This is a genomic window from Emticicia aquatica (genome assembly GCF_923079645.1).
Taxonomy (GTDB): domain Bacteria; phylum Bacteroidota; class Bacteroidia; order Cytophagales; family Spirosomataceae; genus Emticicia; species Emticicia aquatica.
Genome location: NZ_CAKLPY010000002.1, coordinates 1 through 230,686, shown reverse-complemented (window position 1 = coordinate 230,686; position 230,686 = coordinate 1). Strand labels below are relative to the sequence as shown.

The 230,686-nt window shown below is 34.5% G+C and carries 191 protein-coding genes, 2 tRNA genes and 1 pseudogene (1 of these 194 cut by a window edge); 93 read left to right on the top strand and 101 right to left on the bottom strand.

All coding sequences use genetic code 11. From position 1 onward, the window contains the following. The 4 genes from MJQ71_RS10720 to MJQ71_RS10705 form a co-directional block, all read left to right on the top strand. Window positions 1-725, top strand: the 3' portion of a protein-coding gene (locus MJQ71_RS10720) for a UDP-glucose dehydrogenase family protein (RefSeq protein ID WP_238806610.1). 586 nt of this gene lie to the left of the window's left edge; the window shows 725 of its 1,311 coding nt (coding positions 587-1,311); its start codon lies off the left edge, out of view; it ends in the stop codon at window positions 723-725. 81 nt (window positions 726-806) lie between these two features. Then, the gene (locus tag MJQ71_RS10715; protein ID WP_238806609.1) at window positions 807-1,787 is read left to right on the top strand and encodes a UDP-glucuronic acid decarboxylase family protein; all 981 of its coding nucleotides are present in this window, start codon (window positions 807-809) and stop codon (window positions 1,785-1,787) included. Window positions 1,788-2,049: 262 nt separating this feature from the next. Continuing rightward, entirely contained in the window at window positions 2,050-3,255 is a 1,206-nt protein-coding gene (locus MJQ71_RS10710; protein ID WP_238806608.1) for a bifunctional 3,4-dihydroxy-2-butanone-4-phosphate synthase/GTP cyclohydrolase II, read from the top strand. Window positions 3,256-3,473: 218 nt separating this feature from the next. Then, on the top strand, window positions 3,474-6,821 hold the full coding sequence (locus MJQ71_RS10705) for a TonB-dependent receptor (protein WP_238806607.1): 3,348 nt from the start codon (window positions 3,474-3,476) through the stop codon (window positions 6,819-6,821). An 81-nt stretch (window positions 6,822-6,902) separates the two neighbouring features. Here MJQ71_RS10705 and MJQ71_RS10700 read toward each other — a convergent pair whose 3' ends face one another. Beyond that, complete coding sequence (locus MJQ71_RS10700; protein ID WP_238806606.1) at window positions 6,903-8,036, bottom strand: cysteine desulfurase family protein; 1,134 nt, start codon at window positions 8,034-8,036, stop codon at window positions 6,903-6,905. A 224-nt stretch (window positions 8,037-8,260) separates the two neighbouring features. Next, a complete protein-coding gene (locus MJQ71_RS10695) occupies window positions 8,261-8,728 on the bottom strand; it encodes an Lrp/AsnC family transcriptional regulator (protein WP_238806605.1) in 468 nt (155 codons plus the stop codon). 172 nt (window positions 8,729-8,900) lie between these two features. Here MJQ71_RS10695 and rocD point away from each other — a divergent pair, with 172 nt between their 5' ends. Then, complete coding sequence (gene rocD, locus MJQ71_RS10690) at window positions 8,901-10,136, top strand: ornithine--oxo-acid transaminase (protein WP_290370177.1); 1,236 nt, start codon at window positions 8,901-8,903, stop codon at window positions 10,134-10,136. A 359-nt stretch (window positions 10,137-10,495) separates the two neighbouring features. Here the strand turns inward: rocD and MJQ71_RS10685 are convergent, their stop codons facing one another. The 4 genes from MJQ71_RS10685 to MJQ71_RS10670 form a co-directional block, all read right to left on the bottom strand. Then, window positions 10,496-11,050, bottom strand: a complete 555-nt coding sequence (locus MJQ71_RS10685; RefSeq protein WP_238806604.1) for a hypothetical protein — start codon at window positions 11,048-11,050, stop codon at window positions 10,496-10,498. Window positions 11,051-11,139: 89 nt separating this feature from the next. After that, complete coding sequence (locus MJQ71_RS10680) at window positions 11,140-11,997, bottom strand: FKBP-type peptidyl-prolyl cis-trans isomerase (RefSeq protein ID WP_238806603.1); 858 nt, start codon at window positions 11,995-11,997, stop codon at window positions 11,140-11,142. A gap of 83 nt (window positions 11,998-12,080) precedes the next feature. Then, on the bottom strand, window positions 12,081-12,929 hold the full coding sequence (locus MJQ71_RS10675) for an FKBP-type peptidyl-prolyl cis-trans isomerase (protein WP_238806602.1): 849 nt from the start codon (window positions 12,927-12,929) through the stop codon (window positions 12,081-12,083). A 45-nt stretch (window positions 12,930-12,974) separates the two neighbouring features. Continuing rightward, window positions 12,975-14,018: a DHH family phosphoesterase gene (locus tag MJQ71_RS10670; RefSeq protein WP_238806601.1), complete on the bottom strand. Its 1,044-nt coding sequence runs from the start codon at window positions 14,016-14,018 to the stop codon at window positions 12,975-12,977. A gap of 242 nt (window positions 14,019-14,260) precedes the next feature. Between MJQ71_RS10670 and pafA the strand changes: the two genes are divergently transcribed. Together pafA and MJQ71_RS10660 are read left to right on the top strand one after the other, a co-directional pair. Continuing rightward, window positions 14,261-15,889 carry an alkaline phosphatase PafA gene (gene pafA / locus MJQ71_RS10665; RefSeq protein WP_238806600.1) on the top strand — a complete coding sequence of 543 codons (1,629 nt, stop codon included), beginning with the start codon at window positions 14,261-14,263 and terminating at the stop codon, window positions 15,887-15,889. A 69-nt stretch (window positions 15,890-15,958) separates the two neighbouring features. Continuing rightward, window positions 15,959-16,282 carry a hypothetical protein gene (locus tag MJQ71_RS10660; RefSeq protein ID WP_238806599.1) on the top strand — a complete coding sequence of 108 codons (324 nt, stop codon included), beginning with the start codon at window positions 15,959-15,961 and terminating at the stop codon, window positions 16,280-16,282. 1 nt (window position 16,283) lies between these two features. Here MJQ71_RS10660 and MJQ71_RS10655 read toward each other — a convergent pair whose 3' ends face one another. Then, complete coding sequence (locus MJQ71_RS10655) at window positions 16,284-16,883, bottom strand: NUMOD4 domain-containing protein (protein ID WP_238806598.1); 600 nt, start codon at window positions 16,881-16,883, stop codon at window positions 16,284-16,286. A 127-nt stretch (window positions 16,884-17,010) separates the two neighbouring features. Next, window positions 17,011-18,480, bottom strand: a complete 1,470-nt coding sequence (locus MJQ71_RS10650; RefSeq protein ID WP_238806597.1) for a UDP-N-acetylmuramate--L-alanine ligase — start codon at window positions 18,478-18,480, stop codon at window positions 17,011-17,013. Between the two features lie 311 nt (window positions 18,481-18,791). On the opposite strand from MJQ71_RS10650, the gene MJQ71_RS10645 reads away from it, so the two are divergent. Next, complete coding sequence (locus MJQ71_RS10645) at window positions 18,792-20,288, top strand: type III PLP-dependent enzyme domain-containing protein (RefSeq protein WP_238806596.1); 1,497 nt, start codon at window positions 18,792-18,794, stop codon at window positions 20,286-20,288. Between the two features lie 98 nt (window positions 20,289-20,386). Further along, window positions 20,387-20,512 (top strand): hypothetical protein, encoded by a 126-nt coding sequence (locus MJQ71_RS20890; RefSeq protein WP_290370176.1) that lies wholly within the window; start codon window positions 20,387-20,389, stop codon window positions 20,510-20,512. 3 nt (window positions 20,513-20,515) lie between these two features. Here the strand turns inward: MJQ71_RS20890 and MJQ71_RS10640 are convergent, their stop codons facing one another. After that, window positions 20,516-21,034 carry a D-glycero-alpha-D-manno-heptose-1,7-bisphosphate 7-phosphatase gene (locus MJQ71_RS10640; RefSeq protein WP_238806595.1) on the bottom strand — a complete coding sequence of 173 codons (519 nt, stop codon included), beginning with the start codon at window positions 21,032-21,034 and terminating at the stop codon, window positions 20,516-20,518. 169 nt (window positions 21,035-21,203) lie between these two features. Here MJQ71_RS10640 and MJQ71_RS10635 point away from each other — a divergent pair, with 169 nt between their 5' ends. Next, a complete protein-coding gene (locus tag MJQ71_RS10635; RefSeq protein ID WP_238806594.1) occupies window positions 21,204-22,031 on the top strand; it encodes a sterol desaturase family protein in 828 nt (275 codons plus the stop codon). A gap of 56 nt (window positions 22,032-22,087) precedes the next feature. Here the strand turns inward: MJQ71_RS10635 and MJQ71_RS10630 are convergent, their stop codons facing one another. The 4 genes from MJQ71_RS10630 to MJQ71_RS10615 form a co-directional block, all read right to left on the bottom strand. Further along, window positions 22,088-24,016, bottom strand: coding sequence for an AAA domain-containing protein (locus MJQ71_RS10630; protein WP_238806593.1), 1,929 nt, complete (start codon window positions 24,014-24,016; stop codon window positions 22,088-22,090). Between the two features lie 86 nt (window positions 24,017-24,102). Continuing rightward, a tRNA-Leu gene (locus MJQ71_RS10625) sits at window positions 24,103-24,188 on the bottom strand. A gap of 71 nt (window positions 24,189-24,259) precedes the next feature. Then, window positions 24,260-24,332: transfer RNA gene (locus MJQ71_RS10620), tRNA-Gly, on the bottom strand. Window positions 24,333-24,432: 100 nt separating this feature from the next. Beyond that, entirely contained in the window at window positions 24,433-24,879 is a 447-nt protein-coding gene (locus MJQ71_RS10615) for an energy transducer TonB (protein ID WP_238806592.1), read from the bottom strand. A gap of 118 nt (window positions 24,880-24,997) precedes the next feature. On the opposite strand from MJQ71_RS10615, the gene hisIE reads away from it, so the two are divergent. After that, the gene (hisIE, locus tag MJQ71_RS10610) at window positions 24,998-25,600 is read left to right on the top strand and encodes a bifunctional phosphoribosyl-AMP cyclohydrolase/phosphoribosyl-ATP diphosphatase HisIE (protein ID WP_238806591.1); all 603 of its coding nucleotides are present in this window, start codon (window positions 24,998-25,000) and stop codon (window positions 25,598-25,600) included. A gap of 94 nt (window positions 25,601-25,694) precedes the next feature. Next, the gene (locus tag MJQ71_RS10605; RefSeq protein ID WP_238806590.1) at window positions 25,695-26,033 is read left to right on the top strand and encodes a phage holin family protein; all 339 of its coding nucleotides are present in this window, start codon (window positions 25,695-25,697) and stop codon (window positions 26,031-26,033) included. Between the two features lie 68 nt (window positions 26,034-26,101). On the opposite strand, the gene MJQ71_RS10600 is transcribed toward MJQ71_RS10605, so the two are convergent. Then, window positions 26,102-26,569, bottom strand: a complete 468-nt coding sequence (locus tag MJQ71_RS10600; RefSeq protein ID WP_238806589.1) for a redoxin domain-containing protein — start codon at window positions 26,567-26,569, stop codon at window positions 26,102-26,104. 187 nt (window positions 26,570-26,756) lie between these two features. Between MJQ71_RS10600 and MJQ71_RS10595 the strand changes: the two genes are divergently transcribed. Next, on the top strand, window positions 26,757-28,133 hold the full coding sequence (locus MJQ71_RS10595) for an L-serine ammonia-lyase (protein WP_238806588.1): 1,377 nt from the start codon (window positions 26,757-26,759) through the stop codon (window positions 28,131-28,133). Between the two features lie 138 nt (window positions 28,134-28,271). Continuing rightward, on the top strand, window positions 28,272-29,654 hold the full coding sequence (locus tag MJQ71_RS10590) for a vanadium-dependent haloperoxidase (protein ID WP_238806587.1): 1,383 nt from the start codon (window positions 28,272-28,274) through the stop codon (window positions 29,652-29,654). Between the two features lie 51 nt (window positions 29,655-29,705). On the opposite strand, the gene treF is transcribed toward MJQ71_RS10590, so the two are convergent. After that, the gene (gene treF, locus MJQ71_RS10585; protein ID WP_238806586.1) at window positions 29,706-31,196 is read right to left on the bottom strand and encodes an alpha,alpha-trehalase TreF; all 1,491 of its coding nucleotides are present in this window, start codon (window positions 31,194-31,196) and stop codon (window positions 29,706-29,708) included. Window positions 31,197-31,256: 60 nt separating this feature from the next. After that, complete coding sequence (locus MJQ71_RS10580; RefSeq protein ID WP_238806585.1) at window positions 31,257-32,507, bottom strand: MFS transporter; 1,251 nt, start codon at window positions 32,505-32,507, stop codon at window positions 31,257-31,259. Between the two features lie 236 nt (window positions 32,508-32,743). Here MJQ71_RS10580 and MJQ71_RS10575 point away from each other — a divergent pair, with 236 nt between their 5' ends. Next, on the top strand, window positions 32,744-33,598 hold the full coding sequence (locus tag MJQ71_RS10575; protein ID WP_238806584.1) for an AraC family transcriptional regulator: 855 nt from the start codon (window positions 32,744-32,746) through the stop codon (window positions 33,596-33,598). 25 nt (window positions 33,599-33,623) lie between these two features. Here MJQ71_RS10575 and rlmN read toward each other — a convergent pair whose 3' ends face one another. After that, on the bottom strand, window positions 33,624-34,679 hold the full coding sequence (gene rlmN, locus MJQ71_RS10570) for a dual-specificity RNA methyltransferase RlmN (RefSeq protein ID WP_238806583.1): 1,056 nt from the start codon (window positions 34,677-34,679) through the stop codon (window positions 33,624-33,626). 163 nt (window positions 34,680-34,842) lie between these two features. On the opposite strand from rlmN, the gene MJQ71_RS10565 reads away from it, so the two are divergent. The 3 genes from MJQ71_RS10565 (at window position 34,843) to MJQ71_RS10555 (ending at window position 40,710) form a co-directional block, all read left to right on the top strand. Beyond that, a complete protein-coding gene (locus MJQ71_RS10565; protein WP_238806582.1) occupies window positions 34,843-35,640 on the top strand; it encodes an SDR family oxidoreductase in 798 nt (265 codons plus the stop codon). Window positions 35,641-35,935: 295 nt separating this feature from the next. Continuing rightward, window positions 35,936-39,166 (top strand): SusC/RagA family TonB-linked outer membrane protein, encoded by a 3,231-nt coding sequence (locus MJQ71_RS10560; RefSeq protein WP_238806581.1) that lies wholly within the window; start codon window positions 35,936-35,938, stop codon window positions 39,164-39,166. Between the two features lie 23 nt (window positions 39,167-39,189). Continuing rightward, on the top strand, window positions 39,190-40,710 hold the full coding sequence (locus MJQ71_RS10555) for a SusD/RagB family nutrient-binding outer membrane lipoprotein (protein ID WP_238806580.1): 1,521 nt from the start codon (window positions 39,190-39,192) through the stop codon (window positions 40,708-40,710). Between the two features lie 279 nt (window positions 40,711-40,989). On the opposite strand, the gene rbp is transcribed toward MJQ71_RS10555, so the two are convergent. Together rbp and MJQ71_RS10545 are read right to left on the bottom strand one after the other, a co-directional pair. Beyond that, a complete protein-coding gene (gene rbp, locus MJQ71_RS10550) occupies window positions 40,990-41,382 on the bottom strand; it encodes an RNA-binding regulator (RefSeq protein WP_238806579.1) in 393 nt (130 codons plus the stop codon). A gap of 143 nt (window positions 41,383-41,525) precedes the next feature. Next, complete coding sequence (locus tag MJQ71_RS10545) at window positions 41,526-43,907, bottom strand: RecQ family ATP-dependent DNA helicase (RefSeq protein WP_238806578.1); 2,382 nt, start codon at window positions 43,905-43,907, stop codon at window positions 41,526-41,528. A gap of 233 nt (window positions 43,908-44,140) precedes the next feature. On the opposite strand from MJQ71_RS10545, the gene MJQ71_RS10540 reads away from it, so the two are divergent. The 3 genes from MJQ71_RS10540 to MJQ71_RS10530 all read left to right on the top strand — a co-directional run bounded on the left by MJQ71_RS10540 (window position 44,141) and on the right by MJQ71_RS10530 (window position 47,568). After that, window positions 44,141-45,115, top strand: a complete 975-nt coding sequence (locus tag MJQ71_RS10540) for a KpsF/GutQ family sugar-phosphate isomerase (RefSeq protein WP_238807841.1) — start codon at window positions 44,141-44,143, stop codon at window positions 45,113-45,115. A 63-nt stretch (window positions 45,116-45,178) separates the two neighbouring features. Further along, window positions 45,179-46,435: a YjgN family protein gene (locus MJQ71_RS10535; protein WP_238806577.1), complete on the top strand. Its 1,257-nt coding sequence runs from the start codon at window positions 45,179-45,181 to the stop codon at window positions 46,433-46,435. A gap of 56 nt (window positions 46,436-46,491) precedes the next feature. Then, window positions 46,492-47,568, top strand: coding sequence for a M48 family metallopeptidase (locus MJQ71_RS10530; protein WP_238806576.1), 1,077 nt, complete (start codon window positions 46,492-46,494; stop codon window positions 47,566-47,568). Window positions 47,569-47,675: 107 nt separating this feature from the next. On the opposite strand, the gene MJQ71_RS10525 is transcribed toward MJQ71_RS10530, so the two are convergent. Both MJQ71_RS10525 and MJQ71_RS10520 read right to left on the bottom strand, forming a co-directional pair. After that, complete coding sequence (locus MJQ71_RS10525; protein ID WP_238806575.1) at window positions 47,676-48,500, bottom strand: SGNH/GDSL hydrolase family protein; 825 nt, start codon at window positions 48,498-48,500, stop codon at window positions 47,676-47,678. Window positions 48,501-48,543: 43 nt separating this feature from the next. Continuing rightward, on the bottom strand, window positions 48,544-49,527 hold the full coding sequence (locus MJQ71_RS10520; RefSeq protein ID WP_238806574.1) for an alpha/beta hydrolase: 984 nt from the start codon (window positions 49,525-49,527) through the stop codon (window positions 48,544-48,546). A gap of 272 nt (window positions 49,528-49,799) precedes the next feature. Here MJQ71_RS10520 and MJQ71_RS10515 point away from each other — a divergent pair, with 272 nt between their 5' ends. Further along, the gene (locus MJQ71_RS10515; protein WP_238806573.1) at window positions 49,800-50,135 is read left to right on the top strand and encodes a winged helix-turn-helix transcriptional regulator; all 336 of its coding nucleotides are present in this window, start codon (window positions 49,800-49,802) and stop codon (window positions 50,133-50,135) included. A 63-nt stretch (window positions 50,136-50,198) separates the two neighbouring features. On the opposite strand, the gene MJQ71_RS10510 is transcribed toward MJQ71_RS10515, so the two are convergent. Together MJQ71_RS10510 and MJQ71_RS10505 are read right to left on the bottom strand one after the other, a co-directional pair. Beyond that, on the bottom strand, window positions 50,199-50,564 hold the full coding sequence (locus tag MJQ71_RS10510; protein WP_238806572.1) for an iron chaperone: 366 nt from the start codon (window positions 50,562-50,564) through the stop codon (window positions 50,199-50,201). Between the two features lie 159 nt (window positions 50,565-50,723). Then, entirely contained in the window at window positions 50,724-50,969 is a 246-nt protein-coding gene (locus MJQ71_RS10505; protein ID WP_238806571.1) for a hypothetical protein, read from the bottom strand. A gap of 188 nt (window positions 50,970-51,157) precedes the next feature. Here MJQ71_RS10505 and MJQ71_RS10500 point away from each other — a divergent pair, with 188 nt between their 5' ends. Next, window positions 51,158-53,050 (top strand): peptidase U32 family protein, encoded by a 1,893-nt coding sequence (locus MJQ71_RS10500; protein ID WP_238806570.1) that lies wholly within the window; start codon window positions 51,158-51,160, stop codon window positions 53,048-53,050. Between the two features lie 110 nt (window positions 53,051-53,160). On the opposite strand, the gene MJQ71_RS10495 is transcribed toward MJQ71_RS10500, so the two are convergent. Further along, on the bottom strand, window positions 53,161-53,589 hold the full coding sequence (locus tag MJQ71_RS10495; protein ID WP_238806569.1) for a nuclear transport factor 2 family protein: 429 nt from the start codon (window positions 53,587-53,589) through the stop codon (window positions 53,161-53,163). A gap of 115 nt (window positions 53,590-53,704) precedes the next feature. Between MJQ71_RS10495 and MJQ71_RS10490 the strand changes: the two genes are divergently transcribed. Next, window positions 53,705-55,984 carry a metallophosphoesterase family protein gene (locus tag MJQ71_RS10490; RefSeq protein ID WP_238806568.1) on the top strand — a complete coding sequence of 760 codons (2,280 nt, stop codon included), beginning with the start codon at window positions 53,705-53,707 and terminating at the stop codon, window positions 55,982-55,984. 5 nt (window positions 55,985-55,989) lie between these two features. On the opposite strand, the gene MJQ71_RS10485 is transcribed toward MJQ71_RS10490, so the two are convergent. Next, window positions 55,990-56,664, bottom strand: a complete 675-nt coding sequence (locus MJQ71_RS10485) for a DUF8737 domain-containing protein (protein ID WP_238806567.1) — start codon at window positions 56,662-56,664, stop codon at window positions 55,990-55,992. A 153-nt stretch (window positions 56,665-56,817) separates the two neighbouring features. On the opposite strand from MJQ71_RS10485, the gene MJQ71_RS10480 reads away from it, so the two are divergent. The 10 genes from MJQ71_RS10480 to MJQ71_RS10435 all read left to right on the top strand — a co-directional run bounded on the left by MJQ71_RS10480 (window position 56,818) and on the right by MJQ71_RS10435 (window position 68,823). After that, entirely contained in the window at window positions 56,818-57,183 is a 366-nt protein-coding gene (locus tag MJQ71_RS10480; RefSeq protein WP_238806566.1) for an Hpt domain-containing protein, read from the top strand. A gap of 143 nt (window positions 57,184-57,326) precedes the next feature. Further along, on the top strand, window positions 57,327-58,451 hold the full coding sequence (locus tag MJQ71_RS10475; RefSeq protein ID WP_238806565.1) for a glycosyltransferase family 4 protein: 1,125 nt from the start codon (window positions 57,327-57,329) through the stop codon (window positions 58,449-58,451). A gap of 275 nt (window positions 58,452-58,726) precedes the next feature. Then, window positions 58,727-59,407: a TolC family protein gene (locus tag MJQ71_RS10470; protein WP_238806564.1), complete on the top strand. Its 681-nt coding sequence runs from the start codon at window positions 58,727-58,729 to the stop codon at window positions 59,405-59,407. Further along, window positions 59,404-61,587: a GumC family protein gene (locus MJQ71_RS10465; protein WP_238806563.1), complete on the top strand. Its 2,184-nt coding sequence runs from the start codon at window positions 59,404-59,406 to the stop codon at window positions 61,585-61,587. Before MJQ71_RS10470 ends, MJQ71_RS10465 begins: the two co-directional genes overlap by 4 nt. 4 nt (window positions 61,588-61,591) lie before the next feature. Continuing rightward, window positions 61,592-62,926 (top strand): lipopolysaccharide biosynthesis protein, encoded by a 1,335-nt coding sequence (locus MJQ71_RS10460; RefSeq protein ID WP_238806562.1) that lies wholly within the window; start codon window positions 61,592-61,594, stop codon window positions 62,924-62,926. 2 nt (window positions 62,927-62,928) lie between these two features. Further along, window positions 62,929-64,362, top strand: coding sequence for an O-antigen ligase family protein (locus MJQ71_RS10455; RefSeq protein WP_238806561.1), 1,434 nt, complete (start codon window positions 62,929-62,931; stop codon window positions 64,360-64,362). A gap of 75 nt (window positions 64,363-64,437) precedes the next feature. Further along, entirely contained in the window at window positions 64,438-65,376 is a 939-nt protein-coding gene (locus MJQ71_RS10450; protein ID WP_238806560.1) for a glycosyltransferase family 2 protein, read from the top strand. A 48-nt stretch (window positions 65,377-65,424) separates the two neighbouring features. After that, window positions 65,425-66,609, top strand: coding sequence for a glycosyltransferase family 2 protein (locus MJQ71_RS10445; protein WP_238806559.1), 1,185 nt, complete (start codon window positions 65,425-65,427; stop codon window positions 66,607-66,609). 262 nt (window positions 66,610-66,871) lie between these two features. After that, entirely contained in the window at window positions 66,872-68,101 is a 1,230-nt protein-coding gene (locus MJQ71_RS10440; RefSeq protein ID WP_238806558.1) for a glycosyltransferase, read from the top strand. A gap of 29 nt (window positions 68,102-68,130) precedes the next feature. Continuing rightward, window positions 68,131-68,823 (top strand): pseudouridine synthase, encoded by a 693-nt coding sequence (locus MJQ71_RS10435; protein WP_238806557.1) that lies wholly within the window; start codon window positions 68,131-68,133, stop codon window positions 68,821-68,823. 8 nt (window positions 68,824-68,831) lie between these two features. Here the strand turns inward: MJQ71_RS10435 and MJQ71_RS10430 are convergent, their stop codons facing one another. From MJQ71_RS10430 to MJQ71_RS10400, 7 genes are all read right to left on the bottom strand, one after another. Beyond that, on the bottom strand, window positions 68,832-69,446 hold the full coding sequence (locus MJQ71_RS10430; protein WP_238806556.1) for an acyltransferase: 615 nt from the start codon (window positions 69,444-69,446) through the stop codon (window positions 68,832-68,834). Window positions 69,447-69,448: 2 nt separating this feature from the next. After that, window positions 69,449-70,303, bottom strand: a complete 855-nt coding sequence (locus MJQ71_RS10425; RefSeq protein ID WP_238806555.1) for a glycosyltransferase family 2 protein — start codon at window positions 70,301-70,303, stop codon at window positions 69,449-69,451. 87 nt (window positions 70,304-70,390) lie between these two features. After that, the gene (locus tag MJQ71_RS10420) at window positions 70,391-71,599 is read right to left on the bottom strand and encodes a glycosyltransferase family 2 protein (protein WP_238806554.1); all 1,209 of its coding nucleotides are present in this window, start codon (window positions 71,597-71,599) and stop codon (window positions 70,391-70,393) included. A 37-nt stretch (window positions 71,600-71,636) separates the two neighbouring features. Then, window positions 71,637-72,824 (bottom strand): sugar transferase, encoded by a 1,188-nt coding sequence (locus MJQ71_RS10415; RefSeq protein ID WP_290370175.1) that lies wholly within the window; start codon window positions 72,822-72,824, stop codon window positions 71,637-71,639. Window positions 72,825-72,850: 26 nt separating this feature from the next. Further along, window positions 72,851-73,237 carry a response regulator transcription factor gene (locus tag MJQ71_RS10410; protein WP_238806553.1) on the bottom strand — a complete coding sequence of 129 codons (387 nt, stop codon included), beginning with the start codon at window positions 73,235-73,237 and terminating at the stop codon, window positions 72,851-72,853. A gap of 154 nt (window positions 73,238-73,391) precedes the next feature. After that, complete coding sequence (locus MJQ71_RS10405; RefSeq protein ID WP_238806552.1) at window positions 73,392-74,351, bottom strand: DUF1574 domain-containing protein; 960 nt, start codon at window positions 74,349-74,351, stop codon at window positions 73,392-73,394. 11 nt (window positions 74,352-74,362) lie between these two features. After that, window positions 74,363-75,814: an MBOAT family O-acyltransferase gene (locus MJQ71_RS10400; RefSeq protein WP_238806551.1), complete on the bottom strand. Its 1,452-nt coding sequence runs from the start codon at window positions 75,812-75,814 to the stop codon at window positions 74,363-74,365. Window positions 75,815-76,407: 593 nt separating this feature from the next. On the opposite strand from MJQ71_RS10400, the gene MJQ71_RS10395 reads away from it, so the two are divergent. Together MJQ71_RS10395 and MJQ71_RS10390 are read left to right on the top strand one after the other, a co-directional pair. After that, window positions 76,408-77,547 carry an FIST signal transduction protein gene (locus MJQ71_RS10395; protein WP_238806550.1) on the top strand — a complete coding sequence of 380 codons (1,140 nt, stop codon included), beginning with the start codon at window positions 76,408-76,410 and terminating at the stop codon, window positions 77,545-77,547. 6 nt (window positions 77,548-77,553) lie between these two features. After that, window positions 77,554-79,080, top strand: a complete 1,527-nt coding sequence (locus MJQ71_RS10390; protein ID WP_238806549.1) for an ATP-binding protein — start codon at window positions 77,554-77,556, stop codon at window positions 79,078-79,080. Window positions 79,081-79,190: 110 nt separating this feature from the next. Here MJQ71_RS10390 and MJQ71_RS10385 read toward each other — a convergent pair whose 3' ends face one another. From MJQ71_RS10385 to MJQ71_RS10370, 4 genes are read right to left on the bottom strand one after another with little or no spacing between them, the layout of a single operon-like run. Continuing rightward, window positions 79,191-79,880: a LytR/AlgR family response regulator transcription factor gene (locus tag MJQ71_RS10385; RefSeq protein ID WP_238806548.1), complete on the bottom strand. Its 690-nt coding sequence runs from the start codon at window positions 79,878-79,880 to the stop codon at window positions 79,191-79,193. 38 nt (window positions 79,881-79,918) lie between these two features. Continuing rightward, window positions 79,919-82,780, bottom strand: coding sequence for a PAS domain S-box protein (locus MJQ71_RS10380; protein WP_238806547.1), 2,862 nt, complete (start codon window positions 82,778-82,780; stop codon window positions 79,919-79,921). Between the two features lies 1 nt (window position 82,781). After that, window positions 82,782-83,321, bottom strand: coding sequence for a heme NO-binding domain-containing protein (locus MJQ71_RS10375; protein WP_238806546.1), 540 nt, complete (start codon window positions 83,319-83,321; stop codon window positions 82,782-82,784). A 43-nt stretch (window positions 83,322-83,364) separates the two neighbouring features. Continuing rightward, on the bottom strand, window positions 83,365-84,444 hold the full coding sequence (locus MJQ71_RS10370; protein ID WP_238806545.1) for an AI-2E family transporter: 1,080 nt from the start codon (window positions 84,442-84,444) through the stop codon (window positions 83,365-83,367). 127 nt (window positions 84,445-84,571) lie between these two features. Between MJQ71_RS10370 and MJQ71_RS10365 the strand changes: the two genes are divergently transcribed. Further along, window positions 84,572-85,411: a hypothetical protein gene (locus tag MJQ71_RS10365; RefSeq protein WP_238806544.1), complete on the top strand. Its 840-nt coding sequence runs from the start codon at window positions 84,572-84,574 to the stop codon at window positions 85,409-85,411. A 65-nt stretch (window positions 85,412-85,476) separates the two neighbouring features. Here the strand turns inward: MJQ71_RS10365 and hpf are convergent, their stop codons facing one another. Beyond that, entirely contained in the window at window positions 85,477-85,836 is a 360-nt protein-coding gene (hpf, locus tag MJQ71_RS10360) for a ribosome hibernation-promoting factor, HPF/YfiA family (RefSeq protein ID WP_238806543.1), read from the bottom strand. 307 nt (window positions 85,837-86,143) lie between these two features. Between hpf and MJQ71_RS10355 the strand changes: the two genes are divergently transcribed. Together MJQ71_RS10355 and MJQ71_RS10350 are read left to right on the top strand one after the other, a co-directional pair. Next, on the top strand, window positions 86,144-87,670 hold the full coding sequence (locus tag MJQ71_RS10355; protein WP_238806542.1) for a M20/M25/M40 family metallo-hydrolase: 1,527 nt from the start codon (window positions 86,144-86,146) through the stop codon (window positions 87,668-87,670). A gap of 65 nt (window positions 87,671-87,735) precedes the next feature. Beyond that, a complete protein-coding gene (locus MJQ71_RS10350; RefSeq protein ID WP_238806541.1) occupies window positions 87,736-88,587 on the top strand; it encodes a PE-PGRS family protein in 852 nt (283 codons plus the stop codon). A gap of 67 nt (window positions 88,588-88,654) precedes the next feature. On the opposite strand, the gene MJQ71_RS10345 is transcribed toward MJQ71_RS10350, so the two are convergent. Continuing rightward, window positions 88,655-90,223 (bottom strand): hypothetical protein, encoded by a 1,569-nt coding sequence (locus MJQ71_RS10345; RefSeq protein WP_238806540.1) that lies wholly within the window; start codon window positions 90,221-90,223, stop codon window positions 88,655-88,657. A 42-nt stretch (window positions 90,224-90,265) separates the two neighbouring features. Beyond that, a complete protein-coding gene (locus tag MJQ71_RS10340) occupies window positions 90,266-91,744 on the bottom strand; it encodes a TonB-dependent receptor (RefSeq protein WP_374759621.1) in 1,479 nt (492 codons plus the stop codon). A gap of 377 nt (window positions 91,745-92,121) precedes the next feature. Here MJQ71_RS10340 and MJQ71_RS10335 point away from each other — a divergent pair, with 377 nt between their 5' ends. From MJQ71_RS10335 to MJQ71_RS10320, 4 genes are all read left to right on the top strand, one after another. Continuing rightward, window positions 92,122-92,922, top strand: a complete 801-nt coding sequence (locus MJQ71_RS10335; RefSeq protein WP_238806538.1) for a glycerophosphodiester phosphodiesterase family protein — start codon at window positions 92,122-92,124, stop codon at window positions 92,920-92,922. A gap of 129 nt (window positions 92,923-93,051) precedes the next feature. Then, entirely contained in the window at window positions 93,052-95,880 is a 2,829-nt protein-coding gene (locus tag MJQ71_RS10330) for a TonB-dependent receptor (RefSeq protein WP_238806537.1), read from the top strand. 55 nt (window positions 95,881-95,935) lie between these two features. Beyond that, window positions 95,936-97,687 carry a beta-helix domain-containing protein gene (locus tag MJQ71_RS10325; RefSeq protein ID WP_238806536.1) on the top strand — a complete coding sequence of 584 codons (1,752 nt, stop codon included), beginning with the start codon at window positions 95,936-95,938 and terminating at the stop codon, window positions 97,685-97,687. 81 nt (window positions 97,688-97,768) lie between these two features. Then, window positions 97,769-98,320: a hypothetical protein gene (locus MJQ71_RS10320; RefSeq protein WP_238806535.1), complete on the top strand. Its 552-nt coding sequence runs from the start codon at window positions 97,769-97,771 to the stop codon at window positions 98,318-98,320. 178 nt (window positions 98,321-98,498) lie between these two features. Here the strand turns inward: MJQ71_RS10320 and MJQ71_RS10315 are convergent, their stop codons facing one another. The 3 genes from MJQ71_RS10315 to MJQ71_RS10305 form a co-directional block, all read right to left on the bottom strand. Next, window positions 98,499-98,987, bottom strand: a complete 489-nt coding sequence (locus MJQ71_RS10315; RefSeq protein WP_238806534.1) for a DUF4494 domain-containing protein — start codon at window positions 98,985-98,987, stop codon at window positions 98,499-98,501. Between the two features lie 109 nt (window positions 98,988-99,096). Next, window positions 99,097-100,224: a glycosyltransferase family protein gene (locus MJQ71_RS10310; protein WP_238806533.1), complete on the bottom strand. Its 1,128-nt coding sequence runs from the start codon at window positions 100,222-100,224 to the stop codon at window positions 99,097-99,099. 30 nt (window positions 100,225-100,254) lie between these two features. Further along, complete coding sequence (locus MJQ71_RS10305) at window positions 100,255-101,097, bottom strand: UDP-2,3-diacylglucosamine diphosphatase (protein WP_238806532.1); 843 nt, start codon at window positions 101,095-101,097, stop codon at window positions 100,255-100,257. A gap of 164 nt (window positions 101,098-101,261) precedes the next feature. On the opposite strand from MJQ71_RS10305, the gene panC reads away from it, so the two are divergent. The 7 genes from panC to MJQ71_RS10270 all read left to right on the top strand — a co-directional run bounded on the left by panC (window position 101,262) and on the right by MJQ71_RS10270 (window position 109,096). Beyond that, entirely contained in the window at window positions 101,262-102,104 is an 843-nt protein-coding gene (gene panC, locus MJQ71_RS10300) for a pantoate--beta-alanine ligase (protein ID WP_238806531.1), read from the top strand. 113 nt (window positions 102,105-102,217) lie between these two features. Beyond that, a complete protein-coding gene (locus tag MJQ71_RS10295) occupies window positions 102,218-103,048 on the top strand; it encodes a helix-turn-helix transcriptional regulator (protein WP_238806530.1) in 831 nt (276 codons plus the stop codon). Window positions 103,049-103,127: 79 nt separating this feature from the next. After that, on the top strand, window positions 103,128-103,628 hold the full coding sequence (locus MJQ71_RS10290) for an SgcJ/EcaC family oxidoreductase (RefSeq protein ID WP_238806529.1): 501 nt from the start codon (window positions 103,128-103,130) through the stop codon (window positions 103,626-103,628). A gap of 88 nt (window positions 103,629-103,716) precedes the next feature. Continuing rightward, on the top strand, window positions 103,717-104,268 hold the full coding sequence (locus MJQ71_RS10285; protein ID WP_238806528.1) for a cupin domain-containing protein: 552 nt from the start codon (window positions 103,717-103,719) through the stop codon (window positions 104,266-104,268). Between the two features lie 42 nt (window positions 104,269-104,310). Beyond that, window positions 104,311-105,141 (top strand): helix-turn-helix domain-containing protein, encoded by an 831-nt coding sequence (locus MJQ71_RS10280; protein ID WP_238806527.1) that lies wholly within the window; start codon window positions 104,311-104,313, stop codon window positions 105,139-105,141. Window positions 105,142-105,280: 139 nt separating this feature from the next. Further along, on the top strand, window positions 105,281-107,155 hold the full coding sequence (locus tag MJQ71_RS10275) for a C1 family peptidase (protein ID WP_238806526.1): 1,875 nt from the start codon (window positions 105,281-105,283) through the stop codon (window positions 107,153-107,155). Between the two features lie 15 nt (window positions 107,156-107,170). Continuing rightward, window positions 107,171-109,096 carry a caspase family protein gene (locus MJQ71_RS10270; protein ID WP_238806525.1) on the top strand — a complete coding sequence of 642 codons (1,926 nt, stop codon included), beginning with the start codon at window positions 107,171-107,173 and terminating at the stop codon, window positions 109,094-109,096. Window positions 109,097-109,141: 45 nt separating this feature from the next. Here the strand turns inward: MJQ71_RS10270 and MJQ71_RS10265 are convergent, their stop codons facing one another. From MJQ71_RS10265 to MJQ71_RS10215, 11 genes are all read right to left on the bottom strand, one after another. Then, the gene (locus tag MJQ71_RS10265) at window positions 109,142-109,888 is read right to left on the bottom strand and encodes an NIPSNAP family protein (RefSeq protein ID WP_238806524.1); all 747 of its coding nucleotides are present in this window, start codon (window positions 109,886-109,888) and stop codon (window positions 109,142-109,144) included. A 283-nt stretch (window positions 109,889-110,171) separates the two neighbouring features. Then, a complete protein-coding gene (locus tag MJQ71_RS10260; RefSeq protein ID WP_238806523.1) occupies window positions 110,172-110,363 on the bottom strand; it encodes a cold-shock protein in 192 nt (63 codons plus the stop codon). A gap of 141 nt (window positions 110,364-110,504) precedes the next feature. Then, complete coding sequence (locus MJQ71_RS10255) at window positions 110,505-111,227, bottom strand: nitroreductase family protein (RefSeq protein WP_238806522.1); 723 nt, start codon at window positions 111,225-111,227, stop codon at window positions 110,505-110,507. Between the two features lie 209 nt (window positions 111,228-111,436). Next, entirely contained in the window at window positions 111,437-111,631 is a 195-nt protein-coding gene (locus MJQ71_RS10250; protein WP_238806521.1) for a cold-shock protein, read from the bottom strand. Between the two features lie 90 nt (window positions 111,632-111,721). Beyond that, entirely contained in the window at window positions 111,722-112,258 is a 537-nt protein-coding gene (locus MJQ71_RS10245; protein ID WP_238806520.1) for a VanZ family protein, read from the bottom strand. A gap of 121 nt (window positions 112,259-112,379) precedes the next feature. Further along, on the bottom strand, window positions 112,380-112,736 hold the full coding sequence (locus tag MJQ71_RS10240; protein ID WP_238806519.1) for a DUF2200 domain-containing protein: 357 nt from the start codon (window positions 112,734-112,736) through the stop codon (window positions 112,380-112,382). Between the two features lie 246 nt (window positions 112,737-112,982). After that, window positions 112,983-113,873, bottom strand: coding sequence for an NAD-dependent epimerase/dehydratase family protein (locus MJQ71_RS10235; protein ID WP_238806518.1), 891 nt, complete (start codon window positions 113,871-113,873; stop codon window positions 112,983-112,985). A gap of 2 nt (window positions 113,874-113,875) precedes the next feature. Further along, window positions 113,876-114,349: an RES family NAD+ phosphorylase gene (locus tag MJQ71_RS10230; protein WP_238806517.1), complete on the bottom strand. Its 474-nt coding sequence runs from the start codon at window positions 114,347-114,349 to the stop codon at window positions 113,876-113,878. Beyond that, a complete protein-coding gene (locus tag MJQ71_RS10225; protein ID WP_238806516.1) occupies window positions 114,349-114,849 on the bottom strand; it encodes an Xre family toxin-antitoxin system antitoxin in 501 nt (166 codons plus the stop codon). Before MJQ71_RS10225 ends, MJQ71_RS10230 begins: the two co-directional genes overlap by 1 nt. 178 nt (window positions 114,850-115,027) lie before the next feature. Continuing rightward, window positions 115,028-115,720, bottom strand: coding sequence for a hypothetical protein (locus tag MJQ71_RS10220; protein ID WP_238806515.1), 693 nt, complete (start codon window positions 115,718-115,720; stop codon window positions 115,028-115,030). A 23-nt stretch (window positions 115,721-115,743) separates the two neighbouring features. Beyond that, complete coding sequence (locus tag MJQ71_RS10215; RefSeq protein WP_238806514.1) at window positions 115,744-116,430, bottom strand: hypothetical protein; 687 nt, start codon at window positions 116,428-116,430, stop codon at window positions 115,744-115,746. Between the two features lie 328 nt (window positions 116,431-116,758). Here MJQ71_RS10215 and MJQ71_RS10210 point away from each other — a divergent pair, with 328 nt between their 5' ends. Both MJQ71_RS10210 and MJQ71_RS10205 read left to right on the top strand, forming a co-directional pair. Further along, complete coding sequence (locus tag MJQ71_RS10210; RefSeq protein WP_238806513.1) at window positions 116,759-117,940, top strand: hypothetical protein; 1,182 nt, start codon at window positions 116,759-116,761, stop codon at window positions 117,938-117,940. Between the two features lie 101 nt (window positions 117,941-118,041). Next, window positions 118,042-118,956, top strand: coding sequence for a PfkB family carbohydrate kinase (locus tag MJQ71_RS10205; RefSeq protein ID WP_238806512.1), 915 nt, complete (start codon window positions 118,042-118,044; stop codon window positions 118,954-118,956). A gap of 46 nt (window positions 118,957-119,002) precedes the next feature. Here MJQ71_RS10205 and MJQ71_RS10200 read toward each other — a convergent pair whose 3' ends face one another. Next, window positions 119,003-121,984, bottom strand: a complete 2,982-nt coding sequence (locus MJQ71_RS10200) for a putative LPS assembly protein LptD (protein WP_238806511.1) — start codon at window positions 121,982-121,984, stop codon at window positions 119,003-119,005. A 265-nt stretch (window positions 121,985-122,249) separates the two neighbouring features. On the opposite strand from MJQ71_RS10200, the gene MJQ71_RS10195 reads away from it, so the two are divergent. Together MJQ71_RS10195 and MJQ71_RS10190 are read left to right on the top strand one after the other, a co-directional pair. Next, the gene (locus MJQ71_RS10195; RefSeq protein WP_238806510.1) at window positions 122,250-123,017 is read left to right on the top strand and encodes an N-acetylmuramoyl-L-alanine amidase family protein; all 768 of its coding nucleotides are present in this window, start codon (window positions 122,250-122,252) and stop codon (window positions 123,015-123,017) included. 122 nt (window positions 123,018-123,139) lie between these two features. After that, complete coding sequence (locus MJQ71_RS10190; RefSeq protein WP_238806509.1) at window positions 123,140-124,069, top strand: MlaD family protein; 930 nt, start codon at window positions 123,140-123,142, stop codon at window positions 124,067-124,069. Window positions 124,070-124,082: 13 nt separating this feature from the next. Here the strand turns inward: MJQ71_RS10190 and MJQ71_RS10185 are convergent, their stop codons facing one another. From MJQ71_RS10185 to MJQ71_RS10145, 9 genes are all read right to left on the bottom strand, one after another. Further along, window positions 124,083-125,315, bottom strand: coding sequence for a sensor histidine kinase (locus MJQ71_RS10185; RefSeq protein WP_238806508.1), 1,233 nt, complete (start codon window positions 125,313-125,315; stop codon window positions 124,083-124,085). Window position 125,316: 1 nt separating this feature from the next. Then, window positions 125,317-126,432, bottom strand: coding sequence for a universal stress protein (locus tag MJQ71_RS10180; RefSeq protein ID WP_238806507.1), 1,116 nt, complete (start codon window positions 126,430-126,432; stop codon window positions 125,317-125,319). Further along, window positions 126,433-127,503, bottom strand: coding sequence for a porin (locus tag MJQ71_RS10175; RefSeq protein ID WP_238806506.1), 1,071 nt, complete (start codon window positions 127,501-127,503; stop codon window positions 126,433-126,435). It lies immediately after the preceding gene. An 8-nt stretch (window positions 127,504-127,511) separates the two neighbouring features. Further along, on the bottom strand, window positions 127,512-128,075 hold the full coding sequence (locus tag MJQ71_RS10170; protein ID WP_238806505.1) for a K(+)-transporting ATPase subunit C: 564 nt from the start codon (window positions 128,073-128,075) through the stop codon (window positions 127,512-127,514). An 82-nt stretch (window positions 128,076-128,157) separates the two neighbouring features. Further along, complete coding sequence (kdpB, locus tag MJQ71_RS10165) at window positions 128,158-130,197, bottom strand: potassium-transporting ATPase subunit KdpB (RefSeq protein WP_238806504.1); 2,040 nt, start codon at window positions 130,195-130,197, stop codon at window positions 128,158-128,160. Between the two features lie 25 nt (window positions 130,198-130,222). Next, window positions 130,223-131,923 (bottom strand): potassium-transporting ATPase subunit KdpA, encoded by a 1,701-nt coding sequence (gene kdpA, locus MJQ71_RS10160; RefSeq protein WP_238806503.1) that lies wholly within the window; start codon window positions 131,921-131,923, stop codon window positions 130,223-130,225. A 79-nt stretch (window positions 131,924-132,002) separates the two neighbouring features. Further along, the gene (gene kdpF / locus MJQ71_RS10155; RefSeq protein ID WP_238807839.1) at window positions 132,003-132,080 is read right to left on the bottom strand and encodes a K(+)-transporting ATPase subunit F; all 78 of its coding nucleotides are present in this window, start codon (window positions 132,078-132,080) and stop codon (window positions 132,003-132,005) included. 121 nt (window positions 132,081-132,201) lie between these two features. Next, window positions 132,202-132,906 carry a response regulator gene (locus tag MJQ71_RS10150; RefSeq protein ID WP_238806502.1) on the bottom strand — a complete coding sequence of 235 codons (705 nt, stop codon included), beginning with the start codon at window positions 132,904-132,906 and terminating at the stop codon, window positions 132,202-132,204. Window positions 132,907-132,923: 17 nt separating this feature from the next. Continuing rightward, on the bottom strand, window positions 132,924-134,012 hold the full coding sequence (locus MJQ71_RS10145) for a sensor histidine kinase (RefSeq protein ID WP_238806501.1): 1,089 nt from the start codon (window positions 134,010-134,012) through the stop codon (window positions 132,924-132,926). Between the two features lie 189 nt (window positions 134,013-134,201). Here MJQ71_RS10145 and recJ point away from each other — a divergent pair, with 189 nt between their 5' ends. The 3 genes from recJ (at window position 134,202) to MJQ71_RS10130 (ending at window position 142,395) form a co-directional block, all read left to right on the top strand. Beyond that, window positions 134,202-135,914: a single-stranded-DNA-specific exonuclease RecJ gene (recJ, locus tag MJQ71_RS10140; RefSeq protein ID WP_238806500.1), complete on the top strand. Its 1,713-nt coding sequence runs from the start codon at window positions 134,202-134,204 to the stop codon at window positions 135,912-135,914. Between the two features lie 109 nt (window positions 135,915-136,023). Next, window positions 136,024-136,761: an LPS export ABC transporter ATP-binding protein gene (gene lptB, locus MJQ71_RS10135; RefSeq protein ID WP_238806499.1), complete on the top strand. Its 738-nt coding sequence runs from the start codon at window positions 136,024-136,026 to the stop codon at window positions 136,759-136,761. A 183-nt stretch (window positions 136,762-136,944) separates the two neighbouring features. Next, window positions 136,945-142,395: an alpha-2-macroglobulin family protein gene (locus tag MJQ71_RS10130; protein ID WP_238806498.1), complete on the top strand. Its 5,451-nt coding sequence runs from the start codon at window positions 136,945-136,947 to the stop codon at window positions 142,393-142,395. Window positions 142,396-142,458: 63 nt separating this feature from the next. Here the strand turns inward: MJQ71_RS10130 and MJQ71_RS10125 are convergent, their stop codons facing one another. After that, on the bottom strand, window positions 142,459-144,648 hold the full coding sequence (locus tag MJQ71_RS10125) for a 3-coathanger stack domain-containing protein (protein WP_238806497.1): 2,190 nt from the start codon (window positions 144,646-144,648) through the stop codon (window positions 142,459-142,461). Between the two features lie 320 nt (window positions 144,649-144,968). Beyond that, window positions 144,969-146,372: a phosphoglucosamine mutase gene (gene glmM / locus MJQ71_RS10120; RefSeq protein ID WP_238806496.1), complete on the bottom strand. Its 1,404-nt coding sequence runs from the start codon at window positions 146,370-146,372 to the stop codon at window positions 144,969-144,971. Between the two features lie 222 nt (window positions 146,373-146,594). On the opposite strand from glmM, the gene MJQ71_RS10115 reads away from it, so the two are divergent. Next, window positions 146,595-147,197 carry a DUF4230 domain-containing protein gene (locus MJQ71_RS10115; protein WP_238806495.1) on the top strand — a complete coding sequence of 201 codons (603 nt, stop codon included), beginning with the start codon at window positions 146,595-146,597 and terminating at the stop codon, window positions 147,195-147,197. Between the two features lies 1 nt (window position 147,198). On the opposite strand, the gene upp is transcribed toward MJQ71_RS10115, so the two are convergent. After that, the gene (upp, locus tag MJQ71_RS10110) at window positions 147,199-147,843 is read right to left on the bottom strand and encodes a uracil phosphoribosyltransferase (RefSeq protein ID WP_238806494.1); all 645 of its coding nucleotides are present in this window, start codon (window positions 147,841-147,843) and stop codon (window positions 147,199-147,201) included. A gap of 36 nt (window positions 147,844-147,879) precedes the next feature. Continuing rightward, window positions 147,880-149,643 (bottom strand): capsule assembly Wzi family protein, encoded by a 1,764-nt coding sequence (locus tag MJQ71_RS10105; RefSeq protein WP_238806493.1) that lies wholly within the window; start codon window positions 149,641-149,643, stop codon window positions 147,880-147,882. A gap of 322 nt (window positions 149,644-149,965) precedes the next feature. Between MJQ71_RS10105 and MJQ71_RS10100 the strand changes: the two genes are divergently transcribed. Then, entirely contained in the window at window positions 149,966-151,186 is a 1,221-nt protein-coding gene (locus tag MJQ71_RS10100; RefSeq protein WP_238806492.1) for a 4-hydroxy-3-methylbut-2-enyl diphosphate reductase, read from the top strand. Between the two features lie 142 nt (window positions 151,187-151,328). Beyond that, window positions 151,329-151,538, top strand: a complete 210-nt coding sequence (locus MJQ71_RS10095) for a hypothetical protein (protein ID WP_238806491.1) — start codon at window positions 151,329-151,331, stop codon at window positions 151,536-151,538. Window positions 151,539-151,703: 165 nt separating this feature from the next. Here MJQ71_RS10095 and MJQ71_RS10090 read toward each other — a convergent pair whose 3' ends face one another. Next, window positions 151,704-151,892: a hypothetical protein gene (locus MJQ71_RS10090; protein ID WP_238806490.1), complete on the bottom strand. Its 189-nt coding sequence runs from the start codon at window positions 151,890-151,892 to the stop codon at window positions 151,704-151,706. 222 nt (window positions 151,893-152,114) lie between these two features. Between MJQ71_RS10090 and MJQ71_RS10085 the strand changes: the two genes are divergently transcribed. Beyond that, window positions 152,115-152,504, top strand: coding sequence for a hypothetical protein (locus MJQ71_RS10085; protein WP_238806489.1), 390 nt, complete (start codon window positions 152,115-152,117; stop codon window positions 152,502-152,504). Here MJQ71_RS10085 and MJQ71_RS10080 read toward each other — a convergent pair. From MJQ71_RS10080 to MJQ71_RS10055, 6 genes are all read right to left on the bottom strand, one after another. Continuing rightward, window positions 152,470-152,985, bottom strand: coding sequence for a DinB family protein (locus MJQ71_RS10080; RefSeq protein WP_238806488.1), 516 nt, complete (start codon window positions 152,983-152,985; stop codon window positions 152,470-152,472). The two genes, MJQ71_RS10085 and MJQ71_RS10080, sit on opposite strands and share 35 nt — an antisense overlap. 68 nt (window positions 152,986-153,053) lie before the next feature. Continuing rightward, the gene (locus tag MJQ71_RS10075) at window positions 153,054-153,713 is read right to left on the bottom strand and encodes a DUF2490 domain-containing protein (RefSeq protein WP_238806487.1); all 660 of its coding nucleotides are present in this window, start codon (window positions 153,711-153,713) and stop codon (window positions 153,054-153,056) included. A 63-nt stretch (window positions 153,714-153,776) separates the two neighbouring features. Then, on the bottom strand, window positions 153,777-154,412 hold the full coding sequence (locus MJQ71_RS10070; RefSeq protein WP_238806486.1) for a DUF4956 domain-containing protein: 636 nt from the start codon (window positions 154,410-154,412) through the stop codon (window positions 153,777-153,779). Then, the gene (locus MJQ71_RS10065; RefSeq protein ID WP_238806485.1) at window positions 154,381-155,181 is read right to left on the bottom strand and encodes a polyphosphate polymerase domain-containing protein; all 801 of its coding nucleotides are present in this window, start codon (window positions 155,179-155,181) and stop codon (window positions 154,381-154,383) included. Before MJQ71_RS10065 ends, MJQ71_RS10070 begins: the two co-directional genes overlap by 32 nt. A 30-nt stretch (window positions 155,182-155,211) precedes the next feature. Continuing rightward, window positions 155,212-155,685 carry a hypothetical protein gene (locus tag MJQ71_RS10060; protein ID WP_238806484.1) on the bottom strand — a complete coding sequence of 158 codons (474 nt, stop codon included), beginning with the start codon at window positions 155,683-155,685 and terminating at the stop codon, window positions 155,212-155,214. Window positions 155,686-155,856: 171 nt separating this feature from the next. Continuing rightward, the gene (locus tag MJQ71_RS10055; protein WP_238806483.1) at window positions 155,857-157,410 is read right to left on the bottom strand and encodes a CotH kinase family protein; all 1,554 of its coding nucleotides are present in this window, start codon (window positions 157,408-157,410) and stop codon (window positions 155,857-155,859) included. Between the two features lie 202 nt (window positions 157,411-157,612). Here MJQ71_RS10055 and MJQ71_RS10050 point away from each other — a divergent pair, with 202 nt between their 5' ends. Next, complete coding sequence (locus MJQ71_RS10050; RefSeq protein WP_238806482.1) at window positions 157,613-157,954, top strand: hypothetical protein; 342 nt, start codon at window positions 157,613-157,615, stop codon at window positions 157,952-157,954. 80 nt (window positions 157,955-158,034) lie between these two features. Here the strand turns inward: MJQ71_RS10050 and MJQ71_RS10045 are convergent, their stop codons facing one another. Continuing rightward, entirely contained in the window at window positions 158,035-158,634 is a 600-nt protein-coding gene (locus MJQ71_RS10045; protein ID WP_238806481.1) for an HD domain-containing protein, read from the bottom strand. 331 nt (window positions 158,635-158,965) lie between these two features. On the opposite strand from MJQ71_RS10045, the gene MJQ71_RS10040 reads away from it, so the two are divergent. After that, window positions 158,966-159,721: a LytR/AlgR family response regulator transcription factor gene (locus tag MJQ71_RS10040; RefSeq protein ID WP_238806480.1), complete on the top strand. Its 756-nt coding sequence runs from the start codon at window positions 158,966-158,968 to the stop codon at window positions 159,719-159,721. Window positions 159,722-159,773: 52 nt separating this feature from the next. After that, window positions 159,774-162,413, top strand: coding sequence for a TonB-dependent receptor (locus MJQ71_RS10035; protein ID WP_238806479.1), 2,640 nt, complete (start codon window positions 159,774-159,776; stop codon window positions 162,411-162,413). A gap of 50 nt (window positions 162,414-162,463) precedes the next feature. Here the strand turns inward: MJQ71_RS10035 and MJQ71_RS10030 are convergent, their stop codons facing one another. Further along, on the bottom strand, window positions 162,464-163,216 hold the full coding sequence (locus MJQ71_RS10030) for a DUF1835 domain-containing protein (protein ID WP_238806478.1): 753 nt from the start codon (window positions 163,214-163,216) through the stop codon (window positions 162,464-162,466). A 36-nt stretch (window positions 163,217-163,252) separates the two neighbouring features. Further along, window positions 163,253-163,471: a DUF4287 domain-containing protein gene (locus MJQ71_RS10025; protein WP_238806477.1), complete on the bottom strand. Its 219-nt coding sequence runs from the start codon at window positions 163,469-163,471 to the stop codon at window positions 163,253-163,255. 255 nt (window positions 163,472-163,726) lie between these two features. On the opposite strand from MJQ71_RS10025, the gene MJQ71_RS10020 reads away from it, so the two are divergent. Next, complete coding sequence (locus tag MJQ71_RS10020; RefSeq protein WP_238806476.1) at window positions 163,727-164,713, top strand: hypothetical protein; 987 nt, start codon at window positions 163,727-163,729, stop codon at window positions 164,711-164,713. 167 nt (window positions 164,714-164,880) lie between these two features. Then, entirely contained in the window at window positions 164,881-167,169 is a 2,289-nt protein-coding gene (locus tag MJQ71_RS10015) for a T9SS type A sorting domain-containing protein (protein WP_238806475.1), read from the top strand. A gap of 48 nt (window positions 167,170-167,217) precedes the next feature. Here the strand turns inward: MJQ71_RS10015 and uvrC are convergent, their stop codons facing one another. Then, a complete protein-coding gene (gene uvrC / locus MJQ71_RS10010; RefSeq protein ID WP_238806474.1) occupies window positions 167,218-169,032 on the bottom strand; it encodes an excinuclease ABC subunit UvrC in 1,815 nt (604 codons plus the stop codon). A 122-nt stretch (window positions 169,033-169,154) separates the two neighbouring features. Between uvrC and MJQ71_RS10005 the strand changes: the two genes are divergently transcribed. The 10 genes and pseudogenes from MJQ71_RS10005 (at window position 169,155) to MJQ71_RS09955 (ending at window position 178,503) form a co-directional block, all read left to right on the top strand. Beyond that, window positions 169,155-171,464 (top strand): PQQ-dependent sugar dehydrogenase, encoded by a 2,310-nt coding sequence (locus tag MJQ71_RS10005; protein ID WP_238806473.1) that lies wholly within the window; start codon window positions 169,155-169,157, stop codon window positions 171,462-171,464. Between the two features lie 82 nt (window positions 171,465-171,546). Next, a pseudogene (locus tag MJQ71_RS20960) lies at window positions 171,547-172,241 on the top strand (DUF1361 domain-containing protein). Then, window positions 172,216-172,575, top strand: coding sequence for a diacylglycerol kinase family protein (locus tag MJQ71_RS09990; protein ID WP_238806470.1), 360 nt, complete (start codon window positions 172,216-172,218; stop codon window positions 172,573-172,575). The pseudogene MJQ71_RS20960 and the gene MJQ71_RS09990 overlap by 26 nt, the downstream one beginning before the upstream one ends. Window positions 172,576-172,659: 84 nt before the next feature. Further along, window positions 172,660-173,277 (top strand): hypothetical protein, encoded by a 618-nt coding sequence (locus MJQ71_RS09985; RefSeq protein ID WP_238806469.1) that lies wholly within the window; start codon window positions 172,660-172,662, stop codon window positions 173,275-173,277. Between the two features lie 57 nt (window positions 173,278-173,334). Next, entirely contained in the window at window positions 173,335-173,628 is a 294-nt protein-coding gene (locus tag MJQ71_RS09980) for a winged helix-turn-helix domain-containing protein (RefSeq protein WP_238806468.1), read from the top strand. A gap of 73 nt (window positions 173,629-173,701) precedes the next feature. Beyond that, the gene (creD, locus tag MJQ71_RS09975) at window positions 173,702-175,069 is read left to right on the top strand and encodes a cell envelope integrity protein CreD (RefSeq protein ID WP_238806467.1); all 1,368 of its coding nucleotides are present in this window, start codon (window positions 173,702-173,704) and stop codon (window positions 175,067-175,069) included. A gap of 82 nt (window positions 175,070-175,151) precedes the next feature. After that, a complete protein-coding gene (locus tag MJQ71_RS09970) occupies window positions 175,152-175,526 on the top strand; it encodes a ribosomal maturation YjgA family protein (RefSeq protein WP_238806466.1) in 375 nt (124 codons plus the stop codon). Continuing rightward, the gene (locus tag MJQ71_RS09965) at window positions 175,495-176,283 is read left to right on the top strand and encodes an oxygenase MpaB family protein (RefSeq protein WP_238806465.1); all 789 of its coding nucleotides are present in this window, start codon (window positions 175,495-175,497) and stop codon (window positions 176,281-176,283) included. The genes MJQ71_RS09970 and MJQ71_RS09965 overlap by 32 nt, the downstream gene beginning before the upstream one ends. 229 nt (window positions 176,284-176,512) lie before the next feature. Beyond that, window positions 176,513-177,775 carry an ATP-dependent Clp protease ATP-binding subunit ClpX gene (clpX, locus tag MJQ71_RS09960; RefSeq protein ID WP_238806464.1) on the top strand — a complete coding sequence of 421 codons (1,263 nt, stop codon included), beginning with the start codon at window positions 176,513-176,515 and terminating at the stop codon, window positions 177,773-177,775. Then, window positions 177,775-178,503: an alpha/beta fold hydrolase gene (locus MJQ71_RS09955; protein WP_238806463.1), complete on the top strand. Its 729-nt coding sequence runs from the start codon at window positions 177,775-177,777 to the stop codon at window positions 178,501-178,503. Before clpX ends, MJQ71_RS09955 begins: the two co-directional genes overlap by 1 nt. Before the next feature lie 78 nt (window positions 178,504-178,581). Here MJQ71_RS09955 and MJQ71_RS09950 read toward each other — a convergent pair whose 3' ends face one another. Further along, window positions 178,582-179,127 carry a nuclear transport factor 2 family protein gene (locus tag MJQ71_RS09950; protein ID WP_238806462.1) on the bottom strand — a complete coding sequence of 182 codons (546 nt, stop codon included), beginning with the start codon at window positions 179,125-179,127 and terminating at the stop codon, window positions 178,582-178,584. Window positions 179,128-179,194: 67 nt separating this feature from the next. Then, on the bottom strand, window positions 179,195-179,950 hold the full coding sequence (locus MJQ71_RS09945; protein WP_238806461.1) for a DUF2927 domain-containing protein: 756 nt from the start codon (window positions 179,948-179,950) through the stop codon (window positions 179,195-179,197). Window positions 179,951-180,303: 353 nt separating this feature from the next. Between MJQ71_RS09945 and lysM the strand changes: the two genes are divergently transcribed. Further along, window positions 180,304-180,762 carry a peptidoglycan-binding protein LysM gene (gene lysM, locus MJQ71_RS09940; RefSeq protein ID WP_238806460.1) on the top strand — a complete coding sequence of 153 codons (459 nt, stop codon included), beginning with the start codon at window positions 180,304-180,306 and terminating at the stop codon, window positions 180,760-180,762. An 83-nt stretch (window positions 180,763-180,845) separates the two neighbouring features. Here lysM and MJQ71_RS09935 read toward each other — a convergent pair whose 3' ends face one another. The 3 genes from MJQ71_RS09935 to MJQ71_RS09925 all read right to left on the bottom strand — a co-directional run bounded on the left by MJQ71_RS09935 (window position 180,846) and on the right by MJQ71_RS09925 (window position 189,351). Then, a complete protein-coding gene (locus MJQ71_RS09935; RefSeq protein WP_238806459.1) occupies window positions 180,846-183,374 on the bottom strand; it encodes a zinc-dependent metalloprotease in 2,529 nt (842 codons plus the stop codon). 78 nt (window positions 183,375-183,452) lie between these two features. Beyond that, window positions 183,453-186,767, bottom strand: a complete 3,315-nt coding sequence (locus MJQ71_RS09930; protein ID WP_238806458.1) for a PAS domain-containing hybrid sensor histidine kinase/response regulator — start codon at window positions 186,765-186,767, stop codon at window positions 183,453-183,455. Between the two features lie 163 nt (window positions 186,768-186,930). Next, window positions 186,931-189,351 carry a TonB-dependent receptor gene (locus MJQ71_RS09925; protein WP_238806457.1) on the bottom strand — a complete coding sequence of 807 codons (2,421 nt, stop codon included), beginning with the start codon at window positions 189,349-189,351 and terminating at the stop codon, window positions 186,931-186,933. A 222-nt stretch (window positions 189,352-189,573) separates the two neighbouring features. Between MJQ71_RS09925 and rsmA the strand changes: the two genes are divergently transcribed. From rsmA to MJQ71_RS09905, 4 genes are all read left to right on the top strand, one after another. Next, window positions 189,574-190,347 carry a 16S rRNA (adenine(1518)-N(6)/adenine(1519)-N(6))-dimethyltransferase RsmA gene (rsmA, locus tag MJQ71_RS09920; RefSeq protein ID WP_238806456.1) on the top strand — a complete coding sequence of 258 codons (774 nt, stop codon included), beginning with the start codon at window positions 189,574-189,576 and terminating at the stop codon, window positions 190,345-190,347. A gap of 68 nt (window positions 190,348-190,415) precedes the next feature. Then, on the top strand, window positions 190,416-191,771 hold the full coding sequence (gene mgtE, locus MJQ71_RS09915; protein ID WP_238806455.1) for a magnesium transporter: 1,356 nt from the start codon (window positions 190,416-190,418) through the stop codon (window positions 191,769-191,771). 89 nt (window positions 191,772-191,860) lie between these two features. Next, window positions 191,861-192,313 carry a D-aminoacyl-tRNA deacylase gene (gene dtd / locus MJQ71_RS09910; protein WP_238806454.1) on the top strand — a complete coding sequence of 151 codons (453 nt, stop codon included), beginning with the start codon at window positions 191,861-191,863 and terminating at the stop codon, window positions 192,311-192,313. Window positions 192,314-192,334: 21 nt separating this feature from the next. Further along, window positions 192,335-193,567 (top strand): WG repeat-containing protein, encoded by a 1,233-nt coding sequence (locus tag MJQ71_RS09905; protein WP_238806453.1) that lies wholly within the window; start codon window positions 192,335-192,337, stop codon window positions 193,565-193,567. Between the two features lie 4 nt (window positions 193,568-193,571). On the opposite strand, the gene MJQ71_RS09900 is transcribed toward MJQ71_RS09905, so the two are convergent. Continuing rightward, entirely contained in the window at window positions 193,572-194,447 is an 876-nt protein-coding gene (locus tag MJQ71_RS09900; RefSeq protein WP_238806452.1) for a DUF2971 domain-containing protein, read from the bottom strand. Window positions 194,448-194,504: 57 nt separating this feature from the next. Then, window positions 194,505-194,792: a hypothetical protein gene (locus tag MJQ71_RS09895; protein WP_238806451.1), complete on the bottom strand. Its 288-nt coding sequence runs from the start codon at window positions 194,790-194,792 to the stop codon at window positions 194,505-194,507. A gap of 196 nt (window positions 194,793-194,988) precedes the next feature. On the opposite strand from MJQ71_RS09895, the gene MJQ71_RS09890 reads away from it, so the two are divergent. The 4 genes from MJQ71_RS09890 (at window position 194,989) to MJQ71_RS09875 (ending at window position 199,410) form a co-directional block, all read left to right on the top strand. Beyond that, a complete protein-coding gene (locus MJQ71_RS09890; RefSeq protein WP_238806450.1) occupies window positions 194,989-196,374 on the top strand; it encodes a phospholipase D-like domain-containing protein in 1,386 nt (461 codons plus the stop codon). An 87-nt stretch (window positions 196,375-196,461) separates the two neighbouring features. Further along, window positions 196,462-196,722 carry a DUF8507 family protein gene (locus MJQ71_RS09885; protein WP_238806449.1) on the top strand — a complete coding sequence of 87 codons (261 nt, stop codon included), beginning with the start codon at window positions 196,462-196,464 and terminating at the stop codon, window positions 196,720-196,722. A 33-nt stretch (window positions 196,723-196,755) separates the two neighbouring features. Beyond that, the gene (locus MJQ71_RS09880) at window positions 196,756-197,148 is read left to right on the top strand and encodes a putative toxin-antitoxin system toxin component, PIN family (protein ID WP_238806448.1); all 393 of its coding nucleotides are present in this window, start codon (window positions 196,756-196,758) and stop codon (window positions 197,146-197,148) included. Window positions 197,149-197,241: 93 nt separating this feature from the next. Then, window positions 197,242-199,410, top strand: coding sequence for a S9 family peptidase (locus tag MJQ71_RS09875; RefSeq protein ID WP_238806447.1), 2,169 nt, complete (start codon window positions 197,242-197,244; stop codon window positions 199,408-199,410). A gap of 40 nt (window positions 199,411-199,450) precedes the next feature. Here MJQ71_RS09875 and MJQ71_RS09870 read toward each other — a convergent pair whose 3' ends face one another. Both MJQ71_RS09870 and MJQ71_RS09865 read right to left on the bottom strand, forming a co-directional pair. After that, window positions 199,451-200,368 carry a CE1 family esterase gene (locus MJQ71_RS09870; RefSeq protein WP_238806446.1) on the bottom strand — a complete coding sequence of 306 codons (918 nt, stop codon included), beginning with the start codon at window positions 200,366-200,368 and terminating at the stop codon, window positions 199,451-199,453. Window positions 200,369-200,467: 99 nt separating this feature from the next. Further along, a complete protein-coding gene (locus tag MJQ71_RS09865; RefSeq protein WP_238806445.1) occupies window positions 200,468-201,835 on the bottom strand; it encodes a Gfo/Idh/MocA family protein in 1,368 nt (455 codons plus the stop codon). Between the two features lie 364 nt (window positions 201,836-202,199). Between MJQ71_RS09865 and MJQ71_RS09860 the strand changes: the two genes are divergently transcribed. Beyond that, complete coding sequence (locus MJQ71_RS09860) at window positions 202,200-202,730, top strand: DUF4833 domain-containing protein (RefSeq protein WP_238806444.1); 531 nt, start codon at window positions 202,200-202,202, stop codon at window positions 202,728-202,730. A 50-nt stretch (window positions 202,731-202,780) separates the two neighbouring features. On the opposite strand, the gene MJQ71_RS09855 is transcribed toward MJQ71_RS09860, so the two are convergent. Further along, window positions 202,781-204,757, bottom strand: coding sequence for a S9 family peptidase (locus MJQ71_RS09855; RefSeq protein ID WP_238806443.1), 1,977 nt, complete (start codon window positions 204,755-204,757; stop codon window positions 202,781-202,783). A 54-nt stretch (window positions 204,758-204,811) separates the two neighbouring features. Then, entirely contained in the window at window positions 204,812-206,176 is a 1,365-nt protein-coding gene (locus tag MJQ71_RS09850; protein WP_238806442.1) for an aldehyde dehydrogenase family protein, read from the bottom strand. A 78-nt stretch (window positions 206,177-206,254) separates the two neighbouring features. Between MJQ71_RS09850 and MJQ71_RS09845 the strand changes: the two genes are divergently transcribed. After that, window positions 206,255-208,102, top strand: coding sequence for a MutS-related protein (locus tag MJQ71_RS09845; protein WP_238806441.1), 1,848 nt, complete (start codon window positions 206,255-206,257; stop codon window positions 208,100-208,102). Here MJQ71_RS09845 and MJQ71_RS09840 read toward each other — a convergent pair. The 9 genes from MJQ71_RS09840 to panD form a co-directional block, all read right to left on the bottom strand. Further along, window positions 208,099-208,869 carry a hypothetical protein gene (locus MJQ71_RS09840; protein ID WP_238806440.1) on the bottom strand — a complete coding sequence of 257 codons (771 nt, stop codon included), beginning with the start codon at window positions 208,867-208,869 and terminating at the stop codon, window positions 208,099-208,101. The genes MJQ71_RS09845 and MJQ71_RS09840 overlap by 4 nt on opposite strands. 14 nt (window positions 208,870-208,883) lie before the next feature. Further along, window positions 208,884-209,228 carry a HopJ type III effector protein gene (locus MJQ71_RS09835; RefSeq protein ID WP_238806439.1) on the bottom strand — a complete coding sequence of 115 codons (345 nt, stop codon included), beginning with the start codon at window positions 209,226-209,228 and terminating at the stop codon, window positions 208,884-208,886. Further along, on the bottom strand, window positions 209,228-209,977 hold the full coding sequence (locus MJQ71_RS09830; protein WP_238806438.1) for a gamma-glutamyl-gamma-aminobutyrate hydrolase family protein: 750 nt from the start codon (window positions 209,975-209,977) through the stop codon (window positions 209,228-209,230). Before MJQ71_RS09830 ends, MJQ71_RS09835 begins: the two co-directional genes overlap by 1 nt. Further along, complete coding sequence (locus MJQ71_RS09825; protein ID WP_238806437.1) at window positions 209,974-210,726, bottom strand: hypothetical protein; 753 nt, start codon at window positions 210,724-210,726, stop codon at window positions 209,974-209,976. The genes MJQ71_RS09830 and MJQ71_RS09825 overlap by 4 nt, the downstream gene beginning before the upstream one ends. Window positions 210,727-210,771: 45 nt before the next feature. Continuing rightward, window positions 210,772-211,908, bottom strand: a complete 1,137-nt coding sequence (locus MJQ71_RS09820; RefSeq protein ID WP_238806436.1) for an iron-containing alcohol dehydrogenase — start codon at window positions 211,906-211,908, stop codon at window positions 210,772-210,774. 120 nt (window positions 211,909-212,028) lie between these two features. Further along, window positions 212,029-212,727 (bottom strand): zinc metallopeptidase, encoded by a 699-nt coding sequence (locus MJQ71_RS09815; protein ID WP_238806435.1) that lies wholly within the window; start codon window positions 212,725-212,727, stop codon window positions 212,029-212,031. Between the two features lie 55 nt (window positions 212,728-212,782). Further along, on the bottom strand, window positions 212,783-213,262 hold the full coding sequence (gene rfaE2, locus MJQ71_RS09810) for a D-glycero-beta-D-manno-heptose 1-phosphate adenylyltransferase (RefSeq protein ID WP_238806434.1): 480 nt from the start codon (window positions 213,260-213,262) through the stop codon (window positions 212,783-212,785). 11 nt (window positions 213,263-213,273) lie between these two features. Continuing rightward, window positions 213,274-214,269 carry a lysylphosphatidylglycerol synthase transmembrane domain-containing protein gene (locus tag MJQ71_RS09805; RefSeq protein ID WP_238806433.1) on the bottom strand — a complete coding sequence of 332 codons (996 nt, stop codon included), beginning with the start codon at window positions 214,267-214,269 and terminating at the stop codon, window positions 213,274-213,276. 82 nt (window positions 214,270-214,351) lie between these two features. After that, window positions 214,352-214,702 carry an aspartate 1-decarboxylase gene (panD, locus tag MJQ71_RS09800; RefSeq protein ID WP_238806432.1) on the bottom strand — a complete coding sequence of 117 codons (351 nt, stop codon included), beginning with the start codon at window positions 214,700-214,702 and terminating at the stop codon, window positions 214,352-214,354. A 203-nt stretch (window positions 214,703-214,905) separates the two neighbouring features. Here panD and MJQ71_RS09795 point away from each other — a divergent pair, with 203 nt between their 5' ends. After that, the gene (locus MJQ71_RS09795) at window positions 214,906-217,122 is read left to right on the top strand and encodes a carbohydrate binding family 9 domain-containing protein (protein WP_238806431.1); all 2,217 of its coding nucleotides are present in this window, start codon (window positions 214,906-214,908) and stop codon (window positions 217,120-217,122) included. A gap of 104 nt (window positions 217,123-217,226) precedes the next feature. Here the strand turns inward: MJQ71_RS09795 and MJQ71_RS09790 are convergent, their stop codons facing one another. Beyond that, the gene (locus MJQ71_RS09790) at window positions 217,227-218,156 is read right to left on the bottom strand and encodes a DUF4249 domain-containing protein (RefSeq protein ID WP_238806430.1); all 930 of its coding nucleotides are present in this window, start codon (window positions 218,154-218,156) and stop codon (window positions 217,227-217,229) included. A 5-nt stretch (window positions 218,157-218,161) separates the two neighbouring features. Further along, window positions 218,162-220,591, bottom strand: a complete 2,430-nt coding sequence (locus MJQ71_RS09785) for a TonB-dependent receptor (protein WP_238806429.1) — start codon at window positions 220,589-220,591, stop codon at window positions 218,162-218,164. Between the two features lie 196 nt (window positions 220,592-220,787). Here MJQ71_RS09785 and MJQ71_RS09780 point away from each other — a divergent pair, with 196 nt between their 5' ends. Continuing rightward, window positions 220,788-221,294: a hypothetical protein gene (locus tag MJQ71_RS09780; RefSeq protein ID WP_238806428.1), complete on the top strand. Its 507-nt coding sequence runs from the start codon at window positions 220,788-220,790 to the stop codon at window positions 221,292-221,294. Window positions 221,295-221,368: 74 nt separating this feature from the next. On the opposite strand, the gene MJQ71_RS09775 is transcribed toward MJQ71_RS09780, so the two are convergent. Then, a complete protein-coding gene (locus MJQ71_RS09775; protein WP_238806427.1) occupies window positions 221,369-223,045 on the bottom strand; it encodes an N-acyl-D-amino-acid deacylase family protein in 1,677 nt (558 codons plus the stop codon). Window positions 223,046-223,217: 172 nt separating this feature from the next. Between MJQ71_RS09775 and MJQ71_RS09770 the strand changes: the two genes are divergently transcribed. The 4 genes from MJQ71_RS09770 to MJQ71_RS09755 all read left to right on the top strand — a co-directional run. Beyond that, a complete protein-coding gene (locus MJQ71_RS09770; RefSeq protein WP_238806426.1) occupies window positions 223,218-226,949 on the top strand; it encodes a sensor histidine kinase in 3,732 nt (1,243 codons plus the stop codon). A 54-nt stretch (window positions 226,950-227,003) separates the two neighbouring features. Next, window positions 227,004-227,636, top strand: a complete 633-nt coding sequence (locus tag MJQ71_RS09765; RefSeq protein WP_238806425.1) for a response regulator — start codon at window positions 227,004-227,006, stop codon at window positions 227,634-227,636. 179 nt (window positions 227,637-227,815) lie between these two features. Continuing rightward, complete coding sequence (locus tag MJQ71_RS09760) at window positions 227,816-228,820, top strand: hypothetical protein (protein WP_238806424.1); 1,005 nt, start codon at window positions 227,816-227,818, stop codon at window positions 228,818-228,820. Window positions 228,821-228,831: 11 nt separating this feature from the next. Beyond that, on the top strand, window positions 228,832-230,686 hold a 1,855-nt coding region (locus MJQ71_RS09755), incomplete at its 3' end, for a hypothetical protein (RefSeq protein ID WP_238806423.1).

The window sequence follows — 230,686 nt, the reverse complement described above, 5'->3', positions numbered from 1 at the left end:
TGGATGAACGTTCGGCCGAAATGACGAAATACGCAGCCAATGCATTTTTGGCAATGAAAATTACTTTCATGAATGAAATTGCAAATCTTTGCGAAAAAGCTGGAGCAGATGTTGATGCTATTCGTAAAGGAATTGGAACTGATAGCCGAATTGGCAAGAGATTCTTATTTGCAGGTATTGGTTATGGTGGAAGTTGTTTCCCTAAAGATGTGCAAGCTTTAGAAAAAACAGCGGCTGAATTTGATTACGATTTCAAAATTTTGAAATCGGTAATGAAAGTTAACGAAAAACAAAAAACCAAAATGATGCCGCATTTGAAAGCACATTTTGATGGAGATTTAAAAGGAAAAACAATTGCCCTTTGGGGATTGGCATTTAAACCTCATACCGACGATATTCGTGAAGCTCCAGCCTTATACAATATTAAGGAATTAAGAAAAGCAGGAGCAAAGGTGGTTGTTTATGACCCAGAAGCAATGGAAAACGTACGTGGAGTGATTGGCAAAAAAGTAAAATATGCTAAAAACCCTTATGAAGCTATTGAAGGGGCTGACGCATTGATGATTATGACTGAATGGCCAGAGTTCCGTACACCAGATTTTGATAAAATGGAGGCAGCTTTAAAAAATAAAGTTATCTTTGATGGTCGAAACCTTTACGAACTGAAAGATATGCGTGAATTAGGTTATACGTATTTCTCAGTAGGTAGAGACACAGTAAAATAAATAGTCCCGAAAGTGGACGTTTTTAATAAAACTTTAGTTTAATCATATAAATATAAAATCCCTCTCTTTAGAGGATTGCGTATGAAAAGAGTATTAATTACGGGAGGAGCGGGTTTTTTGGGTTCGCACCTTTGCGATAGATTTATCAAGGAAGGGTATTATGTAATTGCTATGGATAACCTAATCACAGGTGATTTACGCAATATCGAACATTTATTTAAGTTACCTAACTTTGAATTCTATCACCATGATGTGAGTAAATTTATTCATGTTCCTGGCGAGTTAGATTATATATTACATTTTGCTTCACCAGCAAGCCCAATAGACTACTTGAAAATTCCGATTCAGACCCTTAAAGTTGGCTCACTCGGTATTCACAATTGTCTAGGACTAGCTCGTGTAAAAAAAGCAAGAGTAATTATTGCATCTACATCTGAAGTTTACGGAGACCCATTGGTGCATCCTCAAACCGAAGAATATTGGGGACACGTAAATCCAGTTGGGCCACGAGGTGTGTACGATGAAGCCAAGCGTTTTCAAGAAGCGATGACAATGGCCTACCATACTTATCATGGTGTAGAGACCCGCATCGTACGTATTTTTAATACTTACGGACCGCGTATGCGACTCAACGACGGACGTGTATTACCTGCTTTTATTGGACAAGCTCTTCGTGGAGAAGATTTAACAATTTTTGGCGATGGAACGCAAACGCGTTCTTTCTGTTATGTTGATGATTTAGTAGAAGGCATTTATCGTTTATTACTTTCTGATTACGCTTATCCAGTAAATATTGGAAATCCTTCGGAAATTACGATGAATGAATTTGCCGAAGAAATCATTAAATTGACAGGAACAGACCAAAAAATAGTTCATAAGCCATTACCGAAAGACGACCCAAAACAGCGTCAACCAGATATTACAAAAGCCAGAGAAATATTAGGTTGGGAGCCAAAAGTAAGTCGTGCTGAAGGTTTGAAAATTACTTACGAATATTTTAAAAACTTACCACGAGAACGACTTTTTGACGAAGTTGCTCACCGTGAGTTTGATAAAAAATAATAGATTTAAAAAGTATTTGCCGTGCTATGTTTTAAAACTGTAGCACGGTTTTTTATTTTTATATGGCAACAATCATATCAAAGTCATTGATTCTATTATTTTCAAAATATTCGGTTTTCAACTGACGAATAATTAGGGTTTTCTTTGATATTTTGCTTTAATCAAAAATTATTTGAGGCGTGTTTTATCGAAATCTATTACCTTTACAAACGTTTTTGTTAGAAAAGACGTTTTGTAATTGACATAAATATAAAAATTATAAATGAAATTAGACCGTATAGAAGAGGCAATCGAAGCAATTCGTAATGGTGAAATAATCATCGTGGTTGATGATGAAGACCGTGAGAACGAAGGAGATTTTATTTGTGCTGCCGAAAAAACCACGCCAGAAATGGTTAATTTCATGGTTAAAGAAGGCCGAGGGTTGATGTGTACTCCACTGACTTGGAAGCGTTGCGAGGAATTAGAACTCGATATGATGGTGGGGAAAAATACAGCTCAACACGAAACAGCATTTACCGTATCGGTAGATTTATTAGGTAACGGCTGTACAACAGGCATTTCGGCGAGTGATAGAGCGAAGACAATTCAAGCATTAGTAAATCCTACAACTAAGCCTGAAGATTTGGGTCGTCCAGGACATATTTTCCCTTTGAGAGCTGCCGAAGGTGGTGTTCTTCGTCGCTCAGGTCATACCGAAGCTGCCATAGATTTGGCAAAATTGGCAGGTTTAAGTCCAGCAGGAGTATTGATTGAGATTTTGAACGAAGATGGCACAATGGCTCGATTGCCACAATTGTTTGAAATTGCCAAGAAATTTGATCTAAAATTGGTCAGCATTAAAGACCTAATTGAGTATCGATTGGCAAAAGAATCGCTTATTAAAAGAGAAATAGGAGTGAATATGCCTACCGAATGGGGGCATTTTGACATGGTAGCTTTTCGTCAGCTTGATAATGATCAATTGCATTTAGCACTGATAAAAGGGAAATGGGACGAAAATGAGCCAGTAATGGTACGTGTTCATTCTTCTTGTGTAACAGGTGATATATTTGGTTCTTGTCGCTGTGATTGTGGTCCACAACTACATGCGGCAATGGAGATGGTTGAAAAAGAAGGCAAAGGAGTTATCTTATATATGAATCAAGAAGGGAGGGGTATTGGGCTTTTGAATAAATTAAAAGCTTATAAATTGCAAGAAATGGGACGTGATACTGTTGAAGCAAACCTCGAGCTTGGTTTCAAAATGGATGAACGTGATTATGGCGTTGGAGCTCAAATCTTACGAAATTTAGGAGTAAAAAAAATTAAACTTATCTCGAATAATCCTAAAAAAAGAGCAGGCTTAATGGGTTATGGTTTGGAAATTATAGAATCAATTCCAATAGAAATAGCCTCTAATCCGCATAATAAGGAATATCTTGAAACTAAAAGAGATAAAATGGGACATGAAATTATGGGTTCTTGAAAATATTAGGCACGCATAACAATTATTTAATATTTTAAAATTGGCTTTTACCAATATTTTTCATTAAAAAACTCATAATTTGCTATAAATCAAGCACTTACTCAAATAAAAAGAGTAGGTGCTTGTTTTTTTTAGAGAAAAATTTTAAGACCTTTGCAGAGGAAATACAATAACTACTTAATGACTTTTACTTCAAACATTTCTAACTCCAAAAAAAAATGATGCGAAAATTTACTTTTTTGCGAGGAGCATTTGGCCTCCTTGCTGGAATCCTTTTTGCTTTTCAAGGCTTTGCTCAGGTAACAACCTCTTCAATTAGTGGTTTAGTTGCTGATGGCAAGGGTGAAGGCTTACCAGGGGCAACAGTAGTTGCTGTTCACGTACCTTCAGGTACAAAATACGGTACAGTTTCAAATACGGCGGGTCGTTATACACTTCCTGCAGTTCGTATCGGAGGCCCATACAAAATTACGTTTACATTTATTGGCTTCAAAGAAGCGGTTAAAGAAGGTGTTATTGCAAGTTTAGGTACTTCCGCAAACGTTGATGTTAAATTAGACGAAGCGGGAACATTCCTTGATGAGATTAAAGTTACATCTTCTCGTAGTGATATTATTAGTTCAGGCCGTACTGGTGCTGCAACAACATTAAACCGTGAAAGTATCAACAGTATTCCAACTTTGGGTCGTACTTTGAATGACATCACTAAATATAATGCTTATAGCAACGGTCGTTCATTTGGTGGCCAAGATAGCCGTTTCAACAACTTTACAATTGATGGTTCGGTGTTCAATAATGGTTTTGGTTTAGGTAACCAAGCTCAAGCGGGTGGTCGTACTGGTACTTCTGCTATTTCACTAGATGCAATCGAAGAGGTTCAAATCAATATTGCTCCGTTTGATGTTCGTCAATCAGGTTTTGCTGGTGCTGGTATCAATGCTGTAACTCGTTCGGGAACGAATGATTTTTCAGGTTCAATTTATGGTTTCAAGAAAAATCAAAATCTAATCGGAAAAACTGCTGCTGGTAATGCAATTCCTGCATTAACTTTTAAAGAACAATCTTATGGTTTCCGTTTTGGTGGACCAATCATTAAAGATAAATTATTTTTCTTTGTAAATGCTGAAGGTGTTAAAGGAGCTCGTCCAGCGTTAGATTGGGTTGCAAACCGCCCTGGTGCAGTAGGTAATATTTCACGTACAACAGCTGCAGACTTGGAAGATTTAAGTGCGTTTATGAAAACAAACTTTAATTTTGACCTAGGTGCAATTGATGGTTACAACAATGAAGTAAACAGTAAGAAATTTTTGACTCGTATTGACTATAACATTAATGATAACCACAAATTATCAATTCGTTATTCACAACACGATTCTGAGTCAGATGCAATTATTAGCAATAGTAATAGTTCAAATACAGCTGGTAACGGTAACCGTAATAACTTATCAACGGCTATTTCTGCTCAAAATACTGGTTACAAAATTCAAGATAATACTCGTTCGATTGTTGCTGAGTTAAACTCAACTTTCCAAGGAAAATATGCAAACAATTTGATTGCTACTTATAACAAACAAATTGAAGACCGTTCTTACCGTACACAACTATTCCCAACGGTAGATATTTTGAAAGATGGATCAACTTATACAACAATTGGTTTTGACCCATTTACGCCTAATAACAAGTTGAATTATTCAACTTTGAATTTTACTGATAACTTCACGATTTTTGCAAACAAACATACATTCACTTTAGGTGCTGCATACGAACACTTTATCTCAAATAACTTGTTCTTCTATGGCTCAAATGGTGTTTATACGTTTAACTCAATTGCTGATTTCAAAACAGCTGCTTTAGCTTATCTAGCTAATCCTAATTTGACAGAATCTCCAGTTGCTTTGAACAGATTCAATTATCGTTATACATTGTTGCCAGATGGACAAAAACCTTGGCAAACATTGAAAGTTGGAACATCAAGTATTTATGCACAAGATGACTATCAAGTTTCTAAAAACTTCAAAGTTACTGCAGGTATCAGAGGTGATTATGTAGCTGTTGCTCAAACGGCAGGTGATTATGCTAATAAAATAGTTTCAGCTTTGACTTTCAAAACTCCAGAAGGAGCAGATTATAAGGTTAATACTGAAAATATGCCAAAAGCAAGACTTTATCTATCTCCTCGTATTGGTTTTAACTTTGACGTAAAAGGTGATAAAACTACTCAAATTCGTGGTGGTAGTGGTCTTTTCTTATCAAGAATTCCTTATGTATTGATTTCAAATCAATTAGGTAACAATGGTGTAAACATCGGCTTAGTTAACCAAACAAATACAAAAGCATATCCATTTACACTTGACCCAACTCGTTATACTCCAACTACTACTGATTTGTCAAAAATCACAGGTTATAACATTAATGCTTCTGACGAGAACTTGAAATTCCCACAAGTTTGGAAAACTAACCTTGCAATTGACCAAAAATTACCATTTTTGGGCTTAGTAGCAACTGCTGAGGTGATTTATAACAAAAACCGCAATGCTTTACGTTATATTGATGTTAACTTGAAAGGAGCAACTGCTGACTTTGCAGGTACTGATACTCGTGACCGTTACCCTGCATCTGGTTTGTCTGGTGGTGCTGCAACAGCTGCTCGTTATATCAACAGTGCAATCAATAGTGCTTATATCTTGACAAACACTAACGAAGGAAGTTCATACTCATTAACTTTCAAATTAGAAAAACCTGTAACTAAAGGTTTTGGTGGAATGCTTGGTTATACTTATGCTAAAGCAAAAGACTTAGCTTCAGTTGGTAGTACTGTAAATGCTAATATTCCTGCTCTTGGTGGTGTTAACTATAATACTTTAGGTTATTCTGATAATGATTTACGTCACCGTTTTGTTGGATTCTTGAGTTATCGTAAAGAATACGGCGGACAATTTGGTGGGGCTACTATGATTACTTTAGGTGGTACATCTCAAAGTGGTGGTAAAATTTCTTACACATATTCAAATGATATGAATGGTGATGGTCAAATCAATGATTTGATTTTTGTGCCAAAAAGTGCATCAGAATTAACATTCTCTTCATTGACTACTGGAGGAAAAACATTTACCCCTGAGCAACAAGCAACTGCTTTTGATTCATTTATCAGTGGAAACTCTTACTTATCAACTCGTAAAGGTCAATATGCTGAACGTAATGCAGGTTATTTCCCTTGGTTAACTCGTTTTGATTTATCAATTGAACAAGATTTCTACGTAAAAGTTGGAAAGGCTGGAAAGAAAAACATTATCCGTGTGAGAGGAGATATTTATAACTTCGGTAACATGATTAATAATGCTTGGGGTGTAGGTAATTCTGCAACTTCATTCAGCCCATTAGTTTTAGCTAGTGTAGGTGCAAATGGTATTCCAGTATATCGTTTGAATACACAAGTTATTTCAAATGTTGGTGCTGATGGAAAATCAACTACTGAAACTATCTTATTGCGTGATTCTTTCGTAAAATCAAAAACTGTTGATGATGTATTCCAAGTTCAATTAGGACTTCGTTATATCTTTAACTAATCAATATTTAGTTAAGTTTACAAAAAATCCCGATTCAGAAGAATCGGGATTTTTTTATATGTATATTTTTATTTACCAATTTTATTTATACAAACCAGCTACTACCGTAACTACCTTATCAATTTCTTCAATTGTATTATATTTTCCAAATGAGAAACGTACATTTCCTCGTTCGGGTTTAACATTCAATGCTCCTAAAACGTGTGAGCCTACATCCGAACCACTCGTGCAAGCACTTCCACCCGAACAAGAAATTTGAGCAATGTCTAAATTGAATAGTAACATATCATTATCTTCATTGGGAGGTAAACTTACATTTAAAACAGTGTAAAGGCTTCGTTCTAAATTGGCAGAATCTCCATTAAATTGCACATCAGGAATTGCTACTTTTAGTTTTTCTATCATGTGTTGCTTTAACTTCTCAATATGAATTTTGTGAGCATCCATTTCTTTGTAAGCAATTTCAAGAGCTTTTGCTAAACCTACAATACCATAAACATTTTCTGTACCACCACGCATGTTACGTTCCTGTGAGCCACCATGAATGAATGGATGAATTTTATTATCGGCATTTATATATAAAAAACCTACGCCTTTTGGTCCATGAAATTTATGTGCAGCTCCTACTAAGAAATCAATTTTCAATTGTTGAACATCATGTTTATAATGTCCCATAGTTTGTACAGTGTCCGAATGGAAAACGGCATCGTATTGTTTACATAGTTCGCCAACTTTTACCAAATCAATTAAATTACCAATTTCGTTATTTCCGTGCATTAACGACACTAAAGAACGAGGTTTCGTACTTAATAATTGCTCCAAATGTGATAAATCCACATGCCCTTTTTCATCGAGATTGACGTAACTCAGCTCAATTAAACCTTGTTTTGCCAAATATTCGAGCGTGTGTAATACCGCATGATGTTCAGTTGGAGAAGTAATAGCGTGTTTTAAGCCATAAGTATCAATGCTACCCGTAATAGCAGTATTGTCTGCTTCTGTTCCTCCCGAAGTAAAGAAAATCTCAGAAGGCGATGCATTGATGAGGCTTGCTACTGTTTTTCGGGCTTTCTCAATAGCCGAACGCACTTGTCGTCCATGTGAGTGAATAGAAGAAGGATTACCGAAGTTTTCAGTCATTAATGGCAACATCGCTTGCAAAACTTCTTCATCAAGGCGTGTGGTAGCGGCATTATCTAAATAAATTTTAGGCATTGGTAAGGCATTGTTTGTTGAGCAATTAATAATTAATACAAAAATAATATTTGGTTTTCAATATTACAACCCACTATTTTTATAGACTTTAACAAATTTTATTTGGTTTCATTATTTCAAGTCAATCATACTTAACTACATTGATGTTGAGAAAATATATGAATAAATGATTGGTCATAATAGTTATTCAAATGAATACCTTTTTTCTGTATGAGCTGTTTTAATTAAAGCTCAACACTTACATTTCGTTTAAAAGCTGCTCCAAAGTCAATCATAGATTCAGTCTTTAAAATTCCTGTAATATGGTCAATTTTATCATAAAGTACACTTCTCATGTGTTCACTTGATTTTGCAACGATTCTTATATAAAGCGTGTATTGGCCCGTAATATAGTAACATTCGGTCACTTCTGGAATTTTCCTCAAAGCTTCAATAATTACTTTTGAATCAGAATCTTCTTTCAGAACAAGGCCAGTAAAAGCACTCCATTCATAACCCAACTTCCGTTCGTCTAAAATAATTCCTGCTCCTTTTAATACACCAATTCTTTTCAATCGAGTAACTCGCTGATGAACCATCGTATTGGAAATATTGAGATTTTTGGCAATTTCAGAATAGGGTTTTCTTCCATCTTTTTCGAGCTGAAGTAAAATATTCTTATCGTATTCGTCAATTAAATCTTCATTTATCATAAGTCAAAGTAAATTTTATTTGTCTAATATTATATTATTTGATTTTATAAATAAATATTTAAAGTAAATATAACTTATTTTGTAAATATATAAAGTCAAAATAACATATTTGAATAGTTTTTTCAGAAATGTACTATAACTGTTTAACATTTATAGGTAAATATTTAGTAATATGGTAGTAGATATGTCATTGAGTGAGCATCTAATCGAATTAGAAGAACGCTATGGGGCTCACAATTATCACCCGATTTCGGCGGTGCTTGACCGTGGTGAAGGAGTCTATGTTTGGGATGTAAATGGTAAACGGTATTATGATTTCTTATCGGCTTATTCGGCTGTGAATCAAGGGCATTGCCACCCTCGTATTATCAATGCTTTGATTGAGCAATCACAAAAACTGACGCTTACTTCACGGGCTTTTTATAGCTCGATGTTAGGGCGTTATGAAGAATATATTACCAAATATTTTGGTTATGATAGAGTTTTACCGATGAATACTGGCGTTGAAGCCGTTGAAACTGCCTTGAAACTTTGCCGCAAATGGGCTTACCAAGTGAAAGGAATTCCAGAAAACAAAGCTAAAATTATCTTTGCAGGTGGAAATTTCCATGGACGTACGCTCTCAGTGGTTTCGGCTTCGACAGACCCAACCGCTCGCCGTGATTTTGGTCCATTCATGACAGGTTTTGAAGTTGTACCGTACAACAACATTGAAGCTTTAGAAGAAGCATTAATCAATGACCCATATATTGCTGGATTTATTTTTGAGCCGATTCAAGGCGAGGCAGGCGTTGTTGTTCCTGATGATATTTACTTGGCGGAAGCTTATCGTTTATGTAAAGCGAGCAACGTTCTTTTTATTGCTGATGAAATTCAAACTGGTATTGCTCGTACAGGGAAATTACTTGCCGTTGACCATGTCAATGTAAGACCTGATATTGTTATTTTAGGAAAAGCACTTTCGGGAGGTGTGCTTCCTGTATCAGCTGTATTGGCAGATGACGAAATTATGCTTACAATTAAACCAGGCGAACATGGGTCAACTTATGGTGGAAATCCATTGGCTTGTGCTGTGGCAATGGAAGCGTTGCAGGTAGTAAAAGATGAAAAATTAGCTGAAAACGCAGCTTTTCTTGGCAAAATCTTCCGTGCAGAAATGCAGAAATTAGTTGAAGAAACAAACATCGTGACACAAGTGCGTGGTAGAGGATTGCTCAACGCAATTGTGATTGACTCGCATGAAGATTCTGATTTAGCTTGGGATATTTGTATGAAATTTAAGGATAATGGACTTTTAGCGAAACCAACACATGGTAACAAAATTCGACTTGCTCCACCATTGGTCATGACAGAATCTCAAATGTGGGATTGCGTTGAAATTATTTCAGATGTTATAAAGAGTTTTTAATAGTTTAACAGAAATCGTAGTTTAAAATCTTATTTTTTGCAGATATAATAAACTATCATTGTGATGAATAAAAATAGAGGAAGTTTCAATTTTGGAATTTCCTCTATTTTTATGGTATTGGTTGTTACTTTTAAAAAAAGTACCGTCTAAACATTATAGTCGAAAGATTAGTTAATCCAAAAAGTATAAAACTAGCCTACACAGCCTAATAAAAAACAAATAGCGTTTTCGATTTTAAGTTGCAAAAATGTAAGCAAACTCTAAATGCTATATTGCTGTGAGAGTTACGCAAAAAGTAATTCCCGATTACCTAAAACAACAACTTGCCAGCCTCGTGGAATTATTTCTATGAGGCTTTTTCAATATTCCCAATTCTTGGCAATCATCAATTGTTTGGCGTAGAAAGAAGGACAATAATTATGCACATTTTCAAGTAATTTATTAATATCTCGCTCGAATTCAACGTAATAATCTGGGTGTAATTTGGGTAATTTATTCAAGATAAATTCTGTTCTTTTGGCAATATAAAGAGCAATTGAGTCGGTTTTTCCTGAATAATATTCTAAATGTGTCAACTGATTTTGAAAAAACGAATTGAGTAAATAGAGTGTCAGTTCAACTTCACCATATTTATCTTTGGTTACTTTTACGTGATGAGTAATTCTTCCGTTCAATTCTCGCATATCCATCATCATCCAACCAGGCGTATCATGGTACATTTTTGAAATCCTCAAAATACTATTTCTAATTTCTTCACGTTTGATTTTCAAATCAGATTCATCTTCAAGTAATTGAAAATGTAATTGTTGAATCAATAACTCACTTTTTCCGATGAGTTTTATCAGTAACTTATCTTTATCTTTACTAGGAAGACTCAAAACTGCTTTTTCAAGTTCTTTCGGTAGTTTAGGCATTTGCAGAGAAACATTTTAATGAATACTTTTTAAAACACCAAAGCCTCCGAAAAGTTCAGAGGCTTTGGTAATATCAAAATATTAAGTTTTTACTTAGCACTAATAATTTCAACGGTAAATATTAGTGGTGCATAAGGAGGAATTGTTGTGCTGCTTCCCGTAGTACCGTACCCAAGTGATGATGGAAATACTAAAACGGCTTTTTCTCCAACTTTCATTTTCAATAGTCCTTCTTCAAAACCTTTTACAACGGCTCCATCTCCAAGCCCAACATTAATCTGACCAGTATCAAATTGTTTCACATTACTAGCCAAATAACCAGTATATTTTACGGTTGCCAAAAGGCCAACTTTTAATGGAGTTCCATTGGTTTCCAAAGTTTTAATAATACGTAGGCCAGAAGCAGTAGTTTCTGTTACAGGTAATTTTGTGCCTCTTACGTAATCATCAATTTGTTGCTCTTCCGAACGAAGTTTTACTATTTCTAAATCAAGTTTCAAAACCGAATTTGCAGGTACGTTTGCACTCGATTGTGTTCCAAAAGCCAAAATAGAAGGAATTAAGAAAACACCTCTTTCACCTTCTTTTAGTAAATAAAGTGCTTCTAAAAAGCCTTGAATTACACTATTAGCTCCTAAAATTATCTTTGCTGGTTCATTTTTTAGTCTTGAAGTGCTATCAAGAGCTGTACCGTTAAGTAATGTAAGATTAAAATGAAAAGTAACTTCGTCACCAGTTAGGGCATTTCTTCCTAAAGAATTCTGATTAACAATATATTTAAGCCCAGAAGTGGTACTTAGCATTTGAAGGTTATGTTGACTGATATAGTCGGCTATCTCTTGCGTATTTTTCTTATTAATGGCTTCAAGGTCATTTTCTAAAAATTTGCTACAAGAACTTCCGAACACTAAGCTTCCTAAAACTAATAAAAATGCAATTTTCTTCATCTGAATTTTTGATATATGTTTTAAACTATAAATTACAAGCTACCAATGAAAATAAATTGATAGCTTGTGATTTTTAATATATTTTACTTCACATCAACAACTTCCATCTCAAATATTAATGAACTGAAAGGTCCAATAACGCCACCAGCACCTTGTTCGCCATAAGCTAAGTTTGAAGGAATGAAGAAAATGCTTTTTTCGCCTTTTTTCATCATTGCCAAGGCTTGTTCCCAACCTGGAATAACTGCTCCTTGACCTACCGTAACTTGAAATTTTGGACCAGGTTTTCCTACCGAGCTATCAAAAGTTTTTCCATCCATGAGTTTACCTGTATAATCAACTGTTACAGTTTGGCCACTTTTAATTACTTCACCAGTTCCTTCTTTAACAACGACACGATACATACCATATTGTGTTTTTGTAGCCGTAGGAAAGTTTTTCTTTGCATATTCTTCCATTAACTTCGCTTCGTTTCCTTTTTTAGCATCTTGAGCTTTTTGGAATTCTTCACGTGTTTGAGTCGATTTGATTTTTACGATAAATTTCATATCTGAACCTTTAGAGATTCCTGGAGGAAGTGGCTGCTGAATACGAGCGAAAAGTGAGTCTGCATTCACTAAAACGGTTGCACTATCACCTTCTGTTAAATGTAAAAGTGAGGTTTCAAAAGAGCCTTTGTAAGTACCTTTTTGTGCTACCATTGTAATCGGTTGGCTACGTTTGTATGTATCTTCAAAAGTCGAATCATTTGATGCTTTAATAACCAAATCAAAAGTTAAAATATCACCAATATTGATTTTTTTGCCTTTTCCTTCTTCGTGGACTTGGTATTTTGAGCCATCAGGGTCTTGAGTAACTTTAAATTGACTACAAGAAAAAAGTAAGCCTGTTGCTGCTGCAACGCTCAACGTTGTTTTTAAAAAATTTGTCATTGAAATTTATTTATTAATTAGAAATTAAGCGATTGAAGGTTAAATTTATGGTAAGTTATTTAATAATTCGTTTTGATATTTTGGTAGCAAGGCGAGAAATTTCTCGACTGTTTTACTCAATGTTTCGTGTGAACGCCCCCCAGCGGCATTTTTATGACCGCCACCATTAAAATGAGTTCTTGAAAATTCACTTACTGAAAAGCTATCAACAGAGCGAAATGAAATTCTAATCATATCGTCTCTTTCCGTAAAAATAGCCGCCATTACTACGCCTTTTATGGCTAATCCGTAATTAACTATTCCTTCGGTGTCGCCGTTTTTTGAGCCAAATCGACTCAGTTCTTCTCTGGAAATAGCCATGTAAGCCACATTATATTCGGGTAGATATGTGAGTTTTTCACCCAATGCAAAACCCAAAAATTTCATTCTTTCAAATGAATTACTATCGAAAATTTTGCGATGAATTCCGTTGGTATGAATTCCTACAGCAATCAATTCGCCAGCAATTCTGTGAATTTCTTTGGTTGTGCTATCAAACCTAAATGAGCCAGTGTCAGTAACTAATCCAGCATAGAGACATTCAGCTAATGGAATATCAATGAGATTTTTATCACCTAATTTTTCAATTAGTTCATAAATTAATTCGCATGTAGCTGCTGCTTTTTCATTCCAAAAAACAAAATCAGCGAAGTTTTCGGGTTGTTGATGATGATCAACTAAAACTTTTGGTGCAGAAGAATTTTTGATAAATTCTTCCATGTGTTTAATCCGATTGAGTGCCGAAAAATCAAGACAAAAAATCATTTCTGCTTCCGCAATTAATTTTTTTGCTAAATCTTGCTTGTCGCCTTCAAAATTTATGATTTCCTTTTCTCCTGCCATCCATTTCAAAAAATCTGGATAATCAGTTGGTGTAATAACCGTCGGAAAATGGCCTTTTTTCTTTAAATATGCTGCTAATCCCAAAGATGAACCGAGTGCATCGGCATCAGGATTTTGATGAGTTGTAATAACGATTTTTTTTGGTTGACTCAATAAATCGTTAAATGACTTTAGTTTTTGATTTGATTCTGTAAAAAATTCTTGCATAACCTGACAAAGGTACAAAGGAAAGGTGGGAAAACAAAAATGACACAAGTGTGGGTTTAATTAATAAATAAACTAGATTCTTCACAAATAATTAAACATAGAATTTTGCTGAATATAAAAGAAGATAAGTAATTTTGAAAAAAATCTGTTGATAGACATTTTTATTTAATAAGTTTTTTTTAATCCATTTACAAACAAGCAACATAGGTAATATTCAAACAAACTAATTTATAATCCTTCAAATGAAACACCTGACCTACCTCTTATTATTACTAAGTTTGTCGCTTTCTGCACAGAAAAAGAACAAAATAACCTATGCTTCTAAACCAAAATTGGTTTTGGGGATTATGGTTGACCAAATGCGTTATGATTATCTCTATCGTTATTATGATAAATACAGTGAAGGCGGTTTTAAAAGATTGATGAACGAAGGATTTAACTGTAAAAACAATCATTATCACTACGCAAGTACTGTTACTGGGCCTGGTCATGCTGCGGTCTATACTGGAGCTGTTCCTGCTGTGAATGGTATTATTGGTAACGAATGGTATGACCCATTGGCTAACAGAACGGTCTATGTGGCCGAAGATACAACAGTTCGTGCTGTTGGTGCGAGTGAAGCAGGTGTTGAAGGCAAGCGTTCGCCAGTAAATATGCATACGACAACAATTACCGACCAATTGAAATTGGCAACCGATTTTCGCTCTAAAGTTATCGGTATTGCTGTAAAAGATAGAGGAGGTATTTTGCCGGCAGGCCATTCGGCGGATGCAGCTTATTGGTTTGATGCAAAATCGGGTAATTGGATTACGAGTACCTATTATATGAATGATTTGCCACAATGGCTAAAAGAATTCAATGCTCAGAAAATACCCGATAAATTGATCGCCCAAAAGTGGGAAACGCTATTACCAATCGAGCAATATATTGAAAGTGAGACAGATAATCAGGAATATGAAAATGTATTATCAGGCGAGAAATTACCAATTTTTCCTCATACAGTTGCGAATTATGGAGCATTGCTTACATCTCCTTATGGAAATACTATAACCAAAGAATTGGCTTTGACTACCCTCAAAAATGAAAATATGGGTCAAGGAAAAGAAACAGATTTTCTATGTGTTAGTTTCTCGACTCCTGATTATGTAGGACACGCAACAGGCACACATTCAATCGAAATTGAAGATACTTATTTGCGTCTTGACCGTGATATTGCGGAGGTGTTAAATAAACTTGATGCTACTTTAGGTAAAAATAATTATTTAGTTTTTCTTACGGCCGACCACGGTGTTGCGGATATTCCTGGCTTTTTGAAAAAACATAAGATTCCATCAGGTGTCAGTGAGTTAGCCAAAGAAACCAATTTTTTAAATGGACAAATGGTTGAAAAATTTGGAGAAGGAAAATGGATAAAAGCTCAAGATAATTATCAAATCTATCTTGACCATGATTTAATGGCTAAGAAAAACGTAACAATGAATCAAATGTATGAATTGGTGAAAGAGAAAATGCTTACGCTGGGTTCATCAGTTTATCAAGTAGTAAATTTACATGATATTAATTCGGCGGTTATACCGCCATTTTATAAAGGGTTAGTTGAAAATGTTTATAACCCTAAGCGAAGTGGTGACATTATGTTTTTGTTAGAGCCTGCTTGGTTTAATGGTGCTAAAAAAGGTACAACCCATGGAACAATGTGGCAATACGACCGTCACGTTCCGTTGCTTTGGTTTGGCTGGAAAATACAATCAGGAGAAACTGTTGAACAAACTTATATCGCAGATATTTCAGCAACATTAGCATCATTATTGAATATTCTAGAACCAAATGGCTGTGTTGGAAAACCAATCAAAGATATTTTTGTGAAGTAATAACGAGCAAATAGGAGATAAGGTTTGGGTAAAAATCTACTTTATCTCCTACTTTCTAAACCCAAATAAATGATACTCATCAAAGGAGTTCCATTCAAAAAAATACAAGGAATTACACTTTTTCCTTTCATTATTGTTCGCCCCAAAAAGCCAAATAAGATTTTGCTCAACCATGAGCGAATCCATATTCGACAACAATTGGAGTTATTGGTTGTGCCTTTTTATATTTGGTATTTGGCCGAATGGCTTTATCATTATTTGAGGTGTGGACATAGATGGAAAGCCTATCGTCAAATAAGTTTTGAGCGAGAGGCATATGATAATGAAGAAAATTTCGACTATTTAAAAAACAGGAAATTCTGGAATTTTCTCAATTATAAGTTAACAGAATAATCTAAATAGTAACTTCTGCCCAGTTTTTGCCAGTTTTTATTCGGTAAATAGCCATTTCAGACAAACCAAATTGTTTAGCCAATATCATTTGTTTGGTTTTTCCTTCGGCAATTTTTCTCTTGATTAGTCTAACTCTTTCAACTGTCAATTTTTGTCCTTTGTTGCGTGGCACATAATTTGGCCTGCTTTTAACGTGTTCCCAAACCTCATCTTTTGTTGCCCAACGAAGATTTGCCGCCGCATTATTAAAACGGTCATGGTCTAAATGAATCACCTTGATCTTGTCAGGGTCATCATTTTCGATAAAATGAGAGGCAACCAAAAAATGAATGGTCGTAGATAAATTTGTAAGTTTGGTTTTTCCATTCACTTCTTCTTTAACCTTGACCGCTAGAGCCATCCCCGTTCTACTTCTACTTAATTTTAAGAGGAAGCCGTCAACATTAACATCCGTAATAAATGACGCTACTCGACCCAAGTTTGAAACCTGATAACGACGAGATTGTCCTTTCAACGAAAACTCTTTCCAAATCTCGTTAGGATAAGAGTAAAACCGAATTGTTGCCCTTAAAGGAGGGACAGATTTTCTTTTTTTTTCCATAATATTATTAAGGGAATTTTAGTATTCATCATTAATGAATCAAAAATTTTAAAGTCCTTATTCTCCGAAAAATAATTCGGATGAATATGGTTTTTAGTCACGGCACTTATTATTTATTATTATTGGTTTATCCTTCAAATACTTTTTTAAATTGGGTCAATAATCCAGACCAAGAATTGTCTTCTTTTGGTTGAGAAATGACTTTTACTTTCGGAAATTCTTCTTTCACTTCTTTTTCCAAAATTTCAGTTGATAATTTTGCTAGGTCAATGCCACCAAAAGTTCCTGATGACATCATCAAAAGGTTACTTTGAAACCAGTTTTGATTCAACAAAAAGTCTTTTAATTGTTGGGCGTCTGTAAATACCAATAGTGCTTCATCTCCAAATGCTTTTTTAATATCTTCTGGCGAAATCATTGGTAAACGCTTCATTTCTAGCGTGTGTGGAGAATAAAAAACAATTGCCAAATCGGCATTGTTCATTTTTTTGTCATATTGTGGTAAAAAATCTTTATTTAAGCTGCTAAAAGTATGCAATTCATAACACGCTACCAAACGACGATTTGGGTAAAGTGATTTTGTCGCATTGGTTGTTGCTTCAAGTTTCGACGGAGCGTGAGCAAAATCTTTATAAATAAGCGTATTGCTGTTTTCACCAAGTTTTTCGAGGCGTTTTGATGCACCAGAAAAATGCTTAATTGCTTCGTAAAACTCTTCGTCAGTAATTCCCAAACGGTCAAGAATAATTCTTGCTCCATTGAGGTTTTTCATATTATGTTCACCAAAAATCTCTAAAGAAACATCTCCTTTATCTGTCAATAAAATACATTTTCCATTTTCGACTTTGTACGGATGGGCTTTGTACGGAAACTTAGCTACATCACTACGGTCTTTTTCTCCAATTACTTTTACAATATCATCTGTTTCATCATAGATAATACTGCCAGCTTTAGGTAAACCATCTGCCAATTCTTCAAAAGTTTGAACGTAACTTTCAAAAGTTGGGAAAATATTGAAATGGTCCCATGCAACACCACTTAACAAACAAATATGTGGATGATAAAATAAAAATTTCGATTTTAAGTGAATTTTTGATTCAGGATATTCATCTCCTTCGATAATGATTACAGGCGAATCATCGTTGAGTTCAACCATTATATCAAATCCTTCGATTTGAGCTCCTACCAAATAATCAAATTTACGGTTATAAAACTTCAAAACGTGTAGAATAATACTCGTAATACTCGTTTTTCCGTGACTTCCCGCAATCACAACACGTTGTTTATTAATGCTTTGTTCGTAAATATATTCGGGAAAAGAATAAATTTTCAAACCTAATTCCTGAGCTTTGGCTAATTCTGGATTATCCACAAAAGCGTGCATTCCTAAAATCACAGCGTCCAAATCAGCAGTAACTTTTTCAGGAAACCATCCTAATTCTGCTGGCAGGAGACCTACCGCTGCCAATCTACTTTTTGAAGGGTCATTGATTTCGTCATCTGAACCCGTTACTTGATACCCTTTTTTATGTAAAGCAAGGGCAAGATTGTGCATCACAGCACCACCAACAGCTATAAAATGTATTTTTTTGCTCATGAAAATAATGGTAACACAATTAGTAGTTATAAATTAAGAGATTGGATAGATTGTAACAAAATGCAAATTTATTTGTGCAAATAAAAGTGTTTTTTTGATTTTATATCCTACTAAGAAACGTACACTAGTAATTCCTTATTTTTTAATCTTAATTTTGTTTGATAAAGCTAATAAATTCATTGCAAAGTTCTTAATTTAATATGACATTTGCACATAATTTTCAATTTTCCATCATCACTCCGTAGAAGACGGCAAATTTTATTGGTTAATTTATTGACCAAATCAATAAATACCACTCAGAAATTCAGAACATGAAACGTTATATTGACCTTATAGAACAAACATTTGAGTTTCCTACACGGGAATTTGGTGTTGACGAAAGCCATACTTTACTATTTAATAATGTCCGACTAACAGATATTATCAATCAATATGGTACTCCATTGAAAATTAGCTATTTACCAAAAATAGCAGAGCATATTGACAATGCAAAATTACTTTTCAGGAATGCAATGAAAAAGTACAATTATAAAGGCAATTATACTTATTGCTATTGTACAAAATCTTCGCATTTTAGGTTTGTTATCGAAACTGCCTTAAAAAGTAATGTTCATCTCGAAACTTCATCGGCTTTTGATATTAATATTATCAGAGCTTTGTACGAAGATGGAAAAATAAATAATAATACTTATGTCATTTGTAACGGCTATAAACGTCCAAAGTATTTAGAAGATATTTCGGCTTTGCATAATGATGGATTTGTCAATTGTATTCCGATTTTAGATAATCTGAAAGAAATTGATTATTACCTCGAAAACTCAACCTCTGAGACCGTAAGTGTTGGCATCAGAATTGCTACTGATGAAGAACCTAATTTTGCTTTTTATACCTCACGTTTGGGTGTTCGTTACAACGATATTAATAGTTTGTATTTGGAAAAAATCAAGCCAAATCCACGGTTTAAACTAAAAATGTTGCACTTTTTCATCAATGCAGGTATCAAAGATAACGCATATTATTGGTCAGAATTGACTCGTTTTATGTTTAAGTATTGTGAAATGAAAAAGATTTGTCCAGAGCTTGATTCGATTGATATTGGCGGAGGTTTACCGATTCAAACATCGCTGGTTTTTAACTATGATTACCAAGCAATGATTGACGAAATTATTGAAAATATCCAATGGATTTGTAACAAAAATAACGTACCAGTACCACATATTTTTACCGAATTTGGTAGCTATACGGTTGGTGAAAGCGGAGCGGTTATTTATAAAGTTATTGATAAAAAACAGCAAAACGACCGTGAGTTATGGTACATGATTGATGGCTCATTTATTACACAATTGCCTGATTCTTGGGGGATTGGCCAGAAGTATATCATGATGCCAGTCAATAATTGGGATAGCCCGTACGAAAAAGTAAATCTTGGTGGGTTAACTTGTGACTCGGCCGACTTTTATAATACTGAAGCTCACTCGGAAGATTTGTACTTGCCAGTTTTTGACATTGATAATGAGGACCAATACATCGGATTTTTCCATACAGGAGCTTATCAAGAATCATTGGGCGGTTATGGAGGAATTCAACATTGCTTGATTCCAGCTCCACAACACGTTTTGGTAAATTTGGATGAAGATGGGAATATAACGACTGAGTTATTTTCACCCGAGCAAGACAGCGATTCGATGTTGAAAATTTTAGGTTTTAAGTCTGAAAAAAAAGCCGAACCTCAAAAATTAACTACGAATGGGAACGCAAAGAAAGTAAAGAAAATTGCAGAGGAGCTTCCTGAAGAAGCATTATCATAAAATAATTGTTAGCAAGATTACGTTTAATAAAGCAAACTTTGTGTGGTAAAAAAAGTACTACACAAAGTTTACAATATTCTAAAATTCAAAATACAAATATGAAGTCTAAATTGCTGATTTTAAGCCTTTTAATGATTATCGGAATGGCTTCTTGCCGTCGCCAACAATGTCCAGCTTATGGAAAAGCTACTCCAAAAGCAGCTATTGAAAAAAGACACGCTTGATTATTAGATAGCTTTGGTAATAAATTGTGAAGCTTCGAGCAGACTGCCAAATTGCCAGTCAGCTAAATTGGTTGTTTCCTTTCCACCAGTTATATGGATAGTTTTTACTCCAGCTTTTTTTCCAGCTTTTACATCTCTTTCTGCATCGCCAATCATAAAAGATTGAGTTGAATCAATGTGATATTTTGCCATCGCTTTTTCAAGCATTAGCGAATCAGGTTTGCGTAGAAGCGAGTTTGAAGTATAATTTGGGTGATGTTTGGCGAAATAAAGGTCATCAATGATTCCACCACATTTGTCTTGCAAGATATTGTGAAAGTCTCTAACTAAACTTTCAGTGTACATTCCTTTGGAAATTCCCGCTTGATTGGTGACAACTATGAGCAAATAGCCTGCTTGTTTTAGTAAAGTAAGGCCTTCAACTACGCCGTTTCTAATCACAAAATCTTCTTCACGACTCACATAGTCGTTTTGTTCTTCATTTAACACACCGTCACGGTCAAGGAAAACACACTTTTTCATCTAAAATCAATTAAGCCTTTTAAAAATAGTAGAAATTTACTCACAAAAGTTATAATATCACAAATTAAAGAAAAATTATAAATATTTATAACTTTTTATGAAATAAAATTATAATCTGATTGATTTTGGTATTATTTTTAGGAAATCAAACTAAAGACCCTATAAACTTATGCAACAAATAGTAGATTATTTTGCTACGATTCCGTCATCTCATCGAAGTATTATTTTGGTTGGTGGAATTGCTTTCTTCTGGATGGTTGAATATGCCATTCCTTTGTTTAATTTCAAATATAACAAAATCAAACACGCAGGAATCAATATTTTTTTTACCATCACATCCATCATCGTTAATTTCGCTTTAGCCTTTATTTTATTAAAATCGGCCGATTGGGCAGTGAAAAATCATTTTGGTATTTTGCAATGGTTGCCAGAAATGCCACTTTGGGCGTTTACGATTGTTGGGTTATTACTACTAGATTTGATTGGAGCTTGGTTTGTGCATTGGACAGAACATAAAGTAAAATGGATGTGGAAATTCCATTTGGTACACCATTCAGACACAAATGTAGATACGACTTCAGCTAATCGACATCACCCTGGAGAGAGTGTTTTTCGCTTTATTTTTACGACTATGGGAATTGTTATTGCAGGAGCTCCTATGTGGATGGTTTTTATGTATCAAGCCATTTCAGTTTTACTTTCCCAGTTCAATCACGCCAATATTGTTATTCCGAAATGGCTAGATAATACCATGAGTTGGGTACTGGTTTCCCCAGATATGCACAAAGTTCATCACCATTATGTACTACCTCATACTGATTCCAACTATGGAAATATCTTTTCCATTTGGGATAGATTGTTTGGAACTTATCTGACACTCGACCGTGATAAAATCGTTTATGGCATTGATACGCACATGAAACCCGAAGAAAATGCTAGATTAGGAAGTTTGCTGAAAATACCATTTGAAGCCTATCGAAAACCTGTTGGAGAATAAGGAAAAAAGGTAATTGTTTTGTTAGAACAATTACCTTTTTTAGTTAATTTACTTTTTCACAGCCATTCCCAAGCACTTTTATAAGCATCGATTTCTTGCGAGAAAGTAATGAAATCAGCATAAAATGGTGAGTTTGAGAGTGTTGCACTGTCACCGATAACTATAAGTTTTTTTCTTGCACGAGTCATGGCTACATTCATGCGACGTATGTCTGATAAGAAGCCAATCGCACCTTCTGTGTTACTTCGGGTAAGGCTAATATATACAATGTCTCTTTCTTGTCCTTGAAAACTATCAATTGTATTTACTGAAATATGAGCTAAGACCTCTTGCAAATCAGGCAAATGTTCGAGTTGTTCCTTTAAAATTGTAATCTGTTGCTTGTAAGGCGAAATAATGGCAATACTGGGGAAATTGTTCGTGCTGAATTTTTTCTTCAATTCTTCTACAAAATCACTCAAATGTTTCACTAAAAAAGCAGCTTCTTCAGGATTCGTCGAACTTGTGCCGCCAAGTTTTTCATCAAAACTACAGCCAGCCGTATCAATAAATGTCAAGGGTGAATCATTGGCAAAAAGGAGATGCTTTGCCACCGAATGATGAGCTTTAAGTTTATTATGATAGAAAATTTTAGAAGAATGTGCCATAATTTGCTCATGCATGCGGTATTGTTCTTCCAAAAGTGTCACAGATTCAGGATGAAGAGCAACACATTTTTCAAGCAAAGTTGTACTTAAACCATTTTTTGCAGCTTCATTTGACTTGATTGTTGGTGAAAGTTGACAATGGTCGCCTGCCAGAACAACCTTTTGAGCTTTTAAAATCGGAATCCAGCAAGCAGCTTCTAATGCTTGCCCAGCCTCGTCGATAACTACCGTATGGAATTTAAGATTTCTGACTGTATAATTATTTGCTCCGACTAAAGTTGCTGTAATAACTTGGGCTTTTGTAACTAAATCGTCAATGATATACTGCTCAATATTGCCCACTTCCTTCATTATTTTGTGAGCTTCTTCAAATAGTAATTTACGTTGGTCACGCTCTGATTTTCCAAAACTTCTTTTGTATTTATGAGCCATGTTTTTGTACTCATTGGCTTGTTTTTTGAGTGTTTTGGTGTTTTTCATCATCGGATGGTCGGTCATTTTAGCATCTAAAGTCAACGACATCAAACGCTCATTTACACGAGCTGGATTTCCTACACGAAGCACATTTAAGCCTTCTTCGTGGAGTTTTTCGCTCAATAAGTCAACAGCAGTGTTGCTTGGTGCTACAACCAATAGCGGAACGCCGCCCGTTTTCTGATTCTCTTGTTTAATTAAAGCCTTTATTGCTTGTACTAAAGTTGTGGTTTTTCCAGTTCCTGGTGGGCCGTGAACAATTGCTAACTCATTGGCAGAAAGGATTTTATTTACTGCCTGATTTTGCGAAATATTTAGTTTTGGAAATGAAATTGGATATAAATTTTCATTAAAAGTTGGTGTTTTTTCACCCGTTAAAACTCTGACTAACGGGCGGCCTTCCGCAGTACCTTCAGGCTTTTCTGATAGGTCGTTAGCTGACTTTAGAGCCGCCTGCATTTCATCGTAAGAATTATCATCAAAAAGCAAGTCGATACCTAATTTTCCATCACGAGCAAAATCAGGTAATTCGTCGGTACGAAGTGTAATTTTTAATTTATTACCACTTTGGTGTGCAATAATACCTTCTACACGGTCTTTTTGGGGGTCATAATTGCCAAATAGAACAGCGGGCATTCCGAAACGCAATTGGTGAGAAATATCTTGATGAGTTGTTCGCTCAACCTCAACTGTTAAATAATCGCCTCGACTCATTTCTGAGCCACGAATGGCAATCGGATACCATGTAAGTCCATTGGCACGACGCTCTGAAACGGAAGATTGTTCGGTGAGTTTGCGATACTGAGCGTGGTCTTCTTCACGCTCTAGTTTTAATAAATCAAGAAGTTTTTTGAAATAATCCATACAGCAAAGGTACGGAAATATTAACTATGACTGATGAGAAATACTATAAAACAAAAATAACTCGCTGATAATCAACGAGTTATTTGTACCGAGGACGGGAATCGAACCCGTACGAGTTTAAAAGCTCACAGGATTTTAAGTCCTGCGTGTCTACCAGTTCCACCACCTCGGCAAACAATTTAAGATGAATAAGTTTAACCTTATTCTTGAAAAAAAAAGCACCGCTTAGGTGCTTACTTTTAGAGCGAAAGACGAGTCTCGAACTCGCGACCTTAACCTTGGCAAGGTTACGCTCTACCAACTGAGCTACTTTCGCATTACATTTAAACTGATGTCTCTGTTTTAATGTGGTGCAAAGGTAAGGCGATTTTTATTACTTGTCAAGTGTTAAGTACAAAAAAAATACAAAATATTTTTTATTTTTTTATAATTGCTTGATTATAAGATGCTTCACAGTCGAATTTATTTTGAAAAAAGTTTATCGGTAATGTCATGTAAACACGTAGAGGTTTCCAAATACCATATTTTTTCATTCCACCTGCTTGCCATTTTGGCAATAAATTTATTACTCGTATGGCTTCATTGTTACATTGGTCATTTATTCCTTTAACAATTTCAGGCGAACTTACTGTTCCATCTTTTTCAACTACAAATTTTATAAATACCTTGCTGAGTCGCTTGTGCTTCGGAATGTCTTTGGGTGGATTTATATTTTCACAAACAAAAGAATACAGAGCTTTATAACCACCCACAAAAACTGGTACTGTTTCGACTGTTGTATAAATCAACTCATCTTCTGTGTTTTTTTGTGCTTTTGTGGCATAAGTAAAGCATAACAGTGTTAAGAGCAGAACTTTTTTCATGTTTTTGTAAGTTTAAGTTTTGAACATCCGTACTTTTGTAAAGTTATAGAATTTTTTATAAGTAGTTATATATTTAGACAATAATCGAAATATAACTCAATTGAACTTAACTTTGGTAATGAATAGAACAATAGATTTCGATAAATCGCCAGATGGGTTGATTCCTGCGATTATTCAAGATGCCCTAACAGGGAAAGTTTTAATGCTTGGGTACATGAATGCCGAAGCCTACGAAAAAACACAAGCAGAAAAAATTGTTACTTTTTTTAGTCGTAGTAAGCAAAGATTATGGACAAAAGGTGAAACATCAAATAACTTTCTGCATGTAAAAAATACGTTGATTGATTGTGACGGCGATACAATATTGATTAATGCAACGCCAGATGGCCCAACTTGCCACACTGGTGCTGATACTTGTTTTGAAGAGTCAAATAGCGGTAAAGTGTTGTTTATCAATCACTTGCGAGCGGTTATAAAAGATAGAAAAACCAATCCGTCTAGTAAATCTTATACAAGTGAGCTGTTTAAACTTGGTGTAAATAAAGTTGCACAAAAAGTAGGAGAGGAAGCGGTTGAGTTGGTAATTGAAGCAAAAGATGATAATAAAGAGTTGTTTTTAGGTGAAGCTGCCGATTTATTTTATCACTATTTAGTGCTTTTAGAACAAAAGAATTATGAGTTTGATGAAGTACTCGATGTTTTGATTAGCCGACATAAATAATATTAGGTTTGGTAATAATGCAATTTCTTGGACTTGAGTAGCTTATTTATTAATTTTATTTATTATTACATCATTTACTTTTAATCATTAAATTATGATAAACTACCTCATTCGTTTGGCGTGCTGTGGAGTTGCCATCTATTTTATGCCGCAAGTTCTGCACGATATTAAAGTCGATACAATTACAACGGCAATTATTGCAGCTTTGGTAATGAGCTTTTTGAATACTTTTGTGAAGCCTGTTCTCCAGTTGCTGTCAATTCCAATTACGATTATGACATTAGGTATTTTCTATCTTGTCATTAATGTTGCGATTGTTTATCTCTGTGCTTATTTGGTTGATGGTTTTAGTGTTTCGGGCTTTATTCAACCATTATTATTTGGTTTTGCTCTTTCGGTTGTGAATGGATTGGTTGGTGGTTTTCAAGACTAATAGTTTTTCAATAAAAAAAGGAAGTCATTAATAATTAATGACTTCCTTTTTTTATTTTATCAGGATTATTACAAGGCCTCTAAAGTAGTTTTTACTGCTTCAAAATTTGGTAAATCGCCTGCACTTTCTAACACTTCTGCATATTGAATAACTCCGTCTTTGTCAATTACAAAAGCCGAACGTTTTGAAACACCGTGCATTCCGAATACGAATGAATCATAAAATGCTCCGTATGATTGTGATACTTCTTTATTGAAATCTGACAATAATGGGAATGGTAAATTCTGCTCTTTTTTGAATTTATCTAATGTAAAAAGAGAGTCAACAGAAATACCGAGAATATCAGAATTTAACTTTGAATAAGACGCAATATCATCACGCATTTGGCAAAGTTCGGCAGTACAAACGCCAGTAAATGCTAATGGAAAAAATAATACAACGACGTTTTTACCACGATAATCTGATAAATTTACTTCTTTTTTATCGCTGCTAAATAATTTAAAATCTGGTGCTTGTTCTCCTACTTTTAATGACATAATTGGTTGCTTTTATGGTTTTGATATACATTAATAACTGACAAATTAAGTAGAAAGTTTATCTAAAATAAAAATTATGTAGCACCTTTTATTAAGATTATATGATATTTGTCATTTTTTGATTAAATTTTCTTCGTTTCTGCAAAAAAACTTGTAATTTTTCTTCTGAAAACCTTCATCAATAAATATGTTAAAAGAACCCATTAGAACTTCGATTTTTGATTTATTTAAAATCGGGCCAGGCCCTTCAAGTTCGCATACAATTGGACCAATGAAAGCCGCATTTGATTTCTTACAAAGGGCCAATGCTTCGAGCGAAATTAAGCAATTAGATATTGAAAATATCATGATTCATTTATACGGTTCTTTGAGTGCAACTGGCAAAGGTCATGGCACTGACCGAGCTGTTATTGCTGGGCTTTTAGGCTGGCAACCAGAAACTTGCCAACCTGATAATTTTACTGAATTGTTGAAAGATACAGAAGTAAAGTATCCTGTGAAAATTCATGAAAATGAGGTTTTTATTAATGCTAAAAACATAGTTTTTGAAAAAAATAGATATGAGTCTGTTCATTCTAATACGTTGATATTTAGGGCTTTATCAAATAGTAATATTGTTTTTGAAGAAGAATATTATTCGGTAGGAGGTGGGTTTATTCAAAGGAAAGGAGAAAATGTTGCTACTCAAAATGATAAAGAACCCGCATTTCCTTTTTCAACGATGAATGAATTTAAAGAACATTTGAAGAAACAAAAAATGACCTTAACAGAGCTAATGATTGCTAACGAAATGCTAATAAGTGGGCTTTCACGCAAGGAGATTTTTCAAAAAATTGATGATATTTTAGAAACAATGCACAAAGCCGTTAGGCGTGGTTTGCATCATCGTGGTTTACTTCCTGGTACAATTAAACTAAAACGGAAAGCCCCAATATTGTATCAACAAGCCAAAAGTCATGCCTCTACTACAGATAGTTTTATGGTTTTTTTGAATGCTTATTGCATGGCTGCTTCGGAAGAAAATGCCGCTGGAAATATGGTCGTAACAGCTCCAACGTCAGGTGCTTCAGGCGTTATTCCTGGTATTACTTTTTTGCTCCGCAATCATTACCATTATGACAAACAAAAATTGAGAGAAGGAATGCTTGCAGCGGCTGCGGTTGGATTTTTGATAAAACATAATGCCAGTATTTCGGGGGCAGAAATGGGTTGTATGGGAGAAATTGGCTCAGCTTCAGCAATGGCCGCTGCGATGCTTGCTTACTGTGCTGGAAAGCCAATTGAAACTGTTGAATCGGCCGCTGAAATTGCGATTGAACACCATTTAGGAATGACTTGTGACCCGATTGGTGGCTATGTGCAAATTCCGTGTATCGAACGAAACGCAATGGGGGCGATTAAAGCTTATAATGCTTATTTATTAGCTTCTTCTGGAAATACAGCCGACCAAAAAATATCGCTAGATAGTGTGATTAAAGTTATGCGAGCAACTGGAAAAGATATGTCAAAAAAGTACAAAGAGACCTCACAAGCAGGCTTAGCTTTAAGTGCAACGGAATGTTAAAATTAAATAATTTCCTGAATAATGGATTTATTTTGTATTTTTTCCGAAAATCTGTACTTTTGGCTTTGCTTACTAAGTGAAATGTATTTTAATGGTACAATATTTGTTTTACAATTATGCATAAATGTTTACTGAATTATGAAAAGTTTTTATCAAAGAAAAATCAAAAATACGATAATTATTAGTGTAATATTATCAATGGGTATTTTTGGTATTAATAGTTGTAAAACTAAAAATGAAGAGCCAACACCAATCGTTGTAACCGACACAACAACTGCTTATACAGCAACCAGATGGGGGAAAATGTCTCTGATAATTGCTGAAAGAACGCCAGGTAATACTCCCACTTATGCGTCTCGTGGGTTTGGTTATATCGGTCTTACGATGTACGAAAGTATTGTTGGTGGTTATTCAGAATATAAATCATTGGCAGGGCAATTAAACGGATTGGCAACTTTGCCCAAAATAGATACATTACAAAAATATAATTGGGTTTTAAGTCTAAATGCTGGACAAGCTTGGATTCATAGAAACATTTATGAACAAACATCGAATGTTAATAAAGTAACGATAGATTCGTTGGAAAGTAAGATTTTGGATGAATATAAAACTGAAAATCAAGATGTGATTGACCGCTCCGTAAAATATGGAAAGGATGTGGCAAAAGCTATTTTTGAATGGTCGAAAACGGATGGTGGTTATCAGGGTTATAATCGAAATTTTACCACCGAATATATTGTTCCAGTTGGACAAGGCTTTTGGAAAGCCCCAACCTTTAGTCAGTCAGCTAGTCGATTACCGTTGCATCCATATTGGGGGAAAAACCGAACATTTGCAGCTAATAATGGAACGCTACCTGTTCCGAAACCTATACCATTTGATAGAAGCCCACTTTCTCAATATTATGCACAATTTTTGGAGGTTTACGGAAAAAATAAGATATTAACTCAGGAAGAAAAAGAAATAGCTCTTTGGTGGGGTGATGACCCAAGCCGTACATTTACACCACCTGGACATTCTTATAGCATTGCCAATATTGCTGTTAAAACCGCAAAACCCAAATTGATAAAAGCAGCACAAACTTTTGCAATGGTAGGGATGTCAATTGCGGATGCATTTATAAATTGTTGGAAAGCAAAATATACTTACAATGCCGAACGCCCATCGACTTATATTAACAATAATATTGATGGCTCTTGGGTATCTTTTTGGCCAGAACCACCGTTTCCTGCTTTTTATTCGGGGCATTCGGTGCAATCGGGTGCGTCAGCAACTGTTTTGACTAATCTTTATGGTAATGAATTTAAGTATTTGGATAATTCGCATCAAGGTCGAGGACAAGACCCGCTTACTTTTGTTTTTTACAAGAATCGTTCTTATAATTCATTTTGGGAAGCTGCTGAAGAATCTGCATATTCAAGATTTTTAGGCGGAATTCATACAAGAAGTGACAATGACACTGGCTTATCAGAAGGACGTAAAATTGGACAAAATATTAATAATTTGAAGTGGAAAAAGTAAGAATTTTATAGATAAAAAAGGCGAATTGAAATGCTCAATTCGCCTTTTTTATTACTTTGTCATTGCTAGAAAAACGCCATTTGTCCAGCCAAAACCATCTTGGTTAGGATATTCTCCACCGCCAGCCATGATATTTTGGTCAGAAACATTATATTTTTCAGTCATTTTACCAGTTTGATAATACACCTTTTGGTTAAGGTTTATCCAATTTGACTTAATTTGTGCTGCTAAATCACAAAAACTATAATTTAATAAACCTTTATATCCAATCCATTGAAGTGGAGCCCAGCCATTTGGAGAATCCCATTGTTGACCTGTAACCGACGTTGTAGTTAATAAACCGCCACTTTTCAAAAAGTTTTTTTCTAAAAAAGTAGCTATTTTTTGTGCTTGAGTATTGGTACTTATTTTAAAAAAAAGAGGAAATGTGGCTGCTAATGTAAGATGTTTTTTTTGTTTATTTTCTACAAAATCATAGTCAAAATAGAAACCTTTTGTTTCATTCCAACAATAATTTTGAATGGCAGTTTTGCGATTATTTGCCAAAACTTGGTATTTATCAACATTTTCAGCATCATTTAGTAATGAATAAGTGCTAGCTAAAGTTTCTTCTAAATGAAATAAAAGACAATTCAAATCTACAGGAATAATATCAGTTGTATGAATGCTCGCAAAATCATTGCTTTCTTTAAACCATCGACTACTAAAATCCCAACCTGATTCTGCGGCAGCACGCAAATGACGAAATATTTCTTCAGGTTTTTGATTTGATGAATGAGCCAATTCTATATCTTCTTTATAAGATTCAGGGCGAGGTGTATTATAGTTATCCCAAAAACGGTTTAAAATTGAGCCGTCAGGCATTTTAATAACACGATTGATTGCATTATTTTGCAGTGATAGATTTTCTGAGCCACGCATCCAAAATTGATACTCTTTTTCTAAATATGGCAAATAATCTATCAAAACTTGAAAGCCTTTTTGTTCGCTTAAGAGCCTTATCATTAGTGCATAAAAGGGTGGTTGAGAGCGACCAATATAATAAGTACGATTACCATTTGGAATATGACCAATTTTATCAATCAAATAAGAAAAGTTATCAACCATTGCCTGAATCATGTCTGTTCTACCTGAAACCTGCAAGCCTAGCATCGTAAAATAACTATCCCAGTAATAGACTTCTCGAAACCTTCCACCTGGAACAATATAAGAATTTGGTAAAGGAATAAGTGAACTTTTTTCAGAATCATGTTTACGGGTCAGTACATCCCAAAGCGTTTTTAAATGTTCTTCAATCGAATGATTCTTGTCACTTTCGTAATTGGAATTGGCATTTATTGGTAAGTCAAAATGAGCCGAAACAAAGGTTTTTAAATCGAAATTTGTGTTATCTTTTTCCTGTAAAAACTGAGCGTTTATTTCATTTAAACTACTTTTTGGAATGCAATCAGGAAAAGTTTTATTATCGGGAAATACGTTCTCTAGCTGTACTTTTTCAAACAAAAGTCCCAAATCATGGATGTTTGTAATTGTATTTGTCATTTAAAATAATAGGGAATTGTATTTTTATAAGGTTATATTTTCGTCTTGAACTACCAAGTTTTAATGTCCGCTACTAGCGTTAAACGTTATTTTAGTTTTTGATTTTTTCTGTAAAATATTCAAGATAAATAAGCAAACAATTAAAATAACCATCGGGATAAGTGAAAAATAGAAGGCTTTTTCTCCTCCAATGTTTTTAAAAAGGTAGCCAACCAATCTTGACCCTAAAGTTCCGCCGATGGCTGAGAAAAACGTTAATAATGAAGCCATTGGACTATGAAATATTTTTTCGGTGGCACTCAAAACAATTGAATTTACCAATGGATAAATTGGGGCTAAAAAGAAGCCAATCAAAGGGAAAACGTAGGCTATTATTGGTACATCAGCGAGCGAATTTATTTCTGTAACAGCCAAATTACTTGTTTGTGGTAAAACGATAACAACCATTAAACCTGCTCCAACTAAGCATGCCACGAGCATGGTGAGCCAATAGATTTTTTTTATCAAAATTGATGATAAATATCTACCGCCTGCAATTGAAAGCATTAAAATAACGGCCATGAAAACACTCGTTTTTTCGGGAAGGTGCAATACTTTTTCATTGAAAGTTGGCAACCAACTCATAATTCCTTGCTCGGTCATTACATACATAAAGGCAGCAATTGCAAAAACCAAAACCATTGGTCGCTTAATTAGGCCAATCATTTGCTTGAAATCGTCGGCAAGGTTGCTTCCTGGAATTTCATAATCAAGTGTAAAATCAGCAAAAAAGAGAATGAAAAATGAAACTGCAATCAGAAATGCTACAACTAAATAGATATTTAGCCAAGCATTTGGGTCGGTTTCGCTATAAAATAAAGGAAATGAAACGTAGGCAACGGCAATGCCAATCATGAAGAAACTTTCGATGGAACTCAAGATTCCTTTGTGTTCTTGGTCGTCATTTGCCAACAAGCCAATGACCGAATACACTGAAACTTTGATGACCGCAAACGAAACACCAACACAAGCAAATAATACTCTGACGGCCGTAAATGAATTACCAAAATACATAAGCAAGCAGCCCAAAAATACTAATCCTAATGAGATTAACATTCCTTTTTTGTAGCCCAATCGTGGCAGAAATGAACCAACCAAGAACGAAACAATAGCAATTGATAAATCTTTGAAGGCTTCGAGCGAACTTGCCATCAGTTCATCGACATGATAAGTATTGATTGATTTTTGGATTAGAATTCCGACACTATTAAGCAAAATAGCAAAGACGAAATAGTTGAGGTATAACGAAAGTTTGATTCTCCAGTTTTGCATAAGTATTTTTTTAGAGGTTGAATAAATATTGTTTTTTGGCTAAAAAAAAACGAGCAACTTGCTCGCTTTTAATAGTTCATCATAGGTTTTGTTCTTCTTAATCAATCCTACTTTTTTCTAGTAGTTAATGAAACAAAGTTCAGTAGATTCGGCAATAAAAAATATATTCTTATTAACATATTTTAAAACTATATTATTATTTTTATGAAATATTTAACAAATCAAATATTAATATAGTGAAAACACCATTTGAGCAGATTCAGAATGATGAAGGAAGTTCGTTTAGATTACTTTACCAAAAAGTGATTGCAAACGATTTTCCATGGAATTATCATTATCATCCTGAATTTGAATTGGTGTTTGTATTGTATGGTTATGGTCGAAGGCACGTAGGCAACCATTTGAGTTATTATGAAGACGGAGATTTGGTTTTGATTGGTTCAAATCTGCCTCATGCAGGTTTTGGTTACGATGCTTTGGGTGAACACGAAGAAATAGTGATTCAATTTAAAGACGATTTTTTGGGAAATGATTTTTTTGAAAAACCAGAAATGCAAAACATCAAAAAGCTTTTTGAACGTTCGCAGCAAGGAATTCAATTTTATGGGAAAACATACAAAAAAGTAGGCACTGCTCTCAAAAAATTATTGCCGCTGTCTCATTTTGAGCGTTTAATAGGTTTGCTCAATATCTTTCAGATTTTAGCAGATTCGGAAGAGTATAATTTGTTAAATTCGTATGATACACGTTATGATTTTAACCAAAAAGACCAAGCTCGCTTAAAACGAATTTATGAATATGTAGAAAGGGAATACCAAAATCCAATCAACATAAAAGATGCGGCAAATGTGGCACATTTGACAGTCCCTTCGTTTTGTAATTATTTCAAAAAAGTAGTAAATCAGACTTTTACAGATTTTGTCAATGAATATCGTATCAATAAAGCGTGTCAATTATTGATGACTGAAAGCAGTATTGCCGATGTCTGTTTCGACTGTGGTTTTACTAATAACTCTTATTTTAGTAAGGTTTTCAAGCAAATAAAGGGCAAAAGTCCGATTGAATTTAGAAAATTAGTTCGCCAGAAATAGCATTTTATACATTTGGGCAAACACTTTATTGCACCAAATCTGCCGTTGGTTCTTTTATTGCCAATTGACCACAAGCGGCGTCAATGTCTTTTCCACGGCTTCGACGAACATTTACAATGACTCCTTTATCTTCTAAAAATTTAGCAAATTTGGCAAGTTTATCTTCAGATGTATTGATATAATCAGCTTCTGCAATCGGGTTGTATTCAATTATATTTACTTTGGCGGGTACTTTTTTTGTAAACTCCCAAAGCTCTTTTGCATCTTGCAAGGAATCGTTAAAGTCGTTAAAAACGATGTACTCAAAAGTAATTCTATTGCCTGTTTTTTTGTAGAAATAATTTAATGCTGTGGACAAATTTTGCAAAGTATTACTTTCATTAATTGGCATAATTTCATTACGTTTTATATCATTTGCTGCATGAAGCGATAACGCTAAATTAAATTTCACCCCATCATCGCCCAATTTTTGAATCATTTTGGCAATTCCAGCCGTGCTGACCGTAATGCGTTTAGGCGACCAATTGAGGCCTTCTGGCGACGTAATATAATTGACTGATTCGATGAGGCCAGCATAATTGAGCAGTGGCTCACCCATACCCATGTACACAATATTGGTCAATGGTTGTTGATAATGCTCTTCAGCTTGTTGTTTGATTAAAACTACTTGGTCATAAATTTCAGCAGCATCAAGATTTCGTTTACGAGCCATGTAGCCCGTCGCACAAAATTTACAAGTGAGCGAACACCCAACCTGCGAAGAAACACAAGCTGTCATGCGGTCATCTGCGGGAATTAATACACCTTCAACCAAATTTCCATCAAAAAGCCTAAACCCAGATTTGATAGTTTTATCATTACTTACCTGCTTTTTCAGAACAGAAACTGCTCGAATTTCAAAATTTTCTTTCAACAACTCACGAGTTTTCAATGACAAATTTGTCATGTCATCAAAGCTCCACGCCGATTTTTTCCAAATCCACTCCGAAATTTGTTTGGCTCTAAATCCTTGTTCACCGTTGGCGGCAAGCCAAGTTTTTATCTGTTCGGTCGAAAGTTTTCTTATGTCTTGTTTGCTCATGTCTGCCTCCTAAGTTTTGAAGGAGAATTATTGTAATTAATTTAATATTATACAAAGTTCCGAAATATTCGTTGGTTTTACCAAGAATAAAAGTTTTATCATAGAAAAATAGTAGTTTTGCTTAAAAAGTAGAAACAAAGTTTTACTAAAAGTGTAGAAAAAAATGAAAAGATTTGAAAATAAAGTTGTTTGGATTACAGGTGCTTCTTCAGGAATTGGAGAAGCAACAGCTTATCAATTTGCCCAAGAAGGAGCAAAGTTGATACTTTCAGCAAGAAGAATTGACGAATTAAAAAGAGTAAAAAAGCAAACAAAATTAGACGAAAGTCAGGTTTTTATTTTACCAATAGATGTGGAAAATATTGACGAAATTCCGAAAAAAGCACAAGAAGCAGTAGCTCATTTTGGAAGGATAGATGTGCTTTTTAATAATGCTGGAATTTCGCAACGGGGTTCGGTTTTAGAAACAGATATGGCGGTTTATCAAAAAATAATGAACCTTAATTTCTTTGGTGTGATTGCTCTAACGAAAGCCGTTTTGCCAACTATGCAACTACAAAAAAGCGGACAAATTGCCATTACAAGTAGTTTATCAGGAAAACTTGCCACACCGATGCGTTCTGGATATTGTGCCTCGAAACATGCCTTGCATGGTTTTTTTGATGCCCTACGCTCGGAAGTTTATCAAGATAATATCGGAGTAACGCTTATTTGTCCAGGGTATATTCGTACAAATATATCGCTCAATGCGGTTTCAGCAGACGGAAGTAAATTTGGTAAAATGGATGATAATCAAGCAAATGGTATGCTTCCAGAAGAATGTGCCAAACGAATTGTAGATGCGATTGCAAAAAATAAACAAGAGGTTTATATGGGAGGAAAAGAGGTTTTGGGGGTTTATTTGAAAAGATTTTTTCCGAAACTTTTATCAAAAATTGTTCGTGGACAAATGCCCAAGTAATGTAGGTTTTTGATTGAATAAATCAGAATTGATAAAAATCAAATCTTTTTTTTATTATATTTTTATTTTTTTTTTGGGTAATATTTTTGTATAAATTTATTATCTATTGACCTTATAATCAGTTTCTTACATTTTTATAATATAAATATTGCTATATCGCACAATCTTTGATATTGGTCATATTTTTTATAAACTTCATCGCATTTCTTTGCATAGAATATTAATTATGTATAACTTTAATTTCACAATGAAGAAAATTGTGAACAACTAAACTAAAAAACTAACAACAAACTGTATGAGGAAACTTCTACTCGCCGGCATGATGCTGGTATGGGCAAGCTTTGCATTTGCCCAAGACAAAACTGTTTCAGGTAAGGTTACATCTTCCGATGATGGTTCTCCACTTCCAGGTGTGAGTGTATTAATTAAAGGTACTACGAAGGGAGTAACAACTGACGTTAACGGGATTTATAAAATCTCGACTCCAGCTAATTCAACGTTAAGCTTTAGCTTTATTGGTTTTACGACACAAGCTGTGGCAATTGAAAATCGTACGGTAGTTGATGTTCAGTTAAAAACAGATGCGGCTGCGTTTAATGAAGTTGTTGTAACAGCTCAAGGTATTCGTAAGAATGTACGTGAGATTGGTTATTCTTACTCTAAAGTGACTACTGAAGATGTCACAGTTGGACGTTCACCTCAATTAGCTCAAGCTCTTTCTGGTAAAGTAACTGGTTTGGCGGTTTATAACGTTAATAATAGCGTTGACCCTGCAGTTAAAATCGTTTTGCGTGGTTTCCGTTCATTAACAGGAAACAATGAAGCTTTAGTAGTATTAGATGGTATGCAAACTACTTCTACTGTTTTAGCTTTAATCAATCCAAGTGATATTGAAAGCGTTTCTATTTTGAAAGGTGGACAAGCAGCTACGCTTTATGGCTCTGCTGGTATCAATGGTGCTATTGTTATCACTACTAAAAAAGGTTCAAAAGGTAAATTGAAAGTTTCGTACTCAAACAGTACTAACTTTGACCAAATCAGTTTCTTGCCTCAATTCCAAGATAAATATGGCTCTGGTTCTCAGTATTATCCTTATGCTTTTGGAACAGCTGGCTACAACTCTGATTATTTGGTAAGGATGAAAGAAAACTGGAGACCTTATGAAAATCAACAATATGGTGATGCTTTTGACGGTTCACAAAGACTTTTAGGTAGAGTAACTGAAAGCGGTAATAAATTGGTTTTACCTTATGCTGCAATTGATAATATTAGAAGAAAAACATTTGATACAGGTGTTTCAACTAATAATCAAATGAGTTTCCAAGGTGGAGATGAGACAAGCTCTTATTATCTTTCTGTTGAAAACCAAAAAATCAAAGGTATCGTACCACATGATAAAAGTGAGAGAACTGGTGTAAGATTGTCTGCTACAAAAGAATACAAAAAGATAACATCAGCTTTTACTGCAAGTTATACCCAAGCTGCGTATGACAGAACATCTTCTGATTTCTACAATGATGTATTGAATCAACCAGCAAACTTACCTTTGAATACATTGAGAGATTGGCAAACAAACGAATTCGCTAATCCAAATGGATATTATAATGATTATTACAATAATCCTTATTTTAATGCAGACAATAACCGTATGAATTACAAAGACGCCAATATTTCTGGTAATGTTAGCGTAATTTATAAAGCTCTTGATTGGTTGCAATTTACTAACCGTTTAGGTGTAATGAACAACTCAAGAACTGGTAAAAATAGAACTGGTAAATTCTTGTATTCTGACTGGGCTAAAAATGAAGCATTCATACCTGAGCCTTTTACACACGAAGATGATTATAATGGAATTTATCGTGCAATTTCTGATAACTTAGGTGGTGTTCTTGATTATTCAAACACTGAAAACGTAATCAATAACGAACTACAAGTTCAGTTAACAAAAGATTTCGGTTCATTAAAAAATCGTTTAATCTTAGGTAGCAGTATTTATCAAAGATTCACTAAAAATATTGCCGTTGGTTCTAGCTCAGTTGTTGTACCAGAAATCTACAACGTTTCTAACAGACAAGGTGAGTTGACTGGTGGCGAAGCGAATACTTTAGAGCGTAAATATGGTTATTATGCCGATTATACAACTAATTATAAAAACTGGTTGATTTTTAATGGTACTTTCCGTTATGATGCTACATCAAGATTCTACAAGCCAACACGTGCTAAAAATACTTGGTCTTATCCTTATTATGGAGCGGCATTATCGTTTATTGCTACGGATGCGTTCCCAAGTTTGAAAGGTAATGTATTGAGTTTTGCGAAAATTCGTGCGAGCTTAAACAAAAATGCTAATGACAACCTTCCATTATATGGTTTAGATTTGTCATATAATAATGGTGCTAACTTCCCTTTTGGTAATACAGTTGGTTTGACAGTTGGCGATAGACTTCCAGATGCTAATTTGAAGCCTGAGATTGTATATTCTTATGAAATCGGTGGTGAATTCCAATTATTCAAAGATAGAATTAACTTAGATGTTACTGCTTATACTCAAAACTCTAAAGGACAAGTTGTAACTGCAAAAATCCCTAATTCAACTGGTTTTAGCAGTTTGTTGATTAATATTGGTGAAACTAAAAACTGGGGATATGAAGCAGATTTGAAATTTTTGATTTTGAGAAACGAAAAATTCAGTTGGGATTTCAGCACAAGATATTCATATAATGACAATAAAGTTGTTAGCTTATATCCTGGTGTTAATGAGTTCCAATATGGTGGTTTTGCTTACGCAAATACAAACGTAATTAAAGGACAAAGATTCCCAATGTTGAAAACTGATGGTTATCAATATGCTCCAGACGGTTCAGGTTATGTTTTAGTTAACCCAACTACTGGTTATCCTTTAAGACAAACTACTTTATCAACAAGAGGCGGTACACTTCCACGTCATATCATCGGATTAGGGTCTAAAATTGCTTACAGAAATTTTGGATTTAACTTCAACTTTGAATACCGTGGTGGAAACGTAATGTTTAGTGACTTAGGTCGTCAAATGACGTTTACTGGTTCTGGTAAATGGACAGAAAACAGAGCTCCACAAATCTTCCCTAATTCAGCAATCTTGAATGCTGATGGCAAGACTGTAACTCCTAACACGACTGTTCAAGTTCGTGAACCTGAGTATGCTTTGTGGGTAAATAACTACCGATTAATTTCAGAAAACTTTGTAAATCCAGCGTGGTTTATCAAATTGAGAGATATTAATCTTGCTTATAACTTGCCAGCATCATTGCTTAAAAAATCGAAAGTGTTCTCTGCTGCAAGTATTTCGATATACGGTCGTAATTTACTTACTATCGTTGACAAGAAAAACTATTATACTGACCCTGAATTTAGCTACCAAGGAAGTCCATCACCTGGTACAATTGGTGCTGCTAGTTCAACTTCTGCTGTTGGTATTGGTATCAATACAACAACACAAACTCCACCAGTTCGTCAGTATGGAGTGAATCTTAATATATCGTTTTAATAAAATTTAAACATGACTCTCAAATGAAAATAAAATCAATATTAGTTTTAGCATTTGTGGCATTGATAGGGAGTGCTTGTAATGAAAAGTTCTTAGATATCAATACAAACCCTAATGCTCTTCCAACAGCATCGCCAAACTATGTATTTACCAATGCGTTAAATACATCGGCAACAAATATGGTTAGTCCAAATGAAACAGGTTCATATTGGGCTGGACAATGGTCGCAATCGAATGGTTATATTTTATCAACAACTGTTTTTGCGTACAACTTTACCAATGGAGATTTCAACTATTGGGATGGTTATTATGATAACTTAAATGATTATCAATTTGTAATCAACAATGCGGATTCTTACAATCAGAAATTTTTGAAAGGTCCAGCTAAAGTAATGCAAGCTCTATTGTTTCAACAATTAGCTGATATGTATGGAAACATCCCGTATTCAGATGCTTTACAGGGTGTAAAATCATTGGCTCCAAAGTTTGATGACCAAAAAGCAGTGTATGAAGGATTAATTAAGTCATTAGACGACGCGATCGTTGACTTGAAAGCAAATCCTTTTGCAAGTGCTTTTACAAGTGCTGATATTATATTTAGAGGCAATACAACAAAATGGATTAAGTTTGCAAATTCATTGAAATTGAGAATTTTAATTCGTCAATCGAAAGTTGCTGGCAGAGATTCTTACATCAAAACAGAAATTAATAAAATCGTAGCTGATGGTGTAATTACTGGCGAAGATGTAGGTGTTGGTGGAAGTGGTTTCTTCTTGGCAACTGCTGGTAAATTAAATCCAGTTTATGACCGTTGGGGTTATGATGCCAATGGAGCAAAAAGAGCATTGAATAACTATCCAAGACTTACTAAATTTTTAGTAAATAGCATGAAAGAATCAAATGACTCTTTAAGATTGAAGAGACTTGGTTATGCAAATGGTGGTGAAAATGGTGCTGCTCCTGGTACTAGTACAAATAAAGAAGTAATGGCCAATTATACTGGTGTTCCATTTGGACAAAGTTCAGGTTTCTTACCAGCGGGTTGTAGCTCACTTGGGCCAAGCTTACTAGTAAAAGGTGAGTATAACAGACCATATATTATCTTTACAGCTGCTGAAGCTCAATTCCTTTTAGCTGAAGCTAAGCAACGTTACAGTGATGTGGCTCTTCCTGAAACAGCTAAAACTTACTTTGAAGCCGGTATTGCTCAATCTTTCAGAACATTTGGTGCTAGTGTTGCTGGTGCAGATGCTTTTAAAGGTAGTAATATTGTTAACTATGATTGGGATGCAACTACTGATAAATTAGCTGCAATTGCTACTCAAAAATGGATTGCATTGTGTAACTTTAGCGGTTTAGAAGCTTGGACAGAGTACAGAAGAACTAACTTACCTGCTACTCCACAAACGGTTCAAGTTGTAGATGCAAAAAGACCAGTTAGATTCTACTATCCTAATACAGAGTCTGGTTCAAATGCTGCAAACGTTTCTGCACAAGGAACAGTTGACGTATTTGCTACAAGATTATTCTGGGATGTTGATTAATCTATTCAAATAGTATTCTCTTTAATAAAAATGGGGTTATCAATTTGATAACCCCATTTTTATTGATATTATTTTGAAAACAAATGATTGGGATTGTTGGTGTATTGTAAAAAAACAGAGAAAATATAAAACTTTAGCTGAAGGCTAATTGCAAAATTATTAAAGTCTATTGGGAACGATTTACTAGGCATAAAAAAAAGGAAAACCAACGCACTTATTATTAATAATAGTAAATGCGTTGATTTTCCTTTTAGAGTAAAGCTAAAAGCTTAACAACTCTTAGTATCTATTACGGTTGTTGTCACGGTCGTAACCGCCACCACCACCGCCGCCACGGTTGTAACCACCACCGCCGCCGCTTCCGCCGCCACGATTGTAACCACCACCGCCACCACCGCCGTAGCCACCGCCACCACGATTGTCTCTTTCTTTTTTCTCTTCAGCTTGATTAACAACTGCCGAACGTCCGCCAATATCTGAGCCGTTCAATGCGTCAATAGCTTTTTGAGCTGAGGCATCGTCTGGCATTTCTACGAATGCAAAGCCTTTGCTTCTTCCAGTGTACTTGTCAGTAATGATTTTTACTGAACTTACTTCGCCATACTCTTCAAAATATTGCTTTAATTCGCGTTCTTCGATTTTAAAAGGCAGACTTCCAACAAAAATGTTCATGGTAACTTTGTGATTTGAATGATAAATTTTTACAAAAGTATATTTATTTTATTAATTAACTACGATTATTCATTTTTTTGATTTAAAAAATAAAATAAAGGTTAATATAATACTACTTTTTTAGGGAATAATGTTTTTTTACACTAATTAGCCATTTCTGACAAGAATTTGATACGCATTAATCTTAATTCTTCTTCAGTGATGTCTTCACTTTCAAATTCTTTCAAGGCAGCACCAATATTATCAGTTTCAGCAGTCATAAAATACTCGTAAATTTCATCTTGACGGTCTTCATCAATCACTTGACTAATATAATAATCGAGATTGAGGCGAGTACCAGAATAACAAATATGTTCAATTTCTTCAATTAACTCGGTCATTGTAAGGTCTTTTGCCTCAACAATTTCGTCTAAATTAATTTTTCTATCGATTTGTTGAATAATGAAAATCTTGATTTTTGATTTATTAACAGCCGATTTAACAACTAAATCTTGCGTCGTTTCAATTTCATTATCATCGACATATTTTGTAATCAAATCTAGAAATGGTTTGCCAAATTTCTGTACTTTTCCGAGTCCAACACCATTGATTTGGGCCAAATCTTGTGAAGTTGTTGGATACGTAGTGGCCATTTCTTCTAACGAAGGGTCTTGGAAGACGACGTAAGGAGGAACATTTTTTTCTTTGGCAATTTTCTTACGTAATGCTTTTAATAATTCAAATAAAGCAGCATCGAATGCTCCGCCACCTGTTGAATTATTATTTGTACTTATATCGTCATCATCACTACTTTCTGTGTTTTCATAATTATGGTCTTCAGAAATAGTAATTGGATAAGAATCTTGAATAAATTTCTTGCCTTTTTCTGTTAATTTAACAACACCGTAAGCGTTTTCGATATCTTTTTCGATAAAGCCTAAAACCATCATTTGACGCAAGATAGAAACCCAGTAATCATTCGATGTTTTTTTATTATCGTTCTTTTTCGATGTTTTTTCTGCTTTTTTTACTGGTTTTGCAGATTTTGCTGCTACTGGTTTTACAGTTTCTTCCTCATCATCGTCGTCATCAGAAATTTCTAATTCTATTTCTTCTTCATCCTCCTCATCATCGTCGTCTTCATCATTATTTATGACGAACATATTTTTTCCTTTTCCGTAAACTTCGAGTTTGTCGTGTTCATGACTACGGATATACGCATTTGAGGTATTGGCAGTTAGAATATCGGCAATGTGTTGAATATCAAACCTTTCGCCAGCTTGGAAAATTGCCTTTAATCCCAAAACAGCCTCATCTTCTATTTTGATTTTCTTTGTAGGTTTGATACAGTTATCGCAAAAACCACAATCTTTATCAGAATATTCACCAAAATAACTTAATAATTGACGACGACGGCAAACACCTAAATTAGAATAAGCAACCATTTCCATGAGCAAAGCACGTGCATTGTCTCGTTCGGTAACGGTTTTATCTTTATTGAACTTTTCTAATTTAAGAATATCATCATAAGCATAAAACATCAAGCAGTTTCCTTCTAATCCATCACGCCCAGCACGTCCAGTTTCTTGATAATAGCCTTCGAGTGATTTTGGTGCATCGTAGTGAATCACAAATCTAACATCGGGTTTATCAATGCCCATGCCAAACGCAATTGTTGCCACGATTACATCCGATTCTTCATTCAAAAATGCATCTTGGTTTTTCATGCGTGTATCTGCATCTAAGCCAGCGTGGTAAGGAAGAGCTTTAATACCGTTTACTGTTAGTAAACTTGCAATTTCTTCCACTTTCTTGCGACTCAAACAATAGATAATACCAGATTTGCCTTTGTTGTTGGCTATATAACGAATGAGTTGTTTTTTTGAATCAATCTTTGGTCTAATCTCATAATAGAGATTTTTGCGGTTGAACGAAGATTTGAAAATATAAGACTCCTCCATGTTGAGGTTCTTCTGAATATCTTGTTGTACTTTTGGAGTTGCCGTGGCGGTAAGGGCAATAATGGGCAATTTTGGGTCAATATCATCAATAATTCCTCTAATTCGGCGGTATTCAGGACGGAAATCATGTCCCCATTCAGAAATACAGTGAGCTTCATCGACAGCAATAAACGAGAGTTTAGCCTTTTTCAAGAATATAAGATTATCTTCCTTAGTCAATGATTCTGGAGCTATGTAAAGTAAGCGACATTCTCCACTCAAAACATCATTTTTCACCCTCGTCATTTCAGACTTATTGAGTGTAGAATTTAAGAATTGAGCATTAATTCCAAAAGCTGTCATTTGGTCAACCTGATTTTTCATCAAGGCAATTAAAGGCGAAATGACAATTGCTGTGCCTTCCAATACCATTGCAGGTAATTGGTAACATAGTGATTTTCCAGCTCCCGTTGGCATAATCACAAAGGTGTTATTGCCACTAACAATATTATTGATAATGACTTCTTGTTCGCCTCTAAAGGCATCAAAGCCAAAGATTTCTTTGAGTTTTTCTTTTAAGGTCTGTTGTATCGCTGCTTCTACCATAAATGCAATGTTGCTGTACGGAAAATTATAATAGGTAAGTAATTATTGCTAAGTTACTATTATTTTTGAATTTATGAATTATTTATTTTTAACGTTTTCTTTGGGCTTTAATTTATTGGATTTGAACCAAATTTAATAAATTTCATTTTCCAAACAAATATCTTTTGATAGACTTTCTTTTGTACGCTTACCAAACATCAACTACTTTTGTCGTCAAACCAAGTGATAATAAAGTGAATACGAAGTTAGAAAAAAAAATACAAAGCGTTGCTAAAAAAGTCTTACAAGATGAGGCGGAGGCAATTCTTTCTTTGAAAAGTTATATTGATGAGCATTTTGAGAGTTGTGTTAACGCAATTCTAAATTCAAAAGGGCGGTTAATAATAACTGGTATTGGTAAAAGTGCAATTATTGGGCAGAAAATTGTGGCTACTATGAACTCAACAGGTACGCCAGCCATTTTTATGCACGCTGCTGATGCCATTCATGGAGATTTAGGGATGATTCAGGATGACGACATTGTGCTTTGCATTTCTAAAAGTGGAGATACGCCTGAAATCAAAGTTTTAGTGCCTCTATTAAAAAGATTTGGGAATCAGCTTATAGCGATGGTAAGTAATGTATCTTCTTATCTGGCAAAAAATTCGGATTATATACTTAATGCCCACGTTGAGCGTGAAGCTTGTCCACTCAATCTTGCCCCGACAACCTCAACTACTGCTGCCTTAGCATTGGGTGACGCCCTAGCTATGTGTTTGCTTGAAGTACGAGATTTTTCGAGTCGAGATTTTGCAAAATATCATCCTGGCGGAAGTTTAGGAAAGAAATTATATCTAAAAGTTAGAGACATTTTTCCACATAATGCTGTGCCAAAAGTACTTGAAAATGCTGATATTCAGACTGTTATTTTAGAAATGACATCGAAGAGACTTGGTGCAACATCGGTTGTGAATGAGAAGAATGAACTAATGGGAATCATTACCGATGGGGATTTAAGACGAATGTTGAATAATCAAAAAGATTTTTCTACTTTGCAAGCTAAAGATATTATGAATGCGACTCCAAAGGTAATTTCACCCGAAGAATATGCGGCTAATGCCTTGGCAATAATGCAGAGACAAAGCATTACTCAGTTGGTTGTTATGGAAGATAAAGTGGCTCTAGGTTTTGTGCATTTGCATGATTTATTGAAAGAGGGTTTGGCTTAGTTGCTGTTTAGTTTGTGTCTTACAACAAAAATATATCTATTTTCACCACACCCCCCCCTTCGTATGACTGAAAATCTACCAAATGAAATACCTTCAGAACCTGAGGATGATTCACAATCATCTGGAAATAATCTTATGCCTGAAGAAAATTCGGATGCTGATAATTCAACCAAAATATCGACACAATTTGAACCAACGGTTAGTGAAAAAAATGTAACTAAACCAATTTATCATGCTCCATGGAGTCCGTCATTTCATGGAGAAGGTTCAAAGTATTTTGTCATTCGTTTAATTAATGCCATTCTTCAAGTAATTACCTTCAATTTTTATTATCCGTGGGCGAAAGCCGAAAAATTGAATTATCTATACGAACAAACCGAATTTGCTGGAAGTCGTTTTAAATTTCATGGAACAGGCAAAGAAATGTTTATTGGTTATTTGAAAATGCTCTTGATTGTTGCCTTCATTTATGGTGGTTTTTGGTGGGCAAAAGGCAACGAATGGGCGATTTTAGGTTTTTTGATTTTGTATGGTGGCTTGATTGTAGTTTATCCATTAGCAATTCATGGAACAGCAAAATATAGACTTTCAAGAACTTCATGGCGGGGAATTTTCTTCGGTTATCGAGGCGAATTGGGCGAATTATTCGCAAAATTCTTTCTAGGGATTTTGCTTTCATTCTTTACTTTAGGTATTTATTGGTCGTGGGTACAAGTCGATTTACGCCGATATGTTACGCAACACATTCGATTTGGTGATACCAAATTTGACTTTACGGGTAAAGGAAATGATTTATTTTGGATAAAATTCAAATATGTAGCCTTTTCGTTTGTTGCAATAGTTGTTGCCATGATTATCTTAATTTTTATGGGTGCTTTTGGAGCTGGAATATCCAATATGTTGAAACCAGATAGTACAGATGTATTATCAGCACCTTCGGTTGGAATAATACTTTGGTTGGGCGTAATTTATCTGTTTTTAATAGTTGTGATTGGAACTATTGCCTTGATGCGTCAACGAGAAATATTTCAGTTTTATGCAGATAATACACACGCTTGGCAAAACGAACAATGGCATGGCGTAAGACTAAATATGACTTTCATTGATTTACTTCAATTGAGTATCGTAAATATGCTTTTGATGATTTTGACCTTAGGAATTGCAACACCTTTTGTTGAAATCAGAAATTTGCATTTTATGATTCCACGTTTGGAAATTGATGGCACATTTGACCCAGATTCTTTGATACAAACCGAAAGCGACTACCGTGATGCCATGGGCGAAGATGTAGGCGATTGGCTAGATATAGATTTGGCGTAGTGGCTTATTTTATATGAAAAGAAAATTTTGAATTCAATGGCTAAAAGCCAATTAAAATGGAACATTCGGCGATATATTATGATGGTAAAACAAGCCAACCTTACGATGCGAAAATAGGCATTGTAGGAAATATACTGACCATTAATTATGAAAATGGACAAGTAGTTTGGCTGATTTCTGAGATTGATTATAGCTCTTTCACAGGAAAAGGAAAAACGATGTTGAAATACGGTGAATTTCCGCATCAATATCTTGAATTTCCAATTGATTCAACGCTTTTTTCGGTATTAGAAAATCAATTACCTAAACGTCGTGAAGGATTTTGGGCATTTGCAAACGAGTTGGCAAGTGCAGGTTTTCAGGGTGTGGTTATTTCTATCGCAATTTTTCTAGTAATTACAGCTAGTTTTTATTTTTTTCTACTACCTAAAATTGCTGAATATATAGCCCTAAAAATTCCAATTGAAACCGAAGTTGAACTTGGAAAACAGTTTTACGAAAGTTTTGTTGGAGAAATGCAAGTTGATGAAGAACGGACAAATCAATTGCAACATTTTGCTGAGAAAATAGATTTTCAAACTAAATATCCTTTAAAATTTACGGTTGTAAAAGATGAACAAGTCAACGCTTTTGCTCTACCAGGTGGAAATGTTGTGGTTTTTGATGCGATTTTAGCGAAAATAAAAACACCTGAAGAGTTGGCTGCTTTGCTTTCGCATGAAGTTACTCATGTGAAAGAGCGTCATTCATTGAAAGGTTTGGCAAGAAGTCTGGCAGGTTCGGTGATAGTTTCGGTTGTAGTTGGAGATATGAACGCCATCGGTAGTATTTTGGTGAGCCAAGCCAGTAATATTTATGAATTGGTTTTCACTCGAGACATGGAAAAAGAAGCCGATTTGGAAGGTTTAAAAATTATGTATCATAATAAACTTGACCCCAAAGGAATGGTTCATCTCATGGAACGATTGAACGAAGAAGAAAAAAAATATGGAGTCGATAAAATGCCCGCTTATCTCAATTCTCATCCTATGACTAAAGAGCGTATTGCTTACATCAGTGAAGAAAGTAAAGGAATAAAAGGAGCAAAAAATGAAGAATTAGAAATGATTTGGAAAAAAATTGAGAAGAAATAAACGATTTTTAGAAGAAATCAATAAATAAATATTTTTTGGTTTAATAAAAGTAGATAAAACGCAAGAAAAGTCATCGTTCAAACGATGACTTTTCTTGCGTTTTATAATTAAATTTTCTTCAAAACCTTCAACAACATTTTGGCAATAACTGCATTTCCTTTATCAGATGGATGTAAACCATCGTAAGTCATGTCAATTGATTCGTTAGGATAAGGATATTCATCTGTCGCAGGATTGAAGGGAATTGCAATGTAATCTGGGTATTTAAAATTTTTGTATTCGCCTGTTTTTGGGTCTTTTAGCCGTTTAAATTTGACCATATTTTTTAGATTAATACCACTTTTATGATAAAGGTCAACGACAGTAAAATTTTCAATTTTGCCAATTTCAATAATTGCATCAGCAACTTGGGCCAGTTGTTGGTCATTTTTGGATTTATAAGAGCCAAAAGCATTATTTTTCGAGTTGGCGATATACACAAAATCGCCACGTTGTAGCGGTGTTATCAAAATGATTTTTGCGTTGCTATTGAGGCTTTTAAGTTTATCAATAATTATTTTGAAAGACCCATAAATACTGCTACTCCCAGTATTATTTTGGTAATCTTCTACTTTCCCAATTGGCCTACTGTGCCACCAATCATTTGTTCCTAAAAATATTGTATAAATATCAGCTTGCTGAATCCCCAATTTTTCGATATTTTCTGCAATTCCGCCCGAAGTCCATCCATTATGCCCTTGATTAATATATTTTATGTACGGGAGTTTTTCCGAAACCATTGTCATGTATCCTTTGCTTACTCGGTTTCCAGTTTCTTTAGGATGGTCGTTCAAGTACGTGATTGAATCTCCGATGGCAACGCACGTGATTTCTTTATTTTTGAATGAAAAGAAGCTGAAAAGAACAAAACTAATTAATAATATTTTTTTCATGTTTTGGTTGATAAAGAAAGAGATAAATAGAAAATTTTAACATTTACAAAAATGCTCTGACAGCTTCTTTTACTTTGTCAGATTCGCAGGCAGTAGCTACGTGTCCACAATCACCAGTTAACTCTAAAGTGCTGATATTTAGTGTTTTGGCAAAATTAATAGCTGCTAATGGATTAACCATTTGGTCTTGAATCGATACGATTATTAATGTTTTTGCTTTGAGATAATTTGGCATTTCGAGTAAAGTTTTACCCGAAGATTGATAAATATCTTGTCCTAACATTGCTTTTATTTGAGCAATCCAATTTTCGGGATGATTACTTTTTACGTAGTCGTCTCCAGCTTTCTGAATTGCTGTGTAAGCATCTTCTGATTTACGAGATTTATTCCAAAAAATAGGCGTAAACAAATGCAGATTATGTATTTCGGCAACACGACGCATGGCTTCACGACGAGCATCTGGGTTCATGCCAGCCGCTTCTATGGCATCCCATTCGGTTTTCCAAAGCAATACGTCATAATAAGATTGTTTGGGCGTACCAACAATTGGAATCGCTTTATTCATAAAGTCTGGGTACGCCACCATCCACTCAAAAGTTTGCATTCCACCCATAGAAACGCCCATGACTGCATGTAAATGGTTGATTGATAGTTGTTTAGTAAGTAAAGTGTATTGTGAGTTTACCATGTCACGAATACTGATTTCTGGAAAATTATCAGTATTGGAAGGTGCGGAGGAGATACCATTGCCTAGGGCATCAACCAAGATAACAAAAAATTGCGTTGTATCAACCCAAGCTATGGCCGATGCTTTTATATCATTACTTTTCCCAGAAAAATATGTGGGAAAAAGAATCGCGTTACTTTTGGCTTCATTGAGTTTTCCTAAGGTTTGATAACCAACTTTACAATCTTTAATAATTGCACCTTTGATAGTCGTAAAATCACCGATATTGGCAATTTGTTGAGTTTTTTGGGCGTATGAATGTATTGAAATTAAAACAAACAGTAAAAAGATTTTTTTCATTTTTTATAGATTAACGTTGAATGAGCAAAGCTATTCAGAAAACTAAAAAAACAGTAAAAATCCATGAAAAATGTTTCGAGAATAATTGACTGACTTATATTTGATTATTTCAAATGTTGTAAACAGCTTTACCTTGTTGTTCAACTTCACCTTTCTTTGATTTGGCTGCATAACGTCAATTCATTTTATCTATTAATTTCATTTTCTTTAGATTATTTTTAATACAAATGTAATAGGTTTAGGTTTACTATACATTTAATAATCAGGTCATTATGGAGACATTAAAAGAGACAGAAACCCTAAAAGATTGTCCTGTTGGATTGATTTTGGCAATAAAAGACACAATGAATGTGATGAATGGCAAGTGGAAATTGCTAATTATTGGGGTATTGCTGTACGGAAAAAAACGCTTTAAGGATTTAGAAAAGAGCATTCCGAAGATAACACCAAGAATGCTTTCAAAAGAATTAAAAGAGTTGGAAATGAATGGAATTATTATGAGAAAAGTTCATTCAACAATTCCTGTAACGGTCGAATATGAATTAAGTGACTCAGGGAAGTCGCTAAAATTAGTATTGGAAGGGGAAGCGAGCATCGAATCTCAATGATGGGTAAACCTATCACAATATTTGATGCAGATGAAATTGGTAATTGAACGAAATCAAAAAATGCTATTTATTTGATTTGTGCTCAACTTCTTCTTCTCTAAAAGCTACTATTTTCTTAATTAAATCGAATGGAATAGGCTGGTTTAAAGGAAATTGAATTGAGCCTTTGCCAACTTTATATTTTAAAAGTTCTTCTTGAAAAGCCACATTTCCAGAAGGTAAAGCATAAAAACCTATGTGATTTTTGAATGCCGCAAAATAAACCAGCACTTTTTTTTGCTTAAATGCAGGCATATTGTAGCTGATCACCTCTTCGGCATTTGGCACAACTTCTTTGATACACTGACGGATTTGATTGAGTAATGCCGCTACTTCATCACTAAAATCTGCTACATATTCGTCAATGTTTTGATAAGTTTTCTTTTCCATCACTTCGTTTTATAAATTATTATTACAAATTTATAATAAGTTGTTTACATTTTTTTTATGTAAAAACGACTTATTATGGGGGAATTTGCGACAAACATTTTAAGTAAATAAAATATTTGACTTAAAAATTGCTTAGTTGAAAGTTTACCTAATCAAAAACTAGCTATTTCTTGATTTAATTTCATCTTGAATTTTCTTCAGCGTTCCTAAATTAATGATTAGTATTGGAATTAAAGCGACAGGCACAATCGATATTGCACTGAAACCTTTTCTGATACCTAAAAATACAACTGCAAAAACCAATACAAAGAGTATTCCTGAAAAAATTGAAGTAACCGATTTGAGTGTCTTTACTTTGGTATTGAGTTCTTCCAAAGACATTTTTGAGTAAGGATTTTCTGACATAAAGGTAGGGGTTTAGGTTAGAAGCTTGGCAAATATAATTAAAAAAGGGTTATTTGTACTTATAATTTGAGCATTTTGAATGAATTTAAGGAGCGGAAATTAAACCTAAGCCACATTTTTTTGACAAGTATTTCTTACTTTTGTAGTTTGTTATAAACTAAGCCAAAATCAATAGTACGAAATATCGTATGAAAAGGAAGATTGAAATTCTTGCCCCTGCCAAAAATTTGGTTCAAGGCATGGCCGCTATCAATGCTGGTGCAGACGCCGTATATATTGGAGCTCCACAATTTGGGGCTCGTACAAATGCGACCAATTCAGTAGAAGATATTGCCGAAATGGTACGCTATGCACACTTATTTAAGGCACAAGTATTTGTCGTAATCAATACAATATTATACGATAATGAGTTGGAGCAATGCAAAAAGTTGATCTATGAATTATACGATATTGGCGTTGACGCCCTAATTGTACAAGATATGGCAATCATGGAAATGGACTTACCTCCGATAGTGATTCATGCCAGTACACAAGCCAATAACAGAGACCCAAAACATGTCAAATTCTTGAAAGATGCTGGAATGAAACGAGTGGTTTTGGCGAGAGAATTGAACTTAGACCAAGTAAGAGAAATAAGCGAAGCTACCGATGTAGAGCTAGAGTTTTTTGTTTCTGGGGCTCTTTGTGTGTCTTTTAGTGGTAATTGCTATATGAGTATTGCTGGCGGAGAACGCAGTGCTAATAGGGGTTCATGTGCTCAGAACTGCCGCTTGCCTTATCACTTAATTGATGGAACGGGCAAAACATTAATTGCCAATAGCCATTTATTATCTATAAAAGATTTAGATTTGAGTGACCAACTACCAAATTTAATTGAAGCGGGTGTGACATCTTTTAAAATTGAAGGTCGCTTAAAAGATATTGTTTATGTAAAAAATAACACCTCTTTTCTCAGAAAAAAACTTGATGCCTTCTTAGAAAATAATACCGAAAAATATCAAAAAGCTTCTTCAGGAAGAACGTTTTATAATTTTGAGCCAGAAATGGACAGAAGTTTCAACAGAGGCTATACTGATTATTTTGTAAATAAACGCAAAGAAAAAATTGGTAATTGGGAAAGTCCTAAATCGCAAGGGCAGTTGATTGGTAAAGTGCTTGAAGTGAAAGCCAATGGTTACATAATTGAAAATTATGAAAAACTAAATAATGGCGATGGCCTGTATTTTATAAATGCTAACGGTGAAGCCGACGGTGCTCAAATCAATATCATAATCAATAATGTTGTAGTACCAAATACTTTTAAGCCATTGCCTGTTGGAACGGTTATTTACCGAAATTCGGATGCAGAATTCAATAAAATGGTTGAAAAAGAAAACAGTGCAGTCAGAAAAATTGCTGTGAAACTTAGTTTTACCGAAACTCCAGATGGATTTCAATTATTGGTCATTGATGAAGATGGTCATCAAAATATAGTGGCAATGAATACCGAAAAAGTATTGGCCAACACCCAAGAATCAGTAGTGCCGAATATCAAGAAGAACCTTGCTAAGACAGGAAACACCCCTTTTGTCGTAGATGAAATAACAGTTGAATTAACCCAAAATTGGTTTTTACCAATATCGAAAGTAAACGAAATCAGAAGAGAAGTTTTAGAACAACTCATTGATATTCGTGTGAAGGAATATCATCGTGAAGAGTTTCAGATTAAAAAAACGGAGCATCCTTATCCAGTTGAAAAACTTGACTTTACCTATAATGTTTCTAATAAATTGGCAAGAGCTTTTTATAAAAGACACGGAGTTACTGAAATCGAAAAAGCTTTTGAACTACAATGGGACCCTGGCAAAGCACGAGTAATGACCACCAAATATTGTGTAAAATATGAGTTGGGCAAGTGTGCAAGATTTCAGCGAGATACAATGGGGGAAAAATTAGTAGAACCGCTCACGCTCAAACATGGCGAAAACGAATACAAATTGAAATTTAATTGCAAACCTTGCGAAATGGAAATTTGGGAAAAAGATGCCGAATTGGAGTTTGAAGATGAAGACGAACAATTGGGTTATGTGAAGAAACACTAATCTCAGAAATAATTAACGAAAAACCGTTCAATGAAAAGCTACTAGTAGTATTTCATTGAACGGTTTTTTTTGAAATGTCTTAAAAGGAGAGGGGAAATTAAATAGCTCAGTTAAAAATTATCATAATAAGTGAAATCCTTGCTAATTAGTCCATTTTCGATAGTGAAAATTGTACAAATTGGCAATTCAAAAGTTGACTTATCAATTGCGGTGCCGCTGGAAATGAATTCAACAATTACATGATTTTCTGCTGATGAATAAATTTTAACAATTTTGTCATTAACATCAGGAAATGCCCGAGCTAATTCTGTATATTTTTTTATTGTTTGAATTCGACTTTGTTTGACAATTCCTTGACCTAAAGATGGGTCTTTAAACTCAGCAACTTCGGTGTAAAGGTTAGCCATTTTATTCCAATCATGTTTGTTGAAATACTCAAAATATTGTTTTACAAACTTTTCATTATCATCATTTGTGTTTTGGTTTTTGCAAGAAAACAATGTCAGGAATGCGAGGGAAAATAGAATTTTAGTTTTCATGTGAAGTTTTTTTTGTGAAGTTATTTATATTTTGGTAAAAAACTAAAAAATATATATGATTTTTAAGATGAATATCATAAACTTTGTATGAATAGCTGTTATAAGTTTTATCGAAATGACTTCAAGGATTTTTACAATTTTTATCTATTTGTTGGCATCAACAGTTTTTGCCCAAACACAAGTGATTTTGAGCGGACAAAACTGGAAATACCTCGATAATGGCTCTGACCAAGGTACTGCATGGCGAGCAGTAGCTTTTGAAGATGCAACTTGGGCTTCAGGCTCAACACAATTAGGCTACGGAGATGGTGACGAAGCCACTATTGTTGGTTTTGGCGGTGATGCAAATAATAAATTTACAACTACTTATTTTCGGAAAAACTTTTCAATAACATCATTATACTCAAATTATACGCTGCGAATAAAACGAGATGATGGCGTTGTTGTATATATTAATGGAAATGAGGTTTATCGAAATAATATTACTGCTAATCAAACTTACCAAACATTCGGCTCTAATGCCACGGATGATGGAAATACTTGGCTCGAAACAACTATTTTAGGTTCGAATTTGCAAGTAGGAAATAATGTTATTGCCGTCGAAATTCACCAAAATAGCTTGACAAGTACGGATATTTCATTTGATTGTGAATTACTTGGCCCTAGTTTAAGTATTAGTCGAGGGCCATATTTGCAAATGGGAACATCAAGTAGTATGCAGATTCGTTGGCGAACAAATATTGCTTCGTCAACAAAAGTAAATTATGGCACAAATGTAGGTAGCTTAAATAATAGTGTAATAGACGAAACGCTAACAACTGAGCATATAGTAAATCTTATAAACTTTGAGTCTAATACACAATATTATTATAATATTGGCTCAACTACAGAGGTTTTGCAAGGAACAGATATTAATTATTTTATCACTGCCCCAACGATTGGTACTGAAAAGAAAACCCGTGTTTGGGTAACAGGTGATTGTGGTACAGGAACTGCTACTCAAGTGGCCGTTAAAAACAAATTTCTTGATTATGTTGGGAGTCAATATATTGATTTATGGTTGATTTTGGGGGATAATGCTTACAGTTTTGGCTATGATGCCGAGTATCAGACTAAGTTTTTTGAACCATATCAAAACGACAGAATCATGAAACAAACGGTACTTTTTCCAACGCCTGGCAACCACGATTATGGAGCTACTGGAACAGCCAGAACAGACCATATTATGCCTTATTACAGCAACTTTAGTTTGCCGAGTAATGGCGAAGTTGGGGGAGTTCCGTCTGGTCACAAAGAGTACTATTCCTATAATTATGCCAATATTCATTTTGTAAGTTTGGATTCTTACGGTCTTGAAACAGCCAATAATTATCGAATATATGATGCCGCCAGTCCTCAAATCACTTGGTTGAAAGCTGATTTGGCAGCTAATACTCAAAAATGGACAGTTTTGTATTGGCATCATCCTCCGTACACAATGGGAAGCCATAATTCGGATACTGAAAGTGAGTTAAAATTTATTCGCCAAAATGTAGTTCCAATTTTAGATCAATACAAAGTTGATTTAGTGCTTTGTGGTCATAGCCATAATTATGAGCGTTCACGCCTCATGAAAGGTCATACAGGTTTAGAACCCACTTTCGATGTTACATTGCATAATCCTACTACTTCAAGCGGTCAATACGATGGCTCGACAGATTCTTGTCCTTATATTAAAACATCAGATTTACCAAACACAGGTATTTTATATGTAGTGGCAGGTTCGGCGGGTTGGGCAACAACCACTCAAGCGGCGTATCCGCACAACGCGATGTATTACTCAAATACAACAAATGGAGGCTCTTTGTATTTGGTAGTGGAAGGGAATCGTTTGGACGCCAAATGGATTGCCGATGATGGAGTAATTAGAGATAAATTTACGATTATGAAAGATGTAAATGTAAAACAGACAATTACGCAAGAAACAAATTTGAATAATATTACCCTAACCGCTTCATGGAATGGCAATTACGGTTGGCAAAACACCAATGTTACGAGTCGAAGTTTGGTTGTTTCTCCCATCAATAATACCCAATATATTGTTAAAGATAATAATCAATGCTTAGCAGACACTTTTTTGATTCAAATATCCAATCCAAACTGCCAACCATCATTGGACTTAACCGCACCCGTTAGCTCAAATTCATTCTTGAAATATGAAGCTGGTCAAACTATTTCAGGAAATAATTTGATTAATTCTGGAGCTAATGTAACTTATAATGCTGCAAACCAAGTAATCTTATTACCTGGATTTCAAGCACAGAATGGAGTAACTTTCAGTGCTTCCATCAATGGCTGTTCAAATGCAAATACCCGTCAAGTTTTAATAGAAAAATCTCCCCCGAAAGAGCGATGAGCATTTCATTTTTTTGAAATAATTTGCCTAATAGCCGCCAAATGTGCCAATAAAACCAAAGGAACAACAACACTTGGTAAAAGATTGAACGGGAAATATATAATAGCCATATTTGGTTGTTCAAACGCAAATTGTTGAAATGGTAATGGTGCTGAAAGTAAGGCATTAATGACAATATTAGCCAATAAAATCAGGCAAATGCTATTCCACAATAAAAGAACTTTTTGATTGAAAGACTGCTTAATAAATACAAAATAATAGATGATCGGAGCGGAAATTCCTGCTAAAATATCAAAATTTCTTCCTTCAAAAGTCATAAGTTGAGGAATTGCTTTTTGGAGAAATAACCAAAATAATACAATTTCTACAGGAATTCGCACGATGTGTAGCATTGTCAGCTTTTCAATACTTAAATTATCAATAAATTTTTGCCCTTTAGAAAAATTAAACAATAAAATTATAAATAAAAAAGGAGGAGCGATTAACAGCAAAAATCTTGGAGGAAAGGCATTAAAGTTTTCGTAAAAACCTGATAAGCCAACGAGTGATTGGAAAATTATCCAAAATAATAAAACTAAAATAACGCTTTTGGCATAGTTGGTAGCTCTCCAAAACAGCCAAATTGTAAGAATTGTTGTACAAAAAAAAGTTACGCTGATGTACGTTGGAAAATTATTCATAATGCTGTTTGTCTAGTTTTTTACCCAAAAATCAGAAAATACAATTAATATAGTTTTGAATGTCAAATGTAATTATTTACAAGGATAATTATTACATAAAAATGATTTTGTGGTATAATTTTTGCAACTTATTTCTGAAAAAATACAACCTTTATGTTTACTTTCAATCCATTACTAAATTCAGAATATCTTCAAGAAATTTATGGAGATGACCTGTCAATCGTCCAAATCATGTTTGAGTCTTTCATAGATGATAATATGCCGATTTGGGAAGGAATTCCGAGCAAAATACAAAGCGGTAATTTCAAAGAAGTCAGCGATATGACGCATCAAATTAAGCCATCTTTCACAATGGTTGGGTTAGGTTTTTTGCATCCGAAAGTGCACGATTTAGAACTTTACGCCAAAGGAAATCCTGATGTGAATACATTGGTTGCAAAGTATGATACGTTGGCAGTCGAAATAAATCATGCCAAACTTATCATCAAAGACGAGTTGAAGCGTCTGAATGCTTTGTAAGTAAAGAAACTTGCAAATATTTGATGAATGATAAATTAAAAAAAATCATTTGAAAGTACAAAAACGCTTGTATTTAAGTTTTGGCATGAGCCAATATTCGTGAATCCTCATTTTTTACGTGCTTTAAATTTAATCTTCTAAAAATGAAAATAGGCATTGAAGCCCAGCGACTATTCCGTCCGCACAAGCATGGTATGGACATTGTTGCCTTAGAATTGATACGCTCTTTACAGAAAATTGATACTGAAAATGATTATTTTATTTTCGTAAAATCTGATGAAGACAACACTTGTTTGAGTGAAACCAGTAATTTTCGTATTATTGAAGTGCCAGGCAAAAACTATGTTTTTTGGGAACAAATTATGTTGCCAATTTACGCAAAAAAGTATGGCGTGGATGTTTTGCACTGCACCAGTAATACCGCTCCGATGTTTTTGTCAATGCCCTTGGTTTTGACGCTTCACGATGTAATCTTTATGGAGCAATCAAAGGGTAAAAATACTTCTTCCAATTATCAAAAATTCGGTAATATGTACCGAAAATGGCTTGTGCCAAAAATCATCCGTAAATGTAAACATGTCGTTACGATTTCGGCGGTTGAAAAGGCCAATATTGTAAAGGTTTTGGGTTTGCCAAGCGACGATATTACGGTTGTTCATAATGGCGTAAGCGGACGATTTGGGGTAAAACCTAGTCCAGAAACTATTAATGAAGTTCGTAAACAACTGAATCTGGACGATGATTTTTTCTTGTTTCTTGGTAATGTTGAGCCTCGCAAAAATGTTAATAATACTGTAAAAGCGTTTGTAGCTTTTGCAAGCACCGATGATAAAGTGAAATTGGTAATTACTGGTTTAAAATCATCGTTTGTTGAAGAAATTTTGAATGAAATTGGCAAAATATCTTTTTTAAATCGCTTTGTTTTTGCAGGTTTTGTGAGCGAAAATGTGCTTCTAACGCTGTATTCAGAGGCAAAAGTATTTTTATATCCTTCACTGAGAGAAGGTTTTGGACTTCCGATTTTGGAAGCGATGGCTTTCGGAACGCCCGTTGTTACTTCTAATATTTCAGCCATGCCTGAAGTAGCAGGTGATGCTGCCTTTTTGGTAAATCCATACGCTGTTGATGAAATTGCTACTACCATGAAAACCGCATACGAAAACCAAGAACTACGTAAAGAAAAAATATCGTCGGGATATTTGCGTCCAAGTATGTTTACTTGGGAAAAAACTGCAGAAAAAATGCTGAAGATTTACCAAAAAAAGTAATGATACAGCAGTTTATCTAAAAAACAATTCTACCTTTCTTCTAAAGAATAATTTTGTAAACGGCATAGTTTTTGATACTCTTCTATTTAGGAACTGAAAAATGTTTGTTTTGTGCTTTTTAGACTTGTTTTTGTTGTTTTTTGAATAAAAACAAGTCTATCCACAAACACCTTTTCAGCTAAAACTCATAAAAATATTAGACCATGACTTGGTGCAAAAAAAATATTTTCAAAATTATTATTTGGATAAACATAGGGTTGTTTTCCAATAATGCGATGAGCCAGAAGATTTCTACTGATTCGTTATTGATAAAAGCATTGGCTAACGACCAACTTTTACCAATTTTGATTAATTCAGCTCAAAAGTTCTCGCCTGATGTTAAAAGAATGTCAGCTAATGTTGAATATTCATCTGCCAATCAACGCATCAGTCGAAATGCTATTTTTAGTAGTTTTTCATTTCTTTCAAGTTACCATTACGGAACAAATTATTCGGCTGTAACCGAATTTAACGCCGCAAATAGTTTCACCACAGTTCAGACTGGATTTTATAACATTGGGGTTGGATTACAACTACCATTATCGCTCATACTTAATCGCAGACATTTATTAAAATCAACCCAATCCCAATTGGAAATGGCTCAATTTGATAAAGAAAACTCGAATTTGTACGTAAAACAGCAAGTGATTCGCTATTATCAAGAATTAAAGTTGTCGCATCGATTAATGGTGATAAGTAGTAGTAACCGCCAAGCGGCTCAAATCAATTTTAAATTGGGTGAGAAAGAATTTATGCAAGGGCAATTATCTGTTGGCCAATATTCTACAATCTTAGATATTTTTAATAAAGCAAAGATAGAATACGAAACCAATCTCAATCGATTTCAAACCAGTTTAATGCAGCTTGACGCCTATACTGGTGTAAGTTTTTCAACTTTGTTAAATCAAGTAAAATGAGTTTCCTGCATTTTTTAAAACTAATTTCTAAAAACTTGCTTTGGCTGCTGCTAATCCCTACGGTTTTGGCAGCAACGATATATTATTTTACCCGAAACGAAAAAAAAGTATATGCTTCTGAATCAACAATTTATACAGGATTAGCTTCAGGTTACAGTCTCAATGGAACAATAAAAGCTGATTTCTACACAACAAGTAATGCGTTTGACAACTTATTGTCTTTGATTGAGTCTAGAGAAACCAAACAAGATGTTGCAGTAAACTTGATTGCTGAACACATTTTCATGAAAAAACATGACCCCGCTGCAATGACTTGGGCTGCTTATGATGAATTTCAAAAATTGATTCCAAATGAAATAAAGCAAGAGTTACTAAAACCGACATTGGCTGAAACACGTTTGGCGGTAGCTGATTATATGCAAAAAAAAGAGGGTAATGTAATTTATAAAATAATTTATTCTAGCAATCCATTTTACTCGCTTGATGCTTACAAAAGTATCAAAGCCAATCGGATTAGTAATAGTGATTTGATTAAGATTACTTACGAAACCAACGACCCATTTATTTGTAAACGTACGTTGGAACTTTTGGAGGAGTCATTTATGAACAAAAACCGTCAATTAAGAGAAGGTCAAACTGGGTCGGTTGTAAGCTATTTTGAAAATGAAGCTAAAAAAGCGTATTCAAAACTTGATTCATCTGAAAAGAACTTTTTGGATTTCAATAAAAATAATGACATCATTAACTATTATGAGCAAACAAAGGCAGTGGCGGGTGAACGAGAAGATTTATATGCGTTGAATCATAATTTAGAGATGGATAAAATGTCGTCAAAATCTTCATTAGAGAAGGTTAACGACAATATAAAGGGAAGAGTAAACCAAACTTTTTATAATGAAGATATAGTAAAAGAAAGAGAAAAGCTTTCAAATATCTACAATAGGATTGCTTTGGGTGAAATGGTCAATACTGACGGAAGCAACAAAAAACAAATAGATAGTTTGAAAAGTTTGGCTGCTCGTACGGAGAGTAGTTTAAAAGTAACAATTGATAAATTATATACGGAAAGTAATACGCCAAACGGAATTCCAACCAAAAATGTATTAGATGAATGGCTGAAAACTACGCTTGCTTATGAACAAAGTAAAGCAAAGTTGACCGTTATGGATAAACGCAAGAAAGAGTTTGAGGAAGAATACCGAAAATTTGCTCCACTCGGAGCCATGTTGAAGAAAATTGAACGTGAAATTGGTGTATCAGAACAAGAATATTTGGAACTTTTGCATGGGTTGAGTGTAGCTCGATTGACGCAACAAAATACGGAGCTCACCTCAAAACTAAAAATTGTTGATGCTCCTTATTTGCCTTTAAAACCAAATACGTCAAAAAGAATCGTATTAGTGATTGTTGGGTTTTTAGTAGGTTTTGTTTTGGTCTTGGGTGTTATTTTAGCTAATGCACTGATTAACAAGACTTTACTTGAACCACTGCGAGCTAGAAAAACCGTTGATGCACAGCTCATGGGTATTTACCCATTGTTGAACCAAAATCCTAGTTTTATCAAAAAAGCTAATTTGCGACTACTGCAACAGTTTTTAGGAACAATTGATAGTAAAGACAAACCTGTTGTAATTGGTGTAATTAGCGTTCAGAAAGGAGAAGGAAAAACAACCATTATCAATTTGCTAGAACGAGAATTAACTAATCTCAGCTATCGGGTTGAAAAGCAATTGCTGCTTGATAATACAACCACAGAAACTACAACTTATATGCCTTTGACAATCAATGAGCCAAATAATAAACTAATAGGCCTTTCGATGCCAATTAATTTGGATAAACAATTGATTGAGAGAGATAAAAGATTGTCTGAAGCCAAAGATTTTGTGTTGATGGAGTTTCCATCTTTGGATGATGTGGTACTCAAACCAGGGTTATTTCCGCAACTCAATTATGCTATTTTGCTTTGTAGAGCCAATCGAGTTTGGAGTAGGGTTGACAAAGAATTACTATCAATTTTTGCCAAAACAACAGGAAATAAACCATATTTTATCTTAAATGGAGTAGATACGGATTTTGCTGAGGAATACATCGGTGAAGTGCCAAAAAGCCGAACTTTTGTAAGAACAATTTTGAAAAGATTGGCAAAATTTGAATTTGGAAATAGAAAGAAAATCCGATAATTCGATGAATAAAAATAAGAGTCAAGCTGCCATTCAAGGATTAGCATTTGCTAGTCAACTTCTACCTGCAATCATTGGTTTAGGTTCATTTATGTTACTTGTTCGAGTAACTCGACCAGTTGTTTTGGGCGAATATATTGTCTATACAACGGCAGTTATTTTGTTCGAAATGATAAAATCAGGTGGATTGCAGTCGGCTTTGGTGATGCGTGCTTCAACTGATGATAAAGATTTGCAAAAAACTATTATTGGTAGTGCTTATTGGCTCGGTGGACTGATTTCATTGAGTATTTCTATTGTCTTGGTTATTCTTTTTTTCTCGGGTGTTTTTTCTAAACAACCAGGTATTCAGATTTTTTGTGGTTGGTATGCCATTTTGGGTATTGTTACCCTGCCTTTACATATTGCGGAAGCCGAAGCTGTGGCCAAGCAAGATTTGAGTTTTCTGCTTTTACTACGAATCACGCAAAGTGCCAATGGTCTAATTATTGCGTTTTATGCTTTTTTCAGCGAAGGTAGCTTGGAAGAATTTGCAACGGTACATTTGCTTTTCAATGTAGCATTGTTGGTTTATGTATTAATTGCTAGAAAAACGCATCCTTTACAGATAAAATTCAAGACAATGACCGAAGTAAAATCATTGTATAACTTGATAAAATATACATTGGCAACTTTGGCCACAACCAATGTCTTAAAAAGTGCAGATACGTTTCTGATTGGTAGCGTGATGGGACCTACTTCGGTAGCTCAATATGCAATTCCTATGAAATTAACCGAACTCTTCGAGATTCCGCTGCGAAGTTTGAGTACGACTGCATTTCCGCAATTAGCAGCGAAACATAATGAAAATAACCCTTCGGGTTTCAAAAAAACAATGGTACAGTACCTTTCGTGGTCATATTTATTATATATTCCAGGTTTGTTATTTGCCTTTATTTTAGCACCTTATTTGGTTTTATTAATTGGCGGAAAACAATATGCAGACACAACACCGATTTTTAGAGTATTTATTTTATTTGGGCTTTTATTGCCAATCAATCGCATGACGGGTATTGGTTTAGACGCTCTTCAGAAACCTGATAAAAATTTTTATAAAGTATTAATAATGGCAATCATCAATATCGTTGCTGATATTTTGGCCATTTACTTAACACATGATTTAGTTTGGGTAGCATTTGCAACCGTTATCAATGCATTGACAGGTGCGGCACTAGGCTGGTGGATGCTTAAAAAAACAGGTGTTTTAATAGGAAATCATGTGCATAACGAAATGATTGAATATAGCCAAACCTTTATTAGTCAAACCATTACTAAGCTTAAAGTGAAAATAAATCGGTAGTTATGGAAAATGATTTGTATTATAAAACTAACCGAATCGGTATCAATAAACGTTGGATAATTCCTGCCATTTTTTTTAGTTATGTGCTGGGTCGATTGATTGCAAATATGGGCATCTCAATCGCAGGAATGTTATTGATTTTGCCTTTTGCGATTACTTTTTTAATAGCAGTTTTCCTAAATCCACGTGTTGGACTCATTGCTTTTATTTTCTATTGCTTTGTGATGCCAACGCTTGGAAAACACATTGTTGGGCCTCAATTTGGACTTTTAGTCGATGGTTTATTGGTTCTTACTTGGTTAGGAATATTTTTTTATCGTGGAAGCAAATACCGATTTAGACACCTTGATAATGATTTAGTTTGGTTAGCTTTAGCTTGGTTTGGACTAACGGTTTTACAAATTGGAAATCCAGCTCGACCAAATATTCAAGGTTGGTTTCAGGAAATGCGTTCGGCGGCACTTTACTGGATTCTGACCGTTCCGTTAGTGATATTGGTTTTCAAGAAAAAAACTGACATCAATCTTTTTCTCACAATTATAATCATCATGTCATTCATTGGAGCAATTTATGGCATTAAGCAATTATTTATTGGCGTAGATGAAGCCGAGCATCGCTGGCTCGAAGAAGGTGCGAAGAAAACACACGTTTTATTCGGTAAGCTTAGGGTTTTCTCTTATTATTCTGAAGCTGGTCAGTTTGGTGCTTCACAAGCCCATTTGACAGTTATGTGTATTGTTTTGGCTATTGGACCTTATTCAACTTTCAGAAAAACTTGTTATACAATTGCAGCTGCGGTTATCTTTTATGGAATGCTTATTTCTGGAACAAGAGGTGCAATGGGAGCTTTAGTTGGCGGTGGATTTATATTTTTGGTTTTAATCAAGCAAACCAAAATCTTGATAGTTGGAATGATAGTTGGTTTAGGTTTTATTGGAATGCTTAAATACACTTCTATTGGTTCAGGAAATGACCAAATGAGAAGATTCCGTAGTTCACTTGACCCCAATGACCCGTCTTTACAAGTTAGACTTATTAACCAGCGACGTTTGAGCGATATGTTGGCCACTAAACCTTTTGGAACTGGCGTTGGTACAATTGGGCAATGGGGAGTAACTTTTAATAAACATATACCAACCGCAACGATTGCCCCAGATAGTTTATACGTAAAAATGTGGGCAATGTATGGGATAATTGGCTTTACGCTTTGGTTTGGAATCATGTTTTATATAGTTGGGAAATCGGCAGGAATTATTTGGGATACGCATGACCCAGTTCTTCGAAATCAACTCATCTCCTTGTGTGCGGGTTCTTTTGGTAGTTTGGTATGTAGCTATGGAAACGAAGTAATGAACGCTCTGCCGTCGTCGGCTATTGTCTATATTAGTTGGGCTTTTGTGTTTATTAGTCCTAAGTGGGATACTAAAAATAAGTAGTTTTTACGAACAAAGATTCACATTTAAAATTTATAAAGTTGAACGGTATAATTTTTAACTTACAAACTTTCCTTCATGAATCAGCCATTAGTATCAATTATAACGGTCAATTTTGACACGCCAGAAGTTACTGCCGATATGCTGCGGTCGCTTGCGTTACTTACTTACCCAAATTGGGAAGTGATTGTGGTTGATAATGCTTCACCAAAAAAATCTTCAGCTTACTTAAAAAAAGAATTTCCTTTTATTACGCACGTTAGCACGCCAATAAATTTAGGTTTTGCGGGTGGAAACAACATAGGCTTGCATTATGTCAAAGGAGAATATGCTTTTTTGGTAAATAATGATACCGAGGTAACGCCCAATTTGATAGATGTTTTAGTAGAATATCTCCAGAAAAACCCTTCATGTGGTATTGCTTGTCCGAAAATCAAGTATCATTTTATGCCTGATACGATTCAATATGCTGGTGCAATCGGACTTCATCCACTCACAAGTCGTAGTTATGATATTGGCTATTTACAAAAAGATGATGGCAAGTATGATGATATGCGTGAAACTGATTTACCAAATGGAGCAGCAATGATGATTCCGATGGCTGCCCTGAAAAAAGTTGGCCAAATGAGCGAAATGTTTTTCTTGTATTATGAAGAACTTGACTGGGCTGCAAGATTCAAGAAGAACGGTTATGGCGTTCATTATGTGGGAACTGCTCAGATATTTCATAAAGAATCTGTTTCGACTGGTAAAAATTCAGCTTTTAAAACGTATTATTTATACCGTAATAGATTTTTATACATTCGCAGAAACTACGTTGGTTTTCGATGGCTGATTGCCAGTGCTTTTTTTGTGTTGGTTTCTTCGCCAGTTCATATTTTAAAACATCTTTTGAAAAAAGAACAAGCTCACGCCAAATCAATTTGGCAAGCGTTGATTTGGAATTTTACCCATTCGTCACACCAAGAGCCAGCCAATCATTCGTCAACACAGTTTAATCAAGTAATAATTGATTAATAAATAGATAAAAAAAGCTTTTTTAATAGTCTGAATAATGCCAAAACCATGATACAAACAATACTCAGTTTCATTGAATATTTCATTCTGATTTATCTTACAATTCAGGTAGCATATTTGCTGTTTTTCTCTTTTGCAGGAAAAATCTCTAGTAAAAAGATTTTTGCCAAAGCACAAAAACTTCGCAAAATAAGAATTTTTGTTCCTGGCTATAAAGAAGATGCAGTGATTATTGCAACTGCAAAAAATATCATCGAGCAAGATTATCCCAAAGATTTATTTGAGGTAGTAATTATTGCAGATTCTTTCACCGAAGCAACGCTCAAAACGTTAAATCAATTACCGATTAAAGTAGTTGAAGTGAGTTTTGAGAAAAGCACCAAAGGAAAAGCTTTGCAAAAAGCGGTTGAAGCAACAGCCCAAAATGAAGTTGATATTGTTTTGATTTTGGATGCCGATAATCATATTGGAGCAGGATTTTTACACGCTGTTAATAATGCTTTTGAGCAAGGATATGCTGCGGTGCAAGGGCATCGAACAGCAAAGAATTTCCAAACACCATTTGCATTATTGGATGCTTGTACCGAAGAAATTAATAACCATATTTTCCGTCGTGGACACGTGGCAGTAGGTTTGCCTTCGGCATTAATCGGTAGTGGAATGGCTTTCGATTGGAGTTTATTTGTAGGTCTTTTAACAGATATTGGCGATACTTCAGGCGAGGATAAAGAGTTAGAATTCAGATTGATGCGTCAGAGAAAGCAAGTCGCTTTCTTAGATGGCGAATATGTTTACGATGAAAAAGTAGCTAAAACGGATGTATTTAGTAAGCAAAGAAGCCGCTGGCTTGCAACACAAGTTGAATTTTTTGAAAAATACTTTATCGAAGGTTGGATTCAACTTTTGAAAGGAAATGTAGCTTTTTTCAATAAAGTGTTTCAAACTTATTTATTTCCACGAGTAATGTTAGTGGCGGTTTTAGGACTTTGGCTGATATTTTGTTTCTTTTTTGCCTGCGAATTATTTCCATTCAGTTTGGGTTTATTTATTGCACTGGCGGTCGCTTTACTACTTGGAATTCCTGCAAAATGGTATAACAAACAATTAATAATGGCTTTTTTGCAAATTCCAATTGCTTTGATTTCAATTCTGAAAGCGACTTTAAATATTAGTAAAGCTCGTAAACAGTTTATTCATACACCTCATGGCGAAGGCAATGAAACAGAGCATTGAAATATAAAATTCGATAATTATCTATTTTTTAAAATAATTAATCATGCCTTGGAATATCATATTACCGCCTGTTTTTGTGGCATTATATTTCGGATTTAAGGCTGGAAGAAAGCTGAAAAATAAGAAGCCGATTTCTCGAAAAGATTTGTATTATTGATATAGAGCGAAGTTTATAAATTTGATTTTCTGTAATTAACTCTTTGTCAAGCGTCAATTTGTTGGTCTTACCTAAAAAAACAACAATTCATTATCTATTAAAAAAATGTTAAGCCGAGAAGCATTTCAACAACTGCCTATTTTCATCACAACTATGTCTCGTTGGGATGGAGACGTTTCGTCTGCTTCATTGGCATTGGCGAAGGTTTTGAGTAGAGATAATCCCGTTTTTTACCTAGATTATCCTTATTCTTGGGCAGATGTTTGGCGTGAAAGAAAAAAGCCAACCGTTAAAAGACGAATGAATGCGTTGTTATTTGGTAAAGATTATTTGGTCAATGTGCCAGAGCAATCGCCAAATTTTGTGGCTGTAACTCCCAAACCAGCTTTGCCAATTTACTCGCTTCCAGCAGGAGAATTGTACAATATTGCGAGTGCTTATAATGACAGACAATTGAGCAATGTTATCAAACGTATTTGTCGAGAAAAGGGCTTTAAAGATTTTTTGCTGATTAATTCTTTCAACCCAACATACTTGGCAAATGTTCAAAAATATCTGTCGCCAAGTTTGAGCATTTATCATAGCCGTGATGCCATTGAGGAAGTGCCAGGACACGGCTTGGTAAAAGAAAATAGTTGTGTGACGCACTACGATATGTCAATGGCCACTTCCAAGCAATTATGCAGGAATATCTCGGCAAGAAATAATAAAACAGTCAATTATTTTCCGAATGGAGGAGATGTGCATTTGTTTAAGAAAGCTATTGCAGAAATATTACTCAAACCAAAGGAAATAGCAGATATAAAAACGCCAATAATTGGCTATACGGGAGCTATTTGCCAGCGAATTGATTACGAATTGATGGTGAAAATTGCCGTACAAAATCCAGATAAAACGATTGTGATTGTTGGGCCAAGAAAAGACAAAGAGTTTACGAATATCAAACTTGATGATTATAAAAACATTGTTTTTGTTGGACCAAAACGCATCGAAGAATTACCGTCATTTCTACAATATTTTGATTGCACGATTATTCCTTTCGTGAAAAATAATCTTACTGGAGGCATTTATCCGCTCAAAATCAATGAATATTTAGCTGCAGGGAAAGCTGTAGTAACGACAAATTTCTCGGAAGATATTGCTACTTTTGCTAAACATATTTATTTAGCCAATAATCACGAAGAGTTTTTGAGCATGATTCCGCTGGCCATGAATGATAATTCGGTCGAAAAAAAGGAAAATAGACTCGCCGCTGCCATGAGTAATGCTTGGGAAAATCGAGTAGCATTGCTTTGGGATTTGGCTTGGGAAGCTTATCAAAAGAAAAATTCGTAGGCTTTATAATGTCTAATTTTAAATTGTTAATGCAAAATACAGTACTTCCAATTCTTTATCAAGACGATTATCTTGTTGCAATCAATAAACCACATAATTTATTAGTTCATCGTTCATCTATTGCTGCCGACGAAAGTGTTTTTGCTCTGCAATTATTGCGTGACCAACTCAATTGCTGGGTGAGCCCATGTCATAGAATCGACAGAAAAACTTCGGGAGTTTTGCTTTTTGCCCTTTCTCCAGAAGTGGATAAAGAAATTAAAAAGCAATTTGAAAATCATTCAACACACAAGAAATATTTGGCTTTAGTTCGTGGATACTTGCCCGAATCAGGTATGACCGACCGACCGCTTGAAAAAGAAAAAGGTGGTTTTCAAGATGCTATTACGCATTATCGTTGTTTGAAACAAGTGGAACTAGACATTGAAGTAAGTCGTTATCCAAAATCAAGGTACTCATTGGCAGAAATTACGCCAGAAACTGGTCGAATGCACCAAATTAGGAGACATTTTGCCCAATTAAGACATTATTTAATCGGCGATAAAACTTATGGAGAATGTAAACATAACAAGATGTTTGAACAAAAATTTGGTTTAAATACGATGTTACTCCACGCAAGCGAATTAAGTTTTATTCATCCAGTTACTGGAGAAAATATACATATTTCTGCACCAATGAGTGAAGAGTTTACAAGAATATTAACTGAAATCGGAATGCTTTAGAAGGAAAATTAAACCTTTTCCCAAGTTTTTGTTTCAAAATTATATTGCTTAATCACTTTTGCAGGATTACCAACGGCCACACTAAATGGCGGAATATTCTTGGTAACAACCGCTCCACCTGCAATCACACTGTGTTTTCCGATGGTAACGCCAGCCGTTATTACGGCATTTGCCCCAATCCAACAATCATCTTCAATCGTAATTGTTGATGTCGTAACTGGTTGTAAATATATCGGTGTTTCTACATCAGCGTAAACATGATTAAGTCCACTCATAACGATATTTTGGGCAAGAATTACATTGTTGCCAATCGTTACGGGGCCAATGACTACATTTCCGATACCAATTCTAGAATTATTGCCGATGTTAACGGGGCCAACGCCATTATTAATTGTTGCAAAATCTTCAACAGTACTATAATTGCCAATATTGAAAGGTTGAAACGGCAAAACATCCATACGAGTGCGGCGACAAATGCTTGTTCCTTTTCCTATTTTATGAAAAAAAGGATTAACAAACCACTGCACCCAAAGTCGAGGGCGAGCTTGATGCGTAGGGATCAAACACCAATGCACAAACTTTTTAAGTTTCGGACTTGATTTTATTGTAGCAACGATTGACATAATTATTTCTTAAAGAGGTATTTTTTTATACGTAAAGTTAAAGCACTTTTCAAGCCTCCATCGAGTTGAATACGGCGGTCGCTTGTCCAAACACGAGCATCATTACTTTCAATTGCTTTGTTTTTGCCACCAGCTTGTTGCAATCTCAACGCCATCATGCCATCTTCCGTTGCATTTTGTTCGGCTACACCTGCTGCACCCCGAAAAGTTCGTTGCGTTTCGATTTCGTATCCATTAACATCAATGCCTTTTTGGCGAATAAAACCACAGTTAAAGCCCAAAGTATTGAGAAAAGGCTGCGTTTTTTCTTTCTTCTTGATAATAAAACTGCTCAAAAATTCATAAAAAGCATATTGCCATCGAGGTGTGCTATCACTCGGTAAAAACGAATAACTGCCATGAACGCAATAAACTTGCTCATCATTAATCATTCCTTCAGCCATTGCCGTTATCCAACCTGCTGGATAAAAGGTGTCACTATCGCCTGTTAAAATATATTTTCCTTTGGCATTATGCAGGCCGCATGTACGAGCATGACCAACCCCTTGCTTGGTTTCAACGAGGGTTTTGATACCCAATTTTTTGAGTAAAGTAGGCGTTCCATCCGTTGAATTATTATCAATAATGAGTAATTCGGTATCGTATTTTGTGTTAGTATTAGCCAACGAAATAAGCGTATGCAAAATTCCTTCTTCTTCGTTCCAAGCTGGTATAACAACACTAATCAAAGGGTTTTCAGAAGAAAATCTTGCAAGTTTTTGCTTCAAATCAGCAATTTCTGCGTCAGAGTATTGCTTAATATTGAGTGGCTTTTTGATGATATTTTTTACCCAAGAAGGCAAGAAAAAATTAATCATTTGTTCGACGTTTTTATTAGGAAGTAAGAATTGTTGGGAAGCTATTTTGACTTTTCTAAATAGCTTCCGAAACATAACGTTTGATTATTATTCAGCTCTTTTGACTTTTTCCCAGATGCCTGAAGTAAGTCCGTTTCTGTATCGAATATATCCTTTGATAGCACAATAATTCATGAAAGAAAAGTAAAAAGGTACGAATAATAATTTTACTCTAATTCGTTGATTTTCAAGATAATAGCCAGTGATTGCCATTAAATAAAATGCAATTTGAGCCAACATCAAAGCCTGATAAATTGGATAATCAAGCAACTCAGATTGTGTTAAAAGAATGGCAAAATTGAGCAATAAAATAATAGGCAAACAAAAAGGAGCAACTGCCCAACGCATGGCACGATGAGATACATATTGAAAGGAAAGCAAACCATAACGGAAAATATTCCATAAGAAACCTAGTCGAGCAATGGCTTGGAAACCACCTGCAGCAATTCTGATTTTGCGTTTCATTTCATCTTGAATCGAGAATGAAGGTCGTTCGCTTGCGTAAGCTTCAGGTTCATAAATTACCCGATAACCATCGGCAGCAATGCGTAATGAAACAATAAAATCATCAAGCAAAGTGTCTTTTTCAACCTGACCAAATAAGTCAGTTCTTACAGCGAAAAGTTCGCCTGCGGCACCCACAACTGAATAAAGTTCGGTATCAAGTTTTTTCAAGAAAGACTCATATTTCCAATATAAACCTTCTCCAGCACCCGCAGCAGCTTCACTACCTTCGGTTTCAATGCGTTTTTCGCCTGCAACTGCACCAACTTTAGGGTTTTGAAAATGTCTGACGATATTTTTTATGACCAAATTGTTGAGGTTTGTATTAGCATCCGTAAAAATCACGATAGGTGTCGTAATGGTTTTGATGGCCATATTCATGGCTTCAATTTTACCTCTACGGGTATCACCATCAATCATTCTGAGATTTGGATAGGTGGTTTGTAGAGACTTAATATATTCAGAAGTACCATCATTTGAGCCTTCTGTAACAAACAAAACTTCCATTTGCTCAACAGGATAATCGAGACTAAAAGTGTTTGCTACTTTGGCTTGAATACAACTCATTTCGTTGTAGGCAGGAATAACGAGCGTGACTTTTGGTAAAAAAGTTGGGTCGTTATATTTTTTGAATTGTTTGCCGAGAATGTTTCTGATTTTTACAAAAAACCAAGCTAAGATTCCATAGCCAATGTAAGTATAGACAACTAGACCAATACTTAACCAGAATAATATTTCGAGTAAAATAGCCATTAATTTTATTAGGAATTTACGCAAGTGTTAGAAAAAACTATACATTTTCGGACTGCAAAAGAGCAGGGAAAGTCATAAAAAAGATTTTCATATCGAATTTGAAAGAAAAATTTCGTGCATATTCAATATCGAGTTCGATGCGTTCTTCTTCAGTCATTTCTTTTTTGCCTTTTCCACGTTTGGTTACTTGCCAAAGTCCAGTCAAACCGCCAGGCCCAGCAAAACGCTCAATGTATTTATCGGTTGTTAATTTTTCGGCCTCATAAAGTGGTAAAGGACGGTTTCCAATGAGTGACATATCGCCCATGAAAATATTAAACAACTGAGGCAATTCGTCGATACTGCTGTTGCGTAAAAAACCGCCAAACTTTGTTATCCGTGGGTCATTCTGAAATTTCATAAACGCCACTTTTTCTTTCTTTTGATTGAGATAAACTTTTTCGCAAGTTATTTCACCATCGAGGTAAAGTTGTTGTTGGCAAGCACCCAATGGAGTACATTGTTCGCAAAGCCCACTTATTTTCTTTTCGCTCTTTTCTTTGGTGTACATATTGAGCGAACCCATATTTTTTATCATTTGGTCGGCATCGGTTCTCATCGTACGGAATTTGTAAATTTCAAAGATTCGATAGCCTGCACCAACTCGGCGAGACTTATAAACAATTGGGCCTTTTGAGTCAAGTTTTATCAAAATAGCTACAATAATCAAAATTGGTGAAAGCAACAATAGAGCAAAACCCGTAGAAGTAACATCGATGAAACGTTTCCAAAATGGTATTTTTACCTCTAAAATATTTGATTTTGCCTGCTGAGTAGCTTGATAATGACGGCGTTTGATGAAGTATTCAAGCCTAGTGATTAATTCACCAGAACTAAAATCTGTTGGGTATAAATCGTCACCTTTTTTATCGGCAACTTCTTTGACTAATGCTGGTGTAATTTGTTCACTCGTAATGACAACAGGCAATGTACGAGTCCAACTTTCTTGCCGAACTTTTTCTAAAAAATCAATTCCTCCCATGCTTGTTCCAATAATAATGGCATCAGGCGGATAAGCATTTCTGATAAATTCCAAGCATTCTTCAGCACTTTCAAGGACTTTTACATTTAGTCTTGAACCAAATTTTTTTAAGAAATTAACTATTACTTGGTCATTTTTTTCAACTAAAATAACTTTAATCGAAAAGGTTTCTTTATCTGTAGTATTTATTGCGTTTTCATTCATGGCTTTGATTCATTAATTCAATAAAATTATTGAGCTTTTAATCTACGTAGGATAGCCTTGATTTTTGCATGAATTTCCATCGGATTGAAAGGTTTTAGCATAAAATCATCAGCTCCTAAATTTAAACAATCAATACGTTCCTTGCTTTCGTCAGTTCCAGAAAGAATGATAATCGGTATGTTGTTATAAATATTACTTGCACTGATGACTTTAATAAACTCTTTGCCGTTAAGGTTGGGCATATTAAGGTCAGCGATGATAAAATCAGGTTTATTACCTAATTCTAACCAATTCATACCTTCCATTCCATCATTTTTAAGGGTTACATCAAACTCCTTATTTAGGAAATGCTCTAAAATTTTTCTGGTACTTGGCTCATCATCAATGATTAGAAGTTTCAATTTTTGTTCCATTATTACGATTGGTATGATTATATGTATTAAGAATCTTGATTAAATAATAGGTGCATTTCAGAATATTTGTTTTGACAAGTTTTACATCATAATTAAGATTCTCTCATTAGTAATTTTGCCAAAAGAAGGTTTAGATTTTCTGTTTAAAAATTGATTAACGGTAACTTATCGTATTTGTTGGAAGTGCTTGTCGATTATTGAGTATTTCAATTAGTTTGTCATTAAAAATATCAACGCCACCTTGATTCAAATGGTCAGAATCTACAAAATGTTGGTTATCTTTAAGGCTGATAATTTCGTTAAAGTTATAGTAATTTCCATACTTATTCATGATTATATCAAAATCTTGATTATTGCTATAACTATGATATAAAGCAGGAGCAATTGGTGCATAAACTAAGGCAACTTTAATGTTTCTTGCTTTGAGCATCGAAATTATTTCATTGAAAGCCTTAAACTGGTTTTCGTTGAAATCCCATTTTTTTTGAGCGTATTTTTTTTCAGTAGTTATTTTTTCTCTATTTTCCACAAAACCGCCTGAAATATAAGTATCCTTACCTCTTACTTTTGGTTCGACAAATGAAGAATTTAGGTTCAAAAAGTCACTTATTAAGCCAAAAATTAAAGTATTATAAGCTTTAATATTATTGAGTTTGAAAGCTAATTCAACTGTATTTATGTCATTTTTATCATTGGCAATGAGGTCTAATGAAGATTCAACGCCATCAATAGAAAATGTGGTTGGATAAACTTCATAAATAATTAATTTGGGGTTTAGATGGTCTAAATATCTATTTAGAAGAACTTTCGTCTGCAAAGGTGTTTGAGCACTTGAGCCGAGGTTAAAAGAAGTCATTCCTTTCGCCTTGAAAATCCTTGGGTCAAAGCCTCTGTAGGTATGTGATGAACCCAAAAATAGCACATCTATGTTTTTAGTTTTTTTGACCTCCTCAATACGAGAATACATGTGGCCATAAGTGCCAATTCGGTAATTGAGATTCGACTTGATGAAAAATTCGCTAGGAATTAATATTCCCCAAGCTACCAAAAAAAGTACATATAATACAATAGTAAAAGGAATAAATAGGAAAAGCGATTTTATAAACTTGCTCATATTACAATATTTTAAAATTGAAAATAGATAAATGGCGTTTCTTCGGTTTGCATAAACATTCCGATAAGAAATACAATTGCTGAATAAATTACCCAACGAAGTGGTCTTACCCAATTTAATCCTAAACGAGCAATGGCATATTGCTGTTCTCGACCAATCCACTCAACAAATACAAAGCCAATTACGAGCATAATGGTTGTTAATGCACGATACAAATCATCAAGTTGTGGAACGGTAAACAATGAGCTTGAGAAAATTTCTGAGATATAACTAAGAGCATGTTGAAGACTTGCAGCTCTAAAGAATATCCAAGCCAAAAGTGTCAAACTAAAAGTAATAAGCATTGAAAGTAATTCTCTGATTGTTGGAAAGTATTTTCCTTGAGCTACGGTTTCTAAATTATTTCGATTGCTGTTTGTAAGCAAAAGTGGTAAGAAATAAACCGCATTCAGTGTTCCCCAGATAATGAAAGTCCAGTTCGCTCCGTGCCAAAAACCACTGACAATAAAAATAATAAATGTGTTTCTTACTTTCATCCAAGTACCGCCTTTACTTCCACCCAAAGGAATATAAAGATAGTCTCTAAACCAAGCTGAAAGCGAAATGTGCCAACGTCTCCAAAATTCAGCAATATCTCTTGAAAAATAAGGGAAAGCGAAGTTTCTTAATAATTCAATGCCAAAAAGTCGGGCAGTTCCCAAAGCAATATCCGAATAGCCAGAAAAATCACCATAAATTTGAAAAGCAAAGAATAATGCTCCCAAAACTAACGTACTTCCTGAATAATCGGCTGAGTTATTAAATATTAAATTGGCATATTGAGCACAATGGTCGGCAATGACAATTTTTTTAAATAAGCCCCATAAGATTTGCTTTAAACCGTCGCTCGCTTGTGTATAATTAAAAACTCTTTTTTTCTGAATTTGTGGCAAAAGGTGCGTTGCTCTTTCGATAGGCCCAGCCACAAGTAAGGGGAAAAAGCTTACAAAGACCGAATAATCGATAAGATTTCTTTCTGCTTTTATGCGGTCTTTGTAAATATCAATGACGTAGGATAATCCATGAAAAGTATAGAATGAAATCCCAACGGGCAAAATCACTTGTAATGTCCATGGACTTACTTGCAAACCAAAATTGGATACGGCCTCAGCGAATGAAGTTGCAAAAAAGTTGTAGTATTTAAAAACGCCGAGAAACCCAAGGTTAACTGAAATGCTCAGCCAAAACCAAAACTTTTTGCCATTTTGGTCTTTCGCTTCCGACATTTTTATACCCGTATAAAAATCTAATAAAGTCGAGAAAATGAGCAAAAACAAAAACATCCAATTCCAGCAGGCATAAAAAAAGTAACTAGAAACCAATAAAAGGATGTTTTGTAACTTTAAGTTATTGGAGGTAAAAAACCAATATAGTATAAAAACTATTGGTAGAAATATGGCAAAATTAAGAGAGTTGAAAAGCATGTTTTTCTATTATTTTAGTTTTGGACATTTTTTCCAAAGAATTATTATTAGGAAATTTTAATCAACAGTTATTAATAAAAGGGGTTTTCTTTGAATGAAATAATTACTACTTACACTAGTTAATTATTTTTATAGTTGGGTGGAAATCTAAGGGCAATAAAAGCTTATTTTAATGGTTACAACTTTATTGCCAAACTTGTTTTTTTTAGAAAAATTTTTGTTGAACTGTTACCGTAACATCGAACATTTTTTTCTATTGTAATTTATTATTGATGTTAGCAATAATTTTGCCAAAACTTTAATACAATTGTTTTTTATTTTGAACCTGACTGCTAATCATTTTATATTAAAATAAATAGTGTTAAAACGCTTTAAATGCCAAAAAAACACCGTTAAATATGTTATTGGCTTATAAATTGCATAGAAATAAAAAAGAGAATAAATGTTTGTTGTGAAACTATAGACTGATTTAGGTAATTGTGTTTTTGACCATAATCAATCATAAAATCCAACAATTTTGAATCAATACTTTTTCTTGTGAATTTTATTTTTAAATTGCATTCCTATTTCATCCTTAATAGCCATTTTGCCTTATGAAAATTCAACAAAAATCTTTCAACAACAATGAGTGGCACCAAGTTGCTGAAACCGAAAATTTTAATCCATTAAATGTCCAACTGGTATTTGTTTTTGGTGAAAGAAAAATTTTGGAGCAAACTCAAACGTATGAATATGTAAGAAATTTGTATCCTTCGGCCGAAATCATTATTAATTCTACTTCGGGCGAAATTTATAACGATATGGTTTACAGTGGTACAATAATATCGACGGCAATAGAGTTTGATAAAACAATTGTTCGTACGACATTAGTAACCATTGATAACTATTTGGAAAGTTCTAATGCTGGCGAGCAAATTGCAGACGCCTTGTTAGATGATGATTTATCAGCAATTTTTATTATTTCTGATGGTGGAAAAGTTAATGGGAGTGCTTTAATTGCGGCACTTAATGAAAAAACCGCCAATAAAATTCCAATTTCTGGAGGTTTGGCAGGTGATGATGCACGTTTTGAAAAAACATTAGTTGGTCTTAATGAAAATCCTAAAGAAGGCCAGATTATTGGCATAGGATTGTATAGTAAAGAATTAAAAGTTGGGCATGGAACAATGGGTGGATGGGACGGATTTGGTCCTGAACGTGAAGTGACAGAGTCGAAATATAACGTATTGTACACCATTGGAGATAAAGCCGCTCTTGATATATATAAAGAATATTTGGGCAAATATGCCGAAGAATTGCCTGGAGCTGCTTTGCTTTTTCCGCTTTCGATGCGGATTACGGAAGATGATGAACCTGTTGTACGTACGATTCTTTCGATTGATGAAACTAATAAAAGTATGACTTTTGCTGGAGATATGCCTAAAGGGGCTTTAGTTAGATTTATGAAAGCAAATCTTGACAGACTCATTGATGCCTCGGCCTCAGCAGCACAAAATTCGTTAGAACCATTTTCAAAAGGAGCCGAACTCGCTATACTTGTAAGCTGTGTTGGGCGAAAACTTGTTTTAGGACAACGAACTGACGAAGAAGTTGAAGCTGCTAGAGAAGTTTTTGGAGATAAAGCTATAATGACAGGTTTTTATTCTTATGGTGAAATTTCTTCACATAATCCGAATGCCCGATGCGAATTACATAACCAAACGATGACTATTACTACTCTTTCCGAAAAATAATTTTGCATGAATAATACAATCCTTCATCGTTTACTAAGCAAGCAAATTTCTAGGTATCTTACTGAAGATTCCTTAAAAGATGAGCGTTTTCAAAATTTTGTAAAAGCAATCAATGACTCTTACATTAATTTTGATAGAGACAAAGAACTGTTTGAGCATTCGGCTTTGCTCAATGACCGTGATTATACAGAAATTAATGAAAAACTAAAAAAAGAAATTAAGCAAAGACGCCTTTCGGTTGAAAAATTAATCGAAGCTATTTATTCTCTTGAAGTAAAAGAAGGTCTCAGTGCTCAGACTTTAGACCCTAATAATTTACTTGGTTTAGTTGATTATCTGCAAATACAGATTGAAAATCGTAAAAAAATAGAAGCTGAACTAATTTTAGCGAAAGAACTCGCCGAAAAAGCTACCCAAGCCAAATCAGAGTTTCTTTCAATGATGAGCCATGAAATCAGAACTCCACTGAACGCCATTGTTGGTCTGACGTACCTCATGCAACAAGAGGATATTAGTGAAAGTATGGCCGAAAACTTGAAAATATTACAATTTTCGACCGATAACTTACACGTGCTGATTAATGATATTTTAGATTTTAGCAAAATTGAAGCAGGAAAAGTTGAGTTAGAAAGTATTCCTTTTGATGTCAAACAACTGGTTTCAAATATCAAAAAAGCTAATCAAGTAAAAGCTGAGGAGAAAGGAAATAAAATTAGGTTAATGGTCGATGACGATATTCCTAATGTTGTTGTTGGTGATTCGCTTCGACTAGGGCAAGTGATTTCTAATCTAGTTTCTAATGCTGTTAAGTTTACTCGAAATGGAAGCATTACAATTAGTCTTTCTTATATAAGAAAATTTGAAAATAATGTTTTGGTAGAATTTTCTGTAGCCGATACTGGAATCGGGATTCCATTGGAAAAACAAGCAATGATTTTTGATAAATTTACACAAGCCAATTCAGCAACAACTCGCCAATTTGGTGGAACTGGCTTGGGCTTAGTTATTACAAAAAAATTATTGGAATTGTATGGCAGCGAAATTCAACTTGAAAGCGAAGCTGGGAAAGGAGCGAAGTTCTTTTTTACAATCGAATTAGAAATTGGAACTGAAGTTAAAAATAAATCTTCGGAAAATACGGGTGAATTACTCAACGAAAATACACTCAAAGGCGTAAAGGTTTTATTGGTAGAAGATTATCCGATAAATATTAAAGTTGCCACAAAATTCTTAGAAAAATGGCGTGTTGACTTTGATGTTGCCGAAAATGGATTAATTGCTACCGAAAAATTTGAAACTGGTAAGTATGACGTAATTTTGATGGATATTCAGATGCCAGTAATGGATGGATACACCGCTGCTGAAAAAATTAGGGGAGTAGATAATGCCATTCCGATTATTGCATTGACAGCTTCTGCTACATTTACTAACCAAGACAGAGCATTTTTGGTCGGGATGAATGACTACGTAACAAAACCATTTAATCCAAAGGAGTTATTCCATAAAATAGCCAAGTATAGTTTACGTTCTTGAGAATAAAATTGAAGTAAAAAAAGAGGGATAATTTTTAAGAATCACTGTGATTCTTAAAAATTATCCCTCTTTTTTGATTGTATTTCAAGATAATGTTCTCAATTTGTAAATCAAAGCATATTCAATTTATTCAATAATTCAGGTTTATTTGCTCGACTAATCGGAATGACTTTATTTTCGATAACGAGTGTGTTTTCTTCAATATCAACAATTTTATCAAGATGCACAATGTACGAGCGATGAACCCTCAAGAAGCTATCACCTAACTTTTCTTCTAAGTATTTCATGGTTGTATGCACAATATAGGAATGTTTCTTGGCAAAAATCTTAACATAATCGCCTACATTTTCGATGTATAGAATTTCGGAATAAGGCAAACGAATGTATCGACCATCAGTTTTTACATAAATCTCATGTCTTTCGGGCGAAGCTGTAGTTTTGCGAGTGTTTAGTTCTAATACCTTTTCAACGGCAATCTTAAAACGAGGCTGAGTGATGGGCTTCTGAATATAATCAGTTACTTGGTATTGATAGGCTTCAAATGCATATTCAACCTTGCTGGTAGTCATAATTACCTGCGGCATTGAGTAGAGGTTTTTGAGTAAATCAAAACCAGAAAGTCCAGGCATTTCAACATCGAGCCAGATTAGGTCAATTACTTCCTTTGACAAAAACTCTAAGGCATCCTCAGCATTTTCAAAAATATCTACTAATGTGAGTGACTCATGTTGCTCACAAAGTCTTTGAAGAGACATGCGAGCCATGATTTCGTCCTCGACAATAATACATTTTAGTTTCATGTTTTTCTATCGCTTAAAAGTCTTATTTTAAAGAAATGCTATTTCATTAATTTATCTAGTTCTTGTTCTAAAAGAGGGATGCTCTCATTTAATCCGTGCTGAATATTTTCCCAAAGTGATTGCACTTGACTCATATCGGACTCTTCTTTTAGTATTTTTTCCAAGGTTTGCATTTGAATTTCTAAGTCACATAATCCAACCATACCAAGTGTAGGTTTAAGTTTATGCGTAAGAGTTCCCATTTTTACCCATTCTTTTTGAGCAAGTAAATTATTCATAAATTGGAAATCAGGTAAAACATCATTCAAAAATGTTTGGAACATTTCGGTGGCATATTCTTTATCATCTCCATAAAGTTCTTTTAATCGGATACGGTCAATCGGTGACTCGGTGTCATTGTCTGATTCTATTTCAATGACACTATTTGCCGCTAATTTTGAGGAATTTATATAGATTCTTAAAGTATTCAGTAAATGATTTGGAGCGAATGGTTTCGTAATAAAATCATTCATTCCGACCGTAAGAGCTTTGCTTTTTTGGTCAAGCATTGCAGACGCCGTTAGAGCAATAATTGGTGTATGTTGATTTGGGTTTTTGGTGTTCCGAATCGAAATGGTTGCTTCGTATCCATCAGTATTTGGCATCTGAATATCCATCAAAATTATATCAAACAATTGCTTTTGTGCTTGTTCGATTGCTTTTCGGCCATCATTTGCAATGATAAAGTTGATATTCCATTTAGTGAGCAGACTACTAATATATTTTTGGTTCATTATATTGTCTTCTGCTACCAAAATCTTGCAACCTTCTACGCTACTTGGTGCATAATTAATTTCGTGTGTATTGAGGGCAATTTCAGAATCTGATTTTTGGAATGGTAGTGTAAATGTAAACGTTGTACCTTCTCCTTCTTCACTTTTGACGCTAATTGTACCTTCCTGAACCTCAATCAATTGTTTGGTTATGGCTAGCCCTAAACCCGTTCCTTTGTGTTTATGCCCTTGTGCATTTACTTGCTTGAATTTCTGAAAAATCAGGTCTAATTTTTCTTCTGGAATACCACTTCCAGTGTCAATAATTTTAAATTCAATCCAAGTAATATCGTCTTCTTGTTTTTTCTGTTTAACGGCAATGTCAATCGAACCTTCTTCAGTAAACTTTTCAGAATTACCAATAAGGTTCATTAAAATTTGATTCAGAATTAGCTCATCGCCAACGTAGCTTCCCGAAATTCGGGCATCAATCATTAAATTTAACTCAATCGGACGATTTTCAAGCCTAATCTGAAATACCCGTTGAGTAGTTCTGAGCAAACCTACCAAATCGAATGGTTGTTTTTGCACTTCAATGCGGCCAGCTTCAATCTTTGCCATATCAAGTAAGTCAGAAATAAGGCTGAGTAGAAAGTCAGCCGAAGTTTTAAGTATATCTAAATATTCGTATTGTTGTTTGTTTGGTCGTGTGTCGAATAATAAATGCGTCATGCCAATAATTGCATTAAGTGGCGTGCGAATTTCATGGCTCATGTTTGCTAAGAATTGCTTTTCAGCTTGTCGAGCATCTTCTGCAATTTGTTTTGCTAACTCAAGTTCTTGTTCGAGACTTTTTCGTTCTGTAATATCATAATGAATGCCTAATGAACCTACAACCTCACCATTTTCATCAATTATTGGAGCTCCACTGACGATTGTCCAGAGTTTGCTGCCGTCTTTTCTAACTAATTGTAACTCATAAGAAGAAGCATGACCTTTGCTACGTTGTTTTTGATGGCTATCAAGCGTATCATTAAATTCTTTTGCTACAAATAGGTCTGGTGCTACCTTTCCGACTAATTCTTCTTCCGTATATCCAATCATTTTACAGAATCGGTCATAGGCACGAATAATCACTTGATTATTATCGACTTCTAAAAGGCCTAATTCCATGTTATTCATGATACCACGGTATTTCTCTTCGCTTTTACGAATGATTTCTTGAGAACGGTGTTGTTCGGTAATATCAGCGTATTCCCAAAGATGCCCTCGATAATGGCCTTCTAAGAAAATAGGAATATAGTCACGTTGTAAAACCCTACCATCAATCATATTGAGGTTTTCTTCAACGGTTATTACTTTTTGAGTTAATATTTCATCAATTCTTTGAACAAATTGCTCTGGATTATGAAATAAATGCTTTGTTTCTTCGGCCGACTGTGAGCAATCAAAACCAATAAGTGATTCTATTGGCGTTGAGATATTGAAAATTTCACAGAATAATTGATTTACTAGAATAATCTTTCGATTTTCGTCTTCTACTAAAACGCCTTTTTGTAAATTGGTGATAAGCGTTGAAAGTCGAGTTTGGGTTGTTCGTAAAGAATCTTCGGTTGCTTTGTGGTCTGTAATATCACGAGCAACGGCAACTAATTCAATATTATTATTTTCTGATTCAATTAAACGAACTGTCTGTCCAATCCAAACGGTTGTTCCATCTTTTGCACTAACAGGAAACTCGTGGTAAGTACTTTCCCGTTTTTGAAGAATCATGTTTTTATAAAACTCCAGTAAAGTTTCTCTATATTCGGGTAAAACAAGTTGCGTAAAATGTAATCCAATGATTTCTTTTTCGGAGTAGCCTAGCCGTTGCTCTACAACTTTATTAACGAAAGTAAAATAACCTTCAGGAGAGATTTTATAGATAATATCTTGTACAGATTCTATAAGCTCTTGGTAAAGTTGTTCAGTTTTTTGTAATTTGGTTATTCCTATTTTTATCTGACTTTCGAGGTTTTCATTAAGATTACGTAATTGCTCGTTGGCTTTATATAATTCTAAAGATTTTCTTTCCAAGATTTCCTCAGCTTGCTTACGGGCTTTTTGCTCTCGTTCAATTCTATGTTTGAGTAATTCTATTTCTTCCATCTTATTGTTTTGCAATTACAAATTTAACCGAACTACTATCGTCATTGAGCGATTCTTGCGTAATTGAAGCATTTTCGCCAAAATACTGAACACAAGCTTCAATAAGTCCATAGGCTAATCCTGCCATTTTTAAACTCGAATGATAGTAAAAAACTAACGTGTTGTCATTTATTTTTGATACCTCAAATTGAGGTAATTCTGCATCTGGGTATAACTTTTTTACTTCTGTGTGAATATGACTATCAATTGAAGTCAAAAGTGAGAATGTATCAGTGGTTGTTTCGTATATGTAGTGGTAAATAATTATGAATGATTTGAACAAATAATTTCCAAAACTTCTAAATAACTCTTGACTTGGAATATTAGTTTTCAAACTTAGATTTGACATCAAATCTTCCATTTCAGTGTAGTCGTATGTACCAACTGCGGTATAAATGCCACCAGATGGGAGATTTGTAATCTTTAGAAGGGTATCAACCATATTATAGCCAAACCGCTGTTCAACCATTTCTAAAAACTCGGTAAACATTATACCTTTCATAGATTAATTAGGAAAAAGCAATTTTTAGTAGCACTTATATATATCAATATCGTCTTTTCTTCTCAACGTCAATGTGGTCGGCATCTCCTAACAAAAAACCATAAGGTCTTAAATCTTCAATCGAATCGAAAATAACCTTGATAATTGCAGTTAAAGGTAACGCAAGAACCAAGCCACCTATGCTCCAAAGGTTACCAAAAATTATTAATGCGATGATTGCCGCCATTGAATTGATGCTAACCTTTGTTCCGACGATATATGGCGTGATGAAATTTCCCTCCAACATTTGAATCGTAAAAAAAAGTGCAGCCACTCCAAAAGCGTACCAAGCTGAGTCTTTTGTGATTAAAGCAAACAAAATTGGCAATAATGAGCCAATAGCGATGCCGATGTAAGGAATTAGTACCAAAAATGAAGCCAAAAATCCGAAGAAAATGGCATGTTCGATTCCTAACAAGTATAAACCAGCAGTATTTAATATGCCAATTAGAGCAATAACCATACCTAAACCTACAACATAGTTAATTACAACATCTTTTACTTTGGTTAAAACAACATCTACACGGTGGCTACTAACAGATTTGAAAACTTTATAAAAAAACACTCTAATAAAATCTCGATACAATAAAAGTAAAAAAACATACAACGGAATAATAGTCAGATTACCCAACAAACCTGTGGTTGTTGAAAGCGTATTTCCAATAATATCACTGTTGTCTTTAAGAAATTGAGTCAAATATTTTTGTCCTTCCACCTTTTGTTGTGTGCGACTAATATGAAAATTTTGTCGAATAAATATTTGAAGCTTTTTAAACCATATTTCGGCTTTATCTGTGAGTTGTGGCAAAACCTCTTCTAAATCCATGATTTGCACATAAACTAGATAGAATAAAAAAGAGAAAATGCCTAAAGTAATGCAAATTACTAAAGAAATAGCCAGCCAACGTGGCAAACGATGACGCTCAAGAAATTCACAGGCGGGCATTAATAATAAAGCAAAAATACCCGAAAATGTCAAAGGAATAAGCAAATCGCTTAGTATATGCAAGCCATAAATAATGATAACTAATGAGATAAGTACATAAGCAAGACGAGCATTAAATGGCTGCTGGAATATTTTCATGAATGTTGATAATTTTATTTTTACAAGATATTCTATTAATTTATAAGTAGGTTTTTCCAAAATTAGCTAACTTGTTGTCCAAATTCAAACTTTTCTTAGGCGATTTAGAAAATCGTTTTTAAACGGTATGTTCCTATATAAATTCTATATGTTTTTGTTTGCGTTGAGGGTGGCGACTTGTAATTGCAGTCCCGAAATTCGTAAGACTGGATTCAAACGAGCGAAAGCTGAATACACCATTTCAAACACAGGAAGAATGCCAATTTGTATAAACGAAAATTCGGGAATTGCTCGTGCTTGGCAGGATGACTATTATTGGACTCATAACGATGGTGGAGGAAATACTGAACTTTATATGATTAATACAAAAGGGAGTGTTTTTGATACTCTTTTTGTGAATAATTCTAAAAATATAGACTGGGAAGAACTGACAAAAGACGATAAAGGGAATATTTACATAGGCGATTTTGGTAATAACAATCAAGCTCGAAAGGATCTAACTATTTACAAATATAGGAATGGGAAAACCCAAAAAATTACTTTCCACTATGGGGAGCAAGAGCATTTTCCTTCTAAAAATAAAATTTTCGATTGCGAAGCCTTCTTTTGGTTTGGTGGAAAATTGTATTTGTTTTCAAAAGATTGGTCAAAATCGCACCAAACAATCATGTACATTTTGCCCGATGAAGCAGGAGATTATGTGTTATTTCCAGAGCAAAGTGTTTTCTTGAAAAGTCCAATAACGGCAGCGGATATTAGCCCAAGCGGAAAGGAATTTGCACTACTTTCCTATGGAAAAGTATATATTTTTGAGATTAATGGAGAAAGGATAGATTTTTCTAAACCAAAATCATGTATTAAAATCGGTCGAAATCAAATGGAAGCCTTAGCCTATATTAATGATACTGATTTTATAATGACAAATGAGCAGCGAAAGATTTTTATTGCAACCAAAAAACAAGATTAAAAAAAAGGGGGTAAATCTATTAGATTTACCCCCTTTTACTTGAAATATTACATGAAGTTTATTTTTCAGAATTCATCTTCAACAACTTCTTCTTCAGCTGGAATCTCTCGTTTTTTATGTTCAACTTCGTTTTTCTTGTCTTTAAATTTTTTAATTTGGGTTTTTAATGCCTCTAGTGCCAAGTCGGTTGCTTCTTCAAATGTTGTTCCTTTCTCCTCTGCAAAGATTGTGTGACCAGGTACATTTAATTTGATTTCAATGTGCTTTTTGTGAATTTTGCTGTTTTCTCCTTTGTCTAATTTTAGAAAAACTTCACCACTAATAAATTTGTCGTAGAAGGTGTCTAATTTGTTTAATTTGTTTTGAATAAATCCGACCAATTTAGGGTCGATGTCGAAATGGACTGCATGCACATGAATCTTCATAACGCACTAATTTAGAGTGAATAATTACGTAAACTACTGAGATTCAAGATATTAGAAAAAATGTCGGAATACTACTTTTTCGTATCTCTAATCTAGCACCTTGTCTCTCGTTTTTCAAAGAACTTTCATTAATCTAACGTAGTAAAAAAAACAATACGTGTCAAGAACTATTTAAAGTAATTTATTATGATGAATGAAATATTAAAACGATTAAATCACAAAGAAAGATTTGTAGGCTATTCTGTTGGAATTATCGGAAACCTCGCCTACATTTCCACTTATTTTGCATTCAACATCTAATTCAACTATGAAACGCTGCTTTTTACCATTATTTCTGCTAATATCAACTATAAGTTTTGCTCAAAGTTCATTAATCGAACAAGCACGCAATTTCCGAAAAGCCAACGAGCATGCACTTTTAGGTGAATTTATGGGTTTATTGTCGATTCCAAATATTGTGTATGATACCGTTGGAATTCAAAGAACGGCGGCATACATTGTGAAAATGATGGAAAATCGTGGCATCAAAACCCAATTATTAAATGGAAAAACAAAAAGTGTGCCACCAGCTATTTTTGGTGAAGTTATAGTTCCAAATGCGACCAAAACGATTGTTTTTTATGCTCATTACGATGGTCAACCTGTCAATCCAAATCAATGGGCTGAAGGAATTGAACCTTTCAAGTCGGTATTTTTAGATGCTTCACTCGAAAAAGGTGGTAAAATAATTCCTGCTCCCAAATTAGGTGAAAAAATTAATCCAGATTGGAGAATTTACGGAAGAAGTGCTTCAGATGATAAAGCAGGTGTGTTTTCAATACTTTCGGCTTATGAAATTTTAACCAAATTAGGCATTTCACCTTCGGTCAATATCAAATTTTTCTTTGAAGGAGAAGAAGAGGCTGGTTCAACACATTTATCGGAAATTTTAGAAAATCATAAAGAAAAACTTAAATCCGACCTTTGGATAATTTGTGATGGGCCCGTGCATCAATCGGGTAGAAAACAAGTAGTTTTTGGGGTTCGAGGAGACGTAAACATGGAAGTAAAAGTTTATGCTTCCAAACGACCGCTTCACAGTGGGCATTATGGTAATTGGGCTCCAAATCCAGCCATGCTTTTGGCTAAATTATTATCTTCAATGAAAGATGATAATGGTCGAGTTTTAATCAAAGGATTTTATGATGATGTTGTGCCATTTACTGAAACTGAGAAAAAAGCGATTGCTAAAGTTCCTTCGGTTGATGAACAAATGCGAAACGAGTTGGGTTTTATTCAAGCAGAAGGTGGAGGAAAGTCTTTGGTTGAATTAATCAACTTGCCTTCGCTCAATATAAATGGTTTTTCGAGTGCAAACGTTGGTAAGATGGCGGCGAATGTTATTCCTGTTTCGGCAACAGCCGCTTTAGATTTACGACTTGTTTTAGGAAATGATGCACAACGCCAAGTGCAAAAAGTAATAGAACATATCAAAACACAAGGCTATTATGTAACCCAAAACGAAAGTATTACCGACGAGGAACGCCTGAAATATCCATTAATAGCACGTGTACAAGCTCAAAAAGGATATAATGCTCAACGAACTAAAATGGATTTACCGATTGCTCAAAATGTAATTAAGGCAGTTCAATCAAGCACTAGCGAGGAAGTAGTTTTGATGCCAAGTTTGGGCGGAAGTTTACCTTTATTTTTGTTTGAAAAATACCTTGCCACACCTACAATTACAGTTCCGATTGCAAACCATGACAATAATCAACACGCAGAAAACGAAAATATTAGGATTCAAAATATTTGGAACGGTATCGAAACCTATGTGGCATTAATGAAAATGTAATTTTAACCCATCAATTTGTTTTCAATTGATAAGTATGATGATTTTTGCACAACGATATTTTTAATATGAAAAGATTAAATAATTATGACTATTTATTGTTAGTTATTGATTTTATAGTACTTGTTTTATTGTTTATTCCAATGGCGTTGTATTACTTGCCCCATTCTTTAGCTAGTGAAGCTTCTGGTATTTGCGATAGCATTTCGATGCCAGGTAATGTTTGGGTACATGAAGATGGAGATAATCCAAATGTTTTACACCAGTTTTCGTATCAGGGTAAGTATAAAGGTAATGTTGAACTTCCATTTTCAAACCGAGACTGGGAAGATATTAGCATTGGTGCTGGCCCCGAAAATAACAAAAATTATATTTATTTAGCTGACATTGGAGATAACGGCACTTTTCATAGTGAATATTATATTTATCGTTTTCTTGAACCAGAATCGCTTGTTAATAAAGAAGTTAAATTTGACCAAATTACCTTTAAATATGCTGATGGTAGCAAAAACGCAGAATGTATATTGCTCGACCCCGCAACAAAGGATATTTACATAGTTACAAAAGTTGAAGGGAAGGCAGAAATTTTTCGACTTTTATATCCACAATCGCTTACTGATGTTCAAACAGCCCAATATATTCAAACAGTTCCAGTTTCAGCTGTAACAAGTGGAGGCATTTCAAATGATGGTAAAACAATTGCTTTACGAACCTATAACGCAATTTATTATTGGTTTCTCAAAAATAATGAGAACATTATTACGGCACTTGCCCGAAAAGAAGACCAAATAATGACCTATTCAAAAGAGCCACAAGGAGAAGGTTTTTGCTTTGAAAAAAGCAATGAAGGTTTTTTTACAATTAGTGAAAGGTCTCGATGGTCGAAAAAGCCCAATTTTTTTTTCTATTTCAAGAAGTAATAAAAAAACAACTTTAAAATATTGCATGCTACAAAATTAAAGTTGTTTTTTGATGGAGTTGAATATATTATTCAGCGTTGAAATCCTTAAAAACCTTTTTTATATTGGCATCTGATGGCTTATTTTTCGCTTCCCAAGCGGCATCCAAATCTAAAACAACCAAACCTTTTAAGCTCATTGAGTTCATAAAATCATCTACTTTTCTAACGAAATCAGGTCCTCTACGAGATGATTTTAAGGCAAAATCACGGGCGAAAATATCTCCTTTACTTTGTAATTCATTTTTCTTTTCGACGATATAATTAAGTCTATCGATCAAATCTTTCATTGAACGGCCAATTACCTCTGTTGCTTCGAGCGTACCAATCGTCAAAACTGTTGTTCCGCCCAAAGTTGAAATCAAACGTTGTTGGTCGGGTTTATCTTTTGGTACAAAAACAGACGATAAACTTGTTGTTGCCCCCAATGATGCATTGACAATTGAACGATTTTTCTTGCCTTTTTTGGCTTGACTATATGATTTTTTTAATTCTGTTTCTTTTTCTTTCATTTGCTCGAGCAGTTCCCAGCCTCGCAGCAATGTTCCTCTGTATAGATTATAAAGTTTTAAGTCGGTTTCAGCTTCATTAATGGCGTTTTTCACCACAAAACGAATGCTTTTTATATCTCTTTTTTTAGTTTTATCCAAAACAAAAAAATCAACATCAAAAGCCAATGAATCTAGCGGGTCTTTTACAAAATCATAAGTTGGATGCCACGTAAATTCGTATTGATTAGATGTATTTTTTATCAAAGTATTTTTGTTAATCTGTTGATTTTCAGTCAAAAAATCAAATTCTTGAATATCATCATCGCCATTTGGGTCGGATAAATAAAAGCGAATATTAACGGTTTGGTTTTCTTTTAATCGAAAAACATTATCTCTTGGCACAACAATAATTTCAGGAGGTAAATCAATTTGTGTGGCTTCTATTTTAAGACGACCTTTTGTTTGTGTTTTTGAAGGTTGGTCTTCGACATAAAACTCTAAAAACATTGGATTTCCTTCCATTGTTTTTTCTTTTAATTTTTTGAATTGAGTCAACGAAGGCGACCATGAAATTTCGCCTTGTGAAGTCATTTTCATTCCTTCTGGCATTGTCTCAAAAGAAGGAATAATCACAACTGGGTCATTGTCTTCATCATACACAAAGTCACGGTCAATTTTATAAACATTCGTTGTATTATATTGCAGATAAAAGGGCTTTAAATCGCGAATAATTGGACTACGATTGATGTGTTGAATACGAAATTCGACTTTTGAAGAAATACTTTCATTGGTCGAATCACATTTTGCTTCAAAAATTACCTGATGAAATTTATATGAATCGAGTCTATCAACAAGTGAATAAGGCGGAATCCAAGTAAAACGACCAAGTGAGTCGAAAGCCATTCCATCAAGCTTGCCTTGAGGAATAGTGAATCTAAATTTTTCGCAATTTTTCCCTTCAATTTTTAATTCAAAAGATACTTCAGAGCCTTCTTTTAATTGGCTCCATTCTTTTCCTGGAGGAAGAACGATTTTAGGTGATTCTTGAGCAAGTGTATGAATTGAAAATATGAGTAATAAGTTGGTAATCAGTAATTTAACTTTCATTTTGTTGTTGATGTTTTACAAATAGACAAGTAAAATAAAACTTTAAATATCACTTGTTGTAGTTGTTACTTCTTCATTATCGATTTTATTTGGAGACCCTTTTAATCCAGGCACGACCACACATGGAAAACCAAATAAACAACGGTCTTTAATCATTTTTATTACCTCATCTGGTACGTTTTCTTCCCAACCGTCTTCTCCTTGTCTGATAAGTTCCAGAGTTTTATTGGTGTTTATATTCAGATTTGTTTCGTTATAATGATGAATGTCTTCTATTTTATTATTCGCTATCAAATACCGATAAAGGTCAATTAATTGAATTGGAGGATTAAACCTCATGCAGTTCATTATGTTGTTATTTTGATAAGTAGGATAAACAAATAGTTTAAGATTTCGGCTAAAAAGTGTAGCAAACGACTCTAAAATTCCTCCTGCTAAATCTTTATAATGGCTTTCTTCAAAGATATATTCGAGATTTGGATAACCGATAATTAAACCCATTTTGAGTTTAGTCAATTTTGAAAGATAGGAAACTAACTTATAATATTCTTGATAATTTGAAATCAGTACCATTTGTCCAAGCGAACACAGAATATCGACTCTATCTAAAAAATCTTTTTCGTCAATTTCAGCATCATCACGCTGTAATCCTTGTAAGGTAATTTCTGAAAGTACAACTACTCGGTCTTTGTCAACGTCGGGTTCTCGCATGAATTGTTTACGACCATTGGCCAACATATCGAGATGCACATTTACTAACGGACGGAATCGTCCACGTAGTACCAAAGCATGTTTTCTGAAAAGCACTTCAGAAGGTTGAAGATTTTTACCATCAGCACCAAACAAAGCAATATCAGAGAAACCGTATTTTACTAAATGTAAACTCATTAATCGGTTATCGACGTGTTTAAAATCGGCTCCTTCAAAACGAATCATATCAATTTGGATGCGGTCTTTGGCAAGGTCATCCATGAGCGACAATAAAAGTATTTCTGGGTCTTTATTATAAAAAAAACAGCCATACATAAGGTTTACACCCAAAGTGCCAAGTGCTTGTTGTTGCAGAATACTATCATTATCCAACATTTTTACGTGAATAATAATATCATTATAATCGCCATGCGGAGTAAGTTGAAAGCGAACTCCCATCCAACCATGAGCATCGTTATTTTTATGATAATTGAGGGCTGCAACGGTATCTGAAAAAGCAAAAAAAGTTGAATTATCACCACGTTTTTCATCCAAACGCTCAATTAATAGGCCATATTCGTGGTCGAGCATACTCATTAATCGAGGTTCACAAACGTAACGACCGTTTTCCATCACACCATAGATGGCATCAGAAAAAGTCATATCGTATGCCGACATCGTTTTGGCGATGGTATTTGACGCTCCACCAGCTTTGAAAAAATTGGCCGCAACATCTTGCCCAGCACCAATTTCGGCAAAACAACCATAAATCTGTTTATTGAGATTAATACGTAAAGCTTTTTGCTTTGTTCCGAGGTTTTTTTCGTGTATGATTTCCATTAAAACAGTATTTTTTGACTTCCAACTAAATTTTTCCAAGCAGATTTAACCAAAAATCAGCAAGTGCATTATTAAATATGATGATGTATGTTTAGCAAACATATTTTATCCCAAAGTTATTTTAAAATTTGCACTATTTTTATAAAATTTCTTAAAAATAAGCATAAGTGTTGGATTATTAAGTTGTTGAAAACCTTAGATTTTTTTGGGAATAGAAATTTAGAAATAATAAATATACTTTTTTAAAGGCATATTCAACAGAATGGGGTTCGGTTAATCAATTCAAAAAAAATAATAATATCATAATATGATTTTGATATCGTCATTTCCTAGCATGTTTAAATTTGACCCAATCAAATTTAATTGAAATGGCCACTAATAAAATAATCATCTTACTTCTTCTTATTCCTGAATTGGTATTTTGCCAATCACGAGGAGTGTTTCCGAAAGTAAAAAATAACTTCGTGGTGATTGCTCACCGAGGCTTTCATGCAGAATTTCCTGAAAACACAATTGAATCACTACGAAAAGCCATCGAAATTGGCGTTGATTATGTAGAAGTTGACATCAGAACAACGCTTGAAGGCGTACCGGTAGTGATGCACGATGCAAATGCGGAACGGACAACCGATGGGAAAGGCAAAATTTCAGAAATGTCAACCGTTGATTTTAGGAATCTTAAAATAAAAGGAACGGACATAAATCCGCCAACACTTTCTTCATATTTAATGGAAGCTAAAGGCAAAATCAATCTTTATTTGGATATTAAAGATGCCGACGCTGTTAGAATAAACGGTTTGTTGGAAAAGTATCAAATGAAAAACAATGTAGTGATTTACTGCTCTTCACCGCAAGTTTTTGAATGGAAAAAAGTAGCTCCAACAATTCCAATTATTGTGAGTCCACCAACGACTGCAAAAAATCCAATTGAATTTGAATCTTATGTTTTAAGTTTTCCTGTATCAATTTTAGATGGGTCACTTAAAATGTATGATGCGACGATAATAAATAAATTATCGGAAATACACATACCTGTTTGGTTAGATACACTCAATGCAGAAGACAATGAAGAATCTTGGAATGCAGCTATTGCTTTGGGTATCAAAGCTTTACAAACCGATAAGCCGTTGGAGTTGATTTCTTTTCTTCAAAAAAATAATCTCAGATAGTTTTTTAGTAATTTATAATCATAACTAACTCGTAACATTGAATTAACATTCAGTTAATATTGGTTTCAGACCTTTGCACTCGAAATTAGACACCAAAGCAGTATAAAGGTTTATACACCAATATCAATTATGAATATCAAATCAAATCTCTCGTTTATCTTTCTTTTTTCATTTTTTTCATTTATTTCTTTTGCTCAAACAGGCGTTGTTAGGGGTACAATTAAAGATGCAGCAACCGATGAAGACATAATTGGAGCAGCAATTAGAATAGATGGTTCAACATTAGGTGCAGCAACTGACATTAACGGTTTCTTTTCTATTTCTAGAGTGCCAGTTGGTAAAAAGAAAGTGATTATTACTTATGTCTCTTATAAAACTAAAGAAATAGAAATTACTGTTGAAGCAGATAAGGTGATTGAAATAAATACAACACTACTTGAAGATAAAGTGGTTTTGCAAGAGGTAAAAGTAGTTGCCAACAGAATTACAGGAACTGAAGTTTCGGTGATTTCTGAAATCAAAGCTTCGCAAATGGTTGTGAGTGGAATTTCTTCAGCTCAAATTGGAAAAACACTTGATAGAAATGCGGCAGAAGTTGTAAAGCGTGTACCAGGAGTAACAATTTTTGGTAATCGTTTCATTAACATTAGAGGGTTAAATGAGCGTTATAATACAGTAATGTTGAATAACGTATTTACACCAAGTATGGAAACTGATGTACGTTCGTTTTCATTCGACATTATTCCAAGTAATCAAATTGACCGTATTTTAATCTTCAAAAGTCCTGCTGCCGAATTACCTGGTGAATTTTCGGGCGGCGTTGTGAAAATCTTCACGAAAAGTATTCCTGACCAAAACTTCTTAACGGTTGATTTTGGTGGATCGTACCGTGAAGGAACGACTAGCAAAAATTTTCTTGAACCTCAACACGGCAATAATTATTGGACAGGTTTTAATGATGGTTACAGCGATTTGCCAAAATATTTCCCTACAACTAAAAACGAAATTATCAATGCAAGTGCAGAGCGTTTAGCTCAAATTGGTCAATCTTTGAAAAATAACTGGACTCCTTTGCAATCAACGGCATTACCAGATTTACGCTTATCGTTGACAGGTGGATTTAAAATTCAGAAAGGAGCTTTAAGAATTGGTAATTTTTCTGCTGTAAATTATAGTAATAGCTACACAAACTTTGATATGCAACGCAATGACTATGAATTTAGTCAAATTATGAAAAATGGCGAAGCTGGCGAAGTTTTCAATTTTTCAGACCAACAATATACACATGCAGTACGTTTAGGTGTTTTGCACAATTGGGCTTTCAGATTGAATGATAATAATACAATTGAATTCAAAAATTTATTTAACCAATTAAGTAACGGTCAATTTGTCAATCGTACTGGTTTTGATAGCGGTAATAAATGGAATATTCGTTCATTCGACCAAGTTTATCGTGGAATTTATTCAGGGCAATTGGTTGGAAAGCATACGTTAGTTAAAGATAAAACTACTTTAGATTGGGTAATTGGTTACAATAATTCGTACCGTGACCAACCAGATTATAAGCGTTTTAGATACAATTTGGACGGAACAACACCAATATTACTTGTTCCACAAGGTTCGGCACAAACTTTCAACTTAGGTAGAACTAACATCAAAATGCTAGAAAGTGCTTATTCGGCAGGTTTAAATTTAGTTCAAAAAATAGTGGTTAAAAAAGCAGCTCAAAAAGAAGACAATAAAGAATTAGAGCTGAAAGCAGGTTTTTATTATGAGCTAAAAAACAGACAGTTTGATGCCCGAAATTTGGGTTATGTTCAAGGAAATAGTTCAACTTTTAGTACTGGAGAATTACCAATTGACCAAATATTTGCTGCTGCAAACATCAATAGTACAACAGGCGTAAAAATTGATGAGCAAACCAACCCGAACGATTCTTATTCAGCTCACAATAAATTGTTGGCATATTATTTTTCAGGAAATTATTCTTTGACAAAAAGATTGAATGCAATTGTAGGAGCGAGAATTGAAAGTAATAGCCAAAAATTAGACAGTTATGATTTGGTTCGTAATCCACTCAATTATAATAATACTAAAACAAATGTTTTGCCATCGGCCAATATTACTTATAATTTATCAGAAAAATCTTTGTTTCGTGTAGCTTATGGACAAACATTGAATCGTCCTGAATTCCGTGAAATTGCTCCTTTTTCATTCTACGATTTTGTAAACAATCGTAATATTACAGGAAATCCTAAGTTAAAAAATGCTCATGTTCAAAATGTTGATTTCCGTTATGAGTTTTATCCAACTCCATCTGAAGTAATAAGTATTGCATCTTTCTATAAAAGCTTTAAAAATCCAATTGAAGTAGTTTTTGCAAGCGGAGCTAATCCAAACTTGAGCTTTGACAACGCTGAAAGTGCATACAGCACAGGAATCGAACTTGAAACACGTAAATCATTAGAAACGCTTACAAAATCAGCTTTTATAAGCAAATTAAGCTTGACTTTCAATGCAGCATTTATTTATAGTCGTGTAAAATTAAACTCTGCTATTGCTGCTAATCAATCAAATAACCGTCCGTTACAAGGGCAATCTCCTTACGTAATTAACGGAGGAATCGGTTATAATGATGCCAAGAAACAATTACAAATCAATGTTTTATACAATGTAATCGGAAAACGTATTTATGCTGTAGGTAACAATTATGGGTATCAATATCCAGATTGGTACGAAATGCCAAGAAACGTAATAGACGTAACATTCTCGAAAGGTCTTGGTAAAAATCTCATCTTAAAAGGGGGTATTACAGATATTTTGAATGCTAGAAATCTAGTGCTTCAAGATGGAAATCAAGATAAAAGCTTTGATATAAATAAAGACCAGATTATTCAATCGTATAGAGCTGGGCGAGTTTATTCATTGGGATTGTCTTACACGTTCGATAAGAAGTAATTTCTTTAAAACTCTATATTCCAAAAAACCAAAATTCAGAAAAACAATGAAATTAATGCAAACAAAAATTACAAAGGCTTTGGTAATGATGCTTTCAATGGCGTTGATTTTCACAGCTTGTAAGAAAGATGAAGAAATTGCTCCTGCTCCAACAGTATCAACAGGTGCAGCTTTATCAGGCATTCCTGGTGCAAAAGTATCTCTCTCAGCTACTATTTCAGCTCCAGGCGGCTTGAAATCTGTTACTGTTTTGAAAAATGGTGCTGCTTTTGATACAAAAACTTTTGCTGGCGAAACAGCTGCTACTTATACTAAAGAATACACAGTTGAAAATTTAGCGGCTGGTACGATTGTTAATTTTACAATACAAGTAATTGATAACGCTAATCAATCTTCAGGTTTAACAACTATTCCTGTAACTGTTACTGCTGTTCCACCAACGCCGATTGTTGAGGTTAAAGGTGTTTTAGAAGGAAACGTAACTTGGACTGCTGATAAAATCTACAAATTAGTTGGTTTTGTTCGTGTTGGTCAAGAAGATGTTTTTGGAACAATCACTAAAACAGGTACATTGACAATCGAGCCAGGTACATTAATTATCGGTGACCGTGCAACAAAAGGCACTTTGGTTATTCAACGTGGTAGCAAAATTATTGCAAATGGTACAGTTGATAAGCCAATTGTAATGACATCAGAAAGAAATCCAGGTGAAAAAGAAGCTGGTGACTGGGGTGGTTTAGTAATTTGTGGAAAAGCTCCAAACAACTTACCTGATGATGCAAAAAACCGTGAATTAGAAGGTGGATACGGTGCATTCCATGGCGGAAGTGATGCCGCTGATAACTCAGGTTCGTTGAAATATGTACGTGTTGAATATGCAGGAATTCCAGTTAATCCAAACCAAGAAATTAACTCATATACTTTTGGTTCAGTTGGTAGCGGAACAACCGTTGATTACGTTCAGGCTTCTTATGGATTAGACGATTCATTTGAGTGGTTTGGTGGTACAGTTCAATGTAAACACTTAATTGCATACCGAGGTTTAGATGATGATTTTGATACAGATAATGGTTTTAGTGGCTATGTTCAATATGCAGTAGGTATTCGTGGAACTACACAAGCTGACCAATCTGGTTCAAATGGTTTTGAGTGTGATAATGATGCGGCGGGTTCTTCAAATACGCCATTTACTTCAGCAATTTTTGCAAACGTTTCAATTATCGGTGCAAAAGGTAAAGCTGAAACTTCAATCAATGTTCAGTTCCAAAATGGTGCTCAATTAAGAAGAAATAACAAACAAAAATTGTATAATACTTTCATTACAGGTTATCCTAATGGCGTATACATTGACAGTCAAAGAGGTAATGCTAAAGGTAATGCTGAAAATGGTGAGATCGCTTTAGAAAATGTTGTTTTAGCTGGCGTTGATGGCTGGGGAACTAATGGATGGGGACAAGGTTTTGCAACAAACCCTAAAGGATTTGCAGTAGCGGATGCCGAACAGAATACTGCATTAACTCCAATTTTGATTGGTACTCAAAAACCTTCAGAATGGTTTGTAACATTGAAAGGAAATAAAATCCTTGCCAATACTAGCAAAACAGGTTTGAGTTCAACTCTTTGGGGAGCAGGAACACCAACTTTCACATTGACAACAGGAACTTCAGAATCTTTGATTGGTGCATCTTTACCAGCATCTTTACCAGCATTCTTTGATAAAACTGATTTCGTAGGTGCATTCAAAGATACTGATTGGACTAAAGGTTGGTCAGAGTTTAACCCACAGTCAATTAAATATGTAAAATAATTGATAGTCAATTTAACCACTCCGAAAATTGATGTTTTCGGAGTGGTTATTTACAAAAATTCATCAACCAATTACACCAATATGAAAAAAAGTGTCTTTCTTTTGTTAGCACAATTGTGCTTATTTTCATGCCAAAGCAATACGAATAAAGTCTCCAAATATTTTAGTGAAAACGATAGAGACACCCTACTCACCAATATCATCACTTTTGTTTATCTAAAACCAACTTACGCAGTTAATGCTACTCGTTTCCAACCACAATTTAGAAAATATTACGTTCAAAGTTTACCAAAGTTTTCACTCGAAAATTATTTTATAGCACCTGATAGTACACATTATTTTTTCTTGATTCGTCCTGTAGGCAATACACTAAAATACCGTAGAGGTGTTTTAGGGAAATTCAAGTTGAAAAATGGTTCTTTAATGCCTACAGATTTTGAAGAAGTTATCAATACGCCACATTTAGAAGAAGCAATTGTGAAGGAAAGAGGGGCGTTTTTATTTAAAGAATTAGCCAAAAATGGCAATCTTGATAAGTATTTGAGTATGAAACATTACATCGAATGGCCAGATTCAACTTTAGTTTATGACAAGAAAACCAATGAATGGGTAGGTAGAAAGTCGAAAAACTAGATAATAATATTTGTGAAAACAAAAAGATTATCAGCTTATGGCTGAGACTTGAATCAACTAATTGATTCATATTGGTGTTAAAATCAGAAAAATCGGAGGCTATGCTTCCGATTTTTTTTGTTGTAGATAGCATAAAAAAGAGTCGAATAAGTTTATATTCGACTCTAAATTTTGAAAATTAGGCATTCCCCAAAACCTCAGCTAATGGCTTGAAATTGCCATTTTTTAATATTTTTTCTTCTGGTTTTTCGTATGGAATAATTTCTAAAATATTAGTAATATTTATGTCCGTAATTTGATAATCCTCTACTGTTCCTAGTCTTTCCACCAATAAATTATATGCTTCCAAAGGTGTTGCGGCATTGATAAGCATATTGAAAGGCGTTCGTTTTTCTTTTTGTGCTTTTTCATCAAAACTAATAAAATTTACCTTCAATTTATACCAAGTTTCGGAGCCACTTTCCACAAAAAAGACTTCACTAATTTTCATTCTTGAAAGACCAAAGAGCTGAAAATCAGGCGTATTTGATGCCACAGTTTCGTAAATTCGTGCTTCGGCATCGGTGTAAGAAACGGCATCTACTAAATATACTTCCGTTATTTTAATTGTTCTATCTTTTTCATCTACCTTTTGGTAGCGAATTTTTCCTTGATACCAATTCGACATTTGTTATGGATTAAATGAATAAATTTGTTTTAACCCAACAAAGGTACAGGCATTAAATGAAAATAGAAAAACTAATTATCCACCATTTTTGCACCGATTTTTTTAAAAATTAAGTATTTCCAAATGAGAAAGTTGGCACAATTTCCTCTTGAACTGAAAAAATAGTCGAAATTTCACGCAAGAAAATCCTTGAAACTTGTGCTTGCCAATGTTGAAAATCTTGACTAATGTTTTGATGATGAGGTATATAATTGATAAAATCTGTTAAATCGAATTTCACACCTGTAATGCCCGCACCTGCTCGTTTGGCATCAATGGCGTTGCAGGCTTGTTCATAGTGTTTTGGTACAGGAATCATCAATGTAGGCTTGCCTAAATACATGGCTTCACAAACCGATTCAAAGCCTGCCGTTGTGACCAATCCTTGACAGTTTTGCATCATTTTCAAGAATTTTTGTCCATTAATTCGGTGAAAATGAAGGTTTCTCGAATATTTGTAAACTTCTGTATTTTGTGGTTTATCCCAAAAACAATGTACTTTTATTTTGGTGTTTTTTGAATGCCATTTGATTAGTTCATCGGCCAATGAATGTTGGGTGACATAAACCAAAATAAAATCTTCTTTGCTTGTTTGTAGTTGAGAAATTTCGGAGCGGAGTAGGGGCGGAATAACATAAATTCCATGTTTTGGGTCATTATTGAATGGTGTGAATGAAAGTGCAAACTTTTTTGAAGCTCCCAAAGCCGTTATGAAGGTGTTTGTATTGACCAATAATTTGTTTAACCAATGTTTTTTGGGATGTTCAAAATCTTGATGCAACAATAAATATTGATGAGCTATACAAACCATAGGAACTTTTGGACGAAATAAAAATTGGTGTAAACCGCCCAAAACATCATAAAAATTGATGATAATATCAGGATTAAATTGATTGATACTGGTGTTTATTTTTTTAAGACTTGACACATATTTACTTATATTTAAAATACCATTGATAAGTGTTTTACGAACGTTTAAAGCTTTTGTTTTACGGCAATAAACCAAACAAGGACTCACAAATGCGACACTTGGATATTTAAAATTATCTTTAAAAAATGACGGAATAGCTTCACCATCAGCACTTCCAACCAATGCCCCAACAACTTGGTGCTTATTGTTTTGGAGCATTTCGGCAAGAGCAATGGCTTGCGTGAGGTGTCCTCGACCTTCGCCTTGAATGATGAAAAGATACTTCATAAATGTTAACCGCTTAAATGAGATTATGTATTACAATGATGCAGCGATTCGAGGTAAAGAAAATTTTTCTTTTTCTACATGTTCATTGTCGTCATCATCCATATCACTTTCGATGGATGATGAAACATCGCTCGTAGAGTAGTAAATCAAACTCCAATTTCCATCAAAATCTTCAACCAATGCCGACATTGTTTCTACCCAATCGCCAGAGTTTAGGTATAAAATGCCGTTAATTTCACGAATGGCGGGTTGATGGATATGCCCGCAAATAATGCCATCACAACCTTTTGCTTTGGCTAAATCAGAGAGTTTTTCCTCAAAATCATTCACATAATTTACCGCCATTTTAACTTTTTGCTTCACAACCTGCGAAAGTGAATAGTAAGGAAGTCCACGGCTTTCTCGATAATGGTTGTAATTTTTGTTGAGCCAAAGCAGGAATGTATAACCTAAATCACCCAAATGAGCGAGCCATTTCATGTTAGTCGTAATGCTATCGAAAACATCGCCATGAGTGATATAAAATTTTTTGCTACCAGATGACAAAATATAATCTCGTCGAATTTGGAACTGTTTACCGACGACCAAAGGCAATATTTGGTCAAGAAAATCGTCGTGATTTCCTCGAAGATAGATAACCTTGGTATCGTGTTTATCCATCATTTTTAGTACAACTCTAAAAAATGAAGTGTGTTTTTTCTTCCAATTTCCGTATTTTTTTAACTGCCAACCGTCAATAATGTCCCCATTCAAAATGAGGCGTTCACATCGGTATTGCTTCAAAAATTCGGTTACTTCTTTGGCCTTTGAGCCACTTGTGCCTAAATGAATATCGGAAAGCACGATAGTACGGAAATGCTTATGTTTTTTCATACTAACAAATTTCTGAAATTGTTATAAAGTATTTATTAGCAAGACATTATGAAAATGTAAAGAATGTTTTGTAGGATGAAATTCAATATGTGTTTTCGAGAAAATTTGCGATAATTATAAGTCGAATCAGTAAAATGTATGATATTTGAAAAAAAATATATTAGATGCTTATTTTAAATACGATAAAAGAAACCCAAGAATTTCTTAAAAATCAGCAAAGAGCAGGTAAAACAATTGGTTTTGTACCAACGATGGGAGCTTTACACGCTGGTCATATTTCGCTCATTGAACGAGCAAAACAGGAAAACGATTTAGCTGTTTGTAGCATTTTTGTCAATCCAACGCAATTCAATAATCCTGAAGATTTGAAGAAATATCCACGTACTTTAGAAAAAGATTGCGAAGCACTTTTACCAGCAGGTTGCGATGTTGTTTTTGCTCCATCAGCAGAAGAAATGTATCCAGTTTTACCACAATTACGTATGGATTTTGGCAGTCTAGAAACCGTGATGGAAGGGAAATTCAGACCAGGGCATTTTAATGGCGTCGGAATTGTGGTGAGTAAATTATTCAACATAGTAAAACCCGAAAAGGCTTATTTTGGACTAAAAGATTTACAGCAAGTTGCGGTTATTCGTAGAATGGTACAAGATTTAAGTTTTGATGTAGCAATAATTCCTTGTCCAACTTTGCGAGAAACAGATGGTTTGGCAATGTCTTCACGCAATACTCGACTTTCGACTGAAGCTCGTGCTTTAGCACCGCAGATTTTTAAGTCTTTGACTTTAGCCAAAGAAAAATTACAAACTGGAGCAAGCGTTTACGAAATGCAAATTGCTGTGAATGAACATTTTGCTAAATTCCCAGCTTTTGAATTAGAGTATTTTGAGGCATCAGATTTTGATACTTTACAAGCAATTAATAAAAAAACAGTTGAAGGAAAAACAGCTCTGTGTATCGCTGCGTTTTTGGATGGCGTGCGATTGATAGATAATATTGTATTTTAATAATTAGGCGGCAATAGAGATTTGCCGCTTAATATATTTTTTAAGTTTAATTAGTCAAAAAACTTAAAATTGATTTTTTTAACCCGAAATTTGGTAAAGAAAATCCAACAAATATGTTTCACAAAGTTTACAAACCAACGATTGCTCTACGTGAATTTGTGAATAATATCATGATTTTTCGCTTAGAATTGGACAATAATCAGCCACGTCCAGTTTTTTCTTTTCCTCCAATGCCAGAGCAATGTTTGTACTTTTATCCGTTCGATTCGCCAGAAAGTGAATACCTAACCAGCAATAAAATAGTTAAACTCAACAAAAGCATTGTTGTTGGCCCACAAGTAAACCGAATAAAATTGAAGATGAACCACAATAATTTTACAATTAAAGTGGGTTTTCAGCCAAGTGGATTATACAGACTTTTAGGGATTCCGATGAATGAATTGCCAATCGATGAATCATTGGATAGCTGTTTTGTGTTGGGCAATGAAATTAAGTTTATCAATGAACAATTGTCTGAAACACAATCGTATGATAAAATGATTGAAATAGTAGAAGCATTTTTATTGAAAAAACTACAAAAATTACGGCCGAAATTGCCCTTAGATAATGTTTTGCCTTCAATTATTGCAAAAGGTGGATTGATAAATATTGATGATTTAGCCTCTCAAGCGTGCGTAAGTACTAGACAATTAGAACGTCAATTTCAGCAACGTGTTGGTATTCAGCCTAAATTTTACGCTCGACTTACACGTTTTGCGAAGGCTTGGGTCATGAAAGAAAATATAGCGGATATTAAATGGACAGCCATTGCTCACGAATGTGGTTATTTCGACCAAATGCACTTGATTCGCGATTTTAAATCGTTTTGTGGAGTTGCACCTTCCATTATTGAAGATGAGTTTAAGGCTACACCCTATTTGCTTAGAAATCGACTATACTACTAAATGTTGTCGGATTTGTACTATTTCAACCATTCAAAATCCAATAGTTTTGTGATCAAGTTTTAACTTTAAACAATTGATTATGAAACGATTAATTATCTCAGTTTTGTTTTTAACGTGTACCATTTCTGGGTTTTCTCAAGTCAAATCTGCCGATGAAATTGCTGTCGAAAAACAGATTGACGCACTTCTTGTAAGTTGGAATAATCATAATTATGCTGATATTGCTAATTATGCTACCGAAGATTGCGATTGGGTGAATATTGTTGGAATGTGGTGGAAAAACCGCAAAGAAGTACAATTTGCTCATCAAACTTTCCATGAAGGGATGTTCAAAAATGTAAATCTTGTAAAAAAAGCAGTTCATACCAGAATTATCGCCAAAGATGTAATTGTTGCACATCTCGAACAAAGAATTGGAGCATACATTTCTCCGTCTGGAACGGTTTTTCCCGAAGCAGATAATTTGACTTTGATGATTTATGTGAAAAAAGGTGAAAAATGGTTACTAACTGCTGCCGAAAATGTAGTTGTGGTTGAGCAAGCACAGAAAAGTAATCCGATTAATAAGATGCCAAAATAGCAATATGTCGATTTTTTACCACTAAAGTATAGCTTCGTAAGTGAAACTTTGTATCGAAATGTTTATCAAACCTAATTAATTAAACAAGATGATGCAACGTAGAAACTTCATTCAGGCTACTTTGGCTGCATTCCCAGTGATTGCAACTTCGACAAAAATTTCGGACAAAACTCGTACGGCAAAAAGTTTTACCGTAGGTAGCGGCAAAGACCGATTCAATCAGCCAATTAAATATCGAGGTGTAAACCCCAATGATGTAAAGATTTCATCAAAAGATACTGATGGACAGCTATCTGTTTTTGAATACGTGGGTTTTCAGAAAATTGGTCCTCAATTACATGTCCATTTTGACCAAGATGAAATTTTTTATATTGTTGAAGGAGAATATTTATTTCAAGTAGGCGACGAACGCTCAACTCTCAAAGCAGGTGATACGATTTTCTTGCCAAGAGCAGTACCGCACACATGGTTGCAACTTACGGATAAAGGTAAATTGGTGTATTTTTTACAGCCTGCGGGAAAAATGGAGGAATTTTTCAAGAAAATGAATGAGTTACAAGGCCCGCCAACACCAGAATTGATTCAACAAATTCATCAAGCACATGGAATGAAAGTTCTTGGCCCACCAATTACTTTGTGAAAAGAGCTAAATTTGGTAAATTGAATCAAAAATGATAGTGCTATGCCATTTTTTTATGATTTACAACCCAGTTTAGCTTTGCGTGAGCACGTAAGAATGTATAGGTTTATGCACTTGTCATTTACCGATACCACCTTGCCGCCAGCAAAGGCATATCCGCCACGACCAGAAGTGACTTTGAGTTTTTATCCAAGAGACTCTGAAAAGGTAAGTTATGATGATGGTAGAGCGTTGCCTTCGGTTCGGTCTGCACTTATTGGGCAACAAAGTGTGGTGAGTCATAGGCACGTTGGTAAAGAGTTTTTGATGGTTCAGGTAGTTTTTCAACCTGGTGGATTATATCGTATGATTGGTATTCCAACGATTGATTTGAATAATCAATATTTTGATGCTGAAGCGGTTTTGGGGAATGAAGCAAAAGCTTTAAATCAGCGATTGATGAATATCGAAGATTTCCCAAAGATGATTCCTTTGGTAGAAGAGTTTTTGTTGGGTTTGGTCAGAAAATCTACTTATGAAATTCGCCCAATTGATAAAGTTGGCATCACGATGCTCCATAATGTTAATCAATATTCGCTTGATTGGTTAGCAAAAGAATCTTGTTTGAGTGTGAAACAATTTGAACGAAATTTTAATGAACGCATTGGTATTAACCCCAAATATTTTGCTCGAATCATCAGATTTGATAAAGCTTTTAGAATGAAAAATGCATTTCCGAATAAAGATTGGCTAAGTATTGCCCTCGATTGTGGTTACTACGACTACCAACATTTGGTGCGTGACTATAAAGAATTTACAGGTATGACTCCTGCTAATTTTTATATGCAAGATACGCAATCGCCTGAGCGTAAATTTGGAATCGTTGAAACTTGAGTAGTATAATATAAAACTTTTGTGTTTTCCTGTAAACCAATAAATTAAAAATAAATGGAGTCTTGTTAAAATCCTGATAAACGGCTGTTTATCAGGATTTTTTCTAACTTTACACTCTTAATAAAAAATTTGTTTTTACATGAAAATTCTACTCTCGATTTTATTGAATTTATTGATTCTAAACACCATTATAGCTCAAAATTTTGTAATTGAAGTAAAAGGAAAAGTAACTAAAAATGGTTTGTCCCTAAAAAAAGGCGACCAAATAGGTAATAAACAAAAGTTAGTTTTTGAACCAAATGCCGAAATTAGGCTACTTACTACAAAAGGCGATTTTTGGTTTTCGGGAAATAATCCTAAATCAAGTATTCTTGAATTAGATGCCTTGATAAAGGAAACGATGCTTACGACTGGAAATCAAAGTACGAGAGGTTTCGGCGAATTGACGAATGCACAAATTGAAGGAGATTTGGCAAATCTTATCTCTTTATTGAAAATTGATAAAAATAATTTTGACGAAAATTTTCATCAATATATTGAGCCATATTTGCAAACACGCTATTCAGCTACCGAAAATAGTCGTGTAATTGATATTTTGCAAAATAAATTTAATCTGACTATTCCACGTACATTAGGTGCATTGCGTGACGAAACACGCTACCAACAAGCACCACAAGCTGCAAGGTTAGTTACTCGTTCTTACACTTCATTACCATCGAGTTATTCTATTAAGCAATATTGCCCGATTCCCAAAAACCAATCTTTTAGTGATTGTGTTGGTTGGTCAACTACTTATGCGGCACGAACAATCTTGTACGCCATTCAGAATAAACTTACAAATAAGCAATTGATTACTTCCGAAACTTTTGCTCCTTCATTTACTTATAGCCAAATAAAATTAAACCCAGCCGATGCGGTTTGTAATAAAGGGACATACATAGAGTCGGCAATGAAATTATTGAAAAAACAAGGAGCCGTTAAGTACGATGAATTTGAGTATGCTTGTTCGCCAAGGATTGATAATGAGAGTGTTACGAAGGCATCTAATTATAAAATCAAAGAATACAAACGTCTTTCAGATGGATATAATGCTGATAAAAGGCTTATGGCTGAAGCTATAAAAAAGAGTTTGACAGAAAACAAGCCTGTTGTAATTGCCATTGAAGTGTATGATTCTTTTCATTTGAACGCCAAGAATTCGTATGCTAAAACCGAAGTTTGGAACGGAGTAAAAGATAAAATGACTGGTGCTCATGCCATTACGGTTGTTGGTTATGACGATTCAAAGTTTGGTGGGGCATTTGAATTGATGAATAGTTGGGGAACATTTTGGGGAAATGGTGGTTTTCTTTGGGTGAAATACAATGATTTTGCTGATATTACTTATGAAGCATACGAAATGTCAGGAAATGACATGAATGCTCCCGAACCACAGCCTAATGTTTTAGGAAAAACTGATTTTGCAGGAAGTTTCCGAATCGTATTGGCCGATGGAACAGAAATGCCAGTTCAAGTAAATAATTCGATAAGTGATTTTAATAATTCTGTGGTAGAAAAAAGTACGTACACTGTTACAAAACCATACAGTTCAGGTACTCAATTTAGAATTAATTTCACAAACAATCAGCCAGCTTACGTATATTTGATTAGCTATGGCACATCAACCAAAAATGTAAATTCTATTTTTCCATTTCAAGGTTTCAGTGCATATTTAGACTATAAAAGAAATGAAGTAGCAATTCCTAATGAAGAATATCTGATTCAGATGGATGATAATATTGGCACAGATTATTTATGTATTTTGTACGCAAAAGAAGAATTGGACATTCGGTCAATTAGCCAACAAATGCAAGCAAAATCAGGTGGCTTTAACAGCAAACTTAAAGCTGTTTTAAAGGATAAATTGGTGGATGGAACAAACATCAAATTTCAAACAAATAAAGTTAATTTTGAAGCAAAATCACAAGGAAAAACCGTTTTGCCAATCGTTATTGAGGTAAAACATACCAACTAAATTTTAAATGAATTCATGAAAAATATTTTTTATATACTGATTTCTTTTCTTTTGAGTCTAGCATCATACGCCCAAGAAACGAATTATTATACCAAAGGAGTTGAATATTATAATAATGCCGATTATGCAACTGCCATCAGTCAGTTTGACATGGCCATTGCTCGAAATTATACTAAAATTTATGATGTTTATACCTATCGTGGGCTGTCAAAATACAGATTAAAAAACTACGAGGAATCTTTTAAAGATTATCAACAAGCTATTACGGAATTGAATAAATTAGGCTATAATTCGGTCGATAAAATGCCTGAGGCTATCGTAAAAGCTTACGGAACTTCCCTTTATGACCGTGGCTTAGTGCAATATTATCGAGGGCAATATTCTGATGCAATCAAAGACATGAATTATGCTTTATTATATCGTTTTAATCCAGGCTTATGTTATTTGCAAATTGCTAATGCAAACTATGCTTTGGCCGATTATTCAAAAGCTATCGATAATTATACAACCGCAATGGGATATTCGCCGAAAGATTACTCGTTGTATTATTGGCGTGGAGCTGCTTATACGGGTTTGGAAAAATGGCAACAAAGTGTGCTTGATTATGACCGTTATTTGACCAATTATCCTAACGATGCTTACGGTTATCATTATAGGGCTTATGCGAAAATAATGACAGGAAATATAAAAGAGGCAATTAGTGATGTGACAAAGTCAATTGATTTAAAAATCAAAGATTTATCGTTGCCTTACCGAAATTTAGGCTTGATTTATTCTAAATTAGATGATTGTAATTCTTCAATAGAATCGTATAAAACGGCTCTTTCTATCAATCCAAATGATAATTTTAGTAAACAAAATTTAGCTTATATTTCTAATAAATGTAATAATACAACGCAAAATCCGACAAATAATGTTGTTAAAGTTGCAGCACCAAGCATTTCATGGATTTATCCAAAAGAAGAAAGTGTTGAAACTTCAGAAAATGTTTTTACCGTAAAAGCCTGTGTAAATAGTAGCGAGAAACCCGACATGCAACTTTATGTGCAAGGAATTGACGTGGCATCAAGAGACTTTGTGATTGTGCCAACAAAGCAGCCAGATTGCCCTTATCGTTTTGAAAAACAAGTGACTTTGCCAACCAATGCGAGTAGCGTTTCTTTAAAATTTATTGCTAAAAATTCTGGAGGAAGCTCAGAATCAAAACGGACGGTTTATAAAACAAAATCGTCTAATCCGATGGCGGTCGAAAAACGAATTGCATTATTGATTGGTAACGCAAATTATAAAGTGAAGCCATTAAGCAATACTTTGAATGACATTGACGATATGGCCGCAAAGCTTGAAAGTATGAATTTTAAAGTAGTAAAATACAAAAACCTAACTTATGAAAGCATGAGTTTGGCATTTATCAAGTTTGGTAAAGAATTAGCTGATTATGACGTAGGAATGTTTTTTTATGCAGGACATGGTTTGCAGAATGGTTCGGGAACAAATTATTTAGTTCCTGTCGATGCCGAACCAATCCGAACTGAGCAAGATTTTAATAAATATTGTGTTGAAGTTGATGATTTATTTGGACAAATGAAAAAGGCCAATTCAAAAGTCAATATCATTATTTTGGATGCTTGTCGAGATAATCCGTTAGATACTCGTTCGTTTACAAGAGGTACTGGCACGAGGGGGTTGTCAGCTCCGATGGAACGTCCGCAAGGTTCATTTGTTTTTTATGCAGCTCAAGCCAATCAGACCGCCTTGGAAGGAAACGGTGAACGCAACGGTGTTTTTACAGGAGAATTATTGAAAGTAATAGATAAGCCTAATTTAAAACTAGAAGATGTTGTGAAAGAAACATCAAAAGCGGTTCGACAAAAAACCAATGACCAACAAAAACCATCTTGGTATTCCGAATTTGATGGCGATTTTTACTTTAAACATTAAATAAAAAAGCCCACTGAAAGCTATGTTTCAATGGGCTTTTTTATATTATTTTATTGTTGAAAAATCAGTTGGTGTCATAAATATTGACTCCACTTTTTCTACGATTTTGCCATTTTTTTCTGATTCGTCTCGTACTTTTATCCATTTTGTATCTTTTCTGAATGCATCAAATGAAGCTTTTGCAGCCTCTTCGCTTTTATGAGCCAAGATATAAACCAATCTTGCTTGTGTGCCTTCTTTCTCGATACTTTTCCAATAAGCAATGTTTTGCATACCGTGTTTTTTGAAAAGTTTTAAAGTATGATTTCTGAAACGAGCCAATACATTGTCAATATTATTTGGCGTTCCTGTATAGATTCTTAGCTCAAACATTCGCTCAGGATTTTTTACTTTTTCTTTTATTTTTGGAGAAAAATCAGTGGCATTCATAAAAATCGACTCAACTTTTGCTACAATCTTGCCATCTCTTTGCGACTCTTCGCTTACTTTTTTCCATTCTGGATCAGCACCAAAAGCCTTCCATGAAGCGTCACGGGCTTCTTTGCTTGGGTAAGCCAACACATAATATAAGGCATTTTTATCATTCTGAACAGGCACCCAGTAGCCAATATTTGTCATACCGTGGCGTTCAAAAATTTTGGTAGTATGGTCTCTAAAACGAGTCAATAAATTTGGAAGTCGGCCTGGCTCGCAATAATAAATACGCATTTCAAAATAGCGATTATCTTGCTTTTGTGCAAATACCAAGTTGCCAGCACTCATTAGAGCAACTAATAGAAGTAATTTTTTCATTGTTTTTGATTGAAGGGTTGAATTTTATCTAACAAAGGTATTTCTTAGAACAATAGCATGATGTGTTTTGTTGGATTTTTATTTTTTTTTTATTTCTAGAAACTTATGAAGTAAGAGCTTTGAATGAAAAAACTGTTCAAAGAATGGCTTACATTACTAATTTTTGAAAATAGCTAAACAGATACTTTACAAAGAGAACGAAAAAAGCTCAAATATTTATAATATTTGAGCTTTCATTTCAACGCTTAACTACTTTTTATTTAAGAATATTAAGTGCTTAGTGCTAAGCTAATCTTACTTGAACAGCCGTTTTTCCTTTTTTGCCATCTGAAACTTCGTATGTCACTTCATCTCCTTCTTGGATTTCATCAACTAAGCCTGAAACATGAACAAAAACTTCTTCACCATTCTGATTATCTTTGATAAACCCAAATCCCTTGGTTGTATTGAAAAACTTTACAGTTCCTATTGGCATAATTTCTTTAAATTTATAAATCTATTAATTGTTTTTGGCAAATGTATAAATCATTTACCAAAAAACAATTATGCAGTCCTAAAAAGACTCTTGTTAAGGCAAAAAATGAATCAGAATTCGTGAAATAATATGATAAACTTTTCAAATTTCTTTATAAACTTCATTGAAAGGAACTCTCATTCTATCTCCCCAAACGCCATGTTCTTCTCTAATACCGCATGAAATAACCATATTGATTTCTGCACCGAAGGGTAAATTCAAGATGCTTTTTACTTTTCTACTATCAAAGCCTTCCATCGGACAAGTATCATAATGCTCATTTGCCATTGCTAACATAAACGTTTGAGCTGCCAAAGCACACGTTTTATGAACAACAACCCTCACGTCATTTTCGGATACTTGATAAACAATTGCTCTGAAAAGTCCAACGACGTTTACAATGATTTTTCGGATTAGCCCTAAAATTCCTAAAAAGCGGCCATATAAAAATGGAATTACTTTTCCATAGTACATTTGCCATCTTTTAATCCTTTTCTCTTGTTTCTCACTTGGGGTGTTTTTTAGTACATTTTGAGTTTCCAACTCCATCATCTTTTTGGCTCTCTTTTTATAAAAATCCTGCCTTGTTACAAAAACTACCATTTGCTGGGCTGTTGTAGCAGCCATTTGGTCTAAACAAGCTACCGAGAGTTGTTTTAGTGTTTCTGGATTCGTTATGTGATAAAACTCCCAAAGCTGCATATTAGAGCTGTTGGGCGATAAAGTTGCTAGTTCTATACAATGTTTTACTTTTTCTGCATCAATCGGAAGATTTTTGTAATGTCTTACTGAGCGTCTGTAATTAATTATTTCTTCTAAAGTCATTTTTTGTTATTCGTTTGTAGATGTCTTGACAACGGTTTAGAAATACTTTATCGAATTTTTTGGTAACGATTTTAATGCTTTTTGATTAAATTTTTTAGAAAATTATGCACAAAAAAAGCCATTCTAAGAACGGCTAACATATCGACTGATAATTTCTTTACAGATTTATTTTGAAGTCGAATTGACGTTTTCCCAAAGGTCATTCAGAATTACCCAATTAATTTAACATTAACTGCATTTGCTCCTTTTTTTCCTTGCTGCACTTCAAACTCCACTGAATCATTTTCTCTAATTTCATCCTTCAAACCTGATACGTGAACAAAAAATTCTTCACCAGTTGCATTATCTGTAATGAATCCAAATCCTTTTGTTAAATTAAAAAATTTTACTTTACCTTGTTTCATTTTTTTATTTGTTTTTTATGCAAATATAAAAATATTATTGTGAATTAATTGAAATTTTATTTGTTACAAGCACTTTTATGCGAGAAATTGTTACTTCCTAAACATCAATAATCTGTTTATTTTTAGATATAAAAGTGTTGCAACGATTAAGATTGTACCTATTGTGGCAATAATATTGATGAGTTTTTGGGCTTTAACTGGACTATTAAAAGCCTTTTCTAATCCTTTATAAAGTATCAATCCGATGATTCCGCCAAAAGTATTATTGATAATATCGGTGATATCGAAAGCTCCGATTTTCAAAACAAATTGGCACACTTCACAGAATAAACTCACCAAGAAAAACGAGGAAACCTTTCGGGCGGTAGTCAGTTTTTTGAATAAAATACCTACATACAAACCAAGCGGCATGAAAATCAAGATATTCAAGAATATTTCGTTGTAGTCAATTCGTCCATTGTAGAGTAAAGGCTCTCTAAATGGTATAAAATTAACATTTCTCGTTCCTTTATAAGTGAAAGATATGTTTAGCTTCAAGACAATAATCCAGAAAAGAACGGCTGAATAAATGGTTAATAATAAGGTAGTTAGCTTATTTGTGAGCGTATTATTTTTTTGAGAATTCATGTTTTAAATGACTGAAAGTTGATACTGAAAATAAAGACATTACGATTCTATTTCATAGAGTATTTCTCTGTGAAACTCTGTGCGGGCGGCGAACCGCTTCTCCTTGCCTACGAGGTTAAAATTAAGCGATTCTCAAAATTTTCTCTAGCTTTTTTCCCTTCGCCAGTTCATCAACGAGTTTATCGAGATACCTAGCTTTTTGTGTCAAAGGATTTTTAATCTCTTCTACACGATAGCCACAAATCAATCCTGTAATGAGATGAGCATTTGGGTTTAATGTGGCATTTTGAAAAAAAACTTCAAAGGAAGATTTAGCATCAATTTGTGCTTGCAATTTATGCTCATCGAAACCTGTCAGCCATTCAATTACTTGGTGTAATTCTGCTTTTGTTCGCCCTTTCTTTTCAACTTTGGCGAGATAGAGTGGATAAACCAACGCAAATGTCATTTCCGCTATGCGTTCATCATGTGATTTCATTGTTTTTTTATTTAGGTAGCTGCCATTATCATAATTTATCAACAAAACTATGCCATGAAGTTACACAAAATTTAAAAATGTTGTAGAAATACCTAAAAATGTGATGAATGAGCAGCTAAACAACCTTATTAGAGGTTTTGAATGATTTGAATGGGAAGTTCTTGAAAAGAATTTGAAATGTATATAAAAAAGCCTCAAAGTCTAGTTTCTAAAAACTTTGAGGCAGTAGGTTTACTAAATATTTATTCAGTCTAATTGTACATATTTCCGCCAGTTATGCTGCTCTTTGAATCCTAACATTTCACGGATTTTTCGATTGGAGAATAGTGCTTCATGCTCTTCTAATTCACGCGTAATTGGTACATTTGGGAAAAACCTTTCGGCCAATTCTCTGCTCGGAACAATAGCTCCATTATGGTCATTTCCAGCATTGAAAACCTGATAACCCAAACCATCTTTTTTCAAGCATAAATCTACTATTTGACCCAAATCTCGGGCATCAATATAACAAAAAGCATTTCTACGACGTACTTCTGGATTTTTGAAATAATGAGGAAAAAGCTCGTATTCATGCGGTTCAATCACATTTCCGATTCGAAGTGCATAAATATCATAGCCCGAACGTAGTTGAAAACTTCGTGCCGTTTTTTCATTCACAACTTTCGATAATCCATAACTATCCATTGGGTCAACATCATAGTCTTCTTCTAGTGGCAATACTTTTGGGTCGGTTTCACCATCCGCAAAACAAATTCCGTAGGTTGTCTCCGATGACGCAATGATGATTTTCTTAATTCCGAGTTTAACCGCCGCTTCAATTACATTATAAGTTCCAATGGTATTGACCCGAAAAGTTTCGTTATCGGGTTTGATTAAAATTCTAGGAACTGCTGCAAAATGAACAACTGCATCAAATTTCGGTACGCCATTGCCAGCTTCGAGTTCGTGCAAGCCTGTGTAAGAACTCATGGCATTAAACATTTGTCCAGAATCTGTAATGTCTGCTATTAGATTATCAACTTTGGGGTTCTTTAAGGGTGTAAGGTCAACGTTTAGTACTTGATGTCCTTGCTCAATAAGATACGGAATCACGTGTTTACCAGCTTTCCCTGAGCCACCTGTAAAAAATATTCGCATCTTTATTTATTTGTTTTGAATCTTGTGTCAAATTTCATTGGATTTACACTACTTACTTTGATTTTCATCGCATCAGGATGATTAGGGTTTATCAGATAGTTGAATTCCTGTGGAATAATACTACTCGGAACTTTCAGAATTGCTGCTTCATTCTGCAATACAAAATCATCTCCAATAGTTTGAGTGGTTAATGTGGGAGGTTTGGCATCCCAATCTTGTGTAAGGTCTTGAATGTTGACTTCTAAAATAATGATGTCGTTGGGTATTTCTATTTCGACATAATATCTGTCAGTGGGTAAATCTTCGCTTAAATCTAAATGAACCGAAACTTCAAGTGTTGCTAATGCTCTGCTTTCGGCAGTATAAACAAGTTTAGTGTTGAAGCTATTCCATCTATACCCTTTTGCCATTGAAGCACCAATACCGCTCAATGTAGTTTCTAAGTATTTTTCTCTTTCAACTCTATATACTTTCATCAGGCAAAATTTCCGTATTCGATTCTGTTTAGGCAGAATTGTACTTCATCAATTCCTGTAATGGTGTCCAGTAAGCTTTCAGGCGTATTTCCTCCAAGCGATAAATTTGGCTTTTTCAGCCATCTTTGAAACTTTTCTTCTTCGTTGTTGAATACTTCTATACCATAGTCGATTAGCTCCGTAATCAGCATAATTAGTTCACTATCTCTGCTATCAAGCAAAGAATGTTCACTTTTTTTCTTGTTGTAAGTAGTTTGAGGAAGTCCAACGATTGACAACACCGATTTAACAGGTCGATTGAGTCTTTTGCTAATGGTTTCGATAGAATTATATGGAATTCCTTGTCTGATAATGCCAACGCGTTCTATTTTATTAGCCCAAACATACGTTTTTCCATCCGAAACTAAAGTCCATTTTTTTTCATTCTTTTTAACTTCCGAAGCCTTCGTTATACTTGCTTTCGTATTAAAAGGCAATGTTTTGATGATTGTATCAGACATGATATAACAATTTTGTTGTAAATAAGCAACAAAATTGCTGTTTTTACAAGTTTTTGAAGAAATTTTTGCCGTATTGCTTCTATTTCACTTCTTAAAACAACAACGACACTGACCGAAAACTTCATTACCGATTTATTATCAGCCGAAAGAACAAAGAAATTCTTAAATTGAGTTATATTCAACAAATGAGTAACAATCGCACAGTTTTTTCCTTTGGAGCACGATGAACACATGGAGGTATTTTACTTTTAGGATAATCTATCGCCAATCTCCACATCTGTCCGAGACCTAAGCTAAAAGGGACTGTATTGGGTTTAGCTTGATAGTGTAAATCAAAGAAGTTTTCGGTTAAAAAGGTTTCAAACCCTTCATCGTTTCCATCATATAGTTTTTTGAGTTCATCACGTATTTCAGGAATCAGTATTTTTTGTATGGCTTCCGAATTTGGCAATATTTCACTCGGATCGCCATAGTAAGTACATAAAATGGTATCAGTTGGCACAGGAGAACTATCAACATGAAAAGAGTAAACATCAGTTGGAAAAAACGGGTAGTCATCGTCTCTGTCGTAGTATTTGATTACATTAAGCACTGGAGCCGCACCATGTGCCGTCAATAGCTGCAAGTCGTTTAATATAATTTCACGAGCGAGTTGCCCTTGTTCACTCAATGTAAGTTCACAAAGTTGCTCTTCATCAATTACGGTTATATTTTCGTTTATTTCTACCTTACTAACAATCTCAGCAAAATCACCTATTAGATTACGCATCCAGCCAATCGCATTTTTTTCTCTATCAAATGGCGTTGAAACAAGCTCGTGAAAATTTGTGACACGTAGAATTTGATTTTCAACTTGAGATAAATCTATCATATTGGCAATAAGCACGAATAAAATCAATTAATGAAAATGTTAGGGATAGTCAGAGGAATAACTAATTTTTGGTCTTTTCCATTACCTTCATATTCAAAAAGAAAGGCTAAATTTATCTCAATATTAATACTGTTTTCGGAAATATCTTTAAACTGAATAAAATTCAAATCAACAGGATTATGAGAACCAAAAAGATAAATACTTTGACCAAATGTGTCATCTTCAAAATCTATACGCCCCTTTTTGATGTGTTTTTCTGTAATTTCAAGAGGGTCAAATTCCAAAACTCCATTTTCACAAACGTAATCATGAATGAGGTAAGGTAATATTGGTAAGGTTAATTTATAAGTCTTATCCTCATTTTTTTCAAATACAATTTCACCAAATGGGATTTTCTTTACCGATTTGAATTTCGTCAAATCAGCTTTTACCGATTCTAATTTTTTTTGCTTTTCTTTCGCTTCTTCAAGCATAATTTCCTTGTACGTTTCTCCCTTTTCAAACCGCTCAAAAATAACTTTTATCTTTTCCGTATAAGCCTTCGCTTTCAATTGCCATAAAAAATATAATTGTTCGTAATCCCTTAAATCTGAAGACTGTAAAGTATATTCTTTCATAATAAAGCCAAAAGCTTTTGCCTTCGAAAGCACTGGCAATATTTTTTCTAAATTTCTTTCTTCGTATAATTTCCAAAATTCTTTACGAGTCATTTTTTTTAGTTTTTATAGTGAAATTTGATTTGTTTTCTCCTTAGTTTGAATGAAGCTGTCGTAATAAACTACACTTTCAGGAAAATATTGTTAATATTAGAAAAAAGTCATTGAATTGGAAAATCTCTCTAACAATTGTCAAATTTTCTTATACAATCATTCCTAATAAATGTATAAAAGTTGATTATATAATTCCAAATTTTGTAACCCCAAACCAAATAATCAAAACGATATTTATCTTTCGGTAATACCTGAGTGCTTCTTAGTCCCTTAGTGGTAAAAAAACATTCAAAAGCTTTATCTTTGCATTCATAAATAGTAATTGAGTATGCAAATCATAGAAGTAGGAGAGAGCCGAAAGCTACAAAAGGCATTTTTAGAATTTACTTCAAGCCTTTATAGAGGTAATAAATACTGGATTCGTCCGCTCGACAATGATATCGAAAAAATTTTTGACCGCACCAAAAATCCACTTTTCGATGGAGGAGATTGCGTCCGTTGGTTGGCTCTTGATGAGTCGGGTAAGACTATCGCACGAGTGGCAGCTTTTATCAATCCAAATACAGCCAATCAAAATGACCAGCCAACAGGTGGTATGGGCTTTTTTGAATGTATTGATAATCAAGAAGTTGCGTTTGCAATGTTCGATAAATGCAAAGTTTGGCTACAAGAGCGAGGCATGGAAGCGATGGATGGCCCAGTGAATTTTGGCGAGCGGGATAATTGGTGGGGGCTACACGTTGACCCGCACGATGCCGAGCCAACTTGGGGGATGTTTTATCACCAAGATTATTACCGAGCGTTTTTCGAGAATTACGGTTTTCAAGATTATTTTCAGCAATATACATTCTTGCTGCCGATTCCTGAAGTTGAAGCTCGTAAGGTTGTTCGTCCTGCTTTATTCGAGATTGCTAATCGAATTTATAATACACCAGGGTATGATTTTAGGCATGTAAGCAAAAAAGAATTACCCAAATTTGCCGAAGATTTTCGCATAATTTATAACAAAGCTTGGGCAAAAAATATGTCAACAGGTGAAATGACACCTGAGCGTGCAGCGGCCATCATGCAAACCATGAAACCTATTTTGGAAGAAGAATTGATGTGGTTTGGTTATCATAACGACCAGCCGATTGCATTTTTTATCATGATTCCCGAATTGAACCAAATCATCAAGCACATCAACGGAAAATTGAATCTGATAGGCAAAATAAAGTGGTTATATCATACGCTCATGAAAACCAATAAAAAAGCTCGTGGCGTAATTTTTGGCGTAATTCCCGAATACCAAGGTCGTGGCATCGAATCGGCCATTGCTTTATCGTTTTCGAGGGCTTGTTGGGTGCCAAATTATCAGTACGAAACCCTCGAACTTAATTGGATTGCTGATTTTAACCCAAAAATGCTCAAAGTAACACAAATGCTAGGAGCAAAAAAATACAAGACTTATATAACTTACCGCTATTTGTTTGATAGAAATAAGGAGTTTAAGCGTTGTCCGCCAATCTAAAAAAAGACTTTTAAGCTCTAAAAAAAGATAAAAAATTTACTAACTTTGCAAAAAGAAGATATTTTTCACTAAATAAGTCCTCTTATAGAGGTAAATTATCTATGTCATTACTTACAGTAGGTTCGGTTGCGTTTGATAAATTGGAAACGCCATTCGGGAAAACAGATAAAATTATTGGCGGAGCAGCCACTTTCATCACACTTACTGCTTCATATTTTGTAAAAGAAAATAACCTTGTTGCCGTTGTTGGTGAAGATTTTCCTCAAGAAATGATTGATACGTTGGTTAATCATGGTGTCAATGTGGAAGGTCTTGAAATCAGAGAAGGGGAGAAAACTTTCTTTTGGCATGGGCGTTATCACAACGACATGAACAGCCGTGATACAGTGGATGTACAGTTGAATGTGATGGAACATTTCGACCCGAAAATTCCTGAGTCTTTCCAAGATTGTGCGTTTTTAATGTTAGGAAATACAGCTCCTGCTATTCAGCACCTTGTTTTGAAGAGATTGAAAAATCGTCCTAAATTTGTATTGCTTGATACAATGAATCTTTGGATTGATATTGCCTTAGATGATTTGAAAGCATTATTAAAAGATGTTGATTGTGTAACCATTAATGATGAAGAGGCTCGTATGCTTTCGGGTGATTATTCGTTGCGTCGTGCGGCAAAAACTATTATGGCGATGGGACCGAAAACCCTTATCATCAAAAAAGGCGAACATGGTGCATTATTATTCCAAAATGATGATATTTTCTACTGTCCAGCATTGCCATTAGAAGAAGTTTTTGATCCAACTGGTGCGGGCGATACATTTGCAGGTGGCTTCATTTCTCATCTTGCCAAAACTGATGATTTAAGCTTTGAAAATATGAAACGTGCCATTGTTTATGGTTCGGCAATGGCTTCATTTTGCGTAGAAAAATTTGGTACAGAGCGTATCCAAGATTTATCACAAATCGAAATTGCAGCGAGAGTTGAAGAATTTAGAAAATTAGCAACTTTTGAGTTGTAAAAACAAATATCGGTCGATAGACAATTTTAATTGTCTATCGACTTAATTAAAATCCACCAGTTCCATAGTATTGACGGCGACGACTTACTTTCAATTCCTGCAATAATGCACTCCGAACATTGAGCGTAAATGAATAACTACTACGCACCGAATATCCCGAAATCGGAGTCCAATTAAATGCCATATCCCAACAATGTAATTCACGATGAAGCGTAATATTTGTCAACGTTGGAGCTTTTAATTGCATATCATAACCAGTATTAAAACCAACTTTCCATTTCGGAGTCAAACTCAAATCGCCTTGAATCGTGATTGCCTGTGTAATTTGAGCTTTTGCCAAACCTTGTTTATTATAATTAAAGTTATAGCTTAAATTTAAAGTCCAAGGTATCGTAAAATCAACGTAAAGTTCAGGGTTGGCAGCTACAAATTTCCTCATAGCATCCATCGTTGGGTCGTTAGTTTGAGTGTTTTTGGGTTGTGGTTTATCTTTGTTAAAAGTTGCTGGTGAAAAACGAGTTGAAATAGCAATATTTGCCGAACGCAAAGTGGCTAAACCTTGGAAACCTTTTACTTCTTGTAATTTATAAAAACGTCTGATTCGGCCAGCAGGATTTAACGCTCTCAATTCGGCTGTCGGTTCTTCTTGATAAAAATATGGGTCGAGCGTTGCACCCATATTGAGATTGATTAGGTTTTTGAATAAATTAGTATTTCCGCTTAAATTAATATTCGACAGATTCATCGAATCACCCAAGGCCAACAGATTATAGCTAGTACTTAAACTCAAGTTATCTAATAATGAAATTTTTTCAAAAGCCTTTGCTGCCGTATCTGATTTTGAGCGAACTTTTGCTTCAAGTTGATTTGTTAGATTGAAACTAATATTCCCAGAAGCTCCCGCTGAAGCACCCAAAGTTGGATATTTTGGTAAAAGTTTTCGGAGAGTATCATAAGTAACTTTTCCTGCATCGTCAGTACTTTTATCAATTCTGACAACATTATATTGGAAAAGATTTTTAGTGAAATCTGGGGCGTAACTTAAACTCAAAGATGGAGCCATTGTGTGACGAATCGCTTGTAATCGTCCACCTCCTTTAAACTGATAAGTACCATATACTCGGGTATTCATGCTTCCCGAAACTGACGTTTGATAAGTCGGAAAAAAACCTTTAACTGTATCAATCTTAACTGCGTTTTCGCTTTCAATGTATTTATAACTAAGGCTTTGCGTGAAAATATCGCCTCGTAGAGCAATGCTTGGTGTAAAGTTGATGTATCGAGCTAATTTAAAATTAGGCAAAGCAATCGGAATTGAATACGTAGTTCGGAATTGCCCATCTTTTAAAATGTCATTAATTGCATCTAAGCTATTCAATTTTCTGACATTACTCAACCGTGCTTGTAATGCTTTTTGTAAAACTCGTTCTTCAACCGTTAAGCTCAAAGGATTGGCATCTCTCAACCTTATTTCTTCGTTGGTCAATGGTTTTGCTTCGATGGAAGAATACGAGCCATCGTCATTTTGACGAACAATTTTATAATCCGAATAACTCGTAATGCTATTCACTCTTGTATTAGTTGCTTGATAACCGCCACTCACATTCAAACCTACCCTAAACGATTCAAACCATCGACCGATTTGTTTTTTTTCAGGCACAAAAGGGTTAAACTGATTAAGACCTAAACTATAATTGAGTGAAGCATCCATCTGCCCAGTAGTGAAATTCTGAGAAACGTTGATGCCCGAACTCGTTACGAGTTTTTGACCAAAAGTTCGCCCAACTTGAATGGATGAATTGGAAGTGCTGCTCAAATAATTACTTACATCAACCGTATTGACGTTATTTCGATTAAAGCCATTGCTACGTAAATTGACCGATGAAGAAAAACTACGGTCGGGACGTTTGTTAGCAGGTGAATGCGACCAACTCAAATTAAAGTCTTTAGTGGTGTAGGTGTTTTTATCATCACTTGCAACAACTTCAGGCTTGTTTTTATTAAAATTATACTGAAAACTTAAATTTCCAGAATATTTATATCGCTTCGAATAACTCGATTGAATGCCTAGTCCAAGACTACCATTAGAATAAATTTGCCCAATAATTTTTGCCCCAATTTTTTCATTTATGGCAAAATAATAGCCAAAATCACGAAAATAAAATCCTCTTCCGTTTGGGTCTTCGCCATAACTTCCCATGATGATTCCTGATGTTCCTGCTTCTTTATTTTTAGGTACAGGAAAGAAACCAAAAGGCAGCCCAATAGGCAGTGGAATGCCACTTAACACAAAATTAAAAGGCCCTGAAATGACTTGTTTTTTATTGACAAGCTTGATTTTTTTTGCCGCAATATGAAAATGAGGTTCTTTCAAATTACAAGTTGTGTATTTGGCATCAACCAAATACATATCATCATTGGCATCTTTTTTTACTTTTTCGCCTGTTACAAAACCTTCACCTTGCTGCGTTACAATATTTTTTATGACTGCTTTTCGAGATTTGAAATTATAGCGAATCGTGTCGGTATTGTATTTATCGCCCCCTTGGCTAAAGATTGGTTTCCCTTTTACTTTGTCGCCTTTTTTAGTTGTATCGGGCAAACCATGAGCAAAAACCTCACTTTTACCCCAATTAATTTGAATAAAATCTGCTTGAAGTTCAATTTCGCCGTAAGTTACTTTGGCTTTTCCGTAGAGATTAATAATTTCGCCAGTTACATCCATTACCGTTGAATCTTCGGCAATATATTGTACTGTTGAAGCCAATCCACTTTCTTTGCTACGAAGGGAGTCTGGAATTAATACACGAGTGGTATCTTTTTTTTCTTCAAATAATTTATTTCCGAAAGGGCTTGCTGTACGTGAAGGTGTTGTGGTTGATGCCCTTTTTGTTCCAGTATTTCCTGTGCCAAATCCAGAAAATCTACCACCAGTTCCAGAAGGAAATTGAGCAAAAGTATGGATAGAGAAGAACAAAAAAATACTGATAAAAACAGAAAAGCGAGCTGTGAAAATAGGAATATTCATCTTGAGTTTCCAATTGAACTTCAAAAAGCAAAAAGCGAATAGCCACGAGCTATTTTGGAGTGGTTTGGAGTTATATTTTTTCAGTTGTTCCAAAAATCGTATCTTTGTAAAATGTTGACTTAATTATTAATTACGAAAAAGCCAGTCATTTTTGGCTTAAATCTTCAAATTTGAACTTCTCTTCGCAAAACTATTTAACTAACGCACCGTAATGGCACAAAATTAGCTATTATATGGTAGTGAAAGAACGTTTGACCATAAAATCATGTTAAAAATTCTTAAAGTCCTTTTTATATTCATAATTACGCAAGGAATTGTAACAGCTCAAAGTGGCAAAATCAGAACTATTGTCATTGATGCCGGGCATGGAGGAAAAGACCCAGGCACGCACAATAGCAAACTTCGTGAAAAAGACATCGCTTTAAGTGTTACCTTGAAATTAGGAAAAAAAATTCAGGAAAAACTTCCTGGGGTAAAAGTTATTTATACCAGAAAAACCGATGTTTTTATTCCATTGCATGAGCGTGCAGCCATTGCGAATCGCAATAAAGCCGATCTGTTTATTTGTATTCACGTCAATGCTAATCCATATTCTTCAAAATTGAGTGGGTCGGAAACTTACGTAATGGGTCTGCATAAAACCGAAGAAAACCTTGAATTGGCGATGCGAGAAAATGAGGTTATTTTGATGGAAGATAATTATAAGAAAAACTATAAAGGCTACGATTTGAGTTCGCCAATGGCCAATATCATGCTTGCGAATTATCAAAATGCTTTTATGAAAGAAAGCGTAAAGTTGGCAAGTATGGTTGAAAAGCAAATTTCAAAAGTTGGACATAAAAGTAGAGGCGTAAAGCAAGCGGGATTTCAAGTATTGTGGCAAACGGCAATGCCTGGAATTTATGTAGAAACTGGTTATCTAACCAACGCCACCGATAAAAAAATATTGGGTACAGATAGCGGCCAAGATAAACTGGCTGATGCGATTTTTAAAGCGGTCAAAGTCTATAAAGAAGAAAAAGAAGCACACTAAGATTTATACTGGAACTATTCAACTGGAAATTTTAGTTGGTTAGTAGTTAGATAACAAGTAATTTTGTAAAAAATAATGTATAATTCCCCTTTAGGGGCGGTCCGACGTATCGGCTAGGGGTTATGAAAAAAGAGTATAAAGTTGGTTTACTTGGTATTATTACTTTCGCAATTTTTTATTTAGGATTTAATTTTCTAAAGGGATTAGACATTTTTCGTACAGAAAATGAATACTATACTTACTATGAAAATGCCGAAGGATTGCAAACTTCAAACCCTGTAACGTATAACGGTGTGTCTGTTGGACGCGTGGTTTTGGTTGAGCCTGAACAAGACAAAAACCGAATTAAAGTGATATTAGCTATCAAAAGAGATATAAAATTAACTGATAAAACAGTTGCTATTTTGGCAGATAATGGACTTTTAGGTGGAAAAGTTGTTAAATTAAAAATTGAATCAGGTAATCCTTTAGCGGATGAAGGAACGGTTGGAAGTGAAATTGAAAAAGGAATGGTAGCATCTGTAACCGATAAATTAACCCCAACCTTAAAAAATATAGATTCTTTGTTGAATACAACAACTGCAATAATCAAACAATTTGACCATACAGCGGTAGCTCTTAAAGTACTTATGGCAAGTGCCACTCAAACTACCGCAGGCGTGAATGGTATTGTGGCGGCAAACTCAAAAAACCTTTCGGCAATAACAGCAAATGCAGCAGTTTTAACGGCTAATTTGAATACTTTATCAACGAATCTTGATGCTCAAATTAAGCCAATTTTACAAAAAAGCAGCACTTTTGCCGACTCACTAAATGCGATGCATTTGGGTGAAACGGTTAGTAAATTAAACACGTCAATTGCAGGTTTACAAGGCGTAATTAAAGAAATTAATCAAGGAAAAGGCACACTTGGAAAATTGGCCAAAGATGATTCTCTCTACGTTAATCTTGATAGAACAGCCGCAAATATTGCACTCCTAATGGCTGATATGAAAGCCAATCCAAAACGATACGTACATTTTTCTTTGTTCGGAAAGAAAGAAAAGAAATAGTTACTCAACCCAACTATTTCTTTTCAAGTAAATCATCATGATTTTGTGCTGTTTTAGAAAGTTCATTCGTAATCATAATAATTAATTCTGCTTCTTGTTTTAGTTTATTGATAAGTTCTTTTTGAATTTTATTAGTTTTTCCATTTTTTTCATCTGTTAATAATTCCAAAGAAGCTTTAATTGCCGAAATTGGGGTTTTTAGCTCATGCGAAATAGCTGCAATGAAATTATCTTTTTCTAAATCAGATTCTTGAAATTTAGTAATATTTTTCAAAATGATTACCGTTCCGCTCGCTGTGTTTTCTGCATTTTTAACTGCTAAAATATCTTTGGTGAAATAACTTTCTTTTTGGTCAGCAAAAATTTTAATTGGATTTGAAGAAGCTTCATTTTGTAGTAAACTTCTGAGTAAATCATTATTTAACGCAATATCGGGTGCGTATTTGCCAATAATTTCTGATTCTTTTAACCCCAAAATCTGAACCGCAATCTGATTGACAAACAGAACATTATTTTGTTCGTCAAGTCCAATAATTGCATCATTCATGTTATTGATTATTGCCTCAATTCGCCTTTTTTCAAATAACAATTCTGCTAAATTGCTGTGTTCATAATTATTGAGTTTTTCGGCCATTTTATTGAATGCATTTGCCAAATCTCCAAATTCGTCATTCGCTTTAAAATGTAATCTTTGTTCATAATTTTTGTTGGCAATTTCCTTGATTCCTTTGGTTAGTTCAGCAATCGGTTCGGCAATGTAATTAGGAAAATTAAAAATAAATGAAAAAGTAAATAACACCACAGCGGCCAGCACAAATGAAAGTAAGGTAATTGCGTCATCAGCTCGTTTGGTTGCAACCTGATTTTTTCTGATAATAGCATTCATATTTAACTCCATGAGTTGAAAAATATATTGCCGCATTGAACCGATATGACTTATTGAACTGTCTTTTTTGAAAAGATTAAATTTAGCACGAAGTTGTTGTGTTACGTCTTTTTCACCTATTTCTGAGATATTTTGTTCTTGTGCAATAAGATTTTGTTCAAACCTTTTATTTTCATTAGTATTTTTCTCAAGGCTTTCGAGCATTTTCTTGCTGTATTCCAACGTTTCGTAATTATCTTGTAGAATATTTTTTGCATCGGCAGATAATTGATGTAAATACCAAACGCCTAAGCCACCCGTAAGTAAGATTGCTAAGAAAAGAAAGATTAAGCCAAGCGAAATTTTGGTTTTTATTTTCATTTCAAGAGAGAATAATAAGGTCTATTTCAGACTGAGAAAGTTTTTTTAATAATTGATTGAAAAGATTCGTTGCTAAGATAATTTTCAATAAATTGAAATGTGGTTTTCCAATACAAATCGTTGTAATTTGCTCTTTTTCAGCCACTTCAATAATTGCTTTCGCCACCGAATCGCTTTGTATTCTGATTATTTCTGCACCGAGTTCGGCTGCCATTTTGAGATTATTGATTAGATGCCTTTGTGTGGCCAGATTAATTTTATCACTTGATTCTGATGGCCGTTGAACGTATAGCACAAACCATTTTGAATCGTAATGCGAAGCCAATCTAGCTGTTTTTCGGATTACAGTTTTGGCAGTTTCGGCGTTTGAACTGATGCAGGCCAAAAAACGCTCATGCTTTAGTTTGGTTTTGGTAACTTCGGTTGTAACTTTTCGCTCAACCTGATGTGCTACTTCTTTAAGGGCTATTTCACGCAGTTGTAAGATTTTATCAGCTTGAAAAAAGTGGTTCAATGCTGTTTCAACTTTTTTCAAATCATAGATTTTCCCCTCTTTCAAACGCATAATCAGTTCATCGGCTGTGAGGTCGATATTCACAACTTCATCGGCTTGTTGGAGCACCAAATCTGGAACACGCTCTTTTACTTCAATACCCGTAACTTGCTGAATGATAGTATTTAGACTTTCAATATGCTGAATGTTTAGAGCAGAAATTACATTGATGCCTGCATCTAAAATTTCCATGACATCCTGCCAACGTTTTTCGTTTTTTGAGCCTTCAATATTCGTATGAGCTAATTCATCGACTAAAACTACTTCGGGTCGGATATTTAATACTGCTTGAAGGTCAAACTCCTCTAATTCTTTACCTTTATAAAACAATTTTCGACGAGGAATAATCGGTAAACCTTCAAGTAACTGGTGCGTTTCTTTACGATTGTGCGTTTCGATATAACCGATTTTTACATCAATGTTGTTTCGTTGCATAGCGTGAGCTTCTTGCAACATCCGAAAGGTTTTTCCTACGCCAGCACTCATGCCGATGTAAATTTTGAATTTCCCTCGCCTTGATTTTTTTATTAAATCAAGAAAATGTTGAGCAGTTTTATCTTTCATCTAAAATGAAATAGCTAATGAAGTAAGCAATAAATGATTGTTGGTTTTTGTACCTTCTGCAAATATTTTGTCTTTACTATGCAGTACCTTGTATTCGCTTCGGAAAACCAATTTTTCGGTGATATTATAATCAATATTGACCGAATAACCGTATGTTTGAAAACCATTTTGACTACCTGTTGAAACAATTACTTGGCTTTTATCTGCATAATATTCGGTTCTCGTCGAGAAATTTAGCTTATCTGAGTATAGAAATTTGGCAATTAATACTGGCGAAAACCAAGCAGTGTATTGCTTACTTTTAAGTGATTTTTGTTGAAATCCAATATCAAAACCAAGAATTAATCCTAATTTTTGATGAATTTGAAAAATACCATAAAAATTATGAAAGTACCGCACTAATCGTAAACTATCAGGCGAATCGCTTCCTACAAATGAGCTACTATTTAAAGTTACTTTGCTGCTAGGTTTGTATGTAATCTGATGCCCAAAAGCAGGCATATTATTGCCATCTACTCGCTCAATTCGTTGCCAACCATTTAGTACTAATGCACTCAAAAACCATTTAGAATTATCGGATGTATAGTTGATTTTTGCTCCACTTTCATAATAAGGCGAATTATCGGCCAAAATACTCCGAGAAAGTGTCCAACAATCTTTGCTAACAGCACTTTCAAAACCAATATGTGCTGCAAAAATTCCTGCATCAAGCCAAAGATTTTTATTGCTTGAAATCTTAATTCCAACATTGGCTTCCAAAATATTTTTTAATACACTTGGTTCGGCCGCAAGGTTTGCATTGGCGTAAGTTCCTGTCATTAAGGCAAGATTAGCTCTAACACTATTTTTTTCATAAGCAGCTTTTATAAAACCTAAATTCAGGTTTATCTCATTGTGACGATTGTGTGAATAAACAAATGTTGGCCGTGTGTGATTGGCAGGATTATTAAAATCATACGCATAGTAAGTTTCTATATAACCACTTAGGTTGAGTGCTGTTTTCGAGGTGTCTGTTTGGGGATGAATGGTTGTGTTAAAAATGCTCAAAAGTGAACAAAAAATGGTTTTCATTCAGGGAATTATTTTAAGTTATCTAATGCTAAATTTAATTTCAAAACATTGATTTTTTCAGTACCAAATAAACCTAAAAATGGTTTTTCGGTATTGATTTTAATAAGGTTAATCAATTTTTCATTAGAAATATTTCTTTTTTTAGCAATTCTATCGACTTGTACTAAAGCACCTTTTGGAGAAATGTGAGGGTCAAGTCCACTACCCGAAGCGGTTACTAATTCTGATGGAATATCAGCTTTTGCCACTGTCGGATTATGGACTAAAAATGTGTCGATTCTGGCTTGAACAGTTGCCAAATAATCAGGATTTGAAGGCCCTTTATTTGAACCACCAGAGCTAGCGGCATTGTAATTTACAACAGATGGACGACTATAAAAATATCGGTCTTGGTCGAATTTTTGTCCTACATTTTCTGCTCCAATAATTTTATTATTACGTTCAATAAATTGTACTTTCCCGCTGTTTGGGGCAAATTGTGCGATGCCTAGTATTATAAGTGGATAAACGATTGCAAGTAGCACTAAACTTAAAAATGTAAGTTTGATTGCTGGTAATATTTGAGATTTCATTTTTATGTTTTTTATGAATGAAACGAAGTTTTTGTCGCTTGAATAATTTATTTTAACTAATAATTATTTAATTATCAGTATTTTAAATAAAATTAGCGACCAATAAATCAATAATCTTGATACCAATAAAAGGAATAATTATACCCCCTAAGCCATAGATTAATAAGTTGCGGCGTAGCAAAGCACTTGCTCCAATGGGTTTATATTCAACACCCCTAAGTGCTAAAGGAATCAATGCAGGAATAATAATTGCATTAAAAATTACGGCTGATAAAATAGCACTTTCTGGTGAATGTAAATTCATTATATTTAAGCCTTTTAGAGCTGGAATGCTGGCAATAAATAAAGCGGGTACAATGGCAAAGTATTTGGCAACATCATTGGCAATCGAAAAAGTAGTGAGCGTTCCTCGAGTCATTAAAAGCTGTTTTCCGATTTCAACAATTTCAATTAATTTCGTAGGGTCATTATCCAAATCTACCATATTTCCTGCTTCTTTTGCTGCGGCTGTTCCCGAATTCATGGCTACACCTACATCGGCTTGAGCGAGTGCAGGAGCATCATTTGTACCATCACCCATCATGGCAACTAATTTACCACTGGCCTGTTCGGCACGGATATAATTCATTTTATCCTCTGGTTTTGCTTCAGCAATAAAATCGTCAACACCAGCTTTTGCAGCAATATATTTAGCTGTTAGCGGATTATCACCAGTAACCATTACTGTTTTTACACCCATTTTACGTAAGCGTTCAAAACGTTCTTGAATACCTGGTTTAATAATGTCTTGTAACTCAATTACGCCTAAAACTTGCTCATTTTTTGTTACAACAAGTGGCGTTCCACCATTACTTGAAATGGTTTTAACTTGCTCAGCAACTTCTATTGGAAACTGGTTGCCTGCTTTTTCTGAAAGGTTTCTCATGGCATCAAAAGCCCCTTTTCTGATTCTAGCTCCGTCGGATAAATTTACACCTGATGAACGAGTTTCTGCTGTAAACCTAATAAATTCGGCATCCGTCGAAAGTGAAGGTACTTTCATTCCTTGACTGATTGCTAACTCTACAATTGATTTTCCTTCGGGAGTTTCATCGGCTAATGAACTTAATACAAGTGCATTCATAAAGCCTTGTTTATCAGCGTTTTGTGCTGGGTAAAAGTTCGTCGCTTTTCTATTTCCGATTGTAATTGTTCCAGTTTTATCCAATAACAAAACATCAATATCGCCCGCAGTTTCGACAGCTTTACCTGATTTTGTAATTACATTTGCTCTCAATGCTCTGTCCATTCCTGCAATGCCAATGGCCGATAGCAAACCGCCAATTGTAGTTGGAATCAGGCATACAAAAAGCGAAATAAATGCTGCAATTGTGATAGGTGTATTGGCATAGTCGGCAAAAGGTTTGAGCGTAACACAAACAATCACAAAAACCAAAGTAAAACCAGCTAATAAAATTGTTAAGGCAATTTCATTTGGCGTTTTTTGACGAGAAGCTCCTTCCACCAAAGCAATCATTTTATCCAAGAAACTTTCACCTGGTTGAGTGGTTACAATTACTTTAATTTTGTCAGAAAGTACTTTAGTTCCTCCCGTTACTGATGATTTATCGCCCCCTGCTTCTCGAATTACTGGAGCAGACTCGCCTGTAATGGCTGATTCATCAATGGTTGCTAATCCTTCAATGATTTCCCCATCTGTTGGAATTATGTCACCAGTTTCGCAGACAAAAATATCTCCTTTTTTGAGTTGAGAGGAACTTACTATTTGGATTTCGTTGGTGTACATTTCACCGATTACTCTAATGATTTTTGCTGGTGTTTCTTCACGGGTTTTTCGGAGCGAATCGGCTTGTGCTTTGCCTCGTGCTTCAGCGATAGCTTCGGCAAAATTGGCAAAAAGTAAAGTAGCAAATAGGATAATGAAAACTGCTAAATTATAAGCGAATGAGCCTTGTGAAGTATTGTTTAAACTAAAGATAGTAACGCAAAACATAACGATTGTTCCGAGTTCGACGGTAAACATGACTGGGTTTCGGAAGATTATTTTGGGATTTAGTTTTACAAAAGAGGCTTTTAGAGCTTCTTTTACTAAAGCTGCTTGAAAAAGCGAAGTTGATTTCATGATGATATATTTTTAAATAAATATCTTATTGAATTGTGAAAAATTCTGAAATTGGTCCAAGCGTCAGTGCTGGAAAAAAAGACAATGCCGCCAAAATCATGATTACGGCAAAAACCATTAATCCAAAAGTTGAAGTATCAGTTTTTAATGTACCAGCACTTTCAGGAATGTATTTTTTATTGGCTAAAATTCCTGCAATAGCCACGGGGCCAATAATTGGCAAGAAACGACTTAAAATCATGATGATTCCGCAAGTAATATTCCACCAAAGTGTGTTATCACCCAAACCCTCGAAACCCGAACCGTTATTAGCTGCCGATGATGTATATTCATAAAGCATTTCGGAGAAGCCATGAAAACTTGGATTATTCAACCAACCAATATTAGGATGGACAACAAAGACGTACGATGAAAGAGCCGTTCCTGCCAAAATTAATAAGGGATGCAATAGAGCGATTATCGTGGCGATTTTCATTTCTCTTGCCTCAATTTTTTTACCCATAAATTCGGGGGTTCTGCCAACCATCAACCCAGAAATAAAAACAGCAATGATAATGAAAATATAAAAATTAAGAAATCCGACACCTACACCGCCATAAAAAGCATTGACCATCATACCCAAAAGTGCAAACATTCCAGTGAGTGGTGTAAAACTATCGTGCATGGCGTTGACCGAGCCATTGGAGGTAACGGTTGTTGTAATTCCCCAATATGCAGATGCGGCCGAGCCAAAACGTACTTCTTTGCCTTCCATACTGCCCAGTTGTTGCGAGATGCCCATACTCGAAATGGCTGTATTCCCTTTCATTTCGAGGTAAACAGAAGGAAGCAAGAATAATAGAAAACCGAGTGTCATTACGCCAAAAATCATCAATGATAATCTTTTACGTTTTAAGTAAAAACCAAGAGCGAAAACCATCGCGATTGGAATCAAAATGATACTGACGTTTTCAACAATATTGGTCAAATAGTTAGGGTTTTCTAGTGGATGAGCTGAATTTACTCCAAAAAATCCACCGCCATTTGTTCCTAATTGTTTGATAGCAACCATTGCTGCTGCTGGCCCTCTTGAAAGCTGAACTGTGTCGCCCGCTTGCATCGAAATAAAAGAGGCTTTCCCTTCAATATTCATCGGAGTGCCATTGAAAACAATAATGGTAGCAACGATTAGCGAAAGTGGCAATAAAATTCGGGTGCATGATTTGAGAAAATAGTTGTAGAAATTACCTAGCTTTTCGCTTGTACGTTCTTTCATAGCATTGAAAACGACTACACAAATGGCCATACCTGCACCTGCTGAAATGAATTGAAAAAATGTCAAACAAACGATTTGTCCGAGATATGACATTCCTGTTTCGCCAGAATAGTGCTGCAAATTGGTATTAGCTACAAAAGAAATGGCGGTATTAAAGGCTAAATCGGCTGACATTGACGGATTTTTATCTGGGTTCCACGGTAGCCAGCCTTGATTCATCAAGATAAACATCGCCCAGAAAAACCATAAAAAGTTTATGGTAAGCAAGGCTATTAAATGTTGTTTCCAAGTCATTTCTTGGCGGATATTAATGCCTGAAATGCGAAAAAAGTGTTTTTCTAATGGATTAAAAATTGGGTCGAGAAAAGTGCTTTCTCCTGAGTAAACCTTTGCGATGTATCTGCCCAGTGGAATTGCCAAAAGGACAGTTAGTGTAAACATTAATATGATTCCGAGAATTTCAGTGTTCATTTTTTCTTAATTTTTGGGCAAAACAATAGCCTTCATCATGGCAATTGATTAGCGTAATTAGAATAAAAAAAGGTTCTTTTTAGAATTTTTCAGGCTTTAAAAGTACGTAGCAGAGGTAGCCGAAAACTGCGATTGCGAGAATGAAAAGTAAGGTCATCATGGTGGAAATTAATTAAATATTTTCAAAAAAATCAATTGCTTTATAAAACAAGGCGAAGCAAAAAACACCTGCGAGTAATAAAATTATTGTAAGCATATTAGTAGTTATGATGAGTGAATTATAAATTATTTTTCCCGATTTCTCCACCTACAAATCTGTATCCAACGCCCGATTCTGTGATAATAAATCGCGGCTGATTTGGGTTGTCTTCGATTTTCTTTCGGAGTTGTCCTACAAACACCCGAAGATATTGTGACTGTTCTAAATAACTTGGTCCCCAAACAGTTTTTAAAATAAATTGATGTGTCAAAACTCGACTTTCGTTTTGTGCCATAAGTGTTAAAAGTTGATATTCGGTTGAAGTTAATTTTAGTACTTCTTGGTTTTTCTTGACAATTCGGGCATTAAAATCAATGCTTAAATTGCCATATTCAACCAATGGGATATTCTCAATATTTTGGGCCAATCGCAACGCAGACCGAATGCGAGCAAGTAATTCACCCGTGCGAAAAGGTTTTGACAAATAGTCATTTGCACCATTATCTAATGCTTTTACAATATCGTCCTCATTGTTTTTTACTGACAAAATCATAATTGGAGCTTTGTACCATTCTCGCAATTTTTTTAAAATATTTTGTCCATCTTCATCAGGTAAACCTAAGTCAAGCAGAATCATATCTGGCGGGTGTGTAGCTGCCGATATTATTCCATCTTTCCCCGTAGCTGCTTCATTAACCTTAAAACCGTTGGCAGTTAAAGTTATTTCTAGCAGTTTACGAATCTGATTTTCGTCGTCAATTATTAATATCGTTGGATTGTTCATCGTTAAGTGAATTCAAATTATGTGGGCATATCATTTCCCCAGTTTACTTCCGTTGGAATAATTATTGTAAAAAGTGAGCCACTTCCTGCAACATTTTCTACCCTGATTGTTCCGCCATGAGCTTCAATAAAACCTTTGGTTATTGATAATCCCAAACCTAAACCACCTGTTTTTTCTTCGTTTGAGCGATAAAACTTTGTAAAGACTTGTTCCAATTCGTGTTGTTGAAACCCCTTACCATTATCCGCAATCGTGATAAAACATTGATTGCTAAGGTTAGCTGCTGTGAGTGTAATTGTCGAATTATTGGGTGTATAAAGCGAACTATTATAAACAATATTATAAATAGCTTGTTCCATTAATGCAAAATCTAATTTAAAATAAGGAATATTTTGGGGTATTTTCACTACAATTTGATGATTGACAAGTTCTTTTTCTAAGCGATTCACAACAGAATGAAGCAATTCATTGATATCGCACCAATCTAATTTTGGTTTAATAGAACCCGACTCTAATCGAGAAACATTTAGAAAATTATCGACCAAACGATTGAGTCTTTCAGTTGCCGTATATATTTCTACATAAAGTTTTTGTTTGGTAATTTCATCAAATTTTGAGTTTTGGACTAACAAATTATCCGTTGCCCCCAAAATTGTAGCAATGGGCGTTCTGAATTCATGTGAAATAGAGTTGAAAAGAGAATCATACAGTTTTAGGGCATTTACTCGCTCTTCTCTTTGAATCGCTAATCCTTCAAAATGTTTTATCCGTGATGTTAGCACGCCGTTGAGTATAGCAATAATAAAATACATGAATAACATCAAAACATCCTCCGATTTTGATACCAAAAAAGTAAAATGCGGTGGGATATAAAAAAAATCCCAAATCAAAGCACTCAAAAACGCAGCTAATAAAACTGGAAATAAACTCAATTTCATTGCCAAAAGCGAAACCGTAAATAATAAAATGAGTGCAACTGCTCGGTAACCAATTATATCACTGAAAGGATAACAAATTCCAGAAACCAAACAAATAATAAAGACACTTATAAAATAAGGTTGTTTGGTACTTTGAAAGGTGTTTTTATTACTGTTGACTAGTTTCATTGTCTTGTTTTTGACGTTACAAATGTAGGTGGTAGTTTATAAATGAAAAATAAAACAAATAGCCAAGCGTATAAAGATTTTATAAAGATGAATTTATTTTATGATTTTTCGAGACTTTGGCGAGAAATTTATGGTCGATTCCTACAAATAAATCCTTAATTTTACATTTCAATTTTACTGAAGAAAACAATGCCCGAAAAACGGTGGTCATATAAATCCGTACCTAATCCACAGGTAGTCAACGATTTAGCACAATCTTTAAATATCGACAAGGCACTTGCCTCGATGCTTGTTCAGCGTCAAATTACAGGATTTGATGAAGCAAGAGATTTCTTTCGCCCAAAACTTGAACATCTACATGATCCTTTTTTGATGGCCGATATGGAAAAAGCCGTTGAAAGATTGATAGATGCCATTGACAATGGAGAAAAAATAATGATTTATGGCGATTATGATGTTGACGGGACAACAGCGGTTGCTTTGGTTTATGGTTTTCTCTCTACTTTTTATGCTAATTTAGAATATTATAATCCAGACCGCTACGAAGAAGGTTATGGCGTGTCGGTTCAAGGAATTGAATGGGCGGCTGAACAAGGTGTCTCACTCGTAATTTGTTTAGATTGTGGCATCAAAGCCCAAGATAAAGTAGCTTTAGCGAAAGATAAATTCAATATTGATTTTATTATTTGTGACCACCACGAACCAGACGAAACTTTACCAAATGCGGTAGCAGTGCTTGACCCAAAACGAAAAGATTGTTTGTATCCATACAAAGAATTGACAGGCAATGGCGTTGGGTTTAAATTGCTACAAGCATATTGTTCTCGCTCAGAAATTTCAGTTGAAGAATTGTACGAATTTTTGGATTTGTGTGTTGTAAGCATCGGTTCGGATATTGTTCCGATTACGGGTGAAAATAGAGTTTTAGCTTATTTCGGACTCAAAAAACTCAATGAAAATCCAAGAATTGGGCTAAAAGCATTAAAAGAAGTGGCGGGTTTTACTGCATCAATGACGATTGAAAACGTGGTTTTTGTTCTTGGCCCAAGAATTAATGCAGCTGGTAGAATAAAACATGCAAAAGCAGCCGTAAAGCTTTTATTATCAAATAATTACGATGAGGCATTGGAGTTTGCCCACGAAATACAAAAGCATAATATCGAGCGTCGAGGGCATGATTCACGCATTACTGAAGAAGCTTTGGCGATGATTGAAGGCGATGAGTGGCTAGCCAATACTGCTAAGAGTACAGTACTTTACAGAGAAGATTGGCACAAAGGTGTAATCGGAATTGTAGCCAGTAGATGTATTGAAAAATATTACCGACCGACAATTATTCTGACGAAGTCGCACGAAAAAGCAGCAGGTTCTGCTCGTTCTGTGGCAGGGTTTGATTTATACACAGCCATCGAAAAATGTGCTGGTTTGCTAGAACAATTTGGTGGACATACCCACGCCGCAGGAATGACCATTCCGATTGAAAATATCAATGCATTTCGTTTAGCATTTGATGAAGTGGTTTCAAAAACTATTACTAATGAGCAACTTACACCAGTTATTACGGTTGATTTAAAAATTAAATTGGGTGAAATTTCTTCTAAATTTTATCGAATAATGAACCAAATGGCTCCTTTTGGACCAGAAAATATGCAACCAGTTTTTGTCAGCGAAAACCTTACGCTCAAATATGCACCAAGAGTGATGAAAGAAAAACACCTTCGTCTTGAACTTTTTGAAGAAGAAACGGGTGCTATTTTGACTGCCATCGGTTTCGGAATGGTTGAAGAACACTTTGAAAGGTTGAACTCAACTAAATATTTCAACGTTGCCTATCAGATTGATGAAAATAATTTCAATAATAAAACTACGTTACAGTTGATGCTGAAGGATATTAAGTATTGATTACTAAATCTAAAGCCTTAACAAACTTTAACAGGGAATTTATTTCAAAAAAGCTAACTTTGATAATTGAAAATGATAGCGAATTATCGCCCAATTATTGACAAAGATTATGATTCTAAGAACTGAAAATTTAATAAAAAAATACGGACAAAGATTAGTCAACAACAATGTAAGCTACCAAGTAGGGCAGGGTGAAATTGTCGGACTATTAGGCCCAAATGGAGCAGGTAAAACGACTTCTTTTTACATGGCTACGGGTTTAGTAAAACCCAACAGCGGTAAAGTTTGGTTGGATGATTTGGACATAACTTCCTTGCCGATGTACAAACGTGCGAAACTTGGCGTTGGTTATTTGGCCCAAGAAGCTTCGATTTTTAGAGATCTGACCGTTGAAGAGAATATTTTAGGCGTGCTTGAATTGGCAAAACCTGAAATGACAAAAGTAGAACGCAAAGAAAAAACCGAGTCATTGTTGGAAGAATTTAGTTTGACACACGTTCGTAAAAATAAAGGCATTGTTTGCTCTGGTGGCGAGCGACGACGTACAGAAATTGCTCGTGCATTATCAGTTGACCCTAAATTTATCTTACTCGACGAACCATTTGCAGGTGTTGACCCCATTGCCGTTGAAGAGATTCAGGGGATTGTAGCTAAATTAAAAAACCGTAACATCGGAATTTTAATAACCGACCATAATGTAAACGAAACCCTTTCTATTACTGATAGAGCCTATTTGCTTTTTGAGGGGAAAATTTTGCGTCAAGGAACTGCTGAAGAATTGGCCAGTGATGAATTAGTGAGAAAAGTATATTTAGGACAACATTTTGAACTGAAACGTAAAGTATAAACTTTAATCAAGACATTTCATAAAAGCCTGATAACTAGCCGATTCTGGGAGTTGTTAGGCTTTATTTTTTGCTGAAATTTTATTTGAGACATTCTTTAAAAATAATTTTGTCAATTTGCTACAATTTCACGAACTTCCCACGTTATTATCCCCAAAAAACATACTCTAAACTTCATACATTCAATGAATTCTCTCTTTTTTCGCCTAAAAACCAATGGTTTTATGCGTTTTGTGTTTTTTCTATATCTTGTTTCTCAGCTCTCTTATTTCATCACAAGCTGTTCAAAACTCAACGAAGTGAGCGTTGCGGCTCGCAATTTTGAAGATGAGATTCAATTAGCACAAAATTTAGTTTTTACTTTCAATAAAGATTTAGTGTCGGATAGTGATTTAGAAAATTGGCAGGCGGTTGAATATGTGCGAATTGAGCCAAAGGTCGAAGGTGTTTTTAAATGGTCAGCGAAAAATGAATTGGTTTTTTCGCCAAGCAATGGTTTTAAAGGGGCAACCAATTATAAAGCAGTAATTACCAAAGCCATTTTAGGCAAAGCCACTACCAAAAATTATAGTTTAGGTACTGATTCATTCGAGTTTCATACGCCTTATTTGAAACCAGAAAAGCTAGAAAGTTATTGGATGAAAGGAGCAGATGGAAAACCAACTGCTAAAGTGAAAGTTGATTTTAATTATCCAGTACAAGAAACGGATGTTACAAATTTACTGAAAGTTCAGTTAGAAGATGCCGATACTAAGTTTTCGTTAAATAGCACTCCAAACGACCAAAAATTGGTTTTGGCGTTGGATAATGCTCCTTCATTAAAAGATGAAAGTTCGCTTAAAACAATTATAGAAAAAGGAGTGAAAATAGCAGGAAATGCTGGTTCTACTCAAGAAAAAGTTGAATTAGATGGTGTTTTGCCTTCACCATACTCTGTGAAAATCGTTGATATTGAAACTGGTTTTGATAAAAATCAAGGTTTTGTGAAGGTGATTACAACGCAACAAATTGTTGGCGATAATCTGAAAGATGCCTTCAAAATTGAGCCTGCCGTAGAAACTCAAACCGAATTGACCGAAAATGGTTTTATAATTAAAGGATTTTTTAGTGCATCTGAAGCTTATACATTGACACTCAAAGATAACCTTCGTGGAACTTTAGGTGCAAAACTTGATGGCGAATTTACCAAAGATTTGTTTTTCGGAGAAATGCCCGCAAGCATCGAATTCACGAGCAAAAAAGGCTTATACTTATCATCAAAAGGGAGCAGAAATGTAGGAATTCGTATTACAAATATTCCGAAAGTGAAACTCAAAATTGTTAAAATCTACGAAAATAATTTACTTTCTTATGTCCGAAACAATCGCTACGAAAATTATGATTATAATGGCGAAGAAAGCACACCAAATGGCTTCAATTATGGTACTGACGACCAAGGGATTTATAGCGATGTAGTCATTGACCGAACCATCGAAACAGGAAATCTATCGAAAATACATGGTGTTTCGGTACTAAATATGCCAATGCCTGAGCAAGATAAATTGCGAGGTGTTTATTTGGTTAATCTAAATTCTAACGATGAATATTATCAAAATGCAACCAAACTTGTGTCGGTTTCTGATTTGGGTATCATTGCCAAAAAATCAGCGGATGGCAATGAACTGATGGTTTTTGTGAATTCAATCATTGATGCTGAGCCAATGAGTGGTGTTGAAATAAAATTGATTTCGACTAATAACCAAATCATGGAAACCCAAAAGACAGATGGAAAAGGGGTTATTATTTTTGAAAAATTGAAAGAAAAAGCTCCAAATTTCAATTTAGCAATGGTTACGGCACGCACCGAAGACGATTTTAATTATATGCTTTTAGAAGATACTAAAATCGAAACGTCACGTTTTGAAGTCGATGGAAAGCGAGCCAATGAAACAGGTTTTGATGCTTTTGTTTATGGCGATCGTGATATTTATCGCCCTGGTGAAACGATTCATTTTAATACCGTTTTGCGTGATGCCAAATGGTCATCAACTGAAGATATTCCCTTGAAAATCAGAGTTTTATTGCCAAATGGTCGTGAATTTAAGTCTTTCTTGAAAAATACGAATGCTCAAGGAGCTATCGAAACGTCAATTCAGCTCGACCGTTCGGCTGTAACAGGAACATATACCATCGAAATTTTGAATGGAAATGATGTTTTATTGACCTCAAAACCAATCAGTATTGAAGAATTTATGCCTGACCGAATCAAAGTTGATGTATCGGCAAAAGATATTTATCGTACAGGCGAAACTGTAAATTTATTGGCAACGGCAACCAATTTATTTGGGCCTCCAGCATCAAACAGAAATTATGAAATGGATTTTAGTTTGAAGAGAAAAGCATTTTTTGCGAAGGGATTTGAGGAGTATTCGTTTGATATTCAGAATGATACAAAATTTGAACATGATTTACGTCAAGGTTCGACTGATGAAAATGGGTTAGCAAAACAAGCTTTTGAGTTATCAACAACTTACCAAGATATGGGTGTGTTGGAAGGTAAAACTTTCGTGACTGTTTTTGATGAAACTGGTCGTCCGTTAAATCGTGTAAAGACTTTTGATGTTTTTACACAAGATACATTTTTTGGAATTGGGTTGAGTGATTATTATGTTGGAACACACGTGCCAATGACGATTCCTTTGGCGGCTGTTTCGACCGAAGGAAAAGCAAAGTCAGCTAATGCCGAAGTTTCTATATATCGTATTGATTATCAGACAGTTGTAGAGAAAACAGATGGTGTTATACGCTATAATTCTAAAAGACAAGAAAAGCTAGTACTTACGAAAGGAGTTAATTTTTTGTCAGGTAAATCATCGGTAAAATTTATTCCACAAGTATCGGGCGAATATGAAATCCGTATTGCTCATGCAGGTGCAAAAAGTTTTGCTTCTCGAAATTTTTATGCTTATGGTTTCGGAAATACTTCGAGTAGTGCGTTTGAAGTAAGCAACGAAGGTCAAGTTTTGATGGAGTTTGACAAAGAAAAATACGAAGTTGGCGACAATGCAAAAGTTTTAATGAAAACACCTTTTATCGGAAAAATGCTCGTAACTGTAGAAAAAGGAAACGTCTTAGAACACTTTTATGTGGAAACTGACAAAAAATCTGCTGAAATTGACATCAAAGTTACCGAAGAAATGCTACCAAATGTTTACGTAACGGCCACGCTCATTCGCCCAATAAAAAACAATGATATGCCTCTGACGGTTGCTCACGGATTTGCTCCTATGAAAGTCGAAAAGTCTTCTAATCATTTACCAATTGAAATTGTGGCAGTGAAAGAATCTCGTTCTAAGCGTAAACAAAAAGTTACTATCAAGACAAAAGCCAATACTGAACTCACGATTTCGATAGTTGACGAAGGGATTTTACAAATTAAGAATTTCAAAACGCCTGATATTTACAATTATTTTTACCAAAAACAGGCTTTAGAAGTAAGTAGCCATGATTTGTACCAATTTCTATTTCCAGAACTATCACTGGCCAGTAGCAGCGTAGGTGGAGATGGTTATAATTTGGAAAAAAGAGTGAATCCATTGAGCAATGGGCGAACTAAATTGATGGCAGTTTGGAGCGGAATATTGAAGACAGGCATGAGTGGAGAAACTACTTTTGAGTTTGAAATTCCGCAATTTTCAGGCGATTTACGAATCATGGCTGTTGCTTATAAAGATGAAGCTTTTGGCTCAGCAAATGCTAATATGAAAGTAAAAGACCCCATCGTGATTAGTACAGGAGCCCCAAGATTTTTAAGTCCAAATGATGAAGTGATGATTCCTGTGACGATTACTAATACTACCAAAACCGCTACAACTGTCAATGCCTCAGTAAATTTATCAGGTGGATTGACTTTGCAAGGTGTTAATAGTCAGTCGGTTACGGTTGCAGCAGGAAAAGAGGCTCGAGCAATGTTTAGTGTAAAAGCTCCTACAAGCATCGGAACAGGAAGTATTTCTGTGGTAGTTAACGGTTTTAAAGAAAAATTTTCAGAAAAAATAGAATTGACCGTTCGTCCTTCAACGTCTTTATTAAAAACATCGTTATCAGGTGTAATTTTAGCAGGAAAAACCGAATCGGTCAATCTTGGAAACAATTATATGGCTGGCACCGCTCAAGCAAGTTTATTGGTGAGTCGTTCGCCGATGGTTCAATTTGCTAAACAATTAGATTATTTGCTGTGCTATCCTCATGGTTGTGTCGAACAGACTGTTTCAAAAGCTTTTCCGCAGTTATATTTTTCTGATTTTACAAAAACGATTGCTAAAAATTCACGGTCATTGAAAGCTGCTGGTGAAAATGATTGGAATCCACAATTTAATGTACAATCGGCTATTCGTAAAATCGAAAATATGCAGTTAGCCAACGGTGCGTTAAGTTATTGGCAGGGTGGCGATTACGAAAGTTGGTGGGGAACAGCTTTTGCGGCTCATTTTTTAATCGAAGCAAAAAAAGCTGATTATGAAATTAATGAGGATAATTTAAGCAAAATGCTTGATTATTTGACTACTAAAACGTCAATGCAAGATTTAACAGAAATTGATTATATTTTCAACGAAACTGGCTCTTGGATTTCAAGAACCATTGCTCGTCACGAAATGATTTATTCACTATACACGCTCGCAATGGCAGGAAAAGCCAATCAACCAGTGATGAATTATTATAAATCAAATGCTAATTTATTAACAACTGATGAGCGATATATGCTCGGAGCGAGTTTTGCCCAAATTGGCGATGAAAGTAGTTTCAAACAATTATTGCCAAAAGATTATTCAATAGAAAATACCCAAAAACAAACAGGTGGAAGTTTTGCTTCTCCAATCAGAAACTTGGCAATTTCGTTGAATAGCTTGGTAGAATCTGACCCAGAAAATTTGCAGATTCCAAAGTTAGCAAGAGTGCTTTCGCAGGCAATAAAAAATTCACCATATTTGTCAACCCAAGAGTCTGTATTTAGTTTTTTAGCATTGGGTAAAATTGCTAAACGTAATGGAGAATCAAATGTAACAGCTTCATTATCAGTTAATAACAAAATTTTCGCAAGCTTTACTGGTACTGATTTGAGCTTTGAAAAAGGTATTGCTGGACAAACGATAAACATTGCCACAAAAGGAAAAGGTGGTCTTTATTACTTTACACAACAAGAAGGTTTGAGTGCCACAGGTGCTTATACAGAAGAAGATAATTTCTTGAAAGTTCGTCGCCAATTTTTAAATAGAAACGGTGAACCTATCAGTGGCAGCCTTAAACAAAATCAATTAGTGGTTGTGAAAGTGAGTATAAGTAGTACACTCGGAACACCAGTAGAAAATGTAGTTGTTACCGATATGCTGCCAGCGGCTTTTGAGATTGAAAATCCAAGGCTTAATGAAGACCGAAATATGACTTGGATAAAAAATGCAGCTACACCACAGTATTTTGATATTCGTGATGATAGAATTAATTTTTATACAACTGCAGATGCGTCAGAAAAAACTTTTTATTATTTAGTAAGAGTTGTTTCAAGAGGAAAATTTGTACTCGGTCCAGTAGCGGCAGATGCCATGTATAACGGCGATTATAGAAGTTATAGTGGTGGTGGAAAAGTGATTGTTGAATAAAGATAAAAAAGTAAAAGGCCACAGAAATAGCTATTTCTGTGGCCTTTTACTTTTTATATAAATCTATTTTACGGCTCTAAATTCAACCCGAGTTGAACCATGACAAGGTCTCGAACCATCAGGAAGCGACCCTGGCTGTGCTTGAATATGTGCAGGAAAAGCGGTGATTTTACCTACAAATGTTTTATCTGTTCTTGATATTTCAGTTACGTTTTCATTATACCAATTGAGCCCTTGGGTAGGTAATAATGTGCCTGTCCAAGTAGCAGTGAATGTTTCTCCAATTTGATAATATTCTTTATCAAGAATCACATCATTATCATTTTCTGGACAATTGATAGGGGCATTATCATGTTCACAAGTACTTGTGTAACCTTGAAAAGAGAAGTCGTTATAGCCTTCTTTTGAAACTGTTAATAGAAAATACGCATTGCTATTATCTGGAATATTATTTTTCGTTATAAGGACATTTCCTGAAAAATTAAACTCTATTTTTGGGTCAAGATTTTGAATCGACATGTGGTATTGCGACATATCGGTATTTGGAGTAAAAGGCATAAATTCAAACTTCATTCCGCCTTCTCTACACTCATTGTTTACTTTTATTTGTATCGGATTTGGACTAACTCCTGTACTTCCACCACTCAAGCATCCGTTAAGATTAAATTCTATTGTGCTTCCTAAATCTGTATCAAACCCTGGCGTTATATCAATACTTTTTCCTGCACCATAATGAATATTTGAATTATGGGTAACTTTATCGGAAGTACTAATAGTTTCAGAAGCTGTTATTGACGTTTCTGTACTAACCAAATCTTTTGAAGTTGTTACATTGGTTTCGCAGTTATTATCGTATTTGAAATTAAACTTCGTTAGCAAAATATCTCGACTATCTTGAGAACTGTAATGATTTCCGACAATATCTCCATCAAATGACTGAGTCGTTCCGATTAGTATAAAGCCACCTCCACTGGTTTCAACTACCCCATTTCCTTCGTCATCAGCTGAACCACCTGCTGTTTTTTCCCAAACCAAATCTAAATTAGATGAAATTTTCATCAAAACTACATCGTACCTATCATTGTTATTTGATGGAATTCGGTTTCTATCTTGAATATTACCATTATTGGATTTGGTAGAACCTGATAAGACATAATTTCCATCATTTGTTAGAACTAAATCACTTATAATATCTCTACTCGATCCACCAAATATCTTTTTGTTTTGTTGCTCTCCGCTTGAATTTAGCTTAAAAAGCCATATATTTTCTTCAAAATTGTCTGGAAAACTCACTGATGGTGTAAAAATGAAGTCATTTGATGACGAATTTGAAGTTATTCCAAGAATAATATCTCCATTTGGTAAAGCTAATATTCGGCGAGCCTCATCTTTTTGACTACCACCATAAGTCTTTTTCCAAATTATGTTTATAGATGCATCAATTTTTACGACCAAAACATCTTTTCCACCCATATTTGGGCTTATTTCACTATCATTAGAAGTTGTACAACCTGCTATTACGAAACCACCATCAGGGGTTGCCTTCATATCAAAAGCTACATCATCATTATTTCCACCAATACATTTTTTTGAAATAATAATTCCTTCACTATTGAGTTTGGTTATCCATAAATCTTGGTTAAATCCATTAGTATTTTTGCCTGAATTAGCAATATCTCCATCTGATGAACCAGTGTATGTTAGCAGTAAATAGTTGTTATCGTTGGTTGGTAATATTTTTATGGGAACATCTTCTCCAGTGCCGCCAAAAATTTTGAACCATATCATTTGCCCATCACTATTGAGCTTCACCACCAAGGCATCATAATTTCCTTTTTGAGAGACAGATTGAATCGAGCGTCCAATAGTATAATTGAATCGTAAATTGCTGTAATTAGTTATTTTTCCAAGCAAGAAGTAGCTTCCATCAGGATTTTGAATAATATCTTGAGCTTTAAATCCAGTAAATGCTTGGTCATCAAAAACAGTTGTTTCCCAAAGCATTTCTCCTTTTTGATTAATTTTTGATGCCCAGATAGTTTCAAATCCATTTAAACTTTTTTTGCCAATTGCTGCAAAATTTCCATCTGATGTTGAAATAATCTTTGAGCCTTCGTCTCCATACCAGTTGTCCCAGCCATAGCATTGTTGCCATTCAATATCAGTTGGAAAAGTTTGGGCATCCACTTGCAATCCTCCCAGTATTAAGAGAATAATTACGACAGCTCTTGAGCTTCCTTTTTTCCTGAACATATTAAATCAATTAATTATATGATTGATAAAATCAATCATTTATAAATAGTGAATTGCTTGTGCTAAATCAATGCACAAATTCAGTGCCAAAAAAAACAATCATAGTAGAAGTATTGATGAATATCAATAATACTATAAGCAGAGTCTTTGAAAAGAATCCTTGAAAGAAAATTTTTAGAAAGCACTTTTTAAACTAAATACAAATGAACTATATTTTGAAGATTTTTTTTGACTTAAGAGATTAAAATTGAATTTTTTTAAGACAATTTTAATCTCTTTTCTAATGATGCAGTTTGTTGAAAGCTAAACGTAAATGGTATTTATTGAGAAATTAATTCTTTAATATCTCTAATGATTTTATCGGCAAGATTTGATGCTGTTGTCTCAAATTCTGATTCAGCATAGATTCTAATGATGGGTTCGGTGTTTGATTTACGCAAATGCACCCATTCTTTTTCAAAATTAATCTTTACACCATCTTCCGTATTTACAGGATAACGTTCATATTTAGATTTTATTTCTTCCAATATATCATCTACGTTCAAATCGGTAGTAAGTTCTACTTTCTTTTTTGCAATATGATAATTGGGATAAGTATTACGTAAGAAACCAATAGGCTTATTAAATTTGGCTAAATGGCTCAAAAATAAAGCAATTCCAACCAATGCGTCACGGCCATAATGAAACTCAGGATATATAATTCCTCCATTACCTTCACCACCGATTATTGCTCCAACTTCTTTCATTTTGGTTACAACATTTACTTCTCCAACGGCTGCTGAATGATATTCGCCACCTGCTTTCAACGTAACATCTTTTAATGCCAACGTTGATGAAAGATTAGAAACAGTTGTAAGTCCAGTTTTATTTTCGCTATTTGTTAAAATGTAATCTGCAACCGCAACGAGGGTGTATTCTTCACCAAATGGTTCACCATCTTCATTGATAAATGCTAATCTATCAACGTCAGGGTCAACCACAATACCTAAATCAAAATTGCCTTTGCGTAATTCACCAGAAATCTCTCTCAAGTTTTCAGGAAGAGGCTCAGGATTATGAGCAAAAACGCCCGTTGGTTCGCAGTTTATTTTTTTAATTTCGGCAACTCCTAAAGCTTCTAAAAGCATCGGCACCGCAATTCCCCCAGTTGAGTTAACTGCATCGATACATATTTTGAAATTTGCTTTTTGAATCGCTTCTTTATCAACCAAAGGTAAGTCCAAAATCAAATCAATATGCTTTTGAATATATGTATCATTATTTTCAACCTTACCTAAACTTTTTACTTCTGCAAATTCAAAACTTTCATCTTCGGCAATTTGCAATAACTCTTCACCGTCACTACCTGATATAAACTCACCTTTTTCATTGAGTAATTTAAGGGCATTCCATTGAATAGGATTATGACTAGCAGTAAGGATAATTCCACCTAAAGCATTTTCTATTGGAACAGCAATTTCGACGGTAGGAGTAGTTGATAGTCCTAAATCAATTACATGAAAACCCATTCCAACAAGCGTAGAACTAACTAAGTCAGAGACCATTTTACCCGATAAACGAGCATCTCTTCCAATAACAACACGTAGAGGGCTTTCAGGATGTCTATTTTTAAGCCAAGAACCGTAAGCAGCAGTAAATTTTACAACGTCTAAAGGTGTTAAGGAATCCCCACTTTTTCCACCGATAGTTCCTCTAATACCCGAAATTGATTTGATAAGCGTCACTGTAAATTGAGTTTTGGATTTGTTTTTACCTCACAAAGATACACAAAAACATGATAGGTTGATAGTTAAAATTTCATAGCAACCATCATAAACTAAGAATAAGTAATGAAAATAGCGTTTTAAAATAGGTATTTCTACTAAAAATCTATAAAATTGGTTTTAAAGTATTGTACTTTTGCTAATATTTTTTTGTGAAAAAATTAAATTTATAACTAAAAAATCATGGTTAAAAGATATATTCAGGCAATTACCATTTTGGTAATAATTATCGTTTCAATTTTTTTGTGGGAAAAAATAAAGGATTTTAACCTCTTTGCCATTAAAGATATTAAAACAACGCACAACATGGTTTTGAAGGAAATGACTTTACTAGGAAAGTTGGAGTTAGCTAATTTTACCTTTCGTGATGTGGTTGAGCAAGAGCTTGTTCGTGATTATTTGCCCAATCCAAAAGCTATTTTGATTGTTCAAGGCGAAGCAATAGGCTGTATTGATTTGACCAAAATAAAACCAGAAGATATTGCCACAAAAGACGATACACTTATTGTCCATTTGCCTGACCCTGAGCTTTGCAGCTATAAAATAGACCATAGCAATTCAAAAATTTATGATACCGAATACGCATTTATGAATGAGCAATCGCTGATGAACGAAGCCTACACCAGAGCTGAAGGTAAAATCAAACAATCAGCACTTGAAATGGGTATTCTTGAACAAACCAAAAAGAATGCTAATTTGGTTTTAAAACCACTTTTGGAGAATATTTCAGGAAAAAAAGTGGTGTTGCAATACCGTATGAAAACTACGCTTCAAAGATTAAAATAAATTAAACTTTTCCTCCAAAAGCTAAATCTCCAGCATCGCCCAAGCCAGGTACGATGTATGATTTTGCGTTCATTTCTTCATCAACATCACCCACCCAAAGGCGGCATTGTGGCAAGCGAGCTTGAATAAAACGTACGCCACGACGACTCGCAATTGCTGAAACAATATGGGTTTTTGCAGGAATACCATAACGAAGCATGGCGTGATAAGCCTTTTCGATTGATTTGCCTGTTGCTAACATTGGGTCGCTGATTATCAAAACTTTACCATGAATATCAGGACTTGTGATATAATCCATTTCGATTTCAAATGCTTCTTTATCATCGTGTTTACCTCTATATGCTCCAATAAAAGCATTTTCAGATTTATCGAAATAATTGAGCAAACCTTGATGTAACGGAAGACCTGCTCGAAGTATGGTCACCAAAACCACTTCTTGAGAGATATGTTGAGTTATTTTTACTCCTAACTGTGTTGTGATTTCTTTTTTCTGAAAACCGAGTGTTTTTGATATTTCATAGGCAAAAACTTCCCCTAAACGTTCCAAATTCCGACGAAAACGCATGGCGTCTCGTTGTGTATCTTTGTCTCGTAATTCGGCTAGGAAATGATTGGCTAAAGAGTTATTTTCGGTTAAAACAAACATGGTTATGTATTGAAAAAAGTTAGAATAAAAATCACTTTAAAACAACAAAGGCTTTTGTGAAGCATTCCACCGAAGCCCTACTGAAAATATAGTATTCTTCTTGTCGTTGGTTTCTGCTAAAATATGTACGTTTCGACTTTGGAATTTTAAATCTACAAAAAGATTATGAGCCAGCATATATGTCGCTCCCAAATTATAAAATCTAGTATTTGCCTTTTGACCTTGTCCGATTACATTTCCATAGTCGCTTGGGCGAGCAAAGTTGTAATTACGCAAAATATCACCGCCCCAGTTTCGGATGTCAGCATCTTTTCCTTGAATACTTCTCATTGAGGTGAAATTGACGAAAAGTCGTTTCAATGGTTGATAACGAGCAATCAATATTAACTCCTTGAAATTTGCACCTAATGGATGAGCCAAAGGTAAATTATAATTTACGAAATTGCTGTATGAAGAATAATGGCTATAAATGTATGGGCGAGCCAAATTATATTCGGCTTGAAAATCTAGGTTTTTTATTCCTAAAGCATCAATGTATCGACCGCCAATTTGAGAGGCGTATTTTGTACCCCACCAACCATCTTTTTTGAAATATTTTACATTAAACTCATCCAAAACGAATTGTCCATAAATCGAATAATGATTTTTGAAGTTGTATTTAAAAGTAGCTCCAGCAAGCGAATTATCAACACTTCCTAAGTTTCCTTCAACAAAACGAAGCAAAATAACTGGATTTAAATAATTAATATCAAAACCCGATTGGCGTTTCCCAAAAACAATTGTTTCAAAAATGCCTAAATTAAGGTTTTTATTGACGTTTACACTTAGGTGATGAAATGAAAAGTATTTTGGAGGAATCTGTTCAGTATTATCAACTGCCAACGCAACTTGCTTATTGAGCATTTGTGCAAACAAATTTACGTACTGAAATCGGCCAATATTTGTCGTGATTTTTAGATGTAAATATGGAGCCGAAAAATCAGATAATATCATTGAACGAATACCCGAACCAATAAAATTTTTGTCATGTCCGAACTGGATTTGAACACTTTTGAGAGCTTGAAAAGTAATGTATGCTCTGGCCGAAAAAAAATCGGCTAAATATTTACTCGAATCAGCTTTGGGTATTTTCGTAAAACCTTCATAAGGATTTGCCTTGAATTGACGTGCATATTGACGAACATATTCGGGATAAATAATCTGATTTTCGGTAAACATCGAATAAAAGCCTAATTTCTGATTCAATGTTGCCCTAACTTCCACGCCACGTGTGTTAATAAATGGTGTTTGATTTGTTTGATTATCGTTGGCAAAACCAAATTGAAAAACAGGACTTGTATGTAGGTCAATATCTTTATTTTGAACATAGTAAAAGTCAGATTTTTTCTTCAAAAGGTGCGTCAAAAGTGGTTTTTTGCTATTATTTTGGGAAGATTTTTCTTGTTCAAGCCATTCCCAACTATCATTTTGCAGGTATTCTAAATTAAAATGGTCAACTTTGGAGAGTTTTAATGTCGAATCATTTTCTAAATTAATTGTTAATTTGATTAAATCTTTTCGCCTGACTGGTTTAATTGTTGTGTGCAAATTGCTCAGACTTCCACTCATTATTTCATACCGCTCAATTAAATTTGAATAATCCTCGTTTAATGGAGCAAAAGTACTTTGTGCCGAAATTTCCGAAGAAAAAAATAATAAAAAGCCTAGTAAAGCAACTCCGACACTTAAATGGGCTAAATTAGTAAACTTTAAAGTTTTGGTCGTGAAAATTTTAATGTATTTTAGAATGAAGATTGTCAAAGGATATAGTATATAATTTTTGAAATAAATAATCAATATTGATTAATTGTAGAAAATAACGAATTTTAATGAAGATGATTTTATCATAAAACAAAGCATCACCTAAAAATGTTATTTTAAGAATCTTAAATACAACTAAACTTAATTTAAACTGTTAAGTTGTGCGAAAATACAGATAATTCCTCATTTTATGTAAATCATCTGTTAGTTTTGTGAATAAATTAATTGTAATCACTTAGAAGATATGCTTTTGGAGAAACAATTAAGGCAAGAAAATTTTAAAGCTAATCGTTAAAAATTAGTAGCAAATAATCTCAAAAATATGAAATCATTCGTCATTCCTGAAATTTATAAAAGTAATATTATTGGTAAAATAAAGGAAATCCGTCGCACAAAAGATAAATTAAAAAAGGATTTTACGCCTACGGTTTTAGATTTTGGTTCGGTGAAATTTCTGATTGCTCGCCATTTTGGTTTTTGTTATGGTGTTGAAAATGCTGTCGAAATTGCCTACAAAACAATCGGAGAAAATCCTGATAAAAGAATATTTCTTTTGAGCGAAATGATTCATAATCCTGATGTTAATGCCGATTTGCTTTCGCAGGGAGTCAAGTTTTTGATGGATACAAAAGGAAATCAAATCATTGATTGGAAGGAGTTAAAATCCGATGATGCCGTAATTGTACCTGCATTTGGCACCACTTTAGAGATTCAAGAAAAACTATTATCAATTGGAATTGACTCTTATAAATATGATACAACTTGCCCTTTTGTAGAAAAAGTTTGGAATCGTGCAGGACAAATCGGCGAACGTGGTTACAGCATTGTTGTTCACGGCAAGCCAAATCATGAAGAAACTAGAGCTACTTTTTCGCACAGTAAACAAAATGCTCCAACGGTAGTAGTAAATGATTTGAAAGAAGCTCAACAATTGGCAAAATATATCACGCGTGAGCTACCCAAAGAACAATTTTATAAAGATTTTGCTGGACAATATTCGGAAGGTTTTGACCCCGATAAAGATTTGCAACGTATTGGCGTGGTAAACCAAACAACTATGCTTGCCTCTGACACGCAAGGAATTGCAGATTTTCTAAAGAAAGTAATCATCGAGCACCAAAATGCTCAACCAGCCGAAGTAGAAAAATATTTTGCTAACACAAGAGACACGCTTTGCTATGCAACCAACGATAACCAAGAGGCAACTTATGCTTTGCTAGAAAATAAAGCAGATTTTGCGGTCGTAGTAGGGGGGTACAATAGTTCAAATACTTCGCACTTAGTTGAATTGTGTGAAGAAAAATTGCCAACTTTTTTTATTCAGTCGCACCAAAGTATTTTAGATAAAAATCTCATAAAACGCTATGATTTGCATAAAAAACAAGAAAATATAACTGATTTTATTCCAGAAAAAGAGCAAATAACAATTATGCTTACTTGCGGTGCGTCTTGTCCTGATGCAATAATGGAGGCAGTTTTATTGAAAATTTTATCATTTTTTAACACAACAAAAGAAATAGAAGAGCTTATTGAAACGTTATAATTGAGAATCCGATTGGATTTAAGGAGGATAGAAATGATGTAAATAAATAGTTATTTGCTATTTGGAAAATATGATTTTTTCTTTTTAGATTTACATTGGTTTTACTAAAATCCATAATTATAAATATAAAAGTTAATTTTCCATGAAAATGATTGAATACGTAAAACTGATTTTAGAAAAAGTCAGTTTTGAGAGTGGTTTGTTTGAAAAAGAATTAAAAAAAGGCATTAAGTCCTTATCTTTTCGTGAAATTAGAGAATTGAAAAAATGGTGTTACGAAAGATTTGGAAGCATTTATCGAGGAATTCTTAACCGAACATTCCGTAAAACTCAGCATCAAATTAGCGTCTAAATAACGAAGCCCGTCAAAACAATTTGACGGGCTTTTTTTTGAGTGAATGTTCGTAAAATGAGTTTAGATGAACCGAAAATATAGCAGAGAAAAATTCCTCTGCCGATTCTTTGATTACTAACCTAAACAAAACTATATGATAATATCTACAAAATCGTTGTGAAATTAAGCGGCAATGGAGAAGTTATCGACAAAACTATCGTCGAAAACCTCATCAAAATCATCGCTTTCAAAAGCATCTCCGTACAAATCTTCGTCGGCTTCTTCATACAAACGTTCTTCACTAAGCCCGCTTGTGGTTTTCACTGAATATCTCCAGTGTGTTTGATTTAACTTAAATGCACTCTTAATCATTTTACTTTAATATTTATTTTACTGACACAAAGGTCGTTCAATTTTATGAACTAAATATTGTGCCAATGTTAAGAAATTAAGAAGTGTTTTAAGATATTTACTTTTTTCGCTGACAAAAATAGACTTACATCATTCCTAATTTCTGTTGAAAACTTTACTTTTATTTAACATTTACATAAAAAATAGCTAATAATTAATGTTGAATTTTGTAAAAAAAACACAATGCAAACAACTATTTCTCGGCCTAATCATTTTCATAATCTGATTTCATTAGTGACTTTTATGCTTATCATTTGTTATTATGCCTTAAACGGAGAATCAAATGATAATGCAATTAATACTACTTTTTGGTCAGAAAATGCTAACGAAACCAACAAAAATATTGTATTAGAAACAAATATTAGCCATTTACGAGCGGCCGTTTTGATGGATGCAGATGTGGTGCAGATAAACGGACTTTTGTATGCAGTAGAAAATTCTTTGACTAATTTTATGAATAAGAAAAAATCTAAAGCAATCGTTCAGAATATTCATGAAAAATTACTTTTAGACGATAGGAAAAATGCAATCAAGTTGATTAATCAACTACCAACTTTACCACTTTTGAAGTAACCAATAATTGACCTAAATGACGAGTTGTATGTTCGGCAGCATGAAAAAGCAGCCCGATAACTGTCGAAGGTATTTTGGCTCTCCCAACGCCTCTGACCTCTGTTAAAATACTTTCATCTGTATTTTTAAGTTGAACAATGGCTTCCTCTACTTGCTGATTGAAAGCTTCTACGAGCTGTTGAACCGTGATTTTAGGGTTTTCGATACCTTCTGTTTGCAAAGATTGCATTTGTTTTTCGGTCAATGATTCGCCACGTGCGTAAGTAAATATGCGGTCAAGTACACCTGTAAGATGCTGCAAATGAAAAGCTACTGAAGCCACACCTGCTGGGCGTTGCCAAAGTAAATAATCGGGAAAATCGTTTAGATATTCATTCAATTCTTCTTGGGCTTGCAGCAGTGCATGAGTTACGGGTTGTAAGAGAGGGGGTACTTCGGGTAAAGGTCCACGTAGCCAAACTTCAAGGTTCTTTTTAGACATAAATTTTGAATATTAAACTAATCCTGACACACTTTATTAGTTAAACGAAGTGTGCCACAATTAAGCATTTACTTAGTTTTTATTCCAAAAATAAAATTGATACCAATAATATTTTTAGTGTCGGGATACTTTTTATTGACGTCAGGTTGCCAAATATAATACAGATTAACACTTTTGTTTTTCATATATTCATAACTTAAGCCCGCACGATTTCTCCAAAAATCTGTCTCGAAAACACCATCATTTTTGTGCATAAAAGGCTCAGTCGAAATACCAAAATCTAATTTTTTTGTAATAGCATATTTTACTCCAAGTCGGGTTCTTAAATAATTTTCGGCGGTTCCTTCATCATCTCCAATAAATGTTTGTTTTTGAGACTGATAGGTTTCTCGGAGTGAAAAAGTAAATTTATCAAATTTGTATTTTCCTTCAATATTGCCTGAAAATCGGTGAAAATTATCACCTTCAACCGAACCAAAACGATAGGCAACGCCAGCACTCAAATACTTGTTGAGTTTTTTGTCAACCTCTAGATACAAATACGAACCACGATAATTGCTTGAATTTTCGTTGAATTTTACTCGGTATTCTGTGCCAATTTGCCAACCTTTTTTCAAATTAAGATTTAGTGAAACCGAGGTACGGGTTTGTAAGTCAACTTCAGATTTTTGTGCTTGTGTAGCTAGCGAAACAAATAGTAAAGTGATTAATTTGAGGTATTTTTTCATAAAGGAAACAGTTCTTGATTTTTAGTTTTTGTGTTTCGGACGGGTGGAAAACTCGCCGTACTTTTATTCATAAAAATAAATAGTCATTCGGGTAGCATCTTTCAAGAAATCTATTTCTTGAATTTCCACTCGATGAATATTAAAGCCCGTACGTTTTTTTAAATCTACTAATAATTCTTCACGTTTTTCGGGCGTAATTAAATTGATATTATCGTAAATTATATTTTTGGTAAACTCTTTTTTGATGAGCCAATTGCTCTCAAGTAAGAAAGTTGCCAATAAAATGATGCCATTTAACAGAGCTAGTTCGTCCCACCCACCTTTGCTGATGGCAGAAAGTAAACCAATGGCAATCACCAAAAAAAGATAAGTCATATCTTTGGTCGAAATGCTTTCTGTACGATAACGAAGCATTGAGAAAACGGCAAACAAACCAAAAGCAGCCCCCATCGACATCTCAACTTTATTGAGCAAATAAGTTATCAAGAAAATAACCAAGTTGAAAGCGAAAAATGTGAGATATTGGTCAGCTTTCTTGTAGTTTTTGTAGAAAATTAATCGAATTAATACAAAAACAGAGGCTAAATCAATGAATAAACGGATGAAAAATTTGCTCGAAAGTTTGTCGAATAACTCGAAAGAAGCTGCTTGGACAGTTTGTAGGCTATCAGGCGATAGCGTTTGCTGTAAAAGATTCATATTGGTGTAATGTTTTAGAAATTCTTTTTAGGTGTTTCTTGAAATTATTTTGTTTGATGCCTTCAAAAAGACTGATGATTCCGAAGCAATATTTGCTTATTGACCCTGATTTTAATTGGTGTTTTTTTAGAATATCCAATATAGGAGATGCACCAACTTTTTCTTGCTTAATTTCGGCAATTGCTATTTGGGCATATTGTATTTCTTTCGCATCATTCTTGAAGGTAAGTTCCAAATCAATCGTGAGGCGTTCGGGACTATGCTTGCTGACGAGTGTGAGCCTGCTATAATTTACCCACATCACTCCTTGCAAATTTTCGGGGTCGAGTGGACTGATTTTGCTCAAAAAAGCTGAACTATCATCATGCAAATATGGCTCATTGATACCATTAGTTTTGATGCGTTTTTTGATGGTTCGACCGTGATTATTCTTGAATTTTACTTCAAAAAACTGCAAATTAGACCCAACATAATTACGTGAACGCACTTTATAACGATTTTGCTTACCTACTTGATGTTGATGATAAAGTCTTAAATCTTCGGTATCATAATAGAGTGTTTGATACGGGCAAATTCGCTGATTATCAATCTCTAATAGTTTGTAATGTTGCTTGGCATCAGCCAATATTGCGGGCAAAAAATTGATTGGAATCAGATATTTTACGTCCATTCTATCCATTAGTTTTACCCCTTCCATTTCGGCCAAAGTAATTGGCTCAAACAGCTTGACTTCTTCTTGAATTTTATCGAAAAAAATATTCTTAGTCATGGTCAGGTATTCCTTTTTATGAACTGTTTTTTAAAACTCATAAATATATTTTTTAGTCTGAATCAACTTCCCTTTCGCATCGTAGGTTTTTTTTTCGGTTTTCAATCCTTTTCCATTGATTACGTAAACGGAACGACTAATAATAGCATTTTTTGCATCATATTTGATTTCTTCAGATTTTTCGCCGTCAGCATTGTATTTATAAATAAAATGACTGATTTGTTTACCTGATGCATCAGAAATGAGTTCTTCTATTTTATCACCATCTTTGTTGAATTTGGTAGTGGTTTTGTCTTTCAATGCTCCGTTTTTGTCGTAGTTGACCTCCAAAATTACTTCACCTTCTTTATCAAATTTCTTGGAAACATCGTTGTGGCTAACTTCTTTTCCGTTTTCATATTCTACAACAACTTCGGTAATTCCTTTGACACCATTCTTACGAATATCTTTTTTTGATTGTGCCAAGAGGCAAAAAGGCATTAAGAACAAAATGAAAATTTTCATATTATTAATAGATTGTTACAAATGATGCTTTCTAAGCGTTTTAATTAGCTTAGCAATATCGTTACAAAATTTTACACATAAAATAAAACTACCTTAAGACTGATAGATTTGATTGTTTGGAGAGAATTAATAGTTTGTTTGATACTTTCAACTCTCTCCAAATAACGATTTTTACTTCAAAAATGTAGCAACCGCCTGATTACGTGTCACGACGTGGGCTTTGAGTTGTGTAATGGCACTTGTGAAAGTGGCCGTATTTGATAGGTAAGAATAAGGAGCTACTTCTTGCATGACTGATGATGAAATCAAGTTATAGTTCTTATCAAAAATCGCATTCATTTTGGCAGATGTAAAATAATTGTCATTGAAATCTTTTACATAAGACTTATATTTTGCGTAATACGTTGCGTCATCGGCTAAATACCTGATTAAAGGCCAACTGGCAGCAACTTCGGTCATTTCGAGTGAAACGCCTCTCATACCACCTCCACCTCCTTGTTGAGTTGTATTTCCAGCTGCATTTGAAGAGGTCATTGAGAGATTAAAATCCCACGGAATCCAAGTGACTTTTTTGGTATTGCTAGGCGTGTATAAATAATAATTATGAGCCATTGCTCCGTAAGCATCCCAGTTGACGATTGTATTATTGATAGCCAAAACTTTCAAGAAATGGTCAACGTTGAATGTTTTTTCGAGGTTTGTACGCCATGCCGCCGCATTTGATGTACGATTTGTCGCATTCAGAGCCGTAATAATCGCTTGTACATCGCTCCAGTCGGCGGCATCTTCATTGTTTTTCTTTTCAAAATTGGTTTGTAAGAAACTTTGGAAAGTTGATTCTGGCTTATAAATATTGCCTTTGTCCTCACCAAATTGGTCTTTAATCATTGTATCATCAATAACTTCTACCATTGTATAAACACCGCAGTATTTCAGACCATCGCCAAAGTTAATGTATATTTTATAGAATGATGTACGTGCCGCTGGAACTCCCGCCGAACGAAACAAATCAGCCACAACTTTATCACGCATCAAGGAAGCATCACCCTGCCCAGGAGACATAGAAAACTCTTTGAAGCCATAAAAACGTTGATCTGTAATTTCAGGGTTTGTATCTTCAAATTCGTCAAACTGTAATTTGAAAGGTAATTTATAAATACCAGCACTCCAAGCTTGTGATAAACTCGAATTTCCTTTCAGACGGAAACCAACTTTATACCATTCTTTACCATTAAATTTAACCGATGATGGTACGTAAATGGGGTCACCGGGAATTATATCCAAAGCTCCACCACCACCAGCGGCACCACCTCCACCAGTTGGCGGATTTCCACCCATTGCTGCTCTTAGGCTATCAACATTAATACCAGTTGGTGGTGTACCGCCACCCATCTGACCGCCAGTTGGTAATGTAGCACCTCCGCCACCCGCTTGGCCACCACCCGCTTGATTTCCGCCAACCCCAAAATCATTTCCTGCTTTAGTCACCATATCGGCTCTGATGGCTGCCCAATTTTCTGATGTCAAAGTAATTTCGAGTGTGTTGATTTTATCTTGCGGAAAAACCATATCGTAGTTGGGGTCGGTTTTTCCGTGAGTCGCTTCTGTCCAATCTGTTAAACCTGCATGAATCGGGTCAACAGTTTCAGTATCATTTAGCTTATTACACGAAATTGTAAGGCTTACGAGCGAAATAGCCGTAAAAAATAGAATCTTTGATTTCATGATTAGTGTTTTAGGTTTGTCTTTTGATTAGTTGAAATTTTAATGAAAAATTAACATTTACTTCACATTCCAAAAGACGAACACCTTAACAAATTCGTGTCAAAGTGTCGAAAAACGTACGATTTGTGTATATTAAAAGAAACAACCTGCTATTTTTTTGTGTATTTTGCTTTAAGATTTCATTGTTAAAACTAAATTTCCCATGAAAACCACGTACTCATTTTGCATGATATACTTAAAATATTGCTTGTTTTTGGGGAGTGTTATGCTTTTTATGCAGAGTTGCGACTGTCTGCAAAAAGTTGAAGGAATAGTTTATGACGCTCAAAAAATGCAAGTTTTATCGGATGTGGTGATTTACAAAAAAAGCGAATCATACAACAGCATCAAGACCGATTCTGTAGGGAGTTTTAAATTTACTGATATTGATGGAGGACGAAATTGCTCCAGTGTAACCTTAATTTTTGAAAAAATAGGCTACAAATCTGATACCCTTGTTTTTTCGGCAAATACTTTGGGAGCAGTTATAAAATTGAAGAAGTGAGAGTTGCGAAAAATTCAATCGAAGCACAAAGCACATCAAATCAACTAAAACAAAACTTTTGTTAATAAAAGTTATTACGGTCAACTAGTTTCTTTCAAAAGAATGCCTTTATTAACACTTTCGTTAAGTAGTTTTTTTGCATACTCCCAAATACTGCTTGACCCTTTTTTAATTGCACTTTTCTTTTCATAAACTTTTTGATAAGGTACATTAAACTCTTTCCATGTTCCGCCATTGTTGGACGTATTTTGAAGTAATGGTTCAAATCTATCCATTGATTTAGCAAATTTTGCTTCGTCTGTAATTCCGTCTTCAAATTCTTGCCAAATTGCAATAAACTCTTCTGCTTGTTCTGTTGGTAGAAGCCCAAATATTCGTTTTGCAGCAATAAGTTCTTCGGCTGTATTTGTGTGGTTTTTTTGAGAATCGTATATAAAAGTATCGCCTGCATCAATCTCAACAATATCGTGAATTAAAACCATTTTCAAAACTTTAAGAACATCAATTGGTTTGTCTGAATGTTCTGCCAAAACAATCGTCATCATAGCTAAATGCCAACTGTGTTCTGCGTCGTTTTCGTGTCTGTCGCTATTAAATAGTCTAGTTTTTCGTTGAATATACTTCAGTTTATCAATTTCTTTTATAAAGTTTACTTGTTTTAATAAATTATCAGTTTGCATTGTTTCTTTAATTTTGAAAGTGATGCTTATAAATTGTTCTCAAACCCTCAAACATACGAAAGTTTCAGTATTTCTAGTAAATAAATCACTTTTAAAAAACACTAACTGTCAAGTTTTGCACACAATGTATTCCTGCTCAAAACTAACATTTCATCTTGAAGATTTTTTCTTTTCTAATTGAAAGCTAAGTTTCTTCGATACTTTTTATGAAAAACTTACTCAAAACATCAAAATGCCTGTATTCTAATTTGTTCTCTGTAATTTTGCAACGCAAATTTTATTTCGCCAAATCCGAAAATTCTCGTTTGAAAGCGGAAATCTTGATACTCAAATGACCATGACTATTCTTTTGGTAGAAAAAGAAGAAAGTAATGCAAGGCTAATTACGAAAATAATAGCCGATCATTACCCTTTGGCAACTATTGAGTGTTTGAAAACCAATCAAGCAGTAAAAATGTGGCTCAATACTGCTGTTTTACCAGATTTGGTTTTGTGTGAAGTAGAATTGCAGGATGGGTTAATATTTGAAGTATTTCAAGAATTTAACCCAGTTTTTCCTGTCATATTTATGTCGGCTTATGACAAATATTGGTCACAATCAATGGTTTTCAATGGTATTGATTATTTGCGAAAACCAATAGGAGAGGAAGAAGTAAATCGAGTTTTGGATAAGTATGAATCACTAAATGTACATTTTTTGAAGCGTTTTTCGGCCGAAAATAATTCAAAAAACACTAAAAATGTTTTTCATAAAGACCGCTTGATTGCCAAAAAAGGAACGAATTATTATGTGGTATTGACCTCAGAAATTGCATTTATTTATACTGAAGCTCGAATGGTATTTTTAATAGACCGAAAAGGAGAACGATATACTGTTGAGCGAAGTTTAAGTGAACTCGAAATAGAATTGCCTAGTCGGGAGTTTTTTCGAGTAAATCGCAAATTTATTGTTCATATCAATGCAATTTTAAGTTTTAAACCTTCTTTTAAAGGCAAAATCGCTCTCGAACTTCTGCATCTTGCCAAAGCCGAAGTAAGTATTAGTCAGGAAAATGCTGCTCAATTCAAGAAATGGATTGAAGAATAGCACCGTTCAGTTTTACCCAATTGAGGGATTTTTTTTATTAAACCACAGAAAAATGAAGAAAATTATTTACATTTTATTGAGTTTGTTAACCAACTATGTCTATGGACAAACTATTTTTCAAGATAGTACTAAAACTTTAAATGAAGTTGTAGTTTCAGCATCAAGAATTGAAGAAAGTATTTTTAAATCACCCATTTCAATTACTAAAATTTCAGCCTCTCAATTGCAAAACTCGCCAAGCATTGAGTTAATTTCGTCATTGGCACGCTATAAAGGAATTGATGTCAATCAATCAAGTTGGTTTGTAACTAGTCTAAGCACACGGGGTTTTAATAGTTCAAAAGCTGAAAGATTACTGCAATTGGCTGATAATGTGGAGTTTATGTCGCCAACTTCTTCGCTCTACGGAGGTAATTGGATGGGAACACCAGACTTAGACATTGATAATATAGAAGTAATTTATGGAGCAAATTCGGCTCTTTATGGCTCAGGAGCATTGAACGGAGTAATTCTGATGAATTCAAAAGACCCTTTCAAAAACCAAGGTTTGGCAGCTTCAGTTCGAGGTGGTTCGAGGTCATTGTTTGATACACAAATTCGTTATGCTCAAGTTTTTGCCAAGCGTTTTGCCTTTAAATTGAATGCCAATTTTATTACTGGAAATGAGTTTTTGGGTGAGTCAGATGCAGCAATAAAAGCTGTTACTGAAGGTGGTTTGGCTGGCTCGGATGCTACTAATAATGCCTACGGTTCACCTTTTGGTTGGAATAAAATTAATTATTTTGGTGATATTGGTTCAACCATTTCAAACCCAGATTTTACAAAATATAATGATGGAAAACCGTACCGAATTTATATGCCTGGTTTCAAAGAAAGTGAAATTTTGTCAGCAAATGCTGGTTCAAAATTTGGACTTTTAGGAGATTCGTTCAAAGCCGGTAATGTACGATTAAATCCGTCGTTGCATTTCAAAATTAATGAGCATACAAAAGCGTCATACGAATACAGAAAATCAATCGGGAATGGTATTTTTCAAAGTACAAGTCGCTTTGCATGGCGTGAAATGCAATATGATTTGCATAAATTTGAGATTAAAAATGACCGTTGGTTTGTGCGTGCTTACTCGATGTTTGATTATGGTGGAAAAGCTTACGAACTTGGTGGTGTAGCCAACGCTCTACAAAATATGCGAATGACCGACCCATCGAATGGTATTTTTCCAACAATTGCTGCCAATTATTTCAGTGCTTGGAATCAGATTTTTGCCGCAGCTCGTGGTAATGGTTTTGGTGGAGGAAATTTAGCTGGAGTTTATACACCCGATGCCGTTAATGGTGGCGTGCCAACTACTTTTTCTTTACCGAGCATTCAAGGTGGACAAAGTATTGAAAATGCAGCAAAAGTTGCATTCGATTTAACAAAAAATCTACAAATTACATCTAATCCAATAGGAGCATCAAATTCGGTTTCTAGAAATGTAACTCAACAAGTGGCTAACGGAGTTGGAGATTTGAAAATTAATGGGACATCAGTTAAAGGAGCTGCTTTTGCCAATACGGCTCGTAATGTCGATTTCTCGGCACAGCGTGAGTTTCGTTTCAAATCCACTAATGTGGTGCTTGGTGGAGCTTACAGAACCTATTTGTTGAAATCTAATGGAACGTTATTCTCGGATGGAATTTATTCTCCATTAAATACTGAACAAAGAAATGTCATAATAAACTGGGAATCAGGAGTTTATGGGCAGTTTCAACAAAAATTATTTGATGAAAAACTAACTTTGGCTACCGCAGCAAGATTAGATTATTTCAAGAATTTTGACCCAAAACTTTCTCCAAGAATTTCGGCTGTGTATGCTACGGGCAATCATAATTTTAGAGCGAATTATTCAACAGCTTACCGAGCTCCTGCACAACTTGACCAATATATCTACTTAGATTATGGCAGTATTTTACTTATCGGAAATACTCAGAATGGTTTTAAAGGACTCAATTCGGCAGGAACAGCACCTTATGATGTAAAAAAATTAGCTCCTGAAAAAATGAATTCATGGGAAATTGGCTACAAATCAATGTTGACAAAAGATTTACAGATTGATTTGAGTTACTATCGAAGCTTGTATAATGGATTTATTGGAATTGTGCGTTTTCAAGGTCGTGAAGATGGCATAATGCCCGAAGGAAATTTTACTGGAACAAAAACAGGCGACTGGGCGAAACCTGTAAGTGACCGTACTCGTGGTCGGTTTATTCAAACTTGGGCTAATTTTGATAAGCCAGTCACTACGCAAGGAGCTTTTATCAGCGTTGATTATCGATTGAGTAAAAAAATGAGTTTTTATGGAAATTATACTTGGTCTAAAATCTCTGATATAAAAGGTTTAATAGCTGGTTTTAACACACCAAAAAATAAATTCAATTTAGGGGCTAATGGATTGATAGTGAATAATTTAACTTATTCGATTAATTATCGTTGGAGTGATACCTACACCTATTTCATGCCTTTTGATGAAGGTGTAATCAAGGCTTTTGGCACACTTGATGCCCAAGTTAATTATCAGGCTAAACCTCTCAAAACAACGTTCAAAATCGGTGGAACTAACCTAACAAATGCCAATGCAATCTCTGTTTATGGATCAGCCCCAATAAGCAGAATTGTGTATGTTGGAGCTGTTTTTGATTTAAAATATTAATCTAAAACTTCAAAAAACACCTGTAAAACGCAAGCTTTTATGGGTGTTTTTTAATATAAAAGTCGTTCGTAAATACTTTTTACCTGTAAATCTCCAAAACCATAAATTCCTTCTCGCTCAGAAAACGCTGAAAAAACCTCTTGAAATTCCTTCGTTTGTGTTTCAAGGATGTATTTCACCATATTTTCAGGTCTGCCTAAAGTATTATCTGACGGAAATCTGTCGATATGTGCTTGACAAACTTCTTCTAAATGATCGAAACAATCTGATGATTCTTGAGATAATTCCTTTAATTTATTTAAATCATTTTTTTGATAGGCATTCCATAAATGATAACCTAAGTCGATATCTTTTTGTTGAAAACGAATTTTTGAAGCATACGCTTGTTCGAGATTTTCGGTATTGACTATTCCAAAACCTTTCCAAATATCCGATTTATTTTCGATGATTGGAAAAACCCGAAAAACTTGTATATTTTGCTTTTCTTTAAGCAAATAGAGTACAAACCACATATTAGTTTGGCAGAATAAGTCGTTTTCAAACCATAAGCAAACCTTCGTATTTTCTGGCAAATTTGTGAGTTTTTCAAACTCATTCACCGTTATTTTATAATACTCTTCGATAGATGCATTGTAAGTTTTGGTGATAAATTCGGCTCGAATTTTCCAAAAATCAGCTATATATTTTGCTTGTAAATCACCTTCAATTAAACATTCTCGACAAATAATAAAGTTTTGATTTATTGAAGTTTGTTTTAATTGTTCTGCTAAACAGTCACCATTTAATACGTGAAAAGTTTCCATTTTTATTGGTTGTTTAAGGAAAAAAAATGAGTTTCATTATTCTGTTTTTCCTTTAAATAATGCGAAAATAGACATAGCGTGGCCGTGTCCCAATTCAAAATCTTCTTTCAGCCAAGCCACAATCTGACCAGCTTTTACCTCACTTTTAAGCTGACCATTTTGTAAAAACCCTTTTTCTTCTGCCAATTTTTTAAAATCGTCAGGACTTTTACCTGTCTTGATTTTAATGTTGTCGATATATGCTTGAAATGACATAATTTTAAAATAGTTGATTCTCTAAATAATTATTAGAACAAAAATATTAGGCGTCAATTTATCTAATTTTTAAATAATTATGTAATATTTTTTTCTATATTTCGGAAAGAATCATGCTTACATTTTTGGTTTTATCGTTCATGTTTTTGAAAATAAATCATGGTTATTAGTTGTTACATGAAAGTTAGAAAAACACTTTTTTTGATTTTTGTCCTTACTATTTCATTTGTTAGTAAGGCTCAAAAATTAATTTCCTTGAATCCTATAAAGGTTAAATTAAACTCAACTTTCGATATTAAAAATGTAAAAGATAGTCGTTATGAGAAGGAAAATATCGGTCGAATTATAGTTTCCTCAACCGAAAAAGAAACCCTTGTTTTGAAAGGAGGTGTTGAATCTGCGGTAAAAAAAATACTTTTGCAAGCAATTCCTTTGAGTAATTCGTTGATTGCTATTTCCTATAATATTTTAGATTTCAAAATCACCGAAAATCGTCTAGCAAATGGAAGTATTTCTGGACAGATTTCGCTGAAAGTAGGTTTCGAGCGATTGGGTAAAAGAGATACCGTTTCACTCGTAGAAACGGCAATTTCAACAACTTATTTACGGTCGGATGACAAAATGGAAATGAGCAAATACGAATCTTTGGTTACACCATTATTTATTAAATCAATTGATTTTTTTGATAAATGGTTGATATTAAATGGAGGCAAACATGAGGCTTTGATACATGGAGTGAAAATTGTTTTTTTACCTGAAACTGATGTAATTGATGAAGATACGGTGTGTTATGATACAAAAAAATTGACTTGGGATGATTTTAAAGGCAAACCGACCAATAGTCATTACGGAGCGGCTATTTTTTCAAATTTTGCTTATGGAGCAAATTTTAGAGTAGTTGATGGTTACATCGAAGCGAAGATTCAGACCAAAACCTATATGATTCGTGGTATGTCATGGGTAACATCGGCGGCTCATGATACGTATTCTCTTGCACATGAACAATTACATTTTGATATTACCAAGCTTGTTGTTGAACGTTTTAAAAAGAAAGTCAGTCTTTTGGATGCAGATTTAATCATTGATTTAAATAGCATGATTCAGTATGAATACTTGGAATCTTATCGAGAAATGAATCAATTACAAAGGCAATATGATGATGAAACCAACCATAGCGTCAATCGACCAATGCAGGCAGAATGGGAATCGAAGGTTAAAAAATGGTTAAAAGATATTTCCTGACTTTAGGATAATTCACCTAATTTGAATTAAAAACTAAGTAATAATGGTCGTTTGTTTTCATAACCTGCTGTTTATCATATAATTAATGTGAGGCGTACAGACTAAAATAAATATATTTTTTAAGTATATTTGCGTTTATTTTAAATTTTGAAATACAGTATTTACTGATGCGAAACCTTGTTTTGTTTTTTGTTTTATTATTCGTTAATGTTTCTGGTTTTTCCCAAATTACAATTAACCTACCACTTTCAAGAAGTGTTTTTCAAAGAGATAACAATAATACATCGGCCATTCATGTTTCTGGAATCTATGAAGATACACTCCAAAAAATAGAGGCAAGATTAGTTCCTATTAAAGATGGGCAAGGAACGGCTACAGATTGGGTTGTATTGGTTGATAAACCCCAATTTGGTTCGTTTGTTGGCTCAATAAAAGGAACAGGCGGTTGGTATCAATTACAAGTTAGAGGCTGGAAAAATGGAGCAGTTGTAACACAGCCAACTGTTGATAAGGTAGGAATTGGTGAAGTTTTTTTGATTGCAGGACAATCTAACGCTGAGGGAAAAAGAGGTTTTGGAGAAAAAGCTTCTATTGATGACAGAGTAAACTGTTTCAATTACGAAAAAATAGACTTCTTAGATGAAATTCCGCCGTATAACAGTTTCTCTCATTTGGATGCTACTTCTTCTATAGCTCCACGTGGTCAAGGAACTTGGTGTTGGGGAGAATTAGGTGATTTATTAGCAAAACGCCTCAATGTGCCAATTATGTTTTTTAATGCTGCTTATCAAGGAACAAGTATTGAAAACTGGTACAGTAGCTCAGTTGGTATTCCAACAAAACATCCTTTTTATAAATATACATTTCCAAATAATACGCCTTATTCTTATTTACGCATTACATTACAATATTATATTTCACAATTAGGTTTACGCTCTGTGCTTTGGTGTCAGGGAGAAGCCGAACTTGAACAAAATACTACGGAAGAATATTATGTTTCTGCTTTGAAAAAAATCATTGAAAAAAGCAGGGTTGAAAGTGGAAAAAAAATTAATTGGATGATTTCTCGCACAAGTTTATTGTTGTACGACCAAGTTTATCCAACTGTTATAAAAGCACAAAATAGCGTAATTAATCCAGCTGATTATATTTTTGAAGGGCCTTATACAGATTCGATACAAGTGCCACGCACAGAAGGCGTACATTTTACTGACGCGGGTATTTCTGATTTAGCAAAGGCTTGGAATGCAAAGCTGAATGACACTTTTTTTAGTCAATCTTTGCCCAGCCAACCATCGCCAATTGTAAACTTAAAAATTGCTTGTCAAGAATACGATAAAGTTACGGTTAGTTTGCCAACAAGTTATCAATCGTATAAATGGTCAAATAATACGGCGGATGCAAGCATTACGGCAACAAGCGGTTCGTTTGATGCACTTGTTAGAGACCAAACTGGAAATTATTTTTTTACGTCATCAATTGATGTCAAAAAAGTGTTTCCAACAATAATTCCAGTTGCTTATACCAATAAAAGTGCATTTTTCTGCGAAGGAAGTAGCACTGATATTTTGACTGATTCGCCTGATTATGCTTCATTTCTTTGGAGTTCTGGCGAAAAACAAAGACAAATTACAGTAAAAAATTCGGGTTCATTTTCTGTTCGAGGAATCACCAATTTAGGGTGCATTTCTCCAGAATCAAATAAAGTATTTACACAAGCACTGACACCTCCTGGGAAGCCTGTTATTTACCAAAGTGAAACAGTTGTTTGTGAAGGAAATACAGTCACGTTGGCATCAACAGGTTTGAAAGAAAATATCTGGAGTACCAATGAAATTGGCCAATTTATTACCATTGCAAAAGTTGGTACTTATAGTGTTACAGTTAAAGAAAAAGATGGAAATGGTTGTATTTCAGTAAGTTCTGATCCAGCTACATTTTCTATTATTCCTCGTCCAGAAACTCCTGAAATTACACAAATTGGAGCATTTACGTTACAGGCTATTCAGAAAACAGTTATTCCTGATGTAACTTATGAATGGAAACAAGATGGAATAGTTTTGTCTAATAAAACGGCATTTTTAAAAGCAAATAAAGCTAGTTTTTTAACAGTTGCTTCCATTAAAAATTATACGATTAATAATAAAGCATTAGCCTGTCGTTCAAATCTATCGGGAGCGTATTCGTTTATTCCCGATGTTTCGATTAAAGACATTATAATTTATCCAAATCCGACGCCTGATGGCTTCGTAACGCTCGAAGCGAAAGATAATGTTGCAAACTTTACATTTACAGTTTATTCGTTAGATGGAAAACTGATTTATTCTTCTCCCATTCCAAATTTGTCGGAGCGACGTTTAGTTGATTTGTCTTTTTTGGGAGGCGGTAAATATATTGTTAAGTTATCGAATGATTCAATCCTAGAAACAAAATACATTTGGATTGATAAAAAATAAATTTGAGAACTTCGTGGACAATTGACTTATCTAATTGTCCACGAAGCATCAGCTTTCTTTCTCCAAAAACTCCTTAATTCGGTGAGTTTTATCTTTTCCAACTAATTTAATTAATTCGTCTTCAGGAGCATTTTTGATATTTGAAATGGTCTTAAATTGTTTCAATACTTTTGTAGCAGTTAATTTTCCTATTCCTGGAGCACTTTCAAGACTGCTAATCAAAAAGTTTCTACTTCGACGGTCACGGTGATGCGTAATTCCAAAACGGTGAGCTTCGTCACGGCAACGTTGAATGAGTTTCAACGATTCTGATTTTTTATCAATATAAAGCGGCAAAGAATCTTCGGGGAAATAGATTTCTTCTAAGCGTTTAGCAATTCCAACAATCGGAATTTGCCCATAAATATTCAATTCTTTGAGTGCTTCACATGCAGCCGAAAGTTGTCCTTTTCCACCATCAATAATAATCAAATCTGGTAAATCAGCTTTTTCTTCTAGTAAACGGGCATATCTACGGCCAACCACTTCTTTCATTGTAGCAAAATCATTTGGGCCTTCTACCGTTTTGGGAATATAATGTCGATAATCTCTCACCGAAGGTTGACCGTTGATAAAACAAACCATAGCCGAAACGGGGTTTGTTCCTTGAATATTAGAGTTATCAAAACATTCGATGTGTCTAGGAATTGACTTTAATTGTAAATCTTGTTTAAGTTTTACCAAAACTCTATCTCGTTTATTAGTTGCTCCGCTCGCTGCAATTGCTTCACGTTCTGCCTTTTCTCTTTGGAAATACATCACATTTTTAAGCGACATTTCCATCAGCTTTCGTTTATCCCCAATTTGAGGTACAGCAAGTTCGGCTTTCATATCAATGTCAAGCGGAATATTTGTTACAATTTCTTTTGACTCACTTTCGTATAATTGCCTTAATTCAACAATCAGCATTGTCAAAATTTCATCTTCTGTTTCATCTAATTTCTTCTTTACTTCCAAAGTTTGACTTTGCGTAATTGTGCCATTAATTACTTTTAAATAGTTGATATATGCCGCATTTTCATCAGAAACAATACTAAAAACGTCTAAATCTTTAATTGCAGGATTGACAACGGTGGCTTTACTTTGATAACTTTGCAGAAAATCGAGCTTTAATTTGAATTGATGGGCTTCTTCAAAAGCCAATTTTGCCGCAGATTCTTGCATTCGCTGCACGAAATATTGTTTGGCAGGAGCAAGATTTCCTCGTAAAATATGATGAACTTGCTCAACTTCTTTGTTATAATCTTCTTCTGATTGGCGGTTTTCACAAGGGCCTTTGCAATTACCAATATGAAATTCTAAGCAAATTTTAAATTTTTTTGAAGCAACATTTTCTTCAGAAAGATTTAAAATACAAGTTCTAATGGTATATAATTGGCTAAACATTTCTAACAAAGCGTACATCGCTTTAGAGTTAACAAATGGGCCGTAAAGTTTGCCTTTTGTTTTATCCTCGATGCGTCGAGTTGTAATTACTCTCGGAAAACGTTCGTTGGTTACACACACAAACGGATACATTTTATCATCTCGTAGCAAAATATTGAAGCGAGGTTGATATTTTTTTATGAGTGTGTTTTCAAGTAAAAGTGCGTCGTATTCGGTCGGAACAATGGTAAATTCAAGTTTGCGAATATGAATAACCAAACGTCGAGTTTTACGGTCGTGTCGATTGAAATTATAGAAATAACTACTTACACGATTTTTTAGATTTTTGGCTTTCCCGATATAAATAATTTCACCATTTTCGTCAAAATAACGATAAACTCCAGGTTCTTCAGGGAGTTTAGGAAGCTCGGTTTTATAATCAAATGTTATTTCTGACATGAACTACTACGAATAATTTTTAAAATGTAAAATTAACTTATTTTACGGTTCATTATTTCTTTATCGGTTCTTTGTTTTAGCAGTAATTACATAATTTTGTCTGATTTAAAAATCAACACTTTATGGCTGCTAAGACTAAAAATATTTTATTGCGTATTTCGCTGTTTCTTCATGTACTTTTTTTGAGTAATAATGTTTTTGCCCAACCTTCTGGCTTCATAGATGAAGTGATTACTGATAAATTTAATACACCAACTGGACTTACTTTTGATGCAAATGGAAGAATGTATGTTTGGGAGAAAAGTGGAAAAGTTTTTATTGTTGAAAATGGCGAGAAATCAATTAATCCAATCATTGATATAAGTTTAGAAGTATTAGATTATGGCGACCACGGACTGAACGGTTTTGTGCTAGACCCTGATTTTTTGAAAAATGGCTACGTTTATTTAATGTATGTAGTGAAAAGACACCATGTTTTGAATTTCGGAAAACCAAGCTATAATCCGAATGATGAAAGCCCTTTTCAGAATACAATTGCAAGGATTACCCGATACACGCTCACAGCAAATAGTGGTTTTAAGACAGTTGATTTGGCTTCAAGGAAAATCTTAATTGGTGAAACGGCTTCCACAGGAATTCCTATTTTGGTTGATAATCATGGTGTTGGTTCGTTGGTTTTTGGCTTGGACGGAACGCTTTTTGCAACCGTAGGCGATGGTGCTTTGGCAAGCGACAATACCGATGGAGTCTTGGAAGATTCTCAAAACGAATGGTTTTTAGAAGCAATTAGCCAAGGTTTTATTAAATCTGAAGAAAATATAAATGCTTATCGTAGTCAAAACCTTAATTCTTTAAATGGAAAAGTTCTTAGAATTGATCCAAATACTGGTGATGGATTAAGTTCAAATCCATTTTATGAAAGCGAAAAACCTCGTTCTCAAAAATCAAGAATTTGGAGTTATGGACTCCGTAATCCTTTTCGGTTTTCGTTTAAACCGAATACTGGAAGTGCAAAAGCAATTGATGGAAATCCAGGAATTATTTATCTAGGTGATGTTGGATGGTCGCATAGAGAAGAGATAAATGTTATTCCAAAAGGTGGACTAAATTTTGGTTGGCCAACTTATGAAGGCATTGATTATACAAATAAATCGTACCAAGATGCTAGATTTTTGCCTAAAATACATCAAAAACCTGTCATTGATTGGCGTGGTACTTTTGCTCAAGGAATTGTAAATGGTGATGCTTTTGCGGTTGGTTCGCCACAATTTAAGGGTAATAAGTTTTCAGGGATAGCATCAATTGGCGGTATTTGGTATAACTATTCACAGTTTCCGAGAGAATACCAAAATCTTTATTATCACGGAGATTATGAAGGTTGGATAAAGGCTTTTAGGTTTGATGATAAAAATAATCCAGTCGAAGTAATTGATTTCGTGAACGATATTCACCCAACTTCTTTTGCCATTAATCCCAAAGACGGAGCAATTTATTATACCAATTACTTCTATCCAAATATTCACGAAGTTCGTCGATTATCTTATAATCCGAATGCCAACCGACGCCCGACCGTTGTGCAATCGGCTTCCCCAATTTATGGAAAAGCACCTTTAAATGTAAGCTTCAAAGCAAGTGATTCAAAAGACCCTGAAGGAACTGCACTGAAATATGAATGGGATTTTGGTGATGGAAAAACCGCTACTGAAGCAAATCCAACGCATATTTTTGATACAAAAGGCAAATCAACAACCTACTCAGTAACCGTAAAAGTAACAGATGACGCTGGGCTTTCTGCAACCAAAACGATGAGTATATTTGTAGATAATACTCCACCAACGATACTAAATACGAGTCTTGATAAAATTGATAGTTTTGAAAACATAAAAGATTTTGCAGTCACGCTAAATGCCGTTGTAACAGACGCCGAACAAGCACAGAATCAATTGAGTTATGTTTGGTCGGTGCTGCTTTATCATGATGACCATATTCATTTTGTGACTTCATTTTATAGACTCTCTGGCGACGTAGTTTTAGGAATCGTGCCGTGTGATACCCAAAATTATTTTTATAAAGTTACGCTGACAGCCACTGATTCGGAAGGTTTGAGTTCGACTTTTGAAAAAACAATCAAACCAACCTGTGTCGTTATTGCACCAGTGCTTGGTACTGAAATAGAAGTACCTTCCCTAAATGTTGGACCGAATCCAACCGAACATTCGGTCGATATTTTTCCAATCAATGAGTTGACCAATAAAATTTTGAAAACTACTTTACATAACACCAACGGTGTTTTATTGCTTGAAAAGGAGGGTTATTGGCAAGAAATAAAGCCTTTGTTAGATACTAAATTAAGCAATTCAAATGATGGATTGTATCTCTTAAAAATTAGTTTCGATAATTTTTCCAGAACATTTAAAGTAATGAAAAATTAATTTTCAATTATTTTCTTAAAAAATACTTGCATATTCTGTTTTTTGAAATTTACTTTGCAATACAAAGTTCTTTTTGAAAATAATGCAATCAAATCAAATCCGATTAACATTTAGTATCAGCCGAGCCACATTGAGTTTGGTTTTACTTTCATCTTTATGTTGTTTCTTATTGCTCGTACGAACAATCGAAACGCGACATTTACGAGGTATTTATCTACTTTGGAATCTTTTCTTAGCTTGGATGCCACTTTTTTTTGCTTTAATAGCCCGAAGAATCTCAATTCAAAAGTCAAAAAAAGGAATATATAACCAATTCTTCATTTTAATAAATCTTGGTTTATGGCTTTTGTTCTTTCCGAATGCTCCTTATATTATCACTGATTTGATACATTTAGGCGAATTTAACGGACAAATTGTATGGTTCGATACAGTGAGTTTTTTATGGTAGCATTGGCTGGAATTAGCACAGGATTATATTCGTTATATGTGGCACATCAAGTACTTAATGGCCTGACAAGTAAGTTAATCGCTTGGATAATTGTTTCGGCAAGTATTGTTTTATCTGGTTTTGGATTATATCTCGGTCGATTTATTCGTTTCAATAGCTGGGATATATTTACACATCCTTTCTATTTAGCCAGAAAATCTTTTCACGAATTACAAAATCCATTGGCAATGAAAATAACGTTAGTTTTTACACTTGTTGTAATGGTGTTATATATTTCGATTCTCATTTTAATTCCTAATCGTTATGCAAGTGTTAAAAATGTTGCGTAGTTTCCGTTATGCCATTGCTGGATTACATTTTTTGTTAGCAGAAAACAATGCAAGATTTCATCTGCTTTCTGCTATAATAGTTTTACTAACTGGATTTTATCTTAAAATTTCTGCTGTTGAATGGACAATTATTATTATGCAAATTGGTTTAATATTAGCAGTTGAAACTATCAATACTTCTATCGAAAAATTATGTGATTTTGTTTCAGTAGAGTATCATCAACTCATTGGAAAAGTAAAAGATTTGGCCGCAGCCGCAGTTTTAATCGTTTCAATTGTAGCGGTTATTGTCGGAATTATTATATTTTTGCCTAAAATTCTCAGTAAATTTTAGTAATTCAAGAATCATTCAAATTGCTTTGGAAAATAGAATTCAAACATTCGCTCATTTATTCATTCAAAATTCATTCATTGTTTTATGAACGAACATCTCGAAAATCTAAAAGAAATTCGTTCCCTGATGGAACGCTCCTCGAAATTCCTTTCATTGAGTGGGCTTTCGGGTATTTCGGCGGGTGTATGTGCTTTATTGGGAGCGTGGTATGCTCATCAAAAAATCCATATTGATGCACTTTATTTGCTTTTCGACCCAGTTGTGAGGCAAGAAATTGTACCATTACTTTTAATTGATGCCGCTTTCGTTTTGATTGGTGCGTTGTTATCAGGTGCATTTTTTACTATCAGGAAAGCCCGAAAACAAGGATTAAATGTTTGGAATTCAACTTCAAAACGTTTGCTCAATAGTATGTTAGTTCCACTTTTTGCGGGAGGTATTTTTTGCTTAGGTCTTATTTATAATGGTTTCTTTTGGATAGCATTTCCCGCTACTTTAGTTTTTTACGGAATCGCACTGGTCAATGCAAGTAAATATACGGTTCGTGACACATATTATTTAGGAATGGGTGAAATTGTTTTAGGAATCATTTCATTGTTTTTAGCTCGCTGGAATTTGATTTTTTGGGCGGCAGGATTCGGCGTATTACATATTGTTTATGGCGTTGTGATGTATTTTAAATATGATAAAATAACTGCTTGATTTTTGAATATAACTTATTGATTATTAAGCTAATAGCGAAAATGCTAACAGCCAAATATGCAAATTTTACAAAACTTTAATAAAGCATTCGAAAGCAAAGCTCGACTTGGCATTATGTCGGTGCTGATGGTTAACGACGAAGTAAGTTTCATTGTATTGAAAGACCTTTTGTCAATGACGGACGGCAACTTGGCTACCCATTTGCGAGCTTTAGAAGAAGCAAATTATATAGCTTTCAAAAAAGAATTTATTGGTAGAAAACCCAGCACAGTTTACAGCGTAACTGATGAAGGCAAAAAAGCTTTTAATGAGCATCTGAACGAATTAGAAAAGTTTATCAAAGGTTCGTAGATTTTTTTGTTAATTTACTTTGAAACTAAAAGTACTTTCAGGATATATTTTAAACTTTAAACATTGCAAACAAATGGAAGATAACCAACAAAAACCAACATTTTTAGAACGAAATGCCGCATTAATCAAAGGTTTTTTCATCGGTTTTTTGATATTATTACTACTCATTCCAACATTAATGATTGATTCGCTCATTAATGAACGAGAAAGCAGAAAGACCGAAGCTATTCAAGAAGTGAGTTCAAAATGGGGAAATAAACAGCAATTTATTGGACCGATTCTTAGAATCCCTTACTATGAAATAAGCAAAGTTGAGAAATCAAATACACAAGGTAAAAAAGAAATTGAGCAAACAAAAACCTTAGCATATGCCTATTTTTTGCCCGATAAATTGTCTATTTCAGGAAAACTGATGCCAGAAAAACGAAATCGAGGTATTTTTGATATTGTTGTTTATCGCTCTAAATTGAATTTTAACGGAGACTTTTCGAACATACAATTTGATAAATTTAATGTTCTTCCAGAAAATATAGTTTGGAAAGATGCCACGATTTTGCTCACAATTTCTGACTCAAGAGGAATCGAAGAAGACGTTTCGCTCAATTGGAATGGGAATAAATCTACGTTTAATTCGGGTGGAAAATTGCTTACTGGTGAAAATGAAAAAAACGAAATTTCTGGTATCATAACACCAGTTTTGATTGAAAATGAAGGAAAAAACAAAAACTCTTTTAGTTTTGATATAAGTCTTAAAGGTTCAGAAGCAATAGATTTTATACCAGTTGGTAAAATTACCGAAGTAAGTTTGCAATCAAATTGGCAAAATCCAAGTTTTATTGGTGCATTTTTGCCTGATAAAAGAAATATTTCTGAACAAGGTTTTTCTGCTTCTTGGAAAGTTCTGCACTTGAATCGTGATTTTCCGCAACAGTGGATTGGGATTGCTCCATTATCGTTTCAAAATGCGTCGTTTGGTGTAAAACTTATTACGCCTAATGATAATTATCAAAAATCGAATCGTTCTTCAAAATATGCTATTTTGATAATTTCTTTAACATTTTTGGCGTTTTTCTTCATCGAAATCATCAATCGCAAGAAAGTTCATCCTTTTAACTACATTCTTATTGGATTAGCTTTGTGTATTTTTTATACCCTTTTGGTATCAATTTCTGAAGTTTTGAGTTTCAATCTAGCGTATTTTTTGGCTACTATTATGACTTTAGGACTGATATTTCTTTATTCAAAAAGCATTTTTAGTGATAATCGTTCCGCCATCATTATTTCCGCCGTCATGTTGACACTTTATAGTTTTGTTTTTGTGATTATTCAATTAGAAGATACCGCATTATTGATTGGAAGCATCGGTTTGTTTATTATTTTAGCCATAACGATGTACGTTTCTCGAAAAATTGATTGGGAAAATGTAGGTTTTAAACATTAATTATTGTGGGTTCGACCTTTTAAAATGATGTAATTTTAGAACAATGCTGACATTCAAACTCAAATATTTTGTCATTTTTACAATGCTGCTTATAGTAGAAAGTGGCATTGCACTTTATGTACACGATGCTATTATTCGTCCTTTTTTTGGAGATTTTTTAGCAGTAATTGCTCTCTTTTTTCTGCTAAAATCATTCTTAAATCTCCAAGATTTAACCATTGCTCTAGTAAGTATTTGTTTGGCATATTTTATTGAATTCTTGCAATACTGCAATTTTTTGGCTTTTTCAGGCTTAAAAAAGTACAAATTTATAGTTGTTATTCTTGGCAATTCATTCGATTGGCGTGATATTTTTGCTTACACCTTAGGAATATTCGCCGTTTTCTTTTTTGACAAAGAAACACTTGGTTTTGAGGTAAAAACTGATGTCGAAAAACAAAAACCAACGCAATATTGACATGGAAACTTTTGTTGATGAAAATTCAATCGTTCGGAAAATTTGGGGCAGTGCCGATACAATTTTGTTTATTTTCGGTGGAGCTGCTGCCGAATTTTCATTAAATAAGGCCGTAGATTGGCTTTATTTTACAGGAAAGCTTCCTGCTGACCCGCTTGGTAGATTATTTTCAACGGTAGTTTATGCCCAACAAATTATTTTTTTGAGCCAAGAAAATGCCTTGAATGCCATCGATAAAATTTCTGCAATTCATCAATCCGTCGAACAAAAACGAGGTTTTCAGATTCCCGATTGGGCTTATCGAGATGTACTTTTTATGTTGATTCATTATTCAATTACGGCTTTTGAATTGCTTGAAAGAAGACTTACTAACAAAGAAAAAGAAGAGATTTTTAATGTTTTTAACCGAGTAGGAGAGCGAATGAATTTGAAGGATTTGCCCCAAAATTATCAAGCTTGGTTGTGCGTTCGTGAACAACATTTACAAGAAAACCTCCTTAAAAGTAACTTTACGACTGATTTATATCAACAATATAAAAAACATTTAGGAGTGCTTCGGTACATAATTTTACTTGAAGGACAAAAATTAATTGTGCCTTCACATGTAAAAAAACTATTGAGTTTTACCGATATTTTGTTGCTCAAACCTTTCTTGCAATTCTATAAATTCATGCAAAAAATAAGTTTGGATAAGTACTTGAAAATGGCTCTTTTACCACCAGATTATGCCAAACAAATAATGGCACTTGATAGATAATTCTGAAAATATTTTATAATAATTAGTTTAGTGTTAGGGTTTAGATACAAAAGTCACTCATCATTTGGGTGGCTTTTTTGTTGGTTAAAACTTTTATTGTTCGTCACCAAATCAAGTCGAAATATTTCCAAGAAAATAAGTGCGTATAGCATTTGTAAATTGTTTAATCGTAATAAAAACCCAAACATTTTTTGTAATTTTGCAGGATAAATCAAAAAAATACGCTCGAATGAATGTTGGACAAGCTTATTGCTCTTTTTGTGGCAGACGTAAAAATGAAGTTGAACTTTTAATATCAGGAACGGAAGCAAATATTTGTAATTATTGTGTAGAACAAGGGTTTCAATTAGTTCAGCAAGAGCTTCATGGTGGAGTTGCTCCGCAAAAAAAGGAGAAAAAGAAGAAAAATGAATTGCCAAAGTTTGATTTAAGACCGCCCGTTGAACTTAAAAATCATTTAGACCAATTTATTATTGGACAAGATGAAGCAAAAAAAGTATTAAGCGTTGCAGTTTATAATCATTATAAAAGATTGACTCAACCCAAAAGAGAAGACGATGTAATGATTGAAAAATCAAATATCATTATGGTCGGAGAAACGGGTACTGGAAAAACATATTTAGCTCGTACAATTGCTAAGGTGTTGCAAGTGCCTTTTGCAATTGCAGATGCAACAGTTTTGACTGAAGCGGGTTATGTTGGCGAAGACGTTGAAAGTATCTTGAGCCGTTTGCTTCAAGCTGCTGATTTTAATGTAGAATTGGCCGAACGAGGAATAGTTTACATTGATGAAATTGATAAAATTGCTCGCAAAGGTGACAATCCTTCTATCACCCGTGATGTAAGCGGCGAAGGCGTGCAGCAAGGGCTTTTGAAATTATTGGAAGGCTCAATCGTAAGTGTTCCACCACAAGGAGGACGTAAACATCCTGAACAAAAACTGATTCAAATTAATACAGAGAATATTCTATTTATTTGTGGTGGTGCTTTTGATGGAATCGACCGCCATATCGGAAAGCGTATGAATACTCGTCCAATTGGCTTCTCAAATAGTGGTAAAAACATTGAGCTTTTGGGTGATACAAGTTTGTTGCGTTTTGTTACTCAACAAGATTTGAAGTCGTTTGGGTTAATTCCTGAGTTAATTGGGCGTTTGCCATTGTTAACTTACCTTAATCCGCTTGACCGTGATGCTTTGCGTCGTATTTTGACTGAACCCAAAAATGCTTTGGTAAAACAATACCAAAAACTATTTGCGATGGAAGATGTGAAACTCGAATTTTCGGAAGAAGTACTAGAGTTTATTGTTGACCAAGCAATGGAGTTTAAACTTGGTGCGAGAGGTTTACGTTCGGTTTGTGAAGCAATTATGACAGATATTATGTACGAAATTCCGTCTAATAAAAGCATTAAGAACTTTACTATTTCGCTCGATTATGCCCAAAGTATGTTTGAGCGTTCTGCATTTTATCAGCTGAAAATGGTAGCCTAATGAATGTTATTTTCTTGCACGGTTTTGGCGAAGACGCATCCGTTTGGAATGATTTTATCAATCAATTACCAAAAAAGTATAGTTATTTTACGCCCGATTATGCTTCTTTGACTACATATGAAAGTATTGAAGATTATGCCAATTGGCTAAAAGAATTTACGCAAGAAAAAAACATTAGTGAATGCGTCATAATTGGGCATTCGATGGGCGGATATATTGCTCTAACTTTTGCTGAAAAGTACTCAGAGATGATAGTAGGTTTGGGACTTTTTCATTCGTCGGCTTTACCAGATAATGAAGAAAGAAAAGAGATTCGCCTAAAAACAGTTCGGGTAATTGACCAACAAGGTACGGCAAAGTTTATCAAAGGATTTTATCCAAATATGTTTTCGGAGGAATTTAGGGAGAAAAATAGTGTTTTTATCGAAAAGCAAATTGAAAAATTTGCATATTTTCCTAAAGAAGCATTGATAAATGCCCAAATTGCGATGAGAAATAGAATAGATACAAGGACTGTTTTAACCAATGCAAACTATCCAATAATGATTTTGGCTGGAGAAAAAGATAGTTTTGTTCCACTTGAAGTAGCTTTAGAGCAAATCTCATTATTAAAAAATAATCAAAGTGCAGTTTTACCGAATGTTGCTCATGCAGGAATGTTTGAAAATCTAAACGAAAGTGTAAGAATTGTAACTGATTTTTTGATAAAGGTTGAAAGTTCTAATTAAGGTAAATGACATACTTAAAAAGAAAAAACCAGCATCAAATGCTGGTTTTTTCTTTTTAATATAGCGAATTAATGATTTTTATTTCCAACCATCATCTGAAGGTTTTGGTTTAGCAGCTGGTTTTTTTGCGGCTGGAGCATTTGCTTTCGTCGGAGCAACCGATGCTGCCGTTGAAAATGCTCCTGTATTTGAAGAAACAATAGCTACCGTTTTATCCACTCTTGAATAAACACGACTAACAATTTTCCATTCTCCATTAATTTTCAATAGATTCAAGAAATCCACAAATTTGAAAGTTGGTAATTCTTCTTCCGTTACTGCCGTAGCAGCTGTACCAGCATAACTATAACTGATTATTTTACTCGTCCATTTTGCTCCACCAGCAGGTACTGAAGCAATAAATTTCTTTACTGGCATTTCGGATATTTTACCATCTTTGCTTAAATTTCGTAGGTTTGCAAATGCAAAAAAAGCTCGATTTAGCCGTGCAGTATCACCGACTGAGCCACCTTCTAAATAATTATTAAGTGATTCTTTGATTGCTTCGTCTTCTGACTGAGCGAAAGTGCTTGCCGAGAAGCACAATACTGCTAAGAGTGTAAGTAGTGATTTATTTAATTTCATCGGTATAGTATGTTTGTATTCCTACGTTAAATTAACGAAATTATTTTTTTAGTATTGCTATATTTTCTTATTTAGCTGCATATTCTTTTATAACATCACTAATATTAGCCTCATTCATGCCATGTTTTACTCTATTATCACTCAATATTTGTAAAATTCGTTGGTCTAAAGTTGAAAAGGTGTTAAAATCATAAGTTGTACTACTCATTACAGGAATCATAATCGACTTAGTATTTTCTGTGTGTCCTATTCCTAAAGCGTGCGTGAGTTCATGTCGCAAAACGCCATTTTGAACAGAGCTTGCTGTGGTTGGTGAAAGCCAAATAATAGCTTTTGTAATATTAGTGCCACTCCACTGTGTAAATGTATTTCCTTGAACTGTTGTATTTGTCACTTGATAACTTGCATATTTGGCATTATGGGTAGCTACATCAACTCGATTAATGATAATATCAGCCTCTCCAACTACTTCGGTTTTAATCATTTTATTATATTTATTCAGCAAATTCATGTCAGCAATAATTTTGTCTAACGCAGTAGTTAAAACTGTTGTACGTCCGCCGTCCCAAAATATTTTTATCTGGGCTTTGGTCGGAAGCCATTTTCTAATTGTCATAACTTGCGTTCCTGCCGAATTTTTAAGGGCTAATCGAACAAAGGTATCATATATTTCTTGACTGCTAAGTTTAACCGTAGTTGTGGTATTTGTTGAAGTTTGTGTATTAGTCGTTTTAGTAGAGGGAACTACAACTTCTTCAGTTTTTTGACAAGCAAGTGTCAGAAATACCAATGAAATGGCGGTAACTGCAACAATAATTTTCATGTTTGGCTATTTTTATTTCATAAATTTGATTCTGATTATCGTTGTTTTAAAAGCGTTTTTCTAGGAATTAAAACAACATTTTGCTTCTTATTTGCAACAAATTTCGTACCATTTAAAAGCAACAAAGCTTAGAAAAAAGTATGAAATTTGTAAGACTAACGAAATAGAAAGTTACTTTGTTACTTTAGAAAAAAAATACGTCAGAATGATGTAAATGTATCAATTAAGCGGAAGTTTTCAGCTGATTTTTTTGAAAAAATATAAAAAAAATGAAAATAATCTTGCGGAAACTAAGTTTTTGATACATTTGCAATTAATTATAATTATTAACTTCCAAAACCAAATTACTCACAATGGGATTAATGTCGTTTTTTAAAGGTGTAGGCGAAAAACTTTTCGGACATAAAGAAGAGGCTGCACCAGTAGCAGAAAAAGAAGAGTTGAAAGCAAGTGCTTTATTAGCACACGTGCAAAAACTTGGATTACCATTTAATACGCTAACAATCAAAATTTCTGGAGATACCGTAACCCTTGTGGGTGAAGTTGATGCACAAGAAGATTCGGAAAAAATTGCCCTAGCTGTAGGAAATGTTGAAGGTGTACATGTGGTTGATAACCAACTTATTGTAGCTACTCCAGAACCTGAAGCTCAATTTCATACGGTTGTAAAAGGTGATACTTTATCTAAAATTGCAAAAGAATATTATGGTGATATGATGAAATATCCTGTAATTTTTGAAGCAAATAAGCCAATGCTTACTCACCCAGATAAAATTTATCCAGGTCAAGTATTAAGAATTCCAGCTCTTTAATTATTAAAGAGAAAAATTTATGAAAACACCTTTCTTGTTTTGCAAGAAAGGTGTTTTTTTATATTGAAAAATGCGTGTTATAACTATTTTTCAAGCACAATTTTCTTAATAATTGTTTTTTTATCGTGGATAATTTTTAAAAAATAAATACCTGATGAATATGTCTTGAAATCAAAGATTTCCTGCTGGGATTCGCTTGATAATAGACGTTTTTGTTGTAAAACTTTCCCGTTATTATCTGAAAGAATAATGTTTGAGCTTTTCGTGGAAGCAACCAAAAAATCAATATTAACTTGTTGATTAGTCGGATTTGGATATACGTTAATCAATTCAACCGAATTCTCTTCGGTAGCCAATGGCTCCGAAATTGTAATAGTTGCACTACCTAAAACAGTTCCAAAACCGCACGCATTTTGCACTTCTTTGAGTGTATAAGTGCTTGATTGTAAAGGTTTTACTTCAATCGTAAACGGATTTTGATTACAAACAAAGGTACGTCCATCAGAAAGTTTTATTTCTGCAGGCAATTCGCCCGTAAAATTTATCTGAATCAATGCACTATCTCCTTTTAATACTGTCGCATCACCGTTAATAAGTGCCAAAATCAAAGGTTTGATTGTTACGGTTGTTTTTATTTTTTTGCTTTCACAGCCATAAGCATTTGTTTGCGAAACATAATAATTTAAAACGCCTTCGTTTCCAGTTGGAGGCGTGATACTTTGAAAAGACTTAATGTCGAGTTCACTCATGTACCATTTTAAATTTGTACCCTCAGCAAATAATGGTTCAGAATTACTATTTTGACAATACAGAAAATTTTCGGCTATAATGGGCGGTGAAGGCGGTGCAATAATTGTAAAAGGTCCTAAAATCGAACTGAAATAGTCGGAGTTTTTAGCTAATACTTTTATCCTGTAACCCGAACCAACCTGAAAAGTTGAAGGAATTTGTGCGGAAAGCGTAAATAATGAAACTTGTGTTGGTAAATCTGTAAAATTATGTCCATTCGTATCTGAAATTTGAATAACTAACTGACTACTACTAGATAACTTTCCAATAATAGCAATAGAAAGTTTGATATTTTGCCCTTGACAAACAGTACTTGTACTGAGTGCTTCGGCCAAGATTTGTGGTTGAACGACGTTTATTGTAGTAGCATTTCCTTTGATGCCTTCTCCACACATATTTCTAGCAGAAATAATTGAATAAGTGGTCGTTTGAAGTGGTGATTTAGCAATTTGATAAGAGTTTTGTCGAATATTTTTTATAAAAGTGCTATCTGACAGGTCCAAATCCCATGGGCCACTACCGCTAAAATTGAAGATTAAATTTGTGCTTTCGCCTGAATTAATGATGCCATTTTCTGCTGATAGTGTAACGCCTGGATAAGTTCTGATAGCAAAATTTTCACTTATCGCACTCGTTGTTTCAGGGCGAGTGGCGGTTAGTTGAACACGATAATTATCACCTTCAGGAAAATCATCGGGTAGCTTAATTACTAATTTTTCATTATTTAAACGAGCATCTATTTTTTGATAGTTTTTGCCAAATTGGTCAGATATTTCTACAAATAATTGATTATTATTTTCAAATAAACCTTCTAAATTAAATGATATTCTTAGTGAATCACCTATACAATATACTTTTTTATCAAGATTATTAATTATTACAAAATTTGGATTTCGAGGCACAATTTGATATTCTGCCAAAGGCGAAAATCTGATAGCAAATGAGGCTTGCATTTTTTGGTATTGCTGCTCGGTAAAAACATTTCCACAACGTTGATGATACGACATAATATTATCGATCGGTGGACTAAAAATATCTCCATTTGCGTCAACAATATCAGCGGGTGCTGTTTCTGTACAATTATAAGCACTTATAAGTGGAAGCCGCTCGAAAGGGTCGGCAGCGGTATCACATAGTTGGTCGCCAGTTGAAACACAGTTTGAGCCATTTCCACGAGTTACCAATTCTCTTTTTTTAATATCAGAGTTATTGCTATCTTGAAATGTGTGAAAAAGCCCAAAATAATGACCTAATTCATGGAGGAATGTTTTGTCTTTCAGATTAGTAAAATCATCTTCTGAACGTTCAAAATACGAATAAAATATACGATTACTACTTGCTGAAGTGGTTGGCAAGGAAGCATAACCACTCAAAATGGTGAGGTCTTGTAAAGTGATTTTCTTGACAAAATAGATATTAATGGCATTTGGTACATCGTTTATTTGACGAAGAGCATTTTCATCTGCAATTTTAAAATCAGCATATTTATCATCTTTTATTTGGTAAACTTTGTCGTTTAATAAATAAAGCTGAACATTAATGTTTTGAAGATAAAGATTTGCATTGGAAATGATTGCTCGAATATCATTTTCGCTGAGAAAGTTGGCCGTATTATTAGCCGAAATAACATTTGCTTTGACAGCTACTTTATACGTTGTTAATTTTGCTTTTTTTTGACGAATATATTTTTGAAAAAGGTCGAATGATTCTTTTTTCTGAATATCGCTAGGATTTGGTAAACCACAATTAAACTGAGCATAAAGGTTTTCACCTTGCCCAAATAAAAGAAGCAATACGAAGGATAAAATTTTAACCTTTTTCATTAATTATAGTGTTCACTCAAGTTTTACCGTTGATTAAGCGGTATTTATTCATTAGCAAAAATTTTGCCTAAGCAGTTGCTACGATATAATATTGCGATATTTCTTTTTAAAGATAGCAAACTCTTCTTCCAGAAATACTAAGTTTTCGCTGAAATGTGTCAAATCACCTGTTTTTGACGGAACTTCAATGATTTCAGTAATATCGTGGATGCGTGCCAAACCAATCGTGCCAGAATTACCTTTCAATGTGTGTAATTCTCTTTGAATTGTTTTTACATCATTTGGATAGGCATTTTTTGCGTTTGCAATTTGCTCTTCTGCTTCTCGCTCAAAATCTTCAAAAACACCAATAAGCGTTTCATCACCAACCATTTCACGCAATTGATTTACTATTTCCATATCAAAAACTTGCAACACAGGATTAATTGGACTAGCCGAATCGGTGGAAGTTATTGATGTACTTTCTGTTTGATTTTGAACTACGGGTGTTTCTAAAATCTCAGTTATTGAGTGCGAATTTGGTACAATTTCATTTACTTTTTGAATCAAAATAGAAGCCCTAATTGGTTTCGGAACGTAATCGTCCATGCCTTCGCTCAAAAATCTCTCACGGTCGTGTTGCATCGAATAGGCAGTCATGGCAACTACTTTTGGCAATGCTTTGCCGTACAATTCACGCATACGTTTGGTGGTTTCGATGCCATCCATTTCGGGCATTTGGATGTCCATGAAAATAACATCAAAACTAGGGTTTTCACCAAAAACTTCAATGGCTTTTGCTCCACTATCAGCCGTAATAACTTGACAGCCAGACTTTAATAAAATTTCGGAAGCAACTTTTCTATTGACTTGGTTATCATCAACCAACAATATTTTGGGTGAATAACCTTTAAAGAAATCTGTTAATTTTATTTCTCCTTCGTTGTTTTCGCTGATGCTTGGACTAATTGTGGTGGAACGAACTTCAATCGTAAACCAAAATGTACTTCCTTTTCCATGTTCCGAAACCACGCCCATATCGCCTTTCATTAGGCGGCAAAGTTCTCTTGAAATGGCTAATCCAAGACCTGTTCCTCCAAATGATTTTTTTGTAGAATTATCAACTTGTTGGAAAGCTCCAAAAAGTAATTTTTGGTCTTCTTCTGAAATTCCAATACCAGAATCTCTAATTTCTCCTTTCAAAACATGAATTTTTCCATTCGATGAAACCCTTGATAATGAGATAGTTACATCGCCATTTTCTGTAAATTTAAGGGCATTAGAAGTAAGGTTTGAGAAAATCTGCAATAAACGTGTTTGGTCTGCAATCAAGTATGCAGGCACATCTTCGGCAATTTTATAAATGAGTTTATTGTTTTTTTCAATGGCTCTTTGGCGGAAAAGTGCAACCAATCGTTCCAAAATTTCTTTAATATCAAGTGGAGCGTTGTGCAAATCCATCTTACCAGCTTCGATTTTGGATAAATCAAGAATATCGTTCAAAATCGTCAGCAATGTTTCCGATGATTTCTTGATAGTCTGCACATAATCTTTTTGTTCTGGATTGAGTGGTGTTTCATACATCAAATCAATCATCCCAATGACACCATTCATAGGCGTGCGTATTTCGTGGCTCATATTTGCCAAGAAACGTTCTTTCACTTTCAATGAGCGTTCGGCTTCATCTTTGGCAATGAGCAAATCTTCGGCTGCACTTTTTAACTCAGAAATGTCACGTGCTACCCCTTCAACTTCAACAGGCAAGCCTTTGGCATCTTTTATCATTCGGATATTGAGCATGAATTGCCGAAGTTCGCCATCTTTTCGTTTGACGATTACTTCAAAATTCGTGATACTTCCTGATTTGAGCAAACCCTTAATATTTTTTGAACTATCAACTGCATTTTCAAAGAATTTATCGACTTTATTGCCCATTACTTCTTCCAAAGTATAGCCAGTATGAGTTAATACTGAAGGCGAAATCATTGTGATATTTCCTGCCAAATCGGTTCGATAATAAATATCAATAAACGATTCGATGGTATCTCTAAATTTTTGTTCACTCTTTTGGAGCGTAATAGTTGAGTTTTTCTTATCGGTAATATTTTGGGCAATTCCTGAAACTTCTTCTACTTGTCCACTTTCGGAAGACAAAATTGGGTTCAAATAAAATTCGTACCAATCATCCCCGCCATCGATATTTCCCCAGTGCATTTCAAAATATTGCGGTTTTCCTCGAAATGCTTCGTTGTATCTTTCACGAAGCAGAGGACGATCTTCGGGCGAAATGAGTTTCCAACCAAATTTTTCGATACTCATATTTATTTCGGGAGGAGTACCAAGTTTTTGTTGCAATAAATTGACGTAATTTTTGTTGAAAGAACTCAATTGACGCTTCTGATTTACCGTCCAAATAACGTGTGAACTACTATCAAAAACGGCATTTAGACGAGACGTTTGGCGAAGCGAATCTTCTTCTTTTTGTTTTCTAACCAAAGCCACCGCAACTTGCCCCGAAACGAATTCTAAAAGCTCTAAGTCTCTGATGTTAAACTTATTACGGTCGCTATAAGATTTAATTCCGATAACGCCAGTTGTGCGTTCGCCTACGTGCAAAGGCACACAAAGCATGACTTCGGGTAGGGAAGAACCGTAGAAATAAATTTTATCTACTTCAACTAATTTCTTGATGTCATCGTTCGACAAAAACAATGGTTTATTTTGCACCATTGAATATTCTACAATGCCATTTCCGAGTTTTCTACGATGATAATTTTCTTCGGTTTCAGAATATTCGTCAATAAAATATGGAAAGTGAATTGTGCCTTCTTCGGGTTCAAAAAGTGCCACAAAGAAGTTATTTGCCTGCATATTTTTTTGCAGTTCAGCATGAACTTGCGTCAAAAATTCTTGTAAATTAGGCGTATTGAGATTGAGTTGAGCAATGGTATAATAGAGTTGTTGGGCTTTTTCGGCACGACGTCGTTGAGTAATGTCACGAAATAAACAACGAAAAGCCGTTGGTTTTCCATTATCAAAACGGCAGCTAATATCGCCCGAAAGATAGACTCTTTTGCCTTCTTTATTGCGTACAACCGTTTGATAATCAATCACTTGCTCGCCTTCCTTTACTCTTTGAAGCGTGTCTAATGTATCATCAGCAAATTGAGGATGCAACATATCTCGCAGCGTAAGTTGAGACAGCTCAGTTTCAGAATAACCAAAAGTTTCCCGAAAAGCAGTATTTACAAATAGAAACCTTCCACTCAACGACAATAGCATGATGATTTCAGAAGTATTATCGACCAAATCTTGAAGTTGGTCAATCCCTTGTTGTTGTTGGGTTTGTGAAAGTTGAAATTTAAGCTTTTCAATTTCGAATAATAGTTCTTCTTTGCTTTTTTCTGCTGACATACCTCAAAATGTTGAATAAATTATGGGGTAAATATAGCAAGAAAGATGAAGGAAGTAAACGTAAAATTTAAAATACAGTATATAAAAGTGATAATATATGACAATTTAGAAGAACCCAAATTTTGTCTTAAATTCTTTATAGCAAGCCGATATGTAGTTTTTATTATCCTTCCAACTCAAGTTTTTTGCCCTTTCCTGCACCTTTCGATTGCTTAATGCGGTAGTTGAGTGTTAGATTAAACTGTCTTTTTCTGAACTGGAAATTACTTTCAGTACGAAAATTTGTTCCTTCGGTAATTGTTCTAAATCGACGAGTATTGAAAATATCTAAAATACTAAAATTGAGTGTGCCATTTCCTTTCAAAATATCTTTACTTGCCGATAAATCAAAGTAGTAAAGCGGCAAACGAGTACCTTGAACGGTCTTTTGTTTGGCCTCATAATTAGCTCGCAACTGCACATCTAAGCCTTTGGGTAACGAAAATTTTGATGTTTGTCGCATAAACCAACTATTGGTTTCTCGCAAATAGGTTTTATCAACATTACTGCCGTCAATTTTTGCATGAAATAAGTTAAAATTAAAATCTAACTTCCACCATTTGGCTGGGGAATATTGACTCATGAATTCTAGCCCATAAGCTTGTTCAGATAATAAGTTTTCAGGACGGGTAGTGGCAAAACCCGAAGCGTTTACTTGACGGATTCGCTCGATTTTGTTGTCCGTATCTCGGTAATAAACCGATGAACCGATTGAGCCTTTTTCAAAATATTTTATATGCCCTAATTCATAAACATTACTAAATTCAGGATTAAGGTTTGGATTACCGCTATTGAAATTTCGGTTGTCTGAAAATGTTGAAAATGGACTCAAATCATTGTAAAATGGTCTTCTAACTCGGCGACTAAAACTCAATTGCAATGAATTGTCTTTTGATAATTCATAAGTAGCGTGGATGCTCGGAAAGAGATTTGAATATTTTCTTGGATTAACTTCATTGGTTTCTCGGAGCGTTGTTTTTACATCAGTCCATTCGGCACGAACTCCTGCTTGGTACGAAAATTTCTTGGTTTTATTACCTAAAATGGCATACGCTGCATGAATATTTTCATTATAAATGAAGTAATTTTTTAAACCAGGCACAACCACAAATTGTCCAGATTCGTTTTTCTGATTGACCACATAATCATTCACCATATCTCTAAAACTACTTCTTAGCCCTGTTTCAAATTTACCTTCTTTGCCGATTGGCTGAACGTAATCAATCTGAAATAACAATTGCTTTTCGTACTCGTCATTGAGCGAATTTTGAACCAATGATTTGGTTGTAATTGGAGCTTCGTTTGGTGTAAAATATGCTTGCGTAAAAAGTTGGTCAGAACTTTCCCAGTTATCCAAAAAGCGTACTTCTGCATTGAATTCTTGACCTTTTTTTGCATAAGTTTTTTTGTAACTCAAAACGTATTCAGAGTTTGGCTCAGTTTCTTGTTCGTCTTGCTGACGTTTGCTAATTCCTGTCAAATTATTACTCGTAAAAAGATAATCTTCGTAACGTAAATTCGTAATTCTTCGGGCTTTACTTCTGCGGTACAAATATGATGCAGTTAAGGTATTTTTATCATTGAAAAAGTAATCTAAACCACCTCTAATATTGGTATTAAAACCCGTCAATGTACCATTATTGTTTTGTTTTAAAATGAAAGTAGTATCACCATTTTGGCGTTCTTGATAAATCGAACCACGATTTGGACGAATGTTATACGCAATGCTATAATTAACAAAAAAATTGACTTTATTGTGTCGAAAATTGATGTTAGCTGCTCCACCATAATTAACAGGATGGCCTGTAATAATATCAAAAGAACCATTAAAGCCTTGTTTTTGGTCTTTTTTCAAAACAATATTTATAATTCCAGCCATTCCTTCGGCTTCGTATCGTGCCGATGGATTAGTGATAATTTCGACTCTTTCTATCATGCTTGCTTGCAGTGATTGCAAACCTGCACCACCTTTAAAACTCACTAAACCTGATGGTTTTCCATCAATTAAAATTCTTACATTATCGCTACCACGAAGCTTGATACCGCCTTCGGGGTCAACTGAAACTGAGGGGATATTTGTCAAAATATCAGAAGCTGAACCACCCGCATTGGCAAGGTCTTTACCGACGTTGAAAATACGTTTATCGAGTTTCATTTCCATCGTACTTTTTTCTGCTTGAACAACTACTTCTTTCAAGGCATTTGCAGAAGATTCTAATTTTATCACGCCAAAATCGTACGTTGTGTTATCTTTAGAAACTGAAAAACTAGCTGTTTTTAAGTTTTTATAACCCATATATTCGATTTCTACAACGTAATTCCCATAATTAATCGGAATCGAAAATTCACCTTTATCATTTGTGACATTTCCTGTAATGAGTTTATTATCAGCACTATTTGAGATTCTGATACTAGCAAAACTAAGGGGTTCGCTCGTGATTGCATCAATGATTTTGCCTTTTACTTGTGCTTTTCCGCCAGCTTGGGCAAAAAGAGAATTTTGATTAAAAAAAACGATACTTAAAAAAAGTAAAAGATATTTCATTTATGTTAAGTTTTGAATAGATAGGTATTACAAAGTAAAGCATCAAAGCCGATATTTATTGAATAAATATACATCTAATACACAAAAGACTATAAATAGGTAGATTTACTCGACAATTATTGAGATTCACGATATGAGATTCAAAAGTTAAGATTTTCAAGAATTATCTCATATCTGGCAACTCCTATCTCGTATCTCAAAAAAAAGGCTTAATTTTGAGGTATGGAAAAAGTTAAAGCAAAAAAGCATCTTGGGCAACATTTCTTGAAAGATTTGGATGCGGCTCAAAAAATCGTCAACCTGCAATCGCTACACCGAGATTATACTAAAATCTTGGAAATTGGCCCTGGAATGGGTGTTTTGACGCAATATTTACTAAAAAGAACTGATTGTGAGACTTTTGTAGTTGAAATCGACCGCGAGTCGGTTGTGTATTTGAAAGAACATTTTCCTGCATTGGAAAATCGAATTTTCTCAGAAGATTTTTTGCAAATGAATTTGGCCGAACTTTTTGGAAATCAGCCATTTGGTATCATCGGTAATTTACCGTATAATATTTCGTCACAGATTTTTTTCAAGGTTTTGGAACACAAAGATTTGGTGATGGAAATTGTTTGTATGTTGCAAAAAGAAGTTGCTCAACGCATCGCTTCGCCACCTGGAAAGAAAGATTATGGTATTTTGAGCGTATTTTTACAGGCTTATTACAATATAGAATATAGTTTTACGGTGTATCCTGATGCGTTTATTCCTCCACCAAAAGTTGATTCGGGTGTGATTCGCTTGAAACGAAATGATGTGGAAAAATTGGACTGCAACGAAAAGAAATTTTTCCAAGTAGTAAAAGCAGGATTCAACCAACGACGCAAAACATTACGTAATGCTTTAAAACCAATTGGCCTAAACTTTGAGCATGAATTACTCAATAAAAGAGCCGAACAATTGGGCGTTGCAGATTTTATTCTGTTGACAAATTTGTTTGAGGAGCAAGTGTAGGTTTTAGGAAGTAGGTATTTTGGCATTAGAAAAACACCAGTTACTGATGCCTTAAAATTGATAGAAAAATGACAACTTTCGAGCTAACTAAAGAGTACTTAGAAAAATTAGAAGCTGCTATCGGACAGAAAGATGAAACTTTGCTGATGGCCGAAATGGAAGAGTTGTATCCTGCTGATATTGCCAGTATTTTGCTCGAACTTGATGGCGAGCCTGCTCATTATTTGATGACGCTCGTTGATACGGAAACAGGGGCTGAAATATTGTCACATATTGAACCAGACGACCGAAAACGGTTTATTAAGGAGCGTTTTACGGTGGAAGAAATTGCCAAATATGTCAATCTTTTCGACTCCGATGATGCCGTTGACTTACTAAACGAGCAAACGATTGAAGTACGTGAAAAAGTAATTGCTCTCATTGAAGACCGTGAACAAGCACGTTTTATTTTAGATATGTTGCATTATCCCGAAGATGTAGCGGGTGGTTTAATGCAAAAAGAGTTGATAAAAGTAAACGCAAATTGGACGGTAAGTGAATGTGTGGAAGAAATTCGTCGGCAAGCTGAAGATGTAGAGAAAGTTTATGCGGTTTATGTTGTTGATGATGAGCAAAGGTTGAAAGGAATCGTTTCGTTGAAACGCATTATATTAGCTCGAAAAAATACCAAAATTGAAAATATTTTAGATGAAGAAATTGTTTACGTTGAAACGACTCGTCCTGGAGAAGAAGTAGCCGAAATTATGCAGCGGTATGACTTAGATGCGATTCCTGTTGTGAATACTTTGGGGCGTTTGCTCGGTCGAATTACGATTGATGACGTGGTCGATTTTATTACCGATAAAGCCGAAGAAGATATTCAGGTAATGGCAGGTATTACGGGCGAAGCGGAGGAAGATGATAGTGTTTGGCAATTAGCAAAAGCCCGTTTGCCGTGGTTGATTGTTGGTGTAATTGGTAGCCTTTTAGCTGCAACAGTTATCGGGCATTTTGAAGGAGAATTTCAAAAGGTTTCGGCTTTGGCAGCATTTATTCCTATTATGGGTTCGACAGGTGGAAATGTAGGGATTCAAACTTCATCATTGATTGTACAAAGCCTTGCAGAAAAATCGGGTATTACAACCAGTTTGGGACAACGTTTATTTAAAATTATTTTGGTTGCACTCGTTAATGGTTTTATAATTGGCTCATTAGCAGGTGTTTATATTTATGTTAGTGGCAATACCCAGTTATTTTTTGTGGTTTGTTGCTCATTAATTTCGGTGGTGGTTTTGGCCTCATTTACAGGTACAGTTACACCACTTTTATTAGACAAATTAGGCATTAATCCAGCGATAGCTTCGGGACCATTTATTACAACGGCCAACGATATTATCGGCATTGGCACTTACTTGATGATTGCTAATTTGTTGTTGCATTTGTAGGTTTTCAGACAATAGAAAAGAGACAATAGACAAAAGATTTTTTAAATATAAAACTGTTGACTGTCGTCTGTGGACAGTGGACTAAAACCATGATTGCAGTAATACAAAGAGTTACCCAAGCATCCGTAACGATTGATAATGAAATAAAAGGTCAGATTGATTTGGGTTTCATGATTTTGTTGGGCATTACGCACACCGATTCCCAAGAAGATATTGAGTGGTTATCTAAGAAAATCGTAGGACTACGAGTCTTTGGCGATGAAGAGGGCAAAATGAACTTAGATTTGAATGCCGTAAACGGAAATATTCTTTTGATTAGTCAATTCACACTTCACGCCAGTACAAAAAAAGGAAATCGACCTTCGTTTATTGAAGCGTCTCGCTCAGAAATTGCTATTCCGCTGTACGAAAAAATGATTGCACAATTAGAGTTTGATTTAGGAAAACCAATCGAAACTGGCATTTTTGGTGCTGATATGAAGGTTTCATTGCTCAATGATGGCCCCGTAACGATTATTATTGATTCTAAGAATAGGATTTGATAACTACAAAATGCTAAAACCATGCAAAATGCACTCATAAAAACCACCCCACAAAGCCTACAAAAACTAAGCAAAGCTTTAGCGATTACCGAAAAACTACTCGAAGATGACAACCCACTTGGTTTACCCGAATTGATACCTTACCGCAAAGGGAATAAATGGGGCTTTTGTAATAGAAAGAAAGAGATTGTAATTGAGTGTAAATATGATTGGGTTAAATTGTTTGATGGCGATTTTGCCATTGTTAGCAATAACAAAGGAACTCAAGAAGGATTACCGATTATGATTACTCGGAGCGGTGTAGAGGTTTCTGTATTTTTTGAACGTTTTTGGATAAGGTCTGAGGATTATCGTGAGGGAAATTTCTTTTTTGAAAGTATTTCTTACTTTTGGTCAGGTTTACAATTAGTTAGGAAAGATGATCGTAAATATGGTTTTATAGATAGATATGGTAATATACGAGTTCCTATAATTTATGATGATGCAGATGATTATTTTCATAAAGGAATAACATTTGCAAAAAAAGCAGGAAAATGGGGTTTAATAAATAGTAATGGTGAAGAACTTTCTGATTTTATTTATGATTATGGCTCTTTTATTTTTAAATTACCAGAATATCACTCTTTTTCTTTAGAGTTGATAGGTGTTAAAAAAGAAGGTAAATATGGCTTTATTGATAAAAAAGGTAATGAAGTAATACCATTTATCTATGATGAGGGAAATCCTTTTAGCGAAGGTTTAGCAAGTGTTAGAAAAGAAGGTAAATATGGCTTTATTGATAAAAAAGGGAACGAAGTAATACCATTTATCTATGATTATGCAGATTGGTTTAGCGAAGGTATAGCAAGTGTTAAAAAAGAAGGTAAATATGGCTTTATTGATAAAAAAGGGAACGAAGTAATATCATTTATCTATGATGATGTTAAATATGAGGGTGCTTTTAACGAAGGTTTAGCAATAGTTGAAAAAAATAATAGGTATGGTTTTATTGACAACGCTGGAAATGAAGTTATTCCGATGATTTATGACTTATGTGGTAGTTTCTCAGAAGGTTTAGCAGCTGCTAAGAAAAACAATAAATGGGGATTTATCGATAAAAAAGGAAATCAAGTCATATCATTTATTTATGACGATTTGCATGGTTTTTATGACTATGAAAAATTTAATTCATTTTCAGAAGGATTAGTAACAGTTAAAAGAAATAATACTACTTTCTACATTGATAAACAAGGTACAGCATATTACGAAGAGTAAACACCTAAACAGCCTCAAATTCTATTCCATAGCCTTTATTTTTAGGATGAACGAGTTGAGCTTTTAAAAACTCAACATGATGATATTCACTATTTTTTACAATTTTCTTAACCATATTAATATCATTTTCATTGCATTTTAAACCAAATTTTATTGCAGTAAGAGCTTCTTTTTTGTATTTGATATTTTGTTTAAATTTTCCATTATTTTTTTGCAAAGAGCTAACAATACGTATTTCTTCTTCGTATTTCCAATCTATTGACTTAACGCCAATTACATAATACATTTTTCTCATTTCTAAGTCCCAACCAAATTTTGTTTCTTGAGCATAATCGAACGGTATAAACTCTTCGAGATAATCAACTTCATAAAGATAATTTTCTAAACTCCCTGCAGAGCATTTTTCAGACCTTTCTCCTTGAAGAGTTACACTCTTAGCGTAAAAGAACTCCTTATCCTTTGAAGCATCAAATGTAAGGCACATTCCTTGGTGTTTTTCGGCATAATGGCCCCACATAAGCATATTATCATCATTTTTAGAAAAACATTTCACTCCAATGTTATTTAGAACTTCATTTAGTTCATCTTTGATATATTTAGAGGGATTTTCGTCAAATATGTCTAATAAATTGTTTACCCCTAATGTCGATTTACAGCTATTTCTATAACCTTGAATATCTATTTCGCTCAAATCTATTTCATCGAATGGGTAGCAGTCATAAGGGTCATTAAAGTTTGAAGGTTGGTTGAAAAACAAATCACCATTCATCAAACTCTTTAAACTAAGCATATTTATTGGCATATAAGTATGCAAAATTGGGTAGATATTGGTATAATATTTAGAATAACATATTCCATTAAGATAATCTTGGGTACTCATAGTTATAATTGTTTAAAGTTATATAAGCCTCTCTCGCATACACGAGAGAGGCAAAATTCAGAAAGTGAATATACTTGAAGCACTTTCTTTTTTGAGAGTTTCAAAAGTATCAATTACATTTTTAATAGCTTTTGATTTTTTACCTTGCTCTTGTAGTTCATACAGCATAGTTAAAGAATAAATCTGAAAATTACCTTTGTTTTCAGGGTTTTCACTGTCAAATTTACTTTGTACTCTATCCTTGTAATTGAATAAACTTTGGTTAAACAAAATCCAGTACATAAGAAGGATTTCATCTTTTGAATCACTGTAAATTACAAATAAAATACTGGGGTCTAATACCATAATTGTTGTGCTTTATTAGTTAGAAAAAATATTAATTATCCAAAGTTAAAACAATCACCAAGCGTAATCCAACAATAACTTGAAATAAAAAATTTTAGCCTTATATAGCATTTTTGATATGAAAGGCTCTATAAAAAACTACTTTTTTAGCTATTTTTTCTAAATTGCAGTATCAATAAAACCATCAAACTTCTGCATGAAAACCCACGCGTACTTTGAAAATATCCAATCCGAAATCATTGAGGTTCTTCAATCTGCCCAATATAAAATCCGAATAGCAGTGGCATGGTTTACCGATAGCCAATTGTTTGATATACTATTATCAAAAGCCAAAAAAGGAGTAAAAATAGAACTTTTGTTGGCTAATAATTTTATCAACCACGAGTCGAGTATCAATTATGAGCAATTGAATCAATTTGGAGGAAGCGTAGCGTTTATTGGTAATGATTCTGAAAAAGCACCTTTGATGCACAACAAGTTTTGTATCATTGATGATGAAATCTTAGTTTTTGGCTCATATAATTGGACTCGTAAGGCACAGTCTAACCACGAAAGTATTACGATTATAGAAGGTAACAGAGAATTAATTATAGATTTTAACCAAGAGTTTGAGAAAATCAGAGGAAGAACCCAAGACACAAGCATTGATTGGGGTAAATTATTGATTCGGCTTGAAACATTACTCAATGTAATTCGGCTTGAAGATGAAGACGACATTTTGTATCAAACTAAAAAAATAAAGACTTTACTACTCGATGTACCTCCGCCCGAAGTAATCATTATTTTGGAGTTAATAGCAAAACAGAAATATCAAGAGTCCGTCATTCAGCTAACAAACTTATTACAAAAACTACGACAGATAACGACTTGGCAAGACCCCGAAATTCCAGCTTTGCAGTTAGAAATCCGTTCTTTAGAATGGCAATTATCAAGTTTAGAAGATGAAAAATTAGATATTGAAAAGCAAATTTATGTTTTTGAAATTAAGCATAATTTAGAACTTGGTGAGTTGATAGTCAGTGTTTTAAGACTAAAAAAACAAATGGCTGAATTTGAAAATGACGAAGAGAAAATAGTAGAAGCAACACAAGATTATGCAGAATATGAACAGAGTTTTGAAGAAACCAAAACTAAGGAATTAAAGGAACTTTCGGAGGCTGAACAAAAAGAATTGAAAGATAAATTTCGTCAGGCGTCTAAATTATGTCACCCTGATAAAGTGCCAGATGAGCAGAAAAAGCTCGCCGAACAAACATTCATAGAACTAAAAACTGCTTATGAAGCCAATGATTTAGAAACAGTCAATCGAATTTTGAGCGATTTAGAAAAGCATATTTTTGCTTCAAATTCTGTGGTTTTAACACAAAAAGAAAAATTAGTCTCTCATTTAGCTATTTTATCACAAAAAAGACAGCAATTAGAGGAAATTCTTTTATCCTTGAAAAATAGTGAAGTATATCTGAAAATAAGCCAAATAAAAGACCTAAACGTTTACTTTTCTGAAACCAAAACTGCTTTATTGAGAGTAAAAGAAGATTTAGAAACACAAGTACAAAATAGTTTGGTTTCATTACCAAAATAGAAACTTATGATTATTATTGATTCTAAGAATAGGATTTGATATTATACTCGTATTATTTATCTTTGTTTAGTAAACACTTTACATTTTATGGGAGTAGCTATTCAACCACCATTTACGGAAGCTCAAATTGAGTTGTTAAGTTTGTTTAAAGTCAAACTTAATCAAACTGATATGCAGGAGCTGCGTCAACTTTTGCTGGAGTTCAAGTTTCGTAAGTTGCAAGAAAATATTGAACAAATCACCGATGAAAAAGGCTATACCGAACAAGATTTTGATAATATGAAGCAAGAGCATAATCGTACTTCATATAAATCATATCGTAAACATCTTCAAAATAAAACCTTATGAGGGTCGTTATTGATACCAATCAGTTATTGACCTGTGACCTGTTTTTCTGCTCGTTCAAAAACGCATTGGCTTTGGCAGGCTTTTCAAAAACAACAATTTGAATTGTGCGTTACAACCGAAATATTAGATGAGTATGCCGAGATTTTTGAACAAAAGTATAATTTCGATGCTGCTGAATTGATTCTTGATATTCTTTTGGAAAGCCCAAATGTGATTTTAATTAAGGAATACTTTTTTTGGGAATTGATAAAAATCGACCCTGACGACAACAAATTTGTAGATTGTGCCTTAATGGCAAATGCAGATTTTATTATTACCGAAGATAAACATTTCAACATTCTTAAGAAAACCCCATTTCCAATCATACATGTGCTAAATCTAAATGATTTTAAAAGAAAATTAGATAAAAACTCACGCACCCCTTAAAGATATTTTCTAAACAAATATAATGAAATCTATTTTCTAAAGTTAAATTTGGGAAATATTAGTTATCAATATTACTTCATCCCAATCCAAAACATGAAAAACAAAATACTTTTATTACTGATTTTTAGCGTTTTTATAGGTTTTGTCCAAGCCCAACAAATCAAGTGGAGCAAAGATGGTAATGCCTATACACGAGTCGAAAATGGCGAAATCGTTTCTTATTCGTTGCCTTCTCAACAAAAAACTGTGCTAATTACGAAAACCCAACTAACGCCAAAAGGAGCTGAAAAACCATTAGGTGTTCGTAATTATATTTTGAGCGATGATGGCTCAAAACTATTAATTTACACAAATTCTCAGCGAGTTTGGCGGTATGAAACTCGTGGCGATTATTGGGTTTTAAACCTCAAAACCAACGCTTTATCTCAGCTCGGAATAGGAAAACCTGCTTCATCGTTGATGTTTGCTAAATTTTCGCCAGATGGTTCAAAAGTAGCTTATGTGAGCGAACATAATGTTTTTGTGGAAGACCTCGCAACACATAAAATCAAAGCTCTAACAACCAACGGCACTCGCCGAATGATAAATGGTACGTTCGATTGGGTTTATGAAGAAGAATTTGCTTGTCGAGATGGTTTTAGATGGAGTCCTGATGGAAAAAGTATTGCTTTTTGGCAAATTGATGCGACTAAAATTCGAGACTTTTTGATGATAAACAATACGGATTCTATTTATTCATTCAATGTGCCAGTTGAGTATCCAAAAGTGGGTGAAAGTCCATCACCATATAAAATCTTAGTTGCAAACGTAGCTACTGGGAAAACACTAAAAATGAATATCGAAGGCGACCCGCAGCAAACTTACGTGCCTCGCATGGAGTGGATTCCGAATACCAATGAAATCATTGTTCAACAACTGAATCGAAAACAAAATCAGAGTAAAATAATTATTTGTCAAGCACTTACGGGAACAACAAAAACGATTCAAACCGAAACCGACGAAGCTTGGATTGATACCAAAGAACGCTGGGCTGATAGTCCAGAAGGCTGGGAGTGGATTAAGGGCGGCAAAGAGTTTTTGTGGGTTAGTGAAAAAGATGGCTGGAGACACATTTACAAAATGGACTTGACTGGTAAAGAAACGCTTTTAACCAAAGGTGAATATGATATTGTACATATTTCGTTGATTGATGAAGCAAATGGATATGTTTATTTTACAGGTTCGCCGCAAAATGCTTTGCAAAATTATTTGTTCAAAATCAAATTAGATGGTTCTTCAAGTATGCAACCTGTGGCTGAAAATGCTCCAAAAGGAACAAATACATATAGTATTTCACCGAATGGTAAATTTGCTCGACATTCGTTTTCGAGTGCCAATATTCCGAATATGACAGAGTGGATAAATTTGACTGAACATTCGCCATTGACAGAAAAAGAAAGCATTACCAAGAAATTATCTACGCTAGAAATCAATAAACGTGTAGAATTTTTCAAAGTTAAAACCGATGACGGAATTGATATTGAAGGTTGGATGGTGAAACCCGTAAATTTTGATTCTACCAAACGCTATCCGATTGTGTTTAACGTTTATGGCGAACCTGCTGCGGCAACTGTTTTAGATACTTATGGAACTGGTTTCAACGGTCTTTATAATGGTGATATGGCGAAAGACGGCTACATTTATGCTTCAGTTGATAATAGAGGAACTCCGCTGCCACGTGGGCGTGCATGGCGAAAAGCTATTTATCGAAAAATTGGTATTGTTAATATTCGTGACCAAGCTATGGCCGTGAAAAAAATCAGAGAATGGGGTTTTGTTGATACAACCAGGGTGGCCGTACATGGTTGGAGCGGAGGTGGTTCTTCGACCTTGAATTTGCTTTTCCAATATCCACAATATTATCAAACAGGTATAGCGGTGGCAGCCGTTGGCAATCAACTTTGTTATGATAATATTTATCAAGAACGCTATATGGGACTTCCGCAGGAAAACCGTGAAGATTTTGTGAATGGTTCGCCAATAACACATGCAAAGAACCTGAAAGGAAATTTACTTTACATACACGGAACTGGCGATGATAATGTGCATTATCAAAATGCTGAGATGTTGCTAAATGAATTAATTAAACATAATCGACAATTTCAATTTATGCCGTATCCTAATCGTAGTCATGGAATTTATGAAGGCGAAGGAACGAGAAAACATCTGAACACGCTTTTTACTAATTATTTGAAACAAAATTGTCCTCCAGGAGCTAAATAAAGTTAAAAGCCGTAAGTAAAACTTGCGGCTTTTTATTTTTCTAAAACTGTTTGAAGAAATCAAAAATCAAATCATTGGCATTAATTACAGTTGAAGGTTCATCGGCAGCAGCTCGAACTTTTATTGCTCCTGGCCAAGAATGACCGCCATCTTTGGTCAAATAATAAGTGATAACTGCATTGTTTTTACAATCAAGCCATTGCGTTAGTTTGTATTTTGAGTCATCTTTAATGACTTTGGCAGGTGTTTTACATTCGTTTATTTTGCTCCAAGAATTTAAACCGCTCATAACAGCAGGAAAAGTATTGCCAAAAATCCCCGTTCCACCATTCACAGGTACTTTCTGGTCGAGTACCGAATGTAGGTGCATTATTGGAATCGGTTTAAGAGATTTACATTCGTCTTTTAATGACATTGGGCCGCTCACTGCCGCAATTGCAGTAATTTTATTCGGAATTTCGCAAGCCAAACGGTAAGAAAGAATTGCTCCGTTTGACATTCCTGTGAGATAAACTTTTTTTGGATTTAACTTGTAGTTTTTCAATAATTCATCAATCAAAACACTAATAAAGTGTACATCATCAATGTTTTTTTCTACGGCATAATCACAACAAGTGCCAGCATTCCAAGTTCTGGCTCGTAAGATTCCATTACTTTGCACACCTTCGGGGTAAACAATGACAAAATTTTCGCTATTAGCTTTTTGAGTTAAACTATAATCACTTTCGCATTGGTCGGCACTTCCGCCGCCACCGTGCATCGCAATTACTAAAGGTAAATTGGTATTTTGGTAATAAGTAGGAGGTAAGTTGAGCCGATAAGTGCGTTCTAAGCCATCAACCGTAATCGTTTTATCAAATCTATAATCTTTGATGGCTTCTATTTTTTCTCGAAGGTGGCAATTAACCAAAAATAAACTAACAAACAAAAAAAGCGAAAGTGTGAAAGGCTTTAGCATAGAAAAATAAGTAAGTTACAACTGTGTAGCATTTAGATGAAAAAACTACAGAAAAGTTTAATAAAAAACGCCCGAAAGTAAAATCGGGCGTTTCTGATATTATACGTTATCAACTTCGGGGTGTTTCCACGGACCTCGATAAGCTCTTCTTAGTAATTGGTTTGCTTCTTTATCATTTACAACCTCTCGTTTTTTAGGGTCATAAACCAATGGGCGACCAACTTTCATTGACATATTTGCTAAAATACAGCTTGCCGTCGAAATGTGTCCTTCTTCAATATCAGCTACTGGACGAGAATTATTTTCAATCGCATTCAAAAAATCAAGCATGTGAAGCCTAGTTGCAGGTGCAGCATTTAGCTCAATACGCTCTTCGGTTAAATCTTCGGGATATTTTGTTTTTTCGTACACAACATCTTTGTGAATTTTCTCACCTTTTCCATCTGGAATAAAATCGTATTGCATTGTACTGGCAAAAAGTGTTCCTTTTTCTCCATATAAAGTAAACGACCAAGGATAATCAGGATTTGCTGGAGTTCCCCAAGAACGATGTTGCCAAACGCAATTCAATTCTTCATATTCAAAAATAGCCGATTGGGTATCAGCAATATTCGATTTGCCTTCTTTTTGTACATAAATTCCTCCTGTTGAGGTGATTTTTTTCGGCCAACCAAGTTTCAACATCCACCTTACTGTATCAAACATGTGAATACACATATCGCCCATGATTCCGTTTCCATACTCGTTAAAAGTACGCCACCAACGAATATGTGGTAAACCATCGTAAGGACGCATAGGAGCTGGGCCAGTCCACATGTCATAATCAAAGAAATCAGGAACTGCTTCAACGGGAGGATTTCCATTGTTTCTCATGTGATAGTAACAACACATTTCAACGTGCGATATTTTTCCTAATAATCCAGCATCAATAATATTTTTCTTTGCATCAATCAAGTGAGGAGTGCTTTTTCGTTGTGTTCCTACTTGTACTACTTTATTGTATTTTCTAGCGGCAGCCACCATTGCTTCACCTTCAATTACATCAACACTGATTGGTTTTTGAACGTAAACATTAGCTCCAGATTTGATGGCTTCAATGGCTTGAAGTGCATGCCAATGGTCTGGTGAACCAATCAAGACAATATCTAATTTGTTTTCAGCGAGTAATTTGCGATAATCGCCGTAAAGCTTCGGCACTTGTTTCGATTGTTGTCTTTTAGCTACCAAATCTCCTGCCGCTTTGAGCATATTTTGGTCAGGGTCACACAAAGCAACTACTTCAACAGAAGCTACTTGGATAAGTCTAAATAAGTCACTTTTGCCATACCAACCTGTACCAATCAAGGCAACTTTATATGTTTTTGCAGGAGTAAAAACGGGTTTGGTGAAACTACCCAGCGTAGAAAGAGCAATACTTGCCGAAACTCCATGAATGAATTTTCGACGGTTCAAATTAAGTTTATTCATTTGTTTTATAGAGGATTGAATATGATTGCTTTTGTATTATCAAATATATTTCTTTCCACCAACAAACACAAATAATATAGATATAGTAGGAAAAATATAGGACGATACACGTATATTGAATCAAAAATAATGATTGAGTTTTTTGTGGATGCTAAATTTTTATAGAAAATTTAGCATCCACAAAGCAGCCTAAATACCTCAAGAAGCTGTTTGAAATTAATTTTTCGTTAAAAATTGTTGAAATAATTACTGATTATTTAAGTTGTTTCGTTGGAATATTATTGAGTCTTTTGTTAATTGAACAATGCGTGGAAAATCGAATCGTTACAATGATACAATATTTGAAAATAGCTATTAAAAAAGTATGAAAACGAATATAATGTTCTATTTACTGATTATCGTTTGCTTAAAAACATTTGCTCAAAATTATCCTTTACCACCAGCTTCTCCGAACCGTTTGTTTTATATTCAACGAAGCAATAATGCACATACTGTAATTTATGATGCGAATTGGACAAAAGATAGAAAACTAAATGTTAAAAATCCAGTGAACGTATATTGGATTCGTTATGATGAAAAAGTACACACTCAGAATCTTAGTATAATTGAAAAAGCTTTGGCTTTTGGCGTAGAAACAACGCCAAATTCTAATAAAAATGATAGCTTTGATGTGAGAGTTATGGCTTTCAAAAAGAGAATTATTAAGTTGAAATTAAATGAAAATGGACAAGCAATTGCAACCATGTTTATTAATGGACTTGAAGGGCAATTACACAAAGTTTTTGTTCAATTAGAAGAAGGAAATGATGATTTTCGCCCTAGTGTAAAATACATTGAAATTTTCGGAAAAAATCTTGTAACAGGAGCAGAGATTTATGAAAAATTCAAACCATGATTTTTAAAAGGGTAAATTTTTAGAAATCTACCCTTTTAAAAATCACATCTTTATTTCTTCAAATACTTATTAAACCAAGAAATATAACGCTCAAAACGGTCTTTTTGAAAACTTGGATTGGTAAATCCATGAAATTGTCCTGGATAAATTATCAATTCTGTTGGTGTTCCTAAAGAGCGAAGTGCTTGATACATTTGCTCACTTCCTGGTGAAGGTACGTTAAAGTCGCTTTCACCAACCATAAATTGCGTTGGCGTTTTGATTCGGTCAGCTTTTAAAAATGGATAAGATAAAGCGATATATTTATCGAAGTTTTTCCAAGGAGCCCCCAATTCGTTATCGTATTGTAAAATATATTGGTCAACTCCATAAAGTGATGAAATCAACGAAACGCCAGCACCACTTGATGCAACTTTGAAACGTGTGTCACTAGCAATTGTGTAGTTAGTCAAAATACCGCCGTAACTCCAACCGCCAATACCTAGTTTTTCGGGGTCGGCAATACCATTTTGCACTAGATAATCGGTTGCTCCTAAAATATCTAAAACCTCTTTATTTCCCCAATCGGCAGAAATTATCTTGCAAAAATCTAATCCACGACCATTTGAACCACGATAATTGACCGCCACAACTGCGTAGCCAGCCGCAGCTAGCATTTGTCGAGACATATCAAAATTAAACTCATCTTGAGCCACAGGCCCGCCATGAATAAACATAATCGCTGGTAGTTTTTCGCCTTTGATAGCATTGGCAGGTTTGTACAAAATATTCGAGACAGTTTCACCGTCTTTACTTTTAGAAGAAAAACCTTCAACTGTTGCTAGTGATAAAGGAGCGAGGAAAGCTTCTTGGTGTTTTGTTAATCGACGAATATTTCCTCCATCTAAAACATAAATTTCAGTTGGCGTTTGAGAGTCAGACATGGTGGCTAAAAAATTACCCGAAGGGTGTCTTTCAATCGTATTAAAAGTCCGATTTCCCCCTAAAACTTTAGTCATTTTACCATCAACCACTGCGAATTGTGCAATATATCTAGTGCGGTCATCAGTTACTATAGCATTGATTGATAAACCATCTTTGGCCCAACGAGGTGTACCAACTGGTCTATCCAATGTTTTTGTCAATAATTTGGGTTCACCACCATCTTTCGATATGACGCATAAAATGGATTGGTCATACATTATATAATTTTCAGAAGAAGTTGTGCGTAAATAGGCAATTTGCTTACCATCTGGACTCCATTCTGCTGCATTATCTCTTCCAGTCCAGGTGGTTATTTGTTTCATTTGAGCATTTGGTTTTGCATCAATTACCCAAATGTCAGTATTATCATTACGGTCAGGGTCTGGCGTTCGGTTGCTCAAAAATGCAATTTGAGTACCATCTGGCGACCATTTTGGTGAGGTTTCGTCATAAATACCTTTGGTTAAAGTATCAATTTTCTTAGTTGTAATATCATACAAATATAAATGTGTTGTCTTTTTGGTCAAATAACCTTCTACATCTTGCTTGAATTGATAACGGTCAATAACTATTGGTTTTGGTGTTTTTGATTTTGAAGTATCGGCTTGGCTGCTGATGACCAAAGCAATTTTCTTTCCATCGGGCGACCAAGCATATTCGTTCAAATCTCCTTTTTTAAGGTCGGTTAATTGTTTTGCTTCGCCGCCACGTCTGTCCATTAACCAAATTTGACTGCCACTTAAACCACCTCTCGATGAAGTAAATGACAAGTATTTTCCATCTGGACTCCAACGAGGTTGAGATTCTCCATCGGAGCTGTGTGTAAGTTGAATAGATTCTTTACCATCCCAAGAATTCATCCAAATATCAGCGTTTCGTTTGTTTTTTACTGAATCTACTGATGAAAGCGTGTAAGCTACCCAATTCCCGTCAGGTGAAATTTGTGGGTCGCTCAAACTTTGTAAACGATAAACATCCGATGGTTTTAGTGGTCTTTTGGCTGGAGTTTGGGCAAAAAGGCTCGTTGTCGATACCAATAGTAAAAATAAAAGTGTTTGTTTCATGTTAGGCTAATAATTGTTTGTTGAGAAATTTATGTAATAATTTTATAATGTAAGTTAACCTCGTAAATGCCAAGCTTTTGGCTTCACAAATGCCCGAATACCTGCGTGAGAAAGTGTAGCACCAAAGCCCGAATTTTTACGGCCACTCCAAGGTAATGGAGCAGAAACTCGGTCGCAACAGTTCCAATAACCGCTTCCTGCATCAATTTGTTTCAATATTTTTTCCGCTCGCTTCTTATTGGCAGTATAAACTGCGGCTGTCAAACCGTATTCGGTATCTTGCATGAGTTTGGTTGCCTCATTATCGTCTTTAACTTTCATAATTCCAATGATTGGCCCGAAAGATTCTTCACGCATCACATCCATTTTGTGCGTAACATTCGTCAAAACTGTTGGCTCGAAGAAATAACCCTCACTTTCGATTGCTTTTCCACCACTCAATAAAGTTGCCCCCTTTTTTAAAGCATCTTGCACTTGTTTTTCAAGAAAACCTATTTGCGATTTTCGACTCAAAGCACCAATATAAACACCGTCGCTTGTCGGCTGACCGATTTTATACGATTTAACTTCTTTTACAAATTCCTCAACATAACGGTCATAAACTTTTTCGTGAACGTAGATTCGCTCAACAGCACAACAACTCTGACCGTTATTATAAAAAGCTCCGTCGGCTGTTCCTGCTGCAACTGCCTGAATATCAACTACATCGTCAGCCACATAAAGTGGGTCTTTGCCGCCTAGTTCAAGCTGACAAACAACCATTTTAGGGGCAACTTTCTCATAAATAGACAAACCTGTTTGGTATGAACCTGTGAAAAAATAGCCATCCAAAGGCATTTTTAGCAATTGTTCACCAACTTCTTTTGCTCCAACCGCAACCGCAAAAACATCATCAGGAATACCTGCTTCCTTCAAAAGTTTTTCAATCATTAAACCTGTCAATGTTGAAAATTCGGAAGGTTTATAGAAAACTGCATTACCGCCAATCAATGCAGGAATAAATACATTGACACCAACTAAAAATGGATAATTCCACGCCGAAATATTGCAAACAACCCCCAAAGGTTCATAAGAAATTCGTTCAGTCAAACCTTCTTGTCGGGTTACGATTTCATCTTTAAGGTATTTTTGTGAGTTTTCTAAGAAATATTTTATTCGCCCTCTCGCTCCATTTACTTCATTTCGAGCTTGTTGGAGTGGTTTTCCCATTTCTGAAGTAAGAGTTGTGGCAAGCTGTTCGATATTATTTGCCAATAATTCTGAAAAATTTTCAATGATAGCAATGCGTTTTTTAAGAGCAACTTTTGCCCATTTTTTTTGACCTTTTTGTAAAATTTTTAGTTTCATTTGGAGACTCTCTGTCGAATCTTCGGGTATTGTAGTAATAACTTTTTCGGTAGCTGGATTGATGATTTGCATGAAAATTTTCAGATTAAATTTTAACAAAAATAAACATTCAAACCGATAAACTTTAGAATTTTTCCTAAAACTCAACTAATGTTCGTTATTTTTGTTGCTTACATCGAAAACCCACAAATGGAACAGACTTATCAAGAAAAATCAACCACATTACTTGTAGAAATTGCTCAATTAAAGAAGAAAAGTGACCAAATTTCGATGTTTAGATTATTTCTAATCATCGGTCTTTTGATTTTGATTTATCAACTTTTTAAGATTAATGCTATTGTTGGCTCAATTTCGATTATTGCGGGCATATTTTCTTTTTATTATTTAGTGAAAAAACATGAAAAGATTGATGCAGAAATTGAATTAAATGAAACAACGCTTGCCGTCATTAATAATGAAATTGCTTGCCTAAAAGGTCTTCCAAATGTCTATTATAATGGTCAAGAATATGCCGCTCCAACGCACGCTTTTAGCGATGATTTGGATATTTTTGGCGGAGGTTCATTGTTTCATTTAATTAATCGTGCCAAAAGTAAGTCAGGAAATGATGCTCTAGCCGCTCAACTTTTGGGTGAAAATAGTGCTTTTTCAGTCATTGAAAAACAAGAATCTGGTAAAGAAATAGCTGCTAAAACTGATTGGCGATTGCGTTTTTTTGCCTCAATGTTTAAAATTTCAAATGAAGAACGTGGCGTAAGCGAAGTTTTGAATCAAATTGAACATCCGCCACGCGTCAAATTTGAAGCATTCATCGAAATTTATAGCAAAATTGTACCATTTTTATGGTTAGGAGTGTTCGCTTCTGCATATTTTATTTCGCTATCATTTGCTGGTTATTGTGTCGCTGCTTTGGCATTTATTAATTTTCGTTTGACGGGTATCAACCGAAGTCATACCGAAGAATATTTTAATGCGGTTGCAGGTGCTGGAAGATTAATGGAAAAGTTTGGTGTTGCTACTCAACTCATTGCTCAAGAAAATTGGGAATCGAAAATATTGAAAACCGCTCACGAACATTTGCCAATTTCTAAACTAAATACTAAAAATCCAATTGATGATTTTGTAGTTATTTTGAAAAAACTGGATATGCGAAAAAATATGTTAGCGTCTCTTTTTCTGACAATTGCTTCGCCTTTTGAGCCACTTCAGTTGATTAAATTACGCAAATGGCTTCAAGAAAATCCAGATTTTTTTGAAAAAATTTTTGCAACAATTGGCGTTTTTGAATGTTATGCGAGTTTTTCAACGGTGCATTTTAATCATCCAACTTGGTGCTTTCCAACAATCAATAATCAAGAAAATTTTCGTTTAAATGGGATAGGATTGGGGCACCCACTTATCAATACTAAAAATGTGATTAGTAATGATTTTGATTTTGACGAAAAAAATAGATTGACGCTCATTACTGGCTCAAATATGTCGGGTAAAAGTACTTTTCTACGAACAATTGGCTTGAATATCGTTTTAGCTTATGCGGGTTGTCCTGTTTTTGCTAAGAAAATGGATGTCAGTTTGGGTATAAAATTGATTTGTTATATGCGAATCAAAGATTCGATTCAACAAAATGCTTCGACTTTTAAAGCTGAAATTGAGCGAATTAAATTGGTTTTAGCGGCAATCAATAAGCACGAAAATTCACTTTTTTTGATTGATGAAATGCTTAGAGGAACAAATTCGGAAGATAAATTGGCGGGCTCGATGGCGTTATTGCAAAAAATAGTTGATTCGAAAGCTTATGCAATGGTGGCTACGCATGATTTGAGAATGACCGAAATTTCAGAGAAATATCCCGATTCGGTTAAGAATTATTATTTTGAATATGCCACCGAAAATGGAGAATTATTGTTCGATTATTTGATAAAAGAAGGCGTTTGTAAAAGCTTTAACGCCTCACTTTTGTTGAAATCAATCGGTTTACCGATTGGAGAAAACCTCTAATCGTTTCTTATTTTCAATGTATCTATTTTTACTTTAGATTTTTGTGAAAGATATTGAGCAATTATTACTTCATTTTTGTCGTAAAATAGCCCGCCATGAATATTCCAGTAATTAGAATCAGCAAATGAAATTTTATAGTTTTCAAGTAATTTTTCGTCTGAATAATATCTTTCAAATTCTATTTTTTTAATATCACTAAAAACATATTTTTTATTTTTCCCAATGGTTGATAATTCATTATACTCAAGATAGTCGTTGTAAATAAAGCTTCTGTAATCATACATCCATAATAATCCGATAAAACTTAAAGATAAGCAAACCCAGATTAATGGTTTAATCAAACTTTCATTGTCGATTCCGTAAGTAGTTTGTGTGGAATAATCCATATATTCTTCAAAATCATTTCTCAAAAAAAATCTTGAAATTTGAAAACTCAATCGTACATAAATTGCCATTGAAACCAGTGTAAATGGAAAATACCAAGCTAACCTTGCTGTTAGAATATTAAAAATTGCATCGTGATGAGTATCCGTTATTTTGTAGATATAAAGAAATGTTTCAGTCAATAAATAAGTACAAATAACAAGAAAAGTAACCATGATTACCATAAAAAAAACATCCCATTTTCGATATTTTGGTGATATTTTCTTGAATTTTCTAGGAGAAATTATCTTACGTTCGGTTTTTTTTATTGGAAAATAAAAAGCCAAAACTGCAAAAGTTATGGCTAATATGATATGTAAAATAAAGTGCTTGATGAAATCCATTTTTCAATTTTATTTTACTTATTGACCAAAGCTACACCATCAAACTCAATTCCATTCCAGCCTGTTTTTATGAAATTTCTAATATTTTGGTGGTTTTTTGCGTCAGGATTTTCAAGCACATCGACACGATAAAAAGCACCGAAGCAACTCAACGTTTGCTCGACCGTAAAGTTTTGTAATTTGGCAAAAGAAAATAATTTGCACGAACCAGAATTTTGTCCAGCTTCGTTGTGTAAATCACCATTTTGGAAAGCTGTTGGCGTAAAATCATACAAGTTTTCGATAACAGCCATTGTATCTGTAAATTCGATTTGATTGGGAATTTCGCGGAGTTTAATAAGAAATGAATCGAGCGTCATTATTGAAATTTTAATTGAATATTTTCGACAAAGTTTTGTCGAATTTTAGATGAAAAACTATTGTTTTCTGCATTAATAATTCGTTCTGGATGCCATTGAACTAACATTAAATAATGATTTTGATGGCGAACAGCATCCGACCATTCAAGTCCTTCAACAATTCCATCTTCTGATAAAGCATTGATTTTTAAAGAATTAGGAATAATATCAGCCGATTGGTGGTGGGCAGAATTGATTAAAGCTTGGTCATTTTGAATGAAATTTTGTTCGCCAGTAATTTTTAATAACTCAGAATCAGCCAAAAAATTTACCGCATGATAACGGTCTTTTCCTTCATAGTACTTTGAGTGATTATTCTTTCCAGTGGTCGGAATATCAGGAATCAGCGTTCCACCCAAAAATACATTGACAAGCTGCAACCCTCGACAAATTCCTAACAGAGGAAGCTGATTTTTAAAGATATATTCACAAACTTTCCATTCAAAATCATCACGGCGTTCGTCCATGAAATTAGGATTACAAAGGTCTAAATATTGTGAAATATCATCAGCATTTTTTTTGTAAAAACGTGGATGAATATCTTCGCCGCCAGTTAATACGATGCCATCACATTCTTTGATTTGCTCCAAATTATCTTGTTGATAGCCAAGTTTAATTGTCTCAATTTGTGTGTCATGGGTTTGCTGCGATATAATCCATTTTTCATAAATCGGATATTTTTCTCCGCAATCTGTAATGCCTATTTTCATTGAGGATTTTCCAAAGAATCGTAATATTTAAGCGTACTTACGATGCCATTTTCTGATTTAAGATTGATATTATTTAATTTTATGTATTCTTCAATCAAAGGCTTTTTATCTCCAAAAAGTGCGTAAAAATGTTTTCCTTTAGGAAACTGAACCACCTCTTCTCCTTTGAGAAGAAAAAACTTGGAGGTTTTTACAAATTCACCTTCATATTCGCCAGTACCGCCTGATGCTTCATAGCCAGTTTTTTCGATAGAATTGGCGTGTAAAACACATGAATGCTCTTTTAGAAGTGTATTATTACTAATATAAATTACTTCGTAATAAGCATTTAGAAATTTACTAAAATGATGTCCTTCAATTGTAAAAGATTCAGGTTTAATAGTTACGGCATCCTTATTTAGGTCTTCTACAATATAAAGTTCGTTTTTTTGAATATTAAAAGCCATTAAAAACTCTAGCTCTTTGCCGCCTTCACTACTTAATTTACCTCTAAACCAACCATTTTTAAAAAATGGCGTGCCTTTATAAATTTTAGTAAATTCTTGGTTCGTATTATTGACAACGTCTCTCGAATTATAGTAGGCTTGAAGGGTGGTGTCTCCATTTTTTTTATTTACAACAATCCTGCTATCACTACTTCCCGGAACTTGTATTTTTCGTAGAAAATAGTCATATTTATTATTACTTATTTGTCCAAAGATTTCATTTGAAAACAACAAAAGAGCGAAATAAACTAAGTAGGTTTTCATGGTTGTATCTATTTTTTGTTAAACAAATATATGATTTTTCTTTAATTATAAAGCTTCTAAATATAAGTTTCTAAAATCATCTCTTGAAACAGGTTTTGGATTATTTGGGTGAGCAAAATCTGCAATTGCTAAATCGGCCAAAGTTTCAATATGCTCTGATTTTACACCAATATCTCGCAAACGATGCGGAATATTGATTTTTGAATTCAAATCAAATAAATACTGTACAACTGCTTCGCCCGATTCGTCTTTTAAGTTTAGTGTTCGTGCAATTCGCTTAAATTTATCTTCAAAACCAGCAATATTAAATTTCATACCATACGGAATATTCACAGCATTTGCCAAACCATGATGTGTATCAAGTAAAGATGAAAGTGGATGAGCCAATGAATGTACAACACCTAAACCTTTCTGAAACGCTACCGCACCCATCAATGATGCAATCAGCATTTTACTACGTGCTTCGAGGTCGGGTTTATTGACTGCTTTTTCCAAAGAATCATGGATTAACGAAATACCTTCTAAAGCAATTCCATCACACATTGGGTGCCAATTTTTTGCCACAAAAGCTTCCATGTTGTGTGTCAATGCGTCCATTCCAGTAGCTGCTGTGATAAATGGCGGTAAATCCATTGTCAGCATTGGGTCGGCAAATATAATTTTTGCTAATAGTTTTGGTGAAAAGAGTATCTTTTTTTGGTGAGTCTCATCATCAGCAATGATAGCACTCCGGCCAACTTCACTGCCTGTTCCTGCGGTTGTTGGAATAGTAATAAAATGCGGGACATCGTTAGTTACATAAACATCGCCACCAATCAAATCATCATATTTGAATAAATCTTCACGGTGATTAATTCTCAATAAAATGGCTCTTGCAACATCAATTGCTGCTCCACCACCAATGCCGATAATACAATCTCGGTGTGTACCATAATAGGCTTCATCGCCTTTATAAACATCAGATTTGACTGGGTTTTTATGAATATCGCTAAAAACTTCAGTACTAATACCTTTGGCGATTAAATCCTGAATGATTTGCTTAAAAAATGGCAAATTAGCAACATTTGGGTCGGTTACAACCAATGGTTTTGAAAGGTTATTGTCTTTCAAATAAGCAGGAAGTTCTGCAATGACACCTGCTCCGAATCTGATTTTTGTGGGAAAATTAAATTGAGAAATCACTTTTATGTGTTTTATTTTAATGTTGGTGACGAATTTACAACAAAAAACCACGAATTCAACAAAATATTATTGTTAAATGCGTGGTTTTGTATAACAATTTAAAAACTGCTAAGCTTATAATCAATCTCGACGTCCTAAATACATACTTAAATAATATAGTAAGTTGGCTACTGCACCCGCTGCCGCAACTACATATGTTAAAGCTGCCCATTTGAGTGCATCTTTTGCCATGTCGTGTTCGCCAGTTGTAACCACACTTTTCATTTCCATCCATTTTAAAGCACGATTACTCGCATCGTATTCTACGGGTAAAGTGATAAGCGAAAATAAAGCAATGGCGGCATTGGCCAAAACCAGCACCAATAATACAGATTGTGCTAAAGCTGTATTTCGTGAGAAAATATAGCCCATAAACATGAATCCAAACATGTAAAATAGGTTCATGCCCTTAGTAGCAATATTTACAATTGGTACAAGTGACGAACGCATTTTTAATGGTGCGTACGCAATGGCATGTTGTACTGCATGTCCACATTCGTGTGCAGCTACAGCAGCCGAAGCAGCACTATTTCCTGTGTAAACATCATAGCTTAAATTAACTGTTTTACTAATTGGGTCATAATGGTCAGTTAGTTGTCCTTCAACTTGGATGATTCGTACATCGTAAATGCCGTTATCGTGAAGCATTTGTTGAGCAATTTCTGCTCCAGTCATGCCATTTCTTAAACGTATTTGTGAATACTCCTCAAATTTACTTTTTAAGCGTCTTGATACCATCAGGCCGATGAGCATAAAGACAATACTGATAATGAAAATCATAATTTTTTTGTTTTTTAATTTTAACAAGTTCTTGATTAATAATCAAACGACTTAATCAATAGCTTTCTTTTATTTTCTGAATAATAGAGCTAGTTGAGTACCCTTTCACCAATGAAATGGTTTTTACTTCGCCTCCATGAGCCATAACAAATTCTGCTCCAACTATGTTCTCAATGGTGTAATCATCTCCTTTGACCAAAATATTCGGACAAAGTGTCTCAATTAATTCTTTAGGTGTTTCTTCGTCGAACAAAATGACAGTATCAATGAAACTCATGGCTGACATCATTCTAGCTCTTGCATATTCGTTTATCACAGGCCTACTTTCACCCTTCAATCGTCTCACCGAAGCATCAGTATTTAGTCCAAGAACAAGTTTATCGCCTAAAGCTTGAGCTTTTTCTAAATAATCTATGTGGCCGAGATGCACAATATCGAAGCAGCCGTTTGTAAAAACGATTTTTTTGCCTTCCGCTTGCCATTGTTCAATTTGTTTTTTTGCAGCTTCTCGACTAAGTATTTTTGATTCGGTCATTTTTTTAGGTTTTAAGAAATAGTTTTTTCTTGTACTTTTTTGGGCAAAATAAGTGTCAAAATGAAAGCAATAATCCCAAAAACTGCTACAAAAACCATTCCTTGCATAGCATGAAGAAATGTAGCTAACGTAATTCCGTCTTGTTCAGAAAGCCCGTAAAGGACTACAATACTTCCAACCAAAAAATGATAACTTCCTATACCACCTTGTGTAGGGGCAGCCATTCCGATTGAACCCATTACGAAAATTGTGAGTGCAGCCAATGGTGAAAGATTAGCGGTTTCGGGAAGTGCAAAACAAAGTACATACGTCATTATAAAATACATACACCAAATAAGTATCGTATGAAATATGAAAGCAGAAGGGTTTTTAAGGTTTTTTACACTCAAAAAACCACTTGCCAAGCCAACAATAAAAGAACTAATCTTTTGATATAAAGGCAATTGCATGATTTTTTGTTGGTTTTTCTTGATTAATAAATAACCAACAATGAGAATCGTGACACCAACTAATGCGTAAATACCTAGAAGCATTGGATTTTTGAATTTTTCACCAAAAAAGTTAAAAAATACTTCTTTTAGTCGGTCAAATTCAAGAATAAAGTTGATGAAAATCAAAAATAAAAGTACCATTACATCAATCAAACGCTCTGCGATTACAGCTCCGAAGGACTTTTCAAATGGAATATCTTCAAGTTTATTGAGTGTGCCACAGCGAGCAACTTCACCCGCTCTTGGAAAAACTAAATTTGCTCCGTAACCTACCAAAACGGCTAAAGTTGTACGAAAAACAGATGGTTTATAACCCATCGGTTCGAGCATTAAAACCCAACGATAGGCACGACTCCAGTGAGCGACCAAAGCAAGCACCGCCGACAATGCTACCCAGCGATAATCAGCCAGTTTAATCTTTTCCCAAAGGGTATTTAAGTCAATGTCTTTGAAAACAAACCATAACAAAGCGGCAGCAATGGCAAGAGAAATAAGGTACTGAAGCGTTTTTTTCATTATAAATTTTATAAAGTAGCAGAAGTTAAGCAACTTCCAAAAAGCATTTTATTTAATGATGGCTTTGAAAATCGTGCCAAAATTATTTTACTACAAGGTTATTTTCATCAGGAAAAACAACCAACGGTTTATGCGTTTTTGCTTCTTCTTGGGTCATCCAGCCGTACGAAATAATAATGACAATATCACCAACTTCTGCTTTGCGGGCAGCCGCTCCATTAAGGCAAATAATACCTGAGCCACGCTTACCTTTTATGGCGTATGTTTCCAAACGCTCACCGTTATTATTATTGACTACCTGTACTCTTTCGTTTTCAACAATTCCTGCGGCATCGAGCAAATCTTCGTCGATTGTGATGCTGCCAACATAGTTGAGTTCGGCTTGAGTGACTTTCACTCGATGGATTTTGGATTTGAAAATATTGATTAACATTTAATTTATTTTTTTGTGAAATATTCTTTCAACCAAGTTTTTTTACAGGCTTGGTTTTAATCTTATCATTTTTACAAGATTCTTACTTTGTTAGAAACAGTTGCAAAATTATAAAATTGCTTGTGAAAGAAACATTTAGCGTAACAATAAAATTCATATTAAAATATTTTAACTAAATTTGTACTGAAAAAGCTCATCATCAAATGATAAAAAAACTACTACTAATTCTAGTTATTACAACTTCTATTGCCTTTGGCCAAGACGCTGATATTTTTAAGCCTGATTCTATCAAAAAATCAATTGAAGCTACGCAAATTTCATCTTCACTTCGTATTGATGGTATTATGAATGATTCGGAATGGCAAAAAATCAAGCCAACTTCAGGATTTACTCAAATCGAACCTTTTCAGGGTAGAAAACCTACGAATGAAACCGAAGTGAAAGTGCTTTATAATAAGCAGTACCTTTATTTTGGAATTTTCGCTCGTGATTCTTTAGGAAAAAAAGCCATTAGAGCTACCGATTTTAAGCGAGATTTTAATTTTCGTCAGCATGATATGGTTGCCTTGTCGTTTGATGGTTTCAATGACAAAAGAAATGCAATGGCTTTGGTAACGAATCCGTATGGTGTACAGCGTGATTTATTATCGTTTGATGACCTTTATTACGACACAGATTGGGACGGACTTTGGCGAGTAAGAACTTCTCGAACGGATTCGGGTTGGGTGGCCGAAATGGCAATTCCTTGGCAAACTTTGCGTTATCCAAAAACTACCGAAACCATTCAAAATTGGGGTTTTAATGTTTTTCGTAGCCGTAGAATGAGCAATGAACAAACGGCATTTTCGCCTTATCCTCGTTCGTTTTCAAATCTACGAATGACTTATGCGGGCGTTCTGAAAAATCTTCAACCACCTCCACCGTCAACGAATGTGAGAATTCAACCGTATTTTTTGACTTCATACGATAACTATAACGGTGGAAAAATTGCAAAACCTTCAGAAACGAATTTTAAATTAGGTGGAGAATTGAAATGGGCAATTAATCCAAATGCGGTTTTAGACCTCACAACAAATACAGATTTTGCTCAAGCAGATGCCGACCGTCAAGTAAATAATGTTACTCGTTTTTCGGTGTTTTTTCCTGAAAGACGACAGTTTTTCTTAGAAAATGCGTCACTATTTGGTGTTGGCGTTGGACCAAATCCTGATTTTTCTGGTGGAAATATGCAAGTTCAACCTTTTTTTAGTAGAAGAATTGGTTTGGATAATAAAGGAAACCCAATTCCTATTGATGCGGGTGGAAGATTTGTTTATCGTTCTTTGAAAAGAAATTTTGGCGTAATTGCGATGCGTCAGCGTGAAGTGGGGGATTCGCCAGCGATTAATTTTTTTGTGGGAAGATTCTCAGAAAATTTTGGTAAACAAAGCCGAATTGGAGGATTAGTAACTGTCAAAAACCGCCCTGATGGGTCAAATATTGTGGGTGCGATTGATGGATTTTTCCGTTTAGGCCAATCTCATTCACTCAACACAATGGCTGTTTATTCTACTTCTACAAATGGAGGTAAAAAAGGGTTTTCGGGTTTTGCTCAATATTATTATACCACTAATCAGTTCAAAGTTTGGTGGACACAATCGGTTGTGACCAAAGATTTTAATCCCGAAATGGGTTTTGTTTCTCGTAGTGATGTGGTCGGTACAACGCCTGGAATATTTTTTTATAATCGAGGAAATTGGTTACCAAAAAAATACATTCGAGCTTTTGAACCTGGAATTATGACTGAGTTTTATCACCAAGCTTCCACAGGTAAATTAATCGAACGCCAAATCAATATCAATCCGATTTGGTTTAATTTCCAAAATGGTGGATTTATGGGTTATTTGGTCAATCCTACTTTCCAGTTTTTACCCGAACCGTTCCAACCTTTAGGAACAACAATTTCGGTTGGAAGCTACAATTATGTAAGACAACAAATTTACGCAAGTACCGACCCTTCAAAAATGTTGAATATGACAATTCAGCATGATTGGGGAACATATTTTAATGGAAAATTGGTTGCTAATGATATAAAAGTGCAATTTGCACCAATTCCGCATGTATCAATTATTGGCCGTTTTAATCGAAATCATTTTAAGAAAGTTGGCGATGAATTAACGACAAAAAATGTAGATTTATATTCGATTGAAGGACGTTTTGCCTTAAATCCACGTGTACAATTGATTAGTTTTATTCAGAAAAATTCAGAAAATAACCTGCAAAACTACAATATTCGACTTTCATGGGAATATCAGCCCCTTTCATACATATATTTTGTGTATAATCACCGAGGTTTCGATAATGTCGAACAACCAAACATAATTAGGTATCAAACCGAAAACCACGTGATTGCAAAAATTAGCTATTTGAAGCAATTTTAAAATGAATTAATAAAAGACAAAAAAAGGTTTTCGATATTTACCGCTTAAATTTTATTGATGCAAAAGAGTGTTTGAGTTTTTTTTTCAAACACTCTTTTCGTTTTTTACTTTGCTTTAATTTCCTGCCAGCTTGCATTATAAGCCCCAAAACAACCAAAACCTCCATTAATATTTGTATATAATAATACAGGTTCGGCAAATGGATTATTATTTTCTCGCTGTTTTCGTAAAGAAGTATGATAATTATAATAATGAGAATCTGTATGAAAAAGGCCGACTTTGATATTTTGTAAGCTTTTAACTGATATATTTTGCCCTGTTGAGGGCTGTCCTTGACTCGTGAATGGTTGGAAACTTCTATTCAAAGAAATCAATTGTCCATCTGTGTTTTTATCATCAATTGTACGTAAATCAACCATTGTTGAGACTGGACTTAACACACTATTTTTATTGTTTTTAGGGTCAGGAATTTGATAAATAAAATCGAAAACGCTTAATGCACGATAAAAGTTATTTGCTCCAACGATGTCTTGCCAAATCACTTTTACGTTGTATTCGGTGTTCGTCACTTGATTGCCTCGCTGAATATCAACTATTTTTGTTGAATCAACTTTTACTTCTTTGATGTCAATTTTATTAGGAACACTCGTCGAAGCGTTAACTTTTCGACCATCTGGGGTAAATACTGTAATTGTATATGTTTTTCCTGATAAAATAGGTAAATCTGAAGGTAAGGCTCGGTAATACCCCAATGTAGAATGATATATCATAGAAACGGTTTTTGTACCATCCGAAATCTTGACGCTTGCATTTGTAATATCATTGCTGATATCGCCAGTAGAGCCAATGAGTACTTTAGTTTCTGTTATTTTTGCCGATAAAATAGTGTCTTGCGGTGAAATGAAACATGCAACAACCAGCTTTGAATCGGTTTGGGGTAAAATAGAAGGGTCGATTTCTTTAACCAAACTTTTACAAGAAAAGATTGTTAATTGGCTGATAATGAGTAAACTAAGTAGAATATGTTTTTTCATGAAATTTAAAACTTAAAATTATAGCTTACTGATGGAATAATCGGAAAAATCGAATATCGCTGCAAAGTTGTGATAGATTGATTATTAGCGTCGATTTTTGAGTTGAGTTGATAGAAGAATGGATTTTTACGATTATAAGCGTTATAAATGCTCACTTCCCAAGTACGTTCGTGGTGACGTTTCTTTTTATTAAACTGAACGCCTACATCTAAACGATGGTAAGGTTCGGCTCTAAAGGCGTTTTTTTCGCCATATTCTTGCACCGCTCTTCCTGTAAAAAGTGGCGTCACAGATGAGTTTGGATTAATATTATTTTGTCGAGTGTTAAAATTGCTATACGCATTGTATCTTGAAAGTGGAACAGTTAAGGCATTTCCAGTACCATAAACCCAAACAGCTGAGAAAGTAATGTTAGGTTTTATATCATAAATACCAACCAACGAAATATCATTTCGACGATCGTAACGAGGGTAAAATTCTTTGCCAAAATTCAATTCTGCAAACTTCCATTTTGTCCAAGAAAGTGTATATCCAGCCCAACCCGAAAACTTTCCAACTTTCTTTTGCAATAAAAACTCAGTTCCATAAGACCAACCTTTTCCAGCCGTTACGTTGTCTTCCCAACGTACTTTATTTGCACCAGTTACATCATTTACAAGTAAAAAACTTGCTCCTTCCTTGTAATTTATCAAATTCGACATTGATTTATAGTAACCTTCAATTGTAAAAGTTAATCCACTTTTATCGAAATCCTTTGCAAAACCAGCCGCTATTTGCTGCGATTGTTGCGGAGCAATTTTGTCGGTCGATGGTACCCACAAATCGGTTGGCAAACCTAAACCAGTATTAGTCAACAAATGTACGTACTGATTCATTAAAGCATAAGACGCTTTAAACGCCAAATCATTGCTTAACTTGAAAGCTCCCGAAAAACGTGGTTCTGGACGAATATAGTCAGAGCCAGAAACATGATAATTACTCATTCGGAGGCCAATATTCATCTTTAATCGGTCAATTGGTTTCCAAATATCTTCTACATAAATACCTGATTCGATAACGTCAATGTTTTCGATTTTGGTTTCGTAGCGACTTATATCCGAATCTTGTAAAACTACCGCACTTGGAGTAAAACGATGTGAAGTTGATTGAACGCCGATTTTAAGAGAATGTTGAGGATTTGGGAAAAAATCAAAATCATATTTAATTGAAAAATCTCTAATACCCGAATCGTATTGTAAATTATAAATCGATGTAGTGTTGGTTTGTGTATCAGTACTATTTTGGGTAGAGTTGATATTAAAACGATAACGGCTATAAATCAATGACAGATTGCCAAAAAGCTTTTGTGAAAATAAATGATTCCATCGTAAAGTGGCAGTTTCATTTCCCCAATTTAATCCATTGGTTGAAGAATTATCAGCACTTTTAGTATTTGTTTGAAACTTATCTTGACCAAAATATCCACTCAAATAAAGTTTATCTTTTTGCCCAAATTCATAATTTATTTTGGCGTTCAAATCATAAAAATAGTAACCGCCCGTTGTTTTTTCGATTTCGTTTTTTTGAGAAGCCTTGATAAATGGCGAAGCAACTATATCAAGATATGTTCTTCGAGCCGAAACAATAAATGAAGATTTTGTATTTGTTTGTTTTTTTGTTCGGATTGGCCCTTCGAGCGTAATTCTCGACGAAATCAAGCCAATGCCACCTTCTCCATGTAATTTTTCTTTGTTTCCTTCCTTCATATTCATTTCAATTACCGAAGAAAGTCGACCACCAAAACGTGCTGGAAAACCTCCTTTTGTCAATTCTACACTTTTTAAAGCATCGCCATTAAAAACCGAGAAAAAACCAAAAAGATGATTGGCATTATATACCACAGCGTCATCTAAAATTATCAAATTTTGGTCAGGGCCGCCACCACGAACATAAATTCCACTTTGTCCTTCCGAACCTTTTTGTACTCCTGGCATGAGTTGCAAAACCTTCAATACATCTTTTTCTCCCAAGAAAGCAGGTATTTTCTTGATTTGACTGATGGGAATATCAATTTTACTCATTTGTACTGATTCGCTGATGCGTTCTTCTTGGCGTTTGGACGACACCACAACTTCCTGAAGCTGATTAGAAGAAGCCAACTCAATATTCATTTCCAAGTTTTTGGTAAGTGGAAAGGTTTTTACAACTCGTTCGTAGCCAACAAACGAAAAAACCAAAGTAACTGATTCGTTTTCAGGAAGCGTAATGGAGTAAAATCCGTAGTTATTACTGGTTGTGCCGTTGGTAGTCGTTGGTACATAAACATTTACACCAATTAACTGCTCTTGGCTACCTTTTTCTCGTACATAACCACTAATTGTAAAGAGTTTTTGGGCAAAAATTTGTGATAAAAAAATTAATGTGAAAAATGCAGAAAATAGTATTTTTTTAATCATCAGTTTTTTAGGAAAAGATACTATATTATTACGAAAAAGGGTAAATAAAAGTTGTGTAATAAGTTGGATTTTAAAAAAAGCTAAACAAAAAAGTATAATTCCTTAAATATCAAGCGTTTATTTTTCTTTATACTCGCAAATTTGTATTTTTACGGAAGAATTTAATTACTTACCCTTAAAAATTGTAAAAATTATCATGGCAGAGAACGAAAAAAGTATTACTGATAAAGCAACTGAAATGGCTGACCAAGCTAAAGCCGTTGCAACTGAAAAATTTGCTGACTTAAAAGCAGAAGCAACTGAAGCAATTGATGACCTAAAAGCAAAAGCGTCTGAATTAGTGAGTGATGAAAAAATCAACGAAGTAAAAGCTCAAGCAGCCGAAAAAATTGCTGATTTAAAAGAAGATGCCAATGAAGCAGTAGAAGCTGCTAAAGCAAAAGCTCAAGAAATTGCAGCGGAAGCTTCAGCAACAATTGATGGTTTGAAAGCAAAAGCGTCTGAATTAGTGAGTGACGAAAAAATCAACGAAGTAAAAGCACAAGCGGCTGAAAAAATTGCTGATTTGAAAGAAGAAGCCAACGAAGCGGTTGATGCTGCGAAAGCAAAAGCTCAAGAAATTGCAGCAGAAGCGAGCGAAACAGTTGCTGAAGTTACAGAAAAAGCAAAAGGTTTTTGGAGTAAATTATTTGGTGGAAAATAATCATTGAAATTCCATATAAAAGGGTAAATCAGCGAATTAACGCAATGATTTACCCTTTTTTTTATTAATCAAGCTCATTTTTTCCAACCTGGACCTTTTACAAATCTACCCGATTTTGCTCCTGTATGAATCCCATCTTTTAATACTTGCGTGCCGTTGACAAATACATGAATCATTCCTTCCGAAAGTTGGTGCGGTTTTTCAAAAGTAGCCTTGTCTTGGATTTTATTTGGGTCAAAAATGACTATATCAGCGTAATTTCCTGCCAATAATCGACCTCTTTTTTGGATTTTTAAGTTATCACAAGGCAAAGATGTAAGTTTTCTAATGGCTTCTTGTAGTGAAATAACTTTTTCATCTCTTACATATTTTCCAAGTAAACGAGCAAAGTTCCCGTAAGCTCTCGGATGGTTGCTTGATTTTAAAAATACGCCCGATGCCGACATGGAAGCAGCATCAGAGCAGAAACTCATGTAAGGTAATTGTATTTGTTTTTTTACGTTTTCTTCGCTCATTAAAAAATAGACAACATCCACTCGTGAACCATCCTGAACAACCAAATCCATCGCAGTTTCGTACCAAGTTTTCTTTCTGATTGAGGCTACTTCTGCGAGTGTTTTTCCAATATATTTTCGGAGTGAATCTTGTTTAAATCCAATTAATAAAGTTTTTTCAGCACCAGCCGCTAAACATAGGTTTTCCCATTCACTTTGTGGATGGCTCATTTCATTGCCAACTTGCTGACGGATTGTAGCAGATTTCAACCGACGACTCCATTGGTCAAATCCACCTTCTTGAACCCACGGCGGCATAGCAGCGTCAAGCCCAGTTGCTCCTGCAATATAATTATACATATCAGCAGTTACGTTGATTCCTGCTTTTCTGGCACTGTCTATTTTTGCAATTACTTTATCGATTTTGTGCCAATTATTCTTTCCAGCGGCTTTTAAATGGTAAATTTCGCCATGAATTCCTGCTTCTTTCGATATCGTAATTAACTCATTAATGGCTTCTTCTAAACGATTTCCTTCACTACGAATGTGCGAAATATATGTACCTCCATATTCGGAAGCAACTTTGGCTAATTCGATTAATTCGTGTGTGTCTGAGTACGTACCAGGCGTATAAATCAATGCCGACCCAACACCCATTGCACCTTCTTCCATTGCCTTTCTGACGTGCTGTTTCATGCGTTCAAGTTCATCAATTTTCGGAGGTCGATTGGCATATCCTAGCTCATAGGCTCTTACTGTTGACGCTCCAACAAATGAAGCAACATTGCACGAAACACCCTTTTTTTCTAGAAAACTCAGGTATTCACCGAGGCTTTTCCATGAAATTTGATATTTTATGTCTCCTTGTGATTTTTGTGCATAATCTTTCATAGAATCGCTCAAAGGGCCCATCGAATCACCTTCGCCCATTACCTCGAGCGTAATTCCTTGTGTTATTTCTCCAAGCGAACGACCATCTTCAATGAGACTTTCGGTACTCCAACTGAGCATATTTACAAAACCTGGAGCAACCGCCATTCCTTTTGCATCGATGATTTGTTTAGCGTTTTTTTCGCCTGATAAATCGCCAATAAAAGCAATTGTATCGCCTTTAATGCCAATATCAGTTTTTTTTGGTGAAGTACCATTGCCATCATAAACTACACCATTTTTGATAATTAGGTCGTAATTACTAGATTTATTACAAGAGAAAAGGAATATTAAACTTCCTAGAAGTAGTAATTGAGAGGATTTCATTTGGTTTAAATCATTTTTTTATAAAAATATACAAAAAAGACGATTGAAAAAACCTTTGATTAGTTTCTTTGTCGAGCAAAACGCAATTGTTATTGGAGAAATGGCAAATTTTAATCAACTTCCGTAAATATTTCTATTCAGCGTGTATTTTTAAGGAAAATGAAACAAAAATATGTTGCATAATTTTTTTTTACGTTGTGTCTTAATCGTTTTATTTATTCACTGTTTTTTGTTGATTAAAGCACAAAAACTGAACTATCGAATTGACCATTTTGGTACTGAAATGGGACTATCGCAAGGCTCTGTTTTTGCCATGCTGAAAGATTCAAGAGGGACGATGTGGTTTGGTACTCAGGATGGACTCAATAAATGGGATGGAGAAAGTTTTACCATATTTAGGCCTTCAAAAAAGCAAAAAAATAGCATAAATGGCATCGAAATAAAGAAAATTATAGAAGATAGTGAAGGTGACTTATGGATTGGAACAGAATCTTCGCTCAACAGATACCGATACGGGAGCAATGATTTTGAAACTATTTTCACCAAAAATAATCGCGGAGAAATTGTCAAAAACGAAATTTTTCCGATAAAAGCAGCGAATGGTATCTTGTGGTTTTGGTCGGTAGAAGAGGGTTTGGTAAAATTGACTATAAAAACGAAGAAAAAGCAAATAATTTTGTCAAATAAATCTTTCAAAACTAATTATTTTCGCTCCGTTAATGCTACTCAATTTGATACTTTTGGAAAACTTTGGATTCATACAACCGAAGCCGTAATTAGACTTGATACTTCTACCAAAAAACTCGATTATTTCTTTTCAAATCATCCACAAAACAAAGCTGGAAAACCACTTGAAATCATTAAAATATTACCTGAGAAAAACTTCCTTTGGCTTGCTACCAATGAAGGTTTGGTTGCTATGAATGTCAGTAATAATGAGATTAAAGTTATCAAGAATTTTGAAAATAATAAACCAATTGACTTGATATTTGACTTAGATTCAGACAAAAAAGGGAATCTTTGGTTAGCTACTGAAAAGCATGGGTTATTGCGTTATTCGGTTGATAATCAATTGTTTGCTCAGATTAAAAGAGAGGCATTTTTAGAAAAAAACAACCTTTATATCAATGAAGTTAGCCAAATTTATGTCGATTATGATGGAATTATTTGGGCAAATACTGACCCTTACGGGATTGATAAAATTCAACTTTTGCCTGGAAATTTGACTTCTTTCAGAATTCCTTTTCCAGAAAACTTTCCTAAAGATTTACTCAATTATTCGGTGAGATTTATTCTGAAAGATGAGACAAAAAAACAACTAATTTTAGCTACACAACAAAGTGGGTTATGGTTAATTAATGACAAAAATTTAAGTATCGAAAAAAGCTATTTTAATGATGGGAAATCAAAACCTTTGCCGTCAAATACCATCAGATTTTTGAAACAAGACTCAGCTCAAAATATTTGGATTGGAACTTCGCATGGTTTGGCATTTTTAAAAAATAATACAATCATAAAAGTTAATAATCCTTATGGAAAAGACCTTTCGTTAACAAATTTTATACGTTATATCGAAGAGGATAAAAATGATTTATTAGTTGCGACCGAATCGGGGATTTATTTTTTAAATAAACGTAAAAACCGTTTTCAGAATAGGGTTGCGTTTGTTGATAAACGTATTTCATTAATTAAGAAAGTAGCTAATAATCAGTATTTTATAGGATTCTATAATGGTGGTTTATTGGAGGTTAAAACGACTGATAATTTTGAAATAATTACGTCAAAACCAATTTTTCAAGAAGGAATTCCAATCTGTATAAAGCAGTCGAAAAGCGATTTTTCTTGGTGGATTGGCACAAGTAATGGGTTATATCATTATTATCCGAAAACCCAAAATAAAGAGATTTTTACAACAGAAGATGGCTTGCCAAATAACTTTATATATGCGTGTGAAATTGATGGTAAACAAAATATTTGGCTAAGTACGAATCGAGGCATTGCTCGTTTTGATGGTCAACAAAAGCGTTTTACTTGTTTTAATCTAAATGATGGTTTACAGGCATACGAATTTAATGGATATAGCTCTTTTCAGTCGGCCGATGGCGAGATTTTTTTTGGTGGAGTTAATGGTTTGAATCGTTTTTATCCTGAAGAAATAACAAAGAGCAAGCAAAGTCCAAATATAATTTTAAATCAAGGAATAACCCACGAATTTGTTCAAAATCATTGTTTTGGATTTATTGATGAAAAAGATCTATTTAGGTGTCCAAACACTGAAAATGCTTCATTTATGGCTGAATTTAAGCCAATTCTGAATGATATTCCAAACTTTGGTTATTCCAATAAATCTGTTTGGTTAATGATGAGAGTAATGAATTTGGCGGATAAAAAGTGGCTGTTAGAAATTGAAAATAGCCGTGTAAATGAAGCAGATTTGTTTGTGATGGAGCATGATAGAATTATTTATTCAAAAAAAATGGGAGACCATTTTCCGTATGAACTTAGTACAATCAAAGATGCCAATCCAATTTTCAAAATTGATATGATTGAAAACCAAGAATATTTGATTTTTTTGAGGTTTAAAAGTACCGAAGATTTAAAATTTCCTGTTCATTTTTGGCAAGAATCAGCGTTTTTTCAAGAAATATCTGGTCGCAAAATTATTTGGGGTGTTTATTTCGGATTTATTTTATTGATTTCATTATATAACTTGTTTTTATGGTTGGTTATTCGAGATAAATCTTTGATTCATTATATTTTTTATGTTTTGAGTTTTGGAGCAATGCAAGGGGTTCTTTATGGCTTTTTTTATCAATATATTTGGTCAAATTCATGGTTAAATGATAGATTTCATTTGATATTCTTGAATTTGTCATCTTTTTTTATGATTTACTTCACCATCGAGTTTTTAAATTTTAAAGTTTATATTCCACAAATAATACAAAAAGTAAAAGCCTTTTCGCTTGTATTTTTATTGTTTAGTATTAGTCTGCTTTTTCACTACGATTGGTATTCAAATTTTATTGGAATTGGACTGACTTTTCTTGAATTGATACTTCAGTTTTGGGTTGTTTATTTTTATTTTTCTCATAAAATTCGGAATATCCGTTTTTATGCTTTGGCAATGGCTAGTATTTCGTTGGCAGCGATTTTTGTAGCATTAAAAAACCTCAATATCATTTCGGCAATGAACCAAGAATATTATTTGATGGTTGGCTCAATGTTCGAAATAGTGTTGTTTTCGGTAGCTTTTGGAGATAAACTACGACAAAGTCGAAAAGAAGAGCAAAGGCAACAAAATATAAGGAATGAAATTTCGACGAATTTACATGACGATTTGGCAGCTTCATTAAGTAGTTTAACGATGTATTCTGAACTTAGTCGCCAACGTCTTAGCAAACAAAATCCTGAAATTGCTTATAGATTTGAAAATATTAGCCAAAAGTCGAGAGAAATTTTGCGTTTAGTGCGAGAAGTAGTCTGGGAAATAAATCCTTCAAATGATCAATCAGAAGAATGGCTTGAACGAATTATTGGTTTCGCTCGAGATATTTTTGACGCAAAGCAAATTGACCTTGTAATAGATATTGATGAAGAACTTTATCAGATTGTTTTGCCAGTTTTACAGCGACGAGAAGTCTATCTTATTTTTAAAGAAGCGATTAATAATATTGCTCGACATTCAGAAGCTAACGAAGTGAGATTTTATGCTAAAAAAGAAAATAACTACTTGATTATAAGGTTAATAGATAATGGAAAAGGTTTTGGGGAAGAGGCATTTAAACAAGGGAATGGCTTAGGAAATCTCCAAAAAAGAACGGATAAAATCAATGCTAAAATAGCTATAAAATCAGTTAAAAATGAAGGCACTGAGATTAGGCTTGAATTAAATTTAACCTACTAAATTTAATAGTTTTTTTTGAAAAATAAATACTAAATCTTTGCAAGAAAAACCACTATGATAAGAGTTTGCATTTACGAAGATATACCCGATTTGCGGGAGTTAATCTCCGAAACGGTTAGGGGTGTACCAGAATTGCTTTTAGTAAATGCGTATCCTAATGCGACAAATATTTTAGAAAATATCCGTCGAGATAAACCAAATGTAGTTTTAATGGACATTCAAATGCCTGGCATTTCGGGTATTGAAGCTGTGCAATTAGTGAAACAAAAATATCCTGAAGTGCAATTGTTGATGCAAACTGTTTTTGAAGATAATACAAGAATTTTTGCTGCAATTTGTGCTGGTGCGAGTGGTTACATATTAAAAGATTCATCGCCCGAACGTTATGTTTCGGCGATTATTGATACCTATCAAGGAGGTTCTCCGATGTCGCCAAGTATCGCTCGGAAAGTCTTGACAATGTTTAAAAACCAAAATCAGAAAATAAATGATTTTATTGAATTGACCGACAGCGAACAAAAAGTTTTAGAGTTGTTGGTTCGTGGATTAAGCTACAAACTTATTGCCGAAGATTTAAAAATCAGTTATCCGACCGTTAATTTTCATCTTAAAAATATCTACCGAAAACTTCACGTAAACTCAGCAACCGAAGCCGTTTCTAAGGCTTTACAGAACAAATTGGTTTAAAGAAACACCTTTATTCTCTGCAAATAACTACTTATACTACTACATTTAGTAGTTTTTTTACTTTGCTTCAGCACCTAATTTTGGATGCATGAATACATCCGAAATAGTTCATTAATCGCTATTTCGGATGTATTTATTAAGCTTGAAATCTTGATTTTTAACTATTATCAACTATTCCCATGAAAAAGATTTTTTTACAATTAATTCTTGTATTGGTTATTTTAAATGCAAATGCTACTATCCGTCGAGTAAATAATAATCCTGGCGTTACTTTGGTAGCGGCATTAGTTTTTGCTGATTTTACAGCGGCTCAAACAGCAGCAGTAGCAGGTGACACGATTTATATCGAACCGTCTGACATAAATTATGGTTCGATAACTGTCAGTAAAAAGTTAGTGATAGTTGGCCCAGGATACTTGTTAAATAAGAACCCCAATACCCCTTTTGATAAGAGAACGGCGAAAGTTGCTGGACTTGCTTTTGGCATAGGTTCGTCTGGTTCAAAAGTTTATGGTCTTGATATTAAAAACCCCAACGGAAATTATGCTGATATCTTTTTTACAACAGCTACTTCTGATATCGAAATTTTTGGTTGCATTTTTAATGATTTGAGGAGTAATGGTTCAAATACTAATTTTTTTAATGGCTTATTAACCAATTGTTTTATAGTAGGAAGTGTCAGAAAAGCCTCTTTTACGATGAGTCATTCAACAATAGCTAATAATATTATTTTAGGTTTTTTTGAATCAAGTGATTCGGATGTAATCGTGAAAAACAATATTATTTTTGGCGGAATTGATTATACATCAATTTACTATAACAATATCATTTACTCAACAAATGTTGGAAATCTTTTTGATTTAAGTCCAAACGTTTATAATAATGTCTGCGTGGGCTGTACGGGAACACCTACAAATAATAACTTTTTCACAACTGCCCAAAATACAATTTTTGCTGTAACTGAACCTCGTACATTGGATGATTTAGAAGATGATAATTTTATTTTAGCTGTGAGTTCGCCTGCTAAAACGAAAGGTATTGGTGGAATTGATTGCGGGGTATTTGCTGGCCCAAAACCTTATATTTTGTCAGGCATTCCACCATTTCCAATGATAACTGCTTTTACTCAAGGAGCAATTTCTGCGGGAAATATTCCTATTACAATTAGTATCAAACGCAATTAAACACAATTAAAATGAATCATAAAATTAGCTTAAAAGGGCTAATCTTGAGCATTTTAATCGCATTCAATGTTGTAGGTCAGAATATCAATAAAGTTGAATTTTTTATTGATACTGACCCAGGCTTTGGTCTTGGTACAAATGTTCCGATTAGTCCAATCTTGCAGCGAGAAATAAGTAATCTTAGTTTTAATGTTCCTGTTGGAGGTTTATCTGTTGGTTCGCACAAATTGTTTGTAAGAGGGCGTTATGATGATGGTAAATGGGGACTTGTATTCGAAAATACTATATTAAATACTGTTACACCAATAGTTCCTTCCATCATAAAAGCGGAATATTATATCAACAGCGACCCTGGTTTTGGCAATGGTGTAAATATCCCGATAGCATCAGGGCAAACGACCTTGAGCAATGTTTCGTTTAGTATTCCGACCGGAATTCTGACAGCAGGAACGGATTATTTATATGTTCGGACGAAAGATGAGTTAGGAAAATGGAGTGAAGTGTTGATGAAACAATTAGATAATTTACCAACAAATTCATTGCCTTCCATCGTAAAAGCGGAATATTATATCAACAGCGACCCTGGTTTTGGCAATGGCGTAAATATCCCGATAGCATCAGGGCAAACGACCTTGAGCAATGTTTCGTTTAGTATTCCGACCGGAATTCTGACCTCAGGAACTGATTATTTATATGTTCGGACGAAAGATGAGTTGGGAAAATGGAGTGAAGTGTTGATGAAACAATTAGATAATTTACCAACAAATTCATTGCCTTCCATCGTAAAAGCGGAATATTATATCAACAGCGACCCTGGTTTTGGAAACGGTGTAAATATCCCGATAGCGTCAGGGCAAACGACCTTGAGCAATGTTTCTTTTAGCATTCCGACCGGAAGTCTGACCTCAGGAACTGATTTTTTATATGTTCGGACAAAAGATGAGTTGGGAAAATGGAGCGAAGTCTTGATGAAACAATTAGATAATTTACCGACAAATGCATTGCTTTCCATCGTAAAAACGGAATATTATATCAACAGCGACCCTGGTTTTGGAAACGGTGTAAATATTCCGATAGCGTCAGGGCAAACGACCTTGAGCAATGTTTCTTTTAGCATTCCGACCGGAAGTCTGACCTTAGGAACTGATTATTTATATGTTCGGACAAAAGATGAGCTAGGAAAATGGAGTGAAGTGTTGATGAAACAATTAGATAATTTACCGACAAATGCATTGCCATCGATAGTAAAAGCGGAATATTATATCAACAGCGACCCTGGCTTTGGCAATGGCGTAAATATTTCGATAACTTCAGGGCAAACGACCTTGAGCAATGTTTCGTTTAGTATTCCGAGCGGAATTCTGACCTCAGGAACTGATTTTTTATATGTTCGAACGAAAGATGAGCTAGGAAAATGGAGTGAAGTGTTGATGAAACAATTAGATAATTTACCAACAAATGCATTGCCTTCCATCGTAAAAGCGGAATATTATATCAACAGCGACCCCGGTTTTGGCAATGGCGTAAATATTCCGATAGTGTCAGGGCAAACGACCTTGATCAATGTTTCGTTTAGCATTCCGACCGGAATTCTGACCTCAGGAACGGATTATTTATATGTTCGGACGAAAGATGAGTTAGGAAAATGGAGTGAAGTGTTGATGAAACAATTGGATAATTTACCTACAAATGCATTGCCTTCCATCGTAAAAGCGGAATATTATATCAACAGCGACCCCGGCTTTGGCAATGGCGTAAATATTTCGATAACTTCAGGGCAAACGACCTTGAGCAATGTTTCGTTTAGTATTCCGAGCGGAATTCTGACCTCAGGAACTGATTTTTTATATGTTCGAACGAAAGATG

Bases quoted from the DNA above. Each gene is read 5' to 3' on its own strand.
- MJQ71_RS10215 (WP_238806514.1), bottom strand. From the start codon at position 116,430: ATGACTCGTAAAGAATTTTGGAAATTATACGAAGAAAGAAATTTAGAA.
- MJQ71_RS10515 (WP_238806573.1), top strand. From the start codon at position 49,800: ATGGAGACATTAAAAGAGACAGAAACCCTAAAAGATTGTCCTGTTGGA.
- MJQ71_RS10180 (WP_238806507.1), bottom strand. From the start codon at position 126,432: ATGAAAGATAAAACTGCTCAACATTTTCTTGATTTAATAAAAAAATCA.
- MJQ71_RS10530 (WP_238806576.1), top strand. From the start codon at position 46,492: ATGGAACATTCGGCGATATATTATGATGGTAAAACAAGCCAACCTTAC.
- MJQ71_RS09895 (WP_238806451.1), bottom strand. From the start codon at position 194,792: ATGGTATTAGACCCCAGTATTTTATTTGTAATTTACAGTGATTCAAAA.
- MJQ71_RS10030 (WP_238806478.1), bottom strand. From the start codon at position 163,216: ATGGAAACTTTTCACGTATTAAATGGTGACTGTTTAGCAGAACAATTA.
- MJQ71_RS10705 (WP_238806607.1), top strand. From the start codon at position 3,474: ATGATGCGAAAATTTACTTTTTTGCGAGGAGCATTTGGCCTCCTTGCT.
- MJQ71_RS10090 (WP_238806490.1), bottom strand. From the start codon at position 151,892: ATGATTAAGAGTGCATTTAAGTTAAATCAAACACACTGGAGATATTCA.
- MJQ71_RS09825 (WP_238806437.1), bottom strand. From the start codon at position 210,726: ATGAAAACCTACTTAGTTTATTTCGCTCTTTTGTTGTTTTCAAATGAA.
- rbp (WP_238806579.1), bottom strand. From the start codon at position 41,382: ATGAACATTTTTGTTGGAAGTCTGCCTTTTAAAATCGAAGAACGCGAA.
- MJQ71_RS09785 (WP_238806429.1), bottom strand. From the start codon at position 220,591: ATGATTAAAAAAATACTATTTTCTGCATTTTTCACATTAATTTTTTTA.
- MJQ71_RS10170 (WP_238806505.1), bottom strand. From the start codon at position 128,075: ATGAAATCTCAAATATTACCAGCAATCAAACTTACATTTTTAAGTTTA.
- MJQ71_RS10255 (WP_238806522.1), bottom strand. From the start codon at position 111,227: ATGACTTTAGAAGAAATAATTAATTACAGACGCTCAGTAAGACATTAC.
- MJQ71_RS10395 (WP_238806550.1), top strand. From the start codon at position 76,408: ATGAAAATTCAACAAAAATCTTTCAACAACAATGAGTGGCACCAAGTT.
- pafA (WP_238806600.1), top strand. From the start codon at position 14,261: ATGAAACACCTGACCTACCTCTTATTATTACTAAGTTTGTCGCTTTCT.
- MJQ71_RS10640 (WP_238806595.1), bottom strand. From the start codon at position 21,034: ATGAAAAAGTGTGTTTTCCTTGACCGTGACGGTGTGTTAAATGAAGAA.
- MJQ71_RS10190 (WP_238806509.1), top strand. From the start codon at position 123,140: ATGAAAAAAGAGTATAAAGTTGGTTTACTTGGTATTATTACTTTCGCA.
- MJQ71_RS10385 (WP_238806548.1), bottom strand. From the start codon at position 79,880: ATGAAACTAAAATGTATTATTGTCGAGGACGAAATCATGGCTCGCATG.
- MJQ71_RS09985 (WP_238806469.1), top strand. From the start codon at position 172,660: ATGAACGAACATCTCGAAAATCTAAAAGAAATTCGTTCCCTGATGGAA.
- MJQ71_RS10455 (WP_238806561.1), top strand. From the start codon at position 62,929: ATGGAAAATGATTTGTATTATAAAACTAACCGAATCGGTATCAATAAA.
- MJQ71_RS09935 (WP_238806459.1), bottom strand. From the start codon at position 183,374: ATGAAAAAGGTTAAAATTTTATCCTTCGTATTGCTTCTTTTATTTGGG.
- lysM (WP_238806460.1), top strand. From the start codon at position 180,304: ATGGGATTAATGTCGTTTTTTAAAGGTGTAGGCGAAAAACTTTTCGGA.
- mgtE (WP_238806455.1), top strand. From the start codon at position 190,416: ATGACAACTTTCGAGCTAACTAAAGAGTACTTAGAAAAATTAGAAGCT.
- MJQ71_RS10430 (WP_238806556.1), bottom strand. From the start codon at position 69,446: ATGTCAATCGTTGCTACAATAAAATCAAGTCCGAAACTTAAAAAGTTT.
- MJQ71_RS10095 (WP_238806491.1), top strand. From the start codon at position 151,329: ATGAAAATGATTGAATACGTAAAACTGATTTTAGAAAAAGTCAGTTTT.
- MJQ71_RS10500 (WP_238806570.1), top strand. From the start codon at position 51,158: ATGAAAAGGAAGATTGAAATTCTTGCCCCTGCCAAAAATTTGGTTCAA.
- treF (WP_238806586.1), bottom strand. From the start codon at position 31,196: ATGACAAATACAATTACAAACATCCATGATTTGGGACTTTTGTTTGAA.
- MJQ71_RS10410 (WP_238806553.1), bottom strand. From the start codon at position 73,237: ATGGAACAAAAATTGAAACTTCTAATCATTGATGATGAGCCAAGTACC.
- MJQ71_RS10045 (WP_238806481.1), bottom strand. From the start codon at position 158,634: ATGCAAACTGATAATTTATTAAAACAAGTAAACTTTATAAAAGAAATT.
- MJQ71_RS10590 (WP_238806587.1), top strand. From the start codon at position 28,272: ATGAAAAGTTTTTATCAAAGAAAAATCAAAAATACGATAATTATTAGT.
- MJQ71_RS10645 (WP_238806596.1), top strand. From the start codon at position 18,792: ATGAAACGTTATATTGACCTTATAGAACAAACATTTGAGTTTCCTACA.
- MJQ71_RS10100 (WP_238806492.1), top strand. From the start codon at position 149,966: ATGAAATCATTCGTCATTCCTGAAATTTATAAAAGTAATATTATTGGT.
- MJQ71_RS10545 (WP_238806578.1), bottom strand. From the start codon at position 43,907: ATGGTAGAAGCAGCGATACAACAGACCTTAAAAGAAAAACTCAAAGAA.
- MJQ71_RS09765 (WP_238806425.1), top strand. From the start codon at position 227,004: ATGATAAGAGTTTGCATTTACGAAGATATACCCGATTTGCGGGAGTTA.
- rsmA (WP_238806456.1), top strand. From the start codon at position 189,574: ATGGAAAAAGTTAAAGCAAAAAAGCATCTTGGGCAACATTTCTTGAAA.
- MJQ71_RS10335 (WP_238806538.1), top strand. From the start codon at position 92,122: ATGGCCACTAATAAAATAATCATCTTACTTCTTCTTATTCCTGAATTG.
- MJQ71_RS10225 (WP_238806516.1), bottom strand. From the start codon at position 114,849: ATGTCTGATACAATCATCAAAACATTGCCTTTTAATACGAAAGCAAGT.
- MJQ71_RS10380 (WP_238806547.1), bottom strand. From the start codon at position 82,780: ATGGAAGAAATAGAATTACTCAAACATAGAATTGAACGAGAGCAAAAA.
- MJQ71_RS09790 (WP_238806430.1), bottom strand. From the start codon at position 218,156: ATGAAAAAACATATTCTACTTAGTTTACTCATTATCAGCCAATTAACA.
- MJQ71_RS10670 (WP_238806601.1), bottom strand. From the start codon at position 14,018: ATGCAAGAATTTTTTACAGAATCAAATCAAAAACTAAAGTCATTTAAC.
- MJQ71_RS10345 (WP_238806540.1), bottom strand. From the start codon at position 90,223: ATGAAAGTTAAATTACTGATTACCAACTTATTACTCATATTTTCAATT.
- MJQ71_RS10055 (WP_238806483.1), bottom strand. From the start codon at position 157,410: ATGAAATCAAAGATTCTATTTTTTACGGCTATTTCGCTCGTAAGCCTT.
- recJ (WP_238806500.1), top strand. From the start codon at position 134,202: ATGCCCGAAAAACGGTGGTCATATAAATCCGTACCTAATCCACAGGTA.
- MJQ71_RS10635 (WP_238806594.1), top strand. From the start codon at position 21,204: ATGCAACAAATAGTAGATTATTTTGCTACGATTCCGTCATCTCATCGA.
- MJQ71_RS10245 (WP_238806520.1), bottom strand. From the start codon at position 112,258: ATGAATTCTCAAAAAAATAATACGCTCACAAATAAGCTAACTACCTTA.
- MJQ71_RS10080 (WP_238806488.1), bottom strand. From the start codon at position 152,985: ATGTCTAAAAAGAACCTTGAAGTTTGGCTACGTGGACCTTTACCCGAA.
- MJQ71_RS10365 (WP_238806544.1), top strand. From the start codon at position 84,572: ATGTTCCTATATAAATTCTATATGTTTTTGTTTGCGTTGAGGGTGGCG.
- MJQ71_RS10615 (WP_238806592.1), bottom strand. From the start codon at position 24,879: ATGAAAAAAGTTCTGCTCTTAACACTGTTATGCTTTACTTATGCCACA.
- MJQ71_RS10685 (WP_238806604.1), bottom strand. From the start codon at position 11,050: ATGCCTAAACTACCGAAAGAACTTGAAAAAGCAGTTTTGAGTCTTCCT.
- rocD (WP_290370177.1), top strand. From the start codon at position 8,901: ATGGTAGTAGATATGTCATTGAGTGAGCATCTAATCGAATTAGAAGAA.
- MJQ71_RS10330 (WP_238806537.1), top strand. From the start codon at position 93,052: ATGAATATCAAATCAAATCTCTCGTTTATCTTTCTTTTTTCATTTTTT.
- kdpF (WP_238807839.1), bottom strand. From the start codon at position 132,080: ATGACCTTACTTTTCATTCTCGCAATCGCAGTTTTCGGCTACCTCTGC.
- MJQ71_RS09875 (WP_238806447.1), top strand. From the start codon at position 197,242: ATGAAAAACAAAATACTTTTATTACTGATTTTTAGCGTTTTTATAGGT.
- MJQ71_RS09885 (WP_238806449.1), top strand. From the start codon at position 196,462: ATGGGAGTAGCTATTCAACCACCATTTACGGAAGCTCAAATTGAGTTG.
- MJQ71_RS10560 (WP_238806581.1), top strand. From the start codon at position 35,936: ATGAGGAAACTTCTACTCGCCGGCATGATGCTGGTATGGGCAAGCTTT.
- MJQ71_RS09775 (WP_238806427.1), bottom strand. From the start codon at position 223,045: ATGAAATCCTCTCAATTACTACTTCTAGGAAGTTTAATATTCCTTTTC.
- MJQ71_RS09930 (WP_238806458.1), bottom strand. From the start codon at position 186,767: ATGTCAGCAGAAAAAAGCAAAGAAGAACTATTATTCGAAATTGAAAAG.
- MJQ71_RS10075 (WP_238806487.1), bottom strand. From the start codon at position 153,713: ATGAAAAAATACCTCAAATTAATCACTTTACTATTTGTTTCGCTAGCT.
- MJQ71_RS10495 (WP_238806569.1), bottom strand. From the start codon at position 53,589: ATGAAAACTAAAATTCTATTTTCCCTCGCATTCCTGACATTGTTTTCT.
- panC (WP_238806531.1), top strand. From the start codon at position 101,262: ATGCTTATTTTAAATACGATAAAAGAAACCCAAGAATTTCTTAAAAAT.
- MJQ71_RS09925 (WP_238806457.1), bottom strand. From the start codon at position 189,351: ATGAAATATCTTTTACTTTTTTTAAGTATCGTTTTTTTTAATCAAAAT.
- MJQ71_RS09850 (WP_238806442.1), bottom strand. From the start codon at position 206,176: ATGCAAATCATCAATCCAGCTACCGAAAAAGTTATTACTACAATACCC.
- MJQ71_RS10445 (WP_238806559.1), top strand. From the start codon at position 65,425: ATGATACAAACAATACTCAGTTTCATTGAATATTTCATTCTGATTTAT.
- clpX (WP_238806464.1), top strand. From the start codon at position 176,513: ATGAATGTTGGACAAGCTTATTGCTCTTTTTGTGGCAGACGTAAAAAT.
- MJQ71_RS10555 (WP_238806580.1), top strand. From the start codon at position 39,190: ATGAAAATAAAATCAATATTAGTTTTAGCATTTGTGGCATTGATAGGG.
- MJQ71_RS10205 (WP_238806512.1), top strand. From the start codon at position 118,042: ATGTCATTACTTACAGTAGGTTCGGTTGCGTTTGATAAATTGGAAACG.
- MJQ71_RS10185 (WP_238806508.1), bottom strand. From the start codon at position 125,315: ATGAAAATAAAAACCAAAATTTCGCTTGGCTTAATCTTTCTTTTCTTA.
- dtd (WP_238806454.1), top strand. From the start codon at position 191,861: ATGATTGCAGTAATACAAAGAGTTACCCAAGCATCCGTAACGATTGAT.
- MJQ71_RS10305 (WP_238806532.1), bottom strand. From the start codon at position 101,097: ATGAAAAAACATAAGCATTTCCGTACTATCGTGCTTTCCGATATTCAT.
- MJQ71_RS10200 (WP_238806511.1), bottom strand. From the start codon at position 121,984: ATGAATATTCCTATTTTCACAGCTCGCTTTTCTGTTTTTATCAGTATT.
- MJQ71_RS10270 (WP_238806525.1), top strand. From the start codon at position 107,171: ATGAAAAATATTTTTTATATACTGATTTCTTTTCTTTTGAGTCTAGCA.
- MJQ71_RS10250 (WP_238806521.1), bottom strand. From the start codon at position 111,631: ATGAAACAAGGTAAAGTAAAATTTTTTAATTTAACAAAAGGATTTGGA.
- MJQ71_RS10470 (WP_238806564.1), top strand. From the start codon at position 58,727: ATGAGCCAGAAGATTTCTACTGATTCGTTATTGATAAAAGCATTGGCT.
- MJQ71_RS10630 (WP_238806593.1), bottom strand. From the start codon at position 24,016: ATGGATTATTTCAAAAAACTTCTTGATTTATTAAAACTAGAGCGTGAA.
- MJQ71_RS10415 (WP_290370175.1), bottom strand. From the start codon at position 72,824: ATGAATGAAAACGCAATAAATACTACAGATAAAGAAACCTTTTCGATT.
- uvrC (WP_238806474.1), bottom strand. From the start codon at position 169,032: ATGTCAGAAATAACATTTGATTATAAAACCGAGCTTCCTAAACTCCCT.
- MJQ71_RS10060 (WP_238806484.1), bottom strand. From the start codon at position 155,685: ATGAAAATTTTCATTTTGTTCTTAATGCCTTTTTGCCTCTTGGCACAA.
- MJQ71_RS10125 (WP_238806497.1), bottom strand. From the start codon at position 144,648: ATGTTCAGGAAAAAAGGAAGCTCAAGAGCTGTCGTAATTATTCTCTTA.
- MJQ71_RS10230 (WP_238806517.1), bottom strand. From the start codon at position 114,349: ATGAAAGTATATAGAGTTGAAAGAGAAAAATACTTAGAAACTACATTG.
- MJQ71_RS09835 (WP_238806439.1), bottom strand. From the start codon at position 209,228: ATGACGCTCGATTCATTTCTTATTAAACTCCGCGAAATTCCCAATCAA.
- MJQ71_RS10655 (WP_238806598.1), bottom strand. From the start codon at position 16,883: ATGGAAAAAAAAAGAAAATCTGTCCCTCCTTTAAGGGCAACAATTCGG.
- MJQ71_RS10350 (WP_238806541.1), top strand. From the start codon at position 87,736: ATGAAAAGATTAAATAATTATGACTATTTATTGTTAGTTATTGATTTT.
- MJQ71_RS10355 (WP_238806542.1), top strand. From the start codon at position 86,144: ATGAAACGCTGCTTTTTACCATTATTTCTGCTAATATCAACTATAAGT.
- MJQ71_RS10475 (WP_238806565.1), top strand. From the start codon at position 57,327: ATGAAAATAGGCATTGAAGCCCAGCGACTATTCCGTCCGCACAAGCAT.
- MJQ71_RS10510 (WP_238806572.1), bottom strand. From the start codon at position 50,564: ATGGAAAAGAAAACTTATCAAAACATTGACGAATATGTAGCAGATTTT.
- MJQ71_RS10425 (WP_238806555.1), bottom strand. From the start codon at position 70,303: ATGATTAATTTTTTCTTGCCTTCTTGGGTAAAAAATATCATCAAAAAG.
- MJQ71_RS10005 (WP_238806473.1), top strand. From the start codon at position 169,155: ATGGCTGCTAAGACTAAAAATATTTTATTGCGTATTTCGCTGTTTCTT.
- MJQ71_RS10440 (WP_238806558.1), top strand. From the start codon at position 66,872: ATGTTAAGCCGAGAAGCATTTCAACAACTGCCTATTTTCATCACAACT.
- MJQ71_RS10565 (WP_238806582.1), top strand. From the start codon at position 34,843: ATGAAAAGATTTGAAAATAAAGTTGTTTGGATTACAGGTGCTTCTTCA.
- MJQ71_RS09905 (WP_238806453.1), top strand. From the start codon at position 192,335: ATGCAAAATGCACTCATAAAAACCACCCCACAAAGCCTACAAAAACTA.
- MJQ71_RS10275 (WP_238806526.1), top strand. From the start codon at position 105,281: ATGAAAATTCTACTCTCGATTTTATTGAATTTATTGATTCTAAACACC.
- MJQ71_RS09955 (WP_238806463.1), top strand. From the start codon at position 177,775: ATGAATGTTATTTTCTTGCACGGTTTTGGCGAAGACGCATCCGTTTGG.
- MJQ71_RS10450 (WP_238806560.1), top strand. From the start codon at position 64,438: ATGAATCAGCCATTAGTATCAATTATAACGGTCAATTTTGACACGCCA.
- panD (WP_238806432.1), bottom strand. From the start codon at position 214,702: ATGTTAATCAATATTTTCAAATCCAAAATCCATCGAGTGAAAGTCACT.
- MJQ71_RS10015 (WP_238806475.1), top strand. From the start codon at position 164,881: ATGCGAAACCTTGTTTTGTTTTTTGTTTTATTATTCGTTAATGTTTCT.
- MJQ71_RS09945 (WP_238806461.1), bottom strand. From the start codon at position 179,950: ATGAAAATTATTGTTGCAGTTACCGCCATTTCATTGGTATTTCTGACA.
- MJQ71_RS09770 (WP_238806426.1), top strand. From the start codon at position 223,218: ATGTTGCATAATTTTTTTTTACGTTGTGTCTTAATCGTTTTATTTATT.
- MJQ71_RS10040 (WP_238806480.1), top strand. From the start codon at position 158,966: ATGACCATGACTATTCTTTTGGTAGAAAAAGAAGAAAGTAATGCAAGG.
- MJQ71_RS10315 (WP_238806534.1), bottom strand. From the start codon at position 98,987: ATGTCGAATTGGTATCAAGGAAAAATTCGCTACCAAAAGGTAGATGAA.
- MJQ71_RS10700 (WP_238806606.1), bottom strand. From the start codon at position 8,036: ATGCCTAAAATTTATTTAGATAATGCCGCTACCACACGCCTTGATGAA.
- MJQ71_RS09845 (WP_238806441.1), top strand. From the start codon at position 206,255: ATGTTCGTTATTTTTGTTGCTTACATCGAAAACCCACAAATGGAACAG.
- MJQ71_RS10695 (WP_238806605.1), bottom strand. From the start codon at position 8,728: ATGATAAATGAAGATTTAATTGACGAATACGATAAGAATATTTTACTT.
- MJQ71_RS10085 (WP_238806489.1), top strand. From the start codon at position 152,115: ATGCAAACAACTATTTCTCGGCCTAATCATTTTCATAATCTGATTTCA.
- MJQ71_RS10235 (WP_238806518.1), bottom strand. From the start codon at position 113,873: ATGCGAATATTTTTTACAGGTGGCTCAGGGAAAGCTGGTAAACACGTG.
- MJQ71_RS10025 (WP_238806477.1), bottom strand. From the start codon at position 163,471: ATGTCATTTCAAGCATATATCGACAACATTAAAATCAAGACAGGTAAA.
- MJQ71_RS10175 (WP_238806506.1), bottom strand. From the start codon at position 127,503: ATGAAAACCATTTTTTGTTCACTTTTGAGCATTTTTAACACAACCATT.
- MJQ71_RS09870 (WP_238806446.1), bottom strand. From the start codon at position 200,368: ATGCTAAAGCCTTTCACACTTTCGCTTTTTTTGTTTGTTAGTTTATTT.
- MJQ71_RS09830 (WP_238806438.1), bottom strand. From the start codon at position 209,977: ATGAAAATAGGCATTACAGATTGCGGAGAAAAATATCCGATTTATGAA.
- MJQ71_RS10320 (WP_238806535.1), top strand. From the start codon at position 97,769: ATGAAAAAAAGTGTCTTTCTTTTGTTAGCACAATTGTGCTTATTTTCA.
- MJQ71_RS09805 (WP_238806433.1), bottom strand. From the start codon at position 214,269: ATGAAAAAAACGCTTCAGTACCTTATTTCTCTTGCCATTGCTGCCGCT.
- MJQ71_RS10715 (WP_238806609.1), top strand. From the start codon at position 807: ATGAAAAGAGTATTAATTACGGGAGGAGCGGGTTTTTTGGGTTCGCAC.
- MJQ71_RS10145 (WP_238806501.1), bottom strand. From the start codon at position 134,012: ATGAAACTAGTCAACAGTAATAAAAACACCTTTCAAAGTACCAAACAA.
- MJQ71_RS10240 (WP_238806519.1), bottom strand. From the start codon at position 112,736: ATGAAATCACATGATGAACGCATAGCGGAAATGACATTTGCGTTGGTT.
- MJQ71_RS10035 (WP_238806479.1), top strand. From the start codon at position 159,774: ATGAAGAAAATTATTTACATTTTATTGAGTTTGTTAACCAACTATGTC.
- MJQ71_RS10065 (WP_238806485.1), bottom strand. From the start codon at position 155,181: ATGACTAAGAATATTTTTTTCGATAAAATTCAAGAAGAAGTCAAGCTG.
- MJQ71_RS09950 (WP_238806462.1), bottom strand. From the start codon at position 179,127: ATGAAATTAAATAAATCACTACTTACACTCTTAGCAGTATTGTGCTTC.
- MJQ71_RS10580 (WP_238806585.1), bottom strand. From the start codon at position 32,507: ATGCAAAACTGGAGAATCAAACTTTCGTTATACCTCAACTATTTCGTC.
- MJQ71_RS10600 (WP_238806589.1), bottom strand. From the start codon at position 26,569: ATGTCATTAAAAGTAGGAGAACAAGCACCAGATTTTAAATTATTTAGC.
- MJQ71_RS10370 (WP_238806545.1), bottom strand. From the start codon at position 84,444: ATGAAAATATTCCAGCAGCCATTTAATGCTCGTCTTGCTTATGTACTT.
- MJQ71_RS10535 (WP_238806577.1), top strand. From the start codon at position 45,179: ATGACTGAAAATCTACCAAATGAAATACCTTCAGAACCTGAGGATGAT.
- MJQ71_RS10680 (WP_238806603.1), bottom strand. From the start codon at position 11,997: ATGAAGAAAATTGCATTTTTATTAGTTTTAGGAAGCTTAGTGTTCGGA.
- MJQ71_RS09760 (WP_238806424.1), top strand. From the start codon at position 227,816: ATGAAAAAGATTTTTTTACAATTAATTCTTGTATTGGTTATTTTAAAT.
- MJQ71_RS10115 (WP_238806495.1), top strand. From the start codon at position 146,595: ATGGTTAAAAGATATATTCAGGCAATTACCATTTTGGTAATAATTATC.
- MJQ71_RS10285 (WP_238806528.1), top strand. From the start codon at position 103,717: ATGATGCAACGTAGAAACTTCATTCAGGCTACTTTGGCTGCATTCCCA.
- MJQ71_RS10260 (WP_238806523.1), bottom strand. From the start codon at position 110,363: ATGCCAATAGGAACTGTAAAGTTTTTCAATACAACCAAGGGATTTGGG.
- MJQ71_RS10290 (WP_238806529.1), top strand. From the start codon at position 103,128: ATGAAACGATTAATTATCTCAGTTTTGTTTTTAACGTGTACCATTTCT.
- MJQ71_RS09980 (WP_238806468.1), top strand. From the start codon at position 173,335: ATGCAAATTTTACAAAACTTTAATAAAGCATTCGAAAGCAAAGCTCGA.
- MJQ71_RS09990 (WP_238806470.1), top strand. From the start codon at position 172,216: ATGCAAGTGTTAAAAATGTTGCGTAGTTTCCGTTATGCCATTGCTGGA.
- MJQ71_RS09795 (WP_238806431.1), top strand. From the start codon at position 214,906: ATGATAAAAAAACTACTACTAATTCTAGTTATTACAACTTCTATTGCC.
- MJQ71_RS10400 (WP_238806551.1), bottom strand. From the start codon at position 75,814: ATGCTTTTCAACTCTCTTAATTTTGCCATATTTCTACCAATAGTTTTT.
- MJQ71_RS09865 (WP_238806445.1), bottom strand. From the start codon at position 201,835: ATGAATAAACTTAATTTGAACCGTCGAAAATTCATTCATGGAGTTTCG.
- MJQ71_RS10375 (WP_238806546.1), bottom strand. From the start codon at position 83,321: ATGAAAGGTATAATGTTTACCGAGTTTTTAGAAATGGTTGAACAGCGG.
- MJQ71_RS10650 (WP_238806597.1), bottom strand. From the start codon at position 18,480: ATGAGCAAAAAAATACATTTTATAGCTGTTGGTGGTGCTGTGATGCAC.
- MJQ71_RS10150 (WP_238806502.1), bottom strand. From the start codon at position 132,906: ATGAACAATCCAACGATATTAATAATTGACGACGAAAATCAGATTCGT.
- MJQ71_RS10280 (WP_238806527.1), top strand. From the start codon at position 104,311: ATGCCATTTTTTTATGATTTACAACCCAGTTTAGCTTTGCGTGAGCAC.
- MJQ71_RS10130 (WP_238806498.1), top strand. From the start codon at position 136,945: ATGAATTCTCTCTTTTTTCGCCTAAAAACCAATGGTTTTATGCGTTTT.
- MJQ71_RS10525 (WP_238806575.1), bottom strand. From the start codon at position 48,500: ATGAAAAAAATATTATTAATTAGTTTTGTTCTTTTCAGCTTCTTTTCA.
- MJQ71_RS10310 (WP_238806533.1), bottom strand. From the start codon at position 100,224: ATGAAGTATCTTTTCATCATTCAAGGCGAAGGTCGAGGACACCTCACG.
- rfaE2 (WP_238806434.1), bottom strand. From the start codon at position 213,262: ATGACCGAATCAAAAATACTTAGTCGAGAAGCTGCAAAAAAACAAATT.
- MJQ71_RS10605 (WP_238806590.1), top strand. From the start codon at position 25,695: ATGATAAACTACCTCATTCGTTTGGCGTGCTGTGGAGTTGCCATCTAT.
- MJQ71_RS09965 (WP_238806465.1), top strand. From the start codon at position 175,495: ATGTCGAAAAACAAAAACCAACGCAATATTGACATGGAAACTTTTGTT.
- MJQ71_RS09890 (WP_238806450.1), top strand. From the start codon at position 194,989: ATGAAAACCCACGCGTACTTTGAAAATATCCAATCCGAAATCATTGAG.
- MJQ71_RS10660 (WP_238806599.1), top strand. From the start codon at position 15,959: ATGATACTCATCAAAGGAGTTCCATTCAAAAAAATACAAGGAATTACA.
- MJQ71_RS10210 (WP_238806513.1), top strand. From the start codon at position 116,759: ATGCAAATCATAGAAGTAGGAGAGAGCCGAAAGCTACAAAAGGCATTT.
- kdpB (WP_238806504.1), bottom strand. From the start codon at position 130,197: ATGAAATCAACTTCGCTTTTTCAAGCAGCTTTAGTAAAAGAAGCTCTA.
- MJQ71_RS10420 (WP_238806554.1), bottom strand. From the start codon at position 71,599: ATGGCTATTTTACTCGAAATATTATTCTGGTTAAGTATTGGTCTAGTT.
- MJQ71_RS10195 (WP_238806510.1), top strand. From the start codon at position 122,250: ATGTTAAAAATTCTTAAAGTCCTTTTTATATTCATAATTACGCAAGGA.
- MJQ71_RS10480 (WP_238806566.1), top strand. From the start codon at position 56,818: ATGTTTACTTTCAATCCATTACTAAATTCAGAATATCTTCAAGAAATT.
- MJQ71_RS10050 (WP_238806482.1), top strand. From the start codon at position 157,613: ATGAAAACCACGTACTCATTTTGCATGATATACTTAAAATATTGCTTG.
- creD (WP_238806467.1), top strand. From the start codon at position 173,702: ATGGAAGATAACCAACAAAAACCAACATTTTTAGAACGAAATGCCGCA.
- kdpA (WP_238806503.1), bottom strand. From the start codon at position 131,923: ATGAACACTGAAATTCTCGGAATCATATTAATGTTTACACTAACTGTC.
- MJQ71_RS10435 (WP_238806557.1), top strand. From the start codon at position 68,131: ATGCAAAATACAGTACTTCCAATTCTTTATCAAGACGATTATCTTGTT.
- MJQ71_RS09815 (WP_238806435.1), bottom strand. From the start codon at position 212,727: ATGATTTTCATTATCAGTATTGTCTTTATGCTCATCGGCCTGATGGTA.
- rlmN (WP_238806583.1), bottom strand. From the start codon at position 34,679: ATGAGCAAACAAGACATAAGAAAACTTTCGACCGAACAGATAAAAACT.
- MJQ71_RS10460 (WP_238806562.1), top strand. From the start codon at position 61,592: ATGAATAAAAATAAGAGTCAAGCTGCCATTCAAGGATTAGCATTTGCT.
- MJQ71_RS20890 (WP_290370176.1), top strand. From the start codon at position 20,387: ATGAAGTCTAAATTGCTGATTTTAAGCCTTTTAATGATTATCGGAATG.
- MJQ71_RS09900 (WP_238806452.1), bottom strand. From the start codon at position 194,447: ATGAGTACCCAAGATTATCTTAATGGAATATGTTATTCTAAATATTAT.
- MJQ71_RS10520 (WP_238806574.1), bottom strand. From the start codon at position 49,527: ATGAAAAAAATCTTTTTACTGTTTGTTTTAATTTCAATACATTCATAC.
- MJQ71_RS10490 (WP_238806568.1), top strand. From the start codon at position 53,705: ATGACTTCAAGGATTTTTACAATTTTTATCTATTTGTTGGCATCAACA.
- MJQ71_RS10485 (WP_238806567.1), bottom strand. From the start codon at position 56,664: ATGAATAATTTTCCAACGTACATCAGCGTAACTTTTTTTTGTACAACA.
- MJQ71_RS10675 (WP_238806602.1), bottom strand. From the start codon at position 12,929: ATGACAAATTTTTTAAAAACAACGTTGAGCGTTGCAGCAGCAACAGGC.
- MJQ71_RS09970 (WP_238806466.1), top strand. From the start codon at position 175,152: ATGCTGCTTATAGTAGAAAGTGGCATTGCACTTTATGTACACGATGCT.
- MJQ71_RS09840 (WP_238806440.1), bottom strand. From the start codon at position 208,869: ATGGATTTCATCAAGCACTTTATTTTACATATCATATTAGCCATAACT.
- MJQ71_RS10595 (WP_238806588.1), top strand. From the start codon at position 26,757: ATGTTAAAAGAACCCATTAGAACTTCGATTTTTGATTTATTTAAAATC.
- MJQ71_RS10325 (WP_238806536.1), top strand. From the start codon at position 95,936: ATGCAAACAAAAATTACAAAGGCTTTGGTAATGATGCTTTCAATGGCG.
- MJQ71_RS09780 (WP_238806428.1), top strand. From the start codon at position 220,788: ATGGCAGAGAACGAAAAAAGTATTACTGATAAAGCAACTGAAATGGCT.
- hpf (WP_238806543.1), bottom strand. From the start codon at position 85,836: ATGAAGATTCATGTGCATGCAGTCCATTTCGACATCGACCCTAAATTG.
- MJQ71_RS09860 (WP_238806444.1), top strand. From the start codon at position 202,200: ATGAAAACGAATATAATGTTCTATTTACTGATTATCGTTTGCTTAAAA.
- MJQ71_RS10505 (WP_238806571.1), bottom strand. From the start codon at position 50,969: ATGTCAGAAAATCCTTACTCAAAAATGTCTTTGGAAGAACTCAATACC.
- MJQ71_RS10070 (WP_238806486.1), bottom strand. From the start codon at position 154,412: ATGAATCTTTTACAGCAAACGCTATCGCCTGATAGCCTACAAACTGTC.
- lptB (WP_238806499.1), top strand. From the start codon at position 136,024: ATGATTCTAAGAACTGAAAATTTAATAAAAAAATACGGACAAAGATTA.
- MJQ71_RS10710 (WP_238806608.1), top strand. From the start codon at position 2,050: ATGAAATTAGACCGTATAGAAGAGGCAATCGAAGCAATTCGTAATGGT.
- MJQ71_RS10220 (WP_238806515.1), bottom strand. From the start codon at position 115,720: ATGATAGATTTATCTCAAGTTGAAAATCAAATTCTACGTGTCACAAAT.
- hisIE (WP_238806591.1), top strand. From the start codon at position 24,998: ATGAATAGAACAATAGATTTCGATAAATCGCCAGATGGGTTGATTCCT.
- MJQ71_RS10405 (WP_238806552.1), bottom strand. From the start codon at position 74,351: ATGAGCAAGTTTATAAAATCGCTTTTCCTATTTATTCCTTTTACTATT.
- MJQ71_RS09855 (WP_238806443.1), bottom strand. From the start codon at position 204,757: ATGAAACAAACACTTTTATTTTTACTATTGGTATCGACAACGAGCCTT.
- MJQ71_RS10295 (WP_238806530.1), top strand. From the start codon at position 102,218: ATGTTTCACAAAGTTTACAAACCAACGATTGCTCTACGTGAATTTGTG.
- upp (WP_238806494.1), bottom strand. From the start codon at position 147,843: ATGTTTGTTTTAACCGAAAATAACTCTTTAGCCAATCATTTCCTAGCC.
- MJQ71_RS10465 (WP_238806563.1), top strand. From the start codon at position 59,404: ATGAGTTTCCTGCATTTTTTAAAACTAATTTCTAAAAACTTGCTTTGG.
- MJQ71_RS10390 (WP_238806549.1), top strand. From the start codon at position 77,554: ATGAATAATACAATCCTTCATCGTTTACTAAGCAAGCAAATTTCTAGG.
- MJQ71_RS10265 (WP_238806524.1), bottom strand. From the start codon at position 109,888: ATGAAAAAATTACTTCTATTAGTTGCTCTAATGAGTGCTGGCAACTTG.